The organism is Nodosilinea nodulosa PCC 7104, assembly GCF_000309385.1.
Lineage (GTDB): Bacteria > Cyanobacteriota > Cyanobacteriia > Phormidesmidales > Phormidesmidaceae > Nodosilinea > Nodosilinea nodulosa.
Map to the genome: position 1 here is coordinate 399,426 of NZ_JH976537.1, position 230,686 is coordinate 630,111.

The following is a 230,686-nucleotide window of genomic DNA, read 5'->3' on the forward strand; positions in this document are numbered from 1 at the left end:
CACACTGGCCGTGGGATGTCGGCTCAGTGCCGTTACAATCTTGCGCAGGCGTTTTGCGTGGCGCAGGTCTTGGAAATGACGGGGATTGATGTCTTAGCTCATCCAATCGTTCATGGCTTGGCTGACGGTTACAACGGCTTTTATCTTCCCGCAAATGGTTCCCCAAATGCCCGTCCTGTAACGCTTAGACATATTTGTGCCTAACGGATAGCTCCCAGGAGGGGACAGCAGGCCTACTTTTGCAGAGAATTTTCTTATCCCGAACTCAGGTTCTCAAAACGTTCAAATGTGCGAACATTTCTGGATGTCCTAACTTAAATGACTATAGCTATACGCCAACGTCATCGGCGGCTAACTTGAAGAGCGCTAGCTCAATAAGGCCGTCCATTCGGTCTATCCTTGTAGGATGCCGTGTTCAGCCCAGCCGTAGCCATGCACAACTTCTTACCCATCGCCTACTTTGAAGGCCAGTTTTGCGACTTTAGCGATGCCAAACTTTCCATTGCCACCCACGCCCTGCACTACGGCACCGGGGCCTTCGGCGGGCTGCGGGGCATCCCCGACCCGGCGGGAGGCAACCGCATTTTGCTGTTTCGCCTCGATCGCCACTGCCAGCGGCTCAGCACCAGCGCTCGGCTGCTCAACTACGACCTGCCCGCCGACAAAATTCAGGCGGTGATCGAAGATTTTGTCCGCAAAAACAGCCCCGACCAGTCGTTCTACATTCGCCCCTTTGTCTACACCTCCGACCTGGGCATTTCGCCCCGGCTGCACAATGTAGAGAAAAGCTTCTTTGTCTATGGGCTAGAGCTGGGCGACTACCTCTCGCCGGAGGGGGTCACCTGCCGGATCAGCTCCTGGTATCGCCAGGAAGACCGCAGCCTGCCCCTGCGCGGCAAAATCAGCGGGGCCTACATTACCTCGTCGCTGGCCAAAACCGAGGCGGTCGAGTCGGGCTTTGACGAGTCGATTTTGATGAATTCCCAGGGCAAGGTCAGCGAAGCCTCGGGCATGAACGTGTTCATCGTGCGCAACGGCAGGCTGATTACCCCCGGCTACGAGCAGGATATTCTCGAAGGCATTACCCGCGACAGCATTCTTACCGTGGCTCGCGATCTGGGCATTGAGGTGGTCGAGCGCCCGGTGGATAAGTCGGAGCTGCTGATTGCCGACGAGGTGTTCTTGAGCGGTACGGCGGCCAAAATCACCCCGGTGCGCCGGGTCGAGTCTTACAACCTGCCTACCCACCGACCCATTACCGATCGCCTGCGCGACCAGCTCACCGCTATCACCGAAGGGCGAGTCGAGGCTTACAAAGACTGGGTATTTGCGATCGATTTGGTCTAGCTCAGACGGGCTGAAGCAGTTTGCGAAAGGTTACTTTGTCGTAGCCCGTGGCGTAGAAATCGCGAATGTGTCCTTCTTTTTCGTAGCCGCACTTGCTGTAGAACTGGCGGGTGCGCTCAAACTCGGGTGTTGCGGCGGTTTCGACTATCAGCATGCGCCCGCCGCGACTCACCAGGGTTTTCTCAACGTGGTGCAGCAGAGCCGTGCCGCGACCCTGACCTTGGCGATCGGGATGGATGGCGATCAGCTGCAGGTTCCAGGTCTGGTCGGTCATGCGCTCAGGTTCGCAGTAGGCGACCCCCACGGGGCCGCGATCGTCATCGGTGAGCCAGAAAGCCTGGCTGGCTTTGCCGGTATCAAAGGCGTTGGCCAGCATAGCATTCAACTCCTTCAGCTCGGTTGGGCCAAATAAGCCAGTTGCCTCGGCTAGGGCCGTTAGCCCGTCGATATCAGCCGCGATCGCTGGTCGAATCATGCTTAATACTCAGGATTGAACAAGGGAAAGTATCGCCAAGATGCTGTGGCAGCCTCCCAGAAAAGCAGTCTGCCCAGAACATGCTACAAGATACTACATCGACTAGCTTAAAATTCTCTGAGTCTTGACACTATTGCCTTGCAAGCGAATAGTCCATAGGCATAGGTAGAGTCCTTAGCGGTGGGCATGACGGGCTAAGAGCGAGCTTTTGAGTCTAAAGCGCCTACATCAAATTTTTGAACAGCAGCGCTAGATGCCCCTGAACTTTTTCAAGGTGGGGACGATTTTGCCAGTCGGCGTAGGTAAGACAGTAGCTGTTGGCTACAGTGTCAAGAAAGAATCGCTCGATTTTTTCAGCTAGCTCAGGATAGATGCCCGAGATGTTGAGCTCGTCGTTGTGGAAGTAGCTGCGGGGGTCGAAGTTGGCGCTGCCGGTGCTGACCCAGTCATCGTCAACCAGCACAAACTTGGCGTGAAGCATGCTGGGCTGGTGTTCACAAATTTTGATACCTGCCCGCAGCAGGGGGCCGTACAGCCCTCGGCTGGCCAGGTGCACAATGCGTTTGTCGGTGGCACTGCCCATAGTTAGCACCCTTACATCGACGCCTTTCTCGTGAGCGGAAATCAGGGCTCGGATCGTGTTGCCGTCGGGCACAAAGTAGGGGCTACCAATCCACAACCGCCGCCGGGCCGACAGCATGGCCAGCTGCATCAGCAGCCGAATCGACGACTCACCTAGGCTGGAGGTGTCATCGGTAATAAATAGCGGTACGCTGCCCTCGCGCTGCACTCGATGAATGCCTTTGGCTAAGTCAAGTTCGCCGCCGGCGTACACCCAGTTCTGCAAAAACTTGCCCTGCAGCAGGCTGACCACCTCGCCCTCGTAGGCGAGTTCAAAGTCGGCCCAGGGGGCGGTGTCGTGGTCAAACGCGACGCCATCCCAAAAGTCGGAGATGCCAGCGCCGCCAATCAGCACCTTTCGTCCGTCGATAATCAACAGCTTGCGGTGCGATCGCGAGTTGTAGTCTAGCGGCGCGCGCCAGCTGGGCTGCCGAAAAAACTGGACTTCGACGCCGATATTTCTCAGCCGTCGCCAGTACTTGGCGGGCATATCGCTTGTGCCCTGGTGGTCGAGCAGCAGCTGCACCTGGATTCCGGCCAGGGCGCGATCGGTAATGGCCTCGGCAAAGGCGTCGGCCCGACGACCGGGCGTCATAAAGTAGGTTTCGTACTGAATCAGATGATCGGCGCTCTGAATAGCGGTGAGGCGGGCCGCGTAGATATCGTCAACATTGTGCCAAAATCCGATCAGACGCCCCGTGGTATCGGCAGAGTCGGCTAGCCCTTCCATACTGAGGGCAAAGCGCGGGTCGTCGGTACTGGGTACGTTAGCGATCGTGTAGTCGGCCTCTGCCCGAAAAATGCCTCGCACGTAGCCGTAGCCCACCAGGGCCAGCACGGCGATCACCAGCACACCACCTAGCCACCAAAGCCAGACGGGCGGAGGCTCTCCATCAGAATCGGATTCGTTTTGCGAAATGGGCATGGGCCGTAGAACCTATGGCAGGCCAACTGAAGCGCGGTAACGCTCAGCATAGCCATAGGTGACTCGCGAAGACTCTACCGTTAGAGACAAAAATTTTGGCGCTCAGAGGCACTACGTCGCCGATCGCGGCAGCACCTTGCTCAGCAGCACATAGAGCACCAGCGCTACCACAATGCCGTTGATGGGCACAATGCCCCAGCCCGCCTGGCCGGTGAAGTAGGCGATCGCCGAAGCGACCACGTAGGCAACTATTCCCGCCCAGTTGAAGGCGGGCTGGGGCTCCGCCAGGGAGGGAAACACGCTCCGTCGGTTGACCCAGTAGTCGGCCATGATGATGCCGCCAATGGGCGGAATAAACGTGCCCAGCAAAATCAGATACTGCACCAGCCCTTCGTAAATGCCGCCCCAGGCCATAAACAGCGCGATCGTTGCCCCGCCCAGCACAAACAGGGTGCGGCGACTGCTGCGAAACATGTTTGACCCCGCGATCGAGAAGGCGTAGATGGTGTTGTCCTGGGTGGTCCACATATTCAAGAAGAACAAAATCAGGCCGCCCACCAGCAGCCCCTGCTGGGCCATCACCTTGACAATATCGGGTTCGCCGTAGACCTTGGCGCAGTAGGCCCCCGAAAAGATCAAAAACCCGTTGCCCAAAAAGAAAGCAATCAGCGTTGCAATGAAGCCCGCTTTCCCATCTTTGGCAAACCGGCTCCAGTTGGTGGCCTGGGTGCCGCCCGACACAAAGGTGCCCACAATGATCGTAATGGCAGCACTCAGGGGCAGCGGATCGGCGATCGCCGCCGTCTGCAATCCCGCAAACCCGCCCACATCCCGCGTGGCCACCGACAGACTTAGCCCCATCAGCAGCACCATGGCGGGCACCGCCAGCCGACTCAGCCAGTCCATGGCGGTGTAGCCAAAGTAGGCCGTCGAGCAAAAGGCGTAGGTAAAGAACAAAATAATCAGCCAGTTCCACGACTCCGGCACCCCGGCCAGGGTGTTGAGCAGCTGCGCCATCAGGGCCGAACCCCAGGCATACCACCCAATCTGCGTAAAGCCGAGAATAAAATCGACCCAGCGCGACCCCACATTGCCAAAGCTAAACCGCGCCATCAGCACCGTGGTCAGCCCCGTTTCGCCCGCAATGAAGCCCAGCAGCGCCGCATAGAGGCCCAAAATCAGGTTGCCAACGACAATCAGCGCCACCAAATTGGGCCAAAACTGAAAGGAAGGCCCAATTAGACCGCCTGCAAACAGAGTGCCAGAATACAGGGTAAAACCCGCCAGAATAGGGGCTAGGGACAGCAGCGATCGCCGCGATGTTTTAGGTACCGGACTGAGCGGATAGTCTTCATTAGCTCTGTGCTGGGAAACTGGGGATGATTCAGTGCTGGTAGACATGGAAAAACTCGCGTGCTTTGGACGGCATTGTAAGGATAGGCCAGCGGGCAAAAAAGTATTCCAGAAAACAGTGCAAAATTGTCACATCGAGATTCGCCCAGGCTGGAGGTCGAAATACCTGGGGATGATTCCCGTTTGGGCAGGCCCAGGCTTCGTCAACCCGTCCCAATTGTCGCCAATCATCATTGACTTAGCGATCTACGGCACAGGTATGAACCAAGATATCGACACCTCTCGCAAGGGTAAATGGTCATTTGCCCCTGCCCAGAGTCATGCCTCAGCTCAGCAACGCCTGCCACCCTCCGCTACTGGCCCGCAGGCGGCAAGCTGTCGGGCGTTCCGCCCTGGCCTGTCAGGCGCGTTTTCAGCGCCGCCAGCTCATTGTCCACCGTGGTCGAGCCGCCCTCAAGGGCGGCAAACTGGCGCTCTAAAGGGTCGCCGCTGAGTTCTTCGAGGGCTTCGGATTTGGCCTCTAGCTCCATCACCCGCTGCTCCATCCGCTCAAAGGCCGCGATCGAGCCGCCGGTGCCGGTTTGGCCCAGCATTTCCTGAATGCGCTGGGAAGCCTCGGCGGAGCGGGCGCGGGCAATGTAAAGATCTTTTTTGGTGCGAGCATCGGAAATCTTGGCCTCCAGCCGCCGCATGTTGTCTTTGAGGCCGCTGACCACATCGCGCTGCTGGTCGAGCTGGGCATCCATGGCCTGGGCCGACTGTAGGTAGGTTTGACGGCGGGTCAGGGCCTGGCGGGCCAGTTCCTCTTCCCCTTTTTGAATGGCGAGTTCGGCGCGGTTGTACCACTCCTGGGCCGTGGTTTTGGCCTGGGCGCTCTGGCGCTCGGTGCGCTTTTGGGTGGCGATCGCCTGAGCCACCGCCTGGCGCAGCTGAATCAGGTTGGCCTGCATATCGGCCATGGCCTGCTCCAGCACCTTTTCAGGATCCTCAGCCTGGTTGACGGCGCTACTTAAATTAGCCCGCAGAAGTCGCCATACCCGATCAAATAGCCCCATGGAGTATCTCCCACAACTGCGACCTGTTTCAGCATAACAGGCAGCTAAAGAGGGTGAGAAAGATGGCAATGAGTAAAGATAGGGGTAAGGAAGACGGGGAAGTCCAAAGTCCAAAATTTCTCCTGGGGGGACGCTCTTCTCCATCCCCTCATCCCCTCATCCCCTCACCGTCCCCTACGGCGTAATCACCTGAGCGGGAATCCCCTGATTCTGGAGCTGATTCACCAAATTGCGGGCCGATGACTCTTGGGAAAACGCGCCCATCTGAATGCGAGCACCGTTAGAAAAGTTGCGCACGTAGGCATCGCCGACGACCCCCCGGGCCGACTCCAGCGAGCTGGCCCCGGTGTAGTCGGTGACGACGTAGTAGCTAGGATTCGCGGCGGGGGGAGCCTGGGTAAGCGGCGCGGGGGGGGCTACGGCGGCGGGCGCGGCGGGCGCGGCGGAAGCGGGGACGCGATCGCGCGCCAGGGGCTGCGGCGGCTGCGCATTGGCCGCAGGCGGAGCTATCCGCAGGGCCGGGGGAGGCGTGGCCGGGGCGGAGGGAGTGGGGCGCACCGCCGATGGCTGAGTCGGGGTGGCAGCGCGGGGAGCCGCTACAATTTCGGCCCGCAGCACCGCTGGGTTGGGGCGCGCGCCTGCGGGAGTGAGCACGCCGGGGCGGGCTACCGGGGGCAGGGCGGCAGCGGTGCGATCGCCGCCAGGGCTAAGGGGTTCACCCGGCTGGGTTTGCACCGGCAAACTCTGGGTGACCGGAGGCGTGTTAGCCGAAGGCAGGGTGCTGATATGACTCAAATCGAGGGAGGTAAACTCTTTTTCCGACAGGTCTGGGCCCAAAGGCTTGAAGTCTGCTTCGGCCTGACTCCCGGCCTTTGCCCCATCTCCGGCAGCGGCAGAGTCGGGGGCAGGCTCACCTCTAAGGCGGCGGGCGATCGCGTTGTCGGTCAGGTGGCTGAGGGCCTGGGGTGAGGTGATCACATAGCCTAAGCTGGCGCTCCCCACGAGCAGCAGCAGAAATGCGCCCATGCCCAGGGGAGTGGTCAGCTGCCGCAGCAGAGACGGAGGATACTCCTCCTGTCTGGGTTGGGGGCGGTGAGGCAGACTGCCCAGCAGGGCCTCGGTACTTTCTAAATAGTCCTCTGGGGCAGGGCGATAGGTGGTGAGGGTGCCGCCGTGGCTGAGGCGCACCTGATTCACGGCAGTTTTGGGTGGATAGGCCTGGCTGCTGGGCACCGACGACTGCCCCAGCAGCTCTTGCAGGCGAGCGTTGGACGGCGGTGGTGGCGCGGCGGCGGCAGCGGCAGTGGTCTTGAGGGCAATTAGATCGATGGGCTTCCGGTTTTGGCGCAGCTGAAGTCGGGCCGGGGCTGGGGCCACAGACCCCTGACCTGACCGGGCCTGACGGTAGCGGTGCAGTTCATCATCCAGGTTGAGGGCGAGGCTTTCAATTGCCCGCTGCAGGCGTAGGTTCGACTCCCCGGGGGGAGCAAAACTCTCGGGCCTGGTGGATAGACCAGAGGGCATTGGCGTCATAGTCATCATCTCCCTGGATGTAGCACTGATTAATACTACTGATTTCTTCCCAGTTGGCAACTAAAAACTAGCGAAATATAGCGCAATGCAGGCCATACTACGCCCGCACCTGACCCCACATCTGGAGGAATGGGGCAACTCGGCTGCCTGGGATGCTGCGATCGCCGTGATTCTAGCGGCCCAATCGGGCTTTCTAAACCTGTCGGGTGCAGAGTAATGTGGATGGCTAATCTAGCGGGGTTGCTATGGTCCAGCGCCTACTGCGCGGGTCTGCTGTGGGTCAGTCTTTGGGTGCGGCATCTGGGGCTGAGCCCCTGGACCGGGGTCGGAATAGCTGGGATTGGGGCACTAGGGATGGCAGGAGCGGCCATCCTGGTCGTATCCCCCCGCTGGCGGCGGGGGCCCACGGCGACCCAGTGGGGGGTGGCAGGGGCGATCGCCCTGCTGGCTGCCCTCAACTACGGCCTGCGCTGCCCCAGTCCCGGCCCCCTCGACCTTAGCCATCTGCTCACCCAGGGCGAGGCCGCCGGAGCGCAGCAGGTGGTGTGGGGGCGAGTGCAAGAGACCCCTCGCCTCGCCCGCAGTGGCCGAGGCCAGTTTTGGCTCATCCCCAACCAGGTGCGCCGCCTCGATGCCAGCGGTCAGCCCCTCGGCGTCCCCAGCATTGCCCAGGGCAAGCTCTACGTCACCGTGCCTGCCGAGCAAATTGAAGGCCTGTTTCCAGGGCAGCGGGTGCAGGTGCAGGGCAAGCTCTACGCACCGTCCGTGGCCAAGAACCCCAACGCCTTTGACTTTCGCCGATACCTGGCCAGCCAGCGCTGCTTTGCAGGGTTCACAGGCGAAACGGTGATTGCTGAAAGGGGCCAGTCGCCGCCCCGGTTTGCGCTGTGGCGAGTGCGACAGCGCATTGCCCAGGCCCACGAAAAAAGCCTGGGCACCCCTGCCGGATCGCTGGTGAGCGCCATGGCCCTGGGCCGCAAGGCGGTTAATGTGCCCTACGATATTCAAGACTCGTTTATCCAGGCGGGTATGGCCCACACCCTGGCCGCCAGCGGATTTCACGTATCCCTGCTGCTGGGGGTAGTGCTGGCGGTAATGGGGCACAGCGCCGTCTCCATGCGGCTCTCCAACCCTGGCCGGGCCAAATTTGTGGCCGGGGGACTGGCGCTGGTAATCTACATGCTGATTACGGGCGGGCAGCCCAGCGTTATGCGGGCGACGGCCATGGGGTTTGGAGCCTTGGCGGGTATTGCCCTGGAGCGCAAGGTCAAACCCCTGGGCTGCCTGCTCGTGGCGGTGACCCTGCTGCTGCTGCTCCATCCAGACTGGATCGACGATATCGGCTTTCGCCTCAGCGTGATGGCCACCCTGGGGCTGATGGTAGCGGCCAGGCCGATCGCAGAAAAGCTGGAGGGGCTGCCCACCACCCTGGCGGCGGTGGCGGCGGTGCCCCTGGCGGCCTACCTGTGGACGATTCCACTGTCTTTGTATTACTTCAACACCCTCACCACCTACAGCATTTTGCTCAACATGGTGACCACCCCGCTGGTGATGATCATTAGTCTCGGGGGCATGGTGAGTGGTCTGGTGGCGGCGGTGTGGCCCTGGCTGGGCAGTCTGGTCGCCTGGCCGCTGGGGCTGCCCACGCATCTGCTGATTGCCCTGGTGCGGTGGGAGGTGAGCCTGCCCGGCAGCGCCCTGGCCACGGGCCATATTTCGCTGGCGCAGATGTTTGGGCTGTACGGTCTCTACTGCCTGTGGGGCTGGGGCTTGTGGATCTGGCGGCCCGTGGGGCGGCGCGGGCTGGTGGCCGTGCTGATTGCGGGGCTGGCCCTGGGGCCGCTGCTGTACCGGGGGGCAACGCTGTCCCAGGTGACGGTGCTGGCGGCGGGCAAGGACGCGGTGATGGTGGTGCAGGACGGGCGAATTCCCTTCGCCGGGCCTACGTCAACGCCGCTGCTGGTCAACAGCGGCACCGACCGAACGGCGTTCTACACGGTGCTGCCCTTCCTGCGACAGGCGGGCATTAATCGGCTTCCCAGCGCCATCGACGGCGAGGACAGCGATGGCGAAAACTGGCGCACCATTGCCGCCAAAACCTCCATCGGCAACTTCTACGGGACGACTGTCGCCCTGGAGCTGTCCCCGCAGGTGAGGCAGCCCCATCTGTTGACCCCTGGCCAAGTGCAGCCCTTCAATCGTCAGCGGGTGGAGTATTTGCAGGACGGCGAGCGGGGGCTGCGGCTGACGCTGCTGGACAACCACACCTGGCTGCTGCTGCCCCGGCTGTCTGCCGATCGCCAAATGCCTTGGATTCAGGCGCACCCCGGCCTGCAAAGTGAGGTGCTGTGGTGGCATGGCGAAGCGCTGAGCGGGGCGGCGATCGCAGCGATTGCCCCCCAGGTGGCGATCGCCTCGGCCCCTGCCATTGACCCGGCCACCGAAGCCCTGCTTCAGCAGCAGGGCATCCAGGTTTTTTGCACCGAGCGCGACGGCGCCGTTGTCTGGAACCGGCAGCGGCGCTATCGGGGCTATCTGGCGGCCCAGGGGCACTCTGTCGCATCTTTGGACTAATCCTCTAAGGTACTCTAAGGCCCAAATAGGCCGACTATTCCAGCACGCTTAGCTCCCTCGCTCCCCGGCTCCCTCGCGATTCGCCAATAGTCGCCACCCCTGTACCGAAGTCTACGAGCCTGCCCTTATTCAGCTGGCATTCAGGATGGTGTAGTACCGTCGTGGGGATGCTCCCACGGTTTGACGGCCGCCCATGCGCGAGGCATTCCTGAAGTTAGATTCGGTGCTGGTGATTATTCCGGTGCGCAACGAGGCCGCCACCATTGCCGGAGTTGTAGAAAATCTCCAGGCTCTGGGGCTGGGCCACATTCGCGTCGTCGACAATGGCAGCAGCGACGCCAGCGCCCAGATCGCCGACCGCTGCGGGGCCGAAGTGCTCTACGAACCCACCGCAGGCTACGGCCAGGCCTGCTGGCGGGGCCTTCAGTCTATGCCCCCGGCCATTCGGTGGGTGCTGTTTTGCGATGGCGACGGCAGCGACGACCTGGATGGATTGTCCGAACTGCTGGCCCGTTGCCCCCAGTTCGACCTGGTGCTGGGCAACCGCGCCGCCACCGCCGCCGGCCGCGCGGCCCTCACCGCCGCTCAGCAGGTTGGCAATCGGCTGGCGACGGGGCTAATCTGGCTGGGCTGGGGCTACCGCTACCGCGACCTTGGCCCCCTGCGGCTGATTCGGCGGTCGGCCCTGGAGCGCGTCGGCATGCGCGATCGCGGCTTTGGCTGGACGGTGGAAATGCAGGTGCGGGCGATCGAGTGCGGGCTGCGAATCTGCGAGCTGCCGGTGGCCTACTTCCCCCGCCGGGGCGGCGAGTCTAAAATTTCGGGCACCCTGGGCGGCAGCCTGCGGGCCGGGGTAGTCATTCTCAGCACCCTGGGTCGTCTGTATGGGCGGCGTCTTTGGCCCCTAAAATCCTGACTATGAGCGTTCCGCCATTTCTCTCTGCGCGCCCCTGGCCCTGGCTGCTCAGCCTGAGCGCCCTGCTGCTGGTGGCTGGGGCCGCCCTGACCAGCCCCTACGGCGAGTTTAAAGACCCCGCTGCCCTGCATCGGTTTTGGACGGGGGCGGCGGTAATGGGGGTCGGATTTGTGCTGTCCTGGCGGCTGAGGTCTGTGCCTGGGGTCTGGTTTTGGGGCGTGGCGCTGGCCGCCCGGCTGCTGCTGCTGCCCATGGCACCCAGCGACGACCTGTGGCGCTACCTGTGGGAAGGGCACATTCAAAACCTGGGTTTTAGCCCCTACCATCTGGCCCCCAATGCCCCCGAGCTGGAGGCCTACCGCACCGCCTGGTGGGGAGCCATCAACCAGAACGATGTCTCGGCGATCTATCCGCCCATTACCCAGCTGGGGTTTCGCCTGCTGGCGGCGATGTCTGCTACACCCGCCCTGTTTAAGCTGGCCTTTGTGGCCGCCGACCTGGCCGTGGCCGGGCTGCTCTACCGCCGCTTTGGCTGCGATCGCGCCACCCTCTACGCCTGGAACCCTTTGATCATCTACTCCTTCGCCGGGGGGGGGCACTACGACAGCTGGTTTGTGTTGCCCCTGGTGGCGGCCTGGCTGTTGGATGAGGCGGCTCCCGCCCGCCGATCGGGGCTGTGGGTGGCGGCGCTGGTGGGCATCAGCGTGGCGGTGAAATGGGTCTCGCTGCCGATGGTGGGATTTTTGGTCTGGCGGGCGCTGCGCCAGCGCCAATGGCTGAGATCTGTGGCGATCGCCCTCGTCGGCCTGCTGCCCATGGCCCTCTCAGCCCTGCCCTTTTGCCCTTCTGGCCTGAGCTTGAGCACCTGCCCGCTCATCCCCACATCGTCGGTGTTTGTCTCCTATGGCCGCAGCGCCGAGTTCATTCCCTACTTTGCAGCCCGGATTTGGCCCGTTACCCTAGAGGCCAACTGGATCTACGCCCTGCCCCTGGGGCTGGTGGTGCTGGGCCTGCTGGCGCGGGCTAAAACCCTGGGGCAGTTTGCCGAGGGCTACTGGCTGGGGCTGCTCACCCTGACGCCCATCGTGCACGCCTGGTACTTTACCTGGATGGTGCCCTTTGCGGTGCCCAGCCAAAACTGGGGGGTGCGGCTGGTCAGCCTGTCGGCCTTTGTGTACTTTGTGCTGCCCTCGCGCCTGCCTGACTGGCGGCTGACCCTGGCTGAGCGCCTGCTGCTGTGGCTGCCGCTGGTGCTGGGCTGGCTGGCTCATCAAATTTTCAGGAAAAACTTAGCCCCAGGTTGGGCAGGGGGTGGCGAAATGCCCGATAACTAGACCAGCGCCCGGTCTAGCACCTGGGGCGATCGCGCCGGACCTGAGAGCGTTTGCCTCTAAAAAGCAGCCATTGCCGGGCTGGCCCAACCGTTACCCTCCGCCAGGAAGACCCATGCTAAAGCTCCTGCCTTTCGTTTTAATGGCGGCGATCGCGCTCACCCCCGCCTGCGTGCGCCCTTTGCCCGTAGCGGACGGGATTGGCCAGGGGACCGCCCAGCGCCTCGACGCTACGTCCTACGACGACTACGGCGACCTTTTGCAGGCCTACGTCAGCCCCAGCGGCCTGGTGGACTATGCATCGCTCCAGGCCAATCCAAAGGCTCTCAACGATTTTGTGGCCAGGCTTGGGGCCGTCGCCCCCGCCGCCTACGCGGGCTGGGGCGAAACCGACAAAATGGCCTTTTTAATCAACGCCTACAACGCCATTACCCTGCAATCCATTGTTGAGCAGCAGCCCCTAAAGCCGAGCATCCGCGATATTGCCGGCGTCTGGAATTTCAAAAAGCACTCGCTGCTGGGCCAGGACCTCACCCTCGACACCATCGAGCACGAAATGTTGCGCAAACAGTTTTCGGAGCCGCGCATCCACTCGGCCCTGGTGTGCGCGGCGATCAGCTGTCCGCCCCTGCGCCAGGAGCCGTTTACGGGCGATCGCCTCGATGCCCAGCTCGACGACCAGGCCCGGCGGTGGCTCACCAGCCCCCACGGCGCCACTATCGATCGCGGCCAAAACCGGGTCGCCATCTCCTCCATCTTTAAGTGGTTTGGCGAAGACTGGCAGGCCCAGTACGCCGCCCCCGACCGATTTACGGGCAGCCCCAAAGAGCGAGCCGCGCTCAACTTTATCAGCGGCTACCTCAGCGCTAGCGATCGCGCCTACCTAGCCCAGGGCAACTACCAGCTCACCTACCTCGACTACGACTGGTCATTGAACAAACAGTAGGCCCGTCTGCCCTCTGTCTTTCAGCCCCTACTGCACCAGCAAATTGAGCTGATAGTTGATCCGCCCGGTGCCGCCGGTCTGCTGCTGCACCACCGTATCGGGGCCGTTGAAGGCGATCGCCACCGACCCCGAGGCGGGCGAATAGCTGCCCACAATAGTGATGCGGGTAATCGACTCGCTCAGGTAGGGGGTGACATCGATAACTTTTGACGTGTTGCTCAGGGGCACTCGGGTGTGGCCATCGATCTCGATGTAGCCCTGCAGGGTGGCCCCAGAGGGCACGCTTACCGACAGCAGATGGGGCTGATCTAAGTTGGCCGGATCGAGGCTAATCGTGTTGGTCTGCCGCTGGTACGAGTCCATGACATCTTTGGCGCTGACCTTAGACAAAATGGCGCTGAGCGCCTGATAGGTGCCCTCAAAGGAGGCCTTACCATCGGCTGAAGAAGGCCCCACCACCGTGGTAACCGCCACCAAAATCAATAGAGCAATTCCAAGCATCGACGGATGTTGCATGACAATGACATCTCCAGGAAAAGGGGAAGGCCGCACCGGGGCCAGCCACAAGAGCAGACGCTCGGCCAGGTTAGCACGGCCAGACCTTGGGCCTGCCGCCGCCGCCACCCGACCCAGTCAGGCTACAAGGACACCGCCGCTGCCCCATAGGTTCCCTCCCCCAACCAATGTCACCCGATGCTACCGCCGCAGGCGATCGGCGGGGTTGTAGACATCCACCTGCACATTTACAGGCACCGCTACGGTAGGCCCAGAGACGGTCCTGGGGGTCGCCCCAGCGGTCGTTCCAGAGGAGCCAGAGCCGCGAATTTGGTGGTGACTCTGGCGAATCTGGTGCACCTCGCCAGTGCCCCCCACCTGAATTTGGCGGCTAGTGCTAACGCTGGTATTGCCCACGCAGGGGCCGTCGGCGTCAATGGCCACATCGTTAACCTGTTCGGCGGGCTGGTCGCCGCCGTGAATCGCCGCCTGAATGGCCACATCGGCGACCACACACTGGGCTGAAGCCCGAGGGGCAAAAGACCCCAGGGCAAGAGCCGCCAAAGCTCCAGCCTGGAGTAGCCCCAGACCGAGGTACTGAGGTTTGATCATAGTTACAGCAAAATAAATGGACCCGAGTTAAATCAACCAGAGCGCAGCGTCAGGGCTATTGACAGACCCGAGTGGTGCTGCGATTTTCGCTGTAGATCACATCGCCCCCGGCGGTGGAACGGGTGGCGTGGGAAACCAGCGATCGCGCCGTGCAGCCCGGCACAAAGTCAGCCACCCGCAGCGGCAGCGGCGAGTCAAACTGAGGGGCGATCGATGTTGCTCGGGGCAGCGTCAGGGGGCGATCGACCAGGGTGCGGATGTAAACCTGTCCGTTGTTGCCCACCTGCACCTGCACCCGGTCGGTGTTGATCGACACCGGGTTGGCGAGGGTTGGGGTAGCCAGGGCGGCCAGGGCGATCGCCCCAGCCAGGCCCAGCCCCACGGTGGAAATGGTCATGGTGCTCTCCTTGCAGTGGCAGGAAACTCAGAAACGGGGCGCCAGATCGCGCTGACGCCCCGCCGATGCTAGCGCTGGTTGATGTGCGCGCCCCGGCCGTGGGCATGGCCCCGGTTTTCGGGACGAACGCGATCGTGAATCACGTTGACCTGGCTGCTCTCCTGGTAAACGGCGTTGTCGTCGCCAGCCACGGTGCCACCCTGGTAAATGTCCTGCACCACGCCAGTGCTTTCAACCCGCCGACCCGACTGGCGATCGCGGTATACGCGGTTAATTTGCTGGCTGCTCTGCACGGCGGCGTTGCCGTCCCCTTGGATATACAGGTCTTGGGTGCCCTGCTGTACCACAGCGGTATCTGCGCTGGCGGGCATGGCCATAAAACCCAGAGCGGCAATACCCAGTAGACCCAGAGTAGAGATGTGCTTCAACATTGAAACGTCCTCAACAACGTAATTGTGTAAATGCGTGAACTACAAAATCGGCCTCATAGAACAGGCTTAAAAAGGAATAATTGAACCCTTTTTAGAATTATTCAACTCGTCCGATTTATATACCCTATGACCCGTGTTTCTACGCAGAGGTTCCCAAATCCAAAATATTTTTTGCTCTAGATTTGGCCGATAAAAAAATTCCCAAAAGCCTAGAGCATTTGGGAATTAAGAACAACCTCAGGAGGAACTTGAGACAGCAAATCTTCGCTTTTGCGAATAAATCTACTACCAGAAAATCAGATCGAAATGGCTCTCAGCGATAGATTTATTAATGTTCGCCTGGCCAAAAAGCTCTGGTACGAAGCTAAAAATCTGCCTTTACAGGACAGTCAAAACCGCTGGCCCAGCCTTGATCAATCGTCACCGTGGCGATCGCGATCGCGCTCGTGGCCATGGCCGTGGCCTCGGCCCTTTTTATCGTCGTCTTCGCCGCTGTGACGGCCGCTGTTGCCGTGACCAGGCCCCGGTCGGCCAGCCGTCTGCTGCTGATTGATTTGATTGGATTCCTGGTAAACGCTGTTGCCGTTGCCGCCCACAGAAACGCTTTGGGAGCTGTCCTGCACAGTGCCCTGCACCGCACCCCGGCGATCGTTATTGCCCAGGCCAATACCCAGGCCGGGATGGCTAATATTAACCTGATTGACAACCTGAATCACCTGATTATTGCTGCCGTTAATAGTGGCCGACTGTGTGCCAATTTGCTCACTGGCCATATCGGCAAAAGCAGGTAGCGCCAGCGTGCTAATGGCCGCTGCACCTAATAGACCAAATGCTCCGTTGCGGTTTTTCATTGGTGTTCAATCCATCAACAAATGATTCGAGTTAGTAGACCCCCGTTGATGTACGTAAAGTTCCAAATGTTACATAAAGCTTAGGTAAAGCTAACCGATCAGCGATCGATACACCGACAGTGTTTTGTGGCCCAAACTTGGCCAGCTATAGCGCTGCTGCACCTTGCGGTAGCCCGCCTCACCCAGGGCAGCGCCCCGCAGCGGATTGCTCAACAGAACGTTGATGCGATCGGCAATCTGCGGTGCCGTCTGCGCCACCAAAAACCCGTCCTGTCCATCGCTGACCACCTCCGCTACCGCCGGAATATTGCAGCCAATCACCGGCTTTTTAAAGCTCCAGGCCTCGGTGTAGACGCCGCCAAAGCTCTCCTGGCTCGAAGGCACGCAGAGCACATCGCAGGCGGACAGGGCACTGGTTTTTTCCTGCAAAGAGACCGCCCCCAGCCGATGAATGCGGCGATCGGCCAATTCAGCAAACGCAGATTCAGAGCCTTTGACCGCTGGCCCAATGAAGACAAACTGCGCATCGGGGTGCAGTGCCCATACGGCAGCGGTCGCTTCGAGCACCTGGCGATAGCCCTTGTAAGCATAGTGCTGGCCCAAAAATAGCACCACTGGCCCCTCTAGCCCGTGGGCCAGGCGAAATGACGTCGGATCGGCCTGGGGGGACAATACGGGGCCATGCCCGGTGACATGAATGCGATCGGGGGCAACGCCAAGGCCTTCTAGAATCTCAGCCTCGGCCTGGGTCAGGGCGATCACAGCGTCGGCCTGCCGGTAGAGCTTGAGATATTCGCGGTAGCGCCAGCCCACCCAGCGAGGGTGGTGCACGGGGGTTAGCACAAAGGGAATGTCGCGCCGCCGCGCCACCTGGTGCGAGGCGTAGGTCAGCCCCTCGCGACCAATGCGAACGTTGTGAACCAGGTCGCTGGTTTGGGCCAGGGCGGCCATGGGTTTGGTAATTTCCTGGGCAATCGGGGGCAGAGCCTTAGCCATCCAGGGATAGTACAGAGGCAGCCAGGGCAGCATCCGCAGCTTCGCAGCCCGGCTCAGCCCCAGGCGATGCACAGAAACGCCATCAACGGTGTAATTGTAGGGCTGATTGTGGGCCTTGAGGGTGGTGCCCAGCAGCCAGTCGGTGCGGTTGTGGTTCCAAAAGGTGGCCACCTGAATGGGGTGAGTGGCCTGAAGCTGCTGAGCCAAAAGGTGCTGATGGAGCTGGGCACCGCCGATGTAGGGGGGATAGGCGGTGAGTGTATAGAGTAGGTTCATGAACGGTCTTGGCTACTAATTGCCGTTTCGTAGACCTTAACGGTCTCTCTAGCGCAGCGAGTCCAGCTAAACTGCTTGGCTCTTGCTAAACCTTTCTGGGAAAGCGATCGCCTCAGCGTACTGCTACTGACCAAATCTAAGATGGCTTGACACATTGCATCCTCATCAGCAGGGTTGACCATAATGCCCGCGTCGCCAACAACTTCTGGCAACGAGCTTTTGTTGGAGGTAATGACAGGGGTACCGCACTGCATAGCCTCTAGCGGGGGAAGACCAAATCCTTCGTACAGCGAGGGGTAGGCAAATGCTAATGCTCCACTATAAATAGTACTCAGGTCGCGATCGGGCAAAAAACCCGTAAATATGACGCGATCGGCCAAGTCAGAGCAGGTTTGAACCTCCCGAAAAATACCCTCATTTTTCCAGCCGCTAACACCGACCAGAACCAATTTAAGGTCTGTCGATGGGTTCTCTTGAATCAGGTTTAGAAAGCATCGAACTAAGAATTCCAAGTTTTTTCGAGGTTCTAGAGTGGCCAGGCTCAGCAGGTACGGAGAATCAGCAAGGCCATAATAGCGCAACGTCTTGTGGGTTTCCTCTGAAGCAGAAATCGGTCGAAATCGGCCAGATGCAGCCAGTGGAGCGGTAAAAACCCGGCTTGGGTTCATACCCGTATAATCACAGAAGTCTTGCTTAGTTGCCTCCGAGATACAAACAATCCAGTCTCGGTCAATATCAATGCTTTCAAGAATGCGACAAAACTGCTGGAGAGTTCTTTTTGAGCATAAGTTGGGGTAGAGAATAGGAGTTAAATCATACATAGTTAGAATTCTGGGAATTTTTGATTCTTTTAATTTTGCAGGCAGGGGAAAATAAGGTGAATGATAAACTTGATAGCCCTCAAGATTCGACAGATGCCGATCTGAGAAGCTGGCTGCTCTATCAACGGGAAGCTGCACTGCCACAACGGCCTTACGAAAAACCTCGAAAAGCCGGAACTTCTCTAAAAGGGCCTTTTGCGCCAAAATGGGATATTTAAGATAGCTGTCCCAGGCAGAATCCAAAGCTAACTCTGCCCGATCTAAATCGACCTGCTGTTCTTGCAGATAAAGTTTGGCGCTGGCTTGATTCCAAAGGCTTGGCTCATTGTTCAACCCGGTCAAATGCAGTCGCAATACTGATTGCTCAAGTAAGGATAACAGCGTTTGCTGAACAGCGCGAAAGATACCTGTTCTCGCCTTGGGATTTACGTACCCCATTCCCAAAAGGGAGCAGTCAAATGCAACATCAATTTCGGCAGAGAGCATCGATTTTTAGAGTGGGTTTTAGAAGTTTTCGGGCTGTTAGAAATATGCTTAAGATGGATTGACCCACTGATTTTTTAAATCCTTGAGCTTTTTAAGGTGGCTGATTGGCAAAAGCCAGCGGGCAAGGGTGAATAGAAGCAGTTTAAAATAGATCGAAGTAAAGGCAAGAGGCGCTAAAAGCCCGTAGAAGCTGATGCAGTAGTGCCAATAGGCCGGTGGATATAGGTTAGACTTTGGTGTTGTCAATCGCTGCCATTGGTGCCAAATGGGCATCGGACTGGAAGACCAGTTTTGCTCTAGGGAGTTAAACTCGCAAAGTGCTTTGGCATCGCCTAAGACTTTTAGGCTGTACCCAGCCTTTTTAGCCTCCCAGGTGTAAACAACATCTGCCAGGCATTGCGGCAATTTATGACTGGGCGGATAGTCGATTTGATCAACAACCGAGCGGGGTAAGCAGACAAGATTGCCGCTCATACAATCGCAGCTTTTTTCCTTACCTTCTGGTACAAATAACAGCTGAAGCGATAAAAACCGTTTTACTTGCCCGCTATAGGTAGGTATTTTGTAGTTGGTTGGGCTGTAGCATTGAGCAGCCACAATTTTTTGAGCATCTTTGTAGCAAGCCGCTATTAGTAGGGAAATAGCACCCTCGGCAGGCAGCGTATCGTCATTTAGCCAAACGAAATGGCTTGCACCTTTGGCGTAGGCGTACTGCATTCCTTGTTTTATTGCCCCTGTCCACCACAGGGTGCCGTCCCCTGACAAAACGGTTACTGCCGGATAAGTCGATCGAATTGCTTCAGCCGTGCCGTCGGTAGAACCATCGTCAATAACCACAACGCGGTACTGCTCCATATCGCCATTGCGGTGGAGCGCATCCAGACAGGTGAGGGTGGTAGCCCTGCGGTTGTGAACGGGGATAAGGATGTAAATCGAAGAGGACGGGGTCATAGGTCGCTAATCCACCAGCGTTGGGTAGCGGGGTTATAGGCGCAGTGTTTATGGGTGGCTTTAAGCCCCCATTTTGTCGCCTGTCTTCGCACGGCGTAGGGCAAGAGCAGGTAATCTTTGGCAAGTTTAGTCACTATTCCCTGTATTTTGCCCATGGGTCGCCCGCCATAGGCTTCTATTACCTGGTAAGCCTCGGCAATATATTGCTCAGCCTGGGTCACCGATCGCTGGTTGCCGTGGAATCGAAAACCACCCAGAGGAACTGACACGGTATAGAGGTCTGCGTACTGAAAGAACCTGGCCCACAGCTCAAAGTCAGCCGCCAGAGGATAGGCGGTATCCAGGTAGGCCCCCGCTTTTTCCCATAGAGAACGCCGCCAAAAGACAGATTCCTGCTGAATGGCCCCAAGCGCATACCAGCGGTTGTGGGGAATATTTTCGCCCCTAAAAAAGCCCTGGCGGGTATAGCCGCCGCGCTGGGCACAGTAGGTAGCCGCTCCGGTAGTGCTCCAAACTATGGGGCAGAGGGTGGTTAACCACTCGACTTCGGGCAGGGTGCTAAAAATTTCGTTGGCCACCTGAAAAGCCCAGGAAACATACATATCGTCAGAGTTAATCCAGGCCATGATGTCGCCTGTGCTGTGCTGAAAGCCCTTGTTGATGGCATCGTACTGGCCGCTATCGGGCTCGCTACACCAAAAAGCCAGTTTGGCACTGTAATCTTGCAAGATCTGCGCCGTACCGTCCGTTGACCCACCGTCGATGACGCGATACTCAAAATTAGGGTAGCTCTGCGTTAAAACACTTGCCAAAGTAGCCGCCAAAAAATCAGCCTGATTGAAGGAAGGCGTAACTACAGTAATTTTAAGATGCTCAGGTGATGCTGTCATAGAGTTTGCTTATTTCGATTAACCATCGTTTCGTAGAGAGCTTTATAGCGCTTAGCCTGATGCTCTATGGCATAGTCTTTTACGGCAATTTCACGACAGTTAACGGCAAATTGCTGACGCATGCCTTCATTCGACAACATTGACACAACCTGGGCGACAAATTCGTCAGCTTGCTCAGCTGGCGCCAAAAGCCCCGTAATACCAGGACGGACTAGATCGGGCACCCCGCCCACATCAAAAGACACCATTGGGGTGCCACAGGCCATGCTCTCTTGCAGCACAATAGGCAAATTGTCGGCGCGAGTAGGGAATAAAAACACATCAGCGGCGGAGTAGGCTAAGGCCTTCATTCGATCGCTAGTCACAAACCCTAAGGACACAGTGGGCACCTGCACCACAGCCTCTACCGCCTCGGAACCATTCCCCATCAACAGCAACATAGTATTAGCCCTGAGGCTAGCGGGGAGCTGGTTCAGGCTATTGACTAAAAGGTCCATGCCCTTGCGGCGATCGCGCAGGCTCTCAGCGCAGCTCATCACGATCAGCTGGTCAAGCGGCAGGCCCAAAGCTTGCCGAGCCAGCGTTTTGTCAATAGGTGCGTAGGTCTGCACATCCAGGCCGTTGGGAATGTGCAAAATGTCATGGCCGTTGAGAATACTTTTTTGGGCCTGGTCCACAAGCCAGCGAGAGGGGGCCGCGATCGCCAAATTAGTCCTGCCATATACCCATCGTTTCAGCCGCCATTCTAAGCGGGTGCGATCGCGCTGAATACTAGGGTAGCTTTCAGGATAGGGGCAACTGCCGCAGCCCGATTGCCAGCGTGAGCAGTCGTAGCTGTAGGCGCAGTGCCCGGTAAAGGCCCACATATCGTGCAGCGTAAAGACAGCAGGCCGGGTGGTGGTTAGCGCTGGAAGAGCTAGATAGTTAAAGTAATCGCTGTGGATAACATGTAAATTCAGAATATCCGCAGCCTGAAAAAAGGGATGCTGCCTCAACCAGAACGTGCCGATCGCATGGATATCATTGAATCCCAAGGGTTTCGTAATTGCTTTAATGCCCCCTTCTAACAGCCTGAATCGAGGCATTAGAGCAGACTGATCTGAGCTTAGTATTTTAGCTTTGCTAATAATTTTGCAGTCGACGCTAAGCTGTGCTAATCCCTGGCACAATCGATACATAGCAATGGCCCCACCGCCCCCACCGCTATAGTCGCTAAAGTTAATTTGCAGGGCTTTCATATTGGGCGAGTTTCCGAAGTAACATATCCATGGCCCTTCTAAGGAGTTTTGAGTGGGAAAAACCGAGCGATCGCGCCTTTGAACTAGCGTTTTTGAGCTTCCATAAAGAGTGAGTCGGGTTTATAAACGCTGCCGTCAGGTTCGGTGTCGAGGCGCAGCGCGGCCCAGTTGGGAATTTGGCTTTGAGCCGCCCCGCAGACCGCAATGTCAGTAAAGCCGCAGTCGCTGAGAAGCTGGTGGAGAGAGTAGCGATCGTACATACAGTAGTGAATTTCGCCACTGAGGCGCAATCTTCCCACTTGTAGGGCAGCATAGTCAGAACGTAGCACGAGCCGATACAAAAATTCTCGCAGTTGCCATAGGCGATGGCGAATTAGAGCTTTCCAGCTAAGGCCTTGGAGTCGGGCATCGGATGACTGCCGCTGAGCCTGAGCCATTTCGGCAATATATTTGGCTTCGCTCCCAATGCGCCCAACGATAAAGTCGAGGTTGGGAATGTTGGGCTGGCTAAAATAGTGAAGCATGTCGCCCCCCGTATGATTGCGAGTAGCCTGATCAAGCAGTTCTAGGAGCATCCAGGGGTAGTTGACTCGCCAGATAGGGTCACCTGCCAAGCACTTTTCTAGCGTGGTTAAATAGGCACGGGTAATTTGCTCAAGATCGGGTACGACAACGCGCACAGTTCCCTGGGGACGCAGCACGCGGTAGCACTCCTGCATAAACTGGTAGCCTGCGGCCCTGGGAAAGTGTTCTAAGACATGGGAGTGATAGACCACATCAAAGGAGTCGTCATCAAAGGGAATGCCCTTTTGCAAATCATGTTTGATGATGCCTGAGCTATGAGCGATCGAATCGAGGTTGACCCAATCGGGGCGAAAACGCGTGCCACAACCGAGATTAAGACATCTCATAATTATCTCTAAAAGCAAAGATATTTAGCTGCATATCCATTCCCATATGTACATTTCGGCTAACAAATGGATGGGGTGAAATAATTGGGGGATGGATATGAACTCTAAAGCCAGATTCAAACAATATAGTAGTTAGTGTGTGGAGAGTTTGAGGGCGATCCACAAAAGAATGATACTCAATAAATAAGTTTCTTATATTTGGAAGAAGATCTTCACAGTCTTGAATGACTTCTGTTTCAGCTCCTTCAATATCAATTTTAAGGAAGTCGACTGGCTCTTTTAGATAGTCCCTCAGTCTAATAGTGTTGACTGAATATTTTGAGTAGCTCTGATCTTCCGTAGCCACTACTCGACCACCATCGGCCCCTTCAGACATGAATTCTAAAGTCGTTTCAGAATTCCAAACGGCTTTATCAAAGATTTCAACGTTAGAAAACCCAAAGCTAGAGACGTTAAACTCTAGAATTTCAAATACTTTTTTGTCTGGCTCAAAAGCCATTACTCTACAGCGTGGAAATAGCTTCTTAAAATATATAATGCTGAGACCAATATTAGAGCCACAGTCGATCACTAAAGGCGATTCGGTATCACAGACAAAGCGATAGATTTCCTTGTCAAATATCTCGTCATACATGAAATCAAATGATGCAGAATCGATCCCTTTAACAGGATGTTCCAAGATGTTGGTTTGGAAAATAGTATATCTGGGCACTTGGGAAATTTTCCACAGATCAATTTTCTGCTTAACCCTTTTTGGATTGCCAAGCAGCCTTAAAGATCTTTCAAAGTATGACTTGAGACTCATAATCAATGTTTAAGATTAGCTTGTCCACTGGATTGGCTAACGAGTTATGTCTATAAACACCAGTCAACAAAATGTGATCAGTAGAAAATACTCAGTTACAACGCTGTAAGACAGCGATTGAATCTCGCTGAACTAGCCCCAAATCAGCATTGATAACCTTCCAGCCGGCCCGTTGAGCAGCAGCAGTCATCTGAGACTGAGCGTTTCTTGGCCACCATATCTCATCATCCTGTTTATCTCTAAACTCAAGCGGAACTCCGCCTTTTTCCCATCCATAATTCTCTAATTTTTCCCAATCTCCATAATGATGAATAGCATACCCATTTTCTTTGACTTTAGGGATTGTTTGAGTTAAAACATCTTCAATCTTATCCAAGTTATTGTGGCAGAGAACCCCGAAAGACCAGCAAACATCAAAATAATCATCATCAAAGATTCTATCGTAGGCAGAACTATCTTCTATTTGGTGACAATATAACCGCCCAGGATAACGGGACGGTTGCAGCCAACTTTCGACATTCTGAAAGTCAACTACGTGTAGTTCTCCCTGGGGAATATGTTGCAAGATTGCTTTTGACCAGGATCCTCTTCCAGGTCCAATCTCAAGAATCTTAGAATTAGGCTTCAAAAACGGTAAGAGGCCTTGCCTAAAAACTTTCCGATAGGAACCACCAATTGCACGCTCTTCCTTCCGCCTAACAGAACTGGGAAAAATAGACAGGACATTTCCACTGTCATATCCGTACCCAAATTCTTTCTTCAACCAATCTTGAGTTGGCATTTCTAGAGTCCTTTATTTTCGTTAAAGAGGTTGTCTTTTCTAAAGTAAAACTTGAGTTTTTTGAGTATTGTTTTAATCATCTTTTTTAGTTTGACGATGTTTGGGTTAGTAGATGAAGGCAAAAACACAGTCTTAGCTGTGTAAGCATCGGCTTCAGCATGTCTGACGACAAAACTGGGATGATGGATAACCTCTGCTACCCCAGTAGGAAGATAAGCAAGGAGCTTACTATAATCAGTGGTGTTGGTAGATTCTTGGCCAAAGCCCAGGTTTGTTACAAGATTTTGGTTAGGCAATATAGTTAATCCACTATTTGACCAACAGGCATAAGCCCAACGATATGCCCAGCTATCAGGCTTTCCTTTAGAGAGCAGATTGTCAAATACATTGATCCAATAATTAATTTCTTTCGGGTTTTCAAATACCGACTCCAGTAATCCAGAATCTCGAAACTCTGGCCATTTCACAATATTATCTTGATAATTTTTCCAAGCCCGTTTCCAGGTAGCCCATCCCCAGCAGTGAGGATATCGTGAAAAGTAGTAACTGCCGTCTCCCCTGGTCTTACCATTTTGAAAATTATTGCCACTAATCATCCAAACCCGCTCATCGTTTTGGTAATGGTTCAGCAACATTTGGCAGAAGGTGAAAAAGTCTTTATTCGGCAAGCAGTCATCTTCCAAGATGATTGCAGAGTCGATAGATTCAAAAGCACTACTCAGGCCAGAAACAACTCGTTTGCGACAACCCAAGTTCTGTTTAGAATAGTCGCGTATGACTTCGCAAGGCCAATCAATGCTTTCAGTGATGGCTCTCGTCTTTTCGCAAAGCAAGATCTCTGCTTCGTTTCTGGGGCCATCAGCAACAATAAATAGTTTTTTGGGTTGAGCCAAACGAATTTGCTCAAACACTTTCGCCGTTACATCAGGGCGGCGAAAGATAATAAAAACTACTGGAGTAGATAGCGACATAGAGTCAGTGATTGATGTCAAGAAAGACAAGAGCCTAGCTAACTAAATTAGATTTCAAACTAACGCTCGCAACAATCTGCCGATACCAAATTTCTAGAACGACAGCTTTATAAAGCATAAATATATGTTTCCCAGTTTCTCGAAATTCATTCACCATGACTTTAATCATTCCACCATCCAAAACACTAGACGATACCAGGTATCCATTCTGTAATGCTTCGAGATAATGGTTAATGATAGCTGTCATCCAAACTTGAGTGGGCGGCTGAAAACCTCTTTTAGGGCGGTTCATTACCTCATCGGGCAAAATATCGGCGATCGTAGTCTTGAACCACGCCTTGGGGGGCAGATGGTGATCAGGCTGAGTTTTACGCAATCCAATAACCACCTCGGCTAGACCTTTATCTAGCAAGGGCAGACGAGTCTCTACAGAGCAGGCCATACTGACCCTATCACCCAGTGATAGACAGTTTGATACAAGCCAAGTTTGATACAGCGCCTGGCAAATCTGATTAGGAATATCTAAGCGTTGATCTAGTTTAGTTTGGAAAGGGCAATAGGGATTGTTTTCTGGCAAGTTTTGTGTGGTTGAAGGATATAAGCGTTCGCGGTAGTTGAGAGCTTCAGTAAATTCGGGAGTAAGTTCGTAAAAAACAGTTTGACTTGAGTCAGACAGGTTTGCTCGACTAAAAGACAGGCTAGGTTGCACGTAAGATTGAACTGAACTTGGCACCTTGGAGCTATACCCCAACCGCTGATAAAGAGGGTGCTGCACAAGTTTTTGCAGTTGTCGTAGCCCCTGCATACCCCAGGCAGGCTGTTGCGACAAAAAGTAGATGAGCTGATTAATTTTGGCAGCATGGGTGACCCAAGGATAGCCCCAAAAGAGCTCATCACCGCCCAGCCCACTAAGCATAACTTTGATACCTTGACTATGGGCTAATTTCATTACTGAGTAGTGCCCATAAACCGCAATATCAGCAATAGGTTCATCAACAGCAGCAACTAGCTCTGGGAAAAAATCTACTAGCCCCTGCGTAGATAGCTCGATTTCATGGAACGGTAAGTCGAGTGATTGGGCAAGAGATTGAGCCTGACTCCGCTCGTCGTACTCCGGTCGTCCCTCATAGCCAATAGAGAAAGCTTGGAGCGTATCGCGATAGTTACGGGCGGCCAAAGCGGCAATGGCGCTAGAGTCTATACCACCGCTTAACGCCAAACCAATGGGTACGTCTGACCTAAGGGTCAGGTTAATGGAGGTTTCTAGTTGTTCACGAATCAATTGGGAGGGATTCCCTTCTACAGGCGGAATGTCTTCTAAGGACCAGTAGCAGGTCGGAGCAATGATCCAGTCTTTTGGTGTAACAGTGAGAGTGTGAGCGGCAGGCAACTTATAGACATTTTTGAGTGGCGTAATAGGTTCAGGGACGTATTGGTAATGGAAATAAAGGTCTATTGCTGCTGGATTAAGCTCAGGTTGCTCAGGAAGCAGAGGAAGCAGACCTTTTAGCTCAGAGGCAAAATAGAAAGTTTGATCGTCATGCCAATAAAATAGAGGTTTTTCGCCAAACCGATCTCTAGCTAGAAATAGGGATTGAGCCTGCCTATCCCAAATAGCAAAAGCAAACATACCTCTGAGTTTGGCTAGGCACTGATGTCCCCATTCCTCAAAGGCTGCTAACAATATCTCAGTGTCACTACTACTCTTAAAGCGATACTCTTTAAGCTCTAATTCTTGTCGAATTTCTAAGTAGTTATAAATTTCGCCATTAAAGGTAATACAAAAACGCTCACTATGGGACATCATAGGTTGATGTCCTAATGGGCTAAGATCTAGAATAGAAAGACGAGTATGGCCAAGTTCTACAAAGCTATCTTGCCAAACGCCCTGATCATCCGGACCACGATGCCTCAGCAAAGCAGTATTAAGCTGTGAATTGCTATTCTTGCCCCCAGTTTTCTTGAGACACCCTAATATACCGCACATAATTAATTATCTAGAGAGCATTCAAAGCAAAAATTGTCTAAAACAGCACCAAATCAAAATAAAAAATTTCGGAGTTAAAGCCTTAAAAATCATTTTTACTGCTTCTAATTTTCAAAAAATTGTTATCTAGAAAAATGAAACTGTTCATCAGCTTAGAGTAGAAGCAGTAATCATTTGCTACCAAGAAATCAGATACCCTTGGCTCTCTAGAAGTATCTTCTCTTGTTAGCTCCTCAGCAACAATGGCCTTAGGCCTAAATCTACTCCAGTCATTCGACTTCAAAACTTCATAATCCAACCCCTCTGCGTCAACACTTAAAAAGTCAATAGCGGAACCAAACTCAAGATAGTTTTCTAAGACATTCGCTAAAGTTCTTGTTTTTATCTCTTTCGTTGCTATTATTCGGTGGTTTGAGATTTCCTCGTATTCTTTAGAAAGCTCAGCAGAAAATCCGTTTAGTGCTGGCTCATCAAATTCGTAATATGTTAAAACTTCTTCTCGATCAGATATTGCCATTTCCAAGTTTAAATCTCTAGGTCTAATTTTTTCAAATGGCTCCATGCTGCCTGGCATAGCATCAATATTAATTCCTCGCCATCCCTTCAAATAAAAAAGGTAAGTATTTGAAAATCTCTGTGGATGATGAGCACCAACATCCACATAAAATCCTCTCTCCTGACCATCAAAAATCCTGCTTAAAACCAAGTCTTCCCCTTCTTGAGAGAAAGACAACCTGTGATAGAGATAAAACTCCTTAGAGTATATAGAGTAGCCTCTAGGATTAATTAGCGCTCCTAATATCTGAGAATATTTTTTTGAGGCATTACGCATGAGAGTAATTTTAGATTTCATGGCTGCGTAAGGCATTCATTAAACATCTTCTCATCTTTAACTGACCATTCCCCTTTGAGCAAAACAGGGCCAATGCCGCTGTGAGGCGTTCTGCCTTTGCCATAAAAACTGCCGTCTTCTACATCGATAAAACCTATAAAATCTCTTGGCCAATCGGCCTCTAAATTATTTACAACTGCCCGAACTCCTATATAATATCGCCCTTTTGAAAAGGGAAAGTCTGTCACTTGACAGCTTATGTAGCCCTGCTGAAATATGTTATCAAACGAAACTCCCATATAATCGCTATATAAAATTGTTAGAACATCTCCCAGGTTAGTGTGTAGGCTAAACCCTATAGAGACATTCTTAAGCGGGCTTTGAGAGTTTACCTTGAAGCCAAAATTAAGGTAAATAGTGCTTCCAGATGTTACGGTTGTGATCAATCCTCCCTCAACATCCTCAACCCAAAAGTCAGTAATCATTAAATCACCTGTGCCCGTTCGTCGAATTTGGGCGACAGAGGTTTTGCTTGACGCTCTAGCCAGATCTTGCAAGTAAAAGCTAATCCCTGACTGTGAATCACCATCAAATTGAACGGTGCCGCTGCTCAATGCAATCGTTCTAGAACAAAGGTTTTTAATCGCAGACATTTGATGGCTAACAAACAGAATAGTTCGCCCTTCCTGATGAGCTACATTTTCCATTTTGCCTAAACACTTTTTTTGAAAGGCAGCATCGCCTACGGCCAATACCTCATCCACCACTAAAATCTCTGGTTCCAGGTGAGCAGCGACCGCAAAGGCGAGCCTTACATACATGCCGCTGCTATAGCGCTTAACCGGTGTATCTAAAAATCGTTCTACTTCCGCAAAGTCAACAATTTCATCAAACTTGCGGTTAATCTCGGCCCGGCTCATGCCCAAAATTGCGCCGTTGAGAAAAATATTCTCCCGCCCCGTCAGCTCCGGGTGAAACCCCGTGCCCACCTCCAGCAAACTCGCCACTCGGCCCCGCAGTCGCACCCGCCCTTCCGTTGGCTCCGTAATGCGGCTCAAAATCTTTAGCAGCGTAGACTTACCTGCCCCATTGCGGCCAATAATGCCCACTACCTCCCCCTGCTTCACCTCAAAGGAGACATCCTTTAGCGCCCAAAACTCTTCCTTGCTGGAGTCGGTTTTAGGCTTAAGGGGGTGGCGCAGGCGATGACCCACAGACTTAACGCCATCGGCCAGCACATCGCGCAGGGCCACATAGCGAGAGCTACCCTGCTGCTGGTGACCAAGCACATACTTTTTGCCGAGATTTTCGACTTGAATAACCGTATCTGACATGGGCAATTGGAACGGGGGCTGTTCACTCACTGGCGCATCCGCCATTGTGCCCATTGTGCCCTGTGGCTTTATGAAAGTTTCATGTCCACATACTTAGTTACGCGATCGCCAGGCTTTCGGGCCTATTGTTGTAATCCGCTGATGCAGTGATCCGCTGCCGAGAGGGCGTTGAGATGGCTTGAACAGGCGATCGCCTAATGATTCTCAGCCTGCCCCCTAGCTCTCTATTTGCTCTGGTATTGTCGTTTGAGGGGTTGTCGCCGGATGAGCTTGCAACCATGCGTCCAATGCCGCCAGGTCAGCCAAATCAAACAGAATTTCCGACAGCGCATCCAGCTGCGCTAGCGAAAGGGCCTGAATCTGAGCGATTTGAAGTTCTGACAGTGACCCCAGACGACGTGTTAAGAATCGAACCAGCAGCATTGCCTCAGCCTGTTGCCGACCTTCTTCGCGGCCTTCTTCGCGGCCCTCTTCGCGACCTTCCTCTAAGACTTCCTGATAAAATCGGGTCTGCCGGATGTCAGCTGCTTTGATGTCTAACATCACTAAAATCTCCTGGGTGGTGAGCTGCGGAAACTTATTGACGAGTATAGCTTCTACCAAACTCAGGGTTTGCTTAAAAGCCTCTGCGCCCTGGGGTTTGACCGTACTTAGCAAAGCCTGGGCGGCTAGGGCGGTGGCCTCGTTGGGCAGCACAATCAGCTGTAGTAGGGCCAGGGCCGGGGGCAGCTGGGTTTCATGCAGAAGATCTTGCAGGTAGATGCGCTGTACCTTGCTGTCTAGCAGGTCATGGTAGGGGGTTTCGCTGCCGAGAGACTGGTGCCGTGACTGAAGAATGAGCAGGCCGCGCCAGGGGCGATCGATCTGATACTGATAAAGGTAGAGGTAGGTCTCAGCGAAGTAGCGCCCGTAGAAGCGGCTGTCGGGCTGCATCTGGGCTTCTAGAAAAATGACCGGAATGGTCGGATCGTCGGACAGGGGCAGCAGCAGCCCGTCTAGACGAAACTCGCTTTCCTTCACCACCGGGGCCACGTACTCGAAGGCGCAATTGGCAGGCAAACCGGGGATGAGGTCGGCCAGCAGAGATGGCTGAGTGAGAAAAATTTGGTAGTAAAGCTTATCGGTTCTCACGCGGTAGCAGCAGAGTAATGGGAACGTTTTCGGCGATCGCTACAGACAAGTGCCCATCCTAAAACCAAAGGCCTTTACCCACCAGCGGCAGAGTTGTGAGGGCCAGTACTCAATGACTGACATACACCTGCCGTTCTGACGGCCCATCTCCCTCGCTCCCCTGCCCCCTGGCTTAAATAGTCCCTAAACTTCCGCCATTGAGTACCAGCTGCTACCCCGCCACCACGAAGTTGACCAGCTTGCCCGGCACCACAATCACCTTTTTGACCTCCTTGCCGTCGAGGTAGCGCTGGGCCACCTCCGACTCGCGGGCGTAGCGCTCCAGGGCAGCTTTGTCGGAGTCGGCGGGTACCTCCAGGGTGCCGCGCGTTTTGCCCATGATTTGAATCACCAAGGTAATTTCGTCGACGACTAGGGCGCTGGGGTCAAACACGGGCCAGGGGGCGCGGTGAACGGAGTCGGTATGGCCCATCTGGTGCCAGAGTTCATCGGCCATGTGGGGCGCAAAGGGCGCCAGCAGCAGCAGCAGGGCGCGCACGCCCTCGGTGTAAACGGGGGAATCTTTTGCTGCCGAATCAGTCAGGGCATTGCTGAGCTTCATCAGTTCCGAGACGGCGGTGTTGAACTGGTAGTCGCCCTCGATGTCTTCGGTGATCGCCTGAATGGCGTTGTGAATGGCGCGGCGCAGGGTTTTCTCGTCCTTGGAAAGATCGGCTGCGGCCAAATCCCCGGTGGGCGAACCGCCGTTCGCCCCTGCGGTGGCAATATATTCGGTGACCAGTCGCCACACCCGATTGAGGAAGCGAAACTGCCCTTCGACATCGGCGTCATCCCACTCCAGGTCTTTTTCGGGAGGGGCTTTGAAGAGAATGAACATGCGGGCGGTGTCGGCCCCGTACTTAGCCAGCACCGACTTGGGGTCAACGCCGTTGTATTTAGACTTCGACATCTTTTCGTAGAACACCTCCAAGCTGTCGCCGGTGTCGGGGTCTACGGGGTTGGCCGGGTCTGTCACATTTTCGGGGGCGACATACTTACCCGTTTTTGGGTTCTTGTAGGCGGTGTTTTGCACCATGCCCTGGGTCAGCAAGCGCTGAAAGGGCTCGTCGCAGGAGAGCAGGCCGCGATCGCGCAGTACCTTGGTAATAAACCGCGAGTACAGCAGGTGCAGAATGGCGTGCTCAATGCCGCCCACGTACTGGTCTACGGGCATCCAGCCGTTGGCTTTGGCGGTATCAAACGCAGCCTCAGGATTTTTCGCGTCGGTGTAGCGCAAAAAGTACCAGGACGAGTCGATAAAGGTGTCCATGGTGTCGGTTTCGCGCCGGGCGGGGCGATCGCAGGTGGGGCAGGGCACATTCACCCAGTCCTCCAGCTGGGCCAGCGGCGAGGCACCGCGACCCGAAAATTCCACATCCTCGGGCAGGGTGACGGGCAGCTGGTCGTCGGGCATGGGCACAATGCCGCACTCAGGGCAGTGCACCACCGGAATCGGCACGCCCCAGTAGCGCTGGCGCGAGATCAGCCAGTCGCGCAGGCGGTAGTTCGACTCGCCCTGGCCCTTGCCGTTGGCCTCCAGCCAGTGAATGGCGGCGGGCACGCTTTGCGCTTCGCCCTTACCCGCCGGAATATCATTCAGCGGGCCAGAGTTGACCATCACCCCGTCGCCAGCCCAGGCGGCGGTTAGGGTGTCGCCGTCGAGGCTTTCCCCCTCGGGCTGCACCACCACCTTCACCGGCAGGCTGAATTTGCGGGCAAATTCAAAGTCGCGCTGGTCGTGGGCGGGCACGGCCATGATCGCCCCGGTGCCGTAGCCCATCAGCACATAGTCGGCAATCCAGATGGGGATCTTGTCGCCGTTGACGGGGTTCACGGCGTAGCTGCCCGTCCACACGCCGGTTTTTTCGCGGTCCTCGGCGGTGCGATCGATCTCGCTCTTGGCGGCGGCCTCCTTGCGGTAGTCATCGATGGCGGCGACGCGATCGGGGGCGGTGAGCTTTTCGACCAGCGGATGCTCGGGCGACAGCACCATAAAGGTGGCCCCCCAGAGCGTATCGGGCCGGGTGGTAAAGACGGGCAGATCGTCGCCAGTTTCGGTTTTGAACACCACCCGCGCCCCGGTGGATTTGCCAATCCAGTTGGCCTGCATGGTGCGCACCCGCTCGGGCCAGCCGGGCAGCTTGTCCAGGTCGCTCAACAGTTCTTCGGCGTAGTCGGTGATCTTGAGAAACCACTGGCGCAGCAGCTTTTTCTCGACGATCGCCCCCGATCGCCAGGATTTGCCCTCGCTATCTACCTGCTCGTTGGCCAGCACCGTCTGGTCGATGGGATCCCAGTTGACCGCCGCCTCTTTCTGGTAGGCCAGCCCCATCTTCAGCATTTGAATGAAAATCCACTGGGTCCAGTGGTAGTAGTCGGGGGCACAGGTGGCCACTTCCCGCTCCCAGTCGTAGGAGAGGCCCAGCTCTTGGAGCTGCGATCGCATCTGGTCAATATTGGCATAGGTCCACTGGGCCGGGTGAATGCCGCGATCGATCGCCGCATTCTCAGCAGGCAACCCAAAGGCATCCCAGCCCATCGGGTGCAGCACCCGGTAGCCCTGCATCCGCCGCACCCGCGCCACCACGTCGGTAATGGTGTAGTTGCGCACATGGCCCATGTGCAGGTTCCCCGACGGGTACGGAAACATTGACAGCGCATAGAACTTGGGCTGGTCAGGGTTCTCCACGGCGCGATCGAGCCCCTGCTCGGCCCAGGCCTGCTGCCACTTTTTCTCAATCTCTGCGGGGTTATACTTGCTGGACTCCACGTCCCTGACTCCTACTGCTGCACGGGTGCGATGTTCCCCATGATAGACGGGAGTGGCGGCAGGAGGGCAAGTGGGCGCTTTCCAGAAGCCCTGCGCACGTCTGGCAGATCAGCGGAGGCTGTAAAAACCTCATCTCTCTGGTCACGCCTCAAGATGTCGCGCCTCAAGATTAGGTTGCGGGGCAACAGCAGGAAATTGCGAGAGCAGATCCATAAGCCTTACGGAAAACAAGCCTTACGGAAAACGTGGATCGGCCTGAAACTCTACCACCTTCAGCCTTCCTTGAGAACGAAATAGCCTGACCCGAGGCTAAGGGAAGTCTTTATTCTATGGCGGGAGGTTAGGACAATTCTCCTACCTGCGAGGGCGACAATTGCCCTGCTGAGGTTGGGAGATTTGCTTCAGGCGGAGGCGGGGGGCGAGTCCCTAGGATGGGGCTATTCCACGGGCATGGCTCGGCTCCTTGAGGCCCAGCTGAGCGCCGTGGGGTCAGCGTCATATCACTATTGGAGAAATCGAATGATTCCTAAAGCCGCTATTCGAGCAACATCCAAGCTACTCATGGTCGGCCTCAGTATTAGCGCCATGGTGCTGGTTGCTCCCCAGATGGCCCATGGCCAGCCCGCTGGTGCACCTCCCCGTGAAGCGCTGCGATCGCTCAACCTGAGCCGGTCTCAAATGCGGCAGCTGCGCGGTGTGATGCAAAACTACCAGTCGAGTTTGAACGGGATCTTGACCGCCAGCCAGAAGCAGCAGCTAGAAGACTTGCAGGCCCAACAGCGCAACCAATCGGGAGCGGGGAACCCTGCTGACTTAATCAGTCAGCTCGACCTGACGGAGGCTCAATCCAGTCAGCTAGCCAGCCTCCAGGAAAACATGGCCCAGGAGTTGCGGGGTATTTTGACCTCAGAGCAGCTTCAGCAGGCTCAGCGAATCGGCTTTCCGGGCCTTTAACCGGCTTCGGTTCACCCCTCCACTTCACTCCATGGCGCTCCTCTTGGCGCTCTGCCAGCGCGATCGAGGGGAGCTTTCTGAAAACAAGATTGAGCCAAACCCGGCAAACAGCCCAGTGAATCAACCATGCTCTTACCACCGCCCATAGAACTGCTGCCTTCGATGGTTTTGCCATGACAACCAATCCGTACTCGCGCCCCCTGCGCCAGCAGGAGGAGGCGATTCCGCCGCCGCCGCCGTCTAAATCTCCCATACCCCTGCCGCCCAAATTTAAGGGCCGCTCGCTGATCTGGGGCGTTTCCCTAGTGGGGCTGCTGGGGCTTTTAGGCCTGCTAGGGCCAAGGCTGCTGCCGCTGCTGCCTCACAAATCCCAGGATCTGTCCTTGGAGGAGCTGACCCAGCCGGTCGAGGTTCGATCGCTCACCGTGCGGGTTGAGGGCAGCGGTAGCGTGGTCGCTAAGGACACCGTTAACCTCAGTCCTAAAACCGCCGGGCGGGTAGCAGCCCTCTATGGTGAGCAGGGCGACCAGGTGAAGACCGGACAGGTGGTGGCCCAGATGGAAGTGGGCACGCTGACGGATGAGCTACAGCAAGACCAGGCCCAGCTGGCCCAGGCCAACGCCGACTACGCCAAAGTCGTGGCGGGCAATCGAGATGAGGAGATTCGGCGGGCCAGGGCTGAAGTAGCCGCAGCAACCTCTCAGGTGACGCTGACAGCATCCCAGCTGGAGCGGTACCAGGCACTGGCCGATCGCGGGGCAATTTCCCAGAATGATCTCGACCAGTACAGCAACGAGGCCCGCAACGCCCAGGCCAGCTTAACCCAGGCCCAGGCCCAGCTCGAAGAAACGACCAGTGGCTCTCGCCCGGAGGACATCGCCGCCGCCGCCGCCGCCGTAGCGGCCGCCGAAGCTAAGGTCGCCGCAACTCAAACTCAGATCGAGGAGGCGACGATTCGCGCCCCCTTCGATGGGGTGATTACTCAAACCTATGCCACGGTGGGGGCGATCGTTACCCCCACCACCTCGGCTTCGGCGACGGCTTCGGCCACTTCTAGCTCAATCTTGGCGATCTCTTCGGGGCTCGATATCACCATTGATGTGTCGGAGGCCAGCATTGCCCAGATCAGGGCGGGGCAATCGGTGGACATTGTGGCCGATGCTTTTCCCCAGCAGGTGTTTAAGGGCCGGGTGAAGCGCATTCCTCCCGAGGCGGTGACTGAAGATAACGTGACCGTGTTTCAGGTGGTGGTGGAACCCCTGTCGGGGCTGGATCAGCTTAAGGCGGGCATGACTGTGGATGCCACGTTTACGGGCGAAACGCTGGCGAACGCGCTGGTGGTGCCGACGGTGGCGATCGCCACGGAAAACGGGGAGCTTGGCGTGCGAGTTGCGGACCCGGCGGGTAAGCCTGTTTTTAAGCCGGTCACGGTGGGCTTTACCCAGGATGGCAAGACTCAGATTGTGTCGGGGCTGGCGGCGGGCGATCGCATTTTTCTTGACCTGCCGCCGACGGAGGGCGGGGCGTCGTTTGCGCCGCCATCGCCGCTGCCTTAGTAGACTGCGGCACAAGTGTGACGACTATTGTCAATCGCGAGGGAGCAGGGGAGCGAGGGAGCCAAGCGCGCCAAAGCGGTGGAGATGTTTCAGCCTTCGAGTACTAGGGCTGTGGCGGCGCACAATTTGGGTCAAAAGCCGGGTCTGCTGCCGGGGCCATTTCGCTGGCCCCAGACCCCCGTCGAGCAGGACGTTCCGTCGTCCTGCACCTCACGGAAAGGAGTCATTGATCATCGGTTTAAACCTCTGTTCTGCCAACGAACCGGTTCACAGCTCCGGTGAAGCTAACCTAACCTCCCCCCTTCCCTATCTCCCCCCCTTTCCCCATCTCCCCCATCTCCCTCTTCCCCGCACCCATCCCCCCATCCCCTCATCCCCCACTCCCCACTCCCCCATGCCTCTCAATCTGCTCGAAAACGCCACTATGGCGGTCAAAACCCTCAACGCCAACCGGCTGCGCAGCGGCCTGACGATGCTGGGCATTGTGATTGGCAATGCCTCGGTGATTGCGATGGTGGCGGCGGGGCAGGCGACCCAGGGCTATGTGACTCGGCAGTTTGAGTCGCTGGGCACCAACGTGCTGTTTGTGACGCCGGGGGATGCCCAGCGGGGACCGGGGGCTGGCTCAACGCGGGCCGATACGCTGACCCTGGCCGATGCGGAGGCGATCGCGGCGGAGGTGCCGGCAGTCAGTGCCGTTTCGCCGGAGAAGAGCCAGCGGCTGCGGGTGACCAGGGGGACGGCGGGAACCCAGGCCAACGTCGTTGGGACTACTCCCGACTATGTGCCCGTGCGCCAGATTTCCATAGCTCAGGGTCGGTTTCTCAGCCCCGTGGATAACCAATCCAGCATGCCGGTGGCGGTCTTGGGCAGTGCGGTGGCCCAGACTCTGTTTGGCTGGCAGGATCCTCTAAACCAAAGTATTCGCGTCAGCAACCTGCGATTTACGGTCGTTGGCGTGGTGGCTTCGCGGGGGTCGTCCTTTGGGCAAAACCAGGATGAGGCAATCTACATTCCCATCTGGGTGATGGCTAACCAGCTCACCGGCCAGGAGGCGGGCAAAACCAGCACATCGGTGCAGACGATTGCCGTTTCCACCCGCCAGGAGGCCCAGGCCAGCGCCGCCCAGTACCAGATCACCAATTTGCTGCGGCTGCGCCACGGGCTTTTGTACGATGACGACGACTTTACGGTGCAGAGCCAGCAGGATTTGCTGACTACGGCGGCCAGCATTACCGACATGCTGGTGCTGGTGCTGGGGTTTACCGCCAGCATTTCGCTGCTGGTGGGGGGCATTGGCATTATGAACATCATGCTGGTGTCGGTGACTGAGCGCACCCAGGAGATTGGCCTGCGCAAGGCGATCGGGGCCAAGGGCGCAGATCTGATGGCCCAGTTCACTATTGAGGCGGTGATTTTGGCGGTGACGGGGGGGCTGATTGGCGCCGGGTTTGGGGTTGGCGGCATTGGGCTGATGGTGCTGCTGAGTCCGCTGGAGGCGGGGGTGAGCTGGGGGGCGATCGCGCTGTCGTTTTCGGTCTCTGGCGGCATTGGCCTGGTGTTTGGCATTTTGCCCGCCCGCCGCGCCGCCCAGCTGGACCCGATTGTAGCGTTGCGGAGCTGAACCGATGGCCCTGATAGAATTCGATCGCGTTAGCAAAGCCTACGGCAGCGGCGAGCTCACTGTCCAGGCCCTCAGACCGATTAGCCTCACCATTCGGGCGGGGGAATACTGCGCCATTGTGGGGCCGTCGGGGTCGGGCAAATCGACGGCGATGGCGATTCTCGGCTGCCTCGATCGGCCCACTAGCGGTACCTACCGGCTGGACGGCAACCCCGTGGATACCATGGGGGCCAACGCCCTAGCCGAGGTGCGCAATCGCACCCTAGGCTTTGTGTTTCAGCAGTTTCACCTGCTGCCCCAGCTCACCGCCATGGAAAACGTGATGCTGCCCATGGTGTACGCCAATCTGCCCAAAGCCAAGCGCAGGTCTCGCGCCAGTCGCGCCCTGGAAAAAGTGGGCCTGGGCAACCGCATACACAACCGCCCCAACCAGCTGTCGGGGGGCCAGCAGCAGCGGGTGGCGATCGCCCGCGCTATCGTCAATCGGCCCCAGCTGCTGCTGGCCGATGAACCCACCGGGGCGCTAGACTCTCACACCAGCCAGAGCATAATGGCGATCTTTGCCGACCTCAACCGCGAAGGCATGACGGTGATCATGGTGACCCACGATCGCCAGGTGGCCGAGCAGTGCGATCGCATTATCACCTTCCACGATGGGCAGGTCATCAAAGATTCTCGCGCCCCCGGCTCCCTCACCCGCTAGCCGTTTTCCTGCTGACCCCACTGGTTTGAGCACGGTCCACTGCGGCTGGGGACCCGTCGATAGGGTTTCGAGCCGAACCCCAGGCCTGCCGGGCGGAAATGAAGCCATCGTCTATGGCTGTGCCCAGAGCTGTGGCCAGTCTGGCTAAGACAAGTCTCCTATGAACGTTCAAACGTTTGAACGTTCACAGGGTTTCTGGATCTCCTACCCAACGTGACTATGGCTATAGCTCCCCTGGCTCCCCAGCCCCCCAGCCCCCCTGCGATCGCCAGTACGAAACAGACGCACGCCGCAGTCTACTAGTCAGCGACCAGCGTCATAGTGCCGCTGTCGAAGGCGAGGTCGATAAAGAGCTTGCCATCCCGGAAAAAGTAGGTGCCTGAGTTGCCCAGGGCCTGCACAAAGTCACTGCCGATGGAACCCTCCGGGCAGGCGGCCATGGTTGTGGCAATGGGAGAGACCTCAAGCCTGTGATCGTCGGTGGTTGAAAAGGTGCCTCGTCCCCGGTTGCAGTCGGCCTGCACCAGCAGGGTGCCGTCCTCTAAAAATTCAGCCGTGTAGCTATCGGGCTGATCGGGCACCAGCAGGGTATCGTTGCTGAGCTGAATTTGCTGGAGCTTCCACAGGGTGCCCACCAGGGCCGGGGTTGGTCTGCCCGAAAACTGCATGGTGCCGCTGTCAAACTTCAGATCGATAAAGAGGTTGTTGTTCTGAAAGAAATAGAGGTTGGCATTGTTCATGGCCTGCAAAAACTGAGGGCTAATGCTGTCCTCGGGGCATGCCGCCAGCGTGGTTGGCCCCAGCTGCACCGAAATTTGCCCGTCTGCTGATTCGGTAAATTGACCCACGGCCCGGTTGCAGTCGGCTTGCACAAATACCTGGCCGTCATCGGCAAATTCAGCGGTGTAGTTTTGCGGCGGGTTGGCGGTTAGCAGAGCGCCATCACTCATCTGAATTTGCTGTAGCTCCCAAACGGTGCCCGTCAAAGGCGGCACCCCAGGACCCGTCGAAGGGGCAACGCAGGCTACTGTCCCCATCAGGGCCGTGGCAGCGGCGGTAAGCACCGCAGCGGAACGAGATAAAGCCATTAGGATCACCAGTAGGTTTCATGGACTAATAAACGGGTCAAATCTCGCAGCCACCCCGAAAGGAGCCATCGCTCAGCGAACTCCGCCAGAATTGTCGCTCGCTGACAGGCTCAATCCGACGTATTGGGTAAATCGGATGGGTTAAATCCTGGTTGACTGACGAAACCCTTGAAACCCTTATGCTGCCGCAGGTTGGGTCAACTAAAGCTAAACCCGACAAAACCGTTACTGGGGCTGGGTTTTCTCTGCTGGAGACGCTGCGCGAACGCTTCGCTCAACACCAACCGACAGCAGAATTTTTGTCAGTCAACCAGGAGTAAATCAGGCCGAACCAGAGCTGCCGGAGCAGCGCTGCCCGGTGGGTGGTTTGCAAGCCCCATAATAATTGCAACATTGCCTAAAAGACGTCAACTCCTGAGCTATAAAGTCATATTTTTTAACGTGCAATTTCTCGCGTTGGCGCAATTTTAGGAGAACTCGAATCCTATAGTTTTCATATTTTTACGCCTCCGCACTTGAGCTACCGTTACAGCGCCATCTGGTCCTGGGAGCCTGCCCGGGCGGCTGTGGAGCTGGGTTAAATAAATTTTTGAGGGCTTTGGGAAGGCAAAATTTTGCCTGTGAATTTAGCCCTTGCCGTGATTTCATGGCGCTAGTTTTGAGCAGATTTAGTGACCGCAGCACTGAGCCTGTAATATGGGGTTTTGGGTCGTCAAATAACGCCCCCAGTGAGGCGATTTCTATTTTTATCCGCCTGGTGCTCGAAGGCTGAAATAGGCCGACTATTCCAGCTCGCTTGGCTCCCTGGCTCCCCCGCGATTGACAGTAGTCGTCACACTTGTGCCGCAGTCTACTAGCTGTAAATTTCAATGCGATCGCAGCGCCTCAGCAATGGCAAAATCGTTGGCTAGCGCTGCGCCCGTGTGGAAACGCCTTGAAACCCGACCCCAACAAAACGTTCCTATGGCTAAGTCACCCCCTAATCAGCGCCGCTGTGGGCAGCTTTTGGGCGGCAGGCGGCCCCCCTGGCGGTTTGGGCTAGCGCTGGCGGCGGCGGCCTTGGCCATTCTTTTCACCCTCCAGATCGCCCCTGCCGCCCAGGTCTCTAACTACGAACTGGCCCAGGCGGCCCCCTTCAATCGGGTCGAAAATTACCCCATTCAGCCGCTGCCCTCATCGCCCAACTTTCGCCCCAACGGCGGCTGGATTGGGCGCTTGATTTTGCCCTCGGTGCAGGAGTATGCCGATCGCCCCGGGGACTGGGCCTGGTTTGAGGTCTGGCACAGCCCGGCGGCAGCGCCCAATTTGCTGGGGCAGATCATTCGGCTGACGTGGCAGCCCAGCGCAGAAAACGACGCCTACCAGGCGAGCGTCACCCGCGACATTGCCTTTAACGCCCAGGCCGAGGCATCCCTCGCCAACGGCAACATTGTCCCTGTGCGGCTAAACGGGCGAACCCGGGTGGGGCCGCTCCAGTCTTTGGCGGGGGCGCGGCCCAGGGATGACGTAACCGTTAGGCTGTTTGAGTCCCAGGTAACGCTCGCAGAGGAGCAGGGGCAGCCGGTGCTGCAAACTGACCTGGAGCCGTTTCAAATTAGCGGGCGCGAGTACGGCCTGGTGACTATTCTTGGGCCCGATACCGCCGTTGCCGCCCCGCCGCCAGCGGAATGTCCGGGCTCGCCGCCCTGCCCGACGGAATATTTCCGGGTGCAGCACTTTAACACCGCCACAAAAGACTTCAGCGGCCCCATCGGCACCGTTCGCATTCCCCAGCAGCCGAGGGTCAAAGGCGATCGCTTTTTTTCGAATATCCGCGACCTGGCCAACTCCCCCGCCGGAGCCGCCGGGTGGTACATCTACGGCAGCCGCAGCGGCGATGGGGTCTTTACGGTGCAGGCGCTCAAGCCCAGGGGCCTGTTTCAGCTCCAGCCCGACGAAATTGTCCTGGGCACAACCGAGGGGCTGAACTACATCGACGATCAAAACTGGAAACAAGAGCCCCAGCGCAAGGGCACCGTGCAGCGGGTATTGGTCAGCCCCACGGGCGGCAGCGGCGAAACCGCCCTGGCCCAGTGGCAAGAAAACGACATTGCCCTGGTGATTCATCTGTTTGGCGGCATCGGCGGCAAGCACGGGGAGGCTACGCCCGGCGGCACCGTCAGCGGACATTTTGCCTACGGGCTGGCCCAGGTGGTGCAGGAACCGATCGCCCAGGAATTGCAGTTCAGCGTGCTGTACCAGCAGGTTTATGCCCACAATTCGGGCGGCCTGATCTCGGGTACCCACAACTGGGAGTCGTTTACGGGCGACATGCAGCGGGGCTGGCTGGGCATCCGCCCCATTTCCGATGTGGTCGTTCAGCTCGACGCCTTTACGACACCGTTTAAGTTTGGTGACACCACCGTCTCGCTATTCTGGGAGCTGCTCAACCAGACCCAGGTGCTGGCGGCCCGCTACCGCACTGGCGATGGCACCGGCGTGGCGGCGGTGACCCCGGCTACGTCCTGCGTGCAGGATTCTAACCAGGCGCTGTACATTGCGATCGAGCAGATCAAGCGGCAAATTCTCGAAAATCCTGCCATTGTGGCCTGGGTCAAAGCCAATCCCGACAGCCCTGAAATTGACCGCATTCAGCGTTTTGGGGCGGTGGGCAAAGCGCTGGAGACCATGCTCATCCCCTACGGAGCAGTGCGCCCCGACTGGAAAAACAATGCCGCAGCCCTGGCCGGCATTGCCCCGGCTGGCAACTTTAAGAGCCCCACTGGCCTCGTTAAGGGGGCCATCTCCGGCATCCTCAGCTGGCGCACCATGATGCCCCGCTGGGGCCACGATGAGGTGTCGCGGGTGTTTTTAGAAAACGGCGCCCAGCTCTGGTTTCTGCGCACCAATATGGTCGGCGGCAACGATCCTCTCGTCGAGCCGATTCCGCCCACGACGCTGTTTGGGCTGGTGCCGTTTGTGGGCCGGGCTGTGCAGCGACTGACCGATGCGATCGTGGTGTGGCCGAGCTGGGCCATGGCCGGGCTGGGGGCCGCCGCCCTGGCGCTGTACGGGCTGTTCGCCCTGCCCTTCGGCTTCAGGAACGGATTTCTGAGCCGCCGCCCTGCCCTGCACCATCCCGTTTCCGCGGGCCTGGGCCTGGTGCGGCTGTTTTTTGTGCCAGCCCTCGTCGAAGAGATCGTCTTTCGGGTCTGGCTGCTGCCCCATCCCGTAGAGGGCGTACCGGGCGATCGCTGGCTGGTTTGGGCGGTGGTGAGCCTGCTGCTGTTTGTGGGCTTTCACTGGCTGCTGGGCAAAACCCTGCGCCAAGCCGCCCAGCCAACCCTGGGCGACCCCCGCTTTCTGACCCTCGTGGGCTGGCTCGGACTGGTGCTAACCGGCGTTTATTGGATTACGGGATCGCTGTGGCTCATCGTCTTTGTGCACTGGGCAGCGGCGGCAATCTGGATCTACGGACTCGGCGGTCGCCAGCGGCTGTGGCACCAGCCCGGGTGGACGAAGCAGCGCCGTCAGCAGGCCCACCACCCCCGCCTGGAGCAGCCAAAGGCAGAATAAATAGAGCCAGGGCCGGTTCTGGTGCGCCTGGGAAACTACGGCGTACGTTTGTTGGCAACTGCCGATCGCAAGAGCGCAGAAGCGCAGAAACGCATGGACGGTGGCTTTATCTCCGCCCAGCAAAACTCCCGCCCCAGGGCGACGCCAAACAGCTCGAATGCCTGCTCACCAGAAGCCCCTGGCCAGCAGGGCGGCCTGGGTGCGATCGCGCAGCTGAAGCTGACTGAGAATACTAGTCACGTGGTTGCGCACCGTGCGCTCAGAAATAAATAGCGCCTGGGCAATTTCGCGATTGCTGTAGCCGTTGCTGATTAGCTTTAGCACCTCCTGCTCGCGGGGAGAGAGGGCGGCTAGGGCCGGAGGCATCACCGGAGCACCCACCGGGGCTATAGAATCTGGCGGCTCTGGGGCCGCAAAGGTTTTTTCAAACAGCCCTGGCCCCATGTGGGTGTAGCCCCGGTGCACGGCCCGAATCGCCACGGCCAGATCGGCTACGGGGGTCTGCTTGAGGAGGTATCCCTTGGCGCCGTAGCGCATGGCCTGCTGAACGTAGTCGTCATCGTCAAAGGTGGTGAGCACCAAAATTTTTACCGCCGGAAACTCCGCGCAGATTTGGCGAGTCGCCGCTACGCCGTCGATTTCAGGCATTCGCACATCCATCAGCACCACGTCGGGCTGGCGGGGGGTGTCGTAGAGGGTGGCCACCTGCTCCACCGCCTGCTGGCCGTTTTCGGCATCTCCCACGACGGTCAAGTCGGGCTGAGCGGCCAGCAAATTGGCTAATCCCTGGCGAATAATGGTCTGGTCATCGACAAGCAGGAGGCGGATCATGGGCGGTGCGGGGGGAAGATACGGGAGAAAACGCGAAGTATAGCGGTCAGTCTGGTTGAGACATGTCTCCTATAAACGTTCAAACGTTTGAATGTTCATAGGGTTTCTGGATGTCCTAACCAACGTAACTATGGCTATAGAATCTGGGGTGCAGCCGCGATCTTCTGTCCCCTCCAGCGGGCCTCAGCGGCTAGTTCGGATAGTCGTTGAGCGCAGTGGGCGCAACGGGTGCAATGGGCGCGGCGGGCAGCGGCAGCACAACGCTGATGCGGCAGCCTGCCCCAGGGGCGCTCCAGATCTGACAGGTGCCCCCCAGGGCGGCGGCCCGCTCGCGCATGCCCCGCAGCCCAAAGCCGGTGGTGTTTTTGCTGGGGTCAAAGCCTTTGCCGTTGTCGCGCACCTGGAGGTGAAGGCGGTCGGCCTTAGCCACCAGTCTGACCTGCACCAAAATGGCCTGGCTGTGCTTGACCGTGTTGGTTAGGGCTTCTTGAACAATGCGAAACAGGGCCAGGCTAAGGTCTTCGGCGAGGGGCTCAGGCAGCTCAATTAGATAGTCTGGAACGATGTGGGCGGACTGGCAGATCTCCTTCACCAAAACCGGAATCGCTTTGCTCAGGGGAACTTCCTGGAGCGCTCCGGTGCGCAGGGTGGAGACCGATTGGGAGACTTCTCGCAGCGCCTGGTAGGCCGATTGGGTAGCCGTCCTGAGATAGTCCCTAGCCCGGTCGGCGGCGGGGGGCAAAAATAGCAGCGCATTTTCCAGCAAAATCGTTTGGGCGGTCAGGGCGTGGCCCAGGGAGTCGTGAATTTCGCGGGCGATGCGGTTGCGCTCCTGGAGGGTGGCCTGGCTTTCGATCCTGGCGGCGTAGTTCCGCAGCTGCTCGTGGGCCACCGCCAGGTCCTGCTGGCTGTGGTAGACCGACAGCAGCGCATCCACCAGCAGCAGGACAAACACCAGCACCAGGCCAAAAAAGACGATCAGGTTGGTTTTAAAGGCATTTACCTGCCACCGGGCGGGCGCAGTGCCGAGGTGCTCTACGACCATCTGGGGCAGAGGCACATCGCCAAAGGCAAACACCACCGTCCCGTGCAGCAGAAATACCACCGCCACCACCGCCACCCGACCCCAAACCTGAAAGATTTGGCAGCTGCGAATGACCACAACCAACCCCAGCAGCGGCAGCAGCGGCAGCAGCGCTGACGAGGCTTGACTGCTGCTCAGGGCGGCGAGGCTCAGCAGCAGCCCCAGCTCAGCGGCGGTGTAGCCAATTTTGTAGGGCCGCCGCCGGGGCAAATGCAGCCCCATGACCGCCAGCCCCGCAATCATGCCAACCCAGGCCCAGACAATTTTCTGGCCGGGATAAAAAACAAACGAGGGCAGCGTCATCAGGACGGCCATGCCCAACAGGACCCACTCAACGTAGAGGAGCTGTCGGAGCGGAGTGTGCGATCGCGTCAGGTCAGACTTCACTGGGTTGGCCCCACGACAGAATATTGGTCTGATCTAAGGCAGCGATCGCGGGGCTACAGCGGTGGCTCCGGTGCTGCGCATCAGACCTAGCCTCAACTTTATCGGCTCACACCCCCAACGACCAGCGACGAATATCCCATTCTGGCCGCTCCGATCTGGGACAATTCTCCCAGTCGCATCCATCACATTTTCCCCCGCCGGTTTGGCAGGTTTGCTTCAAGCCCTGGGGGTCAATCGGCCAGCGCTGCGCCCTGGGTCAGCTTTTTCCAGCAGCGCGGCGGCTATGGGTGGGCTACTCTACGCCCAGCGCAAAGCCCCCGCTGGGTTCTCCGGCGGGAAAACCCCAGGCGAGGGCGTATGGTGCAGCAGGGCTGTAGCTGCCCCCCAGCGCGATCGGGAAGGTTTGAACTCAGGTATGGCTCAAAACTTCTCGAATTTCTCGCCGGGGCACATTGGCCAGGGCAACAACCGCTGGTCTCTACTTGATAAACAGCATCTCCTGGTAGGTGGGCAGGGGCCAGAGATCGTCGGCCACCTCGCCTTCGAGGGCGTCAGCATACTCCCGCACCTGATCCATCAGCGGGCGAATGGTTTGGGCGCAGAACTGCATATGCTCTTCCACCGACATGAAGTGCTTGGTCATCATGTCGCTGAGCTCGCCCACCGCAGCCATCATCGACTGGGTGAGTTCAGCCACCTTGACTACGCTGTCTTTGCCAAACTCGATGCCGATCTCATCGAGGCTGTCGATGGTCTTGGCCAGTTCGCCCATGTACCGCACGGCAGCGGGGTAGATGATGGTCTTGGCCATGCTGATCACCAGCTTAGCCTCCACCTCAATGGACTGGATATACTGCTCGGAGTAGGCCTCAAAGCGGCTGCCCAGCTCCACCGGGGTGAGCACCTTTTCCTGGGTGAAGAGGTCTTCGATGTACTGCTCACGCAGCACGGGCAGGGCGTCGGCGGTGGTGCGCAGGTTGAGTAAGCCGCGCTCGTTGACGGCCATTTCGTGCCACTCGGTAGAGTAGCCGTTGCCGTTAAACACGACGGCCCCGTGGTCGTGAATTACCTCCTTCAGGATGCTCTGGATGGCCGTATTTAGCTCCATGCCGCTGCCGAGCTTGGCTTCGAGCTGGTCGGCCATCCAGTCAAGGGAATCGGCCAGAATGGTGTTCATCGCCACCAGCGGCCCGGCCACCGACTGGCCCGAGCCGACGGCGCGAAACTCAAAACGGTTGCCGGTAAAGGCAAAGGGGGACGTGCGGTTGCGATCGCCTGCATCCTTTGGAAAGACTGGCAGGGTATCAACCCCCAGGTTCATTTCGCCCTTAGCCTGAGAACCCGTGACCTCGCCCTTGGCGATCTGGTCAAACACATCCTGAAGCTGCGACCCCAGGTAGATCGAGATAATGGCCGGTGGAGCCTCGTTGGCCCCCAGCCGATGGTCATTGCTGGCGCTGGCAATCACCGCCCGCATCAGCGGCCCGTACTTGTGCACGCCGCGAATCACCGCACCGCAAAACACCAAAAACTGAACATTGTCGTGGGGGGTATCGCCGGGATCCAGCAGGTTGCCCTGGGTGGCATTGCCCACCGACCAGTTGACGTGCTTGCCCGAGCCGTTGATGCCGGCAAAGGGCTTTTCGTGGAGCAGACAGACAAAACCATGCTTTTTGGCCGTGTTGCGCAGCACCGTCATCAGCAGCTGCTGGTGGTCGCTGGCCACGTTGGCCGCCTCAAAAAAGGGCGCAATTTCGAACTGGCCGGGGGCCACTTCGTTGTGGCGGGTCTTGGCCGGAATGCCCAGGCGGTAGAGTCTCTCCTCCACATCCTGCATAAAGATCTGCACCCGCTCAGGGATCGCCCCAAAGTAGTGGTCGTCGAACTGCTGCCCCTTGGCCGGAGGGCGACCAAACAGCGTGCGGCCTGCCAGCATTAGGTCGGGGCGCACGCTGGCGAAGCTGGCATCGACCAGAAAATACTCCTGCTCAGCGCCGCAGCTAGAGTTAACCGGGGCCACTTCGCTATAGCCCAGCAGCTTGAGGACGCGGGTGGCCGCCTTGCTCATGGCCGCATTGGAGCGCAGCAGCGGGGTTTTCTTGTCCAGCGCTTCCCCGGTCCAGGAGACAAACACGGTGGGAATGCAGAGGGTGACGCCGTTGTCGGTCTCCATCACAAAGGCGGGGCTGGTCACGTCCCAGGCGGTGTAGCCCCGAGCCTCAAAGGTGGAGCGAATGCCGCCGTTGGGAAAGGACGATCCGTCGGGTTCGCCCTGCACCAGCACCTTGCCAGAAAATTCTGAAATCACCGAGCCATCGCTCTGCACCGAAATAAAGCCGTCGTGCTTTTCGGCGGTGGCGTTGGTCAGCGGGTAGAACATGTGGGAGTAGTAGAGCGCTCCCTTAGAAATAGCCCAGTCCTTCATGGCGACGGCCACCACATCGGCCACCGTCACATCCAGGGGGGCGCCGGTTTTAATGGTCTTTTGCAGCGACTTAAACACCGACTTTGGCAAGCATTCCTGCATCTTGCTGAGGCTAAAGACATCCTTGGCCCACAGATCTTCGAGCCGCCCCGGAGTGCTCACAGACACTTTGGGACGGCAGGCAATACTGGCAATGGCCTGGGCGCGCAATTCGTTTCCACTCATAGCAGTCTCCTAGTTAAATGAAAAATAGTCGCGATACGGAGGCGGAGTCGCGGGCCAGCCTAGCCCATCGAAACGATGCTCTGCTGCTTCATGCCTGGGAAGATGGCCCAGTCGTCAGCGCTAGCCTCTCCACGGGAGCAGGCGTACCACAGGGGCGATCGGAGTCGGAGAAAAGCCTGAGAGGCCTACCGTTAGACAGCCTTGAAAAAACACGCTATAGCGACGGAAACTGGCAACCCCAGGACGGGAAATTTCCGACTACAGCGCTTATCGTCTCAGTGGTCTAATAAGAACCCCTCAGACAAACATAAAGCCCTCAAAATTGTTTGATCAAAAGCTTACTGAACCAGGCTCAATACTCTTAGATAAAGTCTGGAGCCAATGTCTAAATCAACAATTTTAGGAACTTAAAACCTGACTCAAAACTAAACCGAAAGTTTGCACCCTTTTAACGACTGTGGTCGACTTTATAAAGCCTCAGGGAGCCCTTATATCAGCCTTTGGGCTTTAATAGCAAGCAATATTAAAACCCATAGAAATTTGCATTATGGATACTAAGGGCAAAGTGGGGGGGCTTTTGTAGCTATAAATACCTTTGTCAGTTAATTCAGGTTCCTTAAAGATTGATCATATATGTGGTCCGGTAGACGACCTGGTTCGATAGGCTGGGGCAAACGGCCTGAGCCAGGGGTGCTAAAAGCAGACATACCTGAAAAACCAACGCCTTTCGCAGGGGTATAGCAGGTTAGGACATCCAGAAACCCTATGGACGTTCCAACGTTTGAACATTCTTAGGAAACATGTCTTAACCAGACTGCTACAGCTATAAATGGTCGTTTGCCCTTACCCCAATTCATGCCTCACGCAGCAACGCCCTAAATCTAACCTTCCGCTTCAGAGCCGCAGTGGGTCAGAATAGGTAACAATCCGTATAACCCTACCGACTGAGCACGACTATGCCGCGCATTCGAGACATTCTGCACGCTGGCGAACCAGGCCAGGCCGTTACCATTCAGGGCTGGGTGCGCACCAAGCGCGAGGCCAAGGGTGTCACCTTTGTCGATGTGAACGATGGCTCGTCGATGGCGGGCTTGCAGGTGGTGCTCAACGCCGATCTGTCGGCCTATGACACCGTAGTTAAGGAGCTGACCACCGGCTCGTCTGTGGGCATTGGCGGCACTCTGGTGGAATCGCCCGGCAAGGGCCAGCGGGTAGAGCTTCAGGCTGACTCAATTACGGTTTACGGCACCGCCGATGGCGAAACCTATCCGCTCCAGAAAAAGCGCCATTCCTTTGAGTACCTGCGGACGCTGGGCCATCTCAGGTCGCGCACTAACACCCTGGGCGCGGTATTTCGGGTGCGCAATGCCTGTGCCCAGGCCATTCACCAGTTCTTCAGCGATCGCGGCTTTTTGTGGATGCACACCCCGATCATCACCGCCAGCGACTGCGAAGGGGCGGGGGAAATGTTTGCCGTTACCGGGCTAGATCTGGCCAATCCGCCCAAGGGCCAGGACGGCAGGGTGGACTACAGCCAGGATTTCTTTGGCAAGCCCGCCTACCTCACCGTCAGCGGCCAGCTTGAGGCCGAAATTATGGCCATGGCCTTTACCAACGTCTACACCTTTGGCCCCACCTTTCGGGCCGAGAACTCCAACACCTCCCGCCACCTGGCGGAGTTTTGGATGGTGGAGCCGGAGATGGCCTTCTGCGACCTGACGGGGAATATGGATCTGGCCGAAGAGTTTCTCAAGTACATCTTCCATTCGGTGCTGGAGCAGTGCCCGGAGGATATGGCTTTTTTCAACGATCGCATCGACAATTCGGTGCTGGCCACCGCCGACAACATTATCAACAACACCTTCGAGCGCATTACTTACACCGAGGCGGTGAAACTGCTGGAAAAGACCGATAAAACTTTCGAGTTCCCGGTGGAGTGGGGCATCGACCTGCAATCGGAGCACGAGCGCTACCTGGCGGAAGACCTGTTTAAAAAGCCGGTGATTGTCACCGACTACCCCACCGGCATCAAAGCCTTCTACATGCGCCTCAACGACGGCGGTGAGACCGTCGCGGCGATGGACGTGCTGGCCCCCAAGGTGGGCGAGATCATCGGCGGCTCCCAGCGGGAAGAGCGCCTCGACGTGCTGGAGCGCCGCATCACCGAAGCGGGGCTACCCATCGAAGACTACTGGTGGTATCTGGATCTGCGCCGCTTTGGCACCGTGCCCCACGCGGGCTTTGGCCTGGGCTTTGAGCGCCTGGTGCAGTTTATGACCGGCATGGGCAACATCCGCGATGTCATCCCCTTTCCCCGCACCCCCGACAGCATTGAGTTTTAATTGGGGGCCGTCATCAATTAATCGCCAATGGCCTAAGAGCTAGCGGTTACAGCCCCTAACCTGTTTTTTGGGTCGAGCGTGGCAACGCCTATGAGATAGGGGTTGTAGCGAGAATTGATGACCAGCCCTAATTCTCAGCCTCAAAAATCTGTCTGACGCCCAAGGTAAGGTCTGGAAATTCGACCGAGACGACCGCCCCCTGTAGCCCAAAGACACCAATCTCTCGGTACGCCTCGCCATCTAGCGACAGCACCATGACCGTTTGGGCGATCGGATCAATTAGCCAGTATTCCGGCACCCCAATAGCGGCATATTGGGCTCGCTTGTGCCCATAGTCTCGGTTTCGATTGCTTTTACCAGGGCTGACGATCTCTGCCACCAGGCGCGGCGGCGGCATATCGTGGGTGATAGTCAGCCGTCGCTGGGTTAGCTCCAGGTGCTCAGGTCGAAGCACCACCAGGTCAGGGTAGCGATTGGCTGCATCGGCAGGGCGTAAGACCGGCACCTGGAGCTCTAGCGCATGGATCTTAATCAGGCGGAGGGGAGCAACCTTAGCCGCTACAAGCAGAAATTGCAGGTAGTTGGCCAGCCAATTATTGGGTTCCGACTCGGGTGGCAATTCGGCTAATTCCCCCTGTACCAGTTCGTAGCGCCCTTCCAGCGGGGTTTCATTACTGTAGGCAAGATACTCCTCGAATGAGGCAAGCTTTACCTTAGCCTGGGTCATGGTCTTTCCCCTAAGACATTTCTCTCATCCTAGCGTGCTGGTTGTAGCGACCAGCACGCGCGATCCACCCCTGGATGTCATTCCCTTTCCCCCACATCCCTGACAGCATCGAGTTTGTTGGTCTAACGGTTAGATTTGGGCCAGTGCTGGAACTCTTCCTGGTGAAATTCGATGTCCAAATCTGCAACATGCATTTGCATACGCTGCTGCACCTCGGCCACCGCCTGGTTGTAAATGCTGGGGCCAATTTCTGTCAGAAAAAAGCGCAGCAGGCTCCCGGCGGCGATGGTGCCGATCTCCTCTTCCCGCTCTTCCTGGAAATAGCGCACGATGGCGGCGATCGCCTCCCGGTGCTTATCCTTGGGCAGTTCGATGGACACAGATAACCTCCCTGGTCTGGTAATTCTGCCCAACATTAGAGCATAGACACCGGGTCACTGCCGCACTGGCGATACCACGCCCTCGCCTGGGCCTCCACCGTCTGAATCCAGCCGTGCTTGCTGTCGCTGTAGCCGCCAATATCTGCCGGGTATCGGGCGTAGGCAGCCCGCTTGACGGCGGCATACTCGTCACGCACCGCCGGGTGGGTTCTGAGGTAGTTGCGAAAGGCCAGGTGCCGCTCAATGTCTGGGTCGTCCTGGCCGTAGATGTGGATGTTGTGGGTGCGGTAGCCGTGCTGGTCGCGGGTGAAGAAGCGCCGTCCCGGCAAGCCGTATTCGCCCCAGGCCCGGTAGCCTGCGGCTTCAAGTCGGGGCGTCTTTGCCTCAATGATGGCAATGGATCGCGCCACCGGCAGCAGGTCGATGATGGGCTTAGCCGCCAGCCCCGGCACCGAAGTACTGCCAATGTGGTGGATGACAACGAGGTCGTCGTCCAGCAAATCTCGCAGGCACGCTGCCGCTTGCTCGAAGGCCAGGGGCCAGTCGGGGGAGTAGTCGGTAAAGGTATAGGCGCTAGGCATGAGCACTGGGCCATCCAGGTCGAAAAAGATGGGTTTCGTTAGCGAGATGGGCACCCCCCGAGCATAGCGCTGGTGCGGACTCCGGGTTGGGCCAGGGCCACAGCCCCCCAGGCAGGCCCACGCTAAAAAGCATTTTGCCCTGAGCGCCCACGGTTAGAGCGCTGATTGGGTCGCTGCGGTAGGCTTGAGGTAAATCACTAGATCGCGCAGGATGCCGGGCCGTGGTTCAAACGATAGCTGTTACCGAAGCCATCACCAATCTCCGTGATGCCCACGATCGCTTTGGGCTTAGCCGGGTGAGCGATCCGGCCTTTTTCCCCCAGTGGCAGGAGCCACTGCCAGCGCTCTCGGCCAGCGAAAAGGCGGCGCTGGATAAATACTGCGATCGCTACCTAAGCTATGCCGCCGATGGCTCCAGCTCTGAGGGCACCGTGAACGTGATCACGGTGTCGCCCCTGCTGGAACTGCTGGGTCTGTGCGATCCGCCCCTGCGCATTCAGGGAGAGCGCTACGTTGAAATTGCGATCGAAAACGACAACCAGGTCCTGAGGGGACGGATGGATGTCGTGATTTTTCAACAGCGTCTATGGGTGGTGCTGGTAGAGGCCAAACATTTTGGCTTTAGTGTTTTACAGGCAATTCCCCAAACCTTGGCCTACATGATGGGCAATCCAGCGCCCCAGGAGCCAACCTACGGCCTTATCACCACTGGAAAAGATTTCTTATTCCTTAAGCTACAGCGTCAGCCCGTGACGCAATACGCGCTTTCTAACAAATTTACCTTGCTCTCTGACGAGCACCACAACCTCTACGCTGTCGCCAGAATTTTGAAACACCTGGCCGCAGAGCTATAGACGCCATTTTCAAAATACCAGCACCAATTTCACCTGCCAGGTATCCCCGTCGCGCACGATCTGGATGTCGCGGATGAACTCGCGGAAAAAGAAGCGGCGCTCGGCCTCAGACAGGTCGAGCCAGAACTGGGGAATCGACACCGACTGGGACAGCTCTTGCAGGTTGACTGGGGGCAGCTGGGCCAGCTGCTGGTGCAGGGTAGCCACTTCACCCCGCAGCCTGTAGCGGCGCAGGGCGGCAGTTTCAGCGTCCAGAATGCCGGATTCTTCCAGGTCGGGAAGCTGAGCCAGCACGGCTTCTTTGGCGTCAATCTGGCCCTGCAATCGGCTGCTGGGGGCCGGGGTTCCCGGCGGAATTCGGGTCGTGAACTGGGCCACGGCCTGGGGCAGCACCCGGCAGATCTCGGCGACGATGCGGTTTAGCGCCTCATCGTAGGGGATGGCTTTGCAGCGGGGCCGGTTGGGGCAGCCGCTGGGCCGCAGGTAGAGGTAGGTTTTAGCCTGCCCCCTGGGCGCGGTTTTGGGGGCAGTTTTAGAGATGGTCAAAGGCTGCTGGCACTGCTGGCAGGTGACCAGGCCCGCCAGCGATCGCGGTGCTCCCGCCGTCCTGGGCGGCAGGGGCCGATTGCGGCGCAGCAGGCGATCGATCTGGGCAGCCTCGTCGCGGCTGATAATGGCGGCGTGGGTGTCGCGCAGGACATTGCCGTCCTGGTATTGCAGGTCGCCCCTGTACACCGGGTGAGTGAGCCAGCGCCGCCCGGTGGAGACCGAAATGCGCTTGCCGTACTTGGTTTCGACGAACCGCACCGCCCCCCGCAGCGAGCCGTAGAGCAAAAATTCATTTACAAAGGCGGTGACCACCGGGGCGGTGGCGCGATCGATCAGGTAGCGGCCCTGGCCCCTACGGTAGCCGTAGGGGGGTTTGCCGGGGGGCGGCAGCGCCTGGAGTCGGCTGCGGGCGTGGCCCTGGCGCAGGCGGCGGCGGCGCTGGCGGGCAGCCAGGTCGGCCCCCTGCCGAAGGCTGGCAAGATCCACCGGGGTGTCGTTCAGGCAGATGACTTCAGCGCCGATCGCCTCCAGGGCCTGCACCCAGTGCTGAATGTCTTCGGGATCTTTGCCGAGGGCAGCTAGATCATCAACCAGGATCAGATCGGGCGGCTGGGTTTGGCTGTCGGCAAGCAGGCGATCGCGCTCGGGCCGATACTCAGGCTCCGCTGGCAGGGCAATGTCGGTGTAGACCTGTTCCACAGCCCCCGGCAGCTCATCCGCTGGGCCGGGTTGGTCGGCGGCGAGGTCGGCGGCGGTTCGGTAGCGGTAGGCCACAACTCGCATGGCCTAAAACGCCAGCTTTAAGGCTTCGCGCAGGGCCAGCGCCTGGGCATCGTCGTCGCTGGCTACGACCACCATGACGGTAGTTATGGCAGCGGGGTTTTCGATACACACAAACATCGCCGTTGCGATCTCAGAGCGCCCGGCAATACTGGTGGCATCGTTTTGCACCGGGTCTAACCCCTGGGATTCTAGCGCCTGCCGGGCTTGGGCCAGGCACTGGGCCGTATCGATACCCAGAATTTGCCAGGCGTAGTGCATCCCCGGCGGAGCCGCCTGGGCATTAGCCAGATTCGTTGCCAGGCCCAGGCTGGCCAGCAATGTTGTCAATAAGTAGGTGATTGAAATCATGGTTTGCGTCTGTATCACGGCCCCAAATGGCTGCCTAGCGGAGGGCAGATACCCCTGTGTTGATGATACTCCCTGGCTTTAGATTGACTGGCTGCCCCCCGCCATTGGCCCTTGGTCATGGCAAGATAGGTGAGTAGGTCTGGACTTCGGGCTTCCCCGCATTCTCCACTGATTGTTTCGAGGCGTCTCTTTGCAGATTACATTTTTGGGTACCAGTTCTGGCGTGCCTACCCGCGCCCGCAACGTGTCGAGCGTGGCCCTGCGCCTGCCCCAGCGGGCTGAGGTGTGGCTGTTTGACTGCGGCGAGGGTACCCAGCATCAGTTTTTGCGCAGCGAATTTAAGTCGAGCCAGATTCGCCGCATTTTTATTACCCACATGCACGGCGACCACATTTTTGGTCTGATGGGGCTGCTGGCCAGCTGCGGGCTGGCGGGAAACCGGCAGCAGCGCATCGATATCTACGGCCCCAAACCCCTGAATGACTACCTGCAAGCCAGCCGCCGCTACTCGCAAACCCATTTTTCACTGCCGATCAAAATCCACGCGGTGGAACCGGGGCTGGTGTTTGAGGACGATGAGTTTCGGGTGGTGTGCGACCTGCTGGAGCACCGGGTGCCCGCCTACGGCTATCGGGTGGAGGAGCGCGATCGCCCCGGCCATTTCGATGTCAAGCGAGCCCAGGCCATGGGCATTCCCGCTGGGCCTATCTACGGCCAGCTAAAGCAGGGGCAGCGGGTGAAGCTGGCGGATGGTCGCACCGTCAATGGGGCCGATCTCTGCGGGCCAGACCTGGTGGGGCGCAAGCTCGCCTACTGCACCGATACGATTTATTGCGATCGCGCCGTAGACCTAGCCGCCAACGCCGACGTGCTGATCCACGAAGCCACCTTCTCCCACCGCGACGCCGACCTGGCCTACCAGCGGCTGCACTCCACCTCGACCATGGCGGCTCAGACGGCCCTCGCGGCCCAGGCCAAGCAGCTGATCATGACCCACTTCAGCCCCCGCTACGCCCCCGGCAACGAGATCCAGCTCCCCGATCTGCTGGCGGAGGCTCGGGCCATTTTCCCCCACACGGCCATGGCCCACGACTTTATGATCTACGACATTCCCCGCCAGGACGACAAAGTGCTGGCGTCTTCCTCTGTTTGAGGTGGGCTGGTTAGGGGCTTCTGGGATGCTTTGGGTTCTGAATTGGACGACCCGTTTACGGTACTGAGGCGATGGCGGAGAGCCGTTAGTTGCTCCTGGCTATCGATGCCTGTCCGAGGCATGGGAATTTCGGTATTGGGCCAGGTGGGCAGGTCATCGCATGGGCACAGAGAGGTCATAATACCGGCGGTCGGTACAGCCACCGGCATTTCGCAGCGGGCGCAGGGGGTGATCTCCCAGACCGGCGACAGCATCTCCGCAATGCTTTGGGCGGTGCCCTGCAGGTAGCAGTCTCGGCCACTGGTGACCATAATTTTGTGCCAGCAGTCCTCGAAGGCCTGGCTGTATTGCCCGTTATGGAAGATGGGATCGGGCAGACATTCTCCCCGATTTTCCGCTAGCACCACGGGTTTGCCCAACTGAAACCAGTGGGCCAAAAAATCTCTAATTTGGGCTTGAGAAGCCATTGCTGCCATACTCCTAACTACATCACCGGGCTGATCTCTGGGTCTGACAAGGCATTGACTGGTCGATTCCGACTCAGGTGGTCGCTCTGTCGGCAGTCTAGAATGGGGCGTTGCCTTTGCCGCTGGGGATTGCTTAACCGGCCTACCCCCTTATCCTAACGGCTGCCTCAACAGCTTCAGGCGATCTACGGATATTCTTCGGAAGTAGAGGCCCCCCTGGGCCCAGGTGCTCGCCTGCGGCGAATGGGCGACGAAGGACTATGGGCGATCGCAAGGGGGCAGCGGGGCTATCAGCGGGCGGAATGGGTGGGCGACTTTGGCCTGGGGAACCCAGACCCTGGCCTAGCTTAACGAAAGTTTGCAAAGGCTCCCCGCCACCGCTAAAAGTGCGGCACAACCAGATAAAGTAGCCCTATGTATGACGACGACCTCACCACCCTAACCCCCGACCTGGAGTTTGCCGATCCCCTGGACGCCCTCGGTCCCGTTGACGAGGAGCAGACGCCTGCGTACGACCCGGAGGCCATGCTGCCCCTGCTGACGGCCGCCGATCCGCAGCAGCGCATGCTGGCGGCTCGGGCTTTTTGCGAGGTCGAAGACGGGCGGGCGGTGGTTCCCTTGACCGCCCTGCTGAGCGATCTCTGCCCGCTAGTGCGGGTGAGTGCCGCCTACGCCCTAGGGCGCAACCCCCACCCCTCGGCGGTGGATTCGCTGATTGCCCAGCTGGCAACCGACTGGAATGGCTACGTGCGCAAGGGGCTGGTGTGGGCCTTGGGCAATGCCCACGATGCGCGATCGCTGCTGCCCCTGATCGAAGCCCTGCGCACCGATATCTCCGCCGTGCGGCTGTGGGCCGCCAGCGCCCTGGCCCAGATGGCCCAGGTCAGCTACGAGTCGGTAATTGCCGCCATTCCCCCCCTGATTGAAGGACTGCGCCGGGACCCGGTGCCAGCGGTGCGCAGCAACTGCGCCTGGGCCGTGGGCCAGCTCTGCCGCGAACTGCCCTCCAACGTGGTCTACCACACCGCGATCGACGCGCTGATCGAAAGCTTTGCCGAGGAGGACGACCTGGGGGTGCGAGAAGACGCCCGCGCCGCTCTGCTCAAAGTCGGTGACACCCGAGGGCTGCAAACCATCGAAGAAATTGAGCAGGACGGGTTCTTTTTCTAAGGGCTGTCGTTAGTTTCTAACAGCTGTAAACCATTGGCGCAGTCTGCTGTCACCTTACTTGGAGGCGCGAAACAGCAGGTAAAGACCGATCGCCAGGCCCAGCAGGGTCGGCAGCCAGGCCGACAAAAAGGGTGAGAGCACTCCCACCTCGCCCATGGCGTTGGTGATAAACGACAGCAGGTAGTAGCCAAAAATAATCACAATGCTGATGCCAAAGCTGGTGGCGCGGCTGGTGCGCTGGGGCAGCACCCCAATGGAGGCCCCCACCAGGCCAAACACCACGCACACAAAGGGTAGGGCATACTTCTGCATAATCCGAATTTGCCAGCGACGAATCATTTTCTCGTCGCCACTCTGGCGCACCAGCTTCAGCTGCTCGGTGGCCTCGGCAATATTCATTTCGGTGTCGTTTTTGGTGCGGCTGGCCAGGTCTAGGGGCGTGCGGGGCAGCTGCAATTCCTGGGTTTCAAAGGTGACAATATTGCGGAAAGAACCGTCGGGGGCGACCACATAGATGGTGCCGTTGTAGAAAGTCCAGGCGTTTTTCTCCACATCCCAGTTGGCCGACTCGGCGCTGACCACCTGGTTCAGGCCGGCCTGGGAAAAGTCCACAATGGTCAGGCCGTGCATGGTGGTGCCGTCAAAGCGGCGGGCGTAGAACAGGCGTTTGAGCTCTTGGGCGTTGGGGTCGTCGGCGGCGGGCTGAAACTCCTGATAGAAAATGTTGCGCTCTTGAAAGGGAGGGCGCTCCGACTTGAGGGCCTGCTCCAGGGTAATGGCGGCGCGGTAGTTGGCGGCAGGGGTAATCAGCTCATTGAAGACAAAGGTCAGGCCGGTCACCAGCAGGCTCAGCACCACCGCCGGGGTAATGATGCGGCGAATGCTGACCCCCACCCCCCGCAGGGCAATCAGCTCGCTATCGCTGGAGAAGCGGCTGTAGGTCATCATGGTGGACAGCAGGGTGGCCATCGGAAAGGCCAGCACAATGAACTCGGGCAGCTTGAGCACAAAGATCTGCACCGCCAGGGTAATAGCCAGCCCCGATTCGGTAATCCGGCGAATCAGCTCAAACAGCGCCCCGATGGAAATGCCAATGGATGAGAACGCCCCCACCCCAAACAAAAAAGGCATCGTCAGCTCTTTGGCGATGTAGCGATCCATCACCGTCAGCAGGGGTATGCCGGAGCGGTTGAAGGGAGAGGAGGCTGAGGTCATGGGGAGGGGGAGATGGGGGGATGGGGAGATAGAGGGGATAAAAGATGGGGGGATGAGGAAATGGGGGAGAGAGGGGGGATGGGTGGGGAGAGAGGGAATAGAGAAGATAAAAGATGGGGGGATGGGTGGCTTGGTTCGGGAGGGCTAGATGGCGAAGTCTTTGCCGAGGTAGTGCTCGCGCACCAGGGGGTTGTTGAAGAGATCGTCGGCACTGCCCGAGGCGAGAATTTGCCCGTCGCTCATGATGTAGGCGCGATCGATAATGCGCAGGGTTTCGCGCACGTTGTGGTCGGTGATGAGGATGCCCATGTCGCGATCGCGCAGCTTAGAGACAATCTCCTGAATTTCGGTCACGGCGATCGGGTCGACCCCGGCGAAGGGCTCGTCTAAAAACAAAAACCGGGGCCCTTCGGGACCCGAGGCCAGCGATCGCGCCAGTTCAGTCCGCCGCCGCTCCCCCCCGGACACCTGAATACCCAGGGTATTGGCCACTTTCTCCAGGCGAAACTCCTTGAGCAGGTCTTGCAGGCGATCGCCGTATTCGTCGGGGGGCACCCGCGTCTGCTGCATCACCAGCAAAAGATTGTCGGCCACCGACAGGTGGCGAAAAATGCTGGGTTCCTGAGCCAGGTAGCCGATACCCAATCGGGCCCGCTGGTGCATGGGCAGGTCGGTAATGTCGATCTGGTCAAGGCAGACCTTGCCAGCGTCGGGGCGCTCCAGCCCGGTAGCCATGTAAAAGGTGGTCGTTTTACCTGCCCCGTTAGGACCCAGCAGGCCGACGATTTCACCCTGGGCTACCGAGACGCTAACCCGGTTGACTACCTGGCGCTTGCCATAGGTCTTTTGAACGTTGTCAAGTACGATCTTCAAGGGTGCGCCTTGGTCGGTAGGGTTCGATTGAGCTTTTTCGATTGAGCTTTGTAAATTGTATCAAAGCTCTTCCCCAGTCTAGGCAACAGCTTCACCAAGCCAGTGTAGGTACTGTCCCAGTCCCCTGACCAAGGGGCTGAGGGAGCTATTTGGGGGCGGCTGAAAACGGGTCTGAACCAAGACATCAGCGCCTCTCGCAGAGGCCTATGGCCCTTTGCCCTTACCCCAACTTCATGCCTTCATTCAGCCAGGCCCATATCTCTGAGTCCTAACCTGGCAAAGCGCCAGAATCCTAGGGCATCTCATCAATTCTGGCTAAAATCCTGACTCCACCAGCCTTGCCGCGCCCAACCCAAACAACAGGCTAGGAGCTGTAACCGTTGATGCTGGGGCCATCGGCAACTAATTGATGACAGCCCCTAGAGCCGCCTGGGGTTGACCATTCTCAACAAACAGACGGGCTAGACAGGCGGCCTCGCGATCGATATTGTGCTGCTGTGCAACTTTCTCCATGCCCGCTTTGCCCATAGCCTCTAGCTCGGCTACCGAGGCATCTAGGGCATGGCGCATGGCCTCTACCAGCGACTCGACCGATCCAGGCACCACCAACCAGCCGTTGACGCCAGTCTCTACGAGTTCGGGAATGCCAGCAATGGATGTCGTAATGACTGGTCGCCCCAGCGCCAGGGCTTCCATAATGACGACAGGCAAGCCCTCGGCAAAGCTGGGCAACACCAGCATCTGAGCCTTGAGCAACTGAGCTTTTACCTCTTGACTGGCCGCCCAGCCCGTAATCGAAACGCAGTCTTGCAGGTTGTAGCTGGTAATGAGCGCTTCGACCTGCGATCGCATCTCGCCATCGCCCACCAGCGTCACCGTCAGTCGGTAGCCCGTCTCCACCAGCTGCCTGACAGCCTCTAGCAGCAGCAGGTGGCCCTTTTGCCCGCTGAGCCGCCCCACACAGACAGCGTGGCGCTGCTCGGGAATAGGCACAAACTCCTGGGCCAGAAAGTCTTGGTCCAGCCCGCAGTGCACCACGTGAATTTTTGGCCAGTCTTCCAGGGCCGTCCAGCGGTACAGCTGACTCTTGCCAAAGGAGCTAATCGCCACCACAAAGTCGGCGCGCCGAATTTTTTCGGCCAGTGAAATAGCCCTTACCTTGTCAAATTCTTCTGGCCCGTGAACCGTAAAGCTGTAGGGCGGCCCGCCCAAAGCTCGGCACAGCATGGCCACAGTAGTAGAGTTGGTGCCAAAGTGAGCGTGCACATGGTCAACGGCGGCAGCTTCAAACCAGAGCAGCAGTACGCAGGCCTCGGCCAGGTAGGCAAGCTGATATAGCGGCCCCGACTCATCCCTAAGGCCAACTTGAAGGGCCAACCCGAGGGCGGTCACAAACGCCACAGGCCGCAGCAGCATGACGCGAATGACCAGTAGCAGTAGCTCAGGCCAGGGATGATCTAGCACGATCTGAGTTTTGCCCAGCTCTTTGATGTCATCGGGGTCGACTAGCTCATCGGCGCACGAGCGAATCGAAAATCTGGCCACCTCTAGCCCCTGGGCCTCAAGGGCAGCGATTTCGCGGCGAATGAAGCTGTGGCTAACCTTGGGATACTGATTGACTAGGTAAGCCACTTTTTTGGGTTTACCTGCCTGTGCGGGGGCATCTGGTTGCGCGATGGGCATCTCTGTCTCTATCCTAAGCTGGCATCTCTTGAAAATTTGAAGTACAAGCTAGAGCGATAAAACCCTAGGGTAATAAAACCCTTAATTTACAACGGTTGTTGCAGCAGTTGTCGGCTAAACCATCGCTTTTACAGAAATCAAACAGCTCAAGCATAGCAAATTTAAAAATACCAAATGCGATAGGGATGGATGCCAAACTCAAGCTGTAGCAGCAATCGCGGATGACGGGAGGGCACAGCGCCTCTGTGCAGACAGTAGGGATCTCCTACAAAGCCTGTTCCCGCAGGTCCAGTAACTACACGAACGCGATCGCGGCCATAGGTTTTTACCAAAATTTCGTCATCAATGGCCGCACAGGCTTGACCCATCCACTGGTGGCTAAACCGTCGGTTGCGATGGGTGCCTTCAATATAGGCGTGGGGGCCTTCGCCCTCCCCTACATCTGTGAGGTAAAAGAAAAATTTAATCGTTTTAAAGTCATTGATATCGCAGTGATAAACCCGCGCTGTTCTAATCTTGTCGGCTAAGGTATTAGGAGTCGGAAATCCCCAGGCCAGTTCCCCTCGCATATAAACTGCTGAATGATTTAGATACTGGCTGGCTATGTCCAAAAGGTAAGGATCTACCTTTAGCTTTTGATAGGCATCGCATTTCTCGTGGGTGTCCAGATAGCCTGCCACCAGCAGCGGAACCCCCAATTCCTGCTCAAACTGAGCTTTATCTTTGAGGTAGAACGGCAGAGCAGAGTCGCGGTTAGCATAGCAAGGCATGGTCTCAGCAAACGTGAGCAAGTTCTGCAAAATGCTGTCTTGTAGAGAAAACCCAACATAGTAGCCGTGACTCTGAATGAGCCTAGCTACCTGACCTGAACTCTCCAGGGGGCAGACTCCCGCCACCCTATGAAGCAGGGTCGCCTCAACTACCGCCTGAGGTTGGTAGGTGCCGCGACCGGCCATCCATTCGCGCACGACTACAAAGCGAGCCAGCCAGCTCATCACCAGAAAGCTGGGGTCACCCTGCCATAAACGGAGAAGTGACCGTACTTTTCTGGACAATTTTTCCAGCAACAGGTTAATTTTAGAAGCTGCCTTCAGCGGCAGCGGAAAACGCAAAATTCGAGTAAGCATGCTGACGCGAAGATAGGATGTATAGTACCGTAACCCTCTACAGAGATGGAGTAGCCCTCATTTTCAACGCAGCAAAATGGGCCAGATGTCTGCAACATCCGCAAAACTCCAGGATCATTTCTGCATCAACTGAAAATTGAGGTGGGAGATGCTAAATACATGTCAATACCTAACCCGCTCTGAAACGAGTTAACGCTTTGACGTTGCAAGCTAAGGATCTAGCACCACTATTATTTTGCGTGGATATATGTTCTGACGTAGATGTAACGCCCGAGGGAAGTATACGGTTCAGTGAACTGCGTGGGATATCTCAATCAAGCCAGGGAAACACTCGATGTTCAGTGAATTCGTCTCTTTTGCCGCAGCATGTGCCAAGCCAATACTATCTATGATTGCTTTGCGATCGCCAATACGCAGAGAACATTTCTCGCAATATTCTTTGTTTTTAACGGATTAATAAAGGCCAGATAAAACAAAACCTACCTTTAGGGGGTAACTAATCATAGGAAAAATTTAATTTTAAGTAATTAGTCAAAGATTAAATACTGTAGCTGCCATGGTCAAGTGGGCCAGACCCCTCACCCCTAGGGCGTGTCATCAATTCTTGCGGCGATTAATTGATGACAGCCCCTAGCACAAATGAGCATTTACCCGACACAGACGACTTCCCCAGTTAACCTGCCTCTACGGCGTCAGCGGTTGAGGCTCACCCTCTACCGGGCTAACGTCTAGCACCACGGGTGGCTTGGGCGGGGTCGGGCGACTGCCCGACGGCCCCGAGTCCTGCACTGAGGGAGGCTCCGCCTCAGGCAGGGTGTACACCGCCTCCACCTGGTCGTTGGGGCGGGGGGTGGCGACAAAGCGATCTTCGTTGATCAGGTAGGTGACCACCTCGGCCCGCAGCGTATTGCCCTCCTGGGTAACAACCACATTGCCGCTGAGCACAATCCGATCTTCGTTGCTGAAATAGTCGGCCTGGGCGGAGGTGGCCTGAATGCGGCGGGAGGGGTAGTCGATCTGCACATTGCCACGGGCGGTGATGATGCCCGTGGCGGCATTGGCCTCCTGAACGTCCGATCGCAGGGTAATAGTGCCGCCATCCTGAGCCTGGGCGGGGCTGCCCCCCAGCGGTGCCAGACTGCCGCCATCCAGCGCTACCACGGCTCCGGCCACCGCCATCCCCATCCAAAGCCAGCGAAACCCACGCACCATACAATTACCCAGCTCTGTTGCGATCAATGCTTCCATAGCCCTCCAATCTTACTGTATCCACCCTGCGCCCATTCCCATTCCCTAGCCCACTCCCTTCCCCTGTCCACCCACCCATCCCCCTACTCCCCCACTCCCCACTCCCCTACTCCCCCACTCCCCACTCCCCTACTCCCCTACTCCCCACTCCCCCAATCCCATCTCCTCATCCCCCCATCCCCCCATCACCCCATCCCCCCATCCCCCCATCCCCCACCTCCTAACGCCCCACGCCCCACGCCCCCACGCTATCCTCAAAACACCCCCACCCCACTACCCACTATGGTCCTCGCCCCACCCACCCACCGCCCCCTCCAGTTCGCCAGCGACAACTACTCCGGCATCTGCCCCGAGGCCCTGGACTACCTGCTCAAGGCCAACCAGGGGGACGTGCCCGCCTACGGCGACGACGACTGGACGCAAAAGGCTGCCGACGCCTTTCGATCGCTGTTTGAAACCGACTGCGAAGTGTTCTTCGTCTTTAACGGCACGGCGGCCAACTCGCTGACCCTGGCCTCGCTGTGCCAGTCGTACCACAGCGTAATTTGCCACGAGCTGGCCCATGTCGAAACCGACGAGTGCGGTGCCCCCGAATTTGCCAGCAACGGCTCTAAGCTACTGCTGGCCCAGGGCGATAACGGCAAGCTCGACCCCGCCGATGTGGAGCGGTTGATCACCAAACGCACCGACATTCACTACCCCAAGCCCAAGGTGATTAGCCTCACCCAGGCCACCGAGGTGGGCACCCTCTATACCACCAACGAGCTAGCCGCCCTTAGCGGCCTGGCCCGCCAGCACGGGCTCAAGGTACATATGGACGGTGCTCGCTTTGCCAATGCCCTGGTGGCCTCGGGCAAAACCCCGGCGGAGCTGACCTGGAAGGCAGGCATTGACGTGCTGTGCTGCTGTGGCACCAAAAACGGCATGGGCATTGGCGAGGCGATTTTGTTTTTTGATCGATCGCTAGCCGAAGATTTTGCCTACCGCTGCAAGCAGGCGGGGCAGCTGTGCTCAAAAATGCGGTTTATCTCGGCCCCGTGGCTGGGGCTGCTGGAGACGGGAGCCTGGCTGCGCAACGCCGAGCACGCCAACCGCATGGCGGCCTACCTGGAGCAGCAGCTACAGGACATTCCTGGGCTAAAACTGCTGTTCCCCCGCCAGGTCAACGGGGTGTTTGTGCAGATGCCCCAGGCCTTGATTGATGAACTCTACCGCCGGGGCTGGAAGTTCTACACCTTCATCGGCAGCGGTGGGGTGCGGCTGATGTGCGCCTGGAATACGACCCCCGAGGTAATCGACGCGCTAGTGGCGGATATTAAGGATTCGATGTCTGCGCTACACCACAGGTTGGGGCAATAGTGCCAATATCGGCTATTCCCCGAACCAGGTCGGTAGCTCCCAACCATTATGCAAATTAATGCTTTATACCGATTCCCTATGAGGCAAGGCAAAATAGAGGGGTAGTGAGTTCAAGCATGAAGGATGGCTCGTCCACTGAAGTTAGAGGTTCATGAAAGTGCAGACTACCTCCTCAAAAGCCTGCGCCAAGCCCGAAGTGCCGCTCAAGCGGAGCGCCTGCGACTGCTGTGGTGGTACAAGAGCGGCCAAGTGACTGAGCATAAAGAGTTCAGTCATCGTCTGGGGCGCTCCCCATCGACGATTACGCGCTGGCTCAAGCGGTATCGAGACGAGGGGTTAGCCGGTCTGCTAGAGGAACGGACAGCCCCCGGTAAAGCCCCTCGCATCGACGGCGAGCTCCTGGAGAAACTCAAAGCGCGCTTGGATTCCCCTGAAGGCTTTGCCAGCTATGGCGAGGTGCAGCAGTGGCTGGAAGCCCAGAGTGGTGAGCCAATTCCCTACAAGACGGTGCATAAGACGGTACGTTATCGCTTAGGTGCCAAGCTGAAAGCCCCTCGTCCGCAGAACATCAAACAAGACCCAGTCGCCGTCGCAACCTATAAAAAAAATAGGTCTCGCCCTGAGGGTGTTAGGGGACTACTTTGGCCAGGGCAAACCCCTGCGCTATCTCTGTCAAGACGAGATGCGCCTGGGCTTGATGAGCCAGCGGGGGCGAGTGATTACGGCCCGTGGGGTCAAGCCGATAGCGATGAAACAGTATGTTCGCGAGAATTTTTGGCTTTATGGGGTTGTGGAACCGCTCTCAGGCTGGCACCTCTGCCAGGAATATCCTCACCTCAACGGGACGCATTTTCAGCGCTTTATCACGGCGGTCTCGAATGCTCTGGGCGACGATGTCGCCGTCATGCAGATGGATCAGGCCCATCGAGCCAAAACGTTGGTATGGCCAGACAACCTGATTCCTATCTTTCAACCGCCTTACAGTCCCGAACTCAATCCAGCCGAGCGCTTTTGGCAGCATCTGAAGTCACCGCTCAAGGGCAAGTGTTTCCAGACATTGGATCAGTTGCGGCAGCACATGGGTAACCGAATTGAAAGCTTGAGTACCGAGGCCATCGCCTCCTTGACCGGCTATGACTTTATCCTGGAAGCACTGTTCTGTGCAGCTTTATAGGGAATTGGTATCAGTTTCTGCTTTTGCCGCGAGCTACGGCGTTGTTTTCTGACTGCGATCTAACTTCCAGAAGATTGCTGACAGATTGCGATCGCTCGCACCAGCAGATTCTAAAACTCTTCTCCTAGCAGTCTTGCCGATTTCTTGACGATCGCACTCTACAGTCAAGTTGTGCAGGCAATACCTAGCCTTGCGGCAATACCCTGAGCTACATTTCGGAGCTTCTGGGTCGAGAGTGCTGACTTGCAAATTCAGCCCATATTGTTGCCTCCCCGACTTTTTTTAAGGAGAAAATCTATGCGGCCAAGGCTAAATAGAGTACCGGAGATAACCGCCGTCTTCTGGATCATTAAAATACTTGCAACCACCGTTGGCGAAACCGTCGCCGACTACCTGTCCTATAGCCTGAATTTGGGCCTGGCCGCCACGTCCTACATCATGGGGGCTTTACTACTGGTGGCCCTGGGCAATCAATTTCGGCTCCGGCGCTACGTACCCAGCAGCTACTGGCTAGTCGTCGTCCTGATCAGCATTGTCGGCACCCTCATTACAGATCGATTAGTCGATGAGTTTGGCGTCAGCTTAGTTACCACCACCGTTGTCTTTAGTATTGGCCTGGCGGCAGTATTTAGCGTCTGGTACGCCAATTAACGAACCCTGGCCATGCACTCCATCAATACGGCTAAGCGCGAAGCCTACTACTGGCTTGCCATTTTGCTGACCTTTGCCCTGGGTACGGCGGGGGGAGATTTGCTATCCGAAGGCACCGGCATGGGCTACGGGCAGGCTCTGCTCGTCTTTGCCGCCCTCATTGGCCTGGTGGCGGGGGGGTATTATTTTTTGCGGCTCAACGGAGTCCTGGCCTTTTGGCTGGCCTACATTTTGACTCGTCCACTGGGGGCATCGACCGGAGATTTACTGTCCCAATCGGTTGACAACGGAGGGCTGGGGTTTGGCACCACTGATACGAGCGTTCTTTTTCTTTGTATTATTGTCAGTCTGGTTATTTATCAGAGCTTTCGTCAGCCGAAGGGCGATCGCAGAGCCGTACAGGATCTTACGGAATGAGCTAACTTTAGCCGAATGTCACTGACGTAAGCCCTATCAAGCTACCAGCTTAGCTTTCAGGACTGAGCGGGGTTCCTGCATTCTCGGGAACGGTTTGGGACGACGTTTGACGACTCGGGGTTCTGAACGGTTGGGGCGAAAGGGAACAATCAGCTCTTGCACAGCGCTTAACAAGGCCTGGTAGCCTCGCTGTTGCTGGGATGGAGCGAGATGGAGAAACTCGGGTCGGAAGTGATTAAATTGTTGCCGAGTGCCCTGAAGGGAGAGCCGTAACGCGTCGACCTCAGAGTCGGCAGTCGCCTCCCACATGAGGGTTCGCAGCAGATTGTAGGTCAACAGATGAACCCAAATGCTTTTGGTCACCATAGCGGGCGTTTTGGCGGCAATCATCTCCATAGCTAAGGTGGTCTTGAGATGCCTGAGATTGACTTCGGTGGCCTGCCAGCGGAGGTGATAGAGTTCGGCCAATTTAGCTTTGCGATACCGCTTGGCGTCCATCAGGGTGGTCACCACTACGATGTTGGTCGGTCGAAACCCAGGCGTCTGAATGGAGAGAAAGACTTCGCGTACCTCAATCGACTCGGGTAAGGCTTCAAACTCCTCAGGCGAGAGGGCGTCGGGGCATTGCTTGGGGCGTTGCCACCGGACAATGTGGTCGCCAATCCCAAGCTTTTTGCCACGCCTGAAATCGCAGCGGCGCTGATGGTGCTTGCGAAAAACGGCATCGGCTCCCGTCAGCGCGACCCAGGCCAGATCCACATAGGTGCCATAGGCCGAATCGGCCACCACCACATCCTCTGGGCGCAGGGTCTGGTAAAGTTGGCGGGCTAAGCGCCACTCACTCACCCGAAAAGGAGCCATCGCTACCTCCAAGACCGCTCCCGTAGTCACGCAAAACCACACCTGAAGCTTCAACAGCGGAAAGCCACAGCCCGTCTTCTGATTGCTGTGTTGGGGATACGCCGCTTGATTGGCCTTGGTATCACTCATCAAGACCGTCGTGGCATCAAAGGCCTTGACTCGGCGACCACACCACCGTTGTTCCGGGGATACTTTCCGTTGTAACGCCCTCGTCACTCGCTTTAGTAGGGGTGGGAAAATGGACTCGCTCAGGCGCTTACGCGCTTTACTGTACCCCCCGGTATCGGCTGACGGCGGCTCTAAGCCCGCCAGGCTCATCCAGGCCACCACCCGCTTGACCGCATGGCTGAGACTGCCATCGACATCAAGAACTTGGGAGATCCAACTCCACAGCACTACCATTGGGGTGTAGAGCACTTGGCGATAGGCGATGCCTTGTTCGTCCACTACAGCCTGGACTTCGGCTTCCGGTAGAACCTTGGCAAAGGGTAGACCGATACTGTTTTGGTATTTCTCCTTGAGGACATCCGCACGATTCGGCATCATAGAGACATGGTTTTGGGTTTCGACGCTTCGATCTTTACAGATCAAGCGCTTGAAGCCTTTTCTGCTCTCTTATGTCAGTGCCATTCAACTTTAGCCCTTTTTTCGAATCAATCGAAGGGTTTAAAGCCCGCTCATAATTCCTCCTCTTTTTTGAAACCGTGTGATGTTGACACCGATTTGACACAGGCCTGACATTTGGCTCTGCAAAAGTTCAGTTACTCTTTCGTGGAAAAATAACATCATGACGAGCGCCAAAAACCTTCGCCAGGTTCATCGTTTCCTGGCTCCGCTGATGCTATTGCCAATTCTGCTGACGGTTTTGACTGGCTCGTTTTACCAGCTTGTGGATATGGCTGGCAAAGGAGAAGCCTTTGACTGGCTGATGGATCTGCACAAGGGCAATTTTGGGATCGTGGATCTACAGGTTATTTACCCCTTTCTAAATTCCCTAGGGCTATTGATACTGATCGCCACCGGCATTTTCATGTGGTTGCAGCCCAAGCGCCGGTTTCAAAAGAAGCTAAATTCATAGGCCACTAGTCTGTTGTTTGGGTCGGGCGTGGCAATGCTGTTGGAATCAGGACCTTAGCCAGCAATGATGCCACGCCCTAGGCCGGGTAGAGCGGGGGTGGCTGTATTTTCTCAAGGTGAAACCTGAGACAATATAGCTGACCCCTTTCTTCCTTGGCCATGAGCTGGAAATCTCGTCTGCTGCGCGTTGGTCTATGGGGTCTCACCCTGCCTTTGATCGTACTCAACGGGTGGGTACTGCTGCTGCTTTTCAACTACTTCCGCACCATTGTGACCATCGTGGTGGTGGCGACCCTGCTGGCCTTCGTGCTGGAGTATCCCGTTGCCTGGCTACAGCGGTTTAGCATTCGCCGTCCGCGGGCGGTGCTGATTGTGCTGCTCTCCTTTGGCCTGGTGCTGCTGATTTTGGGCATCACCCTAATTCCTGTCATCATCGAGCAGGTAAATGAGCTAGGCGATCGCCTGCCCAGCTGGATTGCCTCGGGTACCCATCAGCTCAACGGCTTGCAGTCCTGGGCGGTGGCGCGCCGCCTGCCGATCGATCTCAGTCGGTGGATTACGCAATTAGAAGATCAGGTGGCCAGTCAGCTTCAGTCGGCCAGCGGCGCCGTTGTTGGCACCCTGGTTAGCGCCATTGGCAGCGTGCTGAACGTGATGCTGACCCTGGTGCTGACCTTTTATCTATTGCTCTACGGTCGGCAGCTTTGGGACGGCGTATTTCGCTATTTTCCCGTCACCACGGGCGCTCAGCTGCGGGAAAGCCTGCGCCACAACTTTCACAACTATTTTGTCGCCCAGGCAACCGTGGCCCTGCTGATGGGAACAGCCATGACCGTTGCTTTTGTGGTCATTCAAGTGCCCTTTGGCCTCGTATTTGGCCTGGGGGTGGGCCTGCTGGCCCTGTTTCCCTTTGGGGCGGCGCTGGGCATTACCCTCGTGAGCAGCCTAACCGCCCTGAGCAGTATTTGGCTGGGGGTGAGGGTGTTGGTGGTGGCCGTAGTGATTGACCAGCTGATTGAAAACGGCCTGGCTCCCCAGCTCATCGGCGGGTTTACCGGGCTAAGCCCGGTCTGGATTTTAATTTCACTACTGGTGGGGGCAAAGGTGGCCGGGCTGCTGGGGGTGGTAATAGCGGTTCCCATTGCCGGGTCGATTCGAGATATTTTGGCCATCTCAGCGCCGCCAACGGTTGCCCCAGCGGCAGACATGGCCAGCCCCCATGTGCCCCATCAGCCGTGAACCGCCGAGGCCAAAGGGCCAGACCTCAGGCCTTTAGGCTCTGGCTCAGCACCAGGGCCATCACAAAGACAAATACCGCAAAGCCCTCCACAATCCCCGCCGGAGCCAGGGATTTACCAAAAATTTCAGGCTTGCTCTTAGAGGCGTTGATGGCCATGGCGCAGCAGTTGCCCTGGTAGGTGCCGCACATCAGCAGGGCCAACCCCGCCAGCCCGCCGATCGCAAAAATACCCAGCGCCGCCGCTGCCCCCGTCTTCTGCTGCAAGATAAACATCAGCACAATGCCCAGAATCGCGTGGGTAGAGGGCAGTGCTGCTACGCCGAGAAACTTACCGTGCCCTGTTTCGGTTTCCATCATCGCCCCGATCGCTGCCATGCCGCTGCGAGCGCAGCCAATGATGCTGCCAATGGCGCTGAGGGAGACGACGGCGAAGAGGCCGATGTAGGCGAAACCGATGAGAATGTTGTCCATGTTGAGTGTTTTAGGGTGAATGGGTGAAGGGATGGAGGAGTGGGGGAAGGTGGGGGAGGTGAGGAAGGTAGGGAAGGTGAGGAAGGTGGAGGAGGTGGGGAAGGTGGGGAAGACTTCTAAAACTAACGCCTTTGTTACACCACCTCCCTATCTCCCCTACTCCCCTAACCCCTACTCCCCACCTCCCTACCTCCCTGGCAAGTACTTCTGAAACGGCTTAAACAACTGCCCCTCTTCATTGGCGTCTTGGCTCCAGCGATAGAACTCGATGAAGTTGAGACGCAGACCGTGGATGGTGCCCGCCATGATGCAGAGGACGAAGTTCATCAGGTGGCCGAACAGCAAAATCACGAAGGAGAGCAGAATGCCCAGCTCGCCGAAGCTGGCGGCGTCCTGGGAAAGCTGGTTGAAGGTGAGGGCCAGATAGGTACTGGAGAGGCCGAGGGCAAACAGCCGCAGGTAGCTGAGCACATCGCCGAAGATTTTGGAGGCTTCGGTGAGGCCGTGGAGGCCGCCAAAAAACCACTGGCTGAGACCTTTGGCGTTGAGCGGGCCGGGGTGGCTGAAGCAAAACACCAGGACCAGCCCCGCCCCTAGCCCCCAAATACCCAGGTGAGACAGGAGCGGCGCCGGGGCCAGGAAGCCGAAGATCCAGGCGGCGTAGCCGCCGACTACCACCAGCAGCCAGCCCAGGTGCACGTAGAAGGCATGGCCGGGCCAGCGGTGGACCATGCTGATCAGGTTGGCGATCGCCACGTGCACCACCCCAATGCCGATGGAGAAGGCCATCAGCTCGTTGAGCTTCTCCAGGTTGGGCTGGAGGATGGCGATTTTTTCCAGCAGACTGGTGGCAGGGGGCTCAAAGCCGAAGTATTCGCCCATCAGCATGCCGTAGATGCAGGCGCTCAGGGACAGGGCCAGCCACAGCTGCCAAAACTGTTTTTTGCCCGATCGCACCAGTCGGCCCCGAAACAGCAGGGCCAGCACCAGCAGAATAACGCCATACCCGGCGTCGGCAATGATCAGGCCAAAGAACAGCACAAAGCTAACAAAAACCATCGCCGAGGGATCCCAGGTGCGGTAGCCCGGCATGCCGTAGATCTGAATCAGGCTTTCGCCCGGGGCAAAGGTGGAGGAGTTTTCTAAAAATACCGGCGGATTATCGTCCGGTGCGGGATCCTGAATTTCTAGAGCTAGCCCCAGGCGATCGCCCAGCTGCGCCACCACCTCGGTTTGATCCACCGGGCACCAGCCCTGGAGGGCAAAAATACCCGCCTCGTCGTGGGTCATGGCGTTGGCCTGGCCCAGTTCGCTGGCATTTTGGGCATCCAGCAGGTAGTCGCGCAGGGCCTGGATAAAGCGGGTGGCCCCAATCCGCCGGGTTTCCAGGTTTTCGATGCCGTCTTCCGCATCCTGGAGCTGCTCCTGCAGGTCGGCCAGGGGCACCGTGGGCAGCTTCAGCGGCTGAATGGGCCAGTCGGGCAGGTCGCTGTGAAGCACCGCCACATAGTAAAAGCGGTGGTCGCGCTTGATCAGCTGGTAGACGCAGTCCATCGCCGCCAGCTGCCGAAACTGTTTCAGGGTGAGCTGGTAAAAGTAGAACCTGAGGCCGTCCAGACTATCCTCCTCTGGCAGGCGAAAGTTGCCCCAGGGTTTGAGGGCGTCGATCTGGGTGGAGATGCGATCGCGCTCGTCGATCAGCCGCTCAATATCCGCCTTCAGCTTGAGCACCCGCTCCACCTGCTGCTGGGGGTTAAAGTGCTTCAGGTGGCGGGCCGGGCGCTGTTTCTGGGGGCAGTCTTCCAGGTACTTCAGGGCCAGTCGGGTGTCCTTGAAGGGATCTCCGATCAGCGGCGCGGCCTCCGTCTTCAGATCGATCAGGTGCAGCACCCCCAATGCCTGGAGCTGGGTCAGCACCGCCGATTTTTCGGCCAGCGTGCCCACCACCGTCAGTCGCTTGAGTTTGGCAATGGTCATGGCTGAGCCTCCGCCTCCGCGTAGGCATCGGACGGGTCCGCGCTGGCGGCCGCCTGGCTGTTGAGGAACGCCTTCTCCAGCTTGGCCTTAGCCAGCTTTGAGCGGCACACAGCCGTGCGTTCAGAATCGGAGATAAACAGCCGAATCTTGCGAATATTTTCCTTAGCCTCTGGGATAAGCACCTTTTCAAACAGGTTGATCCGCTGGGTTACCTTTTTCAGCGCCTGGCTCATCAGCTGCACCCGCTCCTCTAAAATAGTGACCTTGAGCTGCTGGCTGGCGGCCTCCTGAAGCGACTCCACCAGGGCGTCGATCCACAGGGGCGATCCCAGCCGGGTGTAGGGGCGCACCTGAAACTGAATGTCTCCCAGCACCGGCACCCGCACCCCGGCCACGCTCTCGTGGCGCTTTTCCCACCCCACCAGCGTGACCAGCCTCGACAGCTCCAGGGGCGTGGCGCTCAGCAGCGCCACCCACGACTGCACTCGGCCCTGGTCCGTAGCGGTTTGTTCCTTGGCGGCGCGGAGCATTTGCTCGGCCCGGTTCACCTCAATCAGGAGCTGGGTCTTTTTCAGATCTAGTGAGGGTAAAAACCGCTCGTAGACATCGATCTGGTCTTTTTGGGCTTTCAGCGCGCCCTTGTTAAAGGCAATTTTGGCCATGGCCTACCGCACCTCCACTAGGTCCACATCCTTAGCCGCCTCGGCAACGGTTATCTCAGCCTCGAGGTCTTCCGCTGCCGCCGCCCTGGGCAAATATTTCTTGATTAGGTCTTCCTTCATCAGCAGCTCCTCCGGGGAAAAACATTCCGCCAGGGTCTTCCAGCCCAAATTCAGGGCGTCATCGAGGGCAATGTTGACGTTAAAGTCCATAAACCGCTCCCGAAACAGCTTGCCAAAGTGCAGCAGCTTTTCATCGGTGTCGCTCAGCTCAAAGGCCAGGGACTGCTTTTTCTCGGCTTCCTTGGCCCCGGCAAAAAAGCGAATCATGGTGTTGGCGACGGCCCCGTGGTCTTCCCGAGTTTTGGTGCCAATCACCAGCTGCTTCAGGCGGGAGAGGGAGCCGAAGGGGTCGATGATGCGATCGTGCAGGTAGAACTGCCCTTCGGTAATGAACCCCGTATTGTCGGGCACCGGGTGGGTGACGTCGTCGCCGGGCATGGTAGTCACCGTCAGAATGGTCACCGAACCCGCCCCCTTAAAGTCGCAGGCCCGCTCGTAGCGGAAGGCCAGGGTGGAGTACAAATCGCCCATGTAGCCACGGTTGGAGGGAATCTGCTCCATGGCGATGCCCACCTCCTTGAGCGCGTCGGCGTAGGCGGTCATGTCGGTCATCAGCACCAGCACCCGGCGGCTGTCTTCCACCGCAAAGCGCTCCGCCACCGCCAGGGCAATATCGGGGGTCAGCAGGCGCTCTACCACCGAGTCCGAGGCCATGTTGACAAACATCACCGTGCGAGAAAATACCCCCTGGCTCTGGAAGGTATTCCAGAAGAAGTGATAGTCGTCAAAGGTGAGGCCCATCCCCGCAAACACGATGATGTCGGCGTCGGCCTGAATGCCGATGCGGGCCAGCAGTTCGTTGTAGGGCTCTCCCGCCACGGTAAAGATGGGGATCTTCTGGCTCTCCACCAGGCAGTTGAACATGTCGATCATCGGGATGTTGGTGCGAATCAGGTTGCTCGGCACCACTCGCATCCAGGGGTTAATGCTGGGGCCAGCAATCTCCACCTGGGGCTCCATGGAGAGATCGGGGCCGCCGTCGATGGGCTGCCCCGCGCCGCTAAACACCCGGCCCAGAATGTTGTCGCTGCAGATTACCTCCATCGGGTGGCCCAGAAACCGGACAGTGGCCCCGGTGGAGATGCCCTGGCCCCCGGTGAAAACCTGTAGCGTCACCAAATCCCCCTGGAGGCGAATCACCTGGGCGGGGGAGGTGCGGCCATTGGGATTGTTCAGGGTCGCTAGCTCGCCGTAGCGCACTCCCTTGGCCTTAATTTTGATAATGTCGCCGTTGATCTCAAGAATGCCGGTGTGTTCAATCATGGTGATGGTTAGGATGTGGCACAGCAGAAGCGCGTTTAGAGTATTTCCCCCGCGGCCAGGTCATGCGTTTTGATCCAGGAGGGTCTCCAACTCCTGCTCGTAGCGCTGGTAGTCGCTGGAGTCGAGGACGGAGTAGTTGAGATTTTTAAACAGGCTGGTGAGTTTGGTAAACAGACCGTAGGCGTCGGGCTTGGTCGCCACCTTAAATTCGGCTTCCAGCACCTTGAGCACCAGCAAAAAGCTCTGCACCTGTCGGGCCTGGGGGCTGGAGGCATCGACATCGTCGAAGGCATCCTGCTGGAGGTAGGCGTTGTCGAGGAACTGGGCCTTGAGATAGACGATGTAGTCTTCCAGGGGAATGCCCTCTTCGCCAGTCACCTGCATCATTTGGTTGATAGTATCGCCGGTTTTGAGCAGCTCCAGGCTGAATTTTACTTTCTCGACCCACTCGGGAGAGAGGTGGGTGCGGAAGTAGTCTTGCAGCTGGTCGAGGTAGCGGGACCAAGAGATCAGCGGCTCGATCGCCGGGTAGGCCCGCCGGTAGGCCCGGTTGTAGGTGAGGCCCAAAAACACCTTCACCGTGGCGATGGTGGACTGGGTGACGGGCTCCTCGAAGTTGCCCCCCGCCGGGGAAACATTGCCCAAAATCGTCAGGCTGCCGACGGACCCGTCGCGGGTGCGCAGCACGCCCGCCCGCTCGTACATGCCCTTGATGCGGGAGTCCAGGTAGGCGGGAAAGGCCTCTTCGCCGGGGATCTCCTCCAAGCGGCCCGAGATCTCCCGCAGCGCCTGGGCCCAGCGGCTGGTGGAGTCGGCCAAGAGCAGCACCTGAAGCCCCATTTGCCGGTAGTACTCGCCCAGGGTAATGCCGGTGTAGATGGAGGCTTCCCGCGCCGCCACCGGCATGCTGGAGGTGTTGCAGATAATGATCGTGCGCTCCATCAGGGGACGACCGCTGCGGGGATCGAGCAGGGCCGGAAACTCAGTCAGGGTTTCGACCACCTCCCCGGCTCGCTCGCCGCAGGCGACGATGATTACCACGTCCACCTCGGAGAATTTGGCGATTAGCTGCTGCAGCACGGTCTTGCCCGCCCCAAACGGGCCGGGCACGCAGGCGGTGCCCCCCTTGGCCAGGGGAAAGAAGGTGTCGATGATGCGGATGGTGGTGACCAGGGCCTCGCTGGGGTACTGGCGCTCGACCAGGCGGCGATCCTGCATGTCCTTGGAGAGGGGCACTTTCACCGGCCAGCGCTGGAGCATGGACAGGCGAATGGAGTCGCCGCTGCCGTTTTGCAGGTGCACGACGGGTTCTTCGATGCGGAAGCTGCCCTCCTGGATGAAGCTGACCGCCAGCCGGTGGGGCTGGTCGAAGGGCACCATGATCTTGTGGGGAATCTGCCCTTCCATGACGGTGCCCAGCACGTCTCCGGCCTGCACCGTGTCGCCGACTTTGACCTGGGGGGTAAAGGTCCAGCGGCGATCGCGGTTCAGCGCGTCGAGATAGATGCCCCTGGGCAGAAAGAAGCCGTGGGTCTGGGCCAGGTCGGCCAGGGGGTTTTGCAGGCCGTCAAAGACCCGCCCCAGCAGCCCCGGCCCCAGTTCCACCGAGAGCAGCTCGCCGGTACAGACGATGCGATCGCCCACCCGTACCCCTTTGACATCCTCAAACACCTGCATGTCGGCCCGGTTGCCCTGGATGCGGATGACTTCGGCCTTGAGGGACTGATCCCCCACCGCCAGGTAGGCGACCTCGTTTTTGACCAAATTGCCCTGCTCTAGCTCCAGGGTGACGACGTTGGCATTGACCTCGACCACGCGGGCCAGGGCCGATTCTAGCTGCGGAGATTCAGTGGGAATTGCTGTATTAACCATTCCTGGGGCCTGAGTGAGGTGGATGAACAAGCGTAGGGTGGGCACCGCCCACCCGTGACGTAGGGTGCATTGCTTCGCGTTGGCAAAGCCTCGCCCTTGGCGAAATGCATCCTACATCACACGAAATTCTCTGTACCAAAAGCGGTGCATTGCGGCCCAAAGCCCTAACCTGCGCAGAATTGCCAAGCTTGATAGGCCGCGAATGCACCCTGCGATTTATGGGGAAATCAATAGGCATTCTGCAAGATCTCCCCCACCAGCTGGTCGAAGCGCTGCTGCCCGGCGGCCTGGTCAACCCGGCTCCAGCGAAACAGAATGTCCCAGCGGGCCAGGTAGGCCGCGATCGCCTCCAGGGTAAAGGGGTTGTCCCGAGAGATCTGCACCGCATAGTTCCAGCGCACCTCGTCCATGCGGCGCTCTAGCAGCTGCACCTGGCCGGTTTCCAGGTAGCCCCGCACCTCCGGAATCCAGGCATAGCGGGCGGCCAGACCAAAATCTGGCTGCTGCCAGTTGCGGCGAATCTGCTGGGGCAGGGCGCCAGAGGGCAGCACCGGGGTCATGCCCAGCAGCCGCTGGCGCAGGGCCGAGACAATTACCAAAATTGCAATGTCGGCCTCAAACAGCTCTTTGATCCGGGGGTGGGAGATCTGCCCTGCGGCAGCGTCGATCATCTGGGCTACCTGCTCATCGGTGTAGCTGGTAATGGCGTAGAGCTGCTCGTGAAAGTTGACAATCACCCAGAGCTGCTCCCGGTCTTCTGGAACCAGGGACAGCAGGCGAGACTTGAGCTGGTTGCGGCTGATGGGCAGGCGGTTGAGGGAAAAGTCGTTGCTCAGGAAGGGCAGGCTGGACACGACACCGTAGTAGGGAAAACTCATCGACCCAGGTACTCCGCTCTACACATAGCCTTCTAGCACCGAGCGGAACCGGGGCAGCAGGTATTGCTCCAGCAGCCGGGCCACCGCCTGGTCGGTCAGGTCAATCAGAATTTGCTCCTCCTCGACCCGCACCTTGAAGCCGCTGAAGTGCTCGTCTGTGGCGGTGAACTCAATGCCCTCCCGCAGTCCCTCCTGACAGAGGGACAAAATCCAGTTGGCGATCGGCGATTCGCTGCTGGGGGGGGCGCTGGAGCGGCTCTCCGACAGCAGCACGGTCAGGGCCTGATCGGCGGAAACCCCCTCGGTTTCTCGCTCACAGACCGCCAGCAGCAGCTTTTGCAAAAAGGCGTCCTGATCAAACTGGGCGCTGACCTGCCGCCCCAGCACCTCGCTGAACAGCCCGGCAATTTGGTTCTTAAGGGAAATCAGCACATCTCGCGCCGCCAGCCGCAGAGCCTCTTGACCCACGGTTTTCTCTCGCTCGGCGGCTTCTCTGGCCTCTACTCGAATCCGCTGGGCTTCGGCCTGGGCCTCGGCCACAATTTTACGGGCCTTGGCCTGAGCCTCTTGAATCAACTGTTGAGACTGACGCTGTCCCGCTTCAATGCCCTGATTTTTTAAGCGGTCAATCAGAGCCTGAACCCCTCTCTCTTCGGGAACTTCAACCCCTAGCTGGCTATGGGCGCTCATTCAATATCCCTTTAAAGCTAGTTATTTAATTGGCTAACGCTTGACTCTAGCCTTTGGCCTACAGTACGACCTCAGCCATAAAAAGGCAAAGACTAATCTAAGGGTTGAGCATAGCAAACCTGTGGCAAATGGGTGTCAGCATCGACACAGGGTTAGGCCCAGATCAGCGGTACGGGCCATGGGGCGGCGGCACAAGCCCGTCCTTTGGACACCGTCCTTTAAACTTGGAGAAGTCCCCTGCAATCTTTGGAAACGGCGTGCTGAACCAGCGTTCACAACTCGGTATTTGGATGGCTACGGTGCTGACCGCCCTGATGGGTCTGGTTAATCTGTGGTCGGCGGTGACCCCTGGGCTGCCCCAGCGGGTGGCCTGGGTCAGGGATGCTCTGCCGATTGAGGTTCGGCTGGGGGCTCACCTGTTTGCTGCCCTGAGCGGATTTTTTTTGCTGCTGCTGGCGGCCAATCTGCTGCGGCGTAAACGGGTGGCCTGGTTTCTGGTGGTGGGGCTGCTGCTGGTCTCTATTGTCAGCCATCTGCTCAAGGGGCTGGACTACGAGGAGAGTCTGCTGGCGGTGGTGCTGCTGGTGCTGCTGGTGCGGCTGCGGCCAGTGTTCACCGCCCAGTCCGATCGCCCGTCGATTGTTCAGGGCCTGCGGGTGCTGGCCGGGGCGCTGCTGTTTACCCTGGCCTACGGCACCCTGGGGTTTTGGCTGCTCGATCGCCACTATGCCGCCCCCTTTAGCCTGCCGGAGGCGATGGGCCAAACCCTGGCCATGTTTTTTACCGCCGACAACGGCGGCCTGGAGCCCACCACTCGCTTTGGTCGGCATTTTGCCGATTCTATCTATATTGTGGGGGCGGTGACGCTGCTCTACGCCGCCTGGATGCTGTTTCGCCCGGTGATTTTTCGCGGCACCGCCAGCGAGGCTGACTGGCAGCGGGCCAGGGCCATTGTCGAGCAGCACGGGCGATCGTCTTTGGCCCGGTTTGCCCTGCTGGAGGATAAATCCTACTACTTCAGCCCGACGGGGCAGACGGTGATTGCCTACGTGCCCAAGGGGCGCGGCGCGGTGGCCCTGGGCGACCCGATCGGCCCTGCCGCCGACCGCCCGGGGGCGATCGCTGGCTTTCGGGAATTTTGCGATCGCAACGACTGGCACCCGGCTTTTTACCAAACCCTGCCCGACGACCTGGATCTGTACCAAGCGCTGGGGTTTCAGGCCCTCAAAATTGGGGAAGAAGCCGTGGTCGATCTGCGCGAGTTCACCCTGGAGGGCAAAGCCGGACGCAATCTGCGCACGCCGCTGAACAAATTCACCAAGCAGGGCTACCGGGTGCGGTACTACGCGCCCCCCCTCACCGACGACCTGCTGGCCGAGCTGCGGGTGATTAGCGACGACTGGCTGGATCACATGCAGGGGGCCGAAAAGAAGTTTTCCCTGGGCTGGTTTGACCCCGACTACCTGCGCGACTGCGTCATGGCCGTGGTGGAAGACCCCCAGGGCCTGCCCATTGCCTTTGCCAACCTGGTGCCCGAATACCAGCGCAACGAGGCCACTATCGATCTGATGCGCCACCGCCACGAGGTCGAGCGGGGCGCCATGGACTATCTGTTTATCGCGCTCTTGCAGCACTGTAAAGAGCAGGGCTATGAGGGCTTCAACCTGGGGCTAGTGATCTTCTCTGGAGTCGGGGAAACCCCAGAGGCGCCCCGGCTAGAGCAGGGGGTTCACTACCTCTACGCCCACCTAAACCAGTTTTACAATATCCAGGGCCTGCGGGCCTACAAAGACAAGTTTCATCCCCGCTGGGAGCCGCGCTACTTCGTCTACTCGCGCCTGGCCAGCCTGCCCGAGGTGGTGGTGGCGCTGGTGCGGGCCGACTCCGGCGATCGCCTGCAAGACTACTTCGGGGCTCAGTTCTTTAGCACGGCCCTGACCAACGGCCTCAGGCGCCTCTCGCGGGTGGTGCCGATTTTGCTTAGCCTGGGCCTATTTGCCCTGTCGATCTGGGCGATCGCCAGCGAGCTGCGCAAATACCAGCCCCAAGAAATTCTCAGCGGCATGGCGGCGATTCCGCCCGAAGTCCTGCTGCTGTCCGTCGGCCTGACGGCGGTCAACTATGGGTTTCTCACGGGCTACGATGCCCTGGCGGCCAGGTTTGTGCGGTATCCCCTGCCCTACCGCAAGACCGCCCTGGTGGCGGTGATTAGCTATGCCATCAGCAACAGCGTCGGCTTTGCCCTGCTCAGCGGCAGCGCCATTCGCTATCGCTTTTACACCACCTGGGGGCTCAGCCCCGGCAAAATTGCCCAGATGATTGCGTTTTGCAACCTCAGTTTCTGGGTCGGTCTCTTTGCGGTGGGGGGGCTGGTCTTTACCCTCGAACCGCTCTCGGTGCCGAGAATTTTGCACCTGCCCTTTGGCACCGTGCACCCCCTCGGCATTGTGTTTCTGGCGGTGACTGGCAGCTACCTCGTGCTCAGCAGCGTCAGTCGGCGATCGCTCAAAATTAGAGACTGGGTGCTGCCCCACCTGCCCGTCGAGATTTCCCTAGCTCAGATCCTCGTCACCTCCTGCGACTGGGCGCTGGCGGCGGCGGTGCTCTTTGTACTGCTGCCCGCCCACCCCGATCTGAGCTACCTGATCTTCTTTGGCAGCTACCTGCTGGCCCAAATTGCCGGGGTAGTCAGCAATGTCCCTGGAGGCCTAGGGGTCTTTGAAACCGTGCTGATTTTGCTCATCTCACCGCCTATCTCCTCCGCCCAGCTGCTGGGGGCGCTGCTCTTGTATCGGGTAATCTATTACTTTTTTCCTCTGCTGGTGGGCATTGTGCTGCTGGCCCTCTACGAAACCAAAACGCTCAAAGACAAGGCCTAGGGGGCGATGGCGCTGTGGGTTACCCCGATAGCTGCCGGGCCAGGGCAATACCAAGCTCAACCCCTAAAAACCCTGCCACCAGGCCGCCCACACCGTAGAACAGCGCCTGACCATAGGTTTTTTGCTTGAGCAAATTAGTTGTTTCTAGCGCGTAGGTTGAAAACGTCGTATAGGAGCCTAAAAACCCCACAAAGATCAAGTGATTGAGGGGCAAATTGGGGTTGACTGACGGTAGGTAGGTGGCCAGAAACCCCATCAGAGAGGCTCCCGAGAGATTGACCACAAAAGTGCCAAAGGGGAAATAGCCACCCAAGGCCCGCGCGCAGATCAGCGTCAGATAGTAGCGGCTGAGCGCCCCAAATACCGCACCCAGCCCAATCCAGGCTGGCAATAAATAGGGGGATTCCATGGTTGCTTATGGGCTAAACGAAGACTGAAACCGACAGATCCAAATTGACAGGCCCAGGGCTGAGATTCAATTAGCTTAATCAATTTTGCTCCAGCTGTTTGAGCAGCCACTCCGCCAGGGCAATCCCCAGCTGGAGGCCAATCAACCCCAGCAGCGCACTCCCGGCCCAGTAGTATAGAGCGGCCCCGAGGCGATCCTGGGCCAGGAGGCTAGAGCTCTCCAGTTCGTAGGTGGAAAAGGTCGTATAGGACCCCAAAAAACCCGTCAAAAGCAGTAGCCGCAGGTCGGGGTGGAGGCTGATTGCCCGCCCCACCGACAGCGTAGCCAATAGCCCCATACCAAAGCATCCAGTCACATTGATAACCAGCGTGCTGAGGGGCAGTGCTGTACCCAAAAGGCCGTTCAGGGCAATCCCGACGTAGTACCGACCCAGCGCGCCTGCGATCGCCCCCAGGGAAATCGCCAACATCGTGCGCACAGGCTGTTTCACCATGGTCATTCGCCCGACTCAACTGGATATCTACATTGGGTCAAGGCCCGGCCAGTGCCGTCGAGGGCGGGCCTAAAGCTCCTCGTCCGCCAGCTCTTGCTCCACCGTCAGCTCCAGGGCAATCGGTGCGGCCTCTTCTGCCGCCGCCTCGATCAAAATTGGCTCGGCCTCAACCTCTTCCGGCTTGGTCTCCAGGTTGAGGGGCATGCGTAGGGGCTGCTCTTGCTCCTGTTCCTGCTCCATGGCGGGCAGTGACTCAACGAGATCGTCCAGGGGGCGGGGAATGACCATGACCGCATGCAGCTCGCCGATGCGCTCGGCCTCGTGCATGCCGGCTTCGATCGCGATCGCCACGTTGGGCAACGAGCCGCGAATTAAAATAGTGCAGAGCCCTTCGCCAATGGCCTCGTGGGACATCAGCTCCACATCGGCGCTCTTGGTCATGGCGTCAGCCGCCCCCACCATGGCCGGAAATCCCCGCGTTTCTAACAGCCCAATGGCCTGACTGCCCAGTTTGCCGCCCCCCTCACCGCGCAACTCGTCCCAGCGGGCGCAGATGGGCAGCACCGCCTCCAGGTTGGGCAGCGGACGCGGGATCAGCGAGGACGAGACGAACTGGCCAAACTCCTGGGCGGTTTCGACCCCGGCCTCTACGGCCATGCGCACATCGGCAATACCCCCCCGCACAATGGCCGTGCAGTGGCCGCCGCCGGTTTTTTCATAGCCCACCAGCAGCACATCGGCGGCCTTCAGCATGGCATCGGCGGTGCCGACGATCGCCGGAAAGCTCTCCGCCGACACCATGCCCAGGGCAGCCCCGCGATACTTGTCGCGCCGCTGGGCCTCCGTGGGCTTGGGTGCGGGCGCGGCCAGGGTTAGCCGCCTGGGTGTTCCCGCCTTGAGGTCGAGGGGCGAGGCTAATTTGCCGTCGGATTGCATAGGGTGCCTCTGCACAGGGATGTCTGCCTCTCCATTCTACGGCCTGTCCTCTGGGGTAGCGCCATTCAGAGCCTGGCGCTGGGGAAATAGAGTCGCCAGCAGACGATTGACCTGGGTTTTGCCGTAAACGGTGGAGCCGTTTGAGGTATTGCCGTTCTGCACATTGCCGTAGGCAGTGGAACCGTTCGGAGTACTGCCGTTGGAGATATTGGCGCTGGAGATATTGCCGTTTTGGGCAACAGTCCCATAGCCATAGCCGCCGCTGGTCTGGCGATCGCCGGACCCAGACCCATGCGGCTGAGCACCCTGGGCTGAGGCTGCCTGACTTGGATCGCCCAGCAAAGACCCCGGAGCAACCACCTGAGCAGCCCCCAGGGCAGGATTGATGATGGTGCTGTTGGCCCCGATGCAGGTGTGTTGGCCAATGGAGCCATGGCCGACCACCAGCACACCGCTGCCCAGGCTCACCCCTGGCTCAAGCACCAGATCCCCCTGACTGGCCTGGACTACCGCATCGGCCCCCAAACACACCCCAGAGGAAATCACCAGACGACAGCCCGGTGCCGCGCCCAGCAGCACACCAGAGGCCATAGCTACCCCCGCCGCCATATCCACACTGCCTTGGATATGGCCGTTGGTAGGCGAATGACTGGCCTGGGCGGATGTTGCCACGGTCAAAGATCTTTGCGTCAGGATTGGGTTAGGGGCGCTGAATCGTAGATTCAAGCACTCGTTTCTTTACCTTCGGATCGATGCCTATCAGTCGCACATATTCCCCTGAATGCTGGCGCAGCTGTGACTCTAGCGCAGACAGCACATCGGAGACCCGGCTGCCGCCTAGGGAACCCCCCGTTTGCCAAGCACCGCTGCGGTAGCGGCGCGCATCGGCGTGCTCAAGGCTGAGTCGACAGCCCTGGTTGACCAACTGCTGCACCTGCTGCACCACGTCCTGGGAAAGTCCGCCCATCGGAGCCGAACCGTTACCACTAGACTGGCTGAAACCGTTGGAGGCGGGTGCTGCCGGGGTTGGCGAATGCTGGTACGGCACTTGGCTACCCGGCCGCTGAAGGGTGATTGGGGTCATCCGGCGCTTGGCCTTAGGATCGATGCCAAAAACACGGACGTATTCGTTGGGATGTTCAGCCATACAGGTCTGTAGGGCCGCCATCACATCGCTCTCCCGGTTGCTGGTAATGGGGGCGCAGGTCTGCCACACATTGCTGCTGTAGCGGCGAATATCGGCATGCTCGGCCCCGATGTGGTACCCCTGGCTCAGCCACTGCCGCACCTGTTGGGCCGAATCTCCAGAAACCGACCCAGGGCCACCATAGCCCGGGGAAGACCCAAAGCTCGAAGCCGTGCTGTAGTTTGGCGGATTTACCGATGGACTAGATAGGGAGCCGGGGCTAACGGCCGGAGAACTGCCGTCGGGGCGCTGAATCGTCACGGGTGCCACTCGGCGTTTGGCCTTTGGATCGATGCCAAACAGCCGCACGTACTCGCCGACATGCTCGGCCAGACAACGCTCTAGGGACGCAAACACCTCGCCTTCATGGGACGACTGAATCGGGACACAGGTTTGCCACACATTGCTCTTGTAGCGTCGGGTGTCGGCGTGTTCGGCACCGATGCGGTAGCCCTGTCTGAGGTACTGGCGCACCTGGTTGACTACCTCTGCGGAGAGTGGCCCACCGGTCGATGACGCCGCTGGGCGATAGGCGCTGCTGCTGCTGGATGAGGCCTGAGCTACGCTACCACTGACGGCTACACCCTTCCCATCGGCTCGCTGAATTGTCACCGGGGCGATGCGCTGCTTGGCCCTAGGATCGATGCCAAACATGCGCACATATTCTCCCGAGTGCTCTCTTAGACAAGCTTCCAGGGCGGCGAACACCTCTGACTCGCGCGGCGATTGAATCGGGCTACAAGTCTGCCAAACCCCGCTGCGGTAGCGGCGAGAGTCGGCGTGCTCGGTGCCAATGGTAAAGCCCTGGGCCAGGTACTGACGGGCCCGCTGGACAACGTCGGGGGGTAGCAGTTGAGAAGTCATAGTGCCAAATCCATCACGTTCGTTTGAGTCTGCTGTGCGGTCGGGGAAAGCCGAGCCCGTGGGCTCGCGCCAAGCGGTCGGGGTCACAAGGCCCGCCGTGTCTGAAAGCTCGTCAACCAAAGCCCGATCGGCGGGGCCAACATCGGGCAGACCGTCAGCCTGGTGCTGCTGGGTAATCACTGAACCAGAGGGCACCAGCTTACCTGGGGGCACCTCCACGTCCTGCACCAGGGCATGCATCATGACGACGCAGCCCGCCCCGAGGCGAGCGTTGTAGAGGGTAGAGCGAAAACCAATAAAGCAGCCGGGGCCAATGTAGACTGGGCTTTGCACGAGGGCCTTATAGCCTAGGAAGGCGCGATCGCCCACCCAAACGGCGTAGGAAGCGCGATCGTCGCCCAGCACTCGCCCCTGAGCACGACCGTAGATCGAGGTCCCCTCCTGCAAGACACTGGCCGGGCCGAGCCGGACCGTGGCGCTGGGGTCGGCCTGTACCGTTACCCCTGCCGCCAGCACCGCACCCGCTTCTACCAATACCTGCCCCTGCACCTGGGCTAAGGGGTGGACCCAACCTGCTGATGACCCAGAGGCCCGCCCCGAAGCCGCCGCCTGGGTCGGAGACGCCGCTGGTGTGCGGATCGCCATTGCTACACATCCTCCAAAAGAACCCTTGACCGCTCGGGCATGCATCGCCCAAAAACAGCCCGCCCAAAACAGCTGCCAAAGTGCTAACCAACCGCCATCCGACCGCCCCAGAAAACCGCAGAGCGTCCGAAGTTAACTAGCTAAAATCATCCCGCTTATTGTAGAGATTGCCGCTGTCGAGACTGACCGTATCGACAATGGCAATCACAGCTGCATCCACAGGACGATTTTCGTAGCCGTGGTGCTGCCGGGCCCCGCTGCCCTGGGTAATCAACACCCATTCGCCCGGGCCAGCCCCGACCACATCGGCGGCAACGGTATAGTCAGGCAGCAGATCTCCCGTTTCGCTAATCAGCTGCACTAGCAGAAACTTAGCGCCGCTTAAGCTGGGCTCTTTACAGGTGCTGACTACCGTGCCGCGAACCTTAGCCAAGAGCATAGCGACCTATCTGCCGTAGGGGCGGATGCCGCTGACGCTCTCTCTAAACTGCTCCACCGCTTCGGTGTAGCGAATGGGCAGCACGAACTCCAGGTTTTCGTGGGGACGGGCAATGATGTGAGTGGACAGCACCTGACCACCATTGACCCGCTTGACGTTCTCAATACCGGCCGCAACCGAGGCCTGGACCTCAGACACATCGCCACGAATAATCACCGTGACGCGCCCGCTGCCAATTTTCTCGTAGCCGACCAGGGTAACCCGAGCTGCTTTTACCATCGCGTCAGCTGCTTCTACCACGGCCGGGAAGCCCAATGTCTCGACCATACCAACTGCAATTGCCATGCTTTATATGCCTTTTTTTCAGAAAATAACAGGAGTTCAAACGAATGCTGAATTAGTCTTGCCTCAGGCCAGTAATTCTGGCTAATACAGATCCTTAACCTTAGAGCAAAACAGGTCGCGAAACCTAAGTTTTTAGAACCTAGACTTCTAGGACCTAGGTGCGAAACTGCTCAACGGCTTCGGTGTAGCGAATGGGCAACACAAATTCTAGGTTTTCGTGGGGGCGGGCAATAATGTGGGTGGATAGCACTTCGCCACCGTTGACGCGCTTGGCCGACTCAACACCCGCTGACACAGAGGCCTGGACCTCAGACACATCGCCGCGTACAATTACGGTAACGCGCCCGCTGCCGATTTTCTCGTAGCCCACCAGCGTAACTCGAGCTGCTTTTACCATCGCGTCAGCCGCTTCTACCACCGCCGGAAAACCAAGCGTTTCAATCATTCCAACAGCAATTGGCATAGTCGAAATCTCCCTATATATTTCAGACAATCCTGGGACTACCTAGTGCGCCTGTCCATCATGCGAGCACGAAAAACAGGTCCCGAGAAATAAAAAAACGGGAATCACCCTTTGACAGCAAAAACGCCGGATTGCCCAAAAATTCTTGATGACAGATTAAGCATAGGTGTCCATAGTCACTTTTGCAATATAAGCCCCAATGATTGTTGCTAATGTTGAATATTATTAAAGCTTATGACGCAAAGCTTTTTTTGTTGTAACCGATCCACACGAGCGTGAGAGTGACTGCTCACTCTCCCCTAGGGTTGCACGGATGGGCCTCTGGTCGGGGCTGGGCAGCTGGTTTGATTTGCGATCGCTGACTTTAAGCCTTTTTATAGATTTGGCTAGAAACTCACCTCCTCCTGGTCAAGAGGCCGTTTGGGAATCAGGTAGAATATCAAAAAAGCGCTGTTATAGCGGACCTGGAGGCTTGATTTGCGGTGTTTTTCGCCGCTGCGAGGGCTAAAACCCCTCAAACGATCTGGCTAGGAGATTCAAGGTATTGGGATGAGCTGCTGCGGAGACGGGATTTGGGGCGATCGCCCCCGAATGTTCTGTAGCTTCTTTTGTCCCTAGCCGTCCCATTGACCTGGGGCTAGCCCATGGCATCTCTCGCCGATTTTTTACAGAGCCTGGCCCAGGGGCCGGGGGCAAAGAGCGCCGTTAGCTGCAAAGGGTAAGGTGTTGTCAGAAATCGTCGGAATGACTCAGTTTTTTGTAGAAACTAGCTGGCTACTGCCGGTTTATGGCTTGATAGGGGCACTTCTGTCGCTGCCCTGGTCCACGGGGCTGGTGCGCCGGACTGGCCCCCGTCCGGCGGTCTACCTGAATATAGTCATGACGCTGCTGGCCTTTGGCCACGGACTCATGGCCTTTCGCGGCATCTGGAATCAGGGTTCCCGGGAGCTGCTGTTCACCTGGTTTGACTTTGCCGATCTACACCTCACCCTGGCCTTTGACATCTCGGTACTCAATCTGGGCGCCCTGGAGCTGATTACGGGCATGAGTCTGCTGGCCCAGGTGTTTGCCCTGGGCTACATGGAAAAAGATTGGGCTCTGGCGCGGTTCTACGGCCTGATGGGCTTTTTTGAGGCCGCCATGAGCGGCATCGTGCTGAGCGGTTCACTGTTTGTCTCCTACTCGCTGCTGGAGATGCTAACGCTGTCAACCTACCTGCTGGTTGGCTTTTGGTACGCTCAGCCGCTGGTGGTGACCGCCGCCCGCGACGCCTTTTTAACCAAGCGCATTGGCGACGTGCTGCTGCTGATGGGGGTGGTGGCCCTGGCCTCGCTGGCGGGCAGCCTCAACTTTAATGACCTCTACGAGTGGGTCAAGGTGGAGGGGCTGCCCCCCGCCATGGACACGCTGCTGGGGCTGGCCCTGATCGCTGGTCCGATTGGCAAATGCGCCCAGTTCCCCCTACACCTGTGGCTCGACGAAGCCATGGAAGGCCCCAACCCGGCCTCGATCTTGAGAAATTCGGTGGTGGTCACCTGCGGGGCCTACGTGCTAATTCGCCTCCAGCCCATTATTGTGCTGTCGCCCGTGGCCCTGGGCACGCTGGTGGCGATCGGTACGGTGACGGCGGTGGGGGCATCGCTGGTGGCGCTGGCCCAGACCGACCTGAAGCGCACGTTTTCCTATTCCACCAGCGCCTATCTGGGGCTGGTGTTTATTGCGGTGGGCACCGAGTGGCCGGGGGTAGCTCTGATCCTGCTGCTCACTCACGCGGTGGCCAAAGCCCTGATCTTTATGTCTGTGGGATCGATTATCACCACCACCAACTGCCAGAATCTGACGGAACTGGGGGGGCTGGGGAGAAAGATGCCCGCCACAGCCATGGCCTACGCCACCGGAGCGCTGGCCATGGTGGGGGTAATGCCCCTGGGCTGCTTCTGGGGGCTGCGCATGGGGGTCGATTTTCTCAGCCGCGACTACCCGCTGCTGGCGGCGGTGTTTGTGGTGGTAAACGGGCTGACGGCGCTCAATTTAACCCGCGTCTTTCGCCTGGTGTTTTTGGGCAATCCCCAGCCCAAAACTCGCCGCGCTCCGGAGGTGCCCTGGCAGATGGCGGTGCCCATGGTGACACTTTCGGTGGTGAATTTGCTGATGCCGCTCATGATGGGCAAGCTGCTGATTCTGCCCCCCTGGCGCTACATCAATATGCCGCTGGCGGCCCTGATTCTGGCGTCGGGATGGGTGGGCGTGGCGGTGGGGGTCAAGGTGCCCCTGTATAAGTCGCTGACGCGATCGCTGAATCGCCCCCTGCGCATTGCCCAAGACCTGCTGGCCTACGACTTTTACACCGAGCGCCTCTACGCCAAAACGGTGGTGGCGGCGGTGTCTACCCTGGCCCGATTGAGCAGCTGGTTTGACCAATACGTGGTCGACGGGCTGGTCAACGGGGTGGGTTTGGCCTCGCTATTTGGCGGGGAGGGTCTTAAGTACAGTGCCTCGGGCCAGTCGCAGCTCTACCTGCTCACCATCATTACGGGGGTGGGGCTGCTCGGAATTTTCATGACCTGGACGCTTTGGTAACGGTTGGCGATGTTAAGTGCACTGATTTTAATTCCGCTGGTGGGGGGACTGGGGCTGATTCTCTGGCCCGGCAAGCTGGAGTCGCAGGCGGCTAAGGCGATCAGCGGCGCCAGCCTGCTGCTGACCCTGGGCCTGGCGGGACTGCTGGCCACCCGGTTTGACCTGACGGCATCGGGCTTTCAGTTTGAGGAGCTACTGCCCTGGGTAGAACCGCTGGGGCTGAGCTACCGGCTGGGGCTGGACGGCCTGTCGCTGCCGCTGCTGGCGGTAAACAGCTTGCTGGGGCTAGTGGCTATTTATATCAGCGATCCAAAGCTGCATCGCCCCCGCCTCTACTACGTGCTGCTGCTGGTGATCAACAGCGCCGTGGCAGGGGCCTTTTTGTCCGCTAACCTGCTGTTGTTTTTCATCTTCTATGAGCTGGAGCTGATTCCGCTGTACCTGCTGATTGCGATCTGGGGCGGGGCCAGGCGGGGCTACGCGGCGACTAAGTTTTTGATCTACACCGCCCTGTCGGGGGTGCTGATTTTGGGTGCGTTTTTGGGCCTGGTGTGGCTGTCGGGCAACACCAGCTTCGACTACGACAGCGGCCTGGCGGCGGCACTGCCCCTGGCCCAGCAGATCACCCTGCTGGTGGCGCTGCTGATTGGCTTTGGCATTAAAATCCCGCTGTTTCCGTTCCATACCTGGCTGCCCGACGCCCACGTGGAGGCCTCGACCCCGGTGTCGGTGCTGCTGGCGGGGGTGCTGCTGAAGCTGGGTACCTACGGGTTGGTGAGGTTTGGCCTCGGCCTGCTGCCCGATGCCTGGATGGCCCTGGCCCCCTGGCTGGCCACCTGGGCCGTGATCAGCGTGCTCTATGGGTCGCTGGCCGCGATCGCCCAAACGGATATGAAAAAAATGGTGGCCTACAGCTCCATTGGCCACATGGGCTACGTGCTGCTGGCGGCGGCGGCCTCTACCCCGGTGAGCATTGTGGCCACCGTGTTTCAGATGATTAGCCACGGGCTGATTTCGGCGCTGCTGTTTTTGCTGGTGGGGGTGGTCTACAAGACCACCGGCACCCGCGATTTGACGGTGCTGCGCGGCCTGCTCAACCCTGAGCGAGGCCTCCCCTTTGTTGGATCGATGATGATCCTGGGGGTGATGGCCAGCGCCGGCATTCCCGGTATGGTGGGCTTTATCTCTGAGTTTTTGGTGTTTCGGGGCAGCTTCCTGATCTTTCCGGTGCAGACCCTGCTGTGCATGGTGGGCTCAGGATTGACGGCGGTTTACTTTTTACTGCTGGTCAATCGAGCCTTCTTTGGTCGCTTGGCGATCGCCCCTCCCGCCAGCACCCCCCAGCTCGACGTTGTGCTGCCCCAGGTTAGCTGGCGCGATCGCGCCCCGGCCCTGGGCCTAGCTGCTCTGATTGTGGCCTTTGGCCTCCAGCCCACCTGGCTATCGCGCTGGAGCGAGCACATCACCCTGGTCCTGCACCAGCCCTACCAGGGGTTTGTGCAGGCCAGAAGCCGGTTTGTTCCCGCCGCGCTGCCCGCCGCCGTAGCCGACACCGCCCTGGTTGCTCCAACCCTGGCCCAGCCGCTGCCTGTCTCGCCTGCCCCTGTCGACCCCTAACGCCGAAGCTATCTGCCATGACCCATACGCTATCCCCGGCCACCGCTACCGCCCACCCCATGGAGTCTTTTATTCAAAAGCTGCTGGGGGCCAAGGCCCTGCTGCCCGACTCCGAGACCAACGTGCTGGAGGTGGTCGGCATTCTCAAGAGCTACGGCGTGGTGCTCGACGCCTACTCCAAAAACCTGATCTACATTGCCGATCATCAGTTTTTGGTGCTGTTTCCATTTTTCAAATACTTCAATGGCAGGGTGACGCTGCCCCAGCTGCTGCGCCACTGGTGGCACGATCGGATCAACTTTGAGTACGCCGAGTACTGCATGAAAACCATGCTCTGGCACGGCGGCGGCAAACTAGACGAATACCTCGACAGCGACGATTTTTTGCAGCACTGCCGGAGTGCAGTAACCGCCAAAATCAAAACCAACCTGCCCATTCGGGCGCTCAACGCGCTGTTTCCCGACTTTTTGCCCGAGCAGGTGCGCCAGCTCGCCTACTACAGCGCCCTGGGCCAGTTTTGGCGGGTGATGAGCGATCTGTTTATCGACCTGTCGGACGCCTACGATGCCGGGCAGGTGAAAACTATTCCCGATGTGGTTGCCTTTATCAAGGCAGGGCTGGTGGCGGCGGCGGCAAATCCTATCACCTACGGGGTCGACATTCACGGCACCCGCTACGACCTGCTGCCCAAATCGGCGGGGCTAACCTTTTTGATGGATACGGCTGTGCCCTACGTCGAGGCCGTGTTCTTTCGGGGCACACCCTTTTTGGGCACGGTCTCCTACAATGCCCAGGCCGATCAGATCGATGTGGACCAGGCCCGCTTCGAGTACGGCGCCCTCTACGCCGATCCGCTGCCCATCGGTGGGGCGGGTATTCCCCCCACGCTGCTGATGCAGGACATGCGCCACTACCTGCCCGACTATTTGACGGCGTTTTATCGCTCCCAGGGGCGCGGCCTTGACGATGTGCGGGTAAAAATCTGCCAGAGCTTCCAAAAGTCGATGTTTTGCGTCACCAGCGCTTCACTCCAGGGGCTGCTCCCCCACCCTGCCGACACCCAAAATTCTGCCGAACAGGCCGCTAACCACAAGTTCCTGGCCGGCTGGATGGACCGCCTGGCCACCTCGCGTTTGGATATAGTGCAGCTTTAACCAGAGAAGCGATCGGCATAAACCTAACTGCCCGGCACATTTCCAATGGAGGCTGGATGAAATGCAGCAAAACCCAACACTAGCCAACAATCTGGGGCCTGTTGGGTTCTGCTATGGCGCCACCTGACCTACGGGATGCTTTCCAAAGTTGTATCAGCCAACTCGGGTGTAAACAGCAGTCTAAACAGCACCGACTTGAGAGACAGAGCAGATAGTTTTTGTCCGCCAAACAGCCTTATTTAACCTCAGTTCGGGATAACGCTGTCCCCTCCTTGGAGGGGTGCCCGAAGGGCGGGGTGGGTTAAACCTACGGCAAAATACAAGCTTCTAGATAGGGTGAGTTGCCATGCTGGCATAGATAACCCACCCCTACCCCTCCCAAGGAGGGGACAGTGGGCCTGCTTTGCCAAGGTCTTTTCTGATCCCGAACTCAGGTTATTTATCGCTGTCGTAGATATTAATGCGACCATACCCCAAAAATTGGCCCACGCCATTGCCGCCGCTGGGGTAGGCCGTAACCCCAAACAAATACACGCCTCCCCAGGGGTTGCGGGCAGTGGGCAGAGTCACGGTTACCGTTTCGCCGGGCTGCACGGGTTGATCAAACACAATCAGAATATCTTCAGGATTGGCTGCCGCGCCGCCTACGCTGGCCAGGGGCAAGACAGGGCCATGGGCGTAGGCAGTACCCTGCTGGGCGGTAACCCCATCGTGCTTGAACTGGATGCGTTGGGCACTGTCTCGGGGGGTAATGGCGATCGCCTCCAGCGGCTCACCCGCATCTTCAGGCACCTGAACCACAAAATGGTAGCGGCTGCTAAAGCCAGCCTGCTGGTCGAAGGTGGTGGCTTCGACCAGCGTTGGCGGGCGATCGAATAAAACCCGTCCATCGGATAAGCGAGCGGCCTCAACGGACCCCGAAGTAGCCGTGCCGAGCAGCCCCAGGGCCAGGGCGCAGGCGCTCAAAATTTGGGAAGTGGCTTTCATTGCGCTATTCCTAAACAGGATAAAAGGTAATGAATTGAGTAAACCACTGCTCTCGTGCGGCGGCATGAGTTTCACCTAAGTGATTTATGAGTAAGCTATGAGTTAAAAAGCAGATGTTAGCCTGCACCCTAAATTGGGCAATTTTGCGGGGTTGCTAAAAACAGGTATAGATGAAAAAATCAATACCTCTGCCAGAGGGTGTTTGAAAAGCGATCTGCTGTAGCTTTAGCCACCTGCTGATTCCCCTGTTCCCTATTTTTAAGGGAGATTTAAAGGGGATCTCCACTTTTGCTGTAAAAGATAGGACTCTTTAAACATCCTTTCCGGGGCAAATGGCTGTTTGCCCGACCCAAATTTACGCCTCAAGTCAGCAACGTCAGTCCTTCAGGCAAAGCTTGCACGACAATTTTATTTACATTTTTTTGCATTTAGCGCCATATTTTTAAGGCTTAGTTCAGCCAGCCAGGCTAGCCAAACCCTACTATTGAATTGGCCCAGCCCAGCGGCTTTTTGCAATAGCTAGAGATTAATAAAAGTGATGCAAGCTATCGGAATTGGTTTGGCCATTGCTTTGGCCCTGGTCCACGCCGTGCTTTCCCAGGTCGATATTGGGGCGGTAATGCCGGAGCGACGGTGCTTTTCGTTCGCGGGGGGAGTTTCAATCGGGTTTATATTTTTAAGCGTTTTTCCCGCCCTGGGTCGAGCCCAGATGCAGCTGAATCAGACGACGCTGTCTTTTCTCCAGCCCCTGGAGAATCAGGTCTACCTGGTGGCTCTGCTGGGCCTGACGGCGTTTTACGGAATAGATAGACTCGTGCTGACCGGGCGCAGGTTTAACGGTAGCGACCAGGCTATGCACCGGGCCGGGCAGGTTGTGTTTTGGATTCATATGTCTGCCTACGCGATGCTCAACGCTATTTTTGGCTACATGCTGTTGGGCTTGAGTAACCACAATTTAGGCCAGTATCTTTTATTTTTTTTGGCCATCGCGCTGCATTTTTTAATCCTCGATCGCGGGCTGCGATCGCACTACCAAATCCTCTACGATCGCCAGGGCCGCTGGCTGTTGGCCTCGGCCATTTTGGCCGGGGCTATCGTTGGAGCGGTGACCCAGCTGAATGAAGTGGCGACTGCCCTGATCTGGTCATTTTTGGCGGGCAGCACAATTCTAAACATTCTCAAGCGAGAGCTGCCCGATGCCCAAAAGAGCTGCTTTTGGTCGTTTTTAGGCGGGGCCACCCTCTACGCCGGGCTGCTGTGGCTGAGCTAATAGAGTGCGGTGTGGGTCAGTTGTCGGCCAGGGTTTCGATCAGCAAATCGACCTGCTGCTGCTTTTCGTGCAGGTAGGTTTCGCACTGCTGGAGTGCCTGTACCGCCTGCTCAAACTGGCTCAGCACGGCCGCCAGGGGCAGGCTGCCCGATTCGAGGTCGGCGATGATGCCTTCTACGGTGGCGACGGTGGTTTCGTAGCTCCAGGTTTCGGCGGGGTTGGGAGCGTTTTTTTTAGGCATTGTGGAGAAGGGAGTAGGGGAGTGGGGGAGTGGGGGAGTGGGGGCTATTGCGGGGGGGAGTGGATTTGGGTGACCTGGACGGTGAGGTGGCCCTGGGCGAGCTGTACCTGGAGGGTTTGGCCGGGGGTGACGGTCTTTGCCTGGGTGACGAGCTGGTCAGCTTCATCGCGCACCAGGGCATAGCCTCGCCTGACGACGGTGTCGGGGTCGAGGGTCATCAGGTGGCTGCGCAGGGCCTGGGCGCGATCGCTGGCCTGCCGCAGTTCCACCTGCACCCCCTGCACCAGGCGGCGCTTGAGCTGCTGAACATGGAGCCGCTGCTGCTGCACGCGCTGGTCGAGCCGCACCCGCAGCAAACGCTGGCCCAGGCGCTGCACGTCGCCCTGGGCATTCAGCAGATGCTCTGCCACCAGGGCCTTGAGCTGGGCGGTCCGCTGCTGGTGAGCAGCGGCCAGGTCGGCCAGGGCCGGGACGGCGGCGATCGCCGCCGCCGTCGGCGTGTGGGCACAGAAATCCGCCGCCAAATCGGCCAGGGACTCATCGCGCTGGTGGCCAATGCCGGTGACGACGGGAATGGGGCTGTTGGCCACCGCCCGCACCACCCGCTCGTCGTCAAAGCATTCTAAATCTTCGCTGGCCCCACCGCCCCGCGCCAGGATCAAGACCTCGGCCCGGCCATCGGCGGCCACCCTGTCCATGGCCGCCACGATCGAGGCGGGGGCGCTGTCGCCCTGCACCGTGGCGGGCGAAAACAGAATGTGCAGGCCGGGGTGGTGGTGCCGCAGCGATCGCTGAATGTCGCCCCAGGCCGCCGCCTGCGGTGACGACACCACCGCAATAGTCTGGGGCAGGGCTGGTAGGGGACGCTTAAACTCTGGATCGAAGAGTCCTTCGGCGGCTAGCCGCTGGCGCAGCTGGCGGTAGCGCAGGGCCTTGAGACCGTCACCGCTGGGCAGCACCTGCCACACCGTCAGCTGGTAGCTGCTGCGCTGGGGGTAGACCTTAACTGTGCCCAGCGCAATTACCTGGTCGCCCAGGGCAGGCAGCGTGGTCAGGCGCGCCTGCTGGCTGCGCCAGGCCACCGCGTTAATGGCGGCCCCGGTATCGGGGTCGGTGAGGGTAAAAAACAGCCCCTTAGCGTGGTTATTGGCGCTGGATACCTCTCCCACAACCCACACCTGGCGCAGGGTGGGGTCGTCTTCTAAAACCGCCTTGATGTAGTCAACCAAACCACCCACACTCAGGGCAGCCGGGGCTGTCGCCAAATTAAACTCAGGGGTCGTCATGGCATCACTGTGCTGGGCCAAACTCCAGTGTGGGCCAGATGGCGAGGAACATCAACTAGCTACCGCCCTGCGCCAGCGACTAGTCGCCGCTATCTGCCACCACGTAGCCGTTGCGGCCGCGAGCCTTGGCCTGGTAAAGGGCTAAATCGGCCCGGTGAATCAGCTCTCGGGGAGAATGCTCCTTGACCGCAGGGCGATGGCACACCACGCCAAAGCTCAGGGTGATGTTCGGAGCCACGGCGGAGAAGGCGTGGGGCAAGCGGCACTGGGCGATCGCCGCCTGAATTTTTTCCACAATCTCAATGGCCCCATCGAGGGCGGTGTCGGGCAGCAGCAGCACAAATTCTTCACCGCCGTAGCGAGCGGCCAGGTCGCCGGGCCGCTGCACCACCCCATTGAGCACCTGGGCCACCTGGCGCAGGCAGTCGTCGCCAGCCAGGTGGCCGTAGTTGTCGTTGTAGGGCTTAAAGCAGTCAATATCGCACAGAATCAGCGACAGAAACTTCTGCTGGCGTCGGGCCCGCTGCCACTCCAGGTCTAGGGCCTGGTCAAAACTGCGCCGGTTGGGTATTTCGGTCAGACCGTCTATGGTGGCCAGGCGGTTCAGTTCGGCGTTGACCAGCTTGAGCTTTTGGTTGAGGTCGGCCTGGGTCGCTTCGGCCCGCTTGCGATCGGTAATATCGCGCACAATCACCAGCACCTCGGTCTCGTCAATGGGGACGACCCGAGACTCCTCGTGGCACAGCTGACCATTTAGCTCCAGAGCGTGCTCGTAGCGCTGCGGCCTGCCGGTGTCGAGGGCCTGCTGGATGTAGTGCATGCGCTGCTCGGCCAAATCGTGGGGAAACCCCTCGTAGATAAACCGATACTGCTCTGGAATGATGGGGCTGTAGAGGGTAATTTCGCCCCCGGAAATCAGGTTGAGAATACGCCCCTCGCGGTTGACGCGCATCATCAGATCGGGGATGGCATCTAAGATGAGCTGCTGGGTAGCCTGGTGTTCTTTGAGCTTTAGCTCGGCCTGCTTGCGTTCGGCGTCGAGCCGCGCGCTCTCGCTGATATCCACCGTAGTGCCGTCAATGCGAAGGGGCCGACCCGCCTTGTCGCGCACCAAACGGGCCTGACCCCGCACCCAGCGCAGGGTGCCGTCAGCCCGAAAGATGCGATATTCCCGGTCGATCTTGACATCCTCCTGCAGAGCTTTGATGTCGGCGTTCAGCAGCGGCACGTCGTCGGGGTGAATGCAGCTAAACCAGAGTTCCGCGCTGGCCACAAAGGCCGCCGGAGAATAGCCGTAGAGTTCCTGGACGGCGGCATTGACGTAAATCGTCTCCAGGGTTTCGGGGTGAACCGACCACACGACGCACTCCAGGGAATTGAGAATGTCGTCAATGCGCTGCTGCTGCGATCGCAGCTCAGCTTCGGTGCGCTGCAATTTTTCAGCGCTGCTGATGACCCACTGCTCCAGCTGTCGCGATAGCGCATCGCGCTCGGCCTCGGTGCGCTTGCGATCGGTAATATCCCGCAAAATAGACAGGTGGTGGTTGGGGTAAATATGGGCCGTCGCCGCAAATTCCACCGTTTTCACGCCGCCGCTGGGGAGCCGCAACTGCTGCTCGCCCCGCGCCTGTCCTGCGGCCATAAAGGCCTGCCAGACCGCCTCAAAATTGGTATCAGGCGGCAAAAAATCGGCTACTCGCCGCCCCAGCAGGGCCGATCGGGGCAGGTCTAGCAGCCCGCAGGCCGCCGCATTCACCTCTACGTAGACCCCGTCGTTGTTGGCAATCAGCATGGCATCAAGGGCCGCCTCAAACAGCGTTTTCCAGGGCGGGGCCAGCGTAGAAGAGGTCGCCATTTCTGCGCCAGCATCTGCCCCGGATTGGTCTCCCCGGTCAGGCTCTAGCTCAGGTGAATGGTGCGATTCAGCGGACAAAGGCATGGAGATCCGAAGAGTTTAGCCGTAGAGAGCTTCCCCTGCCCAACATCAGCAGGCCGCCCTCGCTAAAGCGCTTGTGCGCTCTGTCTATAGAGTCTCTGTCTATAAAGTACTGAGTCTGACATCAACCTTCTAAATTATTGTCAACATGCCCCCATCTTTAGTCGCGCTTAAAACAGGCTTTCCCCTAGTTTATCGCCGTGGCCAATTTGGTCATGGCACAGCCAATACAGCAGGTTTGGGCCATCGCCTGCGCTCCAGTTTTGGACGTCACTGCCGCCTAGGACTTGAAGGCTGAAATATCCCCACCGTTTTGGCGCGCTTGGCTCCCTAGCTGCCCTGCTCCCTAGCTTGCAGGAATGGTTTCTAAACTTCCGCACCAGGGTGCTGGGCTTTTGGCAGGTTAGCCAGCGTTACAGATTGCCCGTGTTGGCCAGCCACAGCTAGCTCAGCGTCGGGCCATGCTTGGCATCGTGGGCAAAAAAAGGCGGCAGCTGCCGATCTAGGGCTTGCAGGAGGGTGGCATAGTCGGCGGCATGGTTAACCGGATACCGTTGCCAGTCACCCTGCACCTTTAGGTCCGCAAAAAGGCCGGTGGGATCGTCGTGGAAGTGCAAAAATGCTGCCGATTTGAGATAAAACTTTCCGGCACCCTTTTCCTTTAGAGGCGGCATTCGCTGGCGCACCTGCGCTAGGAGAGGGGCTAGGTGAGCCAAAGTACGGCTGTCGGCATGCTTCATGGCGACCATCCTGCGGGCGATCTGTTTACTATGAAACTATTCCTAAGGGCAAAGCGCGCCTTTTTAATCTAAACCGAAACCGAAACCGAAATTAGCTCACTGCGGCCAACTCCACCGAGGGCCGCCGGGGGTTTTTACTCACCGCTACCCCAGCATCTTGACCTTGCAATACCTTCGCCTTCGCGCCTACATTGCTCTCAGGCTCACTCTCCATCGCCTGCGGCAGGCGGCCACCACTCGGCCCCAGCCCCGCGACTGGCTGCTGGCGGCCGGGTTAACGGCGGCGCTGGGGCTGGTCGTTGTTCCGCTGGGGTTGGGCAGCCACTTTCTCTCACCCACCCTGGCCAATGTCACCTGGGGCGAAGGGCTGCTGCTGGCGGTGCGGGTGCTGCTGGTGCCCGCCCTGCTCGAAGAGGGGTTTTGGCGGGTGCTGCTGCTGCCCCACCCAACGGAAATTATGAGCGATCGCAAGCGCTGGCGCATGGGCCTACCCATTCTGGGGCTGTTTGTGGTCATGCATCCCCTCAATGCTATGACCCTTTATCCCATGGCCTTTGCCACCTTTACCAACCCGGTGTTTCTGCTGTCGGCCGCCCTGCTGGGCCTGATCTGCACCATCGCCTACTGGCAGTCGGGGTCTTGGTGGGTGGTGGCGACCATGCACTGGCTAGTTGTGATGGCCTGGCTGCTGTTTTTGGGAGGCTACAGCGCCCTGCGGCTGGGCTAGGGCAATGGCCATTCCTCAATTTTTATAACAGCTGAAGGCGGGCGCCGTGGTTTCGGCTGCCGATAGTGAACCCTAGGCCTGGGGAATCCTCAGGTTCTTCTTACCGTTGCTGTCGGCCCCCAGCCGTTATCAGAGTACTGCCCATGAATGACTTCTTTAAAGGCTTTGAGCAACTGCTCGAACTGGCCAAAACCCTGGAAGAAAAAGCCGAAAACGGCGAGCTAAAAACCAATGTGCAGGTCAATGCCCGAGGCCTCAGCAGCATTCCCCGCCAGGGCAACATTCCCAATATGGGCGTCAGCCGCATGGACCGCAACGCCCCCGCGGCCGGGTTCGGCAGTGACCCCGCCGTCGAAGAAGTCATCATCACCCCACCCCCCACCAGCGACGGTTCCCCCTCCCCCTCTCCCCAACCTTCCCCACCTCCCTCACCCTCCTCATCCTCCTCCCCCTCTCAACCCCACCACCCCACCATGACCGATGTCGGCGGCCTCTCCGCCACCCTGCAAGAGCTGCGCGAACTGGTGGAAATTCCTCTCAAGCGGCCCGACGTGCTGGCCAAGCTGGGCCTGGAGCCGACTCGCGGCGTGCTGCTGGTCGGCCCTCCCGGCACCGGCAAAACCCTGACGGCCCGATCGCTGGCCGAAGACCTGGGCGTCAACTACATTGCCATCGTCGGCCCCGAGGTAATGGGCAAGTACTACGGCGAGGCCGAGCAGCGGCTGCGGGCGATCTTTGAGAAGGCCAAAAAAGCCGCCCCCTGCCTGGTGTTTATCGACGAGATCGACAGCCTTGCCCCCGATCGCAGTAAGGTCGAGGGGGAAGTGGAAAAGCGCCTGGTCGCCACCCTGCTGGGGCTGATGGATGGCTTTGCCCAGACCAGGGGCGTGATTGTGCTGGCCGCCACCAACCGGCCCGACCACATCGACCCCGCCCTGCGCCGCCCCGGTCGGTTTGATCGCGAGGTGCAGTTTCGCGTGCCCGATCGCCCTGGTCGCCTGGAGATTTTGCAGATCCAAACCCGCGATATGCCGCTGCATGGGGTGGATCTCGATGCGATCGCCGATCTATCCGTCGGCATGGTGGGGGCCGACCTCAAGGCTCTCTGCCAAAAGGCCGCCTACTTTGCCCTGCGCCGTCAGGTGCCGGATCTCTCTGGTCCGGTGCCCGACACCATGACCCTGACCCACGACGACTTTCTCCAGGCGATTAAGGAGATCAAGCCCTCGGTGCTGCGATCGGTGGAGGTGGAGTCGCCCGCGATCGCCTGGGACGACATCGGCGGCCTGGAGAGCGTCAAGCAAACCCTGCAAGAATCGGTCGAAGGGGCGCTGCTCTACCCCGACCTCTACGCCCAAACCGGGGCCAAAGCGCCGCGCGGGCTGCTGCTGTGGGGGCCGCCCGGCACCGGCAAAACCCTGCTGGCTAAGGCCGTTGCCGCCCAGGCCCGGGCCAACTTCATCGCCGTCAACGGCCCCGAGTTGCTGAGCCGCTGGGTCGGTGCCGCCGAGCAGGCGGTGCGCGAGCTGTTTGCCAAGGCCCGTCAGGCCGCCCCCTGCGTGGTGTTCATCGATGAGATCGACACCCTGGTGCCCGCGCGGGGTCAGTATGCGGGAGATTCTGGCGTCAGCGATCGCGTCGTCGGGCAGCTGCTCACCGAGCTGGACGGCCTCCAGGGCTGCCCCAACGTGCTGCTGATTGGTGCCACCAACCGCCCCAGCGCCCTCGACCCCGCCATTCTGCGCGCTGGCCGAATTGATTTGCAGCTGGAGATTGGCCTGCCCGATGCCGCCGGACGGCTGGCGATCTTGCAGGTGCACAACAGCGATCGCCCCCTCGATGCCGTGGACCTCAATCACTGGGCTAACCACACCGACGGCTGGAATGGCGCTGACCTGGCCCTGCTCAGCAACCAGGCTGCCCTCGAAGCCGTGCGCGAGTACCGCGCCCAGAGGATGACCGACCCCAGCCAGATTCGCATCGCCGCCCACCACTGGGAGCAGGCCCACCAGGCCATTCTCAGCCAGCGCAGCTCGGTGGCCAACCGCAGCTAACATCGCAGCCGCACCCCGATGGAATCAGGACATCTAATCAGGACATCTAATCAGGACATTTAATCAAGACATCTAAGGGGGGGAAATGGCGTTTGCCCTCTCCTATCGAGCTAGGTTTCTGATGCTACAGACCCTGCACCGGGCGCAAGGTTTGTGCCCCTACAGCCCATCCGCCCGTGGTTCAGCTTCTTTGAAAATCACCTGCGATCGCCGAAAGCGGCGGTAGAGATTGTAGCGATCGAACAGATCTCGATTTGAGAAAAAGAACAGCGAAACCGCCTCCCACAAAAATACCCAGCCGCCAATAAACAGCCCCTCCGTCAATACAGACGTCACCGCATTTCGTTCGGCAGGTTCAGCTAAAAATCTTGCTACCAGGAGCGTGCCCAAACCAGCTAAAACGTAGCGAAGGGTGCGGGTATTAATTAGCTTAATTTCTTTTCTGAGCAGGTAGAGTTTAAAGTCAACGCTGTTTCTCAGCCCTTCTCTCACCTGCTGCTCCATCGCGTCGTCGCGGCTGCCGGGGGGCAGGGTAAAACAAAACTCAATCAGGTATTTAGAGGGAATTTCGTCGGCGCTGCCTTCTAGATAAAGCTGTAAGTCTGGATCTATCTCTCGCCGCTTAAAGGGGGCCGGGTCCCATTCGCTAAAAATATCTGTGTAGCGATCTAGGGCCGCCTCAATCATGTAGGCATTGTTGGCCCTGTCGATGGCGTAGATCTCGGCAATGTAATCGTCTTTTTTTGCCATAGCAAACCTGGCTGAGGAATAGGGTCAGAGTAGGCTATGCCCCGACAGAATACATGATTGATAGGCAAGCCGATTTGAGCAGCCCTGATTCAAATCGGGGATCTCGTAGGGGCATTGCAGGGTGTCACGCGCTGTCAAGTTATACCCCTACAATTTGGATATATCTAAATAGCATCCGAGTTAGAACTGAATGCTCAAATGCGGATGGAGTTCTCGCTATAGCTATTAGTTGTACCTAACGTTTCTAGGAAAGTGGTAGGAACAAGTAGGAAGACCACAGACCACAGTCAACGCAGGGATTTGGGCACCGCCCAGGCCAGGGTCAGGGCGCGAGCAGCCATCAGGCCTACCAGGGCCAGCCACAGCAGGTGGGCACTGCCTACGGACTGAGCCACCAGCGCCAGGGGCAAGAAGCCGACCCCCGCCGCCAGCACCGTGGCGTTGCGCAGCACTTTGCCCGCTGTGAGACCGAGAAAGTAGCCGTCGAGCATGTAGGCGATCGCCCCCAACCCCAGCACCGGAATCAGCCAGCCCACGTAGGTTTGCACTATGGCAATCACATCCCGGTGGCCGGTGAGCACCCCAAACAGCGGTTGAGGAAACAGCACAAAGGCCAGGGCGAAGCTTAGCCCCAGGGCAACGCTGCTGCCGCCGCCCACCTGTAGTAAACGACGGAGATCGGTGCGCTCGCCGCTGCCAAAATACCGCCCCGCGAAGCTCTCCGTCGCAAAGGCAATGCCGTCGATGAAGTAGGCCGATAGCGTCACCACCTGCAGCAGCAGCGTGTTGGCCGCCAGGGTTTGGGTGCCCAGGGCGGAGCTAAAGTTGGTAAACAGGGCAAAACTCAGCACCAGGGCAAAGGTGCGCACGAGAATGTCGCGGTTGAGTAAAAACAATCCCCTGATCGCCTGGGGGTTCCACCCCTGGGGCAGCACCGCCCAGAGCCGCCCAAAGCCCCCTTCTCTGGCCAGCAAGGTCAGACCAACCAGCAGCGTCATGTACTGGCTGAGGGCCGTCGCCAGGCCCGCCCCGGCGCTGGCCCAGCCCAGCAGATTGATAAAAACGTAGTCAAACACCACGTTGCTGCCGTTGCCTACCATCGACAGCGCAATCACCCGCCGCCCCTTTTCGCGGCCCAAAAACCAGCCCATCAGCACCAGGTTCAGCAGCACCGCCGGGGCGTCCCAAATGCGGGCGTTGTAGAAGGCGATGCCCGCCGCTCTCACGTCTGGCTCGGCGGTGAGCAGGGTAAAGCCCAGCTCGCGAATCGGGGTTTGCAGCAGCAAAATAGTCAGGCCAAAGCCGAGGGCGATCGCGCCATTGCGCAGCAGAATCAGCCACAGGCCTGCGCTGTCGCCGCGCCCCCGCGCCTGGGCCGTGGTGCCGGTAGTGCCCATGCGCAAAAAGCCGAAGCTCCAGTACACCACGTTAAAAATGACTGTGGCCAGGGCCACTCCGCCCAGGTAGCGAATATCATCCAGGTGACCCAGAAAGGCCGTATCCACCAGGCCCGCCAGGGGCACCATCAGGTTTGAGATGATGTTGGCCGCCGCCAGCTTCAGAAAGCTGGGCAAAAAGGCGGGGGCAGCGGGGACGGCGATCGGGTTGCCTGGGGTGTTTTTGGCCATGGGAAAGCAGCGATGGGGACCTGCGCTAAAGGTCAACCATGACATATCCAGTGGGGACTCGCATGATTTCGCCGATGCGCCCTGGGGACTGGGGCTGGCGACCCCTTCCAACTGCAAACCGCCGCCATCTCGGCCCAACCTTGGGCAGAGCCGGGGGCCAGAGGCGGTCCGGGGCTTTAAGCCTAGCTCTGGAGATAGCCGCCTTCGGCCTCGCCCCCAAGGACGGGTTCAAAGACGCAAAAGCGATTGCGCCCCTCCCGTTTGGCCTGGTAAAGCGCCTTGTCAGCACTGATCATGAGGGTGGTAAAAGAAAGATCGTCCTCGGGTACCAGATGGGCAACCCCCAGGCTAACGGTAATGCGATCGCCGATGCCAGAGCGAGCGTGGGGCAGGTTCAACCGCGCGATCGCGGCTAAAATGCTCTGGGCCAGTTGGGTAGCCCCCTTTAGATTGGTGTAAGGCAGCAGCGCAACAAACTCTTCTCCGCCATAGCGAGCCATCAAATCCGTAGGGCGCTTAAGGGTGCCTTCCAGGCAGCGGGCAATTTTCTGTAGGCATTTATCGCCAGCTAAATGGCCGTAGTAGTCGTTGTACTGCTTGAAAAAATCCACATCTATTAAAATGAGCGCTAGGGGCTGCCGCTGCTGGCTCAAGAGAGGCCACTGCTGTTGCCAATATTCGTCAAAGCGGTGACGGTTGGCCACCCGAGTCAGGCCGTCTAGCGTGGCCAGCCGGTGCAGTTCTTTATTTGCTTCGCATAGCTCCGCAGTTCGCTGGGCTACCATCACTTCCAGAGTATGCATATAGCTTTCCAGCTTGACCTGGGTATGCTGCAACTGCTCCAGAACCTGCGTGAGTTCAGCCCGCTGCTGCTCAATGGTCATCACATCTCGGTAAGACCGCAGGGCAGAAACCACCGTAGTTAGCAGGCGCTGGCGGGTCAGATCGACCTTTAGCTTATAGTCGTTGATGTCGTAGTCTAAAATTACCGACTCTTCCGGTGCCTCACCGGGATGCCCAGTGCGCAGAATGATCCGGACAGCCTGATTCTTTAGCTCGTGGCGAATGTACTGAACCATTTTCAGGCCAGCATCCTGGGTTTCCATCACCACATCTAGCAAAATCAGCGCCGCGTCGGCGTGCAGAGAGGTGATCAACTGTTTGCCCTGTTCCCCCGAATAGGCTGAGAAAAAAAGGAGCGGTTTCCCCTCAAATTGAAACCTTTGCAGGGCTAGCTGAGTGGCCCGGTGAACGTCGGGTTCATCGTCGACGATGACGATTTTCCAGCTGTCCGATGCGCAGGCAGGAGCATCCAGGCGGTGCTGAGTTGAACGCAAGCCGTCGCTACCGCTCTCGTCCTCCTCAAATTCAACCAGGTCTTCGTCATGGATTGGGCTAGCCATATCAGCATTAAGTAACGAGTTTAATTTTCAGGATCTTGAGAACTGGAAAATCCCGTCAGGTAGAGCGGAATGGTTAGGATAAACTGCGTGCCCTCGCCGACTTGGCTGCGGACATCAATCTGACCCTGCATCTTCTGGGTGACCAGGTTGTAGGCGATGTGCAGCCCTAGCCCGGTGCCGCCGCGATCGCGGGCAGTGGTAAAAAAGGGGTCAAAGACCCTGCTTAAAACTGCCTCTGGAATGCCGCAGCCGTCGTCGCTGTACTGCACCACCACCTGGTCGCCGCACTGCTGGACATCGAACTGCAAATGCCCCTGGGCCTGAGGCGGATAGGCGTGGGTAAGGGAGTTAGTGACCAGATTGGTTACCACCTGGGCAAAGGCTCCAGGGTAATTATTCAACACAATTGTGTCATTCCCGGTTACCGTCAGCCGATGGGCGGTGTACTTGAGCTGTGGAGAGAGGCTGACGGCGATTTCTTCCAGGTAGGGCTTGACGGCAAATCGGCGTCTTTCCGAAGCCACCTGATCGACGGCCACCTGCTTGAAGCTCTGCACCAGTTCCCCGGCCCGATTTAGATTGCTCAAAATCAGGCTGGCGCTTTCCTCGGCTACCTGCAGGTAGTGATTTAGGAGCGATCGCCGCAGCGGCCCAGCTTCTAGGGCCTTTAGCAGCAGTTGGGTCTCATCCATCAGGGTCGAGGCCATGGTAATGCTGATGCCCACGGGGGTGTTGATCTCGTGGGCTACCCCGGCCACCAGACCGCCCAGGGCGGCCATTTTCTCCGCTTCCACCAGCTCCGACTGCATGGTGGTCAGCTTGGTTACGGCCTGCTCTAAATCGAGGCTTTTGCGCTCCAGCACGCTCTGGGAATCCTGCAATTCACAGATCACCCGCTTCAGCAGCGATTCCTTGATGCGGTTGGTGTCTTCGAGCTTGGCGCGGTCTTTTTCAGAGCGCTCCAGCTGCTTACGGAGAATGCGAATCTGCTTGGCGAGCTGCTTGATCTCAAGGTCGTAGTCCTCAGGCGGGCGGCTCATGATTGGCTACCCATCAGCAGCGTGACAAACGTTGTGTTGTGAAAAAACGTTTTGCCGTCATCCCGCAGGGGCGCAATTTCGCCGTAGGTATAGAAGCCACAGCTGAGTAGGGCATGCTTGAGCGATCGGGTGATGGCCTGATATTCTTCATTGGCGCGGGTGCCTAAAATTTGCCGTCGCCAGGCGCACGAGAAAAACAGAGCCGCGTCGGGGTGCCCGCCGGGATACTGGTTGAGGGCTTCAGCAAAGGCCTGTTGCGATGCGGCCACCACATCTTCCATGGACGCATCGGTAAATTGGACCGTGGCCTCCTCCGGCACATCCCCTGACACCGTAATGGTGCCCGACTCAGCATCGTAGTCCAGTGCCCCGCGCAGAAAAAACCGGCTTTCACCGGGGGGAAACACCGCCAGAGGATGGATGTCACCGGGGTCAGAGCCGTCGAAATAGTGCCGATACAGCTCCAGCGCTGGTTTGTGGTCAATTTCGTAAATAATGTTCTTCTCGGCTCTGGTGATCTGACTGCGCCTGCCGATTGGGTACCAGCCGCCCGCTACCCCGTAAGAGAAGGCCAGATTGCCCGCAAATAGCAGAAACGGAACGGCGTCGCTCAGCACATCAGTTCTAAAGAACTGATGGGTGCACTTGTACTGCCACTGGTCAGCGGTAGCACCGCCAAATACCGGTATCGAGCCAATGGCCGCCTCTATTCCCCGCAGAATGGACACCATGCTGGTGGTCAAGCTTTCGGGAATGGCAATGCACAGCTGAACGGGTTGAGTAAGCTGCTGTTGAACGGCCTCTACCGCCTGATGGGCAATGTCAACTGGGCTGCGAGAAATCTGTCGCCCCACCCCGGCTCGAATTTCGATATCGTCGGAGCTAAACAGCATCAGAGTGAGGGAATCTTGCTGAAATTCAAGCACCGAAGAGAGCTCGCCGTCGGTGGTGCCGCCGATCAGATCTAGCCCAGGAAACGCGCGATCGATCTGCTGCAAGATCAGTTTGTGGTCAAAATCAACGGCCGCAAACAGTATCCCCGCCTGGGGCTGATGCTCCCCCAGCTCGGCCCGACACTGGTCTAAAATCTCATCGATGGCTTCTTGAGAATCGGGATCATTGCTATGCCCTACAGCAACTTTTAGCATCGGTAAACCAATAGCAAACGAACAGAATTACAGAATTAGTGTGCCCCCTGGGCCTGAGGGGCCAACTGAGGTTTATCTGGGCTTCAACGTCCGGGGAAAATTTTGCCAGCTGTAGCCACGGCCAGATCGGTGAGGGCGTTCTGCCTGGCCCGCCGCGAGCGGCGATTTCGGTAGCCGTGACCCATGCCCCAAGCCTGGCCTAACCTCTCTGACTCTGGCGATATAGCTGTGGCCAGTCTGGTTAAGACAGGTCTCCTATGAACGTTCAAACGTTTGAGCGTTTATGGGGTTTCTGGATGTCCTAACCAACGTGACTATTGCTATACAACCCCGGGTGCGATGCCAACCAGGGAAAAGACTTTTATCGTGTAAGGAGTCGCGTTCCCCTCCTGCTATGAACAGCCGTCTTGGCATCGCCCTGACCCTGGGCAGCTGCCTGGGGGTGGTAGCCTGTGCCGCCGCCGATCTGCCTGCCCCGTCCCCCGCCCCTGTGGCTCCGCCCGTGGTCCAGGCAGAGCCTGCCCCCAGGGCAACGGCACCCGCCGACAGCCTGATTGCAACCACGCCGCTGCAACCCTCGCCGATCGAGGTTTCCCTGGCCGATCTGCCCCAGCCCTACGCCAGCACCAGCGCCTCAAAGTCGCCCCAGGTGGTGGCAGTGCCCAGCCAGCCAACCCTGGCGGTGCCCCCTGGCTTTAAGGTCAACGTGTTTGCCGAGGGGCTAGATGCCCCCCGCTGGCTGGCCCTCACCCCCGAGGGCGATGTGCTGGTGACCGAAACCCGCCAAAACCGGATTCGCCGCCTGCGAGACAGCGATGGCAACGGGGTGGCCGACCAGATGTCTACTTTCGCCGATGCCGGTAACGGCCTGAAGATTCCCTTTGGCATGGCCTTCAGCGACAGCGCTTTTTTTCTGGGCAATACCGATGCGGTGCTGCGGTTTCCCTACAAAGCCGGGCAGGGGGCGTTGACAGGGGTGGGGCAGGCGATCGCCCAACTGCCCGGCAACGGCTACCGCCAGCACTGGACCCGCAACGTGGCGATCGCCCCCGACCAGAGTAAGCTCTACGTGTCCATCGGCTCCCAGTCGAATGCCGACGAGGAACCCCTGCCCCGCGCCTCGGTGCAGGTGATGAATCTCGATGGCTCGGGGCAAACCACCTTTGCCTCCGGCCTGCGCAATCCGGTGGGGCTAGATTTTAACCCCGTCACCGCCGACCTCTACGCCACGGTGAACGAGCGCGACGGCCTTGGTGATGACCTGGTGCCCGACTACTTCACCCGCATTCAGTCGGGGGAGTTCTTTGGCTGGCCCTACGCCTATTTGTCGCCCGATCGCCTGGATCCCCGCCAGCTCCAGGGCAATTCGCAAAGCGATCCCTCCGGGAGTCGCAGCAAAAAGCCCGACTTGGCCGCCCAAACCCAAACCCCCGACGTTTTATTTCAGGCCCACTCGGCGGCCCTGGGGCTGCGCTTCTACACCGGCGACAGCTTCCCTGAGAAATACCGCAACGGGGCCTTTGTCGCCTTTCGCGGCTCCTGGAACCGCAGCCAGGGCACCGGCTACAAGCTGGTGTTTATCCCCTTCGACGCCGCTGGGCGGCCTCAGGGCTACTACGAAGATTTTTTGACCGGCTTTTTGACCGACCCCAGCGGCCCCACCACCTGGGGCCGCCCGGTGGGGCTGCTGGTGCTGCCCGACGGCAGCCTGCTGTTTACCGAGGAGGCCAACAACCGCATCTATCGGGTTCAGTTTACCGAGGCGGGCTAGGGGCTGTAACCGTTGATTGTTGGCCCATCAGCAACTAATTGATGACAGCCCCTAGCCTGTTTTTGGGGTCGGGCGTGACAAGGCTGGTGGAATCAGGATTTTAGCCAGAATTGATGACACGCCCTAGGGCAGCTGAGGCAGGTCGGCAACCTCGGCAATCTCGGCAACTTCGGCGATCGCGGGGGCAAACTCATCGCAGAGGCGCTTGAGCGAACCGGCCAGGGGCACCGCCAGCAGCAGCCCCAGCAGGCCCCCCAGCTGGGCCCCCAGCAGCAGGGTAATTAAAATCCAGACGGGGTTGAGGCCAATTAAATTGCTGAGAATTTTTGGGGCAATGGCGTTGTCAATTAGCTGGTCGGTCAGCAGCGAAACCACCAGCACCTCGCCGCCCAGCACAATACTCTTAAAGCTCACCACCACCGTGGCGGCTAAAATCCCCACTGTGTCGCCAAAGGGAACCAGCGCCAGCAGGCCGATGCCCAGGCCAAATACCAGCCAGTAGGGAATCTGAAGCAGCAGGAACAGAACCGTCAGAATCACGGCCATCAGCAGGGCGACAGTGGCCTGCCCAACAAAATAGTTCCTAAACTGCTCCTGAAACGCCCGGCGCACCATCGGCCCCATCTCCCCCGGCAGCCAGCGCAGCAGGCCGTTCCAAAACCCATCGCCGTGGAGCAGCAGATAGAAGGTCAAGACCCCGGTGATCAGCACCTCCACCAGGCGATCGGCCACCCCCAGAATCACCTCCAGGGTCTGGTCGGGCAGCTGCACCAGCTCGTCGGGCAAAATCTGAGCCAGTCGCGCCACCAGGGCGGTGATGTCGAGGGGAATGTGGCGGGCCGCCAGCCAGACATCGAGGGCCTGGAACTGCTGGCTGCCCGAGTCTAGCCAGCCGGGCAGGCGCGCCGCCAGGTCCCCCAGCTGCTGAATTAACAGGGGAAACAGCGTCATTCCTAGCAGCCCCAGCAGGCCAGCGGCTACCAGCAAGATGAGGGCAATGCCAATCCCGCGACCCAGGCCCCGCCGCTCAAGCTGCGCGATCGGGTAGTTGAGCAAAAAAGACAGCAGAGTCGCCGTAATCACGATGGTAATCGGCGTTTGAAACAGTTGAAAGACCCTGTACAGCAGCCAGCCGTTCAAAAGCGTCAGCGGGAGAGCAATTTCCCACACCAGCCAGCGGGGCAGTTTGTTGATTGCTTGCATAGTAAAGTCGGCAGCGCCAGCGATATCTTCCTATGAGTATCCGAGCAAAGGGCAAGAAATAGCTAGGTGAGGTAATGTTGCAAAATGTCACAGCTTTGACACAGATCCGACATGGCTTTACCCCAAACTCGGGGAGTGTCATGCAAAGTCATGCAAACACACATCTCTGTGAGCGGCCAGGAGTATTCCTGGCTTTTCTCATGGGATTTTCCCCGACGCTGAGGCGAATCGCACTACGTTACATTCGCCACTCCGCTACAGCCGTCGTTACGATACATTATTAATAAATTGCAATGAGTCAATGGACAGCCTACATAACCCGCTTCTAACTGCCCAGATAGAAATCCTAGTGCTGCTGCTGGTAGCCTGTCTGGGAGCGGTCACCCTGAAGCGACTTAATTTTCCCTACACCATTGGGTTAGTGATTATCGGGTTGGGTCTGGGCCTGCTAACGCAATCCGGGCTTCCCTTTGAAGCCTTCAATGTTTTAACCCTCTCTCCCGACCTGATTCTTTACATCTTTGTGCCACCGCTGATCTTTGAATCGGCTATCAATCTGGACAACCGAGTACTGTTGAGAACGCTGACCCCGGCTCTGATTTTGGCAGGACCGGGGTTACTTGTCTCTGCGCTGATTGTGGGCGGCAGTTTGGCCTGGCTCACCCCCCTGTCGCTAGGGGGCGCCCTCCTGTTTGGAGCCCTGATTTCGGCCACAGACCCGGTGGCGGTCATCGCCCTGTTCAAAGACTTCGGCGTGCCCAAGCGGTTGACGATGCTGGTGGAAGGCGAAAGCATGCTCAACGACGCCACCGCCATCGTTCTGTTTGACCTGGTGCTGGCGGCCGTGGCGTCTCGGGAGTTTGGCGTCGATACCGTAGAGCACGCCTCGGTGAATGTATTTGTGGTGCTGGGAGGCGGCCTGGTGGTGGGGGCGGCGATCGCTACCCTCATGGGCTATTCCATTGCCCAGGCCCGTCAAAACCAGCTCATTCAAACCACCGTCACGGTGATTGTGGCCTACGCTGCCTTCATTGCCGCCAACTACTTCTTCCACGTTTCAGGGGTAATCTCGGTGATGATGGCGGGCCTCGTAGTGGGGCGTTATGCAGACCAAAACCTCAGCCCAGACGTGCGCCGCTACCTGCACGAGTTTTGGGAGTACGCCGCCTTTATCGCCAATAGCCTCATTTTTCTGCTGGTGGGCATTACGACCGCAGGCTTTATCTTTCAGCTCCAGGCCAGTAATACCAGTCTCTGGTGGTCGGTGGGCTGGGCCATTGTGATGGCGATTTTGGCGCGGGCGGTGGTGGTGTTTGGCCTCACGCCGATCTCCAACCGTTTGCAGCGCAAGTCAGAGCCGATTGGCTGGCGCTACCAGGTGGTGACCTTCTGGGGTGGTTTGCGCGGTGCCGTAGCTTTGGCCCTGGCCCTCAGCCTGCCCACTAGCTACCCCAACCGAGAGCTGATTATTGCCATGACCCTGGGGGTGGCCCTATTTACCATTGTGGTCAGCGGTACGACCACAGGTCGGGTAATCCACTACCTCAAGCTCGATGAGCCTCCCGTTCTAGAATCCCTCGGCAAGGCCCAGGCGATGGTACTGGCCAAGCGCGAGGTGTTGCGATACTTGCACAAGCTGGAGGCGGTGGGCCTATTTGACGAAACGGTGATTCAAAAGCTGCGGCAGGACTACCAGCAGGCCTTGATCAAGGCCGAAGATGAGGTTACTCTGATCTGGACCGAGCTGAAGGAAAATCCAGGTCTGGGGCGGCAGATTTTTTGGTTACAGGGTCTGGAGATTGAGCAGCAGGCCTATCGCGATCTCTATGACCAGGGGCTGCTGTCAGAGGCGGTTCTGCGCAAGCTGAACCTGCTGGTGGAATCAAAGCGCGACGACGTGCTAGCCAACAGTATTCCGCCTAAAATTCCTCCCATGTGGTCGGCTGAGACGCCCCTGGAGCACTTTGCGGTGAAGCAGCTACAGCGTTTTTCTGCGGGGCGCCAGTGGTGCCGCAGGTATCGTCACCATCGAGCTATGGTTCGCTACGAGTACCACGCCGCCAACGCCTATGTTGCGCGTAAGGTGGCCCAGCGCATTCAGCACCTGGAGGCGGAGCAGGCGGTTGAACCCATCATCGCTGGCGACTGTATTCAGTTCTATCAGAACCGAAGCGAGTGGGCCTTCGAGCAGATCTCGGTGATCGGCACCAATCGCCACGAACTGGCGATCGCCCTGCAAACCCAGGTGGCCAACCACGCCGCCCACATTAGCGAAGAGGAAGTGTTTGAAAAACTGGTCTCCGAGGGCATCATCCCGGAAAGTGCCCTCGGAGACATTCGCACCCTGGTGGATACGGAAGGTCGGCAAATGTAGCCAGGGCAGCGTCTGTGGGTAGCTAGCCAGCGGTTCTGGCCTCAACCCAAACATCACCCTTTTACCAGAGGTGAATATTGGGCGACTAGAGTTAAATAGCTCTAGCCTAAAAATGCCGTGCGGCCCGTTGAGGAGACAGAGCAACCCATGACGTCATCCAAACTGCCCGAGACCCGAAAACCTGAAGCAGCGGCTAAGTGGTGGGTGATGTTGGGCATTGGTCTAGGGGTGCTGATGTTCACCTTGGATACCAGCATTGTCAACGTGGCGCTGCCCACCCTGGTCAAGGTGTTTGATACCCAGTTCAGCACCGTGCAGTGGGTGGTGCTCAGCTACCTGCTGGTGATCAATGCCCTGGTGCTGGGGGCCGCCCGCTGGGGCGACATGATTGGCAAAAAACCCCTCTACCTGGGCGGTCTGGCGGTGTTTACGATCAGCTCTGCGCTCTGCGGGCTGTCGCCGTCGGTGGGCTGGCTGATTGCCTTTCGGGCCATGCAGGGGGCCGGGGCGGTGATGATTTCGGCCCTGGGCGCGGCGATTATTACCGAGGTGTTTCCCCGCAGCGAGCGCGGTCGGGCTCTGGGCATTATCGGGGCGGTGGTGTCGTTGGGCATTGCCCTGGGGCCGACGGTGGGGGGCCTGCTGCTGGACTGGTCGGGCTGGCGCACCATTTTTTGGGTCAACCTGCCGGTGGGAATCTTTGCCAGCCTGGTGGTGGCCCGCAGTCTGCCCAACGTCAGCCTGCCCTCCGCGCGCCAGGGGTTCGACTGGTGGGGGGCGCTGCTGCTGACCCTCGTGCTGGTGGCCTTTTCCCTGGGCATGACTGAGGGGCAGGATGTCGGCTTTAATCAGGCGCTCCCCTTGGGGCTGCTGGCGGTGGCGCTGGCGGGGCTGGTGGGGTTTCTCTGGCTGGAGAACCGCCTGGCCAACCCGCTGCTGGATTTATCGCTATTTCGCAACCGCCCCTTCAGCCTCAGTCTGCTGACCGCCGTGCTGGTATTCGTTGTGATTGCCGGGGTGATCTTTATTCTGCCCTTTTACCTAGAGCTGGTGCTGGACTACCGCCCCCGCCACGTTGGCCTGCTGCTGGCGGTTTCTCCGGTGCTGGCGGGGTTTGTTGCGCCCCTGTCGGGCTATTTGTCTGACCGGCTGGGGTCGCGGCTGATTAGCCTGGCCGGGCTGGCCTGTATGACCCTGGGCTGCTGGTTAATCAGCACGTTTACGACCGATCTCACCGATGCGGGCTACATTCTGCGGGTGGCCCCCTTTGGCATCGGTCTGGGCCTGTTTCAGTCGCCCAACAACAGCGCCATCATGGGGGCCGCGCCGCCGGAGCGCCTGGGGATTGCCTCGGGGCTGCTGTCGCTGTCCCGCACCCTGGGCCAGACCACCGGGCTGTCGCTGATGGCCACGGTGTTTGCGCTGGTAACGCTGGCCTACGGGACGAATGTTACCGAGGTCACCCAGGCTTCGGCAGAGGCGATCGTCACGGGGGTTATGTGGACCTTTCGGCTGGCGGCCCTGGTGCTGATTGTCGCTGCCGTACTGCTGGCCAGGGTCTGGCGCATCGAATAGCGGCGCTCTGAAGAATTGGGTAAGGCCAAGATCGCCCCCCGCGATCTTGGCCTTACCCCCGCCCAATCCAGGATTAATCAAGCCGGACTTACCCCGGCCCTGCTAGGGAGTAGGAAGGGCCGCCTGAGGGGACGGAGCGCTGGCGGCGATCGCCTGCTGGAGCTGGTCGAGGGCCGTAACGTACTGGCTATCCTGGTCGGTGCCCAGGCGATCGGGGTGGGTCCACAGTTCTTTTTGGGCGTCCTCCGAAGAGTCGGCCACCACGTCGGGGGTAATGCCCTTGTGGTTGATGTCGGCCCCGGAGGGGGTGAAGTAGTGGGCAATGGTGACGTTGAGGCCGGAGCCGTCGTTGAGGCGGTTGACCGCCTGCACCAGGGCCTTGCCAAAGGTCTGGGTACCCACCACCGTGGCCCGATGATCGTCTTTGAGCGCCCCGGTCAGCACCTCGCTGGCGCTGGCCGAGTTGCCGTTCACCAAGACCACCAGGGGCTTGTCGGTGATGGCGGTGTGGTTGGCCGTGGTCTGCTCGGCGTTGAGATCGCGGTCTACGGTGCGGACAATTGCCCCGTCGTCGAGCCACATGCGCGCGATCGCGATTGCCTGCTGGAGAATCCCCCCCGGATTGTTGCGCAGGTCTAGCACGTAACCATCGACCTGCTGGTTTTTCAGGCTTTCGATCGCCTGCTTCATCTGATCGGCCGATTGGGCATTGAACTCGCTCAGGCGGATGTAGCCGACGCGCTGGCCGTTGGTTTCTTGCAGGGCCGAGTGCACCACCGGCAGGTCAATGCGGGCGCGGGTGAGGGTGACGGTGAAGGGGGCCGCGTCGTTGCGCTGGAGCTGCAAGTCGACCGTCGTGCCGGCCTCGCCCCGAATTTTGTTGGCGGCGGCTTCAACGGTGATGTCTTTGGTGGAGGTGCCGTCGATCTGGAGAATGCGATCGCCTGGCTGCACATCCGCCGCCATGGCGGGCGAGTCGGCGATCGGCTGCACCACCGTCAGCACCTGGGTATCGGGGTCGAGGGTGAGCTGAATGCCAACCCCCACCAGCTGCCCGCTGGTCTGGTTCGAAAACGCCTGAAACTCCTCCGGGGTCATAAACCGGGTGTAGGGGTCATCCAGCTTTGCCAGCGAGTCCTTCAGCGCCTTGTAGGCGGCGTCGGGAGAGGCATACTCCTGTCCCAGCAGGGTCTGGCGCTCCTTGGCCCAGTCCACCTGGTTGAAATTTGGATCGACGTAGCTCTCGTTGACGATCTGCCAGGCTTCGTCCAAAACCGCCTTGGGGCTGTCTTGCCAGGTGGCCCAGGCAGCCGTAGTCACCACCGGTAAACCGACCAGAGTGAGCACTGAGGTGAGGGCCAGGGCCTTTTCTGTGGGCGACCAGGCTGCGATCGTAGACAGCGGAGCAAGCGGGCGGCGAAGTTGAGGCATAGCGCGAATGATAGATTTGGATAACGTCGAGTCTAATGAGTGTAGACCTTACCTATGGCAGACCTGTGACAGATTCTTGACAGACCCCCGGTGCGTAGGCCAGCGGCGGGCTACAGGGCCTGTTCGCTGCCCAGAGGCAGCGCTGGTGCGCCCTCCGGTTCACTCCCCGATTCACTCCCCGGCCTGGCCCCGGCCTCCGGTGCAAACAGGGCCTGGAGGGCCTGATCCAGGGTGGGTTCCATCACCACCTGGTCACGGTAGGCAATGATAACGCGGGTCAGCTCGGGCAGCTTGCTGTTTTCGGCCTCCAGGTACAGGGGCTGCACGTAGAGCAGCGACTGCTCCACCGGAATAATCAGCAGGCTGCCCCGGTTCACCCGCGATCCCTGCTGGTTCCACAGGGAAATTTGCTCAGAAATAATTGGGTTTTGGCTGATGCGGGCCTCCACCTGCTGGGGGCCGAACACCAGGCTCTCCCGCGAAAACTGGTAGACCAGCAGCTTGCCGTATTCTTCGCCGTCGCAGCGGGCCGCCATCCAGGCGATCAGGTTTTGCTTGTTCACCGGGGTAAAGGCCGACAGCAGCATAAACTCGGCGCTGCCGCTGGGGTTGGCGGTGGCGTCGATGGAGGACAGCTCCAGAATCAGGTAGTGGGGCGGCATGGCCTGGGAGTCGGGCAGGGGACCGGGCAGGGTGGAGTTAAACAGCCAGTTGTTGACCCCGGCTTCGCTGCCCCCTTCCCCCCTAGCGCCTGCGAGCTGGCGAATCTGGTCGGGAATTTGCCACAGGTCTTCTTTGTTGTAAAACACCTGGGCGTCGCTCATGTGGTAGGTGGCGTACTGCTGGGTCTGCACCTCAAACAGGTCGTTGGGGTAGCGAATGTGCGATCGCAGCTCCGCCGACATCGCCCCCAGGGGCTTAAACAGGCTGGGGTAAATGCGCTGGTAGGTCTCAATAATGGGGTCGTCGGGGGCGGCCAGATAAAAGTCGACGCTGCCGTTGTAGGCATCGACCACCACCTTCACCGCATTGCGAATGTAGTTGAGATCGCCCGCCGGGGTGGGCTCGCTGTAGGGGTAGGAGCGGCTGGTGGTGTAGGCGTCGATCATCCAGTGCAGGCCGCCGTCGGCAATCACCAGGTAGGGGTCGCGGTCGTAGCGCAAAAACGGCGCCAGGGTGTGCACCCGCTCGGCGATCTGGCGCCGAAACAAAAAGCGGCTGTCGGGGTTAAACTCCTGGCTGAGCAAAATCTGCCAGTCGCCAAAGTGCCAGGCGTAGAGCAGTCGCTGCCAGAGCGCACCGATGGGCAGCCCGCCCGTGCCCTGGTAGGTGGTGTAGATGTTGGCTTCTTCTTTGGGGTAGTCCAGCTCCTGGGCGTTGGTGTTGACAAACACATCGAGGTCGGTGAGCTCGCCAAAGTAAATGGCCGGATTGTCGATGGGGAAGGCCGCCGCCGCCGCCGGGCTGGTGGCCCGGGGCGGAATATCCTGAATAAAGAAGTCGGGCAGCCCCACCCGCGTCACCACATTCACCGGACTGAGGGCCAGGCCGTAGCCGTGGGTGTAGAAGAAGTGATCGTTGACCCAGGTGCGCGCCCGCTCGGGAATCAGGGTGTAGTCGAGTTCGCGGGCCGAGTGCATGACCTGGCGCAGGTCGCCGTCGATGGTGTAGCGATCGACATCGACGCTGGGAAACTGGTAGTAGGGGCGAATTTCTTGCAGCTGGCGGTAGGCGGCCAGCAGCGGTTCGTTATCCCACAGGCGAATGTTTTTGAGGGTGGCGGTGTTGCGGGTGAGGCTTTCGGGAGTGAGGTTGTCTTTGACCTGAAAGGGCTGCACATCCACCTCGCTGAGGTTGTAGCCCGCGCGGGTAAAGGCAATGTTGTGCTCGATGTAGGGGCGATCGCGCTCCAGCTCATTGGGCAGCACGGCAATGCGCTGCACCAGCTCGGGGTAGAACACCCCCACCCCGATCGCCGCCAGTCCGTAGCCGCCAAAAATCAGCAGCAGCGCCGTCACCTGCCAGGGAACCCAGCGCCAGTCGGCCTTCTCCTGGGCGGCCTTGAGGGAGATCAGCGCGGGCCGAAAGGCCGCCAAATAAAACAGCGCCGCCGCCCCCACCCAGGCCATGGCCGCCAGCAGCAGGTCGGCGGGCATTTGGGCGTGCACATCGGTGTAGTTGGCCCCCGCAAAGGACCCCCGGTTGGAGTACATCAGGGTGTAGCGGTCCAGCCAGTGGCCCAGCCCCTGAAACAGCATCAGCAGACCCCCCAGCCCCAGCAGGTGCCGCTGCGCCCCCTGCACCAGCAACCCCTGGGCCGCTGGCAGCAACCGCCGAAACCTGAGCCAGTAGCAGAGGGCCACCAGGCCAGCGGTACCGGCCCCCACCCAGAAACCCCACCGCTGAAGCTGGAGCAGCAGCGGCAGGCTAAACAGATAGAAGCTGATGTCGTGCTGCAAAATTGGGTCGGTGGTGCCCACCGGCTGCTGAAACAGCGCCACCAGAAAGGTAAACCAGTGATCCATGGCGATCGCCGCCACCGCCCCGCTGGTCAGCCCCACCAGCAGCCCGCGCCAGGGCCGCTTGGCCTGGGGCCAGGCCAGGCGCAGGTTGAGCCCCAGCCACAGGGCCATGGCTCCAAACACCCCCAGCCCCAGCCCCCACGGGGCCGCCCGACTCATTAGCCACACCTGACCATAGCCCAGGTGCGAAAACCAGTTTTCGTCGATCCACAGCCCGATGCCCACCTGGAGTGCCACCCCCGCCATCAGCAGGACCAGCAGCACTGCCGCGATCGTCGAGGCCAGAGGGCGAGCCGGTAACTTAGGGTCAGCAGTCATAGGGGCGCGAGATATAGACGATTGTGCTAGATAAACCCGAGAAATTTTGACAGGCGATAGCCCATGATAATCCCCACGATACCGCCCACTGTGCCCAACAATACCGACGCCAGCCCCAGCAGGCTGCCGCCCCAGAGCACCGGAACGTAGCTGCCCAGCATTGAGCCCACGAAGGCTCCTATGCCAATCAGGAGTTTGTTCACCCCGCTCCTCCCTCAGCTTCTATTGCTAAATCTGGCCATGCCACAGCTAAAACAGGCCTAGTCAGATACATCTCAACGAATATGTCGGATATAGCCGTGGCCAGTCTAGTTAATACAGATCTCCTATGAACGTTCATAGGAGATCTGTATGTCCTAACCAACGCGACTATAGCTATATCTCCAACTATAGAAAAGGGATGTGGTGATGTGGTGTTAAACCTGTGTCAATTGGGCCTCTTTAAACCCCAGACATGGCGGGCTTCGCCTGGACGGGGGCGTGGTCGAGCTGGCAGTAGGGCCGACTGTAGCTGAGCGGCAGCTCCAGGTGGTGCTGCTGCAAAAAGGCCTGATCGCCGAGGATTTGAGGGGTGGGTCCCTGGCGCACCAGCTCGCCCCGATTCAGCACAATGGTGCGATCGCACAGCTCCAGAGCCAGATCCAGGTCGTGGGTGGCGATCAGCTGGGTCATCGGCATCTGCTGAAGCAGGTTGATCAGCTGCCGCCGCGATCGCGGGTCGAGCTGGGCGGTGGGTTCGTCAAAGACCAAAATTTGGGGCTGCATGGCCAGCACCCCGGCGATCGCCACCCGCTGCTTCTCGCCGCCGGACAAATTTTCGGGGCTGCGCTGGGCGTAGCGTTCGGGGTCCAGTCCCACCGCATACAGACAGTGGTGACAGCGGTGGTGCAGATCCTTGCCCTGCACCCCCTGGTTCATGGGGCCAAAGGTAATGTCCTCCCAAACCGTGGGCATAAACAGCTGGTCGTCGGGGTTCTGAAACACCAGCCCGACAAAATTGCGAATCGCCTGGAGGTGCTCGGGCTGCATCGGGTATTCGCCCACGGTGAGGCGGCCCGACTGGGGCAGCAAAATGCCGTTGAGGTGCAGCAGCAGGGTCGATTTGCCGGAGCCGTTGGCCCCCACCAGGGCCACCCGTTCCCCGGCGGCAATGGACAGATTGATGTGGCTGAGGGCCTGGGTGCCGTCGGCATAGGCATAGCTGAGGTCATCAATCGCAATGGGATTGTGGTGCATACAGTCAGCAACAAATAGTGAAACGATTAAGCTACAGCCCCGATTTGAGCGCTGGAGACGAGGCCCAGGGCCAGCCGCCAAAACCGAGAACTATCCGACTCGCAACCACAGCTAGGTAACTCTCTATCATGCCTTAACGCCCATGCCTTAACGCCCATGCCACAATGCAGCACCATGCCTGGGGGCACAGCTCCAGCGGCCCTAGTCTGGCCGAGCGCCTGGGCGGCTAGACGCCAAACCAAAGCAGCTGCCCCATCGCCGCCAGCCCCACCATCAGGCCCAGGGCAATCCGGTCCGGCGGCCCCATGCGAATGGCCGCAGCGGTGGGCATTGCGCCACTGTAGCCCCGCGCCAGCATGGCCTGGTAGACGCGATCGCCGCGAACGTAGGAGCGCACAAACAGCGCCCCTATCATGTTGCCAATGACCCGACGCTGCCCCTGGGGTCGAGCCGTCAGGTTGCGGGAGGCCGCCGCCCGCCGCATGGTGCTAAACTCTGCGGCCAGCACCGCGATATAGCGGTACATGGAGGCCAAAATCGCCACCAGCAGCGGCGGCATTTTTAACCGGGTGAGCCCCTGGAGCAGTTCGGGCACTGGGGTAGTCAGGGTGAGCAGGTTTAGCATGATCAGGCAGAGCAGCGCCTTGAAGCTGACGCTGCCCAGCACCGCCAGCCCCTCCGTGGTGACCTGCAACATGCCCCACTGCCACAGCACCGTGCCCCCTGGCCGAAACAGCGTGCCAATCAGCACTACTCCCACAAATCCGGCCTCCAGCGCCACCCGCAAAAGCAGCACCGGCAGCGACACCCGGCTGAGGCCAATCAGCACCGCCAGCCCCAGGGCATATAAGGCCCAGGTCTCCCAGTGCCCGGTGGGGGTCAGCGCCGTGGCAAACACAAATACCAGGGCGCAGAGCAACCGAGTCTGGGGCACCAGTCGGTGCCAGGGCGTGCTGCGATCGCTGTCCACAGCCAGATGAAATCCGCCAATGTGCAGCAGCATCAGCCCCGATCCGCTCCGTCTGACTCTGAACCCAGGCCCGAGCCTTCAACGCCGCTCGGCCTGACCAACAGCTTCCCGGTGCCCCAGGCCAGCCCAAACACCACCAGGGTGCCAATCACCCCAGCCAGGGGCGTGGCAACAGCACTGGGAACCCCCCGCAGGGCATATTCATCAAAGACCGAGTAAAACGGTAGCTTGTGAGAGGGGGGATCGGCCTGCGCCTTCGTGTCAAAGCCATGGTCTTCCGAGACTCGATCAAGGCCATCCGGGTTGGAGCTGGCGAAGGGCGAAACGACGGCGGCGATCAGCAGCGCGCTCCCCAGTCCGGTTAGCCAGAAGGCAATATTTTTCTTGGTTTTCGTCGAACTCATGGGCAAAATCTCCTGTGCGATCGGGGCGTTATCGAGGATCTAAGTTGGGCAGCGGATATTTCTGCGCCGCGATCCGGGGAGGATCGTAGAGCAGGTCTGGACGGGTGCGCCAGACATAGCTAATGGCCACCAGGGTAATCAGTGCTTCACCAATGCCGATTAAAATGTGCCAGCCTACCATAGCGGTGACGGCCACGGCTAGCGGCACAGTGCCGGATATGGCCAGCTGCAGGGCGCACACAAGGGAGCCTACGACAACACTGAGCCAGGCCGTGATCGCCACGGCGATCGCCATGCCCCGCCAGCGGTTAAACCCCAGAGCCGATCGCAGGGTCTTGTAGAGGTAGTAGCCGCCAAAGGTGCCGACCAGGCCCATGTTAAAAATATTTGCCCCCAGCACCGTCAAGCCGCCATCTTGAAACAGCACCGCCTGAACGATAAAGACTACCGTCATCACCAGGGTGCCAGCCCAGGGACCCAGCAGCACCCCGGCCAGGGTGCCCCCCAGCAGGTGCCCCGAGGTGCCCCCCGGAATCGGAAAATTGATCATTTGCGCCGCGAAGATAAACGCCGCACAGATCCCCATCAGGGGCACCGCCCGGTCCTGGTAGTCGACCTTGACCTGTCTCAGGGCCAGGGCAATCAGAGCGATGGAAATCGCCCAGGTCACCAGGCTCACCGGCAGGCTGAGAAAGCCGTCGGGAATGTGCATGGCTAGGCAGGGCTGGCCGGTTCCCGTCAGGGTCTCAAGCAGGGAGACGGGCGATCCAGGCAATCCAAAAGATCTCAACATAAATCAATGGCCAATTTGCTTTCAGGTTTAAACCCCTTCTGTCCCCAAAAAATTCTCAAAAAAGCGAGATATTCAAACAATTGCATGCCTCTCTTGATTGGAAACGATGGCGCTGACTTCAGGGAGACTCCAGACAGAACAGAAAGAAGTTAATACATCTTAGAAGCAGTAGAAAGGTATTATCCTAAAAAAGCAATCCCCCATGGGGGTATAAAGGGGGTTTTTGACCCAATAGACAGAAATTTGGGGCAAGTTTTGTGATCGAGCCTACAGATTTGCCATCGGCCTGTCACAGCTTTGACAAGGCGATCGAGTTAGCTGGTGCTGGGAATGGTTGAAGCGCTGCCCCAGGCCCGAACGCTCCGTTTGAATACCCCACAGAGTAACTACATTTAATATCAAAAGTCTTAATATTTGACCAATGAAAATTATCTGTTCGATGGGTTGCGGCTGAAATCTGTCATCTTTCTGTAGATAGAATTTCACCGCTGGCACTTAGAGGACGTTTTAAAAGATCTGAGGGGTCAAAAATTATGCCAACCGCCTGACCATAATACGGATCATGGCCAGGTAGATGAGGGTCTCTGAGGTTTCGGGTAGCAGTTCATAATCTCGCACCAAACGTCGGCACCCCATCAGCCAACCGAGGGTACGCTCCACCACCCAGCGTTTCTTGAGCAGCACGAACCCTTTAGTTTGTTGAGGTCGCAGCACGACTTGGAGAATCCAACGACAGGTATCCATCACCCACATCATGAAAGCAGGGCCATCAAAGCCCCCATCCGCCCAAATAATGGTCAGTCTCGAGATGGCAGGCCCCATCGCTTTGACGCGCTTGAGGAGTTGCTTACCCCCCTCACGCTCCGGCACACTGGCGGCGGTGACCAGCACCCGCAGCACCAAGCCGAAGGTATCGACGCCCAGAAACCGTTTACGTCCTTTAATCTTTTTGCCCGCATCATAGCCAACGGCCTCATGCACCATGGCCGCGCTTTTCACGCTCTGACTATCGATGACGGCTTCTGACGGTTGAGGGTGTCGGTCTTGCTCAATCCGAGTCCACTCGCGCAAGTGGTCATGAATGATGATCCAGGTGCCGTCCTTGCGCCAGTTCCGGAAGTAGGTGTACACCGTCTGCCATGGCGGAAAGTCTCCCGGCAAGGCCCGCCAACGGCACCCTTCTACCAGGAGATACATCATGGCATTGAGCAGCTCCCACAGATCCACGCTGCGGGGTCGTCCGCCTGGTTTGGCCTCAGGCAGCAAGTCACTCAGCAGCTCGTATTGGGCACGGGTTAAATTGCTGGGGTAGTCTTTACTCATCGTCTCACTCCGGCATTGCTGACTTCTATCTGCAACTTACACGGAGTGAGCTTTTTTACCCACGGACCGACTTTTCAAACACCCTCTTAAGGAGTAGTGGCAAGGCATGGGGGAAGCGGCAAATTTTTGACCTATTTTCTTCAGGTTTTTGTTAGCTTTCTGTCCTCACAGCATGAAAATCTTAATTGTTGAAGATGACCTGCGGATCGCCAGTCCTCTAGCCAAGGATCTGCGGTATCAGCACCACATTGTGGAGGTGGCCCAGGACGGTCTGGAGGGGTGGGCCTGCGCCAGCAGCGGTGACTATGACCTGGTGCTGCTGGATGTGATGCTGCCCAAGCTGGACGGGATTACCCTCTGCAGGCAGCTGCTGCAGGCCCACTCTGCGACCCTCATTCTAATGCTTACCGCCAGGGACACCACCCAGGACAAGGTCGTGGGGCTAGACGCCGGAGCCGACGACTACCTGGTCAAGCCCTTTACCCTGGAAGAACTCTCGGCCCGCATTCGCGCCCTGGCTCGCCGCAGCCGAGACCCCGTGCCGCCCTGCCTGACCTACGGCGACCTCAGCCTTGCCCCCGCCACCCAGACGGTGACCTTTAGGACCACAGTGCTGCCCCTGACGCCCAAGGAATACGTGATTTTAGAGTACTTTTTGCGCCACCCCCGTCAGGTGGTCAGCCGCCCGGCGCTGCTGGACAAGCTGTGGGAGTTTGACCAAACCTCCGGCGAGGGCACGGTTAAAACCCACATTACCAATCTGCGCAGCAAGCTGAAGGCGGCGGGCTGTCTGACGCCCTTCATCCAAAACGTCTACGGCATGGGATATCGCCTGGAATAGGTATGTTTCAACCAATTCGAACTCGTCTGCTGGTGTCTAGCCTGGTGGTGTTTGCCCTGGTGCTGGGGGGCTTTGCGGGGGTAGTGCGGCTGGTGTTTTGGCGCAATTTGCAGCAGCAGCTGATCGATCGCCTGACCACCCTGGGCCAGACAGCCGCCGCCAGTGTGGAGTACCAGGGCGGCCAGATGCGGGTGGAAGATGACCTGTCGATCGCCGATTTGCAGCGCCAGGGGCAGGCCCTACAGTGGTTTGATCGCCAGGGCAGCCTGATCGAGCAGCAGGGCGAAAGGGTGCTCAATCAGCCGCTCAATCCCCAGATGACGATCCAGGCGCAGGGCCATAAGCCCGCCATTCAGGCGGTGACGCTGCCGATTTTCAACAGCGATACGGGGGATCAAATTGGCTACGTGCGGGTCAGCCAGTCCCTGGACCAGCTGGACGAAACCCTGGGCCAGCTGGACTGGGGCCTGAGCGTGGGCGTGCTGGTGGAGCGGCGCGGGCATTCTCTGGCTGACCCGCCAGGCGATGGAGCCAATTGAGGCCAGCTTTCAGCGGCTCAAGCAGTTCACCGCCGATGCCTCCCACGAGCTGCGCGGCCCGCTGATGGCGATCGCCAGCAACGTGGAGCTGGCGCTGAAGTACCCCGCAGAAAGTCCGCCGCCGGGCGGCCCAGCCGACCCAAGTGGCGACTATCAGGAGGTGTTTCTATCGATTGCTAGCGCCACCGCCCAGCTGACCCGGCTGACCGAAGACCTGCTGCTGCTGGCCCGCAGCGATGGTGCCAGGGGGGCGGCGCGGCGCCCATCGCCAGAGCTGGCCGCCGCGCCCATCGCCCTCTCGCCGCTGCTGGAGGCGCTGATGGCCCTGTACCTGCCCCAGGCCCAGGCCAGCGCGATCGCCCTGCAATCCGATATCGCCCCCGATCTCACCCTGGCGGGCAACGGCGATCACCTGTCGCGAGCCGTGGCCAATCTGGTTCAAAACGCCCTGCAATACACCCCGGCGGGCGGTCAGGTTTGGGTGGTGGCCCAGGCCCAGGCCCAGCAGATTCAGATCACCGTTAAAGACACCGGCATTGGCATTGCGCCGGAGCACTGGCCGCAAGTCTTTGAGCGCTTCTGGCGGGGCGATGCTGCCCGCACCCACGATCGCGGCGGCTCGGGGCTGGGGCTGGCAATCGCCCAGGCGATTATCCAAGACCACGGCGGCACCATTTCCCTCACCAGTCAGCTGTGCCGGGGCAGTTGTTTTACCGTCAAACTGCCGATCGCAGAGGCCCGGTAGATCGGGCGGGCCGTGGGCATGTCAGGGGCGATGGCGGACAGAGCCTCCCTTTTTTGGTATTAATTGGCCTTAATTGGCATTAATCAGTTGTTAACGGTCCATTAACGCCTTCTACACCTGGGCTGACTAAGATGCGAGCCGGGACGGGGCCGCCGCGTCTGGGCAGCCGTCGTTTGCTCTTTATTTACTCAGTACGGGAAGGCAACGAGACATGCAGAGGCACTTTCAATCGATGCTGCGCAGGGTGAGAAATCTGGCCCTGGCCTGGCGGGCGCTTGGCTTGGCCAGTTTGGCTTGCACCGCTCTGCTGCTGACCAGCCACGGGGTGCAGGCGGTGCCCGCCGGGCAGCCCTTTGCGTTTGGTCTTTGGGGCGACATGCCCTACGCCAAAGCCGATGACGGCCCCAAAATGGCGACCCTGGTGCAGGACATGAACGCCGCTAACCTGGAGTTTTCTATTTTCGACGGCGACATTAAAGACGGCAGCTCTCTCTGCACCGACGAGGTGTACACCCAGGGCATTAGCCTGTTTAACGCCTTTGCAGCGCCAGTGGTGTACGTGCCCGGCGATAACGAATGGACCGACTGCCACCGCACCAACAACGGCGGCTACGACAACCTCGAGCGGCTGAACCACCTGCGCCAGGTCATGTTTGCCCAGCCCGAGAGCTTTGGCCAAACAACCATGCCCCTGGAGCATCAGGGAGCCCTGGGTGAAGCCTACGTGGAAAACACCCGCTGGCAATACGGGGACGTGGTATTTGTGGGGCTGAATATTCCGGGCAGCAACAATAACCGGGTGCACGACGACGAGGAATGCACCAAAAAGAGCGATCGCACCCCCGCCCAGTGCGCCGCCGACAACGCCGAGTATACCGAGCGCGACGCCAAAAACATCGAGTGGATGCAGCAGTCCTTTGCCGTGGCTAAGGAGAAGCAGGCCAAAGGCCTGATGGTCGTGTTCCAGGGCGACCCTGGCTTCGACTGGCCCGAAACCGAAGACACCGACGAGCGCGCCCTGCCCGCCTTTGACGGCTACACGGCTTTTTTAGAGGCGCTGATGGCCGAAACCCGCAATTTTTCGGGCCAGGTTGTGCTGGTGCACGGCGACACCCACTTTTTTAAGCTCGACAAGCCCCTGGTGCACCAGCCTGAGCTGCTGGAAAACTTCACCCGCCTGGAAACCTTTGGCAGCCCCAACATTCACTGGGTAAAGGTGACGGTCGACCCCAGCCGCCGCGACGTGTTTTTGTTTGAACCTATGATCGTGCCGGGAAATTAGCAGACTGCGGCACAAGTTTGCTGACTGTTGGCGATCGCAGGGGGGCAGGGGAGCCAAGGGGGTTAGAGAGCTAGGAGAGTTAGAGTGGTGGCTCAATTTTCGCCCGGCAAATAAGGCCCCAGCGATGGGATGGGGCGATCGCGATCGCCCCATCCCATCGCGTTATTGCCCTTCTAGCTCTTGATTGCCCTCGCTATCGGGCACCTGAACAGTGCCCTGGGGGGCGGCATCGGGGGTCGATTCACGGTTGGCCACCTCGGTCTCTAGCACCTGGCCACTGCCCGCGTCCACCAGCACCTCCTGCTGGCCAACGACCACTTTGTAGACCACGCTGCCGTCTTCGTTGTCGAGGCTGATGCGGCTAACGTGGCCAGAAGCCACGCTGCGGGCGGCGGTTTCGGCCTGCTGCGCGGTGATCTTGGCCAGGGCTTGCAGCTGGGCGTCTTCCTGCTGTTCTTCCGGGGCGTCGGGCTGCTCTCCCTGTTCCTGGTGGTCCGGCAGTTCGCCATCGGCCTGGCGGCCAGCCGCCGAGTCCACCGCTGGGGCAGACTGCGCGATCGCCGCCGGAGGCGGGCTCTGCTTGGCATAGACCCCGCGCACCGCGCCGCCAGCGGCTAGCGTGCCAGCAATGGCAAGGGGCAAAAAGGCAAGGGATTTTTTCATCAAAACAATCTCCAGGTAGTGTTTAACATCGAGCTTCCTGGCGGAAGTTAAACCCACCCTAGAAACTAACCGTCAAGAAACCGTCAAGCTCCCCGACCGAGACCTGGCCACAGCCGCACGGTAAGGCCAAAAATGCCGTTTTCAAAGGAGCCTGTAAAAGTATCAACCGGGCGAAATCTGGAGGTAGCCGCAGCGGGCTTTAAAGCATAGACCAATAGCCCTTAATTCAATGCCGCACCGATGCCGCAGAGCGCCCAGAGCCAATCGCTGAGGAAAACCTACCCGGCCGGGCTATTGACTGATCAAGAGTATATTTGCTACACCCTAAGGGCCATGTTTTTCTCTCAATAACTATAAACATTCCGGAATGTTTTCGCAAAATTTAATCTAAAGATTTATTGAAAACCTCTACAACATCGAACACATTTCAAGAGGTTAATAACAAGAGAGCTATAGATGATCTATAGTGTTAGTTATCTGACGCCGATACTGCCGTAGGAGCACGCTAATCTTGGTATCAAGAAAAAATCTTGTGCCTGGGCAATCCTGAGATTTGCTTTGTGTAAACTCTGTCCTGCCTGTGTTGCTATCGAAAAAGGCGTTCTATCTTAATCACCTGTAGATCTTTTCCGTTGTTCCCCATGAAGCTTTTATCCATGAAACCCTAGGATTTCATGACGGCTTTTGTTCAATACTCCTCTAGAGTAAGGCATTTTAACCTGTGCTTGGGAGCCATTTGGGGCTTAAAAAACGATAATTCTGGCATTGAAGCAATCTCTGCGCCAGCCCGTTTTCTGTGTATCTTTTTAGCTAAGATCCTGAATTTATTTCAGTATATTTCCTTGCCTTAAAACGTCCTTTAATCCCTCGCCAATGCGATGTGTGGAGGTAATGTGCTATGGCCAGTCTTAACCTAACGCTAAATGCCCAGGTGGTTGGGGGACCGCAGGTAAGTGTGGCTCGCACCAGGCAAATTGAGGCCTACGACAAGGTCGATGTGGTGATTAATCCTGGCGATACCGATATTGAGGTAGATATTCAGCCTGGGGCAGCTACGCAGGTCGGTTTTTTGCTGATTAAATCGAGTCTTTATAGCCAGGCAGCGGCGGACCAAAAGCTCACCTATGTCGTCACAGATGGCGGGACTGATTTTCCGGCAGCGGGGGACGGGCTGGAGCTAAACGACCCCCACATTTACATTGGCGGGGCTTTGGCGGTGTTTGGGCTGGCCCCAAAAACCCTGCGGTTTACCAGTACCTACGTCCCCGATGCGGCGAACCCAGCGGTGAACCGAGCTGTGGTTGAAATTTTGGTGGGTCGCAGTGCGATCGCGCCCTAGGCCCCCGATTTGCGATCGCCCCCAGGAATCAGCAAAATCCCTAAGCCCCAGAAAACCCTCATTACCTGAGAGGACTTGACCATGCCGATTACCCCCACCTATCCAGGTGTTTACATTGAGGAACTGCCCAGCGGTGTGCGCACCATTACTGGAGTCGCCACCTCGATTACGGCGTTTTTAGGCCGGGCGAAGCGCGGCCCCGACAATGCCGCGATTGTGATCAACAGCTACGCCGACTTTGGCCGTACGTTTGGCGGCCTGTGGGAGGAGAGCTCTCTTGGCTTTGCGGTCAGGGACTTTTACCTGAATGGGGGTAGTCAGGCGATCGTGGTGCGGCTGCACAATGGGGCCACCGCCGCCACGCTAGATCTGCCCACCGGGGCAGCGGCCCCCAACGACTTTTTGCAGCTGGAGGCCGCCAGCGTGGGCGGCTGGGGCGCGAACCTCAGGGCCACGGTTAACTACGACACCAAGGACCCGGCCAACCTCTTTAACCTGGTTGTGTTTGAGGCCGACAGCGCCACAGGCGCGCTGCTGGGGGCGCCGGAGGCCTTTTTGAATGTGTCGATTGACCCCAACAACCCCCGCTACCTGCCGATTGTGCTGGAGCAGCAGTCGCAGCTGGTGCGGGTGATCCGCGACCTCAGCGGCGACTGGGTTGTGCCCAACGTGCGGCCCAGCGTAACGCCCACTGGCCCCGATGTGCCGGTGGTGGCCACGGGGGGAGGGGATGGGTCAGCGCTCAGCGCCCTGGAGTTCGACGACCCCGCCGACCCCACCATGCGGGACGACAAGCGGGGGCTGTACGCCCTGGAGCAGGCCGATCTCTTTAACCTGCTGTGCATTCCGCCTTACCTGACTACGGGGGATGTCGATACCGACGTGGTGACGGCGGCGGCGGTGTACTGCGAAACAAGGCGGGCCATGCTGCTGATCGATCCGCCCAGCGACTGGACGAGTAAGACAGTGGCCCGCAGCGAAATTCAAGATCCCGTGGCCAACCTCGGCACCCAGAGCAAAAATGCCGCTGTCTTCTTCCCCCGCATTCGGCAGGCCAACCCCCTGCGAGAAAACCAGCTGGAGGAGTTTGTGCCCTGCGGGGTGGTGGCCGGTATTTTTGCCCGCACCGATGCCCAGCGCGGCGTGTGGAAAGCCCCCGCTGGACTGGAAGCAACCCTGACCGGGGTAACCGCCCTCAGCGTCAACCTCACCGATGCCGAAAACGGGGAGCTAAACCCGCTGGGGGTCAACTGCCTGCGATCGTTCCCTGGCGTTGGCCGAGTGATTTGGGGCTCTCGCACTCTGCAGGGGTCTGATCGGCTGGCGTCAGAGTGGAAGTACATTCCGGTGCGGCGGCTGGCGCTGTTTTTAGAAGAAAGCCTTTACCGGGGCACCCAGTGGGTGGTGTTTGAGCCCAACGACGAGCCGCTGTGGGCGCAGATTCGCCTCAACATTGGGGCGTTTATGAACAACCTGTTTCGCCAGGGGGCGTTTCAGGGCAGAACGCCCCGCGAGGCCTACTTCGTTAAGTGCGATCGCGAAACCACCACCCAAAACGACATCGATCGCGGCATTGTCAACATCGTGGTGGGCTTTGCGCCGCTGAAGCCCGCCGAGTTTGTGATTATCAAGTTCCAGCAGATTGCGGGCAACATCGCTACCTAGGGAGACGGTCAGATGGCTCAATTTAGCGTTAACGCGCAACGGTTTGACCCCTACAAAAATTTCAAATTTCGGGTCAAGTGGGATGGCCGCTACGTGGCGGGCATCAGCAAAGTGGGGGCGCTCAAGCGCACCACCGAAGTCGTCGAGCACCGTGAAGGGGGCGACCCCAGCACCTCGCGCTATTCGCCCGGTCGCTCCAAGTTTGAGCCGATCATGCTGGAGCGGGGCGTCACCCACGACACCGAGTTTGAAAAGTGGGCCAATAAGGTGTGGAACCTGGGTTCGGGCCTGGGGGCCGAGGTGTCGCTGGCCGACTTTCGCAAAGACATCATCGTCGAAATGATGAACGAGGCGGGGCAGGTGGCGATCGCCTACCGCATCTACCGCTGCTGGGTGTCGGAGTTTACCGCCATGCCCGAGCTAGACGCCAACGCCAACGCGATCGCGATTCAGAGCATTCAACTGCAAAACGAAGGATGGGAGCGGGATTACGATGTCACGGAACCCTCAGAGCCCAGCTTCACCGAGCCAGAGCAGTAGTCCGCTGCTGTTTCCGGCCATTCCTGCGCCCCTGGCGGCGGCCTTTGGGGTATCCCTGCCGCTGCGGTGTCGGCGCTACGGCCAGCAACTGGAGGATCTGGAGATTGACTTTCAGCAGCCGCTGCGGCCCCAGCTGGAAACCGAGCTGCTGACCGCCTGCACCCGCGATGCCCAGGGCCACAGCCTGGACCCCGAATTTTTCTGGCGCTGGGGAGTGAGCGATCGCACGGCGGGGTTGCTCAGCCTGGTGGCGCTGGAGCTGGGGCCAACCCTGGCCCTGACCGTGACCTGCCCCAGCTGCCAGCAGGTGATGGAGGTGGCGATCGCCCTCGACGCCCTGCACCAGCTCCAGTCTGAGACAGCCCAGGATGTCGCCACGGTATCCCTGCCCCAGCAAGACCTCCAGGTGCGCCGACCCACCGGGCGCGATCAGCTCACCTGGCTGACCCAGGCGGCCCAGGGAGATCCGCCCGATCTGCAAACCATGCTGCACAGCCTGTTAGTCGTCCAGCCCTCCGAGGAGAGTTTGCCAAATTCTCTGCCGGAGGATTTAACCCCGGTGCTGCCCGCCCTCAACCAGGCGTTAGACGACCTGGACCCGCTGGTGAACTTTAGTCTGGCGGTCACCTGCCCCCACTGCGGCCAGCCCTCCCAGCCCGACATTGACCTGGGGGCCTGGGCCTTGCGGGTGCTCCAGCGGGTGCAGCAGCGGCTGATCGAAACGGTGCACCGATTGGCCTGCCGCTACCACTGGACGGAGGTCGAGATTTTGGCCCTGCCGGAGTGGCGACGCGATCGCTACCTGGCCCTGATCGATCGGGAGGTGCTGGCATGAGCTACCTGACTCGCCTGAGCCAGCAAACCGGGCTGGCGGCGGCTCCTGTCCAGGCGTTTCCTCCGATCCAATCCGCTGAATCATCGCAGGGAATGCTGGCCGAGGTGGAGGAGTTTACACAGGCCCCAGAACCGAGGCAACTGGGTGAACCCACCATTTCCCCGGTCAGTTCACCCCCCGCTGTGAACTCACAACCGCTGCTGCCATTCGCTGAATCTCAACCGCCGGGTCAAAGCGTGTTGGGGCAGGAATCGGCTGTTTCGGAGTCGCCTGGGACTCGCGCAGCGTTCCGCCCCGAAATCGCTCCACCTACAGAATTTTCGCTATCCCCGCCCGATCCGCATCCCTCCAGGTCTGAGGCTATTTATATAGAGGCGCAACCCGTAGAGCATCAGCAAACGGATAGCCAAGGGAACTCCCCTTCACCGTTACCAGAGCCAGCGATCGCTGCAATTCCCCAGCCCTCGACAGTGCTGCCGGAAAGGGCGATTCCGGAACGGATCGCTTCGCGAATCGCGCCATCACCGCCAGAGTCAGCACCAAATTCCCCCTTCCCCACCTACTTGCAAACCCTCCAGGCCGTGCGGGCCTGGGTGTCGGCCCCGCCGGAGCCGCTGCCAGAACCAGAGCCACCCCAGACAGTTCAAGGCAAAGCATCTGGGGAAATTGAGCTGGCACCCGTCCGTCAACCTCAGCAACAACACCCTGAAGCAATGGATCGAGCGACTGCCCCGGCCCCGTTTCCCCTAACCGCCACCGAACCAACCACCGTGATCTCAATTGGGTCGATAGAGGTCACAGTCGAAGGCCCCCCTACCGCCCCTACCGCTCCCCCTCCCCCCCGCTCCCCCCGCCCCACTCCCCGCCTCAGCCGCCACTACCTTCGTCTGCGCTAAAACTATGGCCCTTGCCGATACTGGAAAAGCCATTGGTGCCGTCACCCAACTGCTGCGCGAGCACCTCCTGCCCCCGACGGTGCCCGAAGCCGACGTCACCGTGGGGCGGCCCGAAGACGCGGCGACCTTGTCTCAGAACCCCAAGCTCAACCTGTTTCTCTACGAAATTCAGTTCGACCCCAGCCTGCGCAACCAGCCCCTCGATCGCGGCCAGCCCTTTCCCCTCTGGCTGGTGCTGAAGTATTTGCTCACCGCCATCGACGCCACCGGCAACAGCGACAGCATTCTGGCCCACGGGCTATTGGGAGACGGCATCCGCGCTCTGCAAGAGCTGGCCTTTTTGCCCCTGATCGGCTCCACCAGCCCGCTCAACACCCGCGCCGCCCTGCAAGACAACCCCGAACCGCTCAAAATCACCTTCGACCAAACCCCCTCCGACCTGCTCTCGAAGGTGATGCAGGGTTCGGACGAAAAATACCGCTGCTCGGTTGGCTTCGAGGTGCGCCCGGTGATGATCACCACCCGCCAGCCAGCCTCCTACTCGCTGCTGGTGGGCATCGACTACGAAGCCAACGTGGTGATCGGCGCGGCGGGCATCAAAATTCCGGTGCTGCCCGCCATGGGGCCAATGCTGAAGGAACTGTCTCCCACGCGCATTACCCCAGCGGATCTGGATCTGCCGACCCCAGTGGTGCCAACTGTGACCATTCGGGGACAAAATCTGGCTCTGAGCGATCTGTCGGTGCGGTTGGGGGAGGTGGAGTTAACCATTTCGGCCCAGTCGCCCGGCGAAATTCAGGCCCAGGTGAACGGCGACATTGCCAATGGCGGGGTGATTTCAGCCGGGAGCCATGCGCTGTGCGTGGTGCAGGCTTTGCCCGATGCCCACCAGCGCAGCAGCAACTTGCTGGTGCTGAATCTGCTGCCGCTGCTGAATACTGCCGCCTACGCCCCCAGCGCCGACCCCGATGTGCAGGGGGTGCTGACCCTCAGCGGGCGACTGCTGGGCACCGCCGCAGACGATATTTTTGTCGCCCTCTACCGGGCGGGCACCACCGTGCAGGTGTTTGACGCCGTGGAACCCGTCGTGCCGCCGCCGCCCCCGCAAACCCAGCTGCGGGTGCCGATTCGCACGGCGGATATGGCACCGGTGGCGGGCGATCGCGTCATTTTGCGAGTCAACGGGCAGCAGGCAAACAACAGCCCGCTGGTGACGCTATGACGAGTAACGCGATGGCCACACCCGTCACCTTCTCCCCAGCGCTGCGAGCCGCCGATGCCAGCGCCAACGACTGGCTGCGGCAGGCCACCCTGCGGCTGCGGCGAGAAATTTGCTGGCGCTGGCACCAGCAGGGCTATTCCTCAACTTCAACGACTCTGCCCCCGGTGGACGATCGCCTCAGCGAAAGCCTCGACCTGACCCGCTACTGGCAGGATAAACAGCAGTTCTTTACCACCGATGTCACCGCCCGCTATCTGACCGAGCAGCTCGGCGCGAGTCCCGCCGCCGCCAGAACTTCCACTCAGGGAACCTTCGTCTGGGTCGTCGATACGCTGGGCCTGGACCCCGCCGCTGCCTTTGTGCTGGCCCTGGCGTTATTGGCCGCCTTTGACCCCGCCGCCGGAGCCGCGATCGCCACCTGCCAAAACAACCTGGCCGCCACCCAGCCCACCCTAGCCCTGGCCCAAAAACTATGGGACGAGCCTGCCGATCTGCTGCCGATCTGCGATCGCGGCCACCCGCTTTGGCGCTACGGTCTGCTGGGCGCATCCCCGGACGCCACCCCCGGTGACTGGCACACGCCGCTGACCGTGCCGCCCCTGCTGGCCCACCAGCTATTGTTCTCGCCCGCCGATCTGCCCCCGGCCCTCACCCTCTGGCCCCTGGAGACAGCGCTGTTGTCGGATCTTTCAGCCACGGGGCAGCTGGTAGCCAACCGGCTGTGCGTTGCCGCCTCTCACCTGCGGATCGTGCCGATTCAGGGGCCAGCGGGGGCACCGGCTCAGGCCACCATTCAGGGCATGGCTCAGATTACCCAACGGCCCGTAGCGGCGCTGAAGGAAACCGCTACGGCCAGCGGCGATTATTTGAGTACCTTGCTGACCCTCTGCTGGCTGCGGGGGCTGGACGTATTTTTGCCAGAGCGCACCGCCGATAAAAGCGGCGGCCAGCCGGGCTACCCCGAGCTACAGAGCCTGACGGCGCTGCCGATCGCGGTGTTTTGGCAGATGCGCGATCGCACCCCGCTAACTCCCTTCGCCAGCGAGCAGGTGCTGCCAATTGTGGACCTGCCAAGGCTGGGCTACCGCGATCGCATCCAGACCTGGTACCGCGCCCTGGGGTTCAAAGAAGCTGAGGCCAGCCCCGCCCTGCAGCAGGAAATTGCCGAATGCGCCCGCCGCTTCCGCTACGAACCCCAGACCATTCACCGCATTGCCCAGAGCCTGGCCCGCCCCGGCGACCCCAGCAAACTCTCGACCCTGCACCTGGCCGCCGCCTGCCGGGCCGAAATGGGCCTCGATATTGGCGATTTGGCCCAGCCCGTCACCCCCCGCTTTAGCGACAGCGACCTGGTGCTGCCGCCCAAACAGCACCAGCAGTTCCAGGAAATTCTTCAGGCCATGGCCGCCCTCACCCAGGTGCACTACCAGTGGGGCACCGCCCGCGCCTGGAACGAGTGCGGCATTTCGGTGCTGTTTGCGGGGCCGCCCGGCACCGGCAAAACCATGGCCGCCGAAGCCCTGGCCAATCAGCTGGGCCTGCCCATGTACCGCATCGATTTGTCTCAAGTGGTGAACAAGTACATCGGCGAAACCGAGAAAAACCTCAAGCGCCTGTTCGACACCGCCGACATCTCCGACACCGTGCTCTTTTTTGACGAAGCCGACGCTCTGTTTGGCCGCCGCACCGAAGTCAAAGACGCCCACGATCGCTACGCCAACCTCGAAATCAGCTACCTGCTCGAACGCATGGAGCGCTTCAAGGGCCTCGCCATTCTCGCCACCAACCGCCAAAAAGACCTGGACGAAGCCTTTCTCCGCCGCCTCCGCTACATCATCGAATTTCCCCTGCCCGACGAACGCGATCGCCGCCGCCTCTGGCAACAGCTCATTCCGCCCCAGGTCGACGCCAGCCAGCTCGACATCGACTTCCTCGCCCGCCAGTTTCCCCTCGCCGGGGGCCACATCCGCTCCATCATCTTCAACGCCTGCCTCCAAACCGTCCACCCTTCCTCCTCCCCCTCTCCCCATCCCCCCCTCTCCTCATCCACCCACCCACCCCCCACCCTCACCATGAACCACATCCTGATCGCCATCAAACGCGAGTACGACAAACTCAACCGCTCCGTCAGCCAGACCCAGTTTGGCCCCTACGCCCCCCTCATCGAGAGCCTCGACCGTGCCTGACCCACAGCCCCATCGACGCATCCACATTGACCGCCTGGTCATCCGCACCCGCGGCCTACCCGAATCCACCGTCCGCGCCGCCCTCACCGGCCTAGACACCGCCCTACTCGCCGAACTCACCCGCCATCCAGGCCTCCAACCAACCCCAGCCGTCATCGATCGCCTGAACCTCGCCCCAGTGCAAGCCCGAGGCGACAGCCAGCACCTCCGCCAGGCGATCGCCACCCAAATCATCCAATCCCTATCCCCCACCTCCCGTACCTCCCCTACCTCCCCTAACACCCCCACGCCCTAACGCCCCCACGCCCCCACGCCCCCACACCCCCACGCCCTAACGCCCCCACGCCCCCACCCATGACCCTCATCCGCGGCGCGATCATTGAATACGGCAGTGACTTCCTCGGTCCCCTGCCCAACGTCGTGATCTTTCAGTTCAACCCCGACAGCCTCTCCCGATCGCTGCAAATACCAGCGCCGCCCGAGCGATCGCGCGTCCCCGAGCGCAACCAAACCGGCGACAGCCCTCGCGAAACCATCTCCCTCACCGCCCACTTCACCGCCGCCGACCAGCTCAACGCCAGCAACCCCGTGGCAATGGAGTTTGGCATCGGCCCCCAGCTCGCCGCCCTGGAGCAGATGGTCTACCCCAGCAGCACCCTCAGCGGCCTGATTGGGGCTGCCCTGGATGCGATCGGCGATGCCCTGGGCGGCGCTGGCCCAGCCTCTCCCCCCACCCAGCCCATCCCCCGCGTCGCCTTACCCAGCCTGCTGTTTATCTGGGGCAAAACCCGAGTGCTGCCCGTCACCATCACCAACCTATCTATCACCGAGCAGCAATACGACAACCGCCTCAACCCCATCCAGGCCGAAGTGGCGCTGACGTTGACCATTCCCACCGAAGAGACGTTCCGGGTGAATGACGACGCGATCGGTCGCGGCGCGCTGGAGTACACCACCCTGGCGAAAGATGCCCAGGCGATTTTGAATCTGGCCAACACCGCCGGGCAGGCCGTTGATCTGGTCGCCGACCTGGTGACGTTTTGATTTTTGTCTGTGGGTCGCCCAGAAACCGTGGGTCGCGCAGCATTCAGTCCCTTAATTTCCTATATAGGTTTCCTAGGCTTGACCCACGCTACACGTCCACTCGCCCCCACCTTCCCCACCTTCCCCACCTTCCCCATCACCCCCCACTCCCCATGTTCCTCAAAACCTCCCGCTACTACGCCGTTCCCCAAACCGACACCGTCCTCAACGGTCGCACCGTCCGGGCCATTCGCCTGCGTCGGTTGCCCACCGTCCAGGGTGTTCCCTACGTTGTTCAGGGCCAGGACCGGCTCGATATTCTGGCCCAGCGTCAGTACAGCAACGCCACCCAGCCCTGGCGCATCGCTGACGCCAATACCGAGTTGGAGGCCAATGAGCTAGTGAAAACGCCGCTGCGGGAGATTCAAATTTAGGCAGTTTCTCCAGTGGTGCATCGCTTCGCGGATGCCCCTACGGACTTTCCCCTCTCCCCTACCCACCAACCCATCCCCGTACGGGCGCACTGCAGTGCGCCCCAACCTAACCCATCCACCCATCCACCCTTCCCATGCCCGAATACCGCCTCTACTTCAACCACACCCCCGCCACCCGCGAGCAGCTTGACCTGGTGGAATCAATCACCGTCGAGCAGGCGGTGGATATGGCCTGGGAGGCGCGGCTGGAGATTCCCATCGGCACCGACGAGCAGGGGCAGTGGAGGTTGGAGAACGAGGATATTTTTGCTGAATTTACGCCGGTTCGCATTGAGCTGCGCGTTGGCAATGGGGCTTTTGTGCCGCTGATCGACGGGCCAATTGTGGATGTTGAACACGACCAGCAAACCGAGCCGGGCCAGAGCATGATGACCGTGGTGGTGCAGGACGACAGCGTGTTCTTGAACCGGGAAGACCGCATCTTTCGGTTTGATGAGCTGTTGGATCACGAGATTGCTGAGGAGCTGTTTGACATTCCTCAAATCGCCACTACGGATATCGATCAAACCCCTGCGCCGACGCGATCGGGGGAAATTCAGACGGTGCAGCGGGGGACAGCGATGCAGCTGCTGCGATCGCTCGCCCGCCGCCAGGGCATGCACGCCTACGTACTGCCCGGTTCATCGCCGGGGGAAAGCATCGGCTGCTTCAAACCATTCTCCACAGAGCCGGGGGATCTGCCGGTGCTGACGCTGATGGGGCCAGAGCGCAACCTGGCCAGCTTCTCGCCCCGCGACGATGCCCAGCGTCCGGCCAGCGTCACCACCTACGCCCTCAGTCTGTTCGATAAGACCGTCACCCAGCGCGGCTCCGATCCGGCCAGCCTCGATCGCCTCGGCCCCGAAACCTCCCTGGGCGACGACACCAGCCCAGCGGCCCAGATCTTGCCGCCCCGGTTTGGCGATGCGGTGGATTTAGACCAGGCGGTGGCGGCGGAGGCCGAGCGGGCCAGCTACGCCTCGGAGGTGACGGGCACGGTGCTGGGCCACTACTACCGGGGAGTGCTGGTGCCCTACCAGGTGGTCACGGTGGAGGGGGTCGATCAGCGGCGCAGCGGCGACTATCTGATCGCCCAGGTTACCCACAGCCTGTCGCGCACGGAATATTCCCAGACCTTTACCCTGCGGCGCAATGCTCGCTCTGAGGGGGCCGGGGGCAGCTTTGCCGATCTAGCGGGAGCGATTTTCTGATGATGACCTCAGACCACGAGCAACTGTTGGTGGAACTCTCGGAGTTTCAGCGATCGCGCTACTTCGGCAAGTATCGCGGCCTGGTGCGCGATGTGGATGACCCCGAGGGCGTGGGGCGGCTGGTGGCCCAGGTGCCCGAGGTCTACGGCGAAGAAGATTCGCCCTGGGCCTGGCCCGCGGTGCCCTTTGCTGGCCCCAGCCATGGCCTGGTGCTGCTGCCCGAGGTGGGCGACGGCGTGTGGATCGAGTTTGAGGCCGGGGATATTTCGCGCCCGATCTGGACCGGTTGCTGGTGGGCCAGGGGCGAGCTGCCTGACCCCGGCGGCACCGAAACCCGCGCCCTGGTCACCAGCGGCGGCCACAAGCTGGTGCTGGATGACCAAAACAATCAGGTGCAGATTCTCCACGCGGGCGGGGCCGAGCTGACTATGACCAACAGCGACATCACCCTCAAAATTGGCGCGACTCAGGTGGTGCTCTCCGCCAGCGGCGTCAATGTCAACAACGGAGCATTCCAGGTGCGCTAATGCCCAATTACCTCACCACCGCCAGTACGATTATGTGCCCCCACGGCGGGCAGGCGATTCTGTTCACCGCCAATGCGGGGGTGCTGGCAGCGGGCGCGCCCGTGCTGCTGGAAACCGACATTCACCCGGTCGTCGGCTGCCCCTTCACCGTCGGTCCCAAATATTCCCCCTGCGTGCGCATCGAGTGGTCGGCGGGGGCGGGCCAGAGCGATATCAACGGCACCCCCGGCCTGCTCAGAACCAGCATTGGCCAGTGCTACAGCGCCGAGAGCGCCATCCAGGGCGTAGCCGTGATTGTAAACACCCAACCCAAGGCAGATTCGCGATGATTCCCCCCGATGGCCGACATTTATCCTTCCCCTTTCGGATTGGGGCCGACGGACGCACCGCCCAGGTCGACAGTCTGGAGCAGCACGTGCGCGATGAGCTGATTCAGCTGGTGCTCACCAACCCCGGCGAGCGGCTGTACCTGCCGGAGTTTGGCGCGGGGGTGCGGCGGCTGGTGTTTGAGAATGCCGGGGAAATTACGGCGGCGGCCGCCAAGGCCAGCCTGAGTGCGGCCCTGTCGCGCTGGCTGGGGCAGCGGGTCACCCCCGAGGAGCTGATTGTGGAGAGCAGCAACGCCACCATCACCATCGATCTGCGCTATCGGGTAGCGGGCACCCCCGACCAGCGCCGCCTTCGCTTTGAGCGGCAGGGAGGTTAGCGATGACCATTCTCAACCCCGAAGCCCTGCAAGAGCGGGCCAACAACCTGGGCAGCTTCAACGGCATGGAGCTGGTGCTGGTGGAGCTGACGCCAGCGGGTTCACCTACCGAAGCCCACCTGCTGGTGCATTTCTTTAACGATCAGGAGCTGGGGGCGATCGCCGCCGATATAGCCGCCACCCCGACCCTGGCCAAGCAGATCTTCCCCATCACGGGCGGCCACCGCATCCGGGGAGGCGATCTGGCGGGCGACGTGCAGGTGGTGAATGTAGCCACCACCAGCGCCGCCAACGTGCTGGATCTGACCATCATCCCCATCGGCGACTATTCCACCTATACCCTCAGCCTCGATCGCGAAAATATTGACCCCATCTTCAGTGAGCTGCCCTTCAAGTTTCGCCCCGGCTGCTTTACCAACAACTGCGCCCCCGACTGGGACCCGGCCCCCGCGCCGCTGGAGAACCCTGCGATCGACTACCTGGCCAAGGACTACGACAGCTTTCGCCACACTCTAATGGCGGCCATGGCCCAGCGGGTGCCCGGCTGGCGGCCCACCAGCGAGGCCGACCTCGACCAGGTGCTGCTGAGCTTGTTCAGCGCCGCCGCCGATGAGCTGAGCGATTTTCAGGACCGGGTGATGGGCGAGGCCTACTGGGGCACGCTGCGCAAGCGGGTTTCCCTGGCCCGCCACGCCCGCCTGGTCGATTACCACGTCCACCAGGGCAACCAGGCCAGCACCTGGCTGGCGATGATTCTGGATGCAGGCACCAGCTTTGAGTTGCCGAAACCCCACCCGGTGCTGCCGAATCGCGACCTGCCCCTGCTGACCTGGGCTGGCCCCGAGGATTTCAACGACCCGGCGGCGGTGGTGTTCATGAGCCATCTGGTCCGCGAAAATTCGCAGCGGCTCGACAGCCTGGTCAACCACCTGGGCCTCTACACCTGGGATGGCGCGATTCCGGCCCTGGCGGCGGGCAGCACCGCAGCGGATCTGCTACTGCTTTCGGGTGGTCCCGGTGGCCCCTACAGCGCGATCGCTGATGAAGCCTCGGCCCGCCAGGTGGAAACGCTGATTCGCACCGGGGGCATCTCTACCCTGCTGATTCAGGAGCGGCTGAACCCGGCCACGGGGGAAGTCGCGGGTCGCAACCCCAATAAACGCCAGCTCCTGCGCCTGCTGCCGGGGGAACTGGGGGCCACCGCTAAGGAAGACCCGACCCACAACAGTTGGTATGTGGAAGTGCACTGGCGACCCGAGGACGCGCTCAAGTTCAACTACTGCTTCACCGTGGAGTGCGCCGATGGCGCGACGGAGCACGTATCGCTGTTCCACGGCAACCTGGTGCCGGTGTACCACGGCAGGCTCCGCGAAATTCTGTTTGAGGAGCCGGTGGAACCCTTAGAAGAAGGGCGATTCTACTTCGATCGCACCGATCGCTGGGGCACAATCTGCCGCCTGCCCGCCGAACCCCTGGCCTACCAGAACACCCCACCGGGTGGCGAAATTCCCCCGGTCTCGACCCTGGCGGTGGAGATGGTAACTGAAGGCGTGCCCGACCCCTGGGACGAGGCGATCGACCTGATCCACAGCGACGACAGCCCGGAAAACGGCGATCGCTTCATGGTCGAAACCGATGAGCTGGGCCAGAGCCTGCTGCGGTTTGGCAACGGCATCAACGGGCGCAGTTTGCCGCCGAATGCCCAGGTGATCTGCCGCTACCAGGTGGGGCTGGGGCTGGAGGGCAACATTGGCTACGACCAGCTCCAGTTTTTCAACGGCGGCACCTACCCCGAAATTTTGGCCTGCTGGAACCCGTTTGATGTGGTGGATGGCCGCGCCCCCGAACCCGCCGCCGAAGTCATTCGCCGCGCCCCGGAGGCCTACCACTTCCGGCAGCTGCGGGCGGTGACGCTGCAAGACTACGTGAACCGGGCCGAGGAGCTGCCAGAAGTGTCGCGGGCGGCGGCCCGCTACGCCTGGACCGGCAGCTGGCGCACGGTGCAGATCGCCATCGACCCGGTGGGCGCTACCCAGCTCGACGACGCCCTGCGGCAAAAACTGGCCCGCCACCTCGATGCCGTGCGCCTGATTGGCGAAGACCTGGAAATTCGCCCGCCCCGGTTTGTGCCCCTGGAGATTCAGGTGGCCCTCTGCGCTCGCCCCGACTACTGGCCCGAAGATCTGCGCTTCGTGCTGGAGCAGGAATTTTCGGAGGGCTACACCCCCGACGGTCGCATGGGCTTTTTCCATCCCGACCTGTGGACCTTTGGCCAGCTCCTCTACGCCAGCCAGATCGCCGGACGGGTGCAGGCAGTCGCGGGGGTCGAGCACGTAATTTCCATCAGCCTCAAGCGCTGGAATGAGGCCACACCGGGCACCGAGGCCATTACGGCCCTGCGGCCCAACGAGATTATTCAGGTGCGCAACGACCCCGACCACCAGGAAACCGGCGCGATCGCATTCGACATTCGAGGAGGCCGCCAATGACCGACCCCTGCCGCAACGACTGCCCCGAGCCCCTGGGCTTCCCGAAGCGACTGTTCAACCGCCCCGGCCTGAGCCAGATCGACTACCGCATTGGCACCTACGCCGATATCCGCGCCGCCCTGCTGCGCCAGCTCGACGCCGACCCGCTGCTGCAAGCCTGGACCCACCGCGAGGCCGATGACCCCGGCATTGCCCTGCTAGAAGGGGCGGCGATTTTAGGGGATATTCTCACCTTTTATCAAAATCTCTACGCCAACGAGGCGTTTTTGCGCACCGCAAAGTGGCGGGAGAGCATTGCCGACCTGGTGCGGCTGACGGGCTACCTGCTGTCGCCGGGGCTGGGGGGGCGGGCGACGTTTGCCGTCGGCCTCAAAGGCGAAAAGCCGGTGACGGTTCCCGCCGGGTTTGGCCTCAAGGCCCAGGTGGAGGGGCTGCCAAAAATTGCAGAATTTCAGACTGAAAACCAGATCACCGCCTACCCCGCCCTGTCGCAGTTTCACCTCCATCGCCCCTTTCAGCTGCCGAGCATCAACAATGGCACCTCACGGTTTTCCATTGAGACAGCGACGCTGAAAAACGCGGGTCTTGAGCTGCAAAAAGGCGATCGCCTGTTCCTGGCAGATGTGCCAACCAATCCGCAGACTAAACGACAAATTGTTGTTGTAAAAGAGATTCAGGAGCGCTTCGATCGCACAGAAATTACCATTGAAGGAAGCTGGCAGCAGAATTATGCGGGCTATTTAGTCAACGCTTACAAACTGGGTCGATCTTTCCGTCATTTTGGCTACAATGGCCCGCCAGAATTTGTCCAACTCCAGGGCGATAAGGCCGTTTCTACAGCGGTTAACTTTAGCCGTCAGATGGGGCCAGTGCCCGGCATATTCATCCTTTTGCTGGGGGGATATAGCCCGCTCAGCAGCTTTAAAGCGATGCCCCTCGATACTCAGGTGGACGATCTGACCGTGGGAACAACGCTGCTAGTGCAGCTAATTCTGAACAGTCAGCGATCGCTCGATGGCCGCTCGGTCAGCGGAGACACCTATTTCTTTGAGCGGGAAATCCAGCGGGTGACTCAGGCCTCGGTTACGCGGGGAGCCATCTCCGGCGGCACCACCGTCGTTGAGCTAGACGCCAATTTAACCACGAGCAATCTGGCTTACACCGACATTCGCAGTGTGGAAATGCTGGAGGTTTTGGGTCAGCGGTTTACGCTCCAAAGCGCTTATCAAGAGAAGCCTGAAAGCGATCTCAGAACGCTGTTTTTCTTTGGCAATTTTGCCAGCTATAAGCAGTTAAACAATCGCCCCATAGCCTTTCAGAAATCAGCAGAAATTACGGAAGTGTTGATCCCAACTATTCCATCGGATCAGCTTATACCCGACGATCAAATCAAGCTCCGCCCCCTTTCTTTGCCAGAGTTTAAGAATGCCTTTGAGGTTAGCGATTTTCCGCTGCTGAGCGAGCCCGCCGTCACCGTCTACGGCAACCTGGTCGAGGCCACCCAGGGCAAACGCGAAAAAGAGGCGGTGCTGGGCAACGGCGACGGTCGCCAGAGCTTTCAGACCTTCAAGCTACCGAAAGCGCCACTCACCTACCTGCCCGACACCAGCGCCACGCCCCCCGAGGTGCCGGAGCTGGAGGTTTTTGTGGGCGATCGCCGCTGGACCCAGGTGCAATCTTTCTTTGGCCAAAGCCCCAAAGCCGAAATCTACATCGTGCGCGAAGACGCCAAAGGCGAGAGCTGGGTGCAGTTTGGCGACGGCAAAACCGGGGCGCGGCTGCCCTCGGGGGTGAAGAACATAAAGGCGCTGTACCGCACTGGCACCGGGGCCTACGGTGCCCTCAAGCCCGACACCAAAGTGCAGGCCATAGGTCGCCTGACCGGGCTCGACCAGCTCTGGCTGCCAGGAGTCGCCAGCGGCGGCACCGAACCCGAGAGCGGCGACAACGCCAGGGTGGCGGCCCCCGGCAAACTGCAAAGCCTGGGCCGACTGGTGAGTTTGCAAGATTTTGAAAGTGAGGCGATCGCGATCGCGGGCGTCTCCAAAGCCGCTGCCGCCTGGCAGCTGGTCGATAACCTGCCCTCGGTGGTGCTCACCGTGCTGATGGAGAGCGGGCGCGAGACCGAATTTGAGGCAGTACGCGGCAGTCTCGCCACCGCCAACCGCTGTCGCGGCCCCCAGCGCTTTCCGGTGCTGGTGAAGCAGGGCCAAGTGCGCTACCTCTACCTGCGGCTGGTGGTCAGCCCGCACCCGGCTTTTCGGCAAGACTTACTGACCCAGGCGATTCAGATGGCGCTGGGGACCAGCGACAGCCATGGCTTATTTGGTCTGGGCGATCGCCAGTTCGGCCAGCGCGAATACGCCACCCGCATTGAGGCCACCGTTCAGCAGGTGGAGGGCGTGGTGTGGACCCAGGTGGAGGCGTTGGGCTGGTTCTCAGCTACGGAAAAACCCGCCGAGCTGCCCTACCCCAGTTCAGAAAAAAATCTCGCCGTCGTGCCCTGCGGGGCCGACCAGGTGCTGGGGCAGCAGGGTCAGCACCTGCAAATTCAGTTTGTCGCCGCCCCCCAGGAGGACTGTTGACATGGCCCGTCCCAACGCCAAACGAGTTCCTCTGTACGATCGCCTGCCGCAGATCTACCACGTCCGCGACGCCGAACAGTCGCCGCCGGGGCAGCTCCAGCACTACCTGGCCACGGTCGAGGTGGTCTTTGGCGACATCCACGCCAATATCGAAGCCCTCTACCACGACTTCTTTATCGACACCTGCGACGAGTGGGTGATTCCCTACATCGGCGATTTGCTGGGGGTCAGCCCGCTCAAGGGCGAGGCCCGCACCCTGCGCGCCGATGTGGCCGACACTGTGGCCCTCAGGCGGCGCAAAGGCACCCTGGGGGCGATCGAGCGGCTCACCTACAACCTCACCGGCTGGGGCGTTCACGGCGTCGAGCTGCGGGAAAACCTGCTCTGGAACCAGCACCTCAACCACCAGCGCCCCGATGCGGGCGGCGCACCACCCTACGGCCTGCCCTCGCCTCCCAGCCCTACCCCCAATCGCTTTACCCCCAACCGTTTTACGCCGATCTGGGGCGGCACCGTCACCCTGCGCGACCCGGCCATGCTCAGCCTGGTCAACACCCCCTTTGACCCCTTCGGTCACACGGCGGATGTCAAACCCCCGGCCCTGGATGCCATCCGCTACAACCTGCCCAACCTGGCGATCTTTCTCTGGCGGCTGAAAGATTACCGAGTGGCGGTGTCTCCCCCAGTCATCCGGGACGTGATCGACAACAGCGCCGCCGGAACCGGAGCCAGCTTCATCGTGCGGGCGGATGTGCATCCCCTGGGCATCCCTGTGCGGCTGTTCAACACCGCTCGCTATGACCCCGATCTGGTGCCCCCCATCGTCTCCCGGCTGGATGAAACCCCCGGCCCCATGCCCCCGGCCCGCCTCACCGAAGCCTCCCAGGCGGGCAGCCCCGAGCAGTACGTGCTGGTGGAACCCTACGACCCGGCCAGCTTGGCGAATCCAGACCTAGACACCCTGGAGCGGCTGGACATTGGCGACGTGGGCCTACAGCTCCACCTGCCCGAACCCGAATTTGCTAACCGCCCCTGGCCCCGCACGGATCCACCCTCGCCCTGGACCCTGCGCGGTGAAAACCTCTGCGCCTGGGAAACCGGCCTGGCCCGCCCCTTCGAGAACAACGAAATCGCTGTTGATCCGGTGATTGGCCGCCTGATCATCGGCGTAGAAACCGCCGCCGAGGCCGAGGCCCTGCGCACGGGTCTGCTGCTTACCTACACCTACGGCGCGGTGGGGCCGGTGGGGGCGCATCCCGTCTCCCGAGAGAACCTGCCCAAAACCTGGCAGGGGGAAACGGTCGAGGTGCGCCCGGTGAATTTTCACGTGGACCCCACCGGGTTGCAGACGGCCCTGAACGATATTCAGGACTCCGAGGTGCCGATCGCGATCGAAATTCGCGACAGCATGGTGCACGAGCTGGATCTAGGGGCGATCGCATCTCCCCTGATCGAATCCGGTGGTCCCAACCTCAGGTTGGGTCGCAGTCTGATCCTCCGCGCCGCCAGCGGTCAGCGCCCGATTATTCGCCTGGCTCAACCCCTGCGCTTCCGCCCCACCGAGGTGTTTGACGCCGATCCCGATACTCAAAACCAGCTCAATGGATTGATGGATCGCCTCACCGTGCGGCTGGAGGGGCTGTACCTGACGCGAGGCGCAGGCTTCCCCGCTGGCGAGCCGCTAATCGCCCGCGCTGCCCTCAACAGCCTGGAGCTAGTGAGCTGCACCCTGGAGCCAGGCGGCTTCCAGCAGCTCGACGGCGATCGCGCCCCCATCCAGCCCGCCCTGTGGCTAGAGAACGATTACGGCTTTGCCGACGCCAACGAACTGACCGCCTTTGATCAGACCCCCGAAATTCACCTCAGCCGCACCGTCAGCGGCCCCCTGGCCATCGACACGGGCTACACGCTGTTTCTCACCGAATCCCTGCTTGACGCGGGTAAAGGAGTGGGGGACGACCCCGCCGATAGCTTTGCGGTGGCCGGGTTTGGGCCAATGCCGGAGGAAGGCTGGGGGCCGCCCACGGTGGTCAACGGCCTGACCGTGCTGGGCCGCATGCGGGTGCGCGAAATTCGCGGCAAAGGCGGCATTTGGGTGCATGCCCTGGAGGTGCTCAACAACCAGAAAGGCTGCCTCAAGTACAGCTATTTCTCGGGTCAGGGAGACCGCCTGCCCCAGCACCACGCCTGCGTTTTCGGCAGCGACGCGCGGCTACGGTTTACCAGCGAAGTTTTTGGCCAGCCCGGCTACGGTCAGCTGGCCCGCACCAGCGACTTTCGGATTCGCGATCGCGGCCCCGGCGACGACGCCATGGGTGCCTTTGGCTTTTTACTCGACGCCCACAAGTGGCGGAACCTGCAAATTCGCTACCGCGAGTTTATGCCCGTGGGTGTGAGACCGCTATTGATTCCGGTGACCTGAGGTAACCCTATGAAAGGCGACTTTTCAAACCTATATTTTGACCCCAGCGATAATTTCAACGGCGTTTTAGACCAGCAGGGCCGGGTCCGCCTCGATCGCGACGGACTGGCTCAAACCCAGATCACCACCCACTGGCAGGACACCGCCGGGGCAGACACAATTGGCCCTAGGGTAATGGCGATCCCCTCCAGCGATGTCAATGCCTTTAAGGTCACCGAGGCCAGCCTCAGCGACGGGCAGTTACTGCTCACCCTGCTGCCGGGCCACGGCTGGGCCGATGGTTTGCTGGTGCATCTCAACGGCGATGAGTCGGTGACGCGGGTGGCCACCTACCTGGAGTCGCCGATTCAATCTCCAGGGGCCACGGTTGACAGCATTGCCGAAAACGTGCGCGATGCGGTGGTGCTGGAAGTGTGGCGCGAGGCGATCAACGGCTTTCAAATCCCCAGTACCCTGATCGAACCCGCCTTAGGAGGCCCCGACACCACAGAGCGCCTGCATACCGCTATGGCCCTGCGGCTGTTTCGGCTCAACCGGGGCCAAAACTGCCAAAACATTGGCCAGTTGCTCCAGGACAATTTCGACAGCCTGGGCAAGCTCACCGTCTCGCTTCAGCCCACCGAGGTGATTGCGGGCGACTGCCCGGTGGTGGCCGGGGGCGGCTATACCGGCTTCGAGCACCTGCTCTACCGGGTCGAAATTGCCCAGGTTGACAGCGGCATTCCCAGCTTTAAGTGGTCGCAGTTTAACGGCGGCCTGGTAGGCCGGGGCCTGTTCAATGCCGCCGATCAAACGGTGCTGATTACCGCCAACCTCCAGGCGATCGCCACCAGCGGGCTCGACCAGTTCTACCTGGAGGCGGTGGAGTACGACCCGCTCTCGCCCGCTACGCCGGGTCTGGGCCACTGGCGGGTCACCTACGGCACCCAGGCCACCCTCAACGGCGACAGCTTGGAACTGGCCGCAGCGCCCCGGTTTGGCACCATCCCCGGCGGCAGCAGCCCGGTTTTCTTTCGGCTGTGGAACGGTATCGGCGCGATCGCCGACTTTTTGCCCCCGGCCCCCGGCGGCGATCCTACCGAACTGCTGGACGGCATTCGCCTGGAGTTTGAGGCCCCCGCCGCCGCCAACTACCGCCCCGGCGACTACTGGACGTTTCCGGTGCGGGCAGGGGAAATCGGCAATCCCGAAACCCTGATCGACGCCCAGCCTCCGATGGGCATTCGCTACCACCGGGTGCCCCTGGCGGTGCTGACCTGGAACGCGGAGCAGACCCTCAGCTTTGACAGCGACGACATCGAAGACTGCCGCGAGGTCTTTAACCCCCTGACCAACCAGCGGGTGTGCTGCACCGTTACCGTGGGCGACGGTCGCGCTACCCACGGCGACGTTGACACCATCGAGGCCGCTCTGCGCCACCTGCCCGCGCGCGGCGGTGAGATCTGCCTGCTGCCTGGCCTGCACGAAACCAACGCCCGCATCGAAAACCGCCGCAATATCAAGATCAAGGGCTGCGACAAGCAGACCCGGGTGGTGCCCCGCGATCGCGAAGCGCCGATCTTTCAGGTGGTCGATAGCGAATGCATTGCGCTGCTGCACATGGATCTGGTGACGCTGGGCGGAACCGCGATCGCCCTGCGCGGCAGCGAAGACGGCACCCTCAAAGACATTGAGATTGGCCACAACCGCTTTATCGCCTGCCAGCAGGCCATCCACGTCCAGCGGGGCAGCGGCATCCACATTCACCACAACCTGATTCGCATGCTCGATAAGGCCAGCGCCGGGGTGGCTATTTACCTGCACGCCGACGACAGCCGCATCGAGCGCAACGACCTGGGCGTGATTCCCACCCTGCGCCTGCCCCCCATCGACCCGCCCGACGGCGAGGAGGTGCCCGACCCCACCGACCCCTGCGCCCAGTTGGAGGTGATTTATACCAATATTCCCTTCTTTACGGCCTATATTGCCCAGATTTGGGCGGTGAGCCTGCTGTTTTTGCCCACCAACCCCTACCGCGCCCTGGGCGGCATTCAGGTGGCGGGCGGCTCGGAGCGGGTGGCCATTCTGGACAACAAAATCAACGGCGGGGCGGGCAACGGCATTGCCCTGGGCACCTCCCTGGCCGACTTTCTGGCGGGGCTTGAACCCGACCCCGATGACACCGTGCCCACCATCGACCATCGGGAACGGCAAATTTGGGGCGGCGTCAGCCTGGACGGGGCGGCCCTGGCCAACATCAGCCTTCAGTTTGAGCCCAGTGATGGAACGCGGCTGACGGCAGTGAGCGGCAGCGCCGGAGATTTTTTGATCACCGCCAGCCCCGGCACCTACGAGGTGTCTGTGCTCTCGCCGGGGTACGCGATCGCCGCCATCACCCCCCAGAGCCGCCAGGAGTTTGGCACCTTTTACCAGATTGAGCTAGAGCGATCGCAGCTCGACCTGGGCGATCTGGTTGCCTTCATCTACGACCTTTCCATTCGCCAAAACACGATCTCGAATATGGGCCTTTCGGGGATTGGGCTGCCCACGGTGGAGTTGCCCGATTTGGCCAGCAACAACCGGGGACGCGATCGCCTGCTCGGCTTCTACGCCCAAATTTTGCGCGTCTTCGGCAACCCCATCCTGGGCCTGGATATTACCGAAAATCATATCTCCCAGTGCTTCCAGAACCCGCTCACCCAGGCGCTGCGGGATTTAATCGGCCAGCGCGGGCTGGGGGGCATTTCCCTGGGCCTCTGCGCCGATGTCGCCATTCACCGCAACCGGATTGAGAAAAATGGCGTGGTCTACACCAAGCCCACCTGCGGCGTCTGGATTAGCTACGGCGAAGAGGTTGCGATTACCGACAACGCGATCGCCGACAACGCTCCCCTGGCCGACAACGCCGACCTGCAACCGGGCCAGCGGGCGGGCATCGCCCTGATTGCCTCTTCGCTCTCAATCTTGAATTTTCTGCTGGGGGAAAAACGCGATCGCGCCGCCCTGGTCACCCACCGCCCCGCCGCCCGCATTCAGGACAACAGCGTCGATCAGCCCGCCGGACGCGCTCTCACCCTGCTGGCCTTTGGCCCCGCCACCCTGCTCAATAACCAGTTCAACAGCGAGCTGGCGGGCCTCACCCCCCTGGAGCGGGCCGTGGGCACCCTGCTGGTGCTGAACCTGGGCGGGCTAAACCAGGCCGGTAGCTTCATCGGCAGCGGTGCAGCGACCAACGCCGCTGGTTTGAGTTCCTTGAGCAACCGCCAGCCCAGCTTCCAGCGCGACTCAATCTTTCGTCTGCCCAACGGCCACACCCTGTTCAACAGCAACCAGACCCGCCAGGGCCTCGACCACCAAAGCCTGATTGCCCAAATGCTCTGGACTGCCGACGATCTGGGCTTTGACGGCAACCAGGCCGAGGCCCTGCCCCCCGGCCTCCCCCTCAGCGACACCATCAGCGCCCTGATCAATACTGCCCTGCTGGGGGCCACCCTGCGGGCCAGCGACAACCGCCTCAAAGAGCCCCTGCGCTCCTCCAAAACCTCGCTTCAATTTTCTCTGCTGACGTTAACTACACTAATGAATACCACCACCATGAACCAGGGCAGCCACTGCATCGTAGCCAGCAACCTGACACCGGGCCGAGATGCGATCGCCAAAGGCAACCAGGTGCTCGACGAGAGTTTCTGCCCCCGCTTTAACGAAACCCAGGACTTCGACGACGCCAACAACGGGTGATGGTTGACCCTACGATTTCTCCTTCAGCGGTGCATTGCTTCGCGTAGGCAAAGCCGGGCCTTTAGCCCTATGCACCCTACGGACCCCTCATCCCCTCATCCCCTCACTCCCCCACGCATCCCCCCATCCCCCCATCCACCCCCCACCCCGAGGCTCCCCATGTTCACCAACCCCCGCGCCAGCGCCAGCCGCACCAACCAAGACCAGGTCGGCAGCCAGCTCCTACAGGCCCTAGCCCTGGTCTCGGGTGCCCAGATAGAAGGACTACAGCAGACCCGCGATACCCAGGTGGCGCTGGGGGCGCTGCTGCAAACCGAGGCCCAGCGTCTAGCGAAAAAGTACGGCCCTGACCACGGGCGTGTGCAGCAGATTAGCGCCAGCCTACAGCGCAACGCCACCGCTGTTCAAGACCTGAACGTGGAGCTAGAACTTATCATCATTCAGCCGCCCGAGGTGGACGATAAAGCCGCCCTGGTGCAGGGTCGGATCAGCGACCAGAATGGCCAGGGCATCGTTGGGCTGATTGTCTTTTTGGGGAATGAGGAGCGCAAGGCCTACCGCTTTTTGGGGGCAGCAGAAACCGACCTCTCTGGGTATTACGCCCTCACCATTGCCTCCGACGCCCTGGCCAAGCTACCGGAGGCCGCCCCCGACGGCGTCTTTTTGACCGTGGGGACGCGCCAGGGCAAGGTGGTCTACCAGGGTTCGGAGGCATTGCAGATCAAGGCGGGCGATCGCCTTACCCAAGAGGCCACCCTCAACCGCACCGAGCTGAGTACCGACGACACCTGCCCACCCGTCGAGCCGCCGCCGCCCGACACCCGTGACTGGCTGGTGCGAGGGCAGGTGGTTGAGGCCAGGACTGGGAAGGCGATCGCCGGAGTGCAGGTCAACGCGATCGACAACAACCGCCGCTTTGACGACAAGCTGGGCTCGGCCATCACCGACGGTCAGGGCGCGTTCCGCATTCCCTACGCCTTTCAAAGCCCTGCCGGAGCGGCACTCGGCCCCGACCTTTACGTAACGGTGATCGACGAAAAAGGCCAGCAGCTGTTTTCTTCCCAGGCCGACCTGCGCCGCAACGCCAGTCGGGATGAGGAGTTTAAAGTGGCGATCGCCCCGCAGACCACCCCCGAGCAGCCCGATTTGGCCCTCGATGGCTCCGTCATTTGGTTTGAGGCCCGTTCTACCAAAACCCGGCAGGATGACGAACGCCTGAACGGCGATCGCCTGCTCAAGCTCGCCATCAAGCGCGCCCAAACTTTTCTGCGCCAAACTCCTACCGGCCAGGTTGCCCTGAACGGCTACGCCAGCACCGCAGACGGCAGCCGCGAAGAAGCCCTGGCGATCTCTCAAAAGCGGGCCGAGGCGGTGCAGGGCTTGCTCGTGCAGTCGAATATTCCAGCGGCTCAGATTTCGGTGACGGCCCACGGGTTGAATGCGACCTACGCCGAGGTGCCGCTCAACCAGCGAGTCGAGATTCTGCTCTCGGCGGGCGGGCCGCCGAGCAATCGCCCCGTCCCCGATCCGGTGATAGCTACCCCCGTTGTCACTCGCCCCGTTGTCGATCCGGTGGTAACCCGCCCGGTGGTCGATCGCCTGGTCACGCGTCCTGGCGTCAGCCCAGTCAACAATCCGGCCAGCCCCGATCGCCCTTGAGAGGTTTCCCTATGGTCCACGCCCTAGCCCAAAAACCCAGCGCCAAGGACGCCGCACCAGCGACGAAGAAACCGCCCTCGCCGAGGGTTGCCCCGTCGCTGTCGTCGCCCGGTCTGCTTCTCCAGCGGCAGACAAGCTGCGCCTGCGGCGGAAAATGTCCCCATTGCGAAAGCAAGCGGGCGCAGCCGTCCAGCTTAAAAATCGGCGCAGCCAGCGATCGCGACGAGCAAGAGGCCGACCGCCTGGCCGAGCAGATTGTGCGCACCTCAGGGAGACCGACTCAACACCCAGAGTCCGGCGGCGATCGAACCGCCCCCGCCACGGTGCAGGAGGCTCTGCGATCGCCCGGTCAGCCCCTCGATGCAGCCACCCGCAACCTCATGGCCCCGCGCCTGGGTCACGATCTGTCCCAGGTGCGGGTGCATACGGGGGCGGCGGCGGCGCGATCGGCGCGGGATGTCAGCGCCAGAGCCTATACCGTCGGCCAGGACATTGTCTTTGCTAGCCAGGAATATGCCCCGGCCACCACCACGGGCCGCAGGCTGCTGGCCCACGAATTGGTTCACACCGTGCAGCAGTCCAGCGGCGCAACGGTCCATCTCCAGCGCACCATTGGAGATGGCCACGACCTCCAGTCACCCCGGTTTGCGGGCGATCCTGTGCTGGAGGCCTGCTTCGACAACGAGCGCCTGCTGCGGTTTGGCAATCAGGGCGCGGCGGTGAGTAAGCTTCAGCAAGCCCTGGTAGACGCTGGCTTTCCGCTGCCGGTGTTTGGCGTCGATGGTATCTTTAAGTCCGAAACTCGCGCCGCCGTGCAAGACTTTCAGCGATCGCACGGCTTAGATCCCGATGGTCTCGTCGGGCCACTCACCATGGCCGCCCTGGATACCCAATTCGCTGCTGCACCGCCGGTCCCGACACCACCGGTCCCGACACCACCAGTTCCGCCAACGCCAGTTCCCCCCACGCCAGTTCCCCCCACGCCGGTTCCGCCAACGCCAGTTCCACCGACCCCAGTTCCACCAACCCCTGCCCCGCCAACCCCGGTTCCTGAAACTATTACGAGCCAGACGGTGGCGACCTCGCCAGGAGCGCAGACCCGCACCACCATTGGCGTAGGCGAGCAAGTCAACCTCACCCATGCCCCCGGCAGCGCCGCCTGGACCACCACGGGCGGCACTCTCTCCGCCGCCAGCGGAGTCACGGTCATCCTGACCGCTCCCGACACAGCCCGGACGATCACCGTCACCGCCGGGGCGGCAACCCTGGCCTTTACCGTCGTTGCCCCCACCTCTGTAACCATGGATCGCCAGCCGGGTACAGGCGTTCAGCACAACGCCAACCGACCCACCTCTGGGATTCAGACGCGGGTCTTCCTTGGCCCGGATACGGTGAACTTTGGCCAGGCGCGCTATCGCGAGCTGGATGTCGCCGGAACTGGCACCGGAGTCTACTCGTGCAACCCAGCCAGTGGCGGCCACTGCGGCGCCGGAGGAGGTGGCGCCGCCTGCCCAGATAAAGCGCTAACCAATACCGTAGTGGCAGGTAAAGGAACGCAGTCCGTCCTGGGAGACTGTGCCCTCTCGGGTGAATGCTGTACAGCCCCGCCGTTTGCAGCGGGAAATATCACCATCAATATTCCCTACGAGTACAAGGTGGGGACTGGTGCATTTCACAACTTCACCACAGTAACCCAGGTGCATACCCTGGCCGCCGATGGCTCGACGCTAACCTCCAGCAAAGCCGGGGCAACGGGGTCAGTAACCGTGCCCGATCCGTCCCTTGCCCTGCCCCAGTGCCCGATTGGGGCATGTCCCCCATAGCAATATGCTCTACGTCTCGATGGCGACAGGATGGTTGTTGGGTATCGGCTGCATTTTGGTTTTACCGTTGGCAGAGCAGGCCTTGGGCACTATGGATTTTACAGATCAGCACTTAGCAGAAAACTTGGCCGCCTTCGAAGCCAATCAAGATCCTGCGTCGATATACCAGGCCCTGGAGCTGATCGAAGCCTCAGAGCGCGATATTCACATTGGAGACACCGCAGCACGCCAGCGGGCCGTTGAGCGGCGACTGCGCTTTTTTGCGGCGCTGGATCGGGCGATCGACCCCAGCTGGAATCCTGAAAACCTACCCGTTCGGGGCGCAGCGCCGCCGCCGACCGATGGCATCGTTTATTCCTCTGGGGAGGTCGATCCGGCGACCATTTCAGATCCGGCGGTGCGGGCCGACTACGAGCGCGCCCTCCAGGCCAGCAAAGACTACGAGCGGTGGTACGACGCCCAGTTTCAGCTGCGGCAGATAGACGATCGCGCCATGCGCTTCTTCGCGCTATTTTTGAGCGAGAAATACACCCACTCAGCGGCAGATCGGCAGGAGTTTGAGGCCCTGCTGGCCGCCTCGCCCGTGAACCCAGTGCGTAAAGAGCGGCTGCGGGCGATCGCCCCCTAAACCCATGCCAATCGAGCCTGTCTACAGCAGCGCTTAATTGCCCCGTCGAACGTCGACCAAGCCGATGAGAACCCTAACCGCCAGACCACCCATCCCAGCTGCGCCGCCGCCGCGACCAGGGAAACGAAGCCGTCTCCCCACCGTCTCCCTCGCCGGGGTTTCCCGGTCTCCAAATCAATGCGCCTGCGGCGGTCACTGCCCTCGCTGCCGTCAGGCTGAAGCCCCGCCCCACGGCCTGAGCCAGGCCGGGCGGCCCCAGAACCAAAATCAAAACCAGAACCAAAACCAGAACCAGAGCGCAAATACCGCCGCCCCGACCCGCTGTGGCACCACCCCCAGCGGCGACCCGCTGGGGCCGACCAACGACCTCAATCGTCGCGGCCAGTTGCGCAAGCGGCCCAAACTCTGCCACGCCCAGTTCTCCAACCTAGAGCTGGGGCTGAATGAGGCCAAACCCGGCCTGCGGGGGGTAAACAAAGGCTCTATTCAGGTGGCTGCCCCCCAGGGTTTAGTCGCGGCGCTGACGGGATGCGATCCGGAATGCCTGGTTTTCCGGCAGTTTGTCAAAATCCGCCAGTTTGAAAACGGCCAGCCCGTCGCCGGCCCAATCGAGTCCTGTAATACAGCCATTCCCGCCAGCAACACGGGAACGAGCTTTTACGAGGAAGCCACCCACTGCTTTGTCAACGCTACCCCAGGGGCCGGAACCCTCTCCTGGGATGACGCGCCGGGGCGCATGTGGCCCAGCCCAGGGGCAGAACCCACCTTTGCCCGGTATGACTTCACCGTGCGCGTCATGATCTGGGACAGCTGCCTGGGCATCCCCAATCAGACCATGGAAGGCTCCTTGACCCTGCTGAAGAATGGCGCACACCAGTCTGCTGCGGTGACTTCTTTCCGCGCGATCGGCAATGACTTTTCCGCCATCAGTCCAACGGCAACCTGCTGACCAAAAAGGCGCATCACTGTTTACACACCCCAGCCATAACCGAGGCGGTACCCCAAATGCCCCATGGATGCATCCACCCAGCCCTTGACAAAGCCAAAGCGCCCAGGTCCCCAGCCTCACCGTTGCCCGTGGTTGCCCCCTTCGCCAGTGAGCCGCTGCTCGCGCGTAAGTCCACCTGCGCCTGCGGTGGCGGGTGTCCCCGCTGCCAGAGCGGGCAGGCGATCGCCCCCAGCCCCCAGACGAAGCTCAGGGTGAGTAATCCGGGCGATCGCGGCGAACGCGAAGCCGATCGCATCGCCGCCCAGGTCGTGGGTCTGCCAGCCCCTTCAACGCCCCATTCCCCAGCGGATTCTCCAACCGTCCCCCCGGTGGTCTACAGCGTTTTAAGCTCGCCCGGCCAGCCGCTCGAACCGGCCACTCGCACCGCTATGGAGCAGCACTTCGGCCAAGATTTCTCCAGGGTGCGGGTGCATACTGGAGCCGCCGCCGCCCAATCGGCAGAGGCAATAAACGCCAATGCCTACACAGTGGGAGACAACATTGTGTTTAACGCTGGACAGCTGGCACCAGCAACGCAGACGGGACAGCTGTTAATCGCCCACGAGCTGGCCCACGTGGTGCAGCCAGCGGGTCAGCAATTAGTCCAGAGAGACGAGAAGCCGCCTCAACCGGGAACCGCCGCTGCCGCCCCCCACCTGGAGCGCCAGGATTCCACCCAGGGGGAGCCCTGCGCCTGCTTAATCGTGATCCACAACAACGAGCGCAAAGCCCGGCAAACCGCTCAGTTAATGCACCAGCACTGCGCCTACAACCTGCTCCTGATGGAGCCGGACAACAAAGACCGAGAGCTGGGCCTACCGTGCATCGACTCGGCCCGCAGCAAGCACCCCAAAGACCCTAACGAGTGCTTTCCGCCCGAGATTGCCGAGCAGTGCATCAACGACGAGGCCTCCTGCGAGCAGTTTTTGAAAGACAGTGCTGGCTCCAAAAAAGCCGCCGACATCATGAAGTTTATGGAAATTTCGCTCTTCCTCAGCATCAAAAAATGCTCCAAGGACTTTTCTCTGCCTGTGGTGGCATTACACAACAATGACATTGAAGATACCAAACGATATCTGGACAAAAAAGACGCTGCCGACGTCGGCAGCCTCAAGCAGGATGTTGACAAAAGCAAAAAGGAGACCGGCGAAGATAAAATCAAGGCGCTAAAAGACGAGCTAGACCGTAAATTTGGCAAAGAAGAATTCAAGATTGGTAAGCAAACATTCACGATTCGCAAGCTGCTGATGGATACACCCGGCAAGACAAACATCTTTCGCTGGTGTGCTTCGGATGCGCTGTCGAAATGCCACATTGGCGATCCGGATAATCCTGACAACGTCGTTTGGGTGACTAACTCAAAAGATTTTGACAAGCTGAGCAAAAAGGATGTCAATGTTGCCCTCCAGTCCGATGCATCCAGCGCCATAGGCACAGATGCAGAAACTGATTTATCAACGCTGTTCCCGACTGTTCAAGAAAAGCTCGGCAATAAATTTGATCAAACTATTAGCAATGCCGAAAAAGGGATGGTCAAAGACCTCGAGGAATTAGTTAATATACTATTAAACTTTATCGACACCAGCAGCGATCAGGATAGTTTTGATGGGTTGCTGGTTCTTGTTTTTGACATTGTGAAACTAAGTCTGCGAGAGCAGCAAATTAAAGCGGCTCAGAAAGGAAAGGCCGCTCTTCAAAACATTCGCTATATCAATATCGAGACGCCTCACAACCTGCCCAAGAAAACCAGTAGCGAAGTTGCCGTTCAAAACTATGACGTCATCGCCGAGGTTTTAAAGCAGCTGGGCTTGCACTGCTGCGGCAAAGATGCGCCCCAGGCGGAAAAAGCCATCAGGCAAGGGCTAGAAAAAGTTAGCTGAGCTGGTGGCCCCACCACTCAATTGATGTTGTAGGGTGTTCGCGGCAGGTGGGAGGTTTGCGCCCTGGGATAGAGATGTTCTTCGTTCATGCGTTGTAGGCTCGTATCCTAGCCTGCGATCGCAGAAGCCCATGATTTCCTTTTCACCGATTCCCTGGATTGCGGTTTTAGGCCGCCTGGGTATAGCCGTTGCCCTGGGGGCTTCGATTGGGGTCGATCGAGAATACAGCCAAAAAGCGGCGGGTTTGCGCACTAATATGCTGGTGGCGCTGGGGGCAGCACTGTTTATTTTAGTCACCATTCAAAGCGGCATGGCCCAGGCCGACAGCACGGCCCTGGCGCGCAGTCTTCAGGGGGTGATTACGGGGGTAGGTTTTGTTGGTGCAGGCTCTATTTTGCGCACAGGGCGGGTGCGGGGGCTGACCTCGGCGACGGCGATTTGGGTGTCGGCGGGGGTTGGTTTGGCTGCCGGACTGGGTCAGTGGCAGCTGGGCCTGTTGGGCACAGGGCTAGCCCTGATGATCTTGCGACTGCTGAAGTTTGCCGAAGACTGAATCTGGCAGCGGCCCTCCGTTTTCCTAAGTTTTCCCAGCTTTAGATCAGGCAGAGTTTGCTGCTGATCAAGCGTGGACAGTGCCCATACTTTCGGCCCCAATACCCTTGACCCCTGACCAATATATACCGATCAGGTGATGGATTTTGCTTTCCCCCATTGCTACGGTGATGGTGCCCATGATGGGTAAAAAACAGGGCGCTAAAACTGCCGATCTAAAGCTGCCGATATTGATGGGACAAAGGTGGTTGGAGGCGCGTTTTTCGGCTCCATCAATCCTCCATCAATAAATTATAAAGCGATTCGACAATACATCGTTTAGCTCTAAAAGTCGTTTGGCCCCAGTCGTTTAGACCCAATTTCGAGAGATATGACTCAAAAGAATTCCATGAACCCGAAGCAATCTGCTGCCGAGCCATCTCGCACCCCGGCGGCTGACATGGCTCCACCCCCGGCCAACGGAGAGGTCATTCATCTGCCCCCCAGTCAGGCGGCGATCGAAGCGGCCCGCACGGGGCGGGAGGAAAGCAGCGATCGCCTGGGGGCTGAGGTACCCACCAGCAGCTATGCCGAGGCCGAGCAACCGCTGACGGCGGGAGATGCCGACGCGATCGCAGCGCGGGCCAGCACCGTCGGCGAAGAGGCGATCGGGGGCACCACACCCACCCCCGATCAAAACAACATAGACGACATTGGTGCCGCTGTGGGCGTCAGCACCCAGCCCGAGCATCCGGTCGGGGTGCTCAACAAAATGAACCGCCGGGATGACAACCGATTCGAGCTCGACCCTGACTCCAAGGATCCCCAGTAGGCAGTCTTCATGGCCTATCGATTTTTTGCCGACAGCACCGTTGAAGCCAACGTTCACCGCATCCTTGGCGAGCAGCTTGAGGGGGCGATTGACCAGCTCAGCAACCAGCTTCAATCAACCCCAGATCGGGCCATTCACGATGCCCGTAAGCATCTGAAAAAGGGGCGATCGCTGCTGCGCCTGGTGCGAAAATCGATGGCCAGAGAAACCTACCGGCTCGAAGAAAATCGGCTGCGCGATCAGGGCAGGCTGCTGGCCCCCTGCCGCGACAGCGAGGTCTATCAGCACACCCTCGACGACCTGCTCGACACCTACGGACTTACCCTAGATACCCACGGCTTTACTGACCTGCGAGCAAGCCTGGCCAAGCGGCACCAGGTGCAGCTGGCAGCCCTCACCGATCGCGATATTCCCATGGCCGCCATCATCGGCGAACTCAGGGGCAGCAAAGCACGGCTCAACCAGCTGGCCCTGGATAAATCGGGATGGGAGGCGCTGGCTAAAAACCTAAAGCGCATTTATCGGCAGGGCCAGGCCCGCTACCAGAGCGCCTGCGACAGCGATAGTCCCGAGGCCTTTCACCAGTGGCGTAAGCGAGTCAAAGATTTGTGGCATGACACTTGTCTCTTGCGGCAGCTGTGGCCCCCGATAATGACGGCGTTCTCCAAAGAAACCCACCGACTGACCAAAATACTGGGCGACGAGCACGACATTACCGCGCTGCGACGCTTTTTGCTCAAGCATTCAGAAGAAGTGGCGATCGAGGAAGTGCAATTGCAAGTGCTGCTTCCGCTGATGGAGCATCGCCAGCACCGGCTGCGGCGACAGGCCAGGGAGCTAGGCCAAAAACTCTACTGCGAGACCGCCGCCGCCTTTACCCACCGGATTGCCGCCTACTGGTAGCCCTAGTTTGCCGCCGTAGCTTTGGCACTAGGGCTGCTCGGGCAGGCGAAATATGTCGGCAAACACCGACTTTTTGTCGGGGCGACGGCTGGGGTCGGGGGAGTCGTAGACCACCATGAGTCCATCGTCGTACCCCAGACAGGGCAGCAGCGTGAGCCCCTCGGCGTGGTCAGAGCCAATGGTAAACGGCAGATCGAACAACACCTTGAGTCGGCCCGACTCCTGACTCCACAGGGTGTGCTCGCTCAGCTCAAGCACATCCTCAAGGCAAAACATCTGCATCGCGCCTTCGATCTCCATAGTTGGACCCGCCAGCACCAGCAGGTCGCCATTGTGCAGACACAGCTCGCGAATGCCCTGGCCGTTGAGGTCGAGAAAATGCTTGCGGTACGGGCAGCCATTGCCCAAATCTTTGAGGTGAAGCGTGCCGGGTTCACTGTCATCTACCTCGATTTCAACAATGATGGCCCAGCCCCGCAGCACCGGACCCCGCAGTCCCAGAAAAATCCGGCTGCCGCTGACCGCAATGCCCTCAATATCAAAACCGTTGTCCTTGGAGGGCAGCTGCATCTTTAAAAACAGCCCCAGATGCTCGTCTTCGGCCAGGGCTTTGAGCAGCTGGTTCTGGCCATTGACATGCTTCAGGCTAGCGGCGGTGAGGTCGTCCTTTTCGCTGTCGGTGGGGGCATAGGTGGGCACAATCTCGCCGTTGAGAACGGGCAGACGGGCCAAAATTGAGCGGTTGGGGTCGTGCTCAATTTGGGACAGGCGCTCGATGTCTTTTTGAGGTTTTTTGCCCTTGGCTCGATTGCGTTTGACGCTGTGGGAACCCACCACCCAGAGATAGCCATCGCAGTAGTCGAGGCCCTCAATATCGACTTCAGACTCCTGATCAAACAGCTGAATAAAATCCTTGAGGTGAAAGGTCTTGTGGTTGCCGTAGAGGCCGTCTCCCATCGGTGTCAGCCGCTCTATGGTGACAAATTCATCGGAGCCAAGCCACAGGTGCCCGTCGGGCGAGCGGGTGACGGCAGATAGCTCAGCGAGCAAATCTTCTGATTCGGTTTGAAAGTTGAGCAGGGCGCGGCTGAGCAAAAATCCGTTGGGCATGGTGGGGCTGGCCAATAGGAATGAATTCAAGATATTAGACTAAGGCAAGATATTAGATTAAGGAATTGGCTCAGTTAAGCCATCTTTCGCCGGAAAGAAATCGCTCTGCGAAGCGCTGACAGTCTACAGGGAGATAGAGGTGCGCAGGTTTAGGCTTGCCTAGGCTAGGGGCAATCTTATCAATCACTAGGAGCCTGAATGAAGAGCCCTGTTTCCACCGCCGAGGTTGTGCAGTCCGAGCCCCACGAGGTGTTGGAGGCCTTTGGCGTGGATGCCGCCCAGGGGCTCAGCGATCGCCAGGTGAGCCGCCAGCGCGAAAAATACGGCTGGAATCGACTCCAGGAGGCCAAGCAGCGCGGGGCGGGGGCAATCTTCATCGACCAGTTTAAAAGCCCAATTATCGGCCTGCTGGCGGTGGCCGCTGTTTTGGCCTTTGCCTTTCAGGAATGGGTTGAGGGTACGGCGGTGGCGATCGCGATCGCGCTCAACGCCATGATTGGCTTTACCACCGAGCTGCGGGCGGTGAAATCGATGGAGTCGCTGCAGGAGCTGAGCCAGACCCAGGCCAAGGTGCGGCGGGGCGGGCAGGTCAAACAGGTGGCCGCCGATCAGCTGGTGCCCGGCGACATTGTGGTGCTGGAGGGGGGCGACATGGTGCCCGCCGACCTGCGCCTGATTGCAGCCTCGAACCTCCAGGCCGACGAGTCGGCGCTGACGGGGGAATCGCTGCCCGCCAGCAAAACCACCCAGCCGGGAGCGCCCGACCTGCCGCTGGCCGAGCAGACCAATCGGGTGTTTAAAGGTACGGCGATCACCCGTGGCTCCGCCGAAGGCATTGTCATCGCCACCGGCATGGAAACGGAGCTGGGCCACATTTCTGCCCTGGCCACCCAGGCGGGGAGCGAGCAGACCCCCCTGGAGCAGCGGCTCGACCAGCTGGGGCGGCGGCTGATCTGGGTGACGCTGGGGATTGCGGCGGTGGTGGCCCTGGCCGGAATTGTGCAGGGCAAAGACCTGATGCTGATGGTCGAGACGGCGATCGCCCTGTCGGTGGCCGCCGTTCCCGAGGGATTGCCGATTGTGGCGACGGTGGCCCTGGCCCGAGGCATGGGGCGCATGGCCAAGCAAAACGCCCTGATCAGCCGCCTTTCGGCGGTGGAAACCCTGGGTTCGACCAGCATTATCTGCACCGACAAAACCGGCACCCTGACCCAAAACCGCATGACCGTCAGCCAAATTGTGGTGACGGCGGGCACTGTTCAGGTCGGCGGCGACCCGGCCTTTAGCCTGGAGGGCCAGAGCGTCGACCCCCAGCAGCACGATGCCCTGCGGCAGCTGCTCCAGGTGGCGGTGCTCTGCAATAATGCCGAGCTGCCCAGCCCAGACGCCCCGGAGCACCACACCATTGGCGACCCGATGGAAATTGCCCTGCTCAGCGTCGGGCAGCGGGCCGGCATGGACCGCTGCCAGCTGCGATCGCACTGGCCGGAGGAGCGCGAAGTGGCCTTCGACCCCGACGTGAAAATGATGGCCACCTTTCACCGCAACGAGCACGAGGGCGAGCAGGACTATTGGGTGGCCGTCAAGGGCGCTCCCGAGGCGGTGCTGGAGCGCTGCACCCACCACTGGATCGACGGGGGGTGTCAGCGCTTGGATCAGGGCAGTCGCGATCGCTGGCAGCAGCGCCTCCAGACCACCGCCGAGGCCGGCCTGCGGGTGCTCGCCTTTGCCGCCAAAACCGTTGACTCAGCCGACGCCGAACCCTACGGCGACCTGATGCTGCTGGGCGTCATGGGGCTGGAAGATCCGCCCCGCCCCGGCATTAAAGACGCCATCAAGGCCTGCCATCGGGCCGGCATTCGGGTGGTGATGGTGACCGGCGACCAGCAAATTACGGCCCGCAACATTGGCCTGGCCGTGGGGCTGGTGGGCGATCGCGAAGCCCAGGCCCTCTCCGGCAAAGCGCTCAGACCCCTCGACGACCTCACCGACCAGCACCGCCAGGAGCTACGGCAGGTCTCGATCTTTGCCCGCGTCAGCCCCGAGCAAAAGCTGAACCTGATTGCGCTGCACCAGGCCGACGGCGCGATCGTGGCGATGACCGGCGACGGCGTCAACGATGCCCCTGCCCTGCAAAAGGCCAATATCGGGGTGGCCATGGGCCAGCGCGGCACCCAGGTGGCCCAGGAGGCCGCCGATATGGTGCTCCAGGACGACTCCTTCGCCACCATTGTGGCGGCGGTGGCCCAGGGGCGGGCCATTTTCCGCAATATTCGCCAGTTCACCCTCTACCTGCTGTCGGGCAACACCGGGGAAATCATTGCCGTCGCCCTGGCCTCGGTGCTAAACGGGCCGCTGCCGCTGCTGCCCCTGCAAATTCTCTATATCAACGCCGTCAACGATGTGTTCCCGGCCCTGGCCCTGGGCCTGGGTGAAGGCGACGACACCATGATGCAGCGCCCGCCGCGCAGGGGCAGCGAGGCCGTGCTCACCCAGGATCACTGGGTCGCGATTGGCCTGTATGGGCTGCTGATTGCAGGCACTACGCTAGGGGCCTTTGCGATCGCCCTCCAGGTCTGGCAGCTGGACGGCAGCGAGGCTGTTACCATCTCCTTTATGACCCTGGCCTTTAGCCGCCTCTGGCACATTTTCAACATGCGCAGCCGGAACACCGCCGTGCTGCATAACGAGATCACCCGCAACCCCTACGTCTGGGGTGCCCTGGCCATCTGCACCCTGATTCTGCTGGCGGCGGTTTACGTGCCGGGTCTTTCCGACGCGCTGGGCACCACCGGGCTGTCGTGGCGGGCCTGGGGTCTGGTGTTTGGGGCCAGCCTGATTCCGCTGGTGCTGGGGCAGCTGTCCAGGGTTTTGCTTGAGCACAGAGGTAAGCAGTAGCGCCATGTTCAGCTGGATTACCCACTGGATCGAGTCTCTGGGCTATGTCGGCATTTTCGGCCTGATGGTGCTAGAGCACCTGTTCCCGCCAATTCCGTCGGAGCTGGTGATGCCCCTGGCCGGGTTTGTCAGCAGCACCAGCGCCACCATGAACCTGGTTGGGGTAACGTTAGCCGGGTCGCTGGGCTCGCTGCTGGGGTCCTCGGCCTGGTACGTGCTGGGTCGGCTGGTCAGCTACCGCAGGCTTATCCTCTGGGTCAAGCGCTACGGCCAGTGGCTGATGCTCAAGCCCAGGGATATCGACGAGGCGATCGCGTTTTTCCGGCGCAGCGGCGGCAGCTGGGTGGTGGGGGTAGGGCGCATTGTGCCGGGGGTGCGCACCTATGTGTCGGTGCCAGCGGGGCTGAGCCACATGGCGCTGCTGCCCTACCTGGTCTACTCGGCCCTGGGCACGGTGGTGTGGACGGGGGCGCTGGCGGTGGCGGGCTACATTTTGGGCGAAAACTTTGACCAGGTGCAGGTGTTTATTGCCCCGATTAGCAAAGGGGTGCTGGTGCTGCTGGCGATCGCCCTGATTGTCTGGGTAGTCAAACGCCGTCGCCGCCGGTTCTAGACGGTAGGCATCACTATGAGCAATCTACCCTTGCAGCAGCATGGTTTTGTATCAACTCCACTCGATGACCGTCCGGGTCAGCAACCACGGCTCGGCGTCCCCACTCGGAATCTCTGGCTGGCGTTACCAGGGCCGCAGGATAATCGCTCAAGGCTGCGATCGCAGCATCCACCGACGGCACGCGAAACCCGATGCGAATTCCCAATGTAGATGCTCCATTGGATGCGAGCGGATAAAGCTCAAAAACACCGTCGCCGGGCAGCTCAGCAGCAAAATGCTCCGGCCCATCGTCATGCCGATGCCGCGAAAACTGCAAACCAAGCCGAGAGTAAAACGCCGCCGCACGTGCGATGTCTGAAGACCTCAGCACAACCAGATTCAGAGTGATGTTGCTCATAATGTGCGCTGCCACCTAACGGTGAAGTTGTGCAGTGGTAAATAACCCCGAACTCCTACTAATAGCCTCTGTTCCATCTGACCCAAAGCAGTGTTAGCCTAAGGCAGGCCAACAAAAACATGGAGAAGTCAAATGCCAGAGCTAATTGTTCAATAAAGTTGACTCATCAAATCACCGCGTCGAAAGGTTGCAGATAACTGCTGCAAGGAAATTTCTTGCTCCCCATAAAGATCCTGGAGAGCCTGTTGAATATCTTGCGCTGCGGCGTTGAAATAATCTTCACCATTCTGTTCAATAAGTTGTTGAGCAAATTGGAAATTTTGGTGACTAATATTTTCCATTTGAACATCCATGTCAGACAAAAGCCTTTGCCCCATCTGCATTGCAATAAAGCATGAAGCATAGCGAACAAAATCTGGATCTGTAGACTCCGGCCTTTTGCGGCGATTTTCTGCAATTCTATAAAGCTGAACAGCTATTACAACTTGCGCTCCATTCAGTTCTTCAGTGAATATTGAATCATACAGTTTTCCAAAATGTTCACGAGAAAAGAATTTTGCCTGATGAGGCTTCCTTCTCCAAACTGATAATACTGCTTCAGCAGCCACCCCGGAAGTAATATCTGTAGGTCGAGTGTTAGTATCAGAGCGCTTACGCCGATAGTTAAATCCTAATTGCTGAATATCAATTTCCAATCTTTGTTGGCGCTCATCATTGGCACGTAAATCCTTGAGATCTACTGGATTCTGGCTATTAGTGGCGTAGGTAATCCTTTGAACTAGACCTTCGTTTTCACGAGGCAATTGATAAAGGCGGAGAAGAACATAAGCTTGAGCATTTTGATGAAGCAAATCAGGTTCTTGCAAGGTTTTAAATATTGTCATGCATGTTTGACCGCCATTAATAATTTGTAAGTTCTCGACACGCACCTGATAATTACCATTTTGCAATGCGTTATATGAAAAACTGTCACAGGTCAGAGTCACTCCATTGTTGTAAAAGTAGAAATTGTTTTTTTCATCGCTAGTTAAAGTATGACGGATACCCTCATTGACACGATTTCCTTGCAAACCTAGATAGCGACGAATATTACGTTCTAATAATCGTTCACCATGTCGCTCAATAAGGGCTGCAATTTCAGTGACAGCAATCCTGCCTACCAGCACCCGACTAAAATCCATATCTTCAACTATAGCTCTGCCACTTAACTGCAAAATGTCTTTTACAGGTCTAGAAGCTTGAAGAATTTTGACTAAACGCTCGTGGTTAAGGTGTTCCCAAGTAACCTGATCACCAAATCCAGTGCGTTCAATAGCCTCCTGAGCAGATGCATTCCATTTCAGTCCATTGTTACAAGCTAGCGCTCGAACTTGTGGAATATAGCCATCCCGAATCAAGCTACGGGCTTCTTCCACTTTTACGAGTAGTCTTTCGTTAATATATTCTAGTGTCGCTGCTGGATTAAATAAGTATTGAATTGCGTTTATTAAACTCTCTATGCCGTCCTCAGGAAAATTAGAATTTCCCTCTAGATTATTCTTGTACTTCGCTTGAAATAAGCTAACTGTAAACTCGCCATCATACTCTTCAGAGATATGCATAGCGTCTACCCCAAAGTCACCCCCACCTTCCGTCAAGCAATCAAAAGTATCGTCACTCTCTAAGTCCAAGACGGTTTGAACACATAGATACACAAATGCCAAGGACTTGAGTTTATTTTCATCTCTTATGCGTAGCTCTTCAGAAGCCTTTTGGCGAATATCGTTCATGACTGATACTAGACGCTGGTCAATAATAGATGCGTTGATATTCATGCATTCATCTACTAGGTGTATTTTCGTTAGTTTATCTGATTTAGCCTAACTATTAATTAGAGAGAATCATTCCACCTAACTCCCCGATGCGGACAATTAGGTAGAAATATATCAGCCCCTACACCCTAAACAGGCAATTAGGTAAAAATTTGTCAGACTAGCTCCTCCATATGGGTAATTAGGCTGACAAATTCAGTATAATTAACGCTCCACTTTGTCATCCGAAGCTCCGAGGTTTGTTTAGCATTCTGTTGGGTTCCGCTGCCTGCACCACATGCTGAGCCCCCTGCCGCCTCTGCACAATGCGTCTGCATAATGCGATCGCTTACACTTAAACCATCCGTTCAACGGCCCATTCCATGGTTCCCAACGCCCGCCGCTGGACTACCCGCGACCTCGCCGCCATGCCCGATGACGGCGGCTGGAAGCGCTACGAAATCATTGATGGAGACCTGCATGTGACCCGTGCTCCCCATATTCGCCATCAAGGTGCGGCAGGAAAACTGCATGTTCGCCTGGAAACCTGGTCAGAACAGACTGGGCTAGGGAGCGCCTTCCAAACCCCCGGCGTTATTTTTACCCCCAACGATGCGGTCATTCCCGATGTGGTCTGGATTAGCCGCGACCGCCTCGCCAGCGGCATTGATGACGCCGGATGCCTGATCGTTGCCCCTGAACTCATGGTCGAGATCCTCTCTCCCGGCGACCTGAACGAGCAGCGAGATAAAGAAGTTAAGCTCAAACTCTACTCCCTCCATGGGGTGCAGGAATACTGGATTGTCAGTTGGCAGCGGCAAACCTTGGAAATGTATCGCCGCACAGCCGCACAGCTCCAGCTCGTCGGCACCCTGCTGGTGGGAGATACCCTGACGTCACCCTTGCTGCCAGACTTCAGCACGCTTGTAGGGCAAATTTTCCAGTAGCGTGGGGCACTGTCCTCAACCGCTACCATCCGCCGCCGTCACCCCATCCAGTCCGATCACCGGAAGGGAAAACTTGGGGATTGGTTTGGGCTGTCGGCCAGAGAATTTGGTTTCTGGCGTTTTCCTAGCGCCCCAACACCGCCGCGCCTTCGTAGAAGAATATCCCGGCGATGCAGCCAGTCATCAGGGTGGCGAGAGTGCCTGCCCAGAGAGCTTTCCAGGCGACATCACTGATGTCTTTGCTGCGGGAGGGCACCAGGCCTGAGAGCCCGCCGACGAAGATGCCGACCGAGGGCAGGTGGGCAAAGCCGCAGAGCACGTAGCTGACAATCACCAGGGCGCGATCGCTGAGGGTGCCCTCCGCCGCCGCATTGGCCAGGCCAATATAGGGCGGAATCGCCGTTTCGAGCAGGCGGCGGCCAATCAGCTGCGACGACAGCCACAGCTCGGGCCAGTCCAGCGACACCCCGGTGAGAAAGGTGAGGGGTAAAAACAGCGCCCCCATGATGTTTTGCAGGGTGATGACGCTAAACACCTGGCCGATCGCGCGCCAGGGGGCAAAGTCGCTGGTGGCCAGCGAGGCCAAATTGGCAAACACCAGGTTGAGCAGGGCAATCAGGCCCAGAATGGCGATCAGCGCGGCGACAATGCCCACCGCCATTTTGACCCCGTCGAGGGCGCCCAAAATCAGGCTGTCCATGGGGGTTCTGCGATCATCGTCGGCCATGTCCACGGCGGGCACCTTGCCCAGGGTTTCGGGCACCTCCTGCTCGGGCACCAAAATTTTGGCCAGCACAAAGGCGGCGGGAATGGTCAGCACCGAGGCCGACATCAGGTGCCCCGCGATCGACGGAAAAATGGGCCGCAGATAGCCGGCGTAGAGGCCCAGCACCGTGGAGGCAATGGAGCCAAACATGGAGGCCAAAATGGCGCACAGTTCGCTGCGGGTCATGCGCTCTAGAAAGGGCTTGATCGCGATCGCCGACTCAATGCCGACAAAAATATTCGCCGCCCCGGCCAGGGCCTCGGCGCCGCTGATGTTCATCGCCCAGCGAAAGAACTGGGCAAACACCCGCACAATTGGCTGAATCACGCCCAGGTTGTACAGCAGGGCAAACATCGAGGCAAAAAACACCACCTGGGGCAGCGAGCGAAAGGCGAAAATATAGCCCAGGTTGAGGTTGTCGGCCCCCAGGCGATCGCCCGGCACGGCGGTAAAGGGGGGTGTCAGGGCGCGGGCAATCCAGCGACCGGCCCCGGCAGGGCCAACCGGCTGATTGAAATCTGGCACAAAAATGGGGCCAAACAAAAACCGCGCCCCCGCATCTGAGGCATCGATCAGGGCGTTGAGCAGAGAGCTGAGCCACACCACCACATCACGGGTAAAGGGCAGCAAAAAGATCAGCACCCCCACTACCAGCTGAATGCCAATGCCCCACTGAATCAGCCGCCACGGCACCCGCCTGCGATCTTCTGACCCCAGCCAGGCGATAAAACAGAGGCCAAAAATACCCAGCAATGAAATCAAACGCAGTGCCATCGCGTGCCTATTCTCCTTAGTTGGCCCCTCGCTGGGCCAGTGTTTGCAAGCCTGCCACCGATTATGCCGAAGAACGCCCCCTGCGAATTGTACCGTTCCAGAACTTAACCCAGCCCCTTAAAACTTCGACACCTCCGGCCCCGCCCCTGGCCCATAATGGAACTGACCCACCGCCCTGTGCCATGGAAGCTTTTTCCCCCTTTCCCCCCGAGTGGGCCCAGTCGGCCACCCACGCCACCCAGTTTTGCTGCCCCCAGTGCGGGGCCGAGAGCCGCCAGGCCAAGGCGGTCTGGATCAACCGCCGATCGCCGGTCTACGGCGCCGACCACCGCCGCAAGTGGCAGGAGTTTTACCAGTGCGGCGAGTGCGCTACCCCCTGGTGGGCCTGGAGCAGCGATCGCCCTCCGTCGCCCTACGGCAGCAGCGACGGCGACGGCGATCTGTTTTAGAGCGTTTTTGGAAAAAAAGACAGCTCCCGGGCAGGGGCGCCGGGCCTGCGCCCCCGGGAGGCATCAAAATTCTTGAGTATTTTAGTGTCTAAAATTGCCCTTAGCCCCACCGCCCGCGCCCGCTTCCCGCTCACCTAACAATGCCAATGCCAAGCACCATCCACGTCTTCGGCAGCCTGAATATGGACTTGGTCTGCCGCACGCCGCGCCTGCCCCAGCCCGGAGAAACCATTCTGGGCAGCGCCTTTGCCACCCTGCCCGGCGGCAAGGGGGCCAACCAGGCGGTGGCGGCGGCGCGGCTGGGGGCCACCACCCGAATGGTGGGCCGGGTGGGAAATGATGCCTTCGGCACCGAGCTGACCCAGGGTTTGCGGTCCGACGGGGTCGATGTCAGCGGAGTGGCGGTCGACGGGGCCGCACCGACGGGGGTGGCCGCGATCGCCGTGGATAGCGCTGGCCGCAACACCATCGTGGTGGTGCCCGGTGCCAACGGCCAGGTGGGCGAGGCCGATGTCGATCGCCTGGTGGCCCATCTGCAAGCCGACGACATGCTGCTGCTCCAGTTTGAGGTGCCGCTGCCCATCGTGGTGGCCGCCGCCAGGGCCGCCAGGGCCAGGGGCGTTATTGTAATTGTCGATCCGGCCCCGGCCCGCGCCGACCTGCCCGAGGATTTTTTCAAAACGGTGGATATGCTCACCCCCAACCAGCTAGAGGCTCAGCAGCTCACCGGCCTGCCCGTCGGCGATGTCGCCACCGCGATCGCGGCGGCCCGCCAGCTGGTGCAGCGGGGGGTGGGGACGGCGATCGTCAAACTGGGCGAGCAGGGAGCTGTCGTGGCGACCCCAGAGCGCAGCTTCCACCAGCCCGCCCTGCCCGTCGCCGCCGTTGACACCGTCGCCGCAGGGGATGCCTTTAACGGCGGCCTGGCCGTGGCCCTGGCCGAGGGCCAGGATCTGGCGGCGGCGGTGGCCTTCGCCAGCGCCGTGGCGGCCGCCTCGGTGAGGGTAGCGGGGGCGCAGGCCTCCATGCCCATGCGATCGCAAGTTTTTAGCGCCGACTCCCAGGGCAACGCCTGAATTAGCTGGATCATTGGCCATGCTCCTGGCCATGCTGTAACCAACCTGGCGCAGCGCCAAAAACTACGCTATGGGCGGCACCCATACCGACGTGTCTCGTCCTTTTGCCTTGGCCTGATATAGCGCCTGGTCAGCCTGGCTGATCATCTGCTGAATCGATTGACCCGGCTTGGGGATTTGGCTAGTAACCCCCAGGCTGATGGTGACGTAGGGATGGTCTAAATGCTCTAGCTGTATGCCCTGGTTAGGAATTTTTAGGCCTCTAACGGCATTGCGAATGTACTCAGCAATTTTGGCCGCCCCCGCCTGACCTGTCTCCGGCAAAATTACGGCAAACTCTTCTCCCCCATAGCGCGCCAAAACATCTGAAGGACGCTTCAAAACCCCCTGGGCCGCCTGCGTTATTTCGATCAGGCACTGATCCCCCGCTGGGTGACCGTAGTGGTCGTTATAAAATTTGAAATAGTCGATGTCAAACAAAATTAGGGACAGATATGTTCCGGCCCGCAGCGATCGCTCCCATTCAGCTTCGAGGGAATTGTCGAAAAATCGCCGATTCGAAACCTGCGTCAATGCATCCAGATTGCTCAACTCCTCCAGTTTTTCGTTGGCCCGCTGAAGCGCCTGAAGCGCCTGGTCGAGTTGCTTGGCCTTAGAGTCAGACTGGGCGAGCAGATCCGCATGGCGAAGGGCGACGCTAAACTGGGCCGCCAGCTGTTTGGCAAAGTTGATCTCAGCTGCTTTCCAAACGCGCGGATGGCCGCACTGATGGATACAGAGTAACCCCCAAAGATCGCTGCCTTTCATTAGAGGCACAATAATTTGAGCCTTGATCTGGAAATTTTCCAATAACTCCAGATGGCATTGCGTCAGGCCCGCCTGAGAGACATCAGAAAGAACCTGAATATGGCCCTTTTGATACTGCTCTACATACTTGTCGCCAAAGCAGTGGTCACTCACTTTGATGGCGATCGCTGAGTCGTACTCTGGCAGCAAGTTCTCAGAAACAAACTCCCCGGAGGTATACTTCGAATCTGGGTCAAACTGAAAAATGCCAACGCGATCGGTATGTAAAGCTTTTCGCACCTCGCGGGCTGTGGTTTTGAACAGCGTTTTGAGATCGAGGGATTCGCGAATTTCAGCAATCAAGTTAAAGAGAACTTCCTGCTGCTCATTGACCGAACGCAGATCCTCAGCTTTGCGTTCGGTTTTCGCCATCAATTCCGCTTGCTTGACGGCAAAGCCAAGCTGATTTGCCACCTGGGAAAGAAACTGAATCTCTTGATACTGCCACTGGTGGGGCTGGGAATGTTGATAGGCCGCCAGCACTCCCCAAAGTTTTTGCCCGATAAAAATCGGCGCTGTGGCATAGGCACGAATATGGAACTGCTCGAGGACCTCCAGATGGCATTTGGATAGGCCCTCGACGTGAACATCCGCAACCCTCAGACATTCGTTGGAGCGATATCGGCCGCCCTGGTGCTCCTGGAGGTAAGAATCGTTCCAGACCGTGTTTTGTCCCAGCGGGCCAAAATCCCAACCAGGTTCAGCAAATTCAAAATCTTCGACAAACTCGCCGCCCCAGTCCTCAAAAAAGCGATAGACCGCAATTCGTTCAACTCGAAGTAATTTACAGGTTTCTTTAGTCGTAGTGCGAAAGATTACGTCTAGATCGAGGGATGCCCGAATCTTACTGGGGAGTGCGTCATACTTTGAGCGGAGAAAATAAATCAAGGCGGCCGCTGAGATAGGCGCAGCGCAGGGCCAGGATTTGGGGCACTCGCTCAGGCTTCCATCGTGCCCCGGTAATCTGCACCCGTTCATCGATCTGCTTAATCCAAGACTCAACGGGGCCAGAGCCAATGGGCAGTCCCTCCATCTGGTAATACCGATAATTGGGAATCCGACTGCGATGGGTTTGCAAATACGTCTGAAAGCGCCGTGAGGGGCCTGTTTTAACCGGGGCGAATAGGGCAATCGTTTTATCAACTTGCCCCTCCCACAATAGGGATTCAGCGTCCTGCAAGCGTTTCAACGACCCACCGACCTTGTGCAAATTCTCAGTCAAGTGATACCAATCCAAGATTTCCTCGGCGATCTGGGGCACGTCAAGTTGGGCAAACAGCGACCAAATCCCAGCATGGCCATCCCCTAAGCAGTAGAACAAACTGACGAAGGTTACGTGATGCAGCCAGTCCAGCAAGGCCGAATTGTCCTGGAACCACGCCATACCCGGCCCGTCACCATTGACTCGAACGGCTTTGTACTGTTTCCATTCGCTGGGCTGACCGGGGTCGCCGACCAATCGCACCAGGCCCCCATCCAGGTCAACTTCAGCGACGGGTTCGGTGATCTCAGGAGCATCGATAGGCGTGCGATTGACGATGCGCTCTTGAGTTTTGGCACTGACCCTGACCCCGCACAAGAGATCAATATCTCGGGCCGCTTGCTGGTAGGAGGCTTTGGCGCTCATCCGCTGGCAACACAACTCCAGCAACGGACTCTGTTGAATACCGGGCTTAACGCCCAGTTTCTCGGCTTGGGTGGGGCCGAGACGCAGCTTGCCCAGCAGGCTATTCAGCCCTCGTCGGTAGCCTGAGTCTGGGCCGACAACTGTTTCGATAAAAAAATCCCCAACTCTGGCGAGATATGGCGCAGCAGTTGGCTGCGGACGGCCATCTCAATTTCGCTCAGGTTGCCCATGGGCAGCCCCTTGGTCTGGGCATCGGCATACAGCAGTTTAGCGATCTCACTGACGTGCCCTTGAAGTTGTTGGTGTTGTTCAGGTGTCATAGCGGTAGCCCTGGATGACCTACCCCACTATCTTCATTTTTCTCTCGCTAAATGTTGACGCACTCCCATCTTACTGATCGCTCGGTAGAGCGCTTTTTGCTGGGCATCAATGTTTTCAAGCTGGCGGTGCCTGTCCTGTAGCTGGGCTTCCAGCTGGTTGAGGCTGGGCAAACCGGCTACCCAGCAAGCCAAGTTGGCGACTGGTTTTGCTGTTCGGCGCAAAAGATATCGAAGCGTTCTGTGGAGCATACTGTCGTGAGCCGTCGCTCACGCGATCGATAGGGCCGTGGCTAAGGTGCGCCGTTGAGGAGGTCAAGGACATGCCTAAATCTCCGAGAGCAGCGCTATGCGAGAGTAATTTGCAGCACCCCATATTACCCCGCATACTCAATTCTGCCCGTTAGCCTTCTAGATTCACCCTTAGCAGCCAGACGAATTTAACTATTGAGCAAGCAGGCGGTTTGGGCAGAGAAAATGTACAGGCTTTAGCAGCCGCAGATCGGTCCTTTTAGGGGCTAAACGCCAGGCAGGTAACAGGTTCAGGCCCCTGCCGAAGCGGCTAAGGCCAGCCCAAGAATTCCACAGGCGTTCCGCGCCAGCTCATTCACCTATTCTCCGTGAGATAAATAGCGCTGAGGGGTGTCTTTAATACCGGCCCTGCCGTGGTACTATCGGCCCGAACTGGCCGGGTTGACGCCCCGGCAAATCTTGAGAGGGCATTATGACATCTGAAAAATTTAGCGATACCGAGCGGGCTTTTCTAGAAAAAGTCATGCAAAAGGCCAGCCTCCCGGACATCTACGACGCCCGTGACCTGACCACCATTGTGTTTCGCTCCATGCGCGATCTGATGAGCACCGAAGCCGCCGACAGAACCGAGGCGGCCTTCAAGGACGACGAGATTGCCGCCCTCTGGAAGGACGACAACCCCATCGTGCGAATGCTGAGCCGCCTGCGGCCCCCGCTCAAAATCGACACCGAGACTTTTTTGCGCCGCATCAAGCAAGAGGGCGGCATTCCCAAGGGCGTGTCGCCAGAGTCGGTGGTGATTGCGGTGTTTTCCACCGCCCGCGAAGAACTGTCCGAAGCGCAGATTAAAGAGATCTCCAGCAGCCTGCCCGACGGACTAAAAGTGATGTGGGATCAGATTTAGTCTCTTATCCCTTCTGCTTCTGCTTAGCGGCGCAGGCGGCGATCGAGCCAGGCCAAGACGCCCAGGGCGGGCGCCACCGTCGCCATCAGCCCCAGCCAAAAGCCGTGGGCTACGGCTGCCCCCTGGTCAAGCGCCCAGCCCCCCAGGGGTGGGCCGATCAGGTAGCCTACAGCCCAGCACATAGAGTTGACTGAGAGATAGACCCCGCGCAGCGCCTCGGGGGCGATCGCCGCCACCAGCGCCGAGCCAATGGGCGTGTAGGCCACCATGGCCAGAGCCATTACCCCCAGGGCCGCCCCACCCCAGGCCAGGGGAAACTGGCCCGTGCCCGATCGCCACACCAGCCCAAACCCCAGGCCCCACAGCAGCGCCGACACCATTAGCCCCTGGGCAGGGCGGTAGCGGGTGAGCCAGCGGGCCATCGGCAGCTGGGCCAGGGTGGCGAGCACCACATGGCCCGTAAACAGCAGACTCAGCGTTCCTTCGCTAACCGCCAGCCCGCCCCCGGCGAAGCGGTTGAGATAGAGGGGCAGGGTGCTTTGAATTTGGGCCAGATAGCCCGTCAGCAGCACGTTGACGACCGCATACACCATCAGGTTGGTGTCTCTCAGGGCGTGGCCCCAGCCCTGCAAGAGCGATCGCGCCGGATTGTCCTTGGGGCGCGTTTCGGCGATCGCAGCGTAGATAATTGCAAAAAACAGCAAAAACGTAATGCCGTCGATGGCAAACAGCGCCCGGTAGGCCCCGGTGAGCGAGATCAGCGCCCCCCCGGCCACCACCCCCACCCCCAGGCCCAGGTTGTCGGCCAGGCGCACCAGGGCGTAGGCTTCGTTGCGCTGCTCAGCGGTGGTTATATCTGCCGCCACCGACTCGGCGGCAGGCCAGTACAGCCCCACCCCAAATCCCATCAGCAGATTGCCCGCCAAAAATACCGAAAAATCGTTGGCCAGCAGCAGTACGACGTCGGCGGCCGCCGACACCAGAGTAGAGGCCAGCAGCGTTGGCCGTCGCCCCGCCGTGGGCGAGTCGGCCAGCGACCCGCCCAAAAACCGCCCCCCCATGCCCGCCACCGACCCCAGGCCGATGCCCAGGCCCACCTGGGTTGCCGTTAACCCCACCTGGGTAGTAAAAAAAATCGGCGCGTAGAACAGCGTAAAGCCAATGCCCACCTGGGACAGCAGCCGTCCCGCCGCCAAAATCCAGACCCGGTGGTCGAGGCGGGGCAGCCATTGTTTTAGCCAGTGGTTTAATCCAGCCATCAGGGCAGGGGCCGCCGCTGGGGCCGCCGCCAGGCATCGATTAGGGCGACGGTGCCGCCGATCGTGCCCCACACCAGCCACAGCCCCAGGTCGTAGCCCTTGCGGTGGGCCAGCTGGGCCGCCACCAGGCCGATCGCGCAATGCATAAAGAGGGGAATGTAGGCAAGGGGCAACGTATCGGCCATGGTGGCAATGCCATAGAGAGAAAAGTCCATAAAAAGGTAGCGGATAGGGCGATCGCCCCGAACCATGGGGTTAACCACCCCAAAGCCCGCCCCTGCGACTGGCGCACTACCCACCTTACACCCAGGGCCTTATACCCAGGGATAGATCTATGCTGTTGAGCATATCGCCCTGCCTGCCCTTTAGAATCTGCCGAGAGAAATATCGCCGTGGCCGCTGGACTTTTTGTGGGGCTGATTACCCTCGACTGCATTTATCGGGTCGACCATGTGCCCAGCAGCGACGAAAAGATGGTTGCTGACGACAGCCTGCTGGTGGCGGGCGGGCCTGCCACCAACGCCGCGATCGCCTTTGCCGCCCTGGGCAACCGGGCCAGGGTAGTCGGTGCCCTGGGGCAGCATCCCCTGGCGGCCCTGGTGCGGGCCGAGCTGGCCAGCTACGGCGTGGAGGTGATCGACCTGACGCCGCACCGGGCGGATCCGCCCCCTCTATCGACAATTTTGGTGACGGCGGCAACGGGCGATCGCGCGGTGGTATCGCGCAACGCCGTGGGGCGCCAGGCCCCCGCGCCTCCCGCACCTGAAACCCTACTGGCGGACATCGATACCGTGCTCATCGACGGGCATCAGATGGCCGCAGGCCTCGCTGTGGCCAGAGCCGCCCAGGGCCGTCCCGCTGTGCCCATTGTGCCCGTTGTGATTGATGCGGGCAGCTGGAAGCCCGGCTTCGAGCACCTGCTGCCCCTGGCCACCAGCGCGATCGCCGCCGCCAAATTTCGCCTGCCCGACCAGAGCGATACCCTGGCGGGCCTCAGCGCCCTGGGCATTGCCGAAGTCGCCGTCACCCATGGTGCCTACCCTATCCAGTTTCGCCACAGATTGCCCAACGGAACTGCCGCAGGCAGCCTGCCCGTGCCTCAGGTCAGCGTCACCGACACCCTGGGGGCGGGGGATATTTTTCACGGCGCCTTTTGCCACTACCGCTTGCAGGGTTCGTTTACGGAGGCCCTCGCCCAGGCGGCCCAGGTGGCCGCCCGCAGCTGCGGCTACTTTGGCCCCCGCGCCTGGCTGCGGGCTTAAAGATTCGATAAAAAAAGGCGGTCCCGCCCAAAATCGCCCCGATGGACCAATAGAGCCCAGCATATAGGCTTAGCTGAGAGGTATAGTTCTCCCTGGCGGTTGACCCAGGCCGCTGGCCCCCTATCGTTATTTACTATTGCTAAAGGACCCTATGGCTTACGAACAGGAAAAGCAGGTGGCGATCGCCGCCGTTACCCAGGCCGCCCAGCTCTGCGAAGCGGTGCGTCAGGGTTTAGTGCCCGAAGCGATCGAAAAAAATGACAAAAGCCCCGTCACCATTGCCGACTACGGAGCCCAGGCGATTGTCTGCCATGCCCTGGCCGCCGCTTTCCCGGCCGATCCTGTCGTCGGGGAAGAAGATACCACCGACCTGCGCCAGCCCGAGGCAGCCCCGGTGCTGGCCGCCGTAACCGAGCAGGTGCAGCGCCTGCTGCCCGACACCACCGACAGCGACGTACTGCGCTTCATCGACCACGGCAACGGCAGCGTGGCCCGCCGCTACTGGACCCTCGACCCCATCGACGGCACCAAGGGCTTTTTGCGCGGTGACCAGTACGCGATCGCCCTGGCTCTGGTCGAAGACGGTGATCTCAAAGTGGGCGTGCTGGGCTGCCCCTTCCTCAGCTTCGGCGGCGAAACCGGACTGCTGCTGGTAGCCGTACGCGGCGAAGGAGCGGTCATGATGCCGCTAGCGGGCGGCTCGCCTCAGCCGCTAAAGGTGACTACCCCAGACGATACCGATCGCTTCCGCATGGTCGAAAGCGTCGAGTCGGGCCACGGCAACCTCAGCCAGCAGGCCGTCATTGCCCAGGCGGTGGGCATCACCACCGACTCCCTGCGCATGGATAGCCAGGCCAAGTACGCCGCCGTCGCCGCCGGACAGGCCGCCCTCTACCTGCGCCTGCCCTCGCCCAAAACCCCCGACTACCGCGAAAAAATCTGGGACCACGCCGCCGGGGTGCTGGTGGTCGAAGAGGCCGGTGGCAAAGTCACCGACATGCACGGCAAGCCGCTGGATTTTGCCAGCGCCGCTCGCTTTCCCAACAACCAGGGTGTGGTCGCCAGCAACGGCAGCATCCACAATGCGGTGCTGGCCGCGCTGCGCCAGGGGGCGGTGGCCCAGTGAAGCCCCCTGGGACCATCCTCCTTTCAGACCCTCCCCTTTTGGCTTAGCCGCCGTCGCTGGGGGGAAATCCGTAGAGCTGGCGCACCGACTCCTGCACCAGCACCGCCAGCGTGGCCACCCCCAGCACCGTCCCCAGGGGCGTAAACAGCAGCGCTCCGCAGGCGACACCGACGCTAAACCAGTAGTGCCGGTGTCGCCGTAAACAGCCTCCCGAAATCGCGAGGGCGATCGCCAGCACCAGCCCGTAGACAAACAGCGATATGCCCAGCGCCACGAAAATCAGCCCCAGGGCAAAGGGCGGCAGATCGCGATCGCCGCTGGTCACGGTTTCAGGGGCCAGCAGCACCACACCCCCGATCGCCACAAATACCAGCGGCAGCAGGGCAAAGGCCAGCACCAGCCCCGCCACCACGTAGTGCAGCACGGCCAACACCTTCAACCGTTCGACATCCGGGCTGGGGGGCGGCGGGGTCATGCCAGCGCAATTCCTGTAGATAAGTTCTCTATAGCGATTTTGCACCGCTCAGGCCGCTTGACCTAGGATTGTGTGTCTTAACATTAAGCGGGGGCGCGATCGCCTGCGGCCGCGCACAATTCCCTATCCCTTAGCACGGAGTATCCCCGCCCGATGGGAAGCATCCTGGTTTCGCTGCTGCCCTACATTTTGGGCAGCGCCCTGGTGCCACTGCAAATCATCATTTTGCTGCTGCTGCTGCAAAGCCCCAACCGGGGCTTGCTCAAGGGCATTGCCTACGTGGGTGGCATGACCCTCACCCGCCTGCTCCAGGGGGCCGCCTTTGGGCTGTGGCTGGGCGAATCTGTGGCCCTCTCGGCTGAGGAGGAGGGCAAGGGGCCGGTGGTATCTACCCTGCTGCTGGTGCTCGGACTGCTGCTGCTGGTAACCGCCTACAAAAAGTGGCGCAAACAGCCAGACCCCGACGAGCCGCCCCCCAAGTGGCTGACCGCGATCGACAGTACCACCCCCCTGCAAGCCCTGGGTATTGGCCTGACGCTGCCGCTGATTGCCGTCAAGCTGTGGGTGTTTACCCTTAGCGCCCTGGCCACGATCGCCACCGCGCAGCTGGGATCGCGAAATGGCGCGATCGCCTACCTTCTCTTCGTTTTACTGGCCCAGTCGCTGCTGCTGCTGCCCCTGGCCCTGCGCCTGGTAAGGCCCCAACAATCTAAGGCTAGTTTGGATCGCGCCTCTGGCTGGCTGACCGCCCACAACCGCCCCATTGTGATCGGCGTTTCCCTGGTATTTGGGCTGCTGTTTTTGCAGTCTGGCCTCAGCGGCCTGCGATCGCTGTCTGGGTAAACCCGCCCCTCACCGCTGCGCCCCTTCGCTATGCTTAAGGCATTCCCTCTGCCCGCTTGCGCCCCACCCCAATGCCCGCCTCCGACTCCCCCGACGCCCCACCCGCCGCCGACCCCAGCTGGGAAGAGGTCGAGGCCGAACTCGGTGATCTCGTGGCCACGGCAACGGGCATTCCCCTCGCTCTGCCCGCCGCCGACCCGGCCACCTGGGAGGCCGTGGAGCAGGAGCTGGGCGATCTGGTGCTCGACTTTCAAGACCTCCAAGACGACCTCCACTATCGCCGCGCCCAGGCGGCCCTGGGCAGTCTGGTGCAGCGGCTCAACCTCACCCCCCGCGAGCAGGCCGGGGTCGAAGACGCGCTGGAAAACCTCAAGGGCCTGATCGACAAGCTGGAGCATACGGTGGTGCACATCGCCGCCTTTGGCCTGGTGGGGCGGGGCAAGTCATCGCTGCTCAACGCCCTGCTGGGCCAGGAGGTGTTTACCACTGGCCCCACCCACGGCGTTACCCAGGTGGTAGAGGGCAGCCGCTGGGCTGTCAGCCGCGATTCCCTGAAAGATGCCCTGGGGGAAGGCCCCCCCGACCTGCTGCGGGTTTCGCTCAAGAGCCTGGGCCAGTCGCGTATCGAGCTGATCGACACCCCTGGCCTTGACGAGGTGGATGGGGCAGACCGGGCCGCCCTGGCCCGCCGCGTGGCCGAGCAGGTCGATTTAATTCTCTTTGTGATTGCGGGCGACATTACTTGGGTCGAGTACGAGGCCCTGCAAGCCCTGCGCCAGGCCAGCAAGCCCATGCTGCTGGTGTTCAACAAAATCGACCAGTACCCCGAGGCCGATCGCCAGACCCTCTACGAAACCCTGCGCGATCGCCGCCTGCAAGACCTGATCTCCCCCGACGAAATCGTCATGGCCGCCGCCTCGCCCCTGGCGGTGCAGGCTACCCCCCAGCCCAACGGCACCGTCACCTACCAGACCGTGCGCGCCCAGCCCCAGGTGGACGACCTCAAGCTCAAAATTCTCGACCTTCTGCACCGCGAGGGTAAGGCCCTGGTCGCCCTCAATACGCTGATGTACGCCGAGGGGGTGAGCGGCGAAATTTTGGCCCGCAAGAAGCAGATCTGCGATCGCATTGCCGACGACACGATCTGGAACGCCACCTTGATCAAAGCCGTGGCCGTGGCCCTCAACCCGATTACCGTAGCCGACCTGGTGGGCGGCACCGTCATCGATGTCATGCTGATTCTCAACCTGTCGCGGCTCTACGGCCTGCCCATGACCCGCCCCGCCGCCCTCAAGCTGCTCCAGCAGATCGCCCTGGGCCTGGGCGGCATTACCCTCAGCGAGCTGGCGGTGACCCTGGGCCTCAGCTCGCTGAAGGGGATGCTGGGGGTGTCGGCAATCGCCACGGGCGGCCTGTCCCTGGCCCCCTACGTGCCGGTGGCCCTGGCCCAGGGGGGTGTGGCGGGCCTGGCCACCTACAGCATTGGCCAAATCACCAAAACCTACCTCACCAACGGGGCCACCTGGGGACCGGAGGGACCAAAAACCGTCATTGCCGAAATTCTTGACAGCCTGGATGAAACCTCAATTTTGAACCGCATCAAAGCCGAGCTGCGCGCCAAAATTGCGCCGCCAGAGTAGAAAAGTCTGGCCTATACCCAGGTCGTCAGCGATCGCCCCGGCGGAGGCAGCACCATGCGAGTTGCCTTGGCCTGGTTGCGGCCCTGGGCCTTGGCCTGGTAGAGCGCCTGATCGGCGGTGACCACCAGATCGGAGGGCAGGTAGCTGAGCTGAGGCACTACGCTGGCCACGCCGCAGCTGATGGTGACAGTGGCGTGGGGGGCGGCGGCGTGGGGCAAACCTAAGGCCCGAACCGCCTGCACCAGGCGATCGCTGACGGCGGCGGCCCCGGCCAAGCTGGTGTTGGGTAAAACCACGGCAAACTCTTCGCCACCGTAGCGGGTGACCAGGTCGTCGGTGCAGTTAATCCCCTGGCTGAGGGCTTTGGCCACCTGCTGTAGGCAGCGATCGCCAGCGGGGTGGCCGTAGTGGTCGTTGTAGCCCTTGAAATAGTCGATGTCGCAGATGATCACCGACAAGGGCCTGCGATCGCGCCCGCCCCGCCCCCACTCTTGCAGCAAATACTCGTCAAAGCGGCGGCGGTTGGCGACCTGGGTGAGGCTGTCGATCAAGGTGAGCTGCTGGAGCTGATGGTTCGCTTCGCGCAGCCGCCGCTCTAGCCGGTGCTGGGCAATCAGTCGCCGCACCCGCTGGCGCAGCACGGCCCAGTGAATGGGTTTGGTGATGTAGTCTGCCACCCCAATTTCAAAGGCCTGATCCACCGACTTTTCATCTTCCAGGCCGGTAATCATCAAAATTGGGGCCAGATCGCTCTGATTTGCGGCTTGCAGCCGTCGGCACACCTCAAAGCCGTCGATAACCGGCATCAGGGCATCGAGCAGCACCAGGTCGGGCAAGTGATCCCGATACAGGTCCAGCGCCGCTTCGCCGTTGGGCGCTTCCACCACCTGGTAGCCCTCCTGCTTGAGATAGCAAGTCAGCATATGACGAATAAACGGGTCGTCGTCCGCCACTAAAATGACGGCGGCCTCAGGCTGAGCTTGCATGGCTCGCCACCTCCTGGGAAATCAGCGCGGAGTCTAGGGCGATCTTGACCAGGGCGGCGGCCTGCCGGATAGTCTCGATCTGAGGGGTGTGGCTCTGGTCGTCGCCCTGGCGCACCGTTTTTTCAAGCTCTTGGCACAGGGTCGAGAGAGGAACCGCGCCGATGGTGGCGCTGCTCGACTTTAGGGTGTGGGCCACCCGTTGCAGGGTGGCCCAATCCTGTCGCTGCTCGGCGGTGACCATCTCGGCCAAGAGCTGGTCGGAGCTCTCCAGGTAGCTCGCGATCAGATCGGCCATAAAGTTGGGGTCATTGTGCCCCAGGGCTTGCTCCAGGGCATGTAGGCTGGCCCAGTCCACGGTGGGGGAGCGGCCTGAGCCAGCCTTCAGCACGCGGGCCAAATCCTCGGAGTGAATGGGCTTGCTGATGTAGTCATCCATCCCCGCTTGCAGACATCGATCGCGATCGCCCTGCATGGCGTTGGCGGTCATGGCCACAATGCGCGGTCGACGGGTCGGCCAGCGCTGGAGAATCTGCTGGGTAGCAACCAGGCCATCCATTTCGGGCATTTGCACATCCATCAGCACCAGATCGTAGGGCTGCCGCTCAAGGGTGGCCAGCACCTCCAGGCCGTTGGCGGCTACGTCGGCCCGATAGCCCAGGCGCTGCAACATTTTCAGGGCAACTTTTTGGTTTACCAGGTTGTCTTCGGCCAGCAAAATACGCTGGGGACACCGTTGCCCCAGGCTGTGGTCAAACTGAGGCGGCCGGTCCATAGCTGTTGTCAGTCGGTGGCAGCCTGGGTCATTCCCAGCGCGGGTCGCCGGGGGGGAAGGGGCAAGCTGAGCGGGCAGAGTGACATAGAAGGTCGAGCCCACGCCCTCAACGCTATCGACCCAAAGCTCGCCCCCCATCAGGGCGCAGAGGCGCTGAGCAATGACCAGGCCTAGGCCAGTACCACCAAACTGCCGGGTAGTGGATGCATCGACCTGGCTGAAGGGCTGAAACAGTCGGTGCAGGCGGTCCGCCGGAATGCCAATGCCGGTATCATTGACGGCGATTTGCAGGGTCATCGGGGCACTGGTTGCGGTGTCTAGGGCCGCTGCCGCTGCCCCGGCAGGCTGGGCTTCGACGGAGACCGTCACCGTTCCCTGGGGGGTAAATTTGATGGCGTTGTGTACCAGGTTAACCAGCACCTGGCGCAGGCGACTGGCATCGCCCCGTAGGTGTTGGGGCACGTCGGCGGGGAGCAGGTAGGTCAGCCCTAGCCCTTTTTCGACGGCTTTGGCGGTCAGCAGGCTGAGGGCGTCTTCGATGCAGGCGCGCAGATCAAAGGGCTGGATCTCTAGCTCTAGCTTGCCCGACTCGATTTTGGAGAAATCGAGAATGTCATTGATGATGGTGAGCAGCGTGCTGCCCGCGTGGTGGGTGATCTCTGCAAAGTCGCGCTGCTCGTCACTGAGGGGGGTGTTGAGCAGGAGGCCAGTCATGCCGATCACCGCGTTGAGGGGGGTGCGAATTTCGTGACTCATCATGGCCAGAAACTCGCCCTTGGCCTGGTTGGCGGCGTCGGCGTCGCGGCGGGCCTGCTCCAGGTCGTGGAGATGCTGCTGAAGCTGCGCTTCGGTTCGTTTGCGATCGCTAATGTCGGTCTGAATGCCCACAAAGTGAGTGAGCTGGCCCTCAGGATCGTACAGAGGCGAAATGGTGATCTGGTTCCAGAACGGTTGATCGGTTTTGCGGTAGTTGATCACTTCCACCGTGCAGTCTTTGCCCTCGGCGATGGCCTGGCGCAGGGTATCTAGGCCGGGCTGGTGGCGATCGCTCCGCTGTAAAAACCGACAGTTTTGGCCCAGGGCCTCAGCCTCGGTGTAGCCGGTAATGCGCTCAAAGGATGGGTTGGTGTAAATGATTGGGTTGCCGGGCCGACGGGCATCGGTAATGACAATGCCGCTGCTGCTGGCGGCGATCGCCCGTTCTTGCAGGCGCAGGGTTTCTTCCAGGCGGCGGCGCTCGGCCTCCGCCTGGCGCATCTGTTCGATCTGGTAGTGCAGCTCTAGCTGGGCCACCACCTGGATCGCCAGCATCGTCAAGGCTTCTCGCTGGCTGGTCGTGAGCTGCCGCGACACCCGATCGAGCACGCAGAGGGTGCCCAGGGCGTAGCCGTCGGCGGTGATCAGCGGCATGCCCGCGTAAAAGCGAATGTAGGGCGCGCTGGTGACCAGCGGATTGTCGTAAAAGCGCCTGTCTTTTAGGGCGTCGGGCACCTCCAGCAGCTTGGGCTGCAAAATCGCGTGGGCGCAAAAGGCAATATCTCGACTCGTCTCAGTGGCGTCGATACCCAGACGGGCCTTCCACCACTGCCGCTGCTGGTCGATCAGGCTGATCAGGGCCATGGGCGCATCGCAGATCATGGCCGCCAGCCGGGTCAGGTTGTCAAACCCCTCCGCCGGGGGCGTGTCAAGAATGCAGTAGCGATCTAGAGCCTGCAATCGGCAGGCTTCGTGGGGGGGTAGGGGTGCAGAATGCATGGGCCATTGCCCTCAGGGTAGTGATGTGGGCGGCGTGGGCCAGAGAATCGCAGCGAGCGAGGAGATGCGCATTCTTCAGGGTACCCACAGCGGCGGAGCGGCTGCTATAGCCGTAGCCAGTCTGGTGAGGACAGTTTCCCTAAGACCGTTTGGGCGATCGACTGTCTCTGGATGTCCTCACCTAAAGGACTGTGGCTATATATCCCTGGCGCGCCGTTGGTCACTCCATCGGTTCCCCGAGCTGGCCCAACCCAAAGGGCGATCGACCCGGATGGGGTGGTGATGCCTTAGAGGGCGTTTGAAACGTAATCTGCTGTAGCTTTAGCCATCTGCTGATCCCCCCTGCCCCCTTAAAAAGGGGGGTTAAACGTCCCCCTTTTTATAGACGCTTGCGGCTTCCCGCAGGGTAGGGGGATTTAGCGATTATCTTGATTGTCAACCACTTGTGGCTGGCGTGGCAGTCTGAGCGGGTTCTGTATCCTTAGGGTCTCGCCACGATTGACCTTGGGTGACCAGCGCATTGAGGATGCCTAACAGCTTATGGGCACAGGCAATCAAGGCGACCTTTTTGGGTTTCCCTGCGCTTAACAGACGTTGATAGAACGCGATGATGACGGGGTTGTGTTGAATGGCCACCAAGGCTGACATATACAACGTGGAGCGTACCAGGGCGCGACCGCCCACGATGTGGCGTTTGCCCCGAAGCTTGCCACTGTCAAAATTGAACGGGGCGACACCCACTAGGCTAGCCAACCGTTTCGTCGAGAGTTGGCCCAGCTCCGGCAGTAGCGCCAATAGGGTGGTGGCCACGACTCGCCCGACTCCAGGTACACTGGTCAACCACTCGTAGCGCTGCTGGCGGGTCTCATCGGCCTGACGGAGTTGGTCGATCTCCGCATCAAGGGCTTTGACCCGCTGCTTGAGCCAGTCAATGTGAGTATCAATATCGGCCTGGGCCGTGCGGTTGCGCGCACTGTGGCGACGACGCTGCTCACTGTTGAGCATCTCAATCACTTGAGAACGCCGATGGACCAAGTCAGAGAGCGCTTCCTGATGCTCTGAGGCCAACGGTTTCGGTAACGGCTGCAGCGCCTCGCCAAAATGCGCCAACATCGACGCATCAATGCGATCGGTCTTGGCCAATCGCCCAGACGCTTTGCTAAAGTCCCGCGCCCGCTTCGGATTGATCACCGCCACCGCGATTTCATGGCGCTGCAAGACCTGAACCACGCCCCGTTCCATCCCACCTGTGGATTCCACCACCACCAGCGCGACGGTGACAGCCTGTAGTTCATTCAACAGCCTCTGCCATCCCGACTCGTCATTAGCCACTTGCCAGTAGCGTCCCGAGGGTCGCAGCGCTACGTCCAGCTTGGCCTGACTCACATCAATACCCACCCATTGCCGTTCTTCACTCGTCCCCATCACGCACCTCCTGAGGAATAGAATGACCATTCATCACTCGACCTTGTTCGATGCGGGTTCATGACCCTGGCGATTTTTCGAGCTGTTGACAAATGGCAGAACGGCGACCTGGACTAAATCTCGGTTTCTAGAACCGGGGGGAGATCGGTCTACCGTCCTGCTGCTTAAAATACAAGGGGGATCTCCACTTTTGCTACAAAAATAGGACTTTTCAAACATCCTCTTAACCCCGGCCAAAGCCCCTAGCCGAGGGAACTGTCTGGCAGGGCCACCCGCACAATGGTCTGCTGCCCAGGAATGCTCTCAATCAGCACCTCGCCCCGGTGTAGCTCCACCAGGCGTTTAGCGATGGTCAGGCCCAGGCCTGTGCCAGCGGTATCCGAATCGGGTTCAAACTGAAGATAGGCTCCTACGTGGGCGAGCTGGTCGGGGGTCATACCCTGGCCGTAGTCAATAATGTAGAACGTCACCTTGCCGTCGCCATAGGACCCAAAGACTTTGATCGGGGTACCCACCTCAGAAAACTTAAAGGCGTTGTCCAGTAGCTCTTCGCAGACTTTTCTGAGCTGAGTTTCAGACAGGGGCACCGCCAGCGGCTCCAGGGCAATTTCTAGATCGTCGTCGCGGAGGTAGTCGGCGGCGAGGGTCTGGGCAATTTCGGCGATAATTTCGTCGGCCCGCTCGGTGCGCTGCTGCTGGAGGGTTTCGGCGGAGATCTGAGCGGGGCTGAGCCGCTCTAGCTTGGCAAACAGCATAACGTTTTGGGTCAGGCGGGCGGTGCGCTGGGCATTGCGGTGAATGGCCTTGGCAAAGTTGGCCACCTGCTCAGGCTCCAGGGTGTCGGCCTTGTCGATCAGGGTGGTAGCCAGCTTCAGCACCTCGCGCATGGGGCCGCCCAACTCGCGGGATAGGGCACCGCTGATGCTGCTGCGCAGGGCGCTGAGCTGCTGCTGATTTTTCGCCTGGACCGCCCCCTGGGCCTCCAGACGGGTGTGAATCATGCGCAGCAGGTCAGCGTGGGTGAAGGGTTTAGTGAGGTAGTCGTCGGCGCCCAGATCCATGCCGCTGCGCAGGTCAGCCCGCTCGGCTTTGGCGCTGAGGAAGACAAAGGGCAGGGTGGCGAAATGGGGGTCCTGGCGGATCTGTTCGAGCACGCCATAGCCGTCGAGCACGGGCATCATCACGTCGCAAATGACCAGGTCGGGTTTGAACTCGTGAATTTGGCTCAGGCCCTCCTGGCCGTTGGTGGCGCTGTCGACGATAAAGTTTTCGGCGTTGAGAATATCTACGATGCTGTCGCGTACCCCAGCTTCGTCTTCAATTACCAGGATTTTAGCCATGATTGTCACTCCACAGTGCAAGGGGTAATACAACGGTGAACGTAGTGCCTACGCCCACATCACTCATGCAGGAAATATGCCCCTGGTGGGCTTCGGCGGCCCGCTTGGCAATTACCAGACCCAGCCCGGTGCCAGAGATATTCCCCACGTTGTTGGCCCGGTGAAAAGCCCCAAACAGCTGGGCCTGGTCGGCGAGGGGAATGCCAATACCGCGATCGCTGATCTGAAATATGCTCTGCTCGGCCTCGCAGGTCAGTTTAAAGGAAACCGGAGTGTGGTTGGGGGAATATTTCACCGCGTTGGAGAGCAGGTTGAGCAGGATGTGGCGCAGCAGCTTTTCGTCGGCGAGAACCTGAAAGTGACTGCCCACGGCAGTAAACTCAATTGGGCTGGCGGCGTTGATCTGGGAAAACTGAATTTCGTCTACCAGGTCGGTGCAGAGCTGTTTTAGATCGAGGGGGGCCAGGGTGCAGTCGAGTTTGTTCGCCTCGGCTTTGCCCACGGTGAGCACGTCGTTGAGCAGACCAATAATGTGGTGCACCGAGGTTTGAATGCGCTTGAGCACCGTCTGCTGCTTTTCGGGGGTGAACTTGTGGCTGTAGCGCTCCAGGGTTTCGGCGGAGGCCAAAATGGTGGTCAGGGGCGTGCGAAACTCGTGGGAGGCCATGGCGATAAAGCGAGTTTTGAGGTCGCTGAGTTCTTTCTCGCGGGTCAGGGCTTTGCGAATATCGACCTCGATTTGCTTGCGCTCGGTGATGTCGCGGGTAATGCCCCGATAGCCCTGAAACTCGCCCTCGGGGGTAAAAATGGGCGAGCCGCTGAGCTCTAAAATTACGGCCTCACCGCTGGCGCGCAGGCAGGTCGCCTCGATCTGGGTGAAGGGATGGCGCTGCCGCACCAGGTGGGTCAAAATCGTGCTAAAGCGCACTGCCTCATCGGCGGCCATAAAGTCGGTAAAGCGGCTTTCTAAAATAGCTTCGGGGGGATAGCCGATAATCTCGGTGGCCCTGGGGTTGATGTAGCTAAATTTAAACTGGCCGTCAAGTTCCCACACCCAGTCGTTGGTTTGCTCGACCAGGCTGCGAAACTTGGTTTCGCTCTCCCGCAGCTGCTCGGTCACCTGGCGCCAGGAGGCGGTGCGGGCTTCCACCCGCTGCTCTAGCTCGTCGTTGAGCTGCTTGAGGTGAACTTCGTACTGTTTGCGGGCCGCCAGGTCGGCCTGCATCTGCTCGTAAAAGTTGCACTGGCGAATGGCGATCGCCACCGATCGCACCAGTTGCTCAACCAGACGAATTTCCCAGTCGCACCAGCGGCGGGGCTGACTGCACTGGTTGATGATCAGCAGCCCCCACAGGGTGTGGTCGCAGACGATGGGCACCACCAGGTTTGCCTTGATTTGCAAGTGGCTCAGCATCTCGACATGGCAAGGGCTGAGGCCGGCCCGCTGAATATCTTCCACCGCCTGAATGCGCCCGTAGCGGTAGGCCTCGGCCCAGTGCTTGGCAAAGTAGCTGTCTTCGATGGCGTGCCCCAGCAGCGAGGTCCAGGGGGACTGTACCGCCTCGACCACAACGGTTCCCCGCGCCGCCGTCTCAAACTGATAGATCAGGGTGCGATCGACCTGGAGCAGCTGCCGCACCTCCGACACGGTGGTAGAAAGAATCTCCTGCATATCCAGCGATTCGTGGATGCGCTGGGTGAGGGTGGCGAGGATGCGATCGCACTTGGCCTGTTCTTCGAGCTGTTCAGTGCGGCCCTGCACCAGGCGCTCTAGCTCAGAGCTATGGCTCTTCCAGAGTTCTAGCTGCTCATGGTCAGACTGCTTAAACGACTGCCACAGGTGGCTAAAGGTGGTCTGTAGCTCCCGCAGGTCGAGGCTGTTGAGCAGGTCAAACTGGGCAATTGTCCCCAGGGGCTGGCGCTGGGAATCGACCACCAGCAGGCAGGGCAGCCGCCGCTGGCGCATTTCCTGGTAGGCCAACCAGAGCGAGTCCGTGGGGCGGAGGCAAAATTGAGCATCTCGCATAATCGCCCGCACCGGCAGCTGGGCCAAATCGAGCTGGCGTGCCTGAAAGCGCAGCACATCCTGCCGCAGCACCTGGCCCAGAAGCACCTCGGTGCCATCTCCGGCGGGGTCGATGACTGCGACACAGCTGACTGAGTATTCAGCCAGCAGCTGGGCCGCCGCCAGGGCCGAATCGGTGGGGCTAATGGTAACTACCTGGGCGGCCATGCGCGATCGCACCGGCTGCAATTTCAGCATGTGGGGAGGCGCCAGCGCCTGCTGAATTGAGCCAGCGGTTATCAGCCGCACCGGGCGCTGGGTTGCATCGACCAAGGGAACGTGGTGAATCTGGCGCTGCCGCATTAAATCTAGAACATCGAGCGGGTTGAGGCTGGGCTCAGCGGGCAGCACCGTGAGAGTTCTGGTCATGTGCCGATCGATCGGGGTGTCGAGGGCAACCCCGCTGGCCAGCAGGCGAACCAGGTCGCGCTCGGTCAGCAAACCGACCAGCTGCTCGTCCTGCACGACCACAACACAGCTGTGACCACTGGTCGAATCGTCTCCCAGACGGCTCAGCACCTGGAGCAGCGTAGCCGTTGGCGGCACCGAGATCGGTGCCGCAGCCAGCGACCAGAGCGGCGTAGGCGGCTGGCCGGGGGGAAATCCGACAGGTTGCAAGTTTGTCATCATTGCGATCGCCCAATAGAAAGAGAAATACCCATATCCTGCTGTGATAATGGCCTGCAACCAGTGCCAAAGAGGGATAGGGTTCTCCTACTCTCCGGTTTGAGGCCGCCTGGTTGAATGTGTCCCGTGGAGATAAGTTTTCCCCCGGCAACGCCTGATCTACTCAGCGAGCAGAATTTAGCTGACCTAAGGTCAATCAAACCCCAAGGCTGTGGAGCCACGCTCTGGCTGTCGTGACGCCCATGGCTCCAAACGGCAAAATTCGCGCGGCAGCCTGGAGAGCTGCGTCCGGCTATTGTTGCAAAATGATTAAATTATGAGTTTTGGTCGTCTCAAATTAAGGTTTTTCGTTCAGAAAGATGGGCGATCTTAATTTTTTTCTTAAAATCGTTTTTACTGCTCTAAATTCCAACTAAGATCAGAACATAAATCAAGAGATAAGAAAAACCTGCAAACACATTGCAAACACATATGTAGCCGCAGTTTTCTAGATATCTCTCGGGCCATAAGATCGAGCACAAAAACAACTAAATAATTGCTAAAGTAAGCTCGAATCAGCTAGATCGCTCCAATCAGCCAAAGGCTTTTCACCAGTGCTTTTGAGCCTAATACATAGATGAGATCAGGTATCTATTTTAGACGGTCTGCGCAATCGTCCCTTTAGACTGAGCATCGCTGGCCAAAAAAACAGAATTTTCCTTGGCTAGCCTTTGCATCACTCTCAATTTGGTTACGGCTGACTCCACACCGGGAGGAATGGAAATGATTGTCGAAGGTTTATCTTTGCTACAGCAGAATGGCCCTGCCGATGGCGCTAAATTGGACTGCGGCAGCTCAGGCCTCAGCAGTAGTTTTGCGCCAGGCGCTTGGCAGCTTGACATTGACGTGCGCGACTTTATTCAGCGCAACTACACGCCTTACTCTGGCGATGGCCAGTTTCTGGCCCCAATTACCGCCCGCACCGCCGCTCTGTGGGCGCGGGTAAAAGACCTGATGGCCCTGGAGCGGGAAAAAGGCGTGCTGGATGCCGACACCGCCTTGCCCTCGGGCATTACCAGCCACGCCCCCGGCTATATCGATCGCGATCTAGAGCAAATTGTCGGCTTGCAGACTGACCTGCCCCTGAAACGGGCGATTATGCCCTTCGGCGGCATTCGCGTGGTCGAGGCCAGCCTCAACGCCTACGGCTATGAACTTGCCCCCGCCACTAGGGATACCTTCACCCGCTACCGCAAAACCCACAACGATGGCGTGTTCGATGCCTACACCGCCGAAATGCGCCGCTGCCGCAAGTCGGGCATTATCACAGGCCTGCCCGATGCCTACGGACGGGGCCGCATCATCGGCGACTATCGGCGGGTGGCGCTGTATGGGTGCGATCGCCTAATTGCCGACAAAGCCGCCCAAAAGACCAGCCTGGAACTCGACAGCCTGGATGAAGCCACCATTCGTCTGCGCGAAGAGATCTCTGAGCAAATTAAAGCCCTCAACGAGCTGAAGGAGCTGGGCACCGCCTACGGCTGCGACTTGGCCCGCCCCGCCATCACCGCTAAAGAAGCAGTGCAGTGGCTCTATTTTGGCTACCTGGCGGCGGTCAAAGAGCAAAATGGGGCAGCCATGTCTCTGGGGCGGGTGTCCACTTTCCTCGACATTTACTTCGAGCGCGACCTGCAAGCCGGGCGGCTCACTGAAGCCGAGGCCCAGGAAATCGTCGACCACTTTGTGATGAAGCTGCGGATGGTGCGGTTTTTGCGCACCCCCGACTACAACGCCCTGTTTAGCGGCGACCCCACCTGGGTGACCGAGTGCATTGGCGGCATGGGCCTCGACGGTAGGCCCCTGGTGACTAAAACCAGCTTCCGCCTGCTGCACACCCTGACCAACCTTGGCCCCGCGCCCGAACCCAACCTGACGGTGCTGTGGTCAGAGCGGCTGCCCGAGGCCTTTAAGCGCTACTGCGCCCAGGTTTCCATTCAAACCAGCTCGATTCAGTACGAAAACGACGACCTGATGCGGTCCTACTGGGGCGACGACTACGGCATTGCCTGCTGCGTTTCCGCCATGCGCATCGGCAAGCAGATGCAGTTCTTTGGGGCGCGGGTGAACATGGCCAAGTGCCTGCTCTACGCCATCAACGGCGGCAAAGACGAGCACTCTGGGGTGCAGGTAGCTCCGGCCTACGCCCCGATTATCGGCGATTTGCTCGACTACACCGAGGTGTGGCCCCGCCTGCGGCAGATGATGGCCTGGCTGGCCAAAACCTACGCCAACACCATGAACGTCATCCACTACATGCACGACAAGTACTGCTACGAGCGGTTGGAAATGGCTCTGCACGATCGCGACGTGCTGCGCACGATGGCCTACGGCATGGCGGGCCTGTCGGTGGTGACCGACAGCCTGTCTGCGATCAAGCACGCTCGGGTCCGGGTAGTGCGCGATGAGCAAGGTCTGGCGGTCGACTACATCGTCGATGGCGACTTTCCCAAGTACGGCAACAACGACGACCGGGTAGACAGCCTTGCGGTCGAACTTGTCCAGACCTTTATGGCCGAGCTGCGCAAGCACAAAACCTACCGCGACGCGGTGCCCACCCAGTCGATCCTCACCATTACCTCCAACGTGGTCTACGGCAAGAAGACCGGCAACACCCCCGACGGTCGCCGCGACGGTGAGCCCTTTGCCCCTGGAGCCAACCCCATGCACGGGCGCGACAGCAACGGCGCGATCGCATCCCTGGCCTCGGTGGCCAAGCTGCCTTACGCTGACGCTCAGGACGGCATTTCGAACACGTTTTCGATTGTGCCGGGGGCGCTGGGCAGAACAGAGGGCGATCGCATCAGCAACCTGGCCGCCCTGCTCGACGGCTACGTGCGCGACGGCGGCTTCCACCTCAATGTAAATGTGTTTAACCGCGAGACCCTGCTCGATGCGATGGATCACCCCGAGCTGTACCCACAGCTCACCATCCGGGTCTCGGGCTACGCGGTGAACTTCATCAAACTCACCCGAGAACAGCAGCTAGACGTCATCAACCGCACCTTCCACGAACGCTGCTAACCCCAAAAGCCCCTCTCAGCCCACCGCCGAGAGGGGCTTTCCATCAATCCCCTCCTGGGAGGGGTAGGGGTGGGTCAACCCAGTCACCGAGACCCACTCCGCCCTCCGGGCACCCCTCCCAGGAGGGGAGGCAGCGACATTCTCACCCCACCACCCTCCCACCCATCCACCCCCATGCCCTTCCCCGTTCCCACCCGCACCCAAACGGGCCGCATCCACTCCATCGAAACCTGCGGCACCGTCGATGGTCCCGGCATTCGCTTTGTGGTCTTTACCCAGGGCTGCCCCCTGCGCTGCCTCTACTGCCACAACCCCGACTGCCAAGAAATCCACGGCGGCACAGTGATGACGGTGGACGAGATCATGGCTCAAATTGAGCACACCAAAAACTATCTGCGCAACGGCGGTGTCACCGTCAGCGGTGGCGAACCGCTGATGCAGCCCGAATTTGTGGCCGAAATCTTTCGTCGCTGCCGCGAAATAGGGTTGCACACGGCCTTAGATACCTCTGGCTATGTCCACATTGAAGCAGCAGAACCGGTATTAGAAAATACCGATTTAGTTTTATTAGATATCAAATCTTACAATTCCGATCTGTTTCACAAAGTTACCAGCGTTTCTATCGAACCCACGCTAAATTTTGCTCGTTATTTAGCCAAAATTAACAAACCCACCTGGATACGATTTGTATTGGTTCCTGGCCTCACCGATCCTGAAGAAAACGTGGTGGGTTTAGCCAAATTTGTGGGCACCCTAGATAATGTTGAAAGAGTAGAAGTTTTGCCCTTTCACAAAATGGGAGAATATAAATGGAAACAATTGGGAATGCCCTATATCTTGGGCGAGACTCAGCCCCCTACACCAGACCTGGTTGAGCATGTCATCCAAATCTTTCAAAACTACGGATTAACTGCTGTTTAAGCTTTAATCCATGCTCTCTTTAGGAGGCTTCTATGGACGTTCAAGTTACTTATCAAGACGGTGTAAAATTTCAGGCCAGCTGTCGAGGTCACCAAATCTTCAGCGATCAGCCCTTAGACAACCATGGACAAGATGAAGGCATGACTCCGCCGGAATGGTTTTTGTCATCTCTGGGGGCTTGCGTTGGGTTCTACGCAGTGAAGTACCTGGAAATCCGCCATCTCGATGCTAAGGGCTTAGCCATCTCCGTCACCGCCGATAAGGCCGAAAGCCCTGTCCGCATCGACAACATTCGCATTCAGATCACCACTCCTACTGCTTTAGAAACTCGTCATCAGAAGGGGCTAGAGCGGGCAGCGGATGCCTGCATTATTCACAACACCCTCACCCATCCGCCAATGATGACGACGGAGATTCTGTCGGTTGCGATCGCGTAATAAATTGCGGCATGAAAGATTTTTTCTGCAAAACTTCTCTCGGAGATCCCCCCTGCCCCCCTTAATAAGGGGGGTGAAGAGGAGAACTGCTACACCAAGGATGTGGGGGGATCGGTCCCAGGCGTAGATGATTTTTCTCCGTTAAAAACGCTAATTATTTAGTGAGTCTTTTTCTTCCTTTATCTCCATCTCCAGCCCATCCCAGGAGGACGCTATGTCCGTAACCAATCTGACCGAACTCGAAGCCCTGATTCAACAGGTCAAAACTGCCCAGGCGCAGTACGCTAGCTTTACCCAAGAACAGGTCGATCATATCTTTCGTGCCGCTGCCCTGGCGGCCAATGCCGAGCGCATTCCCCTGGCCAAAATGGCGGTGGCAGAAACGGGCATGGGCGTAGTCGAAGACAAGGTGATCAAAAACCACTTTGCCTCAGAATATATCTACAACAAATACAAGCACGAAAAGACCTGCGGCACCCTCGAAAAAGACGAGGGCTTTGGCATCGAAAAAATTGCTGAACCCGTAGGGATTCTCGCTGGCGTTGTGCCCACTACCAACCCCACTTCCACCGCTCTCTTCAAGGCGCTAATTGCCCTCAAAACCCGCAACGCCATCATCTTTTCTCCCCACCCTCGGGCCAAGCAGTGCAGTATCGCCGCCGCCAAGATCGTGCGCGACGCCGCTGAGGCGGCCGGTGCCCCCGCCGGGCTAATCGGCTGGATCGACGAACCCACGGTGGCCCTCTCCCAGTCGCTGATGCAGCACCCCGACATCAAGTTAATTCTGGCTACGGGCGGCCCCGGCATGGTAAAGGCGGCCTACTCCTCGGGTAACCCCTCCTTGGGAGTGGGGGCGGGCAACACCCCAGCCGTGATCGACGCCAGCGCCGACCTGCCCATGGCGGTCAGCTCCATTTTGATCAGCAAAACCTTTGACAACGGCATGATCTGCGCCTCAGAGCAGTCCGTTGTGGTGGTAGATGCCATCTACGAACAGGCCAAGGCTGAATTTTTGGCTCGGGGAGCCTACGTGCTCAGCCTGGAGGAAACCGAGTCGGTGCGGCAAATCATTCTCAAAGACGGGCGCTTGAATGCCGACATTGTCGGCCAGTCCGTAGAGACCATTGCCGCCCTGGCAGGCTTTACGGTACCCGAAGGGAGCAAGGTGCTGATGGGCGAGGTGGAATCCGTGGGCACCGAGGAGCCGTTTTCCTACGAAAAGCTGTGCCCCATTTTGGGCTTTTACCGCGCTAAGGACTTCTACGCCGCTGTAGACATAGCCTCTCAGTTAGTGCAGTTTGGCGGCAAGGGCCACACCTCGGTGCTCTACACCGACCCCGCCAACCGCGACGACATTGCCACCTTTGAAAACGCCCTGCAAACCTCGCGGGTGCTGATCAACACGCCTTCGTCCCAGGGGGCGATCGGTGACCTGTACAACTTCAAGCTCGACCCCTCGCTGACCCTGGGCTGCGGCACCTGGGGCGGCAACTCGGTATCTGAGAACGTTGGCCCCCACCACCTGCTGAACATCAAGACCGTCACCCAGCGGCGGGAAAACATGCTGTGGTTCCGGGTGCCGCCGAAGATTTACTTTAAGTCGGGCTGTCTGCCGGTGGCCCTGCGAGAGCTGGCAGGTAAGCAGCGGGCCTTTTTAATCACCGACAAGCCCCTGTTTGATCTGGGCATGCTGCACCCGATTACCCAGGTGCTCGACGAGGTTGGCGTGCAGTGGGACGTGTTCCACGATGTGGAGCCTGACCCGACGTTGAGCAACGTCAACCAGGGCTTGGAGCAGCTGCGCAAGTTTGAGCCCGACGTGCTGATCGCCGTGGGCGGCGGTTCGCCCATGGATGCCGCCAAGGTGATGTGGCTGATGTACGAGCAGCCCCAGATCGAGTTTGAGGGGCTGGCGATGCGGTTTATGGACATTCGCAAGCGGGTGTATGAGCTGCCTGCCCTGGGCCAAAAGGCGCAGCTAATCTGCGTTCCCACTACCTCGGGCACAGGCTCGGAGGTGACCCCCTTTGCAGTGGTGACCGACGATCGCGTCGGCATCAAGTACCCGCTGGCGGACTACGCCCTGACGCCGAACGTGGCGATTGTGGACCCGGCCCTAACGCTGCACATGCCCCGCAGCCTGACCGCCTTTGGCGGCATCGACGCCCTCACCCACGCACTGGAGTCCTACGTGTCGATTATGGCCAGCGACTTTACCGACGGGCTGGCACTGCAGGCGATCAAGCTGCTGATGGAGTACCTGCCTCGGGCCTACAAAAACGGTGCGGCAGACCCCGAAGCGCGGGAAAAAGTTCACTACGCGGCGACGATCGCAGGCATGGCCTTCGCCAACGCCTTTTTGGGGGTATGCCACTCGCTGGCCCACAAGCTAGGGTCTACCTTCCACGTCCCCCACGGCCTGGCCAATGCCCTGATGATCAGCCACGTGATTCGCTACAACGCTACCGATGCGCCCTTCAAGCAGGCGATCTTTCCGCAGTACCGCTTCCCCAACGCCAAGCACCGCTACGCAGCGATTGCAAACCATTTGGGGTTGGGGGGCATTACCGACGACGAGAAAGTGCTGTTGCTGATCGATGCGATCGAAGATCTTAAACAACAGGTGGAAATTCCGCTGACCATTCGCGAAACCCTGAATGCCTCGGAGCAGGATTTTTACGACCACCTGGAGCTGATGTCGGAGCAGGCCTTCGACGACCAGTGCACCGGGGCCAACCCCCGCTACCCGCTAATCCGCGATATGAAGGAGCTGTATACCCTGGCCTACGGCGGCTGCCGGGTGGATGCCAGCCTATACCATCAGCCGGATCTAGCGGCAGTGTAGCCCACTCAAAGAGAAGCCGCTGCGCGTCTACACCCCCCACCCCCTCTCTCTGGGGAGAGGGGAGCCGCTAAAAGCGTAGATAATAGTCACAGCATGGCTTGAAGAGCCGGAGGGAGATAGCGATGACTGAGTTGCTAGAGCGGGCGATCGCACGAGTAAAAACCCTACCTGCTGAGGAGCAGGATGCGATCGCAGCCATAATTTTGGCAGAACTCGAAGATGAGCAGGTATGGAAAGCCCAATTCGAGTCCACAACAGATGATCAGTGGGATCGCATAGCTAAGATGGCCCGGCAGGAAATTGCTGCTGGTGAACTCAAGCCACTGAATGATGTTTTCAACAGGTAACCCAATGCAAATCACCCTCGATCTTGACGATGATTTGATCAACGAAGCTCTGAGGTTAACCAATCTGACTACCCAAGAAGAGTTGCTGAACCTGGCTTTGCAAGAGCTGGTCAAGGCGCGGCAAAAGAAAAATCTGCTTGAACTGGCGGGAAAAATTCAGTTTTCGCCAGATTTTGACCACAAAGCTCTGCGTGAAATGGGTCATGCTGCTGATTGACACATCGGTTTGGGTGAATGTTTTTCGCGATCGCAGCGGTCAGCTTCGCCACCAACTTGAAGAACTGATTGCAGAGCGCAGGATTTTACTTACTCGATTCACTCAGCTTGAGCTACTTCAGGGCAGCCTTAACGAGCAAGAATGGACAGTCCTTTCAACTTATCTGGAAACGCAGGATTATCTAGAGCTAAAGTCTTCTTCTTGGCAAAAAGCCGCCCGCATTTATTATGATCTGCGGCGTCAGGGACTTACTGTTCGCAGCCCAATTGACTGCTGCATTGCCCAGGCAGCCTTAGACAACAACTTGCTTTTGATTCACTGCGATCGCGATTTTGAAACCATTGCGCAAGTTCGTTCCCTTCAGCACCTGCGCTTTTAGCCTTAATGGACAGACTATATTTCCCATGCTTTTCGTAAGTAGGATCCCAAAAATCCAAAATCGCAAATCCAAAATTAGTAGACCGTGCCTGCTCCTACGAGGACTTAACTATGCTGAGCTGCCCCGATCCGGTGACTGACCTCTGGAAAACCGGGAGTCATCCCCTCGACCCAATCTTTGCGCCCCGGTCAGTGGCGGTGGTTGGCGCGACCGAGCGCCCCGGCAGCGTCGGTCGCACAGTGCTATGGAACCTGATCAGCCATCCCTTTGGCGGCACGGTCTACCCGATCAACCCCAAGCGGCGCAACGTGCTGGGCATCCAGGCGTTCGATCGCCTTGCCTCCCTGCCCGAAGCGCCCGATCTCGCCATCATCGCCATTCCCGCCCTGGGGGTGCCCGAGGTGGTGCAGGAGTGCGTCGATGCGGGAGTGAAGGGGGCGATCATACTGTCGGCGGGGTTCAAGGAGATTGGGGCGGAGGGTATTGAGCTGGAGCGGCAGATAAAGGCGATCGCCCACGGACGCCTGCGCCTGATTGGCCCCAACTGTTTGGGCATTCAGAACCCGCTAACGGGGCTAAACGCCACCTTTGCCAGCCAGGTGGCGCGGCGCGGCAACGTGGGCTTTATCAGCCAGAGCGGGGCGCTGTGCACCTCAATTTTGGACTGGAGCCTGCGGGAGAATGTGGGTTTCAGCGCCTTTATCTCCCTCGGTTCAATGCTGGATGTGGGCTGGGGCGACCTGATCGACTACCTGGGCGACGACCCCCACACCCACAGCATTGTGATCTACATGGAGTCGATTGGCGACGCGCGGGCGTTTCTGTCGGCGGCGCGGGAGGTGGCCCTGAGCAAGCCCATTATTGTGATTAAAGCGGGACGCACCCAGGCGGCGGCCCAGGCGGCGGCCTCCCACACCGGGTCATTGACCGGCAGTGACGCGGTGTTGGATGCGGCTTTTCGCCGCTGCGGCGTGCTGCGGGTTGACCACATCGAAGAACTGTTTGACACCGCCGAGGTGCTGGCCAAACAGCCGCGCCCACGGGGTTCTCGCCTGAGCATTATTACCAATGCGGGCGGTCCTGGGGTACTGGCGACGGACGCTTTGATTCGCGCTGGGGGAACTCTAGCGGAGCTTTCTGCCGCCAGTGTAGAGGCTCTGAACGGGGCGCTGCCCGCCCACTGGAGCCACAGCAACCCGATCGATATTTTGGGTGACGCCGAACCGGCCCGGTTTGCCCAGGCTCTGGCGACTACCCTGGCCGACCCTGACAGCGACGGCTGCCTGGTGGTACTCACCCCCCAGGCCATGACCGACCCCACCCAAACTGCCCAGGCGGTGGTGGAGACCTGGCGCAGCAGCGGCTCAACCCGGCCTATTTTGGCCAGCTGGATGGGCGGTGCTGAGGTCGATGCAGGGGAAGCAATTCTCAACCAGGCAGGCATACCCACCTATCGCTACCCCGACCAGGCGGCGCGGCTATTTGGCCTGCTGTGGCAGCACAGCTACGCCCTCAAGGGGCTCTACGAAACTCCGGCGCTGACGCTGAACCACGGCATCGATCGCGCCGCCGTAACAGCCATTTTGCGAACGGCCCAGGCTGAGAATCGCAGCTTGCTCACCGAGACCGACTCGAAGGCGGTGCTGGCGGCCTACGGCATTCCGGTGGTGGCGACCCAGATTGCGGCGACGGTGGAGGATGCGATTGCTGCCGCCGACAGTCTAGGCTACCCCGTGGTGCTCAAGCTCTACAGCCACACCCTCACCCACAAAACCGACGTGGGAGGCGTACAGCTCAACCTCGACAGCAGCCACGCCGTCACCCGCGCCTTCGATCGCATCCGCACCAGCGTCACCGAGAAGGCTGGGGCTGAACACTTCCAGGGCGTGACCGTACAGCCGATGATTCGCGTCGATGGCTACGAGCTGATTCTGGGCAGCAGCCAGGACCCGCAGTTTGGCCCGGTGCTGGTGTTTGGCAGCGGCGGTCAGCTAGTTGAGGTGTTTCAGGATAGCGCCATCGGCCTGCCCCCCCTCAACAGCACCCTGGCCCGCCGCCTGATGGAAAACACCCTGATTTACAAAGCCCTCCAGGGGGTGCGCGGGCGCGAGGCGGTCGATTTAGAGGCATTAGAACAGCTCTTGGTGCGCTTTAGCCAGCTGGTGGCCGAGCAGCCCGAAATTGAGGCGATCGACATCAACCCGCTGCTGGCTTCCCCCCATGGTCTGCTGGCGCTGGATGCCCGGATAATCTTAAAGTCTCCCCTCTCCCCGCCCGCCCGCCTGGCCATTCGCCCCTACCCCACCCAGTACATCTGGCCTTGGAAAGAAGGCATTACCATCCGCCCCATTCGCCCCGAAGACGAGCCGCTGATCATCGATTTTCACCACGGCGTGTCTGACCACAGCGCCTATCTGCGCTATTTCCACGCCATGAAATACAGCACCCGCGTCGCCCACGATCGCCTCACCCGCATTTGCTTCAACGACTACGATCGCGAAATCGCCCTGGTGGCCGAAGCCACCGATCCAGAACCCAAGATTTTGGCAGTGGCTCGCCTCACCCAAAAGCACGGCCTGCCCGAGGCCGAGTTTGCCCTGCTGGTGGCCGACCCCCACCAGCGGCGAGGCATTGGTCGCGAACTGCTCAGCCGCCTGGTGGATGTGGCCCGTGCCGAGGGGCTAGAGCGCATTACCGGCGAAATTTTGGCCGAAAACGATGGTATGCAGCATCTCTGCAGGCGGGTGGGGTTTCAGCTCAGGCCCACCGCCGAACCCGGCGTGATAGCGGCCATGCTACCCCTAGTTTGACTCCTGAGACAGGGGCGTTCAATGCACCTCCAGTGCAGTGCTAGAAAATAAGGCCGCCAAACCATAGGGCTAGTGCAGCTCCTCTTCACTGCGCTCTAGCAGGGTGTCTTCGGCATGGTCTTGGTGGTGGCGTTGATTGGCCATGGCCTGGCGCGCTTTTTCATCGACTGATGGGGCGGACGGTCGGTGCAGCGCGGCATCAGCGCGGCTGAGCAGGGTGTCGTGGGTGTGGTCAGCCTGCTGCCGCTGCTGGGCGAGGCGATCGCGAACCTGGTCGTCTGACTTATCCATAACGGTTTTCTCCTTGGGGAGCATGCGGCCCCCGCTCCTAGGTCAATTTTCCAGGTTATCTACCGGCAAGCGATCGCCCCCGACACGATTGTTTAGCCTTCTCAATCGCCCGCAACCTGCCCTGAGAGTATTCCTATTAAAAACTAATGCAGCGTTCACCCCGGCTGTTTTGGCTTGCCAGCAGCGTATCTGCGCCCAGGACATGCTTTGTGCTGGCATCCCTATCGCGGTAGGCCCGGCCCGGCCAAAAGCCAGCTCAGCTCTGCGGCTAAGCGCTTAAGGCACCGACGCGGTAGCCACGGCGATCTCAGACCCTACGGGGCGAATGACCAGCGTGTTGAACAGGCTGATGTCGGTGCCTTCGGGCACCGATAGGTCAAAGGCACCGCTAGTCTGAGGCAGCGCCCCCAGGGCGATCGGTCGCTTGGCCATGTTGCCGTTGATGGTCAAAAAGGCCTCCAGCGGCTCGCCCTCGGCAGCCGTAGCGAAATCTTTTAGCGACAGGGTAATACTGCTGCCTACAATGGCAGCCCCCACGTAGCCACTGGCGGTGTAGCCCTCTGTACCGGCAACGCTGCCCATAACGAGTCCTCCCTTGGGTCTAAAACGACACGGCCACCATTGTAAAGAGAATTTGCCTGAATTCTGGTCGCGCTGGCTTTGCCTCGCCCCCGGCAGTACGGATCCCCGCACAGACGGGTTGCGGCCAAACCCCCGCGATCGCCCCTGCGCGCCCCCAGACAGCTAAACACCCCTGGAGTCTTTAGCCCGCAAAGCAGGCGATCGCTGTGGGCAAACCATGGGTTTTTGGCACCCATTCAGGCCCTAATGGCGGCTATCCTGGGTAAAGAACCCAGTAATGACTCTTCCCCCCTTTCACGGATGTGTCAGGGGGTTTTACAATAGTTCATAAATAGGTGTTGTTGCCTCGGCTCCAGCTCAGACTCCCCGTCATGGTCTCGTGCCAGTCATGGTGTCGTGATAGAGTTTTCTGTTGTCAAGGCTACTAAATCGACAACCCAGACCCCGTCTGAGTAACCCATGAAGATGGTCACCAGCGGCCCATCGCCCAGAATCCGGAGAAGCAGTTATGGCTAAAGACATCACCCGTTATCGCAATATTGGTATCTTCGCCCACGTAGACGCAGGCAAGACCACCACCACCGAGCGCATCCTCGCCCTCACCGGCCGCATCCACAAAATTGGTGAGGTTCACGATGGTGCCGCCACCACCGACTTCATGGCGCAAGAGCAAGAACGGGGGATCACGATTCAGTCGGCGGCCACCACCTGCTTCTGGAAAGAGCACCAGCTCAACATCATCGACACTCCCGGCCACGTTGACTTCACCATTGAGGTCTATCGCTCCCTCAAGGTGCTCGACGGCGGTATTGGCGTATTTTGCGGCTCCGGCGGTGTAGAACCCCAGTCGGAGACCAACTGGCGCTACGCCAACGACTCCAAAGTTTCCCGCGTGATCTACGTCAACAAGCTCGATCGCATCGGGGCCGACTACTACCGCGTCATCAAACAGGTGGAAACCGTGCTGGCGGCCAAGCCCCTGGTCATGGTGCTGCCCATCGGCACCGAAAACGACTTCGTGGGCGTAGTCGACCTGCTCACCCGCAAAGCCTGGGTGTGGGATGAGTCGGGCAAGCCCGAAAACTACGAGATTCAAGAGCCTCCCGCCGACATGAAGGACCAGATCGAAGAGTACCGCGAGGCGCTGATTGAGCTGGCCGTCGAGCAGGACGACGACATTCTCAACAAGTACCTGGAGGGCGAAGAGATCACCCTCGACGAGATCAAGACCTGCATTCGCAAGGGCACCCGCGATCTGGCCTTCTTCCCCACCTACTGCGGCTCCTCCTTTAAAAATAAAGGGGTACAGCTAGTGCTAGATGCGGTGGTAGACTACCTGCCGAACCCTCTGGAAGTGCCGCCCCAGCCCGAAATCGACCTGGAGGGCAACCCCACCGGCAAGCTGGCCTACGCCGATGCCGACAAACCCCTGCGGGCGCTGGCCTTTAAGATCATGGACGATCGCTTCGGGGCGCTCACCTTCACCCGCTTGTATTCAGGTCAGGTGAAGAAGGGCGACACCATTCTCGACACCTTCACCGGCAAGACCGAGCGGGTCAGCCGCCTGGTCGAAATGCACGCCAACGACCGCGAAGAGGTGGAGTCGGCCCAGGCGGGCGACATCGTGGCCCTGATCGGCATGAAGAACGTGCAGACCGGCCACACCCTCTGCGACCCCAAAGACCCCGCCACCCTGGAGCCGATGGTCTTCCCCGACCCGGTGATCTCCATTGCGGTGTATCCCAAGAAAAAGGGCGACAACGAGAAAATGGGGATGGCAATCAGCAAGATGGTGTCTGAAGATCCCTCCTTCCAGGTGGAGACCGACGAAGAGAGCGGCGAAGTCATCCTCAAGGGCATGGGCGAACTGCACCTCGACATCAAGGTGGACATTCTCAAGCGCACCCACGGCGTTGAAGTCGAAGTGGGCAAGCCCCAGGTGGCCTACCGCGAGTCGATCACCAAGCGCCTGGTCGATAGCTACACCCACAAGAAGCAGTCCGGCGGTTCGGGTCAGTACGGCAAGATCGACTATGTGATCGAGCCGGGCGAAACCGGCACCGGCTTCCAGTTTGAGTCGGCGGTAACCGGCGGTAACGTACCCCGCGAATTTTGGCCTGCGGTGCAGAAAGGGTTTGAGACCAGCGTAGACAAAGGGCCACTGGCGGGCTACCCGGTGGTTGACCTCAAGGTCACCCTCACCGACGGCGCCTACCACGCGGTGGACTCGTCGGCGATCGCCTTCGAAATTGCCGCCCGCGCCGCCTACCGTCAGTCGCTGCCCAAGGCTGGTCCCCAGCTGCTGGAGCCGATCATGAAAGTTGACGTGTTCACCCCCGACGACTACATGGGCGACGTAATCGGCGACCTCAACCGCCGCCGCGGCATGATCAAGTCCCAGGATCCCGGTGCTACCGGGGTGCGGGTGAAGGCTGACGTGCCCCTGAGCGAAATGTTTGGCTACATTGGCGACCTGCGCACCATGACCTCCGGTCGAGGCCAGTTCTCCATGGAGTTCTCCCACTACGCCCCCTGCCCCAGCAATGTGGCCGAGGAAGTGATCAAAGAGGCCAAGGAGCGCCAGGCCGCCGCTGCCAAGTAGGCCACTAGCTAACTGCTTCGGATAAAAAATAGAGCGCCTCGGTCAGGTCTGGCCGAGGCGTTTTGTGTAAATAGATGCGGGGCGAGAAACCGTTAAACCGAGCCAGCGGCAGCGGGCACGCTCCGCGCGGTCTCGTCATCTAGCCCTACCAGTTTGGCGCTGAGATCCCACAGCTTGCGGGCCTTGGCGTCGTCCTGGGCCTCATTCGAGACCTCCTGAGCAAAGGAGCGGCGACCGGGCTTTTGGCGGTTGCCCCAGCTCCAGTACATGCCCGACTCTTTGAGTTCGGGGTCGGTGACGGTGTCGGCCACCCGCTCCCCGGCCAGCTTTTGGGTCACATAGCCGCCGGTAATGTTCTTTTGGAACCAGGGAAAGATGGTCTGAAACGCCTTAAAGTGGTTGCGGAACAGGGGCGTATCGGCCACGCAGCCTGGATACAGCGAGCTAAAGGTAATGCCGGTTTCGCTGTGGTAGCGGCGGTGCAGCTCGCGCATGGTGAGCACGTTGCAGAGCTTGCTGTCTTTGTAGGCCTTGCCTGACTTAAACTTTTTGCCGTTGATCATCGAGATTGGCGCTTTGAACCCGGCTTCGAAGCCTTCCAGGTTGCCCAGGTCGGGCGGTGCGGGAATGGGAATTTTGCCGCCCAGCTCCTTGGGGTTGGCGGTGACGGTGCCGAGGATGATCAGGCGCTTGTCGGCGGCAGGGGAAGCCTTGAGGTCATCCAGCAGCTGGTTGGCCAGCAGGAAGTGGCCCAGGTGGTTGGTGGCCACGCTGATCTCATAGCCGTCTTCGCTGTACATCGGCTCTTTGAGCAGGGGATAGTAGACGGCGGCGTTGCCCACAAACGCCTCCAGGCTGCGCCCGGTAGCCCGAAAGTCGCTGACAAACTGGCGCACGCTGGCCAGGGAAGCGAGATCGAGACGAATAATGCTGTAGCTGCCGCTCGCCATGCCGATGTCTTGAGCGGCCTGCTTGGTTTTGTCGAGATTGCGGCAGGCCATTACCACGTGCCAGCCGCGATCGGCCAGGGCTTTGGCGGCGTTTAGCCCCACCCCAGAGGAAGCCCCGGTAACAATGACTGTTTTCTGCTGTTCCATAGCTATCTTCTAAGACTGAAAAATCGTTTCTAGACCTTCCAGTGTTAAGGATTGCATGAACAGTGATGCAGTATCTTAATGTTTTTTGAGGTGGTGTTACATGAGCTTAGTAGAGAGCGGGGGCGTGGGAGCGTGGGGCGTGGGGGCGTGGGGGCGTGGGGGCGTGGGGGCGTGGGGGCGTAAGGGCGTGGGGGCGTAAGGGCGTGGGGCGTAGGGGGTTGACCCATTACTCCATCACCCCATTACCTCATCACCCCATCACCCCCTAAGCCTGGGTAAACGAGCTGGCCCAATCCTTAGCCCAATGCAGGTGCTTGTGTACCTCATCGAGGGTTTTGGCCTCGCTGTAGAGGCGCAGCACGGGTTCGGTGCCGCTAAAGCGAATCAGCAGCCAGCTGCCGTCGGCCAGGGTGAGCTTGTAGCCGTCGATATCGAGAATCCCTGTCACCGCTTTACCGGCAACTTCCTGGGGCGGGGCGGTGGCGAGAGCGTTCAGCAGCTTGGCCTGAACTTCCATGCTGGACAAGGGCAGGTCAATGCGATCGTATTCGGAGAAGTAGCCGGTTTTCTCCTGCAGGCTGCGGTAGTAGTCGCTGAGATCCATCCCAGAGGCCACTACGGCTTCTAATACGTAGAGGGCCGACATCAGGGCGTCGCGCTCGGGAATGTGGTGGCCGTAGCCAATGCCGCCCGACTCTTCGCCGCCCAGCAGCACCTTGGTATCCTGCATGCGATCGGCGATGTACTTGTAGCCCACGGCGGTTTCGTACAGCTCCAGGCCGTTTAGCTTGGCCACCGCCGGAATCAGGTTGGAGCCGCTGATGGTTTTGACAATCTCGCCGCTGTAGCCCCGGCGCGACTTCAGGTGGTCGATCAGAATGGGGATGAGAATCTGGGAGCTGAGGAAGGTGCCCTGGCCATCGACGGCGGCAATGCGATCGCTATCGCCATCGAACACCAGGCCCACTTTGACGCTGCCCTGGGAGGGGTACTCTTTGACGGTCTCCAGCATTTCGCCCAGGTACTTGGGGAGGGGCTCGGGCGGGTTGCCGCCAAACAGCGGGTCAGCCTCGCTGTGCAGCTCATGAATGCTGCCCTCGCCCAGTAGGCGGGGCAGACCACCGCTGGCCGAGCCGTACATGACGTCGGCAAACACGGTGAGCTTACCGCTAGAGATCGCCTTTTGAATGGCGACCACATCGACCTCGGCCTGGAGCGCTTCGCAGTAGTCGGGCCAGGGGTCAAAGGTTTCAATGCCGCCGCGCTCGCCAAGGGGGGCGGGCGGGTTGGGCAACAGCGCCTCCACCTGCTTGGTCACCTCGGGGGAAACCGAGCCGCCAAAGGCTCCTTTAATCTTCAGCCCCGAGTAGGTGGGAGGGTTGTGGCTGGCGGTAATCACAATCGCCCCCAGCAGCCCCCGATGCTTGGCGGCGTAGCTAAAGGCCGGAGTCGGTGCGTAGTCCTGGGAGAGCAGTACGTCAAACCCCTGATCCGCGATCGCCTCGGCAGCGGTGCGGGCAAACTCGGCCCCCAAAAAGCGGCGATCAAAGCCCACCGCCACGGTGCGACTGCTGGTTTCGGCCCCGAAGCAGCGGTGCAGCACATGGGCCGATATCGCCGCCACCTGAGCCACCCGCTCAAAGGTGAAGTCGGCGGCAATGATGCCGCGCCAGCCATCGGTGCCAAACTTGATGGGCTTTGGGGTAGCTGGAATAGGGCCAGAGGGTGCTGCCATAGCAGATTCCAAATATCAGAGCAGGAGAGCAGATTTTCTCTGAGTTTACCCGCTTACTTCGGCGGTGACACGGCTCGGGCAGCGGCACTACCGACAATTTACCCAACCGCCTCGTTTTGCCGGAAAGTGTTGAAAGATGGGTGAATTGTCCTGACGCGATCGCGGCCTGAGCGCAAATGCTAGATGCGTTAGGGCGCAGCGTGGCCGCTTTAGGGAAGCGAGGGCTAGTTGGGGCGCGTGGCGCGGCGGATATTGGGGCTGGGTTGTTGGATGTTGCAGGCTTTAAATGCTGTGAATCGCTGTTGCCAACCTAAATTTTGCCAACGGTGGGGGTCTGCTGTGCTACCCTAGTCAAGTAAAAACGGGATGTAGCGCAGCTTGGTAGCGCACTTCGTTCGGGACGAAGGGGCCGTGGGTTCGAATCCCGCCATCCCGATTCTTCTGTTGTTGTCGAGTAACGGTTTAGTTGTCGTCGCTAACACTTTAGTGTCGTCTTAACTAAATCAGGGGCGATCCCTTGGTCTTGCTACCATACAGCTAAACCTTGCTCACGCCTTTGCCATGCCTCCCCTTGATATCCGACAACGGGCGATCGCCCTCCTCGACCAGATTCCGCAAAACAAGCTGGCTGCCGTAGTGCAACTACTGGAGGTACTGGCCGAGCCTGCCCCCCAAGCCCTAGCTAATCCAGACGAAGCTCCACTGTTAGCCGTCATCCAATGGCAGCTAACCGCCCCAGAGCAAAGCCGCCTCAATGATCTGCGCGATCGCTGCGAGTGGTGCGAACTAACCGACACCGAGCACCAAGAGCTGCTGCACTACGAAGACCGCCTAGAGCAACACCGAGTTGAGCGCCTTGAAGCCCTCATAGCGCTGGCCAAATAAAGTTTGTTGCCAGCCCCCTAGATTTGAGAAACCTGAGGGGGCTGGCTTACGGCTAATCTATTTGTCTGTCGCGCCTCAGCAGACTAAATACCTCGCCTTGCTCTGGGGTAATCAAAATCCCAGAGATTGGTATTGTCACCAACCGGCTCCACTCCCGCTGCTCGGCATAGGTCAACACATGCAGCAGGTTAATCGTTGCCCGCACCCCCTCCGGTGAGGCAATCACCAGATGGCGCAATCGCTCGCGCCCCGGCTGGGCTTCTGGATTGGCAAGCAGCAGCGGACTGGTCGCTTCGCCCCGACGGGCCGACGACACCAAATATGGCAAACACAACATAATCGGGTTCCTTTCCGATGAAACGACGGGGAAGAAACCCAAAAATTTAGCCGCCCTGACGTTGTGCAGTTCGGGGCGGCCTGGGCAATAATAGCCCTAGCCTCCGAGACAGCCGGTTCTGTCGAAGGGGTTAGCCGCTGGTTGGTGTTGGTAGCACCTTCCAGTGGCGTTTGACTAAATTTTTGGGACGTTCAGACTGCACACACACAGCCTTAGCTCAGTAATTTAGTCCAATCGCGCACCGGGCGCAAGTAAGAATTGTTACCGTTGCTCAAAACCCTAGGTTGAGAAAACAAGATCTTATACCTGGGGGCTTTTAACCTCTGCACCATCCCTGAAAAGCCCCATTGCTGGCCCCATACCCTTACTTTCGCCACTGGTAAGGTTCATCTGCCACCCAAAACCCTCATCCGCCCCTGCAAAACATTCCTTCGCTCCCGTAAAACTTTTATCTCAACCCCTAAAAGGTTCCTTTGATCGCTCGGTAGAAGCTTCAGCCTGCCCAAACCTTTCCTTCGCCCATCCAAAAGGATGATCTACCTAGGCAGATCATCCTTTCGACCTCACGTAGGCTTCCTTCAGCGTCACAGATCATTCCTCCACTCTGGCAAACCTTTCCTTCACGGGCGTGAATCTTTCCTCCCAACCCGCGAATGATTCTGCCGCCCTAGCAAACCTTTCCTCCGAACCCGCAAATGCTTCCACCATCAATGCAAAACGTTGTTTTCATAGAACAGAACCTTGTATTTGGGTCGCAAATGATTCCGCCATCAATCTAAAACACCCTGATCCGTCAGCAAACTCAATGTTGCAGCGCACCCTTCAACCGTTCGCCTGCAATATCTATTTCTCTACGCCGCCCGATTCATCTTTTCTTCATTGAAACCCATCATCTCTGGGCACAATCTTGCCAATTCTCCCGAGATTGGGCCGTTGCTACCGGGCAATCTGCCCTTAAGCGAGACAATCAGACACCAACCCCTGCCGTCGTCTCGGTTAACGCATTGCTACAATTCAATCCGCTTCTACAGGTCATCGCCCCAGACCTGCGGCTGCGTTGCACGCAACCCAAATCAACCCACTTATCCACCCCTATTCAGGGCGTATCTAACCATGAACACCGTTGACTTTTCCCGTCGCGTTCCGGCCAAAACTATTGAGGCTGATATTGACTCCTTCCACGGCATGGGCTTCATCAAAAACTACATCCCCGTTCGCAGTGAGGCTACCCCCGAAGCGCTCAAAGCCGGTTACGAAACCATGCGGGCCAAACAGCAACAAGAGACCGAACTTCTAGCCGCGATCAAAGCCGCCTCCGATGCGGCTCGCCTGGCCGAGGTCGAGTTTCACGACATGGTGATGGCGATGAAAGAAACCGTGCGCGGCCAGTATGGCTCCAACAGCGACGAGGCTCAGGCCGTTGGCTACAAGAAAAAGTCTGAATACAAGCGCCGCCGCCGCACCCCCAAGGCCAACGCGTCCTAAGCCATCCTCAAAACCCAATTCTCAAGGCTCGTGAGCACGGCTTACGAGCCTTTTTTTCTCTGAGGGTACAGGGGCGATGGTCGAAGACCGGCCAAAGGCCATCGCAAGCTCAGCCCCATTTTCCAGCAGTCCTAAAGCCACAGTCAGTGGCCGCCAGCACCATGAGTTAGCGGCTGTGCAATCGCTCATTCACCCAAGCTTGATCCTCCACTGATAGGGCTGGTGGTGGCACAGGGGATAATCTACCCGAATGCCGTACCCACTGCGCTCATAAATCCCGTTTACCAGCGGCTGCAAGTCAACGATCACCTACTCCCCCGCTGCTTTCAGCGGCAGCGGAAACTCAGGAATCGGTTCCTGTAGGAAGAATTCATAGAGATCGGCCCGAGGGCGGTACTCTGAGCGACTCACCAAAATGCGATACCGGGCTGTCGATGCCGCCCCCGTATCTATCGGGTGCATCGCCATTGGGTCATAGGCCCGCAGCAAATCTATTTCCACCAGCAAAACTCGCTTTGTTGGGCTCGTCAGTGTCTTTGCTCAACGCCAAGGTGTCACGGTTGACTTAGCCCCGCTGACTACGGCTGAAAATAGTGAATTGAAGGTGGTGCAGTACCTGCTGGAGAAACTTCAACTGACTGGAGTGGTCTTCAGCCTAGATGCGCTTCACGCCCCAAAAAACACTATCGCGCCTGGTTGAGGGTGGCAATGACTATGTGGTGGCGGTCAAAGAGAACCAAGGCAAGCTGTATCGTCAAATTGAGACCATCTGTCGTTATCGCCAACCGCGTCAAACCGCCTTAATGCCCTTTGAGAGTCAACATGGTCGCCAAGAACAGTGGGTAGTCAGGACATATTCGGCCAAAGGTCTTGATCCTCAATGCTGGTTGGGTGCAAAAAACGTCCTCTGCGTCGAACGACGGCGATGCACCTCAGACCGATGCTCCGTCCATCAGGCCTACTATCTCAGCTCTCTCGCAACCACGGCAAGACTTTGGAACGACATGGTGCGCGGACATTGGAGCATTGAGAATCAATTGCATTGGCCAAAAGACACGATCCTTCATGAGGATAAGACCTATGGCCGCGACTCGAATGGCCTGCTCAATGCTTCGCTGTTTCGTTCCATTACGATTAACGTGCTCCGACTTAATGGGTTCAATTCGCTCACTGCTGCTGTACGAGGGCTAGCCAACCAGGTGGAGCAGATTTTCCGCCTCTTACAATGAATCAACCCTGCCATTGGCATTACTTCAAACCTAGAAATATCGCCTAAAACCTTCCTGAGCTAGGTAACTAATTGCTCTGATTGACTGACAAAGGTTCTGATGTAGGTTGGTGTTAAGCGGCGCAAAACCCAACACCAGTAACGGTTTTGTTGGGTTGCGCTAAAGCTAACCCAGCTTGCGATTGAGCTATGGTGACTAATTGCTAAGCATCGGCAAGGTTTCTCGCTTCTATAGGAAGCTTGTATGGAACCAAAAAATAATTTTATAGGTAAAAACATCGAACAGATTGAGATGTATCTCCGCTTACAGTCTCCAGCCAAGCTTGATGGATATATAGGCTTTAGATAAGTTGAGGCAGGAAAAAATATGCGTCATTTACTCAGTTGGTCTCGGAAAAAAGTAGCCTCAGGGCTGTTAATAGTGTCCGTTGTTTTTGTGGGAGCCTGTTCCTCCGGTGGGGTTGATGCTGGCGGCGATTCGGCTGGCCCTGAAAGCAATTCTGGCAAGGTAATTCGAGTCGCGATCGGCACTCAAGATCAGGTCATTAATACTGCCGTTGGCGGGGCCACAGTCCGTGAACTGCACCTGCTAGAAAAATATTTGCCGACCGACGGGAAGTATAAGGGCGTAAAGTATGACGTTCAGTGGTCTAGCTATACCTCTGGCCCGCCCATCACCAACAAAATGCTGGCCAATCAAATTGATATTGGCCTCATGGGTGACTTTCCAGCGGTCATTAACCTGATTAAATTTCAGCAGGAAGCTAAAGATGCCGACTCTATTTTTATTGGCACCCTAGCCTACAGCCCTAGCGGTGCTGGCAATGCGATAGTCGTACCCAAAGATAGCAAGGCCACCTCCCTGGCCGATCTCAAAGGTGGCACTGTTTCGGTGCCCTTTGGCTCGGCGGCCCACGGCATGGTGTTGAAGGCGCTGGCCGATGCGGGGCTGGACCCCGAAACCGATGTGAAGCTGATTAGCCAGGCTCCGGAGGTGGGTGGCTCTAGCCTGCGCACCGGGCAAATCGACGCCCACGCGGACTTTGTGCCCTTCGGCGAGCTGTTTCCTTTTCGAGGCTTTGCCAGAAAGATTTTTGACGGCGCTCAAACCGGCGTGCCTACCCTCCACGGTATTGTTGTGCGCTCAGATTTTGCCGAGCAGTACCCCGAAGTTGTGGTGGCCTACCTAAAAGCCGTGCTTGAGGCCAATCAAATGTTTCAGGCCGACCCAGAGGGTATTTCGGCTCAGATTGAAGATTGGTCAGGCGTTGAGAAAGAAGTGGTCTATATGTTTTTAGGCCCCTCGGGTTTGCAGCCTCTCGATCCAACCATAGGTGAGGTGCAGGTAAGCGCTCTCAAAAATAGCATTGCTACCCTCACCAGCCTGGGCAAAATTGAAAAGCCTGTCGATCCAGAGGAAGTCGTCAACTGGATTGATGAGAGCTATTTGCGCACAGCCATGGAGGAGCTAGGGCTGGACTACAACGAGGTCATTGCCACTGCCGAGGCCTACCAAATTAAGGGCAAAGATGCTCTGACCGGGGAAGACATTAAAGATCCCAAACTGGCGGCCCAGCTCTGGGTTCAGGGCGACGAAAAGGTGACTAATTTTGCCTCGATCGCCAACATGGTTAAGGCTCTCTCGACCTTGCAGAACGACGGTAAGGCGGCGGACGTCATGTTTGTTCACGACTACAACAAAGGCTGGAAGCTGTTTGCAGAAAACGCTTATTTTGTCAGCAACGGCGATCAGGTGGCCGCCTTCCTCTTGCAGTCTGATGCTCAAACCTACGCCTCGAAGACGGGTGGTCAAATGACCGCCTTTAGAGGATTGCAGGATCTCTACGCCGATCGCCAACCTGTCCTGGTTGGCGCACAGCATTAGGGTCAATCTGGCCACCGGGGCAGGCCGCCTCAAACTCCCGCAGTCGGCTCTAAGGTGAGCGACGCTGCACCTCTAGGCACTTGGTGGAGGTCGTAGGGAACAGAATGGCGCGATCGGCTTGCCCTACTGTGGCTGCCAGTCAACAGATTCAGCTAACAAGTATTGACGTGATTGAGAGGCGCACCATGGCGGTTTCAGTTTCGCGGGCAGGGTATCCGCGCTGGCTAGGTCAGACGGGCAATGTGCTGAGCGGCGTATTTTTCGCCAATCGCTCGGCCCGGCGGGTCCTGGCTCTGGGCATATTTTTTGGCGTCTGGCAGATACTCTGCGCAGTCAGTTTTGACTTTTTTATCAATTTTCAGTTTGTGCCGTCTCCGGTGGAGGTGTTTAAGGCCACGCTGACCTTCTTTACCGAAAGCCCCTGGATACACTTTCGCTCCAGCATTACGCGCGTGCTGTGGGGCTATGCCGTAGCCTCTGGGCTAGGAGTGCTGCTGGGGATCATGATCGGCTGGTTCGCCGTGGTCGAAGACCTGCTGATGCCCCCCCTGGAACTGCTGCGGCCAATTCCGGCGGTGGCCTGGATTCCCCTGGCGATTTTGATGTTTCCCAATGCCGAGAGTGGGATGGTGTTTATCACCTTTGTGGGGGCGTTTTTCCCGGTTTTGATCAGCACAATCAACGGGGTAGAAGGCACCCTCAGCGATACGGTGCTGATTCGAGTGGGGCAGTGTTTGGGGGCAAAGCCCTGGCACATCTTTAAAGATATTGTGGTGCCGGGGTCGCTGCCCAGTATCGCAAGCGGCCTGGTAATAGGCATGGGCAATGCCTGGTTTTGCCTGGTAACAGCCGAAATTTTGGCCGGACGCTACGGCATTGGCTATATCACCTGGGAATCCTACGTGACCTCTAACTACCCTCCCATTGTCATGGGCATGCTGCTGATTGGCCTGATGGGGGCGGCCAGCTCCTGGGCGGTGAGCCGAGCCATGGAAGCGCTGATGCCCTGGCGGGTGATTAAAAAGCAGGGTAGCGCCTAGAAAAGCAGTTTGGGCATTCAGACCTGGGCGGGAGACTACTCGCCCCTGGGCGCAGGCAACATGTTTCGACCATTATTCAAGGGGATAATTACGACGTGATGATGACGCAGCTAGAGCAGCGACAGACAACGAAGGGCGCCGTTCAGGTGGAAGGACTGTCGGTTGCCTTTCGCCATCGGGGCCAAGAAATTCACGTGCTGAATTCAATTCAGATGGGCATTCAGCCCGGCGAGTTTGTGTGTCTGTTGGGTCCTTCGGGGTGCGGCAAATCGACATTGCTGAATGTGATTGCCGGATTTATCAAGCCCACGGCGGGCTATGTGATGGTCGATCAGGCCCCCATTACAAGGCCAGGGGCCGATCGCGGCTTTGTGTTTCAGCAGTATTCACTTTTGCCCTGGAAGACGGCGTTTCAAAACATTGAGCTGGGGCTCAAGATTCGCGGCATGGCGAAGGGCGATCGCACCGAACTGGTGCACGACTACCTCAACCGGGTGGGGCTGTACAAGCACCGCAACAGCTACCCCCACCAGATGTCGGGGGGTATGCAGCAGCGGGCCAGCATTGTGCGAGCGCTGGTCAACTCGCCCTCGGTGCTGCTGATGGATGAGCCCTTCGCCGCCCTCGACGCCCAGACCCGCCACATGATGCAGGAGCTGCTGCTGGACATCTGGGAGGATCTGAAAACCACGGTGATTTTTGTCACCCACGACATTGAGGAGGCGATCTTTTTGGGCGATCGCATCTGCATTATGGGCGTACAGCCCGGCCACATCAAAGCCGAGCTACCGATCGGCCTGCGCCGCCCCCGCCACTTCGACGACACCCTCTCGGCGGAGTTTGTCAACCTGCACCGCCAGGTGTTTGAGTGCATCCGCGAAGAAACCATGAAAAGCATGGAGGGATGCTTGTAAGTGCTTGTCAGCGTCAAGGCCAAACCCACTGATGCAAATCGACTGGTCCAGCTCACAACGGGGTTCGGTAATCAAGTTTTGTGCCCTGGTTACTCGATTTGCTCCTCACTTTCGCTGATAGTTTGAGGCACTTGCGAAACATCTCCCCCACAGCGGTTGAACGGGCAATCAGAATATTCGATCGCCGGCTTTGATTATCCGGCCTTTTAAACCCTGACTGTCTGCATTCCCTCCATCACTGAGAGGGCGTTTGAAACGTGATCTGCTGTAGCTTTAGCTACCTGCTGATCCCCCCTGCCCCCCTTAAAAAGGGGGGTAAAAGTCCCCCTTTTTATAGACGCTTGCGGCTTCCCGCAGGGTAGGGAAATTTAGGGGGATCTCCACTTTTGCTACAAAAAAATAGGGCTTTTCAAACATCCTCTAAGGGTTTCAAGAGTTTTGTCAGTCAACCAGGGCTATATCTGTGCCGAGGAATTTTTCTGAACACAGATCTGAATCAAATCTGAATCAAAAATTAGCGCCTCTGGCAGGGGCCAGCTCCACCCAAATCCAGGCCGCAGTTCAGCGGTGCCGCAGCCGTCCCTTCTCAACCTCTGTCGGCGGGTTTAGGGGAGCCATCTGGGGCTCTCTACGCAGATAGATGCTGACTTCGGTGGGGCGATGTAGCGTGGCATTGTTTCAACGGTTGACCGCACAGTGGTGCCCAGGCGCGGTGCCCGTCGACCCTGTAGTCTCTTCAAGTTTTCCATGGGCCAGACAAAACAAGGACAGCTGGGCTTTGCTGCAACCTGGGCGCTGGCCGCCGGGGGCATGGTCGGTGGCGGTATCTATACGGCCCTTGGCGTGGTGGTAGCGGTGGCGGTGCAGTGGAGCTGGCTGAGCTTCATCATCGCTGGCATTGTGGCGCTGACTTCGGCCTACAGCTACGCCTTTTTGGCCAACCGGTTTGAGCAGGGGGGCGGGGCCTTTGAATTTTTGCGGGAAATTCACCGCAAGGGCGTTGCCGGGAGCCTGTCATGGATGCTGATCGTGGGCTATGTGCTGACCATGTCGGTCTATGCCTATGCCTTTGGCCACTACGTTGCTTTTGCGCTGGGGGCTGGGCCGTGGGTGACGCGGGGACTGGCGATCGCCATTATGGCCCTGCTGATTGGCCTGAATTTGATGGGCACAGGCAAGACCAGCTCTGTGGAAATTGTAATTGTGGCGGGCAACCTGATTATTTTGATTGGGCTGGGGGTGCTGGGTCTGCTGCGGTGGGACCCGGTACAGCTGGTTGCCGGGGTTGAGCCGCGCCCGATCTGGGGCGCAGGCATTGGGGCGGCGTCTATTTTTATGTCCTACGAAGGCTTTCAGCTGCTGGCCTACGAGTACGACGAGATCAAACGTCCCAAGCAGATTTTGAAACCGGCCCTGCTGTCGGCGGTGCTGTTTGTAATCCTGGTGTACGCGGCGGTGTCGGTGGGGGCCACCATGCTGGCCGGAGCGCTGACCGTAGTGGACCAGAAGCAGGTGGCGCTGTCGGTGGCCGCCGAAGTGGTGGCGGGGCGTCTGGGCGTGCTGGTGATGACGGTGGCGGCAGGGTTTGCCACGGCGGCGGCGATCAACTCAACGCTATTTTCTACCGCAAAGCTGTCGCGGCGGGTGGCCGACGATGGCGAGCTGCCCCGCTGGTTTAAGCACCGCAATTCCCAGGATGTGCCCGATCGCGCCGTCATCTTTTTGGGCGCGCTGGCCGCTCTGCTGGCGGTGATCGGGTCGCTGTCCACGCTGGTGGAGGCCGCCAGTCTGGTGTTTTTGTTCACCTTTGGCACCGTCAACTGGATTGCCACCCAGTACCTGCCCCGCCACCGCTGGATTCCCTGGACGGGGGTTGCGATCGCGGCGGCGATCGCGCTGGTGCTGATGCTGCGGCTGGCGATTTTGGCCCCCCTGACGCTGGCGCTGCTGGCCGGGTTTGCGGCCTTGGCCATGGTGGGGCGACCGATGATTTTAAAGAGGCTCAAGGCCAATGATTAGATCTGTTCTGAATCGTCTCCGCCTGCATCGCCCCAGTTTGAGACGGCTTAACCCGCTGGTGAGGCGGCTGGGGCGATTCAGCTGGGGATTGCTCTGCGCCGCGCTGCTGGCCGGACTGTGGCAAACCGCCGCCGCCGCCCAGGCCCCCGCCCAGGTGCGGGTCGCTCAGCTCATGCCCGCCGCCGGTTTGACAGTGCATTCCCAGCCCCAGGCTGGGAATGCAGACCCCACCGTGCTGGCGGATCTTTCCTACCAGAGCTTGTCCGACTACCAGGCCCTCCCCGCCGGACGCTACACCCTGACGGTGGCCTCCTCCGGCCAGACCCTATTGCGCGCCACCTACGGGATTGGGGCCAGCGATCGCTACACCCTGGCCCTCTTCGGCCTCGTGCCCGAGTCGCCCCAGCCCAATTCTCGCACCGCCATGGCCCGACTCAAGGGCATCTTGGGCGGCGTTGACGCCCACGCGGTCAACGGCTATCTGCCCCAGATGACGCTGCTGCGCGATCGGGTGAGCAGCCAGTCGCAGGCCCCCCAGGTGCGGCTGATGCACCTGGCCCCCGGCGTCGTCCCCCTGGCCATGTCCCTAGAGGGAGACTCAAAGTCCCTGGTGGCCAAGACCCTGGCCTATCCCAACGCCAGCGAGGCGCTGCCCGCAGAGGGCGCAACCCGCCTGGCGATCGCCCTGCCAGGCCAACCTACCCCCCTGGTGACCCAGCCCCTCGACCTGAAGGCCCAAACGCTCACCACCGTCTTTGTCGCTGGCGGTCCCGCAGGCTCTCAGCCCCTGGCGGTTGTGCTGGCTCAGCCAACCCCCTGAGGCCCAGCGCAAACCCGGCGATCGCAGCTGGCCTGCCGTGCGGCGGGCCAGCTGCGGTATTTATGGAGCATCTACAAACCTCAGGGGTAAGCTTAGCCAAGGCAATTCATCATCCTATCTCTACCGATCCTTGATTTTGAGCCTATTTTCCAGTGGGATAATTTATTCACAGCAATAGCTAGGCATCGTTGTGCGCCGATTCAGTTGGTCCAGACATCTCCGCCAACCTTTTCTGCTCTGGTGGCTGCTGCTGCCCCTGGGGCTGCAAACGGTGGGGACAGCTGTTTTGATTGGGGTTTTGCTCCACGGCAATGCCGCCCAACCAGCCGTGGAATCGGCCAACCCGCTGCCCGCCGCGAATGGTTACCTCACCCCTGCGATCGCGCTGTGGGGGGCAGTGCAGGTCTTGGCGGTGGGGCTAGGGGCAGCGATCGCCAGAACGGTTGCCGCTCCCAAGCGCCCGCAGGGCGGATTGCCTAACGCCAGCGCCAGCCACGATTGCCGAATGATTGAAGCGGCCCTGCAGGCGAGCGAGGCCCGATTTCAAACCCTGATGGCCCACATACCGGGGATGGTCTATCGATATCTGCCCGGTAGCGATGGCGACGGTGCCTTTACCTACGTCAGTGCGGGCTGCTACGAACTGTTTGGCCTCAGCCCCAACCAGGTTCTCCAGAACGCCAATGCCGTCTGGGGCCTGATTCATCCCGACGATTGGCCCTCTCTACAGGCCTCCGTCGCCAGCGCCGTCGCCCGCTGCGCCGACTGGCATTGGGAAGGGCGATTTACAACGGTGACGGGGCAGCCCCGCTGGCTCCAGGGGCGCGCTCGTCCCCAGCCCACCCCGGCGGGCGCAGTCTGGGACGGTCTGCTGATCGATATCACCGCCCTGAAGCAGACAGAAACGGCCCTCAACCAGGAGATCTCCTATCGCCGCGCCCTCCTGAATGCCTCCATTGACGGCGTGGTGATTGTGGATCGGGAGGGCAATGTTTTAGAGGCCAACCACAGCTTTACCGCCATGCTGGGCTATACCCCAGCGGAAATTCTCAGCCTAAATGTTGCCGACTTTGATGTCGACCTGGGGCACCTGAAGGAGGATCTAAAAAGTGAGAAAACCAAGCTCTGTTTAGATCGCTTCGAACGCCTTCACCGCCGCAAGGATGGCTCAACCTACGCCGTTGAAATTAGCGCCAACGCCGTCGACTGGAACGGGCAAGCGGTTCATCTGTGCGTGTGCCGGGATATTAGCGATCGGGTACGGGCTGAGGCCATCCGGCGCGAATCTGAGGCCCGCTATCTGTCGATCCTAGAAGAGCAAACTGAATTTATCACCCGGTTTCAGCCCGACGGCAAACTCATCTTTGTCAACAACGCCTATTGCCGCTACTTTAGCCAGTCTAAGGCGCAGCTGGAAGGACAAAACTATCAGCCCGTCGTCTATCCCGCCGATCAGCCTGCGATCGATCGATGTTTGGCCTCACTGTCCCCAGAAACCCCGATTCGCACCGTCGAAAATCGCGTGTACGTCAGGGGTGAACTGCGCTGGACCACCTGGACCAACAAAGCCATCTACGACGACTGCGGCAACCTGATAGAACTACAATCGGTCGGACAAGACATTCACGATCGCAAGCGGGCAGAACTGGCGCTGGCGGAAAGCGAAGCCCGTTTTCAGCGGTTGACGGCCGCGTCTCCGGCAATTATTTACACCGTCATAGAAAGCCTCCAGGGAATTGTTCGGTTTGAGTACCTCAGCCCCGCCGCCGAAGAAATCCATGAAATCCCGATCGCGACTCTGATGCAAAACGGAGCGCTCATTTCTGAGCAGATGCACCCCGACGATCGGGAGCGGTATCTAGAGGCTTACGCCGCCAGCCTGCAATCGATGACCACGTTTATCTGCGAATGGCGTATTATTACGCCCTCGGGAAAAACCAAGTGGCTAAAGGCCAACTCTCGCCCAGAACAGCGCCCCAGCGGCGAGGTAGCCTGGCACGGCATTACCCTAGACATTACCCCGCGCAAGCAGGCCGAAGCTGCCCTGGGCAACCTGCAAGCGGCCCTGCTAGAGGCTCAGCAAGTCGCCCACATCGGCAACTGGGAGTTTGACCTGGCCAGCCAGAAAATTACCTGGTCCCCCGAACTGTTTCGCATGTTTGGCCTCGACCCGGCCCAGGGCGAACCCACCTATGCCGACTACCTGGAGCTGCTCCAGCCCGACGATCGCATCCTTTTGCAGCAGGCCGTCGATCGCGCCATAGCAGAGGGAACGCCCTACCGCCTTGACTATCGAGTGCTGCTGCCCGACGGCAGCCTGCGCTACCAGGAGGGGCGCGGCAAAGTCGAGCGCGATCGCACCGGCCAGGTGGTTCGCCTGTTTGGCACCGCCCTCGATATCACCGATCGCAAGCACACCGAAATAGCCCTGCAAGCCAGTCAGCTGCGGTTGCAGCTCGCCATCAACAGCACCGGCACCGGCACCTGGGACTGGAATATGCAGACCAATGAGGTGTTGTTTGATCAAAAGCTGTGGCGGGCCTTGCTTGGCTACGGTGCCGATGCCGCCATCGACAACAGCGTTGCAGAGTGGGAGAGCCGCATCCATCCAAAGGACAAACCTCAGGTGCAGGCGGATATCGCAAGGCACATTCGGGGCGAAACCGAGATCTACGAAAACACCCATCGTCTCCGCTGCCACGACGGCACCTACAAATGGAACCTGGCCCAGGGAAAAATTATTGAGAGGGACGATCGCGGCAATCCAATTCGGTTTGTTGGTATCCATCGCGACGTGAGCGAGCAGGTGCTGCTCGACGCTGGCCGCAGGCTGGCAGAGGAGGCGCTACAGGCCAGTGAGGCCCGCTTTCGGGCCATCTTTGAACAGGCGGCGGTTGGCATCAATCAGGCGGATGCCTCGGGGCGGTTTATTCAAGCCAATCAATATTTCTGCGGCCTACTGGGCTATACCCAGGCCGAGCTGCTGAGGCTCACCGTTCAAGACCTTACCCACCCCGAGGATTTAGAGCGCGATCGCCTCCAAATCTTGCGCCTGTTTCAGGGGAAACAGAAAGGCTTCACAACGATCAAGCGCTACCGCCACAGGCACGGCAGCTGGATCTGGACTGAGGTTACGCTGTCAGCCATTTGCAATCCAGCTGGAGAGGTCATTTCCGATCTGGCGATCGTAGTCGATATTCGCAAGCTAAGACAGGCCAATGCCGCCCTCAAAGCCAGCGAAGCGCGCCTGCGGGCCATTTTTGACCAGGCTTTGGCGGGCATTAACCAGATCGACAGCCAGGGTCAGTTTACCGAAGCCAATCAGTACTTTTGCGACCTGCTGGGGTATTCCAGGGACGAGCTGCTCGCCCTCAAACTTGAGGACCTTATCCATCCCGACGACATGGAGCGCTGTCGTGAGCCAGTCGATCGAATTTTGCGCGGTGAGATTGACAATCTAAGGCTGGAAAGACGCCAGCGCCATAAAAATGGCGACTGGATCTGGACCGAGGCCATGATTTCGCTGCTGCGGGATGAGGCCGGAGAGGTGATCGGCAACTTGGCCGTTGTGGTTGACATTCGTGAGCGAATACGGCTGGAGGCCGATCGCAAGCGGGCCGAGCAAACCATTCGCCAGCAGGCCGAGCGAGAGACCATGCTGCGGAAGCTCACCCAGAGCATTCACCGATCCCTCGATCTGCAAACTATCTTCGACACCGCCTGCCGGGAGATTCGCGCCTGTTTGCAGGCCGATCGAGTCGGCATCTTTAAATTTCGCCCCGGCTCTAGCTACAGCACTGGTGAGCTGGTTGCCGAGGCGATGGTCGACGGCGTTACTCCGGTACTGGCCATTCCTATCCACGACCACTGCTTTGGCGAACGCCGCGCGGCCTTCTACGCCGAGGGGCACTGCCACATCATCGACGACATCTATGCCAGTGACCTAGAAAACTGCTATATCGACTTTTTAGCCCAGCTTCAGGTGCGGGCCAATCTCGTTATCCCCCTCCTGTGTGGTCGCGATCTCTGGGGTTTGCTGTGCATTCATCAGTGCGCCGGTCCGCGCCACTGGCTGCGGGCAGACATTGATTTGGGGTGCCAACTCGCCCATCAGCTCGCCTTAGCCATTAAGCAGGCCCTCTTTGTCGAACAAATTCAGTCAGAGTTGCAGGTGCGCCAGCGGGCCGAGGCCAAAATTGCCCATCAGCTGCGCCAGCAAACGGCCCTGGGCATGATTTTGCAGCAGGTGCGCGAGTCCCTCGACCTTGACCAAATTTTGGCTACCGTGACCCAGAACGTGCAGGAGATTCTGCAGAGCGATCGCGTGATCATTTTTCAGGTCCACAGCGACGGCCACAGCAAAATTGTCGAAGAGGCGGTATCTGAGTCGTTGCCAACCCTGAAAGGCATGCGCTGGGAGGATGAAGTGTGGTCCCAAGACATTCTTGACGTCTACTGGCGGGGGCAGCCCCGCATTGTCGCCGATGTCATGGCCGATACCTGGACCGACTGCCTGGTGGACTATTCCCAGGCGGGGCAGATTCAGTCGAAGATAGTCGCCCCCATCCTGCAAGAGATTCGCACCTCAGAAGGCCATCGCTGGGTAGCACCAAGGGCAAAAAACAAGATCTGGGGCGTGCTGGTGGTTCATGCCTGCCGCCAAAAACGGGTTTGGCAAGACTCAGAGGCCCAGCTGCTACAGCAGATTGCCAACCAGCTGGCGATCGCCATTCAGCAGTCTACCCTGTTTGAGCAGCTGCAACAGGAACTCAGCGATCGCCAGCTGGCTCAGCAGCAGCTCACCGAAAGCAACCAAGAGCTGGCCGTTGCCAACCAGGCCCTGAGCCGCGCGACCCGGCTCAAAGACGAATTTCTCGCCAATATGAGCCACGAGCTCCGCACCCCGCTCAATGTCATCCTGGGTTTTGCCCAAATCCTCAGCTCCGATCTGTCCCTCCAGGCGCAGCAGCAGGAATACATCCGCATCATGCACCGCAGCGGCGACCACCTGCTGCACCTGATCAACGACATTCTCGACCTGTCTAAAATTGAGGCCAACCGCATCACCCTGGAACCCGAGAGCATTGACCTCCTCGAACTCCTCCACGACCTCCAGGGTATGTTTCAGGAGCGCGCGGAGGATAAAGAGCTGCGCTTTACCCTGGCTCTGGCCCCAGATCTGCCCCAGTACATTGTTGCCGACCCCAACAAGCTGCGCCAGGTGCTGATTAACCTGCTGGGCAATGCGATTAAGTTTACCCAGGAGGGAAGCGTAGCTTTGCGGGTCAGCCTTGCCCTCCCTGAGCACCCAGAGCCGCAACCAGAGCCGCCCCAGCCCTACCTCTCCTTCGCCGTTGAAGATACGGGCACAGGCATTGCCCCCGCTGAGCTGGCCAGCATCTTTGACGCCTTTACCCAGGCTAAGGCGGGCAAAGTCTCCCTGGAGGGCACGGGCCTGGGGCTGGCGATCAGCCGCAGCCTGGTGCAGTTGATGGGAGGGAGCCTGACGGTCAGCAGCCGCCTGGGACAGGGCAGCACGTTCTGTTTTTCGCTGCCCTGTCATCGGGGCCGGGCGGAGGATGTGGCGCTGACAAATTACCCCGGTGCGGTAACTGGGCTGGCCCCCGCACAGCCCAATTACCGCATTCTGGTGGTGGATGACCAGCCCGAAAATCGTCAGCTGCTGCTGGCGGCTTTCTCCCAGGTGGGGCTGGCGGTACGAGAGGCGGCCCACGGGGCTGAGGCGATCGCCCAATGGCGACAGTGGCAGCCCCACCTGATCTGGATGGATCTGCGCATGCCAACCCTCGACGGCTGCGAAGCGACCCGCCGCATCCGGGCTGAATCGGCGGCGATCGCAAACGGCGATCGCCCCATTATTATCGCCCTCAGCGCCCAGGCCTCTAACGACGAGTGCAGCAACGCCCTGGCCGCAGGCTGCGACGACTTTGTCAGCAAACCGGTCAAGCTCAACCTGTTGTGGACTAAGATGAGCGACTATCTGGGCCTCCGCTACGTCTATGCCGAGACTCCGACCCCCGCCGGGCTGGTCAACCCTACGTCCGCCAAGGCCATCCGCATCGACACCAGCGATCTCCAGGTCATGCCCCCGGAGTGGATCGGTGCCCTGCACCAGGCCGCTCTGCACTGCGACAGCCACGATACCGCCCAGCTGATTCAGCAGATTCCCGCCGAGCACGGGGCGCTGACCACCAGCCTCAATCGATTGCTCGACGGGTATAAATTTGAAGTCATCATGCAGCTGACTCAACCGTACCTTGAAGCTGCCCCTTAAGCCCTGGGAAAGCTAGGGCTTGAGGTCGGCAATACAGGCTGTGGGCATTGCCCCCGCTGGCACCAAAGACTCCGGAGACCCCCAACACCCCATGCGCATTTTATTAGTAGACGATGACGAGCTTTTAGCCCAGCGATTGGCAGAGTTTCTGGCCTCTCAGCACTATGTCGTAGACGTCGTTTTCGACGGCGAAGCCGGCTGGAGCTACGCCCAGGCCACCACCTACGATCTGATCGTTTTAGACATCAACCTGCCCAAGCTCAACGGTGTACAGCTTTGCCAAAAGCTGCGGCAGGCTCGCTACAGCAGTCCTATTCTCCTGCTGACGGCCCAGGGCGACAGTTCGGACAAAGTGGTTGGCCTAGATGCCGGAGCCGACGACTATTTGGTCAAACCCTGCACGCTCACCGAGCTGTCGGCCCGCATTCGAGCGTTGCTGCGCCGCCCCAGCACGTTGGTCAGCCCCCTGCTCCAGGCGGGCGACCTGTCCATCAATCCCAATACCTGTGAGGTCACCTACCAGGACCAACTGCTGGTTTTATCGCCCAAAGAATACAGTCTGCTGGAGCTATTTTTGCGGCACCCCCAGCGCATCTTCAGCAGCACCGTAATTCTCGAGCACCTGTGGAATTTTGACGATACCCCAGGCGAAGAGACCGTTCGCACCCACATTAAGCGCCTGCGGCGTAAACTCAAGGCGGCCGGGGCCAATACGATTATCGACACGGTATACGGCATGGGGTATCGACTCCAGGCACCGCCCCCGCCTGCTGCCCCGTCCCCGCCCGCCAGGGAAACAGCGGCCACGGGGCTGCCCCCTACGGCAGCAAACCCCAGGGAAACGACTATCCCAGAATTAGATCTCCCAGGGCCAGACCCAAAAGATGAGGCCCGTCAAGCCGCGATCGCCCTGTGGGAAAAATTTAAGCCCCCCATTCTGAACCGCCTGATCAGCCTGGATCAGGCCGTGGCGGCACTGCGATCGGGCGAGCTATCCGAGGCTCTGCGGCAGACGGCCGCAGGCGATGCCCACAAGCTATCTGGGTCCCTGGGCATGTTTGGCTTTCCGGAGGGCTCGCGCCTGAGTCAGGCGATCGGGCGTTGGCTTCGCCCCCCAACGGTCTCCTCTGAAAATGCTGGCCAGCTAGAAGCTCTCGTTGCCGCCCTCCGCCAAGAACTTCAGAAATTACCCCAGTCCCCAGCCGAAACGCCGCCGCTGCCTGCGGCCGCACCAACCGACCCTGACCAGCCTCCAGAGCCAGATCCGCCGCCCCGGCGTCCCCCAGATCTATCGATCAAAGTGCTCGCGGTAGATGACGATGTCACCATCCTGGAAACCCTGCAAATGCTGCTGCCCCGCTGGGGTATTGAGCCTATTACCCTCAGCAACCCCTTGCAGCTATGGGAGGTGCTAGCCAGTGAAGTACCGGATTTGCTGATTTTAGATGTGGATATGCCCGATATCAACGGCATCGACCTCTGCCACCTGATCCGCAACGATGACCTGTGGAACGGCTTACCCATTCTGTTTCTGACCGCCCACCGCGAGCCTCAGATTATTCTAAAGCTGTATAGCGCTGGGGCCGACGACTACGTAGCCAAACCCTTTGCCGAACCAGAGCTGATGACGCGTATTTTTAACCGCATTGAACGAAACCGACTGCTGCAGACCTGGCGCAAGCCGTCCCCCTAAAACGCCAATTTAGTATTCGCTGCCCCATTTGCTGCCCCTTGTTCCCATGCTCTGCCTTGCAACGCTCGCCTGCGGCTCTGCCGTCATTTAGATACTGTACCGGCGCTCTAGCAGCTCTATAATGCTCCTCAAAAGCTTAAGGTGACTAGTTATAGCTGCGGCCAGTCTGGTTAAGACAGGTCTCCTATGAACGTTCAAACGCTTGAACGTTCATAGGGTTTCTGGATGACCTAACCAACGTGACTATGGCTATGTGGTCGGTTTAGGGCAGCAGACATCCCTGTCGGATTAATGGCCGGTCAGGGAATAATTTAAGCCGGCGGCCTGCGCTCGACATCGCCAGCGGCAGGTGCGGGAGTTCCTATGGTGTAATGATGAAACAGGTTCTGGTAATTGACGACGAAGAGGATATCCGCGAAATCGCTAAGGTCAGCCTGCAAATTTCTAAGCAGTGGCAGGTGTTGACCGCCAGTTCTGGAGAGGAGGGGTTGGCGATCGCAGCCAAAGCTCAGCCCGATGTCATTCTCTTGGATGTGGTCATGCCCGACATGGATGGCCTGACGACCCTCCAGACCCTGAAACAAACCCCCGCCACCCAGTTCATTCCGGTCATCATGCTCACGGCCGCCGGGAGCATGATTTCGGACCAAAAGTACGCCGAGCTTGGGGCTGAGGCGATTGTATCCAAGCCCTTTGACCCTGGTCTGCTAGGGGATCAAATTGCCACTGCCCTAGACTGGCCTGTTGAGTAGGCCTCAAAGCGGCCAGGTCCCACGGCGTCCGGCTGCTCCAAACGGGCCTCACCCCAGCGGCCTCGATCGACTGCGGCGCTGAAGAACTGAAGCCGCAGTTTTAGGCGGACATTTGCGGATAATCCTTTGTCAAACTAAAGAGCCAGGGATCTTGCGGATTGGGTGTCACTTCGCTTCATCCAGCCGCCGTAAGCTGTGTTGGGTTTCGCTAGCGCTCCTCCCAGCCCACAGACTGACTGCCCGCCCATTTCCAATATAGGTTGGGTAGAAACGCAGGGTCACCCGACACTAGTCGCTCATCTGGGGCCTGTTGGGTTCTGCTGCCGCGCCACCCAACCTACGGGGTATCAATGCTTTCCAAGGCTGTGTCGGTCAACCAGGCCTACAGATTTAAGCTTGACAGAGCGCTAGGAACAAATCTTTAGCACAGTCGAACCACAGTTGTCCACGGGGATGTCACATTTAATCTTTACACTTTGATTCAGTCAAGGTGTAAAAACAGTTGCCAAACGCTCTCCCATTTAGTCTCGGTAGCTATGCGGACTCCCTCAGTCATCGACGAAAGCTTAATCCGCCCGTTTAAATACTGGCGCGAGGGTATTCACCAGGGCGGAATTTATAATAACGAAATTTATATTTGTCTTCGATCTTTCTCGACGGAAGAACGATTAAAAGCCTACGAAACTGCCTTTGAGCATACCGATAAAAATGCTACTGTGTGTATCTCGGTTTCCCCCCAAGGCTACACGGTCTGGCTAGGCTTGCGATCGCTTAACAGCGTTGTCAATCAAAGTTTGGCTGTTTGTCAATAGAGCTCAATAGCTAAACTCCTGCGAAAAAAACATTAGCTCAACCAGGCTCAGTCGGCACTCCCCCTGGGGCTAAAGGCTAGAAAACTCCCTGACTTCCTAAGGTGCGGCAACTTGAATAGACTGCATGGGGAGTTTGGGGAACCGTAGGCAGATTTTGCAAAGCATAAAGCAGACCAATTACCCAAAATGCTGCCCCAATAAACTGCTTGGTCAGCCACTAACTACAGAGGTAAAGATTGATATTGACTATTTAAGCTTACCTACTGCTGCCCTCCGCCATGGGGTCTCTGGCCTGCGGAGGCAAAATGAATCTGAGACACATACTGCTCAGCCTAACCAATATTTTGAAGCTGACTATCTGACCTTTTTGGCCAGGTAGTCAGTTAAAGTGTATTTAGGCCAGCGTCCAGATCGACTGTGGCTCTATCTAGGTGAACTGTATGGGCTAAAGTCATCTCCTCTAGGCGTCGTGCCAATGGGTGTCTTTAGCAGCTCCCCAAGGACGTGTTTGAGGCTCAGAATGGCAGCCAATTTCGTCATTAGCTGTGTTACTAGCAAATACCCCTAAACCCAATCAGCCCTTGCCCACATCCTAGGACTCAAAGACTAAAGTACGCCCACCATCCCAGATTGCTTGGCTCCCTAGCTCCCCTGCTCGCTCACAATTGGCACTGGTTATCGCAGTTATGCCGCAGTCTACTAGCTCACCGCATCTGCAACTTTAGTTCGATAGGCTGCTGGAGTTACTCACCCTACCTCAGATGGACTCATACTTAGAGAATACCTATAAAGGCACTATTCTTGTTGTCGATGATTCACCCGACAATCTACGGATTTTGTCAACTAGCCTAACCGCGAGCGGCTACAGGGTTCGCTGCGTCACCAATGGTCAAATGGCTTTGTTGAGCATTAAGTCTAGCCAGCCCGATCTAATTTTGCTTGATGTTCGCATGCCCATTCTAGATGGCTATGAAGTGTGCAGAAGGATAAAATCTGATCCAAGAACAAAACATATTCCCATCATTTTTTTAAGCGCTATAGACGACGTAGTAGATAAAGTCAAAGCATTTGACTTGGGCGGTGCCGACTATATCACCAAGCCATTTCAGTCTGATGAAATCTTGGCACGCATTGCCAACCAGCTGACTATTCAACGATTGCAAAACCAGCTGGCTGCCCAAAATAAACAGCTTCAGCAGGAAATCGAAGCCCACAAACAAACTGAAGCTGCCCTCCAAGATGCTAAGGAGGCAGCAGAAATAGCCAACTACGCAAAAAGCAACTTCATAGCTAAAATGAGCCATGAACTTCGAACGCCTTTGAATACTATTTTAGGTTTCTCAGGCCTGATGGAAAATGATTCATCCCTATCTGAGGAATGCCAGGACTATGCTTTGAGAATTTTTCAAAGCGCCAGGAGTCTACTTCAGATTATTAATCAAATTCTCTCTATAACCCGCAAAGAGTCGAATCAGATTTCGCTTAACCTGCAAGTCTATAACTTTCGCACATTTCTTGGCGATGTGGTTTTGGACTGGCAAAAACAGGCCCATGAAAAAGGTCTTATATTTAATCTTTATTGTGCCTCAAAGGTTCCCGACTACATTCGATCGGACGACCTCAAGCTGCGACAGGTTTTGGTTCATCTGCTGAAAAACGCCGTTCAATTTACGGCTTCAGGGCAGGTGAGCCTGCGGATCAATGTGGAGGATAGCCACTGGGAGGAGAAGTCACCTGTGGAGGGCGGCGATCGCGCCTCGGCCCAAGAAATAATGCCGCTATTTTTTGAGATTGAAGACACTGGCCCTGGCATCGCTGCCCATGAAATGAAGCAACTCTTTCAGGCTTTTTCTCAAACTGAAACAGGTCAAAAAGCGGAGCAGGGATTGGGGCTAGGCTTATATATTAGCCACCAGTACATACAAGCCATGGGTGGGGATATCAATATTTCTAGTACCCCTGGGGTGGGCACGAAGGCGAGGTTTTACATTCTTGCCAATCTGCTTTCACCGGAGCTAGAATCAGCAGCATGGATGCAGTATAAAAATGTTGGTTCGATCGAACAGGCTGAAAAGCAGGTTGAAAAAACATCTGCGATGACTTCATCAATCTCACTCAGTGCTGCTGAGGCATTGATGGCAGAGGCCCTAGACAAAGATCTATCGGCAGACTGGGTTGCCAAACTAAATAAAGCCGCTATCCAGGGCTTTGACCGCCAAATTGCCAAACTTATTCGAGATATTCCTGCCGTTTATCCATCTTTGTCCAGGGTGCTTGAAGAGTGGAATAAAAATTTTCAGTTTGACCAGATTATAGCCGTCACCCAACGCATTTTAGAAGAGAAGTTGTGATATTAACCTATGGATAGTTTGCTTAACGAAGTGACTGATCGCCAAGTTTTCGCGGGTGGAACTAACCCCTCTCGGAAAGCTGCGATCGCACCGTTAGGCCAAGCCAAGCAGCCCCGTCCCGGGGCCACAGGTCATGAATAAGCGCCTAGGGCATCATCTCTGGCGATTGTTACCCGGTGTAATCACGGCGGTGGCGATCGCGCTGCTGCTACAGGGGCAAGCATTTCAGCCTTTGGAGCAGATGGCCTACCGCACCCTTTTTGAGCTACGAGGCCCTCTGCCCGCCGACCAGCGGCTGGTGGTCATCGCCATCGACGATGCCAGCCTCAAACAGCTGGGGCGGTTCCCCTGGCCGCGCCACTACTACACGCAGCTGCTCGCGCACCTCCCCCGCGACCAGGCCAGCGTTGTGGTCATGAACGTGATCTGGTCAGAGCCCAGCCCCGACGACGCTCAGCTGGCCGAGGCCATTCAGCAGCAGGGGGTGACGG

Annotated in this window: 188 protein-coding genes, 1 tRNA gene and 2 pseudogenes (1 of these 191 running past the window's edge); 96 read left to right on the forward strand and 95 right to left on the reverse strand. The window is 59.2% G+C overall.

Annotation, left to right across the window (positions count from 1 at the left end):
• Both LEPTO7104_RS41470 and LEPTO7104_RS0101650 read left to right on the forward strand, forming a co-directional pair.
• The coding region (locus tag LEPTO7104_RS41470; protein WP_225886914.1) for a hypothetical protein at positions 1-204 on the forward strand (204 nt) is incomplete at its 5' end.
• Positions 205-432: 228 nt separating this feature from the next.
• Positions 433-1,347, forward strand: a complete 915-nt coding sequence (locus LEPTO7104_RS0101650; protein WP_017296802.1) for a branched-chain amino acid transaminase — start codon at positions 433-435, stop codon at positions 1,345-1,347.
• A 1-nt stretch (position 1,348) separates the two neighbouring features.
• Here the strand turns inward: LEPTO7104_RS0101650 and LEPTO7104_RS0101655 are convergent, their stop codons facing one another.
• The 5 genes from LEPTO7104_RS0101655 to LEPTO7104_RS39795 all read right to left on the reverse strand — a co-directional run bounded on the left by LEPTO7104_RS0101655 (position 1,349) and on the right by LEPTO7104_RS39795 (position 7,309).
• Positions 1,349-1,822 (reverse strand): GNAT family N-acetyltransferase, encoded by a 474-nt coding sequence (locus LEPTO7104_RS0101655; RefSeq protein ID WP_017296803.1) that lies wholly within the window; start codon positions 1,820-1,822, stop codon positions 1,349-1,351.
• Between the two features lie 223 nt (positions 1,823-2,045).
• Positions 2,046-3,368 (reverse strand): phospholipase D-like domain-containing protein, encoded by a 1,323-nt coding sequence (locus LEPTO7104_RS0101660; protein ID WP_017296804.1) that lies wholly within the window; start codon positions 3,366-3,368, stop codon positions 2,046-2,048.
• Between the two features lie 111 nt (positions 3,369-3,479).
• A complete protein-coding gene (gene codB, locus LEPTO7104_RS0101665; RefSeq protein WP_017296805.1) occupies positions 3,480-4,769 on the reverse strand; it encodes a cytosine permease in 1,290 nt (429 codons plus the stop codon).
• Between the two features lie 305 nt (positions 4,770-5,074).
• Positions 5,075-5,776, reverse strand: a complete 702-nt coding sequence (locus LEPTO7104_RS0101670) for a PspA/IM30 family protein (RefSeq protein WP_017296806.1) — start codon at positions 5,774-5,776, stop codon at positions 5,075-5,077.
• Between the two features lie 174 nt (positions 5,777-5,950).
• Positions 5,951-7,309, reverse strand: a complete 1,359-nt coding sequence (locus LEPTO7104_RS39795; RefSeq protein ID WP_196358081.1) for an SPOR domain-containing protein — start codon at positions 7,307-7,309, stop codon at positions 5,951-5,953.
• Positions 7,310-7,394: 85 nt separating this feature from the next.
• On the opposite strand from LEPTO7104_RS39795, the gene LEPTO7104_RS42150 reads away from it, so the two are divergent.
• The 5 genes from LEPTO7104_RS42150 (at position 7,395) to LEPTO7104_RS0101700 (ending at position 13,076) form a co-directional block, all read left to right on the forward strand.
• On the forward strand, positions 7,395-7,526 hold the full coding sequence (locus LEPTO7104_RS42150; RefSeq protein WP_017296807.1) for a hypothetical protein: 132 nt from the start codon (positions 7,395-7,397) through the stop codon (positions 7,524-7,526).
• A gap of 5 nt (positions 7,527-7,531) precedes the next feature.
• Entirely contained in the window at positions 7,532-9,883 is a 2,352-nt protein-coding gene (locus LEPTO7104_RS0101685; protein ID WP_026072280.1) for a ComEC/Rec2 family competence protein, read from the forward strand.
• Positions 9,884-10,076: 193 nt separating this feature from the next.
• Positions 10,077-10,799 carry a glycosyltransferase family 2 protein gene (locus LEPTO7104_RS39800; RefSeq protein ID WP_017296809.1) on the forward strand — a complete coding sequence of 241 codons (723 nt, stop codon included), beginning with the start codon at positions 10,077-10,079 and terminating at the stop codon, positions 10,797-10,799.
• Positions 10,800-10,801: 2 nt separating this feature from the next.
• Positions 10,802-12,133 carry a hypothetical protein gene (locus LEPTO7104_RS39805; protein ID WP_017296810.1) on the forward strand — a complete coding sequence of 444 codons (1,332 nt, stop codon included), beginning with the start codon at positions 10,802-10,804 and terminating at the stop codon, positions 12,131-12,133.
• 112 nt (positions 12,134-12,245) lie between these two features.
• Positions 12,246-13,076: a DUF547 domain-containing protein gene (locus tag LEPTO7104_RS0101700; RefSeq protein WP_017296811.1), complete on the forward strand. Its 831-nt coding sequence runs from the start codon at positions 12,246-12,248 to the stop codon at positions 13,074-13,076.
• A 27-nt stretch (positions 13,077-13,103) separates the two neighbouring features.
• Here the strand turns inward: LEPTO7104_RS0101700 and LEPTO7104_RS36565 are convergent, their stop codons facing one another.
• The 19 genes from LEPTO7104_RS36565 to leuS form a co-directional block, all read right to left on the reverse strand.
• Complete coding sequence (locus tag LEPTO7104_RS36565) at positions 13,104-13,592, reverse strand: hypothetical protein (protein ID WP_155523477.1); 489 nt, start codon at positions 13,590-13,592, stop codon at positions 13,104-13,106.
• Positions 13,593-13,772: 180 nt separating this feature from the next.
• Positions 13,773-14,183, reverse strand: a complete 411-nt coding sequence (locus LEPTO7104_RS0101710) for a hypothetical protein (RefSeq protein ID WP_017296813.1) — start codon at positions 14,181-14,183, stop codon at positions 13,773-13,775.
• Positions 14,184-14,238: 55 nt separating this feature from the next.
• Complete coding sequence (locus LEPTO7104_RS0101715; RefSeq protein ID WP_017296814.1) at positions 14,239-14,580, reverse strand: hypothetical protein; 342 nt, start codon at positions 14,578-14,580, stop codon at positions 14,239-14,241.
• A gap of 68 nt (positions 14,581-14,648) precedes the next feature.
• Positions 14,649-15,011, reverse strand: a complete 363-nt coding sequence (locus LEPTO7104_RS32355; protein WP_017296815.1) for a hypothetical protein — start codon at positions 15,009-15,011, stop codon at positions 14,649-14,651.
• Between the two features lie 413 nt (positions 15,012-15,424).
• Entirely contained in the window at positions 15,425-15,862 is a 438-nt protein-coding gene (locus tag LEPTO7104_RS36570) for a hypothetical protein (protein WP_017296816.1), read from the reverse strand.
• A gap of 90 nt (positions 15,863-15,952) precedes the next feature.
• Positions 15,953-17,134, reverse strand: coding sequence for a glycosyltransferase family 4 protein (locus tag LEPTO7104_RS0101730; RefSeq protein WP_017296817.1), 1,182 nt, complete (start codon positions 17,132-17,134; stop codon positions 15,953-15,955).
• A complete protein-coding gene (locus tag LEPTO7104_RS0101735) occupies positions 17,131-18,441 on the reverse strand; it encodes a glycosyltransferase family 4 protein (protein WP_017296818.1) in 1,311 nt (436 codons plus the stop codon). The genes LEPTO7104_RS0101730 and LEPTO7104_RS0101735 overlap by 4 nt, the downstream gene beginning before the upstream one ends.
• Positions 18,442-18,489: 48 nt before the next feature.
• A complete protein-coding gene (locus LEPTO7104_RS0101740; RefSeq protein WP_017296819.1) occupies positions 18,490-19,392 on the reverse strand; it encodes a glycosyltransferase family 2 protein in 903 nt (300 codons plus the stop codon).
• Positions 19,389-20,204, reverse strand: coding sequence for a glycosyltransferase family 2 protein (locus tag LEPTO7104_RS32365; RefSeq protein ID WP_422879812.1), 816 nt, complete (start codon positions 20,202-20,204; stop codon positions 19,389-19,391). Before LEPTO7104_RS32365 ends, LEPTO7104_RS0101740 begins: the two co-directional genes overlap by 4 nt.
• Before the next feature lie 74 nt (positions 20,205-20,278).
• On the reverse strand, positions 20,279-21,520 hold the full coding sequence (locus LEPTO7104_RS0101750; protein WP_017296821.1) for a glycosyltransferase: 1,242 nt from the start codon (positions 21,518-21,520) through the stop codon (positions 20,279-20,281).
• 83 nt (positions 21,521-21,603) lie between these two features.
• Entirely contained in the window at positions 21,604-22,431 is an 828-nt protein-coding gene (locus LEPTO7104_RS0101755; RefSeq protein WP_026072282.1) for a class I SAM-dependent methyltransferase, read from the reverse strand.
• The gene (locus LEPTO7104_RS0101760) at positions 22,418-23,236 is read right to left on the reverse strand and encodes an FkbM family methyltransferase (RefSeq protein WP_017296823.1); all 819 of its coding nucleotides are present in this window, start codon (positions 23,234-23,236) and stop codon (positions 22,418-22,420) included. Before LEPTO7104_RS0101760 ends, LEPTO7104_RS0101755 begins: the two co-directional genes overlap by 14 nt.
• A gap of 91 nt (positions 23,237-23,327) precedes the next feature.
• Positions 23,328-24,017, reverse strand: a complete 690-nt coding sequence (locus LEPTO7104_RS0101765) for a class I SAM-dependent methyltransferase (protein ID WP_026072283.1) — start codon at positions 24,015-24,017, stop codon at positions 23,328-23,330.
• A 2-nt stretch (positions 24,018-24,019) separates the two neighbouring features.
• A complete protein-coding gene (locus LEPTO7104_RS0101770; RefSeq protein WP_017296824.1) occupies positions 24,020-24,988 on the reverse strand; it encodes a glycosyltransferase family protein in 969 nt (322 codons plus the stop codon).
• 34 nt (positions 24,989-25,022) lie between these two features.
• Positions 25,023-26,975 carry an asparagine synthase (glutamine-hydrolyzing) gene (gene asnB, locus LEPTO7104_RS0101775; RefSeq protein WP_071527165.1) on the reverse strand — a complete coding sequence of 651 codons (1,953 nt, stop codon included), beginning with the start codon at positions 26,973-26,975 and terminating at the stop codon, positions 25,023-25,025.
• Positions 26,976-27,057: 82 nt separating this feature from the next.
• The gene (locus tag LEPTO7104_RS0101780) at positions 27,058-27,843 is read right to left on the reverse strand and encodes an FkbM family methyltransferase (protein ID WP_225886915.1); all 786 of its coding nucleotides are present in this window, start codon (positions 27,841-27,843) and stop codon (positions 27,058-27,060) included.
• On the reverse strand, positions 27,825-29,141 hold the full coding sequence (locus tag LEPTO7104_RS0101785; RefSeq protein ID WP_017296827.1) for an ABC transporter ATP-binding protein: 1,317 nt from the start codon (positions 29,139-29,141) through the stop codon (positions 27,825-27,827). The genes LEPTO7104_RS0101780 and LEPTO7104_RS0101785 overlap by 19 nt, the downstream gene beginning before the upstream one ends.
• Positions 29,142-29,357: 216 nt before the next feature.
• Entirely contained in the window at positions 29,358-30,272 is a 915-nt protein-coding gene (locus LEPTO7104_RS0101790) for a DUF2887 domain-containing protein (RefSeq protein WP_017296828.1), read from the reverse strand.
• Between the two features lie 211 nt (positions 30,273-30,483).
• Positions 30,484-33,081 carry a leucine--tRNA ligase gene (gene leuS / locus LEPTO7104_RS0101795; RefSeq protein ID WP_017296829.1) on the reverse strand — a complete coding sequence of 866 codons (2,598 nt, stop codon included), beginning with the start codon at positions 33,079-33,081 and terminating at the stop codon, positions 30,484-30,486.
• A gap of 519 nt (positions 33,082-33,600) precedes the next feature.
• Between leuS and LEPTO7104_RS0101800 the strand changes: the two genes are divergently transcribed.
• The 4 genes from LEPTO7104_RS0101800 (at position 33,601) to LEPTO7104_RS0101815 (ending at position 37,918) form a co-directional block, all read left to right on the forward strand.
• A complete protein-coding gene (locus tag LEPTO7104_RS0101800) occupies positions 33,601-34,035 on the forward strand; it encodes a hypothetical protein (protein ID WP_017296830.1) in 435 nt (144 codons plus the stop codon).
• A gap of 173 nt (positions 34,036-34,208) precedes the next feature.
• A complete protein-coding gene (locus LEPTO7104_RS0101805; RefSeq protein WP_017296831.1) occupies positions 34,209-35,591 on the forward strand; it encodes an efflux RND transporter periplasmic adaptor subunit in 1,383 nt (460 codons plus the stop codon).
• Between the two features lie 394 nt (positions 35,592-35,985).
• Positions 35,986-37,215 (forward strand): ABC transporter permease, encoded by a 1,230-nt coding sequence (locus LEPTO7104_RS0101810; RefSeq protein ID WP_017296832.1) that lies wholly within the window; start codon positions 35,986-35,988, stop codon positions 37,213-37,215.
• 4 nt (positions 37,216-37,219) lie between these two features.
• Complete coding sequence (locus tag LEPTO7104_RS0101815) at positions 37,220-37,918, forward strand: ABC transporter ATP-binding protein (RefSeq protein WP_017296833.1); 699 nt, start codon at positions 37,220-37,222, stop codon at positions 37,916-37,918.
• A gap of 299 nt (positions 37,919-38,217) precedes the next feature.
• Here LEPTO7104_RS0101815 and LEPTO7104_RS0101820 read toward each other — a convergent pair whose 3' ends face one another.
• Positions 38,218-39,006, reverse strand: coding sequence for an META domain-containing protein (locus LEPTO7104_RS0101820; protein ID WP_155523478.1), 789 nt, complete (start codon positions 39,004-39,006; stop codon positions 38,218-38,220).
• Positions 39,007-39,185: 179 nt separating this feature from the next.
• Here LEPTO7104_RS0101820 and LEPTO7104_RS39810 point away from each other — a divergent pair, with 179 nt between their 5' ends.
• Both LEPTO7104_RS39810 and LEPTO7104_RS32370 read left to right on the forward strand, forming a co-directional pair.
• On the forward strand, positions 39,186-39,326 hold the full coding sequence (locus LEPTO7104_RS39810) for a hypothetical protein (RefSeq protein ID WP_155523479.1): 141 nt from the start codon (positions 39,186-39,188) through the stop codon (positions 39,324-39,326).
• 643 nt (positions 39,327-39,969) lie between these two features.
• Positions 39,970-42,561: a CPBP family glutamic-type intramembrane protease gene (locus LEPTO7104_RS32370; protein WP_017296835.1), complete on the forward strand. Its 2,592-nt coding sequence runs from the start codon at positions 39,970-39,972 to the stop codon at positions 42,559-42,561.
• A 165-nt stretch (positions 42,562-42,726) separates the two neighbouring features.
• On the opposite strand, the gene LEPTO7104_RS0101830 is transcribed toward LEPTO7104_RS32370, so the two are convergent.
• The 3 genes from LEPTO7104_RS0101830 to LEPTO7104_RS0101840 form a co-directional block, all read right to left on the reverse strand.
• Positions 42,727-43,392, reverse strand: coding sequence for a response regulator transcription factor (locus LEPTO7104_RS0101830; RefSeq protein ID WP_017296836.1), 666 nt, complete (start codon positions 43,390-43,392; stop codon positions 42,727-42,729).
• 190 nt (positions 43,393-43,582) lie between these two features.
• Entirely contained in the window at positions 43,583-44,863 is a 1,281-nt protein-coding gene (locus LEPTO7104_RS32375; protein ID WP_155523480.1) for a sensor histidine kinase, read from the reverse strand.
• A gap of 478 nt (positions 44,864-45,341) precedes the next feature.
• The gene (locus LEPTO7104_RS0101840) at positions 45,342-47,513 is read right to left on the reverse strand and encodes a glutamine synthetase III family protein (RefSeq protein ID WP_017296838.1); all 2,172 of its coding nucleotides are present in this window, start codon (positions 47,511-47,513) and stop codon (positions 45,342-45,344) included.
• A 956-nt stretch (positions 47,514-48,469) separates the two neighbouring features.
• Here LEPTO7104_RS0101840 and asnS point away from each other — a divergent pair.
• The gene (gene asnS, locus LEPTO7104_RS0101845; protein ID WP_017296839.1) at positions 48,470-49,855 is read left to right on the forward strand and encodes an asparagine--tRNA ligase; all 1,386 of its coding nucleotides are present in this window, start codon (positions 48,470-48,472) and stop codon (positions 49,853-49,855) included.
• A gap of 127 nt (positions 49,856-49,982) precedes the next feature.
• Here the strand turns inward: asnS and LEPTO7104_RS0101850 are convergent, their stop codons facing one another.
• From LEPTO7104_RS0101850 to LEPTO7104_RS0101860, 3 genes are all read right to left on the reverse strand, one after another.
• Positions 49,983-50,582: a Uma2 family endonuclease gene (locus LEPTO7104_RS0101850; RefSeq protein WP_017296840.1), complete on the reverse strand. Its 600-nt coding sequence runs from the start codon at positions 50,580-50,582 to the stop codon at positions 49,983-49,985.
• 122 nt (positions 50,583-50,704) lie between these two features.
• Complete coding sequence (locus LEPTO7104_RS0101855; protein WP_017296841.1) at positions 50,705-50,962, reverse strand: DUF2164 domain-containing protein; 258 nt, start codon at positions 50,960-50,962, stop codon at positions 50,705-50,707.
• A gap of 35 nt (positions 50,963-50,997) precedes the next feature.
• Entirely contained in the window at positions 50,998-51,543 is a 546-nt protein-coding gene (locus LEPTO7104_RS0101860; RefSeq protein ID WP_026072285.1) for a GrpB family protein, read from the reverse strand.
• Between the two features lie 221 nt (positions 51,544-51,764).
• Between LEPTO7104_RS0101860 and LEPTO7104_RS0101865 the strand changes: the two genes are divergently transcribed.
• Positions 51,765-52,397 (forward strand): hypothetical protein, encoded by a 633-nt coding sequence (locus LEPTO7104_RS0101865; RefSeq protein ID WP_017296843.1) that lies wholly within the window; start codon positions 51,765-51,767, stop codon positions 52,395-52,397.
• 9 nt (positions 52,398-52,406) lie between these two features.
• On the opposite strand, the gene LEPTO7104_RS0101870 is transcribed toward LEPTO7104_RS0101865, so the two are convergent.
• Complete coding sequence (locus LEPTO7104_RS0101870; protein WP_017296844.1) at positions 52,407-53,729, reverse strand: recombinase family protein; 1,323 nt, start codon at positions 53,727-53,729, stop codon at positions 52,407-52,409.
• Between the two features lie 3 nt (positions 53,730-53,732).
• On the reverse strand, positions 53,733-54,077 hold the full coding sequence (locus LEPTO7104_RS0101875) for a hypothetical protein (RefSeq protein ID WP_017296845.1): 345 nt from the start codon (positions 54,075-54,077) through the stop codon (positions 53,733-53,735).
• Between the two features lie 190 nt (positions 54,078-54,267).
• On the opposite strand from LEPTO7104_RS0101875, the gene LEPTO7104_RS0101880 reads away from it, so the two are divergent.
• Complete coding sequence (locus LEPTO7104_RS0101880; protein WP_026072286.1) at positions 54,268-55,230, forward strand: ribonuclease Z; 963 nt, start codon at positions 54,268-54,270, stop codon at positions 55,228-55,230.
• Here the strand turns inward: LEPTO7104_RS0101880 and LEPTO7104_RS32380 are convergent.
• Positions 55,179-55,697: a hypothetical protein gene (locus LEPTO7104_RS32380; protein WP_017296847.1), complete on the reverse strand. Its 519-nt coding sequence runs from the start codon at positions 55,695-55,697 to the stop codon at positions 55,179-55,181. The genes LEPTO7104_RS0101880 and LEPTO7104_RS32380 overlap by 52 nt on opposite strands.
• Positions 55,698-56,111: 414 nt before the next feature.
• On the opposite strand from LEPTO7104_RS32380, the gene LEPTO7104_RS0101890 reads away from it, so the two are divergent.
• The gene (locus LEPTO7104_RS0101890) at positions 56,112-56,867 is read left to right on the forward strand and encodes a HEAT repeat domain-containing protein (RefSeq protein WP_017296848.1); all 756 of its coding nucleotides are present in this window, start codon (positions 56,112-56,114) and stop codon (positions 56,865-56,867) included.
• Between the two features lie 54 nt (positions 56,868-56,921).
• Here LEPTO7104_RS0101890 and LEPTO7104_RS0101895 read toward each other — a convergent pair whose 3' ends face one another.
• The 5 genes from LEPTO7104_RS0101895 to LEPTO7104_RS0101920 form a co-directional block, all read right to left on the reverse strand.
• Positions 56,922-58,028, reverse strand: a complete 1,107-nt coding sequence (locus LEPTO7104_RS0101895; protein WP_017296849.1) for an LptF/LptG family permease — start codon at positions 58,026-58,028, stop codon at positions 56,922-56,924.
• A 198-nt stretch (positions 58,029-58,226) separates the two neighbouring features.
• On the reverse strand, positions 58,227-58,955 hold the full coding sequence (lptB, locus tag LEPTO7104_RS0101905) for an LPS export ABC transporter ATP-binding protein (protein WP_017296851.1): 729 nt from the start codon (positions 58,953-58,955) through the stop codon (positions 58,227-58,229).
• Positions 58,956-59,357: 402 nt separating this feature from the next.
• Positions 59,358-60,638, reverse strand: a complete 1,281-nt coding sequence (locus LEPTO7104_RS32390; protein WP_017296852.1) for a glycosyltransferase family 4 protein — start codon at positions 60,636-60,638, stop codon at positions 59,358-59,360.
• A gap of 161 nt (positions 60,639-60,799) precedes the next feature.
• A complete protein-coding gene (locus tag LEPTO7104_RS0101915) occupies positions 60,800-61,633 on the reverse strand; it encodes a phytanoyl-CoA dioxygenase family protein (protein WP_017296853.1) in 834 nt (277 codons plus the stop codon).
• A gap of 816 nt (positions 61,634-62,449) precedes the next feature.
• Positions 62,450-62,977, reverse strand: a complete 528-nt coding sequence (locus LEPTO7104_RS0101920) for an LptA/OstA family protein (protein WP_051158466.1) — start codon at positions 62,975-62,977, stop codon at positions 62,450-62,452.
• 318 nt (positions 62,978-63,295) lie between these two features.
• Between LEPTO7104_RS0101920 and LEPTO7104_RS0101925 the strand changes: the two genes are divergently transcribed.
• The 3 genes and pseudogenes from LEPTO7104_RS0101925 to LEPTO7104_RS43455 all read left to right on the forward strand — a co-directional run bounded on the left by LEPTO7104_RS0101925 (position 63,296) and on the right by LEPTO7104_RS43455 (position 66,614).
• On the forward strand, positions 63,296-64,372 hold the full coding sequence (locus LEPTO7104_RS0101925; protein WP_017296855.1) for a threonine aldolase family protein: 1,077 nt from the start codon (positions 63,296-63,298) through the stop codon (positions 64,370-64,372).
• A gap of 123 nt (positions 64,373-64,495) precedes the next feature.
• A protein-coding gene (locus tag LEPTO7104_RS39815) for an IS630 family transposase (RefSeq protein ID WP_155523482.1) occupies positions 64,496-65,546 on the forward strand; the annotation gives its coding sequence in 2 pieces (ribosomal slippage) (positions 64,496-64,951 and positions 64,953-65,546; 1,050 coding nt in all).
• Between the two features lie 297 nt (positions 65,547-65,843).
• Positions 65,844-66,614 (forward strand): annotated as a pseudogene (locus LEPTO7104_RS43455) (COG4705 family protein).
• Positions 66,615-66,650: 36 nt separating this feature from the next.
• Here LEPTO7104_RS43455 and LEPTO7104_RS0101950 read toward each other — a convergent pair.
• Complete coding sequence (locus LEPTO7104_RS0101950; RefSeq protein ID WP_083886984.1) at positions 66,651-68,021, reverse strand: IS4 family transposase; 1,371 nt, start codon at positions 68,019-68,021, stop codon at positions 66,651-66,653.
• Between the two features lie 241 nt (positions 68,022-68,262).
• Here LEPTO7104_RS0101950 and LEPTO7104_RS0101955 point away from each other — a divergent pair, with 241 nt between their 5' ends.
• Together LEPTO7104_RS0101955 and LEPTO7104_RS0101960 are read left to right on the forward strand one after the other, a co-directional pair.
• Positions 68,263-68,553, forward strand: coding sequence for a PepSY domain-containing protein (locus tag LEPTO7104_RS0101955; protein ID WP_017296863.1), 291 nt, complete (start codon positions 68,263-68,265; stop codon positions 68,551-68,553).
• A 158-nt stretch (positions 68,554-68,711) separates the two neighbouring features.
• Complete coding sequence (locus LEPTO7104_RS0101960) at positions 68,712-69,791, forward strand: AI-2E family transporter (protein ID WP_017296864.1); 1,080 nt, start codon at positions 68,712-68,714, stop codon at positions 69,789-69,791.
• 25 nt (positions 69,792-69,816) lie between these two features.
• Here the strand turns inward: LEPTO7104_RS0101960 and LEPTO7104_RS0101965 are convergent, their stop codons facing one another.
• The 7 genes from LEPTO7104_RS0101965 to LEPTO7104_RS0101995 all read right to left on the reverse strand — a co-directional run bounded on the left by LEPTO7104_RS0101965 (position 69,817) and on the right by LEPTO7104_RS0101995 (position 77,725).
• Positions 69,817-70,263 (reverse strand): ATP synthase subunit C, encoded by a 447-nt coding sequence (locus LEPTO7104_RS0101965; protein WP_017296865.1) that lies wholly within the window; start codon positions 70,261-70,263, stop codon positions 69,817-69,819.
• A 186-nt stretch (positions 70,264-70,449) separates the two neighbouring features.
• Positions 70,450-72,240, reverse strand: coding sequence for a V-type ATP synthase subunit I (locus LEPTO7104_RS0101970; RefSeq protein WP_017296866.1), 1,791 nt, complete (start codon positions 72,238-72,240; stop codon positions 70,450-70,452).
• Complete coding sequence (locus LEPTO7104_RS0101975) at positions 72,237-72,902, reverse strand: V-type ATP synthase subunit D (protein WP_017296867.1); 666 nt, start codon at positions 72,900-72,902, stop codon at positions 72,237-72,239. The genes LEPTO7104_RS0101970 and LEPTO7104_RS0101975 overlap by 4 nt, the downstream gene beginning before the upstream one ends.
• A gap of 3 nt (positions 72,903-72,905) precedes the next feature.
• Positions 72,906-74,285 (reverse strand): V-type ATP synthase subunit B, encoded by a 1,380-nt coding sequence (locus LEPTO7104_RS0101980; protein WP_017296868.1) that lies wholly within the window; start codon positions 74,283-74,285, stop codon positions 72,906-72,908.
• A gap of 60 nt (positions 74,286-74,345) precedes the next feature.
• Positions 74,346-76,157 carry a V-type ATP synthase subunit A gene (locus tag LEPTO7104_RS0101985; RefSeq protein WP_017296869.1) on the reverse strand — a complete coding sequence of 604 codons (1,812 nt, stop codon included), beginning with the start codon at positions 76,155-76,157 and terminating at the stop codon, positions 74,346-74,348.
• Between the two features lie 227 nt (positions 76,158-76,384).
• Positions 76,385-77,035 (reverse strand): DUF2764 family protein, encoded by a 651-nt coding sequence (locus LEPTO7104_RS0101990; RefSeq protein ID WP_017296870.1) that lies wholly within the window; start codon positions 77,033-77,035, stop codon positions 76,385-76,387.
• Positions 77,036-77,053: 18 nt separating this feature from the next.
• Complete coding sequence (locus tag LEPTO7104_RS0101995; RefSeq protein ID WP_017296871.1) at positions 77,054-77,725, reverse strand: hypothetical protein; 672 nt, start codon at positions 77,723-77,725, stop codon at positions 77,054-77,056.
• Positions 77,726-77,982: 257 nt separating this feature from the next.
• On the opposite strand from LEPTO7104_RS0101995, the pseudogene LEPTO7104_RS43460 reads away from it, so the two are divergent.
• A pseudogene (locus LEPTO7104_RS43460) lies at positions 77,983-79,635 on the forward strand (phosphatidylglycerol lysyltransferase domain-containing protein); the annotation flags it as partial.
• Positions 79,636-79,692: 57 nt separating this feature from the next.
• Complete coding sequence (locus LEPTO7104_RS43465) at positions 79,693-80,604, forward strand: lysylphosphatidylglycerol synthase domain-containing protein (RefSeq protein ID WP_225887073.1); 912 nt, start codon at positions 79,693-79,695, stop codon at positions 80,602-80,604.
• Between the two features lie 19 nt (positions 80,605-80,623).
• On the opposite strand, the gene crcB (LEPTO7104_RS0102005) is transcribed toward LEPTO7104_RS43465, so the two are convergent.
• The 8 genes from crcB (LEPTO7104_RS0102005) to LEPTO7104_RS0102040 all read right to left on the reverse strand — a co-directional run bounded on the left by crcB (LEPTO7104_RS0102005) (position 80,624) and on the right by LEPTO7104_RS0102040 (position 86,384).
• The gene (crcB, locus tag LEPTO7104_RS0102005) at positions 80,624-81,013 is read right to left on the reverse strand and encodes a fluoride efflux transporter CrcB (RefSeq protein WP_017296873.1); all 390 of its coding nucleotides are present in this window, start codon (positions 81,011-81,013) and stop codon (positions 80,624-80,626) included.
• A gap of 79 nt (positions 81,014-81,092) precedes the next feature.
• Positions 81,093-81,506: a fluoride efflux transporter CrcB gene (crcB, locus tag LEPTO7104_RS0102010; RefSeq protein ID WP_026072290.1), complete on the reverse strand. Its 414-nt coding sequence runs from the start codon at positions 81,504-81,506 to the stop codon at positions 81,093-81,095.
• 69 nt (positions 81,507-81,575) lie between these two features.
• Positions 81,576-82,442, reverse strand: a complete 867-nt coding sequence (ccmO, locus tag LEPTO7104_RS0102015) for a beta-carboxysome assembly protein CcmO (protein ID WP_017296875.1) — start codon at positions 82,440-82,442, stop codon at positions 81,576-81,578.
• Positions 82,443-82,478: 36 nt separating this feature from the next.
• Entirely contained in the window at positions 82,479-83,114 is a 636-nt protein-coding gene (gene ccmN / locus LEPTO7104_RS0102020) for a beta-carboxysome scaffolding protein CcmN (protein WP_155523483.1), read from the reverse strand.
• 28 nt (positions 83,115-83,142) lie between these two features.
• Complete coding sequence (locus LEPTO7104_RS0102025) at positions 83,143-85,137, reverse strand: RuBisCO small subunit-like domain-containing protein (protein ID WP_026072291.1); 1,995 nt, start codon at positions 85,135-85,137, stop codon at positions 83,143-83,145.
• A 136-nt stretch (positions 85,138-85,273) separates the two neighbouring features.
• Positions 85,274-85,576 carry a beta-carboxysome shell vertex protein CcmL gene (gene ccmL / locus LEPTO7104_RS0102030; protein ID WP_017296878.1) on the reverse strand — a complete coding sequence of 101 codons (303 nt, stop codon included), beginning with the start codon at positions 85,574-85,576 and terminating at the stop codon, positions 85,274-85,276.
• A 6-nt stretch (positions 85,577-85,582) separates the two neighbouring features.
• A complete protein-coding gene (locus LEPTO7104_RS0102035; protein ID WP_017296879.1) occupies positions 85,583-85,921 on the reverse strand; it encodes a carbon dioxide-concentrating mechanism protein CcmK in 339 nt (112 codons plus the stop codon).
• Positions 85,922-86,075: 154 nt separating this feature from the next.
• Complete coding sequence (locus LEPTO7104_RS0102040) at positions 86,076-86,384, reverse strand: carbon dioxide-concentrating mechanism protein CcmK (RefSeq protein WP_026072292.1); 309 nt, start codon at positions 86,382-86,384, stop codon at positions 86,076-86,078.
• Positions 86,385-87,128: 744 nt separating this feature from the next.
• Here LEPTO7104_RS0102040 and LEPTO7104_RS0102045 point away from each other — a divergent pair.
• Genes LEPTO7104_RS0102045 through LEPTO7104_RS0102055 form a run of 3 tightly spaced genes read left to right on the forward strand, consistent with a single transcriptional unit; the run spans position 87,129 to position 91,735 of the window.
• Positions 87,129-88,964, forward strand: a complete 1,836-nt coding sequence (locus tag LEPTO7104_RS0102045) for an NAD(P)H-quinone oxidoreductase subunit F (protein WP_017296881.1) — start codon at positions 87,129-87,131, stop codon at positions 88,962-88,964.
• A 9-nt stretch (positions 88,965-88,973) separates the two neighbouring features.
• Positions 88,974-90,581 (forward strand): NADH-quinone oxidoreductase subunit M, encoded by a 1,608-nt coding sequence (locus LEPTO7104_RS0102050; protein WP_017296882.1) that lies wholly within the window; start codon positions 88,974-88,976, stop codon positions 90,579-90,581.
• Between the two features lie 17 nt (positions 90,582-90,598).
• The gene (locus LEPTO7104_RS0102055; protein ID WP_017296883.1) at positions 90,599-91,735 is read left to right on the forward strand and encodes a CO2 hydration protein; all 1,137 of its coding nucleotides are present in this window, start codon (positions 90,599-90,601) and stop codon (positions 91,733-91,735) included.
• 435 nt (positions 91,736-92,170) lie between these two features.
• Here LEPTO7104_RS0102055 and LEPTO7104_RS0102060 read toward each other — a convergent pair whose 3' ends face one another.
• Positions 92,171-92,722, reverse strand: coding sequence for a DUF2808 domain-containing protein (locus LEPTO7104_RS0102060; protein ID WP_017296884.1), 552 nt, complete (start codon positions 92,720-92,722; stop codon positions 92,171-92,173).
• A 538-nt stretch (positions 92,723-93,260) separates the two neighbouring features.
• On the opposite strand from LEPTO7104_RS0102060, the gene LEPTO7104_RS0102065 reads away from it, so the two are divergent.
• Positions 93,261-93,992, forward strand: coding sequence for a hypothetical protein (locus LEPTO7104_RS0102065; RefSeq protein WP_017296885.1), 732 nt, complete (start codon positions 93,261-93,263; stop codon positions 93,990-93,992).
• Positions 93,993-94,008: 16 nt separating this feature from the next.
• Here LEPTO7104_RS0102065 and xseB read toward each other — a convergent pair whose 3' ends face one another.
• From xseB to LEPTO7104_RS32410, 4 genes are all read right to left on the reverse strand, one after another.
• A complete protein-coding gene (xseB, locus tag LEPTO7104_RS0102070) occupies positions 94,009-94,233 on the reverse strand; it encodes an exodeoxyribonuclease VII small subunit (protein WP_017296886.1) in 225 nt (74 codons plus the stop codon).
• A 44-nt stretch (positions 94,234-94,277) separates the two neighbouring features.
• On the reverse strand, positions 94,278-95,519 hold the full coding sequence (gene xseA / locus LEPTO7104_RS0102075; protein ID WP_017296887.1) for an exodeoxyribonuclease VII large subunit: 1,242 nt from the start codon (positions 95,517-95,519) through the stop codon (positions 94,278-94,280).
• 79 nt (positions 95,520-95,598) lie between these two features.
• Positions 95,599-97,374, reverse strand: coding sequence for a sensor domain-containing diguanylate cyclase (locus LEPTO7104_RS36575; RefSeq protein ID WP_017296888.1), 1,776 nt, complete (start codon positions 97,372-97,374; stop codon positions 95,599-95,601).
• A gap of 524 nt (positions 97,375-97,898) precedes the next feature.
• Positions 97,899-98,195, reverse strand: a complete 297-nt coding sequence (locus LEPTO7104_RS32410) for a hypothetical protein (protein ID WP_051158553.1) — start codon at positions 98,193-98,195, stop codon at positions 97,899-97,901.
• Positions 98,196-98,358: 163 nt separating this feature from the next.
• Between LEPTO7104_RS32410 and LEPTO7104_RS0102090 the strand changes: the two genes are divergently transcribed.
• Both LEPTO7104_RS0102090 and LEPTO7104_RS0102095 read left to right on the forward strand, forming a co-directional pair.
• The gene (locus tag LEPTO7104_RS0102090; RefSeq protein WP_026072295.1) at positions 98,359-98,922 is read left to right on the forward strand and encodes a CPBP family glutamic-type intramembrane protease; all 564 of its coding nucleotides are present in this window, start codon (positions 98,359-98,361) and stop codon (positions 98,920-98,922) included.
• Positions 98,923-99,065: 143 nt separating this feature from the next.
• Positions 99,066-100,976, forward strand: a complete 1,911-nt coding sequence (locus tag LEPTO7104_RS0102095; protein WP_017296891.1) for an AAA family ATPase — start codon at positions 99,066-99,068, stop codon at positions 100,974-100,976.
• Between the two features lie 159 nt (positions 100,977-101,135).
• Here the strand turns inward: LEPTO7104_RS0102095 and LEPTO7104_RS0102100 are convergent, their stop codons facing one another.
• From LEPTO7104_RS0102100 to LEPTO7104_RS0102120, 5 genes are all read right to left on the reverse strand, one after another.
• Positions 101,136-101,726, reverse strand: coding sequence for a hypothetical protein (locus LEPTO7104_RS0102100; RefSeq protein WP_017296892.1), 591 nt, complete (start codon positions 101,724-101,726; stop codon positions 101,136-101,138).
• 287 nt (positions 101,727-102,013) lie between these two features.
• The gene (gntT, locus tag LEPTO7104_RS0102105; RefSeq protein ID WP_017296893.1) at positions 102,014-103,354 is read right to left on the reverse strand and encodes a guanitoxin biosynthesis MATE family efflux transporter GntT; all 1,341 of its coding nucleotides are present in this window, start codon (positions 103,352-103,354) and stop codon (positions 102,014-102,016) included.
• A gap of 182 nt (positions 103,355-103,536) precedes the next feature.
• The gene (locus LEPTO7104_RS0102110) at positions 103,537-104,757 is read right to left on the reverse strand and encodes a diguanylate cyclase domain-containing protein (protein WP_017296894.1); all 1,221 of its coding nucleotides are present in this window, start codon (positions 104,755-104,757) and stop codon (positions 103,537-103,539) included.
• Between the two features lie 20 nt (positions 104,758-104,777).
• Positions 104,778-105,797 (reverse strand): sensor histidine kinase, encoded by a 1,020-nt coding sequence (locus tag LEPTO7104_RS0102115; protein ID WP_017296895.1) that lies wholly within the window; start codon positions 105,795-105,797, stop codon positions 104,778-104,780.
• Positions 105,794-106,945 (reverse strand): FIST signal transduction protein, encoded by a 1,152-nt coding sequence (locus tag LEPTO7104_RS0102120; RefSeq protein WP_017296896.1) that lies wholly within the window; start codon positions 106,943-106,945, stop codon positions 105,794-105,796. The genes LEPTO7104_RS0102115 and LEPTO7104_RS0102120 overlap by 4 nt, the downstream gene beginning before the upstream one ends.
• Before the next feature lie 394 nt (positions 106,946-107,339).
• Here LEPTO7104_RS0102120 and LEPTO7104_RS0102125 point away from each other — a divergent pair, with 394 nt between their 5' ends.
• A complete protein-coding gene (locus LEPTO7104_RS0102125; protein ID WP_017296897.1) occupies positions 107,340-108,716 on the forward strand; it encodes a PQQ-dependent sugar dehydrogenase in 1,377 nt (458 codons plus the stop codon).
• 123 nt (positions 108,717-108,839) lie between these two features.
• On the opposite strand, the gene LEPTO7104_RS0102130 is transcribed toward LEPTO7104_RS0102125, so the two are convergent.
• Positions 108,840-109,919 (reverse strand): AI-2E family transporter, encoded by a 1,080-nt coding sequence (locus LEPTO7104_RS0102130; protein ID WP_017296898.1) that lies wholly within the window; start codon positions 109,917-109,919, stop codon positions 108,840-108,842.
• A 301-nt stretch (positions 109,920-110,220) separates the two neighbouring features.
• Between LEPTO7104_RS0102130 and LEPTO7104_RS0102135 the strand changes: the two genes are divergently transcribed.
• The gene (locus LEPTO7104_RS0102135; protein WP_051158467.1) at positions 110,221-112,293 is read left to right on the forward strand and encodes a cation:proton antiporter; all 2,073 of its coding nucleotides are present in this window, start codon (positions 110,221-110,223) and stop codon (positions 112,291-112,293) included.
• Between the two features lie 147 nt (positions 112,294-112,440).
• Positions 112,441-113,868 carry an MFS transporter gene (locus tag LEPTO7104_RS0102140; protein ID WP_040695240.1) on the forward strand — a complete coding sequence of 476 codons (1,428 nt, stop codon included), beginning with the start codon at positions 112,441-112,443 and terminating at the stop codon, positions 113,866-113,868.
• A 102-nt stretch (positions 113,869-113,970) separates the two neighbouring features.
• Here LEPTO7104_RS0102140 and ctpB read toward each other — a convergent pair whose 3' ends face one another.
• The 8 genes from ctpB to LEPTO7104_RS0102180 all read right to left on the reverse strand — a co-directional run bounded on the left by ctpB (position 113,971) and on the right by LEPTO7104_RS0102180 (position 122,865).
• Positions 113,971-115,299 (reverse strand): carboxyl-terminal processing protease CtpB, encoded by a 1,329-nt coding sequence (ctpB, locus tag LEPTO7104_RS0102145; RefSeq protein ID WP_017296901.1) that lies wholly within the window; start codon positions 115,297-115,299, stop codon positions 113,971-113,973.
• A 110-nt stretch (positions 115,300-115,409) separates the two neighbouring features.
• Positions 115,410-118,139 carry a UPF0182 family membrane protein gene (locus LEPTO7104_RS0102150; RefSeq protein WP_017296902.1) on the reverse strand — a complete coding sequence of 910 codons (2,730 nt, stop codon included), beginning with the start codon at positions 118,137-118,139 and terminating at the stop codon, positions 115,410-115,412.
• Positions 118,140-118,165: 26 nt separating this feature from the next.
• Positions 118,166-118,342 carry a hypothetical protein gene (locus tag LEPTO7104_RS39820; RefSeq protein WP_017296903.1) on the reverse strand — a complete coding sequence of 59 codons (177 nt, stop codon included), beginning with the start codon at positions 118,340-118,342 and terminating at the stop codon, positions 118,166-118,168.
• A gap of 238 nt (positions 118,343-118,580) precedes the next feature.
• Positions 118,581-119,375 carry an energy-coupling factor ABC transporter ATP-binding protein gene (locus LEPTO7104_RS0102160; protein WP_017296904.1) on the reverse strand — a complete coding sequence of 265 codons (795 nt, stop codon included), beginning with the start codon at positions 119,373-119,375 and terminating at the stop codon, positions 118,581-118,583.
• A gap of 226 nt (positions 119,376-119,601) precedes the next feature.
• Complete coding sequence (gene cbiQ, locus LEPTO7104_RS0102165) at positions 119,602-120,375, reverse strand: cobalt ECF transporter T component CbiQ (RefSeq protein ID WP_422879844.1); 774 nt, start codon at positions 120,373-120,375, stop codon at positions 119,602-119,604.
• Positions 120,376-120,377: 2 nt separating this feature from the next.
• Positions 120,378-120,749, reverse strand: a complete 372-nt coding sequence (locus LEPTO7104_RS0102170; RefSeq protein ID WP_017296906.1) for a PDGLE domain-containing protein — start codon at positions 120,747-120,749, stop codon at positions 120,378-120,380.
• Positions 120,750-120,777: 28 nt separating this feature from the next.
• Positions 120,778-121,461 (reverse strand): cobalt transporter CbiM, encoded by a 684-nt coding sequence (gene cbiM, locus LEPTO7104_RS0102175; protein ID WP_051158555.1) that lies wholly within the window; start codon positions 121,459-121,461, stop codon positions 120,778-120,780.
• Positions 121,462-122,073: 612 nt separating this feature from the next.
• Entirely contained in the window at positions 122,074-122,865 is a 792-nt protein-coding gene (locus LEPTO7104_RS0102180) for an IS5 family transposase (protein ID WP_017296610.1), read from the reverse strand.
• A gap of 172 nt (positions 122,866-123,037) precedes the next feature.
• Here LEPTO7104_RS0102180 and LEPTO7104_RS0102185 point away from each other — a divergent pair, with 172 nt between their 5' ends.
• From LEPTO7104_RS0102185 to LEPTO7104_RS0102195, 4 genes are all read left to right on the forward strand, one after another.
• Positions 123,038-123,706, forward strand: a complete 669-nt coding sequence (locus LEPTO7104_RS0102185) for a response regulator transcription factor (RefSeq protein ID WP_017296908.1) — start codon at positions 123,038-123,040, stop codon at positions 123,704-123,706.
• A gap of 2 nt (positions 123,707-123,708) precedes the next feature.
• A complete protein-coding gene (locus LEPTO7104_RS43165) occupies positions 123,709-124,245 on the forward strand; it encodes a hypothetical protein (RefSeq protein ID WP_264307682.1) in 537 nt (178 codons plus the stop codon).
• A complete protein-coding gene (locus LEPTO7104_RS43170; protein ID WP_264307683.1) occupies positions 124,232-124,990 on the forward strand; it encodes a sensor histidine kinase in 759 nt (252 codons plus the stop codon). The genes LEPTO7104_RS43165 and LEPTO7104_RS43170 overlap by 14 nt, the downstream gene beginning before the upstream one ends.
• Positions 124,991-125,201: 211 nt before the next feature.
• Positions 125,202-126,272: a hypothetical protein gene (locus tag LEPTO7104_RS0102195; RefSeq protein WP_017296909.1), complete on the forward strand. Its 1,071-nt coding sequence runs from the start codon at positions 125,202-125,204 to the stop codon at positions 126,270-126,272.
• 162 nt (positions 126,273-126,434) lie between these two features.
• Here the strand turns inward: LEPTO7104_RS0102195 and LEPTO7104_RS32420 are convergent, their stop codons facing one another.
• Complete coding sequence (locus LEPTO7104_RS32420) at positions 126,435-126,935, reverse strand: PepSY domain-containing protein (RefSeq protein ID WP_017296910.1); 501 nt, start codon at positions 126,933-126,935, stop codon at positions 126,435-126,437.
• An 898-nt stretch (positions 126,936-127,833) separates the two neighbouring features.
• Between LEPTO7104_RS32420 and LEPTO7104_RS32425 the strand changes: the two genes are divergently transcribed.
• The 26 genes from LEPTO7104_RS32425 (at position 127,834) to LEPTO7104_RS0102340 (ending at position 160,015) form a co-directional block, all read left to right on the forward strand.
• Positions 127,834-128,274 carry a hypothetical protein gene (locus tag LEPTO7104_RS32425; protein ID WP_017296911.1) on the forward strand — a complete coding sequence of 147 codons (441 nt, stop codon included), beginning with the start codon at positions 127,834-127,836 and terminating at the stop codon, positions 128,272-128,274.
• 81 nt (positions 128,275-128,355) lie between these two features.
• On the forward strand, positions 128,356-129,939 hold the full coding sequence (locus LEPTO7104_RS0102215) for a phage tail sheath family protein (RefSeq protein ID WP_017296912.1): 1,584 nt from the start codon (positions 128,356-128,358) through the stop codon (positions 129,937-129,939).
• 12 nt (positions 129,940-129,951) lie between these two features.
• Complete coding sequence (locus LEPTO7104_RS0102220) at positions 129,952-130,479, forward strand: phage tail protein (RefSeq protein ID WP_017296913.1); 528 nt, start codon at positions 129,952-129,954, stop codon at positions 130,477-130,479.
• A complete protein-coding gene (locus LEPTO7104_RS36580) occupies positions 130,433-131,314 on the forward strand; it encodes a DNA gyrase inhibitor YacG (protein ID WP_017296914.1) in 882 nt (293 codons plus the stop codon). The genes LEPTO7104_RS0102220 and LEPTO7104_RS36580 overlap by 47 nt, the downstream gene beginning before the upstream one ends.
• Positions 131,311-132,210, forward strand: coding sequence for a hypothetical protein (locus LEPTO7104_RS39825; RefSeq protein WP_155523486.1), 900 nt, complete (start codon positions 131,311-131,313; stop codon positions 132,208-132,210). The genes LEPTO7104_RS36580 and LEPTO7104_RS39825 overlap by 4 nt, the downstream gene beginning before the upstream one ends.
• Before the next feature lie 4 nt (positions 132,211-132,214).
• Positions 132,215-133,432, forward strand: a complete 1,218-nt coding sequence (locus tag LEPTO7104_RS0102235) for a Pvc16 family protein (RefSeq protein ID WP_017296915.1) — start codon at positions 132,215-132,217, stop codon at positions 133,430-133,432.
• Positions 133,429-135,618: an ATP-binding protein gene (locus LEPTO7104_RS0102240; protein ID WP_026072299.1), complete on the forward strand. Its 2,190-nt coding sequence runs from the start codon at positions 133,429-133,431 to the stop codon at positions 135,616-135,618. Before LEPTO7104_RS0102235 ends, LEPTO7104_RS0102240 begins: the two co-directional genes overlap by 4 nt.
• On the forward strand, positions 135,611-135,913 hold the full coding sequence (locus LEPTO7104_RS0102245; protein WP_017296917.1) for a hypothetical protein: 303 nt from the start codon (positions 135,611-135,613) through the stop codon (positions 135,911-135,913). Before LEPTO7104_RS0102240 ends, LEPTO7104_RS0102245 begins: the two co-directional genes overlap by 8 nt.
• 59 nt (positions 135,914-135,972) lie before the next feature.
• Positions 135,973-136,662 carry a hypothetical protein gene (locus LEPTO7104_RS0102250; protein ID WP_017296918.1) on the forward strand — a complete coding sequence of 230 codons (690 nt, stop codon included), beginning with the start codon at positions 135,973-135,975 and terminating at the stop codon, positions 136,660-136,662.
• Between the two features lie 152 nt (positions 136,663-136,814).
• The gene (locus LEPTO7104_RS0102255) at positions 136,815-137,075 is read left to right on the forward strand and encodes a hypothetical protein (RefSeq protein WP_017296919.1); all 261 of its coding nucleotides are present in this window, start codon (positions 136,815-136,817) and stop codon (positions 137,073-137,075) included.
• Between the two features lie 134 nt (positions 137,076-137,209).
• The gene (locus tag LEPTO7104_RS0102260) at positions 137,210-138,325 is read left to right on the forward strand and encodes a hypothetical protein (RefSeq protein WP_017296920.1); all 1,116 of its coding nucleotides are present in this window, start codon (positions 137,210-137,212) and stop codon (positions 138,323-138,325) included.
• Positions 138,325-138,852, forward strand: a complete 528-nt coding sequence (locus LEPTO7104_RS0102265; RefSeq protein WP_017296921.1) for a phage baseplate assembly protein V — start codon at positions 138,325-138,327, stop codon at positions 138,850-138,852. The genes LEPTO7104_RS0102260 and LEPTO7104_RS0102265 overlap by 1 nt, the downstream gene beginning before the upstream one ends.
• On the forward strand, positions 138,852-139,181 hold the full coding sequence (locus LEPTO7104_RS0102270) for a hypothetical protein (protein ID WP_017296922.1): 330 nt from the start codon (positions 138,852-138,854) through the stop codon (positions 139,179-139,181). The genes LEPTO7104_RS0102265 and LEPTO7104_RS0102270 overlap by 1 nt, the downstream gene beginning before the upstream one ends.
• Positions 139,178-139,558, forward strand: a complete 381-nt coding sequence (locus LEPTO7104_RS0102275) for a GPW/gp25 family protein (RefSeq protein WP_017296923.1) — start codon at positions 139,178-139,180, stop codon at positions 139,556-139,558. Before LEPTO7104_RS0102270 ends, LEPTO7104_RS0102275 begins: the two co-directional genes overlap by 4 nt.
• 2 nt (positions 139,559-139,560) lie before the next feature.
• Positions 139,561-142,047: a baseplate J/gp47 family protein gene (locus LEPTO7104_RS0102280; protein WP_017296924.1), complete on the forward strand. Its 2,487-nt coding sequence runs from the start codon at positions 139,561-139,563 to the stop codon at positions 142,045-142,047.
• A complete protein-coding gene (locus LEPTO7104_RS0102285; protein WP_017296925.1) occupies positions 142,044-144,632 on the forward strand; it encodes a baseplate J/gp47 family protein in 2,589 nt (862 codons plus the stop codon). Before LEPTO7104_RS0102280 ends, LEPTO7104_RS0102285 begins: the two co-directional genes overlap by 4 nt.
• Before the next feature lies 1 nt (position 144,633).
• A complete protein-coding gene (locus tag LEPTO7104_RS0102290; protein ID WP_017296926.1) occupies positions 144,634-147,054 on the forward strand; it encodes a phage tail protein in 2,421 nt (806 codons plus the stop codon).
• Between the two features lie 9 nt (positions 147,055-147,063).
• Entirely contained in the window at positions 147,064-150,771 is a 3,708-nt protein-coding gene (locus tag LEPTO7104_RS0102295) for a DUF6519 domain-containing protein (RefSeq protein WP_017296927.1), read from the forward strand.
• A 159-nt stretch (positions 150,772-150,930) separates the two neighbouring features.
• On the forward strand, positions 150,931-152,430 hold the full coding sequence (locus tag LEPTO7104_RS0102300; RefSeq protein WP_017296928.1) for an OmpA family protein: 1,500 nt from the start codon (positions 150,931-150,933) through the stop codon (positions 152,428-152,430).
• Positions 152,431-152,441: 11 nt separating this feature from the next.
• Complete coding sequence (locus LEPTO7104_RS36585; RefSeq protein ID WP_017296929.1) at positions 152,442-154,253, forward strand: eCIS core domain-containing protein; 1,812 nt, start codon at positions 152,442-152,444, stop codon at positions 154,251-154,253.
• Between the two features lie 91 nt (positions 154,254-154,344).
• Complete coding sequence (locus LEPTO7104_RS0102310) at positions 154,345-154,881, forward strand: hypothetical protein (RefSeq protein ID WP_017296930.1); 537 nt, start codon at positions 154,345-154,347, stop codon at positions 154,879-154,881.
• 64 nt (positions 154,882-154,945) lie between these two features.
• Positions 154,946-155,830: a hypothetical protein gene (locus LEPTO7104_RS0102315; protein ID WP_017296931.1), complete on the forward strand. Its 885-nt coding sequence runs from the start codon at positions 154,946-154,948 to the stop codon at positions 155,828-155,830.
• A gap of 128 nt (positions 155,831-155,958) precedes the next feature.
• Complete coding sequence (locus LEPTO7104_RS0102320) at positions 155,959-157,749, forward strand: eCIS core domain-containing protein (RefSeq protein WP_225886916.1); 1,791 nt, start codon at positions 155,959-155,961, stop codon at positions 157,747-157,749.
• Positions 157,750-157,879: 130 nt separating this feature from the next.
• A complete protein-coding gene (locus LEPTO7104_RS0102325; RefSeq protein WP_017296933.1) occupies positions 157,880-158,302 on the forward strand; it encodes an MgtC/SapB family protein in 423 nt (140 codons plus the stop codon).
• Between the two features lie 387 nt (positions 158,303-158,689).
• Positions 158,690-159,112 (forward strand): DUF6335 family protein, encoded by a 423-nt coding sequence (locus LEPTO7104_RS0102335; RefSeq protein ID WP_017296935.1) that lies wholly within the window; start codon positions 158,690-158,692, stop codon positions 159,110-159,112.
• A gap of 9 nt (positions 159,113-159,121) precedes the next feature.
• Positions 159,122-160,015 carry a CHAD domain-containing protein gene (locus LEPTO7104_RS0102340; protein WP_017296936.1) on the forward strand — a complete coding sequence of 298 codons (894 nt, stop codon included), beginning with the start codon at positions 159,122-159,124 and terminating at the stop codon, positions 160,013-160,015.
• A 27-nt stretch (positions 160,016-160,042) separates the two neighbouring features.
• On the opposite strand, the gene LEPTO7104_RS0102345 is transcribed toward LEPTO7104_RS0102340, so the two are convergent.
• A complete protein-coding gene (locus tag LEPTO7104_RS0102345; RefSeq protein WP_026072302.1) occupies positions 160,043-161,125 on the reverse strand; it encodes a DUF3616 domain-containing protein in 1,083 nt (360 codons plus the stop codon).
• Between the two features lie 198 nt (positions 161,126-161,323).
• Between LEPTO7104_RS0102345 and LEPTO7104_RS0102350 the strand changes: the two genes are divergently transcribed.
• Positions 161,324-164,023 (forward strand): cation-translocating P-type ATPase, encoded by a 2,700-nt coding sequence (locus tag LEPTO7104_RS0102350; protein ID WP_017296938.1) that lies wholly within the window; start codon positions 161,324-161,326, stop codon positions 164,021-164,023.
• 4 nt (positions 164,024-164,027) lie between these two features.
• Positions 164,028-164,636 (forward strand): DedA family protein, encoded by a 609-nt coding sequence (locus LEPTO7104_RS0102355; RefSeq protein ID WP_017296939.1) that lies wholly within the window; start codon positions 164,028-164,030, stop codon positions 164,634-164,636.
• Between the two features lie 13 nt (positions 164,637-164,649).
• Here LEPTO7104_RS0102355 and LEPTO7104_RS37815 read toward each other — a convergent pair whose 3' ends face one another.
• Both LEPTO7104_RS37815 and LEPTO7104_RS0102360 read right to left on the reverse strand, forming a co-directional pair.
• Positions 164,650-165,033, reverse strand: coding sequence for a VOC family protein (locus tag LEPTO7104_RS37815; protein ID WP_071527356.1), 384 nt, complete (start codon positions 165,031-165,033; stop codon positions 164,650-164,652).
• A gap of 149 nt (positions 165,034-165,182) precedes the next feature.
• Entirely contained in the window at positions 165,183-166,847 is a 1,665-nt protein-coding gene (locus LEPTO7104_RS0102360; RefSeq protein WP_017296940.1) for an AIPR family protein, read from the reverse strand.
• Between the two features lie 359 nt (positions 166,848-167,206).
• Here LEPTO7104_RS0102360 and LEPTO7104_RS0102365 point away from each other — a divergent pair, with 359 nt between their 5' ends.
• Positions 167,207-167,770: a Uma2 family endonuclease gene (locus tag LEPTO7104_RS0102365; RefSeq protein WP_017296941.1), complete on the forward strand. Its 564-nt coding sequence runs from the start codon at positions 167,207-167,209 to the stop codon at positions 167,768-167,770.
• A 124-nt stretch (positions 167,771-167,894) separates the two neighbouring features.
• Here the strand turns inward: LEPTO7104_RS0102365 and LEPTO7104_RS0102370 are convergent, their stop codons facing one another.
• Positions 167,895-169,310, reverse strand: a complete 1,416-nt coding sequence (locus LEPTO7104_RS0102370) for a NupC/NupG family nucleoside CNT transporter (protein WP_017296942.1) — start codon at positions 169,308-169,310, stop codon at positions 167,895-167,897.
• A gap of 182 nt (positions 169,311-169,492) precedes the next feature.
• On the opposite strand from LEPTO7104_RS0102370, the gene LEPTO7104_RS0102375 reads away from it, so the two are divergent.
• Positions 169,493-169,759: a hypothetical protein gene (locus LEPTO7104_RS0102375; RefSeq protein WP_017296943.1), complete on the forward strand. Its 267-nt coding sequence runs from the start codon at positions 169,493-169,495 to the stop codon at positions 169,757-169,759.
• A gap of 140 nt (positions 169,760-169,899) precedes the next feature.
• Complete coding sequence (rbsK, locus tag LEPTO7104_RS0102380) at positions 169,900-170,835, forward strand: ribokinase (protein WP_017296944.1); 936 nt, start codon at positions 169,900-169,902, stop codon at positions 170,833-170,835.
• Positions 170,836-170,898: 63 nt separating this feature from the next.
• Here rbsK and LEPTO7104_RS0102385 read toward each other — a convergent pair whose 3' ends face one another.
• Complete coding sequence (locus LEPTO7104_RS0102385) at positions 170,899-172,569, reverse strand: sensor domain-containing diguanylate cyclase (protein ID WP_017296945.1); 1,671 nt, start codon at positions 172,567-172,569, stop codon at positions 170,899-170,901.
• A protein-coding gene (locus tag LEPTO7104_RS0102390; RefSeq protein WP_422879813.1) for an ISKra4 family transposase occupies positions 172,541-173,628 on the reverse strand; the annotation gives its coding sequence in 2 pieces (ribosomal slippage) (positions 172,541-173,466 and positions 173,466-173,628; 1,089 coding nt in all). The genes LEPTO7104_RS0102385 and LEPTO7104_RS0102390 overlap by 29 nt, the downstream gene beginning before the upstream one ends.
• Positions 173,629-174,349: 721 nt before the next feature.
• Here LEPTO7104_RS0102390 and LEPTO7104_RS0102405 point away from each other — a divergent pair.
• Positions 174,350-174,781, forward strand: coding sequence for a DUF2267 domain-containing protein (locus LEPTO7104_RS0102405; protein WP_017296949.1), 432 nt, complete (start codon positions 174,350-174,352; stop codon positions 174,779-174,781).
• Between the two features lie 23 nt (positions 174,782-174,804).
• Here the strand turns inward: LEPTO7104_RS0102405 and LEPTO7104_RS0102410 are convergent, their stop codons facing one another.
• Positions 174,805-176,040 carry an MFS transporter gene (locus LEPTO7104_RS0102410; protein ID WP_017296950.1) on the reverse strand — a complete coding sequence of 412 codons (1,236 nt, stop codon included), beginning with the start codon at positions 176,038-176,040 and terminating at the stop codon, positions 174,805-174,807.
• Positions 176,040-176,339 (reverse strand): hypothetical protein, encoded by a 300-nt coding sequence (locus LEPTO7104_RS43175; protein ID WP_264307686.1) that lies wholly within the window; start codon positions 176,337-176,339, stop codon positions 176,040-176,042. Before LEPTO7104_RS43175 ends, LEPTO7104_RS0102410 begins: the two co-directional genes overlap by 1 nt.
• A gap of 93 nt (positions 176,340-176,432) precedes the next feature.
• Between LEPTO7104_RS43175 and LEPTO7104_RS0102420 the strand changes: the two genes are divergently transcribed.
• Positions 176,433-177,302 carry a PfkB family carbohydrate kinase gene (locus LEPTO7104_RS0102420; protein ID WP_017296952.1) on the forward strand — a complete coding sequence of 290 codons (870 nt, stop codon included), beginning with the start codon at positions 176,433-176,435 and terminating at the stop codon, positions 177,300-177,302.
• A 151-nt stretch (positions 177,303-177,453) separates the two neighbouring features.
• Positions 177,454-178,428 carry a 3'(2'),5'-bisphosphate nucleotidase gene (locus tag LEPTO7104_RS0102425; protein ID WP_017296953.1) on the forward strand — a complete coding sequence of 325 codons (975 nt, stop codon included), beginning with the start codon at positions 177,454-177,456 and terminating at the stop codon, positions 178,426-178,428.
• Positions 178,429-178,471: 43 nt separating this feature from the next.
• Here the strand turns inward: LEPTO7104_RS0102425 and LEPTO7104_RS0102430 are convergent, their stop codons facing one another.
• Entirely contained in the window at positions 178,472-178,903 is a 432-nt protein-coding gene (locus LEPTO7104_RS0102430; RefSeq protein WP_017296954.1) for a hypothetical protein, read from the reverse strand.
• A gap of 153 nt (positions 178,904-179,056) precedes the next feature.
• On the opposite strand from LEPTO7104_RS0102430, the gene LEPTO7104_RS0102435 reads away from it, so the two are divergent.
• A complete protein-coding gene (locus LEPTO7104_RS0102435; protein ID WP_017296955.1) occupies positions 179,057-179,746 on the forward strand; it encodes a GAP family protein in 690 nt (229 codons plus the stop codon).
• Between the two features lie 71 nt (positions 179,747-179,817).
• Positions 179,818-181,386, forward strand: a complete 1,569-nt coding sequence (locus tag LEPTO7104_RS0102440; protein ID WP_017296956.1) for a GTP-binding protein — start codon at positions 179,818-179,820, stop codon at positions 181,384-181,386.
• Positions 181,387-181,397: 11 nt separating this feature from the next.
• On the opposite strand, the gene LEPTO7104_RS0102445 is transcribed toward LEPTO7104_RS0102440, so the two are convergent.
• From LEPTO7104_RS0102445 to LEPTO7104_RS0102465, 5 genes are all read right to left on the reverse strand, one after another.
• Positions 181,398-182,372 (reverse strand): response regulator, encoded by a 975-nt coding sequence (locus LEPTO7104_RS0102445; RefSeq protein WP_017296957.1) that lies wholly within the window; start codon positions 182,370-182,372, stop codon positions 181,398-181,400.
• Positions 182,356-184,899, reverse strand: a complete 2,544-nt coding sequence (locus LEPTO7104_RS36590) for a GAF domain-containing hybrid sensor histidine kinase/response regulator (RefSeq protein WP_083886991.1) — start codon at positions 184,897-184,899, stop codon at positions 182,356-182,358. The genes LEPTO7104_RS0102445 and LEPTO7104_RS36590 overlap by 17 nt, the downstream gene beginning before the upstream one ends.
• Positions 184,900-185,334: 435 nt before the next feature.
• Complete coding sequence (locus LEPTO7104_RS0102455) at positions 185,335-186,324, reverse strand: IS110 family RNA-guided transposase (protein WP_040695782.1); 990 nt, start codon at positions 186,322-186,324, stop codon at positions 185,335-185,337.
• A gap of 242 nt (positions 186,325-186,566) precedes the next feature.
• The gene (locus tag LEPTO7104_RS0102460; RefSeq protein ID WP_017296959.1) at positions 186,567-187,664 is read right to left on the reverse strand and encodes a hybrid sensor histidine kinase/response regulator; all 1,098 of its coding nucleotides are present in this window, start codon (positions 187,662-187,664) and stop codon (positions 186,567-186,569) included.
• The gene (locus LEPTO7104_RS0102465) at positions 187,657-190,359 is read right to left on the reverse strand and encodes a CBS domain-containing protein (protein WP_017296960.1); all 2,703 of its coding nucleotides are present in this window, start codon (positions 190,357-190,359) and stop codon (positions 187,657-187,659) included. Before LEPTO7104_RS0102465 ends, LEPTO7104_RS0102460 begins: the two co-directional genes overlap by 8 nt.
• A 753-nt stretch (positions 190,360-191,112) precedes the next feature.
• Here LEPTO7104_RS0102465 and pflB point away from each other — a divergent pair.
• From pflB to LEPTO7104_RS0102505, 8 genes are all read left to right on the forward strand, one after another.
• Positions 191,113-193,416, forward strand: coding sequence for a formate C-acetyltransferase (gene pflB, locus LEPTO7104_RS0102470; RefSeq protein WP_017296961.1), 2,304 nt, complete (start codon positions 191,113-191,115; stop codon positions 193,414-193,416).
• A gap of 174 nt (positions 193,417-193,590) precedes the next feature.
• The gene (gene pflA / locus LEPTO7104_RS0102475; protein ID WP_017296962.1) at positions 193,591-194,337 is read left to right on the forward strand and encodes a pyruvate formate-lyase-activating protein; all 747 of its coding nucleotides are present in this window, start codon (positions 193,591-193,593) and stop codon (positions 194,335-194,337) included.
• A 32-nt stretch (positions 194,338-194,369) separates the two neighbouring features.
• Entirely contained in the window at positions 194,370-194,774 is a 405-nt protein-coding gene (locus LEPTO7104_RS0102480) for an OsmC family protein (protein WP_017296963.1), read from the forward strand.
• Between the two features lie 214 nt (positions 194,775-194,988).
• Positions 194,989-197,619, forward strand: a complete 2,631-nt coding sequence (gene adhE, locus LEPTO7104_RS0102485) for a bifunctional acetaldehyde-CoA/alcohol dehydrogenase (protein WP_017296964.1) — start codon at positions 194,989-194,991, stop codon at positions 197,617-197,619.
• Positions 197,620-197,741: 122 nt separating this feature from the next.
• Positions 197,742-197,966: a hypothetical protein gene (locus LEPTO7104_RS0102490; protein WP_017296965.1), complete on the forward strand. Its 225-nt coding sequence runs from the start codon at positions 197,742-197,744 to the stop codon at positions 197,964-197,966.
• 4 nt (positions 197,967-197,970) lie between these two features.
• Positions 197,971-198,183: a type II toxin-antitoxin system VapB family antitoxin gene (locus tag LEPTO7104_RS0102495; RefSeq protein WP_017296966.1), complete on the forward strand. Its 213-nt coding sequence runs from the start codon at positions 197,971-197,973 to the stop codon at positions 198,181-198,183.
• A complete protein-coding gene (gene vapC, locus LEPTO7104_RS0102500) occupies positions 198,170-198,562 on the forward strand; it encodes a type II toxin-antitoxin system VapC family toxin (protein ID WP_017296967.1) in 393 nt (130 codons plus the stop codon). The genes LEPTO7104_RS0102495 and vapC overlap by 14 nt, the downstream gene beginning before the upstream one ends.
• A gap of 110 nt (positions 198,563-198,672) precedes the next feature.
• The gene (locus tag LEPTO7104_RS0102505) at positions 198,673-201,372 is read left to right on the forward strand and encodes a bifunctional acetate--CoA ligase family protein/GNAT family N-acetyltransferase (protein WP_017296968.1); all 2,700 of its coding nucleotides are present in this window, start codon (positions 198,673-198,675) and stop codon (positions 201,370-201,372) included.
• A gap of 69 nt (positions 201,373-201,441) precedes the next feature.
• Here the strand turns inward: LEPTO7104_RS0102505 and LEPTO7104_RS32445 are convergent, their stop codons facing one another.
• Complete coding sequence (locus LEPTO7104_RS32445; protein WP_155523491.1) at positions 201,442-201,663, reverse strand: hypothetical protein; 222 nt, start codon at positions 201,661-201,663, stop codon at positions 201,442-201,444.
• A 276-nt stretch (positions 201,664-201,939) separates the two neighbouring features.
• Complete coding sequence (locus LEPTO7104_RS0102515) at positions 201,940-202,245, reverse strand: hypothetical protein (protein WP_017296970.1); 306 nt, start codon at positions 202,243-202,245, stop codon at positions 201,940-201,942.
• Positions 202,246-202,753: 508 nt separating this feature from the next.
• Between LEPTO7104_RS0102515 and fusA the strand changes: the two genes are divergently transcribed.
• On the forward strand, positions 202,754-204,847 hold the full coding sequence (gene fusA, locus LEPTO7104_RS0102520) for an elongation factor G (RefSeq protein ID WP_017296971.1): 2,094 nt from the start codon (positions 202,754-202,756) through the stop codon (positions 204,845-204,847).
• 92 nt (positions 204,848-204,939) lie between these two features.
• On the opposite strand, the gene LEPTO7104_RS0102525 is transcribed toward fusA, so the two are convergent.
• Both LEPTO7104_RS0102525 and LEPTO7104_RS0102530 read right to left on the reverse strand, forming a co-directional pair.
• Positions 204,940-205,944 (reverse strand): protochlorophyllide reductase, encoded by a 1,005-nt coding sequence (locus LEPTO7104_RS0102525; RefSeq protein ID WP_017296972.1) that lies wholly within the window; start codon positions 205,942-205,944, stop codon positions 204,940-204,942.
• Between the two features lie 265 nt (positions 205,945-206,209).
• A complete protein-coding gene (locus LEPTO7104_RS0102530; protein ID WP_017296973.1) occupies positions 206,210-207,679 on the reverse strand; it encodes a phosphoglucomutase/phosphomannomutase family protein in 1,470 nt (489 codons plus the stop codon).
• A gap of 362 nt (positions 207,680-208,041) precedes the next feature.
• Here LEPTO7104_RS0102530 and LEPTO7104_RS0102535 point away from each other — a divergent pair.
• Both LEPTO7104_RS0102535 and LEPTO7104_RS0102540 read left to right on the forward strand, forming a co-directional pair.
• Positions 208,042-208,115 (forward strand) — tRNA-Pro (locus tag LEPTO7104_RS0102535).
• 125 nt (positions 208,116-208,240) lie between these two features.
• Complete coding sequence (locus LEPTO7104_RS0102540) at positions 208,241-208,564, forward strand: hypothetical protein (protein ID WP_017296974.1); 324 nt, start codon at positions 208,241-208,243, stop codon at positions 208,562-208,564.
• A gap of 52 nt (positions 208,565-208,616) precedes the next feature.
• On the opposite strand, the gene LEPTO7104_RS0102545 is transcribed toward LEPTO7104_RS0102540, so the two are convergent.
• Positions 208,617-208,901 carry a hypothetical protein gene (locus LEPTO7104_RS0102545; protein ID WP_051158469.1) on the reverse strand — a complete coding sequence of 95 codons (285 nt, stop codon included), beginning with the start codon at positions 208,899-208,901 and terminating at the stop codon, positions 208,617-208,619.
• A 1,113-nt stretch (positions 208,902-210,014) separates the two neighbouring features.
• Between LEPTO7104_RS0102545 and LEPTO7104_RS0102555 the strand changes: the two genes are divergently transcribed.
• On the forward strand, positions 210,015-210,386 hold the full coding sequence (locus LEPTO7104_RS0102555; protein WP_017296977.1) for a hypothetical protein: 372 nt from the start codon (positions 210,015-210,017) through the stop codon (positions 210,384-210,386).
• A gap of 309 nt (positions 210,387-210,695) precedes the next feature.
• On the opposite strand, the gene LEPTO7104_RS41485 is transcribed toward LEPTO7104_RS0102555, so the two are convergent.
• The gene (locus LEPTO7104_RS41485; RefSeq protein ID WP_225886917.1) at positions 210,696-210,887 is read right to left on the reverse strand and encodes a DUF4058 family protein; all 192 of its coding nucleotides are present in this window, start codon (positions 210,885-210,887) and stop codon (positions 210,696-210,698) included.
• A 158-nt stretch (positions 210,888-211,045) separates the two neighbouring features.
• Between LEPTO7104_RS41485 and LEPTO7104_RS0102565 the strand changes: the two genes are divergently transcribed.
• The 11 genes from LEPTO7104_RS0102565 to LEPTO7104_RS0102620 form a co-directional block, all read left to right on the forward strand.
• Positions 211,046-211,615, forward strand: coding sequence for an ISAs1 family transposase (locus tag LEPTO7104_RS0102565; RefSeq protein WP_017296979.1), 570 nt, complete (start codon positions 211,046-211,048; stop codon positions 211,613-211,615).
• 420 nt (positions 211,616-212,035) lie between these two features.
• A complete protein-coding gene (locus LEPTO7104_RS32455; protein ID WP_017296980.1) occupies positions 212,036-213,499 on the forward strand; it encodes an ABC transporter substrate-binding protein in 1,464 nt (487 codons plus the stop codon).
• A gap of 104 nt (positions 213,500-213,603) precedes the next feature.
• Positions 213,604-214,539, forward strand: a complete 936-nt coding sequence (locus tag LEPTO7104_RS0102575) for an ABC transporter permease (RefSeq protein WP_017296981.1) — start codon at positions 213,604-213,606, stop codon at positions 214,537-214,539.
• Between the two features lie 98 nt (positions 214,540-214,637).
• A complete protein-coding gene (locus LEPTO7104_RS0102580) occupies positions 214,638-215,453 on the forward strand; it encodes an ABC transporter ATP-binding protein (protein ID WP_017296982.1) in 816 nt (271 codons plus the stop codon).
• A 747-nt stretch (positions 215,454-216,200) separates the two neighbouring features.
• Complete coding sequence (locus LEPTO7104_RS0102590) at positions 216,201-217,472, forward strand: APC family permease (RefSeq protein ID WP_017296984.1); 1,272 nt, start codon at positions 216,201-216,203, stop codon at positions 217,470-217,472.
• Positions 217,465-218,292: a DUF4397 domain-containing protein gene (locus tag LEPTO7104_RS0102595; protein WP_155523493.1), complete on the forward strand. Its 828-nt coding sequence runs from the start codon at positions 217,465-217,467 to the stop codon at positions 218,290-218,292. Before LEPTO7104_RS0102590 ends, LEPTO7104_RS0102595 begins: the two co-directional genes overlap by 8 nt.
• Before the next feature lie 190 nt (positions 218,293-218,482).
• Positions 218,483-224,587: a PAS domain S-box protein gene (locus tag LEPTO7104_RS0102600; RefSeq protein WP_017296986.1), complete on the forward strand. Its 6,105-nt coding sequence runs from the start codon at positions 218,483-218,485 to the stop codon at positions 224,585-224,587.
• Between the two features lie 91 nt (positions 224,588-224,678).
• Positions 224,679-226,280, forward strand: coding sequence for a response regulator (locus LEPTO7104_RS0102605; RefSeq protein WP_026072308.1), 1,602 nt, complete (start codon positions 224,679-224,681; stop codon positions 226,278-226,280).
• A 371-nt stretch (positions 226,281-226,651) separates the two neighbouring features.
• Positions 226,652-227,032 (forward strand): response regulator, encoded by a 381-nt coding sequence (locus LEPTO7104_RS0102610; RefSeq protein WP_017296988.1) that lies wholly within the window; start codon positions 226,652-226,654, stop codon positions 227,030-227,032.
• A gap of 1,573 nt (positions 227,033-228,605) precedes the next feature.
• On the forward strand, positions 228,606-230,195 hold the full coding sequence (locus LEPTO7104_RS32460) for an ATP-binding response regulator (RefSeq protein WP_017296989.1): 1,590 nt from the start codon (positions 228,606-228,608) through the stop codon (positions 230,193-230,195).
• 133 nt (positions 230,196-230,328) lie between these two features.
• Positions 230,329-230,686, forward strand: partial view of a CHASE2 domain-containing protein gene (locus LEPTO7104_RS0102620; RefSeq protein ID WP_017296990.1) — the beginning only. The gene runs 2,801 nt beyond the window's last position; the window shows 358 of its 3,159 coding nt (coding positions 1-358); it begins with the start codon at positions 230,329-230,331; its stop codon lies off the right edge, out of view.

Bases quoted from the DNA above. Each gene is read 5' to 3' on its own strand.
- LEPTO7104_RS0101650 (WP_017296802.1), top strand. From the start codon at position 433: ATGCACAACTTCTTACCCATCGCCTACTTTGAAGGCCAGTTTTGCGAC.
- LEPTO7104_RS0101655 (WP_017296803.1), bottom strand. From the start codon at position 1,822: ATGATTCGACCAGCGATCGCGGCTGATATCGACGGGCTAACGGCCCTA.
- LEPTO7104_RS0101660 (WP_017296804.1), bottom strand. From the start codon at position 3,368: ATGCCCATTTCGCAAAACGAATCCGATTCTGATGGAGAGCCTCCGCCC.
- codB (WP_017296805.1), bottom strand. From the start codon at position 4,769: ATGTCTACCAGCACTGAATCATCCCCAGTTTCCCAGCACAGAGCTAAT.
- LEPTO7104_RS0101670 (WP_017296806.1), bottom strand. From the start codon at position 5,776: ATGGGGCTATTTGATCGGGTATGGCGACTTCTGCGGGCTAATTTAAGT.
- LEPTO7104_RS39795 (WP_196358081.1), bottom strand. From the start codon at position 7,309: ATGACGCCAATGCCCTCTGGTCTATCCACCAGGCCCGAGAGTTTTGCT.
- LEPTO7104_RS42150 (WP_017296807.1), top strand. From the start codon at position 7,395: ATGCAGGCCATACTACGCCCGCACCTGACCCCACATCTGGAGGAATGG.
- LEPTO7104_RS0101685 (WP_026072280.1), top strand. From the start codon at position 7,532: ATGGCTAATCTAGCGGGGTTGCTATGGTCCAGCGCCTACTGCGCGGGT.
- LEPTO7104_RS39800 (WP_017296809.1), top strand. From the start codon at position 10,077: ATGCGCGAGGCATTCCTGAAGTTAGATTCGGTGCTGGTGATTATTCCG.
- LEPTO7104_RS39805 (WP_017296810.1), top strand. From the start codon at position 10,802: ATGAGCGTTCCGCCATTTCTCTCTGCGCGCCCCTGGCCCTGGCTGCTC.
- LEPTO7104_RS0101700 (WP_017296811.1), top strand. From the start codon at position 12,246: ATGCTAAAGCTCCTGCCTTTCGTTTTAATGGCGGCGATCGCGCTCACC.
- LEPTO7104_RS36565 (WP_155523477.1), bottom strand. From the start codon at position 13,592: ATGCAACATCCGTCGATGCTTGGAATTGCTCTATTGATTTTGGTGGCG.
- LEPTO7104_RS0101710 (WP_017296813.1), bottom strand. From the start codon at position 14,183: ATGATCAAACCTCAGTACCTCGGTCTGGGGCTACTCCAGGCTGGAGCT.
- LEPTO7104_RS0101715 (WP_017296814.1), bottom strand. From the start codon at position 14,580: ATGACCATTTCCACCGTGGGGCTGGGCCTGGCTGGGGCGATCGCCCTG.
- LEPTO7104_RS32355 (WP_017296815.1), bottom strand. From the start codon at position 15,011: ATGTTGAAGCACATCTCTACTCTGGGTCTACTGGGTATTGCCGCTCTG.
- LEPTO7104_RS36570 (WP_017296816.1), bottom strand. From the start codon at position 15,862: ATGAAAAACCGCAACGGAGCATTTGGTCTATTAGGTGCAGCGGCCATT.
- LEPTO7104_RS0101730 (WP_017296817.1), bottom strand. From the start codon at position 17,134: ATGAACCTACTCTATACACTCACCGCCTATCCCCCCTACATCGGCGGT.
- LEPTO7104_RS0101735 (WP_017296818.1), bottom strand. From the start codon at position 18,441: ATGCTCTCTGCCGAAATTGATGTTGCATTTGACTGCTCCCTTTTGGGA.
- LEPTO7104_RS0101740 (WP_017296819.1), bottom strand. From the start codon at position 19,392: ATGACCCCGTCCTCTTCGATTTACATCCTTATCCCCGTTCACAACCGC.
- LEPTO7104_RS0101750 (WP_017296821.1), bottom strand. From the start codon at position 21,520: ATGAAAGCCCTGCAAATTAACTTTAGCGACTATAGCGGTGGGGGCGGT.
- LEPTO7104_RS0101755 (WP_026072282.1), bottom strand. From the start codon at position 22,431: ATGAGATGTCTTAATCTCGGTTGTGGCACGCGTTTTCGCCCCGATTGG.
- LEPTO7104_RS0101760 (WP_017296823.1), bottom strand. From the start codon at position 23,236: ATGAGTCTCAAGTCATACTTTGAAAGATCTTTAAGGCTGCTTGGCAAT.
- LEPTO7104_RS0101765 (WP_026072283.1), bottom strand. From the start codon at position 24,017: ATGCCAACTCAAGATTGGTTGAAGAAAGAATTTGGGTACGGATATGAC.
- LEPTO7104_RS0101770 (WP_017296824.1), bottom strand. From the start codon at position 24,988: ATGTCGCTATCTACTCCAGTAGTTTTTATTATCTTTCGCCGCCCTGAT.
- asnB (WP_071527165.1), bottom strand. From the start codon at position 26,975: ATGTGCGGTATATTAGGGTGTCTCAAGAAAACTGGGGGCAAGAATAGC.
- LEPTO7104_RS0101780 (WP_225886915.1), bottom strand. From the start codon at position 27,843: ATGCCTTACGCAGCCATGAAATCTAAAATTACTCTCATGCGTAATGCC.
- LEPTO7104_RS0101785 (WP_017296827.1), bottom strand. From the start codon at position 29,141: ATGTCAGATACGGTTATTCAAGTCGAAAATCTCGGCAAAAAGTATGTG.
- LEPTO7104_RS0101800 (WP_017296830.1), top strand. From the start codon at position 33,601: ATGATTCCTAAAGCCGCTATTCGAGCAACATCCAAGCTACTCATGGTC.
- LEPTO7104_RS0101805 (WP_017296831.1), top strand. From the start codon at position 34,209: ATGACAACCAATCCGTACTCGCGCCCCCTGCGCCAGCAGGAGGAGGCG.
- LEPTO7104_RS0101810 (WP_017296832.1), top strand. From the start codon at position 35,986: ATGCCTCTCAATCTGCTCGAAAACGCCACTATGGCGGTCAAAACCCTC.
- LEPTO7104_RS0101815 (WP_017296833.1), top strand. From the start codon at position 37,220: ATGGCCCTGATAGAATTCGATCGCGTTAGCAAAGCCTACGGCAGCGGC.
- LEPTO7104_RS0101820 (WP_155523478.1), bottom strand. From the start codon at position 39,006: ATGGCTTTATCTCGTTCCGCTGCGGTGCTTACCGCCGCTGCCACGGCC.
- LEPTO7104_RS39810 (WP_155523479.1), top strand. From the start codon at position 39,186: ATGCTGCCGCAGGTTGGGTCAACTAAAGCTAAACCCGACAAAACCGTT.
- LEPTO7104_RS32370 (WP_017296835.1), top strand. From the start codon at position 39,970: ATGGCTAAGTCACCCCCTAATCAGCGCCGCTGTGGGCAGCTTTTGGGC.
- LEPTO7104_RS0101830 (WP_017296836.1), bottom strand. From the start codon at position 43,392: ATGATCCGCCTCCTGCTTGTCGATGACCAGACCATTATTCGCCAGGGA.
- LEPTO7104_RS0101840 (WP_017296838.1), bottom strand. From the start codon at position 47,513: ATGAGTGGAAACGAATTGCGCGCCCAGGCCATTGCCAGTATTGCCTGC.
- asnS (WP_017296839.1), top strand. From the start codon at position 48,470: ATGCCGCGCATTCGAGACATTCTGCACGCTGGCGAACCAGGCCAGGCC.
- LEPTO7104_RS0101850 (WP_017296840.1), bottom strand. From the start codon at position 50,582: ATGACCCAGGCTAAGGTAAAGCTTGCCTCATTCGAGGAGTATCTTGCC.
- LEPTO7104_RS0101860 (WP_026072285.1), bottom strand. From the start codon at position 51,543: ATGCCTAGCGCCTATACCTTTACCGACTACTCCCCCGACTGGCCCCTG.
- LEPTO7104_RS0101870 (WP_017296844.1), bottom strand. From the start codon at position 53,729: ATGCGAGTTGTGGCCTACCGCTACCGAACCGCCGCCGACCTCGCCGCC.
- LEPTO7104_RS0101875 (WP_017296845.1), bottom strand. From the start codon at position 54,077: ATGATTTCAATCACCTACTTATTGACAACATTGCTGGCCAGCCTGGGC.
- LEPTO7104_RS32380 (WP_017296847.1), bottom strand. From the start codon at position 55,697: ATGGCTTCTCAAGCCCAAATTAGAGATTTTTTGGCCCACTGGTTTCAG.
- LEPTO7104_RS0101890 (WP_017296848.1), top strand. From the start codon at position 56,112: ATGTATGACGACGACCTCACCACCCTAACCCCCGACCTGGAGTTTGCC.
- LEPTO7104_RS0101895 (WP_017296849.1), bottom strand. From the start codon at position 58,028: ATGGATCGCTACATCGCCAAAGAGCTGACGATGCCTTTTTTGTTTGGG.
- LEPTO7104_RS32390 (WP_017296852.1), bottom strand. From the start codon at position 60,638: ATGCCCATCGCGCAACCAGATGCCCCCGCACAGGCAGGTAAACCCAAA.
- LEPTO7104_RS0101915 (WP_017296853.1), bottom strand. From the start codon at position 61,633: ATGAGCTGGCTGGCTCGCTTTGTAGTCGTGCGCGAATGGATGGCCGGT.
- LEPTO7104_RS0101920 (WP_051158466.1), bottom strand. From the start codon at position 62,977: ATGGTGCGTGGGTTTCGCTGGCTTTGGATGGGGATGGCGGTGGCCGGA.
- LEPTO7104_RS0101925 (WP_017296855.1), top strand. From the start codon at position 63,296: ATGGTCCTCGCCCCACCCACCCACCGCCCCCTCCAGTTCGCCAGCGAC.
- LEPTO7104_RS0101950 (WP_083886984.1), bottom strand. From the start codon at position 68,021: ATGATGCCGAATCGTGCGGATGTCCTCAAGGAGAAATACCAAAACAGT.
- LEPTO7104_RS0101955 (WP_017296863.1), top strand. From the start codon at position 68,263: ATGACGAGCGCCAAAAACCTTCGCCAGGTTCATCGTTTCCTGGCTCCG.
- LEPTO7104_RS0101960 (WP_017296864.1), top strand. From the start codon at position 68,712: ATGAGCTGGAAATCTCGTCTGCTGCGCGTTGGTCTATGGGGTCTCACC.
- LEPTO7104_RS0101965 (WP_017296865.1), bottom strand. From the start codon at position 70,263: ATGGACAACATTCTCATCGGTTTCGCCTACATCGGCCTCTTCGCCGTC.
- LEPTO7104_RS0101970 (WP_017296866.1), bottom strand. From the start codon at position 72,240: ATGACCATTGCCAAACTCAAGCGACTGACGGTGGTGGGCACGCTGGCC.
- LEPTO7104_RS0101975 (WP_017296867.1), bottom strand. From the start codon at position 72,902: ATGGCCAAAATTGCCTTTAACAAGGGCGCGCTGAAAGCCCAAAAAGAC.
- LEPTO7104_RS0101980 (WP_017296868.1), bottom strand. From the start codon at position 74,285: ATGATTGAACACACCGGCATTCTTGAGATCAACGGCGACATTATCAAA.
- LEPTO7104_RS0101985 (WP_017296869.1), bottom strand. From the start codon at position 76,157: ATGGTTAATACAGCAATTCCCACTGAATCTCCGCAGCTAGAATCGGCC.
- LEPTO7104_RS0101990 (WP_017296870.1), bottom strand. From the start codon at position 77,035: ATGAGTTTTCCCTACTACGGTGTCGTGTCCAGCCTGCCCTTCCTGAGC.
- LEPTO7104_RS0101995 (WP_017296871.1), bottom strand. From the start codon at position 77,725: ATGAGCGCCCATAGCCAGCTAGGGGTTGAAGTTCCCGAAGAGAGAGGG.
- crcB (WP_017296873.1), bottom strand. From the start codon at position 81,013: ATGGAATCCCCCTATTTATTGCCAGCCTGGATTGGGCTGGGTGCGGTA.
- crcB (WP_026072290.1), bottom strand. From the start codon at position 81,506: ATGGTGAAACAGCCTGTGCGCACGATGTTGGCGATTTCCCTGGGGGCG.
- ccmO (WP_017296875.1), bottom strand. From the start codon at position 82,442: ATGCAATCCGACGGCAAATTAGCCTCGCCCCTCGACCTCAAGGCGGGA.
- LEPTO7104_RS0102025 (WP_026072291.1), bottom strand. From the start codon at position 85,137: ATGGCGATCCGCACACCAGCGGCGTCTCCGACCCAGGCGGCGGCTTCG.
- ccmL (WP_017296878.1), bottom strand. From the start codon at position 85,576: ATGCTCTTGGCTAAGGTTCGCGGCACGGTAGTCAGCACCTGTAAAGAG.
- LEPTO7104_RS0102035 (WP_017296879.1), bottom strand. From the start codon at position 85,921: ATGGCAATTGCAGTTGGTATGGTCGAGACATTGGGCTTCCCGGCCGTG.
- LEPTO7104_RS0102040 (WP_026072292.1), bottom strand. From the start codon at position 86,384: ATGCCAATTGCTGTTGGAATGATTGAAACGCTTGGTTTTCCGGCGGTG.
- LEPTO7104_RS0102045 (WP_017296881.1), top strand. From the start codon at position 87,129: ATGACTCAGTTTTTTGTAGAAACTAGCTGGCTACTGCCGGTTTATGGC.
- LEPTO7104_RS0102050 (WP_017296882.1), top strand. From the start codon at position 88,974: ATGTTAAGTGCACTGATTTTAATTCCGCTGGTGGGGGGACTGGGGCTG.
- LEPTO7104_RS0102055 (WP_017296883.1), top strand. From the start codon at position 90,599: ATGACCCATACGCTATCCCCGGCCACCGCTACCGCCCACCCCATGGAG.
- LEPTO7104_RS0102060 (WP_017296884.1), bottom strand. From the start codon at position 92,722: ATGAAAGCCACTTCCCAAATTTTGAGCGCCTGCGCCCTGGCCCTGGGG.
- LEPTO7104_RS0102065 (WP_017296885.1), top strand. From the start codon at position 93,261: ATGCAAGCTATCGGAATTGGTTTGGCCATTGCTTTGGCCCTGGTCCAC.
- xseB (WP_017296886.1), bottom strand. From the start codon at position 94,233: ATGCCTAAAAAAAACGCTCCCAACCCCGCCGAAACCTGGAGCTACGAA.
- xseA (WP_017296887.1), bottom strand. From the start codon at position 95,519: ATGACGACCCCTGAGTTTAATTTGGCGACAGCCCCGGCTGCCCTGAGT.
- LEPTO7104_RS36575 (WP_017296888.1), bottom strand. From the start codon at position 97,374: ATGGCGACCTCTTCTACGCTGGCCCCGCCCTGGAAAACGCTGTTTGAG.
- LEPTO7104_RS32410 (WP_051158553.1), bottom strand. From the start codon at position 98,195: ATGAAGCATGCCGACAGCCGTACTTTGGCTCACCTAGCCCCTCTCCTA.
- LEPTO7104_RS0102095 (WP_017296891.1), top strand. From the start codon at position 99,066: ATGAATGACTTCTTTAAAGGCTTTGAGCAACTGCTCGAACTGGCCAAA.
- LEPTO7104_RS0102100 (WP_017296892.1), bottom strand. From the start codon at position 101,726: ATGGCAAAAAAAGACGATTACATTGCCGAGATCTACGCCATCGACAGG.
- gntT (WP_017296893.1), bottom strand. From the start codon at position 103,354: ATGGCCAAAAACACCCCAGGCAACCCGATCGCCGTCCCCGCTGCCCCC.
- LEPTO7104_RS0102110 (WP_017296894.1), bottom strand. From the start codon at position 104,757: ATGGCTAGCCCAATCCATGACGAAGACCTGGTTGAATTTGAGGAGGAC.
- LEPTO7104_RS0102115 (WP_017296895.1), bottom strand. From the start codon at position 105,797: ATGAGCCGCCCGCCTGAGGACTACGACCTTGAGATCAAGCAGCTCGCC.
- LEPTO7104_RS0102120 (WP_017296896.1), bottom strand. From the start codon at position 106,945: ATGCTAAAAGTTGCTGTAGGGCATAGCAATGATCCCGATTCTCAAGAA.
- LEPTO7104_RS0102125 (WP_017296897.1), top strand. From the start codon at position 107,340: ATGAACAGCCGTCTTGGCATCGCCCTGACCCTGGGCAGCTGCCTGGGG.
- LEPTO7104_RS0102130 (WP_017296898.1), bottom strand. From the start codon at position 109,919: ATGCAAGCAATCAACAAACTGCCCCGCTGGCTGGTGTGGGAAATTGCT.
- LEPTO7104_RS0102135 (WP_051158467.1), top strand. From the start codon at position 110,221: ATGGACAGCCTACATAACCCGCTTCTAACTGCCCAGATAGAAATCCTA.
- LEPTO7104_RS0102140 (WP_040695240.1), top strand. From the start codon at position 112,441: ATGACGTCATCCAAACTGCCCGAGACCCGAAAACCTGAAGCAGCGGCT.
- ctpB (WP_017296901.1), bottom strand. From the start codon at position 115,299: ATGCCTCAACTTCGCCGCCCGCTTGCTCCGCTGTCTACGATCGCAGCC.
- LEPTO7104_RS0102150 (WP_017296902.1), bottom strand. From the start codon at position 118,139: ATGACTGCTGACCCTAAGTTACCGGCTCGCCCTCTGGCCTCGACGATC.
- LEPTO7104_RS0102160 (WP_017296904.1), bottom strand. From the start codon at position 119,375: ATGCACCACAATCCCATTGCGATTGATGACCTCAGCTATGCCTATGCC.
- LEPTO7104_RS0102170 (WP_017296906.1), bottom strand. From the start codon at position 120,749: ATGAGTTCGACGAAAACCAAGAAAAATATTGCCTTCTGGCTAACCGGA.
- cbiM (WP_051158555.1), bottom strand. From the start codon at position 121,461: ATGCACATTCCCGACGGCTTTCTCAGCCTGCCGGTGAGCCTGGTGACC.
- LEPTO7104_RS0102180 (WP_017296610.1), bottom strand. From the start codon at position 122,865: ATGAGTAAAGACTACCCCAGCAATTTAACCCGTGCCCAATACGAGCTG.
- LEPTO7104_RS0102185 (WP_017296908.1), top strand. From the start codon at position 123,038: ATGAAAATCTTAATTGTTGAAGATGACCTGCGGATCGCCAGTCCTCTA.
- LEPTO7104_RS43165 (WP_264307682.1), top strand. From the start codon at position 123,709: ATGTTTCAACCAATTCGAACTCGTCTGCTGGTGTCTAGCCTGGTGGTG.
- LEPTO7104_RS43170 (WP_264307683.1), top strand. From the start codon at position 124,232: ATGGAGCCAATTGAGGCCAGCTTTCAGCGGCTCAAGCAGTTCACCGCC.
- LEPTO7104_RS0102195 (WP_017296909.1), top strand. From the start codon at position 125,202: ATGCAGAGGCACTTTCAATCGATGCTGCGCAGGGTGAGAAATCTGGCC.
- LEPTO7104_RS32420 (WP_017296910.1), bottom strand. From the start codon at position 126,935: ATGAAAAAATCCCTTGCCTTTTTGCCCCTTGCCATTGCTGGCACGCTA.
- LEPTO7104_RS32425 (WP_017296911.1), top strand. From the start codon at position 127,834: ATGGCCAGTCTTAACCTAACGCTAAATGCCCAGGTGGTTGGGGGACCG.
- LEPTO7104_RS0102215 (WP_017296912.1), top strand. From the start codon at position 128,356: ATGCCGATTACCCCCACCTATCCAGGTGTTTACATTGAGGAACTGCCC.
- LEPTO7104_RS0102220 (WP_017296913.1), top strand. From the start codon at position 129,952: ATGGCTCAATTTAGCGTTAACGCGCAACGGTTTGACCCCTACAAAAAT.
- LEPTO7104_RS36580 (WP_017296914.1), top strand. From the start codon at position 130,433: ATGTCACGGAACCCTCAGAGCCCAGCTTCACCGAGCCAGAGCAGTAGT.
- LEPTO7104_RS39825 (WP_155523486.1), top strand. From the start codon at position 131,311: ATGAGCTACCTGACTCGCCTGAGCCAGCAAACCGGGCTGGCGGCGGCT.
- LEPTO7104_RS0102235 (WP_017296915.1), top strand. From the start codon at position 132,215: ATGGCCCTTGCCGATACTGGAAAAGCCATTGGTGCCGTCACCCAACTG.
- LEPTO7104_RS0102240 (WP_026072299.1), top strand. From the start codon at position 133,429: ATGACGAGTAACGCGATGGCCACACCCGTCACCTTCTCCCCAGCGCTG.
- LEPTO7104_RS0102250 (WP_017296918.1), top strand. From the start codon at position 135,973: ATGACCCTCATCCGCGGCGCGATCATTGAATACGGCAGTGACTTCCTC.
- LEPTO7104_RS0102255 (WP_017296919.1), top strand. From the start codon at position 136,815: ATGTTCCTCAAAACCTCCCGCTACTACGCCGTTCCCCAAACCGACACC.
- LEPTO7104_RS0102260 (WP_017296920.1), top strand. From the start codon at position 137,210: ATGCCCGAATACCGCCTCTACTTCAACCACACCCCCGCCACCCGCGAG.
- LEPTO7104_RS0102265 (WP_017296921.1), top strand. From the start codon at position 138,325: ATGATGACCTCAGACCACGAGCAACTGTTGGTGGAACTCTCGGAGTTT.
- LEPTO7104_RS0102270 (WP_017296922.1), top strand. From the start codon at position 138,852: ATGCCCAATTACCTCACCACCGCCAGTACGATTATGTGCCCCCACGGC.
- LEPTO7104_RS0102275 (WP_017296923.1), top strand. From the start codon at position 139,178: ATGATTCCCCCCGATGGCCGACATTTATCCTTCCCCTTTCGGATTGGG.
- LEPTO7104_RS0102280 (WP_017296924.1), top strand. From the start codon at position 139,561: ATGACCATTCTCAACCCCGAAGCCCTGCAAGAGCGGGCCAACAACCTG.
- LEPTO7104_RS0102285 (WP_017296925.1), top strand. From the start codon at position 142,044: ATGACCGACCCCTGCCGCAACGACTGCCCCGAGCCCCTGGGCTTCCCG.
- LEPTO7104_RS0102290 (WP_017296926.1), top strand. From the start codon at position 144,634: ATGGCCCGTCCCAACGCCAAACGAGTTCCTCTGTACGATCGCCTGCCG.
- LEPTO7104_RS0102295 (WP_017296927.1), top strand. From the start codon at position 147,064: ATGAAAGGCGACTTTTCAAACCTATATTTTGACCCCAGCGATAATTTC.
- LEPTO7104_RS0102300 (WP_017296928.1), top strand. From the start codon at position 150,931: ATGTTCACCAACCCCCGCGCCAGCGCCAGCCGCACCAACCAAGACCAG.
- LEPTO7104_RS36585 (WP_017296929.1), top strand. From the start codon at position 152,442: ATGGTCCACGCCCTAGCCCAAAAACCCAGCGCCAAGGACGCCGCACCA.
- LEPTO7104_RS0102310 (WP_017296930.1), top strand. From the start codon at position 154,345: ATGGATTTTACAGATCAGCACTTAGCAGAAAACTTGGCCGCCTTCGAA.
- LEPTO7104_RS0102315 (WP_017296931.1), top strand. From the start codon at position 154,946: ATGAGAACCCTAACCGCCAGACCACCCATCCCAGCTGCGCCGCCGCCG.
- LEPTO7104_RS0102325 (WP_017296933.1), top strand. From the start codon at position 157,880: ATGATTTCCTTTTCACCGATTCCCTGGATTGCGGTTTTAGGCCGCCTG.
- LEPTO7104_RS0102335 (WP_017296935.1), top strand. From the start codon at position 158,690: ATGAACCCGAAGCAATCTGCTGCCGAGCCATCTCGCACCCCGGCGGCT.
- LEPTO7104_RS0102340 (WP_017296936.1), top strand. From the start codon at position 159,122: ATGGCCTATCGATTTTTTGCCGACAGCACCGTTGAAGCCAACGTTCAC.
- LEPTO7104_RS0102345 (WP_026072302.1), bottom strand. From the start codon at position 161,125: ATGCCCAACGGATTTTTGCTCAGCCGCGCCCTGCTCAACTTTCAAACC.
- LEPTO7104_RS0102350 (WP_017296938.1), top strand. From the start codon at position 161,324: ATGAAGAGCCCTGTTTCCACCGCCGAGGTTGTGCAGTCCGAGCCCCAC.
- LEPTO7104_RS0102355 (WP_017296939.1), top strand. From the start codon at position 164,028: ATGTTCAGCTGGATTACCCACTGGATCGAGTCTCTGGGCTATGTCGGC.
- LEPTO7104_RS37815 (WP_071527356.1), bottom strand. From the start codon at position 165,033: ATGAGCAACATCACTCTGAATCTGGTTGTGCTGAGGTCTTCAGACATC.
- LEPTO7104_RS0102360 (WP_017296940.1), bottom strand. From the start codon at position 166,847: ATGAATATCAACGCATCTATTATTGACCAGCGTCTAGTATCAGTCATG.
- LEPTO7104_RS0102365 (WP_017296941.1), top strand. From the start codon at position 167,207: ATGGTTCCCAACGCCCGCCGCTGGACTACCCGCGACCTCGCCGCCATG.
- LEPTO7104_RS0102370 (WP_017296942.1), bottom strand. From the start codon at position 169,310: ATGGCACTGCGTTTGATTTCATTGCTGGGTATTTTTGGCCTCTGTTTT.
- LEPTO7104_RS0102375 (WP_017296943.1), top strand. From the start codon at position 169,493: ATGGAAGCTTTTTCCCCCTTTCCCCCCGAGTGGGCCCAGTCGGCCACC.
- rbsK (WP_017296944.1), top strand. From the start codon at position 169,900: ATGCCAATGCCAAGCACCATCCACGTCTTCGGCAGCCTGAATATGGAC.
- LEPTO7104_RS0102405 (WP_017296949.1), top strand. From the start codon at position 174,350: ATGACATCTGAAAAATTTAGCGATACCGAGCGGGCTTTTCTAGAAAAA.
- LEPTO7104_RS0102410 (WP_017296950.1), bottom strand. From the start codon at position 176,040: ATGGCTGGATTAAACCACTGGCTAAAACAATGGCTGCCCCGCCTCGAC.
- LEPTO7104_RS0102425 (WP_017296953.1), top strand. From the start codon at position 177,454: ATGGCTTACGAACAGGAAAAGCAGGTGGCGATCGCCGCCGTTACCCAG.
- LEPTO7104_RS0102430 (WP_017296954.1), bottom strand. From the start codon at position 178,903: ATGACCCCGCCGCCCCCCAGCCCGGATGTCGAACGGTTGAAGGTGTTG.
- LEPTO7104_RS0102435 (WP_017296955.1), top strand. From the start codon at position 179,057: ATGGGAAGCATCCTGGTTTCGCTGCTGCCCTACATTTTGGGCAGCGCC.
- LEPTO7104_RS0102440 (WP_017296956.1), top strand. From the start codon at position 179,818: ATGCCCGCCTCCGACTCCCCCGACGCCCCACCCGCCGCCGACCCCAGC.
- LEPTO7104_RS0102445 (WP_017296957.1), bottom strand. From the start codon at position 182,372: ATGCAAGCTCAGCCTGAGGCCGCCGTCATTTTAGTGGCGGACGACGAC.
- LEPTO7104_RS36590 (WP_083886991.1), bottom strand. From the start codon at position 184,899: ATGCATTCTGCACCCCTACCCCCCCACGAAGCCTGCCGATTGCAGGCT.
- LEPTO7104_RS0102455 (WP_040695782.1), bottom strand. From the start codon at position 186,324: ATGGGGACGAGTGAAGAACGGCAATGGGTGGGTATTGATGTGAGTCAG.
- LEPTO7104_RS0102460 (WP_017296959.1), bottom strand. From the start codon at position 187,664: ATGGCTAAAATCCTGGTAATTGAAGACGAAGCTGGGGTACGCGACAGC.
- LEPTO7104_RS0102465 (WP_017296960.1), bottom strand. From the start codon at position 190,359: ATGATGACAAACTTGCAACCTGTCGGATTTCCCCCCGGCCAGCCGCCT.
- pflB (WP_017296961.1), top strand. From the start codon at position 191,113: ATGGAAATGATTGTCGAAGGTTTATCTTTGCTACAGCAGAATGGCCCT.
- pflA (WP_017296962.1), top strand. From the start codon at position 193,591: ATGCCCTTCCCCGTTCCCACCCGCACCCAAACGGGCCGCATCCACTCC.
- LEPTO7104_RS0102480 (WP_017296963.1), top strand. From the start codon at position 194,370: ATGGACGTTCAAGTTACTTATCAAGACGGTGTAAAATTTCAGGCCAGC.
- adhE (WP_017296964.1), top strand. From the start codon at position 194,989: ATGTCCGTAACCAATCTGACCGAACTCGAAGCCCTGATTCAACAGGTC.
- LEPTO7104_RS0102490 (WP_017296965.1), top strand. From the start codon at position 197,742: ATGACTGAGTTGCTAGAGCGGGCGATCGCACGAGTAAAAACCCTACCT.
- LEPTO7104_RS0102495 (WP_017296966.1), top strand. From the start codon at position 197,971: ATGCAAATCACCCTCGATCTTGACGATGATTTGATCAACGAAGCTCTG.
- vapC (WP_017296967.1), top strand. From the start codon at position 198,170: ATGCTGCTGATTGACACATCGGTTTGGGTGAATGTTTTTCGCGATCGC.
- LEPTO7104_RS0102505 (WP_017296968.1), top strand. From the start codon at position 198,673: ATGCTGAGCTGCCCCGATCCGGTGACTGACCTCTGGAAAACCGGGAGT.
- LEPTO7104_RS32445 (WP_155523491.1), bottom strand. From the start codon at position 201,663: ATGGATAAGTCAGACGACCAGGTTCGCGATCGCCTCGCCCAGCAGCGG.
- LEPTO7104_RS0102515 (WP_017296970.1), bottom strand. From the start codon at position 202,245: ATGGGCAGCGTTGCCGGTACAGAGGGCTACACCGCCAGTGGCTACGTG.
- fusA (WP_017296971.1), top strand. From the start codon at position 202,754: ATGGCTAAAGACATCACCCGTTATCGCAATATTGGTATCTTCGCCCAC.
- LEPTO7104_RS0102525 (WP_017296972.1), bottom strand. From the start codon at position 205,944: ATGGAACAGCAGAAAACAGTCATTGTTACCGGGGCTTCCTCTGGGGTG.
- LEPTO7104_RS0102530 (WP_017296973.1), bottom strand. From the start codon at position 207,679: ATGGCAGCACCCTCTGGCCCTATTCCAGCTACCCCAAAGCCCATCAAG.
- LEPTO7104_RS0102540 (WP_017296974.1), top strand. From the start codon at position 208,241: ATGCCTCCCCTTGATATCCGACAACGGGCGATCGCCCTCCTCGACCAG.
- LEPTO7104_RS0102545 (WP_051158469.1), bottom strand. From the start codon at position 208,901: ATGTTGTGTTTGCCATATTTGGTGTCGTCGGCCCGTCGGGGCGAAGCG.
- LEPTO7104_RS0102555 (WP_017296977.1), top strand. From the start codon at position 210,015: ATGAACACCGTTGACTTTTCCCGTCGCGTTCCGGCCAAAACTATTGAG.
- LEPTO7104_RS0102565 (WP_017296979.1), top strand. From the start codon at position 211,046: ATGCGCTTCACGCCCCAAAAAACACTATCGCGCCTGGTTGAGGGTGGC.
- LEPTO7104_RS0102575 (WP_017296981.1), top strand. From the start codon at position 213,604: ATGGCGCGATCGGCTTGCCCTACTGTGGCTGCCAGTCAACAGATTCAG.
- LEPTO7104_RS0102580 (WP_017296982.1), top strand. From the start codon at position 214,638: ATGATGACGCAGCTAGAGCAGCGACAGACAACGAAGGGCGCCGTTCAG.
- LEPTO7104_RS0102590 (WP_017296984.1), top strand. From the start codon at position 216,201: ATGGGCCAGACAAAACAAGGACAGCTGGGCTTTGCTGCAACCTGGGCG.
- LEPTO7104_RS0102595 (WP_155523493.1), top strand. From the start codon at position 217,465: ATGATTAGATCTGTTCTGAATCGTCTCCGCCTGCATCGCCCCAGTTTG.
- LEPTO7104_RS0102605 (WP_026072308.1), top strand. From the start codon at position 224,679: ATGCGCATTTTATTAGTAGACGATGACGAGCTTTTAGCCCAGCGATTG.
- LEPTO7104_RS0102610 (WP_017296988.1), top strand. From the start codon at position 226,652: ATGATGAAACAGGTTCTGGTAATTGACGACGAAGAGGATATCCGCGAA.
- LEPTO7104_RS32460 (WP_017296989.1), top strand. From the start codon at position 228,606: ATGGACTCATACTTAGAGAATACCTATAAAGGCACTATTCTTGTTGTC.